The sequence below is a fragment of the Pseudidiomarina sediminum DSM 21906 genome (genome assembly GCF_000423165.1).
Classification (GTDB): Bacteria; Pseudomonadota; Gammaproteobacteria; order Enterobacterales; family Alteromonadaceae; genus Pseudidiomarina; species Pseudidiomarina sediminum.
In genome coordinates this window covers 1-194,841 of record NZ_AUHL01000007.1, presented here as the reverse complement: position 1 = coordinate 194,841, position 194,841 = coordinate 1, and the positions used below count along the sequence as shown (strand labels likewise).

Sequence of the window (194,841 nt, the reverse complement as noted above, 5' to 3'; positions counted from 1 at the left end):
TGTTGATAATAAAGTCCAGCCCAATAGGATTGATGGACACTTTTAGCAGCCCATTCAACAAAGCTTTGTCTGACAAATTTCGAGCATTGCCAACGCCAATGAACCCAACTTTTTTTACCACTTCTTTCTGTTACGGGAGAGAGCCCGGCAAAATTTTGCAGCTGTTGTGCAGTGCTGAAGCGCTCTCTATCGTCACCGATAGCAGCAAGGAGTCGGGGCGCCAAACAAGGGCCAGTTCCTGGTAAAGAGCTAAAAATAGCTGCATCCGGCATTTGTTCAAACAACGTGCGGATTTCTGAATCGTAAGTTCGGATATTGTCGATGGTAACTTTCAATTGCTTAATGACTGACTGGACAAAGCGTTTGTGAGCTTGAATTACTGCTTCATCATGCGTGAGAGGTACAGCTGCCGCGATAGCTTCAAGGCGCTTTTCTGTAAGCGAAACCGCGTTGCCTCCGCGACTTTTAAAGAACTCCCGTATCGTGTTTTCGCGAGAGCGTTTGAGTTCTTGTAGTGACGGCCAACGCAGGAGAAAGTCACAAAACAAATCACTGTCTCTGTGAGAGAACCATTCCAGCGGTTGAGAATAATATTGCTTTAAAGCGTTTATTAATCGATTAACAAATCGCCGCTTATCCTCAACAAGCAAACGACGCTGCTCTACAAGATGAGACAGTACTCTCACTTCGTTACTGCTGGGTTTGAGAGGTTTTACTTTAGATGGATATTTCAACATTAAGTCTAAAGCTATTTCCGCGTCGGTGGGGTCATCTTTTGCGCCGCTAGGAGCAAATGCTTGTCTATAGCGGGCGAGTGACAACGCATGAATTGGGAACACGGTTATAAACGGATATTTCTGAAGTAGATAAACAATCGGACCTCGTGTCAGTTCAACAGCTACGGCGATATTGCCACCAACCTCACTATGAAGCTCGTTTAACCAGCACTCCAGAAACTCCGGAGTATTCTTAATCACCTCGAACCTACGCTTTCCGTTTGCACCAGCTTGAACGCAAACATCGTGCTTTTGATTAGCCCAATCCAGGCCTATGAATGCAGAGAATTTAGCTGTTTGATCGACCATGACGTCCCCCTAACTTTAAGTTCGCTATGTATCTTTACTCTGCGAAATAAATATAGACAGTCGTGTAAAGCGAGCCCTGAGTATTCGTTGTAGAGTAAAGGTGCTTGCTGCTTCGAAGGAAAAGCGGAGATCATTAAAATGATGCTGGCACATTAGTCGTAAACAGCAAGCACATACCTGAACACTATTGAGTATAAGTGACCAGGGTCGAATGACTATACCTGGCACAAAGCAGCCATATACAGACACAAAAAAGCCCACAAATGTGGGCTTTTCATTATTTAGCTTTGCAACCAAACCTACCGGTAGCTGTCCACCGCGGGGCAGCTGCACATGAGGTTGCGGTCGCCGTACACATCGTCGATGCGGTTTACGCTTGGCCAGAACTTGTTCTGGGCCACTGCAGGCACTGGGTAGACGGCTGTGATGCGATCGTATGGACGATCCCAGTTGCTGTCGGTAATGTCTGCAAGCGTATGTGGCGCGTGGTGCAGTGGGTTGTTGTCTTTCGGCCATTCGCCGCTTTCAACTTTACGCACTTCTTCACGGATGCCGATCATCGCTTCAATGAAACGGTCGATTTCAACTTTTGACTCAGACTCGGTCGGCTCAACCATCAAGGTGCCCGCAACCGGGAAGCTCATGGTTGGTGAGTGGAAACCATAGTCTTGCAAACGTTTGGCGATGTCGAGCTCAGTCACTTCAGAACCTTCTTTCAACGGGCGCAAGTCGATGATGCACTCGTGCGCAACGCGGTCGTTACGGCCTTTGTACAAGATTGGGTAGTGACCGCTCAACTTCTTAGCGATGTAGTTGGCGTTCAAAATCGCCACTTCAGTCGCTTTACGCAAACCGCGTGAGCCCATCATGGCAATGTACATCCACGAGATAGGCAAAATGCTTGCACTGCCGTATGGCGCTGCTGACACGGCACCGTTGTTCAAGCCCGGACCATGAATTGGCACTACGCTGTGGTTCGGTAAGAACGGCGCTAAGTGCTTCTTCACACCGATAGGACCCATACCAGGACCACCACCGCCGTGTGGAATACAGAAGGTTTTGTGTAGGTTCAAGTGCGACACGTCGGCACCGATGTAACCTGGTGAGGTTACGCCCACTTGAGCGTTCATGTTGGCACCGTCAAGGTACACCTGACCACCGAACTCATGCACGATGTCACACACGGCACGAATGCCCTCTTCGTACACACCGTGGGTCGATGGGTAAGTGACCATAGCGCATGACAAGTTCTCGCCCGCTTCTTCAGCTTTGGCGCGGAAATCGTCAAGATTGATGTTACCGTTCTTGTCACACTCAACCACCACAATCTTCATGCTCATCATCTGTGCTGACGCCGGGTTGGTACCGTGCGCAGAACTTGGGATCAAGCAGATGTTACGATGGCCTTCGCCATTGCTCATGTGGTACTTCTGAATGGTCAGAAGACCCGCGTACTCACCTTGTGCACCTGAGTTCGGTTGCAATGACATCACGTCATAACCGGTAATATCGACCAACCAAGTCGACAACAACTGCAGCATTTCGTGATAACCGGCAGCTTGATCTTCTGGGCAGAATGGGTGCAACTGACCAAACTCCGGCCAAGTGATCGGGATCATCTCAGCAGTGGCGTTCAACTTCATCGTACATGAGCCCAATGAAATCATGCTGTGGTTCAAGCTTAAGTCTTTGTTCTCAAGCTTTTTGATGTAGCGCAGCATCTCAGTTTCTGAGTGGTGCGAGTTAAATACTTCGTGGGTAAGAATCTCGCTTTCACGCTGCAAGGCGGCTGGAATTGAATTCACGTCACCTGAAGCGGCACGTGAATCTAGCACGTCCAACTCAAGACCGTGGTCATCGCCAAACAAGGCAGTGAACAGGTTCTCAACGTCGGCACGGGTTTTCGCTTCGTCCAAGCTCACGCCGAACTGGTTGTCACCGTCGACACGTAAGTTCAACCCGTGCTCAACCGCACGTTTGATGATCGCGTCTTCGCTGCCTTCAAGTTTGAAGGTTAAGGTGTCGAACCAGTGGTTGTTGACCACTTTCACGCCTTTCTCTTGCAAGCCTAGTGCAACGATGTCAGTTAAGCGGTGGATACGCTCAGCGATGGTACGCAAGCCTTGTGGACCGTGATACACGGCGTAGAACGACGCCATGTTGGCCAACAATACCTGCGCGGTACAAATGTTTGAGTTCGCTTTGTCACGACGGATGTGCTGTTCGCGGGTTTGCATTGCCATCCGCAACGCCAGGTTGCCGCGTGAGTCTTTCGAGACGCCGATAATACGGCCAGGCAATGAACGCTTGTACTTATCACGGGTCGCGAAGAACGCTGCGTGAGGACCGCCGTAACCCATAGGTACGCCGAAACGCTGCGCCGAACCAAGTACCATGTCAGCACCCATTTCACCCGGTGACTTCAACATCACCAAGCTCATGATGTCGGCAGCAACCGCAACCACACCTTTCTTCTCTTGTACCGCAGCAATCAAATGCTCCAGTGAGTGCAACTCACCGAAACGGTCTGGGTACTGGAACAAAGCACCGAACACGTCGTGTTGTGGCGCTTCGCTTGCTGGTGCAACGATCACTTCAAAGCCAAACATCTCGGCGCGGGTTTTCACCACGTCGATAGTTTGTGGGTACACGTTGTCAGCAACGAAGTACGCCATTGCTTTGCTTTTGCTGACGCGCTTGGCCATTGCCATTGCTTCAGCGGCAGCGGTCGCTTCGTCCAACAATGACGCGCTGGCGAGCTCTAGGCCGGTCAAGTCGATGGTCATTTGCTGGAAGTTCAAAATCGCTTCTAAGCGACCTTGGGCCACTTCTGGCTGGTACGGCGTGTATGCCGTGTACCAACCTGGGTTTTCCAAGACGTTACGTAAGATAACGTTCGGCACTAAAGTGTCGTAGTACCCCATACCAATGAACGAGGTCAGAACTTTGTTCTTCTTGGCAATGCCTTGGAGCTTCGCTAAGGCTTCAACCTCAGACATTGGCTCACCAACTTGTAAGAAGTCATCGCGTAGGATGTTCTCTGGCACCGTGTCCTTGGTTAAGGCTGCGAGTGAATCTACACCTAATTCGGCCAGCATTTCAGCCTGTTCATCGGCGCTTGGGCCAATGTGACGGCCAATAAACTCGCCATGATTCTCTAACTGCTTAAGCGTTGCTTTGGTCATTTACTTCTCGTCCCTTTATTCAGATGGTACAGGGGTATAACGATAGGGTTAGGAAAGCAAAACCCCGGCGTAAGTGACCGGGGTTTGTGCATTCCATTGCTAACTTAGTCTTCGTCGATAACTGCTTGATAGCCTTCAGCGTCAAGCAAGCTTTCAACTTCAGACGGGTCTTCCGCCTTAATACGGAACAACCAACCGTCGCCATATGGGTCGCTGTTTACGGTTTCTGGTGCGTCTTCGAGTTCTTCGTTGATCGCAACAATTTCACCAGCGATTGGCGCGTAGATGTCTGATGCAGCTTTGACTGACTCAGCAACCGCTACGTCGTCACCTGCAGATACGGTGTCGCCCACTTCTGGCAACTCAACAAATACCATATCGCCAAGCAAGTCTTGTGCGTGCTCGCTGATACCTACGGTGAAGGTACCGTCGCCTTCGTTACGTACCCACTCGTGCGTCGATGCGTATTTTAACTCTTTAGGAATTGAGCTCATGTTCTGATCCTCAGGTTAGTTGTTCTGCGTAATAAGTGCTTAAACCAAGGCCTTACCGTTGCGGACGAAGCCAGGCTTCACCACGCTAACTGTAACGAATTTCTTGCGCATTTCCACTTCAGCGGTGTCGCCAACTGAGTTCGGTACGCGTGCCATGGCAATCGAAAAACCAAGGGTTGGTGAGAAGGTACCTGACGTGATCACGCCTTCACCACCGTCCACAACTACTTTCAAACCTTGACGCAATACGCCTTTCTCGCGCATTACCAAACCGACCAACTTGTCGTGGCCTTCGGCTTTTTGTTTCTCTAGCGCTTCACGGCCAATAAAGTCGCGGTCGCTTGGTTCAAACGCCACACTCCAGCCCATGTTGGCTTCAAGTGGTGTGACATTCTCATCCATATCTTGACCGTACAGGTTCATGCCGGCTTCTAAACGCAAAGTATCACGCGCGCCAAGACCACAAGGCTGTACGCCAACGTTCAATAGGTCGTCCCACAACTTTTCCAGTGCGTGCGCAGGTACCACGATTTCGTAGCCTGCTTCGCCGGTGTAACCTGTGGTCGCGATAAAGAAGTCGCCTACTTGTTCCGACATAAATGGCTTCATGCCATCAACCTGTGCAAAGGCTTCAGCACCCAGCACCAACTTCAACTTGTCGGCAGCTTTCGGGCCTTGCAGCGCCAGCATGCCAAGTTCAGTTTGTTCAGTGATGGTGACTTGGAAGCTTTTCGCTACCGCGTCAATCCACGCCATGTCGCGCTCGCGGGTCGCTGAGTTGACCACCAAGCGGAACGATTCGTCAGAGAAGAAGTACACGATCAAGTCGTCAATCACGCCGCCTTTTTCGTTCAACATCGCGCTGTATTGTGCTTTTCCTGGCACGGAAACTTTGGCGATATCGTTGGCGAGTAACTTGCGTAAAAAGGCTTTGGCTTGCAAACCGGCCACATCAACGATGGTCATGTGTGACACATCAAAGACGCCTGAGTCTTGACGCACAGCATTGTGCTCTTCAATTTGCGAACCATAATTCAGCGGCATATCCCAGCCGTGAAAGTCGACCATTTTTGCGCCCGCTTTTACGTGAGCATCATAAAGAGGAGTACGATTTGCCATGACGACAATGTCCTGTTATCCAGAAAAATGATGGCGCAATTATAAGACTCAAACACGCTGGCAACAAATTAAAATTCCTTATGCTATTATAAGTTTTCCAAATAATGTTTTTCTTACTATTGTTTTTGCAAATACTAAGGCGATGCCATGCAACAGTTACCCATGGATAGTTTACGTGCGTTTGTGAGTGTTTATGAGCTACAAAGCTTCACTGCTGCCGGGCAACAACTCGGCCGTTCACAACCAGCAATAAGCCTGCAATTACAAAGACTTGAAGAAATGTTAGGAGTGCGTTTATACGCCCGTACCGGCGGTCGTATTCAGCTCACTACCGCTGGTGCCGAGTTACTCGATACCGCCCGCGCCATGCTCAACTTGAATGACCAAATTATTGCGCGGCTCACCGAGCCCGAACTCAGCGGCCGCGTCCGCTTAGGTCTTACCAGTGAGTTTGCCAGCAAGTTATTGCCGCAAGTCTTGGGGCAATTTGCGCAAGGCTATCCGAACGTTTCTTTGGAGGTAACTTCAGCGCTGAGTCGGCAGCTGGTTGCCAATGCCGATGACTTTGATGTCATCATTGCCTTAACCGAGCAAGGCGGCCAAGATGCCGCGCAATTGGTCAACCCCATGCAATGGTTAGAGCTGCGGCAAGAGCCTTTGGTGTGGGTCGGCAACACGGAAAGTCAGCTGTTGCCATCGCCGCTGCCTTTGGTGGTGGCACCTGAAGGTTGTATTTATCGCCGTCGCGCCCTGCGCGCTTTGCGGCAAACCGGCATCGCCTCGCGGATTACCTATACCAACACTGACTTTAGTGGTCTTACGGCGGCCATTGAAAGCGGCCTTGGCATTACGGTGCTGGCACAAAGTACCCTGCCGAGCCATTTGGAGAAGTTGCATCGCACGGCCGATGGCACGGCGTTGCCAGAATTAGGAGAGGTTGGCGTGATGTTGTCCAACCGCGCCGCTGAAAACTCAGCAGCGCAACAATTGGCACAGTTTATTCAGGAACGGATTTAAGATTGGGTTAGCCTAACGCGGCCTGCACTAACAAACGCTTGAGTGGGCCAACCTTATCGGCCACGCGAAAACCAATCCCGCGCACCACTTTCAGCAATGGATTAGCACTACCAAAGCCGCGCTTGAAGCTTTCCATGGCGCTGATCATTTGCACCGCCGCCACTTTACGCTCACGTTCCCAATTGCGCAGCTCTTTGTGCGCGAAGTCATTGGCGGTCACCTCAAGCAAGGCAATCACATCGCCAAAACCTAGGTTCGCGCCCTGCCCCGCCAGCGGATGAATACTATGGGCAGCATCACCAATCAACAGCAAGCGCTGCTGTACCCACTGCTGGGCGTATTGCATGCGTAATGGGAAATACCCTCGCGCGGACACCACTTCCAGTTGGCCAAGGGCTTGGTCACTGACGGCTTGCAAACGGTTGGCAAAGGCTTGATCGTCAAGTTCCCGTAGTTCGTCAGCCAAGGCATCGTCCGCCGACCATACTAAGGAGACTAAATTAGGCTCACCTAACGGCAGCCACGCGACCGGGCCTGTGGGTAAAAACACCTGTCGGGCGCAACCACCGTGAGGTTGTGCACAACGGATCACCGCCACGCAGCCAGTTTGTTCATAATCCCAATAGGTGATCGGCAAACCTGCCGCTTGCCGTAATGGCGAACGGTTACCATCGGCGGCAATCAGGTAGTCGCCAACGATCGTGCTGCCACCCGCAGTCACACTGACCTGGTCGGCACTGATTTCATGCGCGGTCACGGTCGTCTCTGGGCGTAACTCAACCCCAACTTCGGCGGCGCGCTGCCACAAATGATGTTCCAGTACGCGGTTTTCGACAATGGCACCAAGATCATCTTGCTGCACTTCGCCGGCATGAAAGTGAATGCGCCCGAAGCTATCGTGGTCCCAAACTTCCATTGCGGTATAAGGACCAAGACGCTGTTGCGGCAACTGTTGCCAGACGCCTAATTGCGTTAATAAATCACGACTATGGTGGGCAATGGCGCTCACCCGTAATTCAGTGCTGTCACTGTAACTCGGCGCTGGACCGCGCTCGAGCAAGGTGACCCGATGGCCTTGCTGACGCAAGCCAATGGCGCTGGCTAAGCCAATCATGCCGCCACCGACAATAATAAAGTGTTGGGTCATGTTACTTCTCCTGCGCGCGAACGCCGCTTGGCATTTGCGCTAAGCCCATGGTGCGACGGGCGAAAGCTTGGCGTAATGGCGGTAAGGCATCTAAGCCCAGTAAGGCGAGGTTACGGGCACAGGTCAGCGGCCAGTGCTGATTAGAGAAACCGCGCACCAGCATATCGGTTAAGCCAATAATGCTGTTGTAATCACCTTCGCGTTGTTGCCAGTAATCGGCCAGCGTGGTGTAACTGCCAACGTCGGTCGCGTGCGCCAATTGCTGACTCAAGCAGATGGCATCACGCACGCCAAGATTAAAGCCCTGCCCAGCAATCGGGTGCAAGGTATGCGACGCATTACCAATCACCACCACGCGATGGGCAACGCTACGCTCCGCAAGATGTAACTTCAGCGGGTACTGAAAACGCTCGCCGACACTAAGAATACGCCCAGCACGATAGCCAAACGCTTGTTGTAATTCAGCGACAAAAGTCGCCGCTGACCACTGTTGCATCACCTCTGCTTGCGCTTCGGTGACACTCCACACCAGTGATGCTTGTTTGTTCGGCAGAGGTAGCAGCGCCAGCGGACCTGTCTCGGTAAAGCGCTCGTAGGCCCAACCGTCCATATCACGTTCCAGCTGCACATTAGCAATAATGCCAACCTGCCCGTAGTCGGTGGTCTGCATCTGAATACCAACGGCTTCGCGGACAAACGACTGCTGTCCATCTGCGGCAACCACTAAACGGCCAGCCAGTTGCTGAAGCTCAGTCTCACCGGCAAGTGTAACGGCAACAAAGTCGCTGTGTTGCTCAAGTTGACTCACGCGCGCACCGGCGAACCAAGTCACATTGGCGAGCTCGGCGATGGCATCATAAAGCACGCGATTCAGTGCGGCAGCCGGTACCACTTGTCCCAGTGCCGCAACGCCTTCTTGTTCAGCGTGCAAACGGGTGGCACCTAGGTAACCACGATCACTCACATGAATGTGCTGAATCGCTTCGGACACCTCTGTCAACGGCTGCCACAACTGTTGGCGCTGCAGCAAACCAACGGTTGCCGCCGCAAGCGCTATGGTGCGCTTATCAGGCACAGGTCCCTGCGGTTGTGGTTCTACCACCACAATCGAAAGGTCAGGCCGTTGTCGAGCCAACAGCACTGCAGCCAACGAACCGACAAGGCCGCCACCAGCAATTATCACATCATGAGTTACTTGCTTTGCATCCACGCTTCAATCTCTGCCACTGTTTTTGGAACCTCATCGGTGAGGTTCTCATAACCATCTGCGGTGATTACCACGTCATCTTCAATACGAATACCTAAGCCACGCCAACGCGGATCAATGTCTTCGGCATCCACCGGAATATACACGCCAGGCTCAACGGTAATCACCATACCGGGCTCGAACGGTAACACTTTATCCGTTTGCGGAGCTTGACCTACGTCATGAACATCGAGACCTAACCAGTGGCCTAAGCCATGAATAAAGAAACGCCGATAGCTCGCTTGCTGCCAGTGCGCATTCACTTTGCCTTGTAAAATACCCAGCGCCACTAAACCTTCGGTGATCACAAAGGCGGCGGCTTCATGCGCACGCTCAAGGGTCGAGCCGGGCTTCACCGTCGCCAACGCCGCTTCTTGTGCTTTCAGCACCCATTCATACAAGGCGCGCTGATCATCACTAAAACGCCCATTCACTGGAAAGGTACGGGTAATATCCGCGGCATAGCCCTGATACTCAGCGCCAGCGTCAATCAGCAACAAATCACCGTCACCCATTACCGCGCTATTTTCGGTGTAATGCAAAATGCAGGCATTGTCGCCACTGCCGCAAATGGTGCCATAGGCTGCAGCGGCAGCGCCTTGCATGACAAATTCATGCTCTAACTCAGCCGCGACTTGATACTCAAAACGTCCCGGTGCGGCAAAACGCATGGCGCGCTTATGGGCGTCAACACTAATACGCGCAGCTTCACGCATCACCGCAATTTCAGCGTCTGACTTGCGTAAGCGCTGAGCATGCAACCACGGCGACAAATGCTGCCACTGCGACGGCGGGTACACGCCGCGCCGCGCTTGTTGGCGCAGTTCCGCCGCCAGTTCTTGGCAATGCGCGGTAAAAGCTTGGTTGTCATGGTCGGTAAACACCAGTTCCACCCCATCAAACAAATGCAGTAAATGTTCATCGAGGTCATCAGCGTCATAGGCCACATCAACGCCAAGCGTTGCAACCGCAGCGGCTGTCCCCAGCCGACGGCCGTGCCATACTTCTTGCTGGGGATCTTTAGCTTGGCAGAACAGTTGTACTTGGCAGTCGGCATGGGGCGCCAACACCAAACAAGCGTCAGGCTCGTTGAAACCGGTCAGGTAATAAAAATCGCTGTTTTGTCGAAATGGATACTCGGTGTCATTACTGCGCGTTTGTAAGCTCGCGCCGGGGATAATCGCGATGGCCGTTTGCGGTTGCTCCGCCAGCCATTGGAGCAGCGCCTTGCGGCGCTGTTGATACTCAGAACGTGGCAACGTAACCGCCATGTGGACCTCGCTCTCTCAGTTATTCGTAAGCTGCAAAATTAGTGTAAAGTTTTATTGGTCTTGCATTCCGTATTGGCGTTTTTGCCCAGCTCGTTAAAGCACAACATTGCGGAAATACGCAAGTACTCCACAATCTCAAAATAAGCGCGCTCAGCTTCTTCGTCGTCGTCGACTTCGAGATCTAATTTGGCAATTTCAACCATGTCATCAATGGCTTCACGCAAGTCTTCTGACAGGCCCGCGAGGTTGGTCTGATTCACCCCAAACCCCACCAAGAATGACTGTACCCATGCTGTCAGTGCCTGCAACCGCTCTTGCAATGGCGCGTGATCACTGGGTAGTTCGAGTTGGAAGCCAAGATCTGGGTCATGCAGGCTGGCGCAGCTTTCTGCGGCCAATTCTTTAATCGTTTCGCGCACTGCTGGCGGCAACGACTGCCCATCGTTAATCAAATCACTAAGTAGCAATAACCATTGTTCGCCTTCAATGCTCGCCCCGCCTGCGACCATGCCGGTCAACAAGCCATGAATTTCAGCGGCATTGGACAACAAACCGCTACGCTCAAACAGCTCAGTGAGGCGGTCATAGCGTTGGGAACTGGTTTGATCCTGTGATGATTCAATTTTCTTATCTGACATGCGTCACTTTTCCATTACTTTACGTTGCTAAGCATCCTACCACTGTCAAACCTTTCAGGCTAGCTGACAACGCCCCACAAGGCATGTCATAATAGCGCCCGACGTCGTTAATTAATCAGCAAGGAATCTCCGACATGAGTCAACGCACCATGGACATCAAGTTGATGGACCGTTACTACAAAGTGAATTGTCCCGAGGGACAAGAAATAGCTTTGCAGCAAGCGGCGGACAAGCTGAATCATAAACTAGGACAGATTCGGCAGGCCACGCGCCTTAGCCACCCAGAACAAATCGCGGTCATGGCAGCATTGAACTTATGTCATGAAGGCGCGCGTCTTGAGCACGAACAACAGCAGCGCATTCGTGAACTCGAGGAAAAAATTAAATTGCTGCAAGAGACCCTTGAGCAAGTCACCAGTGACCAGCGTCCGGGTCGTCACAACAAATCGTAACCAGTTAGGATCACCTGGGGTGTGCGCCAGCACGCTAATGTCCCTGAGCCGATGTCATCAGTCCAGGGGCTCACCGAACGGCTATTGAGCAAGCTCGACCCGTATCGAGAAGCCTACGGCCGCTAGATTGCGCCCCGCCTTGAACCAGTGGGTTCAAGGGCCAAAGCACGCAGCGGCACCTTGGGTGATCACCCTTTCTTCGCGTCAGCCACAATCTGGCGCACATCGCTTAACAACTCTTGTGCGTCATAAACAATGCCATCTTTGATGGTGTAGCGAACGCCTTTGGTACGCATCGGCTGGTTGTTGTCGTCAAGTTTGAAGTGACCTGTGCCGTACAGCACTTTAAAGTTGGCTAAAGGGTTTTCAGCCACCACCACTAAATCCGCTTTTTTGCCCGGCACAATACTGCCAATGTCGTGTTCAAGACCCAGAGCTTCGGCGCCATTTAGGGTCGCCGCTTGCACCACTTCTAATGGGTTCAAGCCAGCTTCACGTAACAATTCCAACTCACGCACAAAACCAAAACCATAGATTTTGTAAATGTAGCCAGCATCCGAGCCTGTGGTAATACGGCCGCCGTGATCATGAAAATCATTCAAGAACTGCATCCACTTCTGGTAGTTCTTGCGCCACGCAACTTCTTCTTCGGTGGTCCAATCGAACCAGTACGAACCATGGGCATAGCGGCTTGGCTCAAAGAAGTCCCACAACTGCGGCAACGTATACTCATCATGCCAAATCGCTTGACGCTCGCGCATTAAATCGCGACTGGCTTCATAAATGGTTAAGGTTGGGTTGATGGTAAAGTCGAGCGCAATCAATTCATCACGCACCGCATTCCAACGCTCACTGCCCGGCTCCGCAGCTTGCGCCCACAAGCGCCCCGCTGCGGCAAAGCGATCTTGTTCATTGTTGTAGTTATAATCGACCGGGTAATCTTGAATCACTTGCTCGGTGAACAAGGCCTCAGGTAAACCATACCAATGCTCCATACTATCCAACCCGAGCCGCGCCGAGTCGACCACATTGGTACGCACCACATTTAACTGGGCGTGGTGCATCATGGTACCGAGCCCTTGCTTTTGCGCTTCATCTAACGCCGCCGCAATGATCTCAGGGCGCGCACCAAAAAACTTAATGCCGCTTGCGCCTTGGCGCTTAATACCACGCACCCAGTCACGGGCTTGCTCAGGTTTAAAGATCGGCTCTTCGGCCCCCATACCATACCCGACATAGGGAATAATACGGGGCGCGACAATGCTGTTCTCAGCTGCTTGCTGTTGATGCCACTTAGTCCACTCAAGGCCGTTAAAACTGCCCGGTTCACGCACTGTAGTGATGCCGTGCGCCAACCATAGTTTCAACACGTATTCGGCCGGAATGCCCTCGGCCGAACCACCAATATGACCGTGCATTTCCACCAACCCGGGCAATACGTAGTGACCCGTCAGATCCATTTCTTTGTCATTGGGGCCAGCCTTAGGGCGACGTTCTGGCAAAATGGGCACGCCCGGATGCCCAACACTCACCACGTTCTTGATCCGGTCATTTTCGATAACAATATCGACCGGCCCTTGCATGGGCGCCCCTTCGCCATTAATCAAATTCACCCCGCGTAAGATCAAGCGCTGATACGGCCCTTCACCTTGCTCACCGCGCGCTGGAGCTTTGGGTGGTGCGGCTGCCACGAAGCTGGTTGCCACTAGTGCTGAGGCTGAAACAAGCGTAGTCAGGAACCGTTTCATCATGCTATAACTCACTCTATGAAAAAGAATTTCACTCAGAATAGCAGCGACTCCGAACGACAGCAATTGCGCAAACAGTTGCTCACCAGACGTGGCCAACTCACCAGCGCCGAGCGCCTTGCTGCAGAACATGCGGTTGAACGCCAGCTCCTCGCGCTGCCAGAGCTCCAGCAGCCTTGTCGCATTGGCAGCTACTACAGTGTCCGTGCAGAGCTACCGACCCAACGTATCAACGCCACCTTGCAGGCGGCCGGTCATCAATTGGCACTACCGGTACTACACCCCATTGTGCCGCGCCATTTGCTGTTACTGCATACCGATGACAACACCCAATGGCATCGCAACGACTACAACATTCCAGAGCCAGCGCTGCGCTGCCAAGATGTGGTGCCCTTGCAACAGGTCGACATTCTGTTGGTACCTTTGGTCGGGTTTGACGCGCAAGGCAACCGCATGGGCATGGGGGGTGGTTTCTATGACCGTACCTTGGCCGGTTGGCGCGCGGGTCATTTCCCGAATTTGCAACCGATTGGTTTAGCGCTGGACGAACAATTTGTCGAACAGTTGCCGACCGCCAGTTGGGACGTGCCGTTACCAAGGGTAATTTGCCCTGCAAAAGTGTGGGACTTTAGGCGCTAAACTTGTATACTAAAACGCCATAGCCCACTCACTCAGGAAGCAGGCATGGCTACCTCCCAAGAACAGCTCAAACAACGTGCTGCACAAGCAGCTTTTGACCTTGTCAAAGAACAATTACCCAAGCAAGCGGTAATTGGCATTGGCACAGGTTCGACCGTCAATTACTTCATCGACTTACTGGCCGAAATCAAAGACGATATCGATGCTGCGGTTTCAAGTTCTGAAGCCTCCACCGCGCGTTTAAAACAGCATGGCATTCCTGTGCTGGACCTGAATGCCGTCAGTGAAGTTCCGATTTACGTTGATGGTGCCGATGAAATTGACGAGCATTTGCGCATGGTTAAAGGTGGCGGTGGCGCGCTTACACGCGAAAAGATCATCGCCGCAGTCGCTGATACTTTTATCTGTATTGTCGACAGTAGCAAGCAAGTGGGTCGGCTTGGCAGCTTTCCAATTCCAGTGGAAGTGGTGCCCATGGCACGTTCCTACGTTGGCCGTGAGATCGTCAAACTTGGCGGTGACCCGGTATGGCGTGAAGGTGTTGTCACCGATAATGGCAACTGGATCATCGACGTGCATAACTTTGATATCCTCGATCCGATCCATCTTGAACAACAACTGAACTCAATTGTTGGTGTGGTAACCAACGGTCTCTTCGCTCAACGCGGCGCCAACATCGCCATTGTTGCTGATGAGAATGGTATTCAAACAATTAAGTGAGTGACATGACACAAGTATCTTTGGCGAAAGAACGCATTAAAATCTTATTACTCGAAGGAGTACACGACAGCGCAGTAGAAGTGTTGAAACAACAGGGCTACCACTCTATCGAGTACGTCAAAACCTCATTGGACGAAGACGAGCTGTGCGAGCGCATCAAAGATGTGCACTTTTTAGGCATTCGCTCGCGTACGCACCTTACTGAGAAAGTCTTTGCCGCCGCGGAAAAACTGATTGGCGTCGGTTGTTTCTGTATCGGTACCAACCAAGTCGATCTGAAAGCTGCACGTCAGCACGGTGTCGTCGTCTTCAACGCGCCGTTCTCGAACACCCGTAGTGTGGCCGAGCTGGTCTTAGCTGAAATCATTATGTTATTGCGCCGCGTACCTGAGCGTAACGCCGCTGCGCATCGTGGGGCTTGGGATAAATCGGCAGCAGGCTCGTATGAGGCCCGTGGCAAAGTGCTTGGCATTATCGGCTATGGCCATATTGGTAGCCAGCTCAGTATCTTGGCCGAGCAACTCGGTATGCAAGTGCGTTTTTATGACATCGAAACCAAGCTTCCGCTTGGCAACGCCCACGCCGTTGGCAGCCTCGATCAGCTTTTGGCACAAGCCGATGTGGTGACGTTACACGTACCAGAAACAGCACAAACCCAGTGGATGATCGGCCCTGAGCAAATTGCCGCAATGAAGCCTGGCGCGTTACTGATCAACGCTTCACGCGGTACCGTGGTCGACATTGATGCGCTTGCTGAAGGTCTGCGTTCAGGTCATCTCGCCGGTGCTGCTATCGACGTTTTCCCGGTCGAGCCGAGCAGTAACAACGACGAATTCATTTCGCCACTGCGCGAATTCGACAACTGCTTGTTAACGCCACATGTGGGCGGTTCAACTCAGGAAGCCCAAGAGAACATTGGGGTGGAAGTAGCTGGTAAACTGGCGCACTACTCAGATAACGGCTCAACCTTGTCGGCAGTGAACTTCCCTGAAGTATCACTTCCCGCGCATGGTGGTGCACGCCGCTTGTTGCACATTCACCACAACAAGCCGGGTATTTTGACCAAAATCAACCAAATTTTGGCCGAACAAGACATCAACGTTTCAGGTCAGTACCTACAAACTGATGCGGATATCGGTTACGTGGTTATCGACATTCAAACGCCAAAAGGCAGCAGCATTGCTGATGATTTATTAGCGACGTTGCGTGCTATCGATGGCACCGTACGGGCACGTGTCTTGTACTAAGCTGTTCGCGAGTCGGTGGTTTGCCATCGACTCGCCAATCGCCTTACTAGCCCGCCTGTTGCAAATGCGTTGGCAGTAATGCCGCAGCGTCCTCATCAATAATCACTTTCAAATTACGGTGTTGCTTCAACACCGACGCCGGTAATTGCTCATCCACCCCACTGGCATAGAGTTGCGCGATGATGTCAGCTTTGCGCTGTCCTGTGGCCACTAAGATCACTTCGCGCGCTGCCATGATCTCGCAGATCCCCATGGTAATGGCGTGGGTCGGAACCTCTGCCGCATCGGCAAAAAAACGTAAGTTGTCCTGCCGTGTTTGTGCCGTCAGTTCAATCTCGTGGGTGTTGCAATCGAAGGGGGTGCCCGGCTCGTTAAAACCGATATGGCCATTGCTCCCAATCCCCAACAACTGCAGATCTAAACCGCCCGCTGCGGCAATTTGCTCAGAATACGCCTGGCATTCTTCCGCACTGTTGCGACAATTACCATCGGGCAAATGCACTTGCGACGGTGCAAGCCCAAGCGGCGCAAACAAATGTTGCTGCATAAAGTAATGGTAACTCTGCGGATGTGCTGCGCTTAAGCCCACGTACTCATCTAAATTAAAGGTCGTTAGCTTCTCCAATGGCAGCGGCTGTTGTTGCAGCTTTGCCACCAAGGCCGCGTAAATAGGCTCCATCGTGCCGCCTGTCGCGAGCCCGAGCACCGCTGCAGGTTTTGCTTTGATGTGTTGATAGACAAGTGTGCTGACCAAATCCGCAACAGCTTGTGGGGTGGGAACAACAAGGAACATTGGGCATCCTTTCCAAAAACATCAATCTGAAGAGGCGTCAGTATAAACACACCGCAGAGAAAGGCTCAATGGAAAGCGATAAAATGACGACGAGGGTCGGCCATTGTCGCCAGCCGCCCTCGTCTCAAGCATGAGATTAATCTTGCTCTTTTTTGCCGACCGCGCGCGCCATCGACTCCGGTGATACGTGACGTACGTCTTTACCTTTCACGAAGAAGATAATGTACTCAGCAATGTTCTGACAACGGTCACCAATCCGCTCCAGCGAACGCGCCGACCAAAGTACATTCATCACCTTTGGAATGCCACGCGGGTCTTCCATCATGTAGGTCATCAATTGACGCGTTAAGGCTTCGTACTGACGGTCCGCTTGCGCATCCATTTGGTGCACATCATAAGCGCTGTCCAAGTCCATCCGCGCGAAGGCATCAAGCACACCGTGCAACATGCTCAGCACGTGCTGACCAAGATTTTCCAAGCTCACCAAGAATTGCTGATGATCATTGTTGAAGCTCTCCAAAGCAACACGTGCGATGCGCTCAGCTTCGTCACCAATACGTTCGAGATCAGCGATGGTTTTAAAAATCGCAATCACCAAACGTAAGTCGCTCGCCGCCGGTTGGCGCTTGGCGATGATCTGCACACAAGCTTCATCTATCTGCACTTCTAAGGCGTTGATTTTATAATCACGCTGCAGAATTTGCTCCGCCAGTTCATGGTCAGAGGTCTCAATCGCCAACAACGAGTCACGCAGTTGCTGTTCAACTAAGCCGCCCATGGTCATCACCTGGGTACGCACTGCATCAAGCTCGTCATTAAACTTGCCGGAGATGTGCCGGCTCATATTTAACTTATCCATACCCCTCTCCTATTAACCGTAACGACCGGTGATGTAATCTTCCGTCTGCTTCTGCGTTGGTGTGGTGAATAAGGTATTGGTATCGGCGTACTCAATCAACTTACCCATATACATAAACGCCGTTTGGTCAGAAACCCGCGCCGCTTGTTGCATGTTATGCGTAACAATGACGACCGTATACTGCTCTTTCAACTCGGTGATCAACTCTTCAATGGTCAAAGTTGAGATTGGGTCCAACGCCGAGGTTGGCTCGTCCAAGAGCAATACTTCAGGCTCAATCGCAATCGCACGGGCAATCACCAAACGCTGTTGCTGACCGCCAGAAAGACCAAAAGCACTGGCATTCAAACGATCTTTCACTTCGTCCCAAAGTGCTGCACCTTTCAATGACCGTTCGACCACTTCATCAAGGGTACGGCGATCGTTGACGCCTTGCAGACGCATGCCATAGACCACGTTCTCATAAATAGACTTAGGGAACGGGTTCGGGCGCTGGAACACCATACCGACACGACGGCGCAATTCAGCGGCATCGACATCTTTGTCGTAGATGTTTTTTTCATGCAGCAGAATTTCACCGCTGACCTTACAAATCTCAACCAAATCATTCATGCGGTTGATGCAACGCAAGAGCGTTGATTTACCACAACCTGACGGGCCGATGAAGGCCGTCACACGGTTCTTCGGAATCGCCATGGAAATGTTATGCAGCGCTTGAGCATCGCCATAATGCAGATTCAGGTTGCGAATTTCCAACGCGGTTTGTGCCGCGGTTAAGTTGTCCAAATCAAGACTTTCTGTCTGTTGGTTTGTCGGAGTTACCGAAATCATAGTAAGACCTTTCGCCTCTGCCTGTTAATTAATGCTCAAGTGAGCGATATTTTTCACGTAGATGGTTCCGAACGCCAATGGCGGTCAGGTTTAACCCGACAATCACGGTCACCAACAAGAATGAAGTGGCGTACACCAAAGGACGCGCAGCTTCTACGTTTGGACTTTGGAAACCAACATCATAGATGTGGAAGCCTAAGTGCATAAATTTACGATCCAAGTGGAAGTACGGGAAGTTACCGTCGACTGGCAACATCGGTGCCGACTTCACCACGCCCACCAACATCAGCGGCGCTACCTCACCGGCGGCACGCGCGACCGCTAAGATCAAGCCGGTCATAATCGCTGGCGATGCCATCGGAATAATGATACGCCACAAGGTTTCCGCCTTGGTTGCGCCAAGCGCCAAACTGCCTTCACGCAAAGTGCTTGGAATACGTGACAAGCCTTCCTCGGTCGAAACAATCACCACCGGCAGGGTCAAAATAGCCAAGGTAATTGCTGCCCACATCACCCCTGGCGTACCAAAGGTTGGGCTTGGTAAGGCCTCCGGATAGAACAACTGATCCAGCGAGCCACCGACCATATAAACAAAGAAGCCCAAACCAAACACGCCGTACACAATCGAGGGTACCCCGGCAAGGTTGATCACAGCGATACGAATCAAGCGGGTAATGGCATTTTTGCCCGCGTATTCATGTAAGTAAATGGCCGCAATCACACCAAATGGCGTCACAATCACTGACATCAGCAAGACCATGAACACGGTACCAAAAATCGCTGGGAACACCCCACCTTCGGTGTTGGCTTCACGCGGATCATCGCTGACAAACTTACCAATTTGAACAAAGAAATGTCCTAACTTGGCAAAGAAGCCCATGTCATTCGGGAAGTGCACCGCCAACATCCGATACATCGGCAGGGTCAGCTCGACACCACGCATGTCACGCATCACCACTTCATCACGGCTAGCTTGTTCCCGCAGTTCAAACAGCTGTTGCTCCAGCACCTGATAATCGGCACGTAATTGCGCTTCTTCAGCGCTAATGCGCGCTTCTTCTTCGCTGGTCAATTGCCCCTGCAACTCTAAACTACGACGCTCAAGTCGCAAGTTATTCAGCGCGTAGTTAATCGCACCAATTTCTGAATCTTGCAGATCAGACGCTTGCTCGTTCAGCTCGACCACACGGTCAATACGTTGTTGCAGTACGTCACGCACATCAGCGTCGTTTACCACCGAATTGCCATTCTCGAGCACGTCCACCACGTAACCATAAAAGTTACCGTCTTTTGAACGTTCCAAGACCGCCAAATCAGCCGGTGTTTCGTCTTTGATCACCTGCGGAGCTAACACCCACGTGAAATCCAAAGGCACGTATTCACGGTTGCCGATTTTTAACAACCAACGCTCGAGCGTGTCTTCGTTGTAATTCTCCAACTGCACACCAGACTCGCGCAACCGTTCCATCGGCACGGTTTCCGTGTCGTACACTTCACCAATCACGGTCGAAACGGTGCCATCGGTGCCACGTACTTCCATCTGGTGAATTTCAGCTGGCCAGAAGAACGATAACCCGCGTGCACCAATTAACATCAGCAGCCCGATGACCGCAATGAGACTAACGCTGACCGCACCTGCGGTGAGCCAAATCCACGGTTTTCCTGAGTTAAACCATTGTTTCATGGAAATCCTCTCGCTTACATCGAGCTATATTTGTCGCGTAACCGTTGGCGGACAAGCTCAGCCACAGTGTTAAACGCGAACGTGAAAACAAACAGTACAAACGCCGCCAAGAATAAGATGCGGTAGTGCGAACTACCCACTTCTGACTCTGGCATTTCGACCGCAATGTTGGCCGACAAGGTGCGCATACCTTCGAAAATGTTCCAGTCCATGATTGGCGTGTTACCGGTCGCCATCAAGACAATCATGGTTTCACCCACGGCACGACCAAGCCCCATCATCACGGCCGAGAAAATACCTGGGCTCGCTGTAAGCAACACCACTTTGGTCAGCGTTTGCCAAGTAGTTGCGCCAAGCGCCAAAGAACCGTTCGATAAATGCTTCGGCACACTAAATACCGCATCTTCGGCAATTGAGAAGATGGTTGGGATAACCGCAAAGCCCATCGCGATACCCACCACAAGCGAGTTGCGCTGGTCAAAGGTAATGCCAAGCTCGTTGGTCAAATACTGACGCACGTTGCCGTCAAATAACCACTGCTCGAACACTGGCGACAACTGGAACGACAACCAACCGACCAAAGCGACGACAGGCACCAAAATCAGTGCAGCACGGCCATCAGTAAAGCGCGTACGCAGGCTGGCCGGTAACCGTGAAGCAATCAAGGCGAACAGGATAATTGCCAGCGGTACGAGGAAAATCACCGCAATAATGCCGGGCAAGTAGTGCTCAATTACCGGCGCTAACCAAAGTCCCGCCAAGAAACCCAAAATAACCGTTGGCAAGGCTTCCATAATTTCTACGGTCGGTTTCACCACTTTACGCACGCCCGGCGACATAAAGTACGCCGTGTAAATCGCTGCTGCCAAGCCGATAGGTACGGCAAACAACATGGCGTATGCGGCCGCTTTGATAGTACCGAACGAGATTGGCACTAAGCTGAACTTAGGCTCAAAGTCATCTGAACCCGAGGTCGACTGCCAAATATAATCAGGCTCTGGATAACCTTCGTACCACACTTCCTGCCACAAGCCACTCCACGTAACTTCTGGGTGCTCATTGTGTAAGTCGAACACATGCAATTCGTTATCGGTTTGCATTAACAAGGTATTGGCGCGTGGGTCAATCACCAAGCTTTCAGCCTGCAGCGCTTCAGGGTGGCCGCGATACAAATCCGCTTCAGAAGTGGTATGGAACACTCCCATTTCACCATTGCCCGCAATGGTATAAAACGTCCGGCGGAAGTACTCCACGACAATGGCTTCAACCGGACTATCGGCAACCTTGAAGTCACGGATAAACTGGTACCGGCGACCATCGTTGCCAGCGACTTCAAACCACTGACTGACAGTACCGTTGTCATGACCAAACAGCACTGAACTCGCGCCAGCAAGTAACGCCATACTGGTTACTTTGCCGTATTGACGACTGTCGATGGTAATCATCTGGCGTTCACGCACCGCACCACTGCGCGTTACGTCAAACACCCAGAAACGGTTGCCTTGACGTACCAACACTTGGCGCAGATCAGGCGTCACGCGTAATTCGTCAACCGCGCCCACAATAGGCAAATCACTGACTTTAGAATTGAGTTCAACCGCACCACTTAAAAAGTTGCGCTTGGCCTGAATGAAGTTGACCAACACGCGTTCGTCGACGGTTTGCATTGCGAATAATTTCGACTCGCCATCAAACTCGTAGGCAAGTTTGGTAATGTCCTGCCCCTGCGGATCAACCTGCAAGATATCGTCGTCATTCACGCCGTCAAAACGTGGCTCGGTGTAACGCTTGCCATCGACAAAACGCGAGGCAAACTTCGGCTGCACGATTTGTACCGAACCACCTGGTAAGGCGAACGCATAGCGATTGTTCTGTGGCTGCGTTTTGGTGAACGCGGTCGGCGTTTGCTCAGTAAGCTGTGCGCGCAGAAGCTCTTGTCCAGCCTGCCACTCTGACGCTGGCTTATCTTGCATAGCAAAGTAAACCAACGCACCGTCGGCAGTAAGCTGATAGCCAATTTCTGACTGCTCTTCCATGCCCATTGCCACCACTTGTTCGCTTGGACTCTTAAAGCTGCGAACGTGATTGACTTCTACGCCACGGAAAATCGGCTCAATTACATAAAGCAAATAAAAGAAGATCAGCAACAACGCGACCAAGACCATAATGCCGCCAAAGCTGACTCCCCAGCGTGCGGCGCGGTCTTTAAATAGTCGGTAATTGCTGGCCCCCATAGAGGGTTTTACTGCCGCCATCGTAACCTCGAGTGGTTGTGCAAGTTAAAGTTTTACAATGGGAATTATATAGACCAACTATGACAGTATTGTTACATGGCCGTCATAAAACTGAAATTTTAAGGGGTGTTGCTGAAAGAAAAAACCCGGCGGCTGCCGGGCTTTTTGTTTTAATTCAAACCGAGCTTTTCTAGCTCTTGCTCTACCACCATGCGTGGCAGCGGAATGTAACCGTCTTTATCGACAATTTGCTGACCGGTCTTCGACAATACCATGCGTAAGAACTCAGCTGTTGCAGGGTCAAGCGGCTTGTTCGGGTGCTTGTTCACGTATACGTAGAGGAAACGTGACAGTGGGTACTTACCTGCTAACGCGTTCTCAGTGGTTGCATCCACGTATTCACCACCTTCTTCGACCGCTAATGGGACGGTTTTCACACCAGAAGTAAGGTAACCGATACCTGAGTAACCAATCGCGTTTAATGAAGTTGAAACCGACTGTACTACTGATGCAGAACCTGGTTGCTCATTCACGTTGGCACGGAAGTCACCGTCACACAACGCCACTTCTTTAAAATAACCGTAGGTGCCTGAAACTGAGTTACGACCATACAACTGTAAGTCGCGACCTGCCCAGCTACCTTGTAAACCTAAATCACCCCAACGCTGTACTTCTGCAGTAGCACCGCATAAACGTGTGGTACTAAAGACTGCATCAACTTCAGCAATGGTCATGCCCTGAATTGGGTTATCTTTGTGTGCGAATACTGCCAAGGCATCAATCGCGACACGTACAGGTGTGGGCTTGTAACCGTGACGTTTTTCGAAAGCTTCAATTTCTTTCGACTTCATCGCACGGCTCATTGGCCCGAAGTTTGAGGTGCCTTCGGTTAACGCTGGTGGCGCAGTTGATGAGCCAGCAGCTTGAATTTGCATGTTCACGTTCGGGTAGAGGCGTTTAAACTCTTCTGCCCAGAAGGTCATCATGTTCGCTAAGGTGTCTGATCCTACAGACGATAAGTTGCCAGATAATCCACTGACTTTTTCATATTCAGGTAAGTTGTCTGTCGCTTTCTGCGCGTGTGCAGAGGTTGCAACTAGACCAGCTAAACCTAAAGCGAGAAATACTGATTTGACGTTCATAGTGACTCCAAGTGTCAATGCTGATGTTTCAGCTTTTGTTCAAATGACATGGCGAAGTTTAGAATGTCAATGTGACAGTTTAATGACATTTGACGACAATCTGTCATCTTTTTGCCAAAAATCTGTCACACCTAGGCTTTTGGGGAAACGATCAATTCTTCGGGGACGCGAACGGTAAAGGTCGTGCCTTTACCCACGATCGAGTCGATGTTTAATTTACAGTGGTGGTGATCAACCGCTTGTTTCACGATGGCGAGGCCAAGGCCTGAGCCACCTTTGCTGCTGTTGCGGTCTTTATCAATACGATAAAACCGCTCGGTCAAACGCGGAATGTGTTCAGCAGGAATACCCGGCCCAGTATCGGCGACACTAAACTCCATGTGATCGCCCACCTTATGCCAGCGCACTTTAATGGTACCGCCGGCAGGCGTGTAGTGAATCGCGTTAGTGATCAAGTTTGAGAACACACTACGCAGCTCATCTTCGCGGCCATACATCGACTCAGCGGCAATCTCAAAGTTTAACTGGTGCTGCTTGTCGGCGTTCAAACGCTCAGCATCATGGTGTAGACGTTTTAACAGTTCCGGAACAGCCACCACGCGCTCAAAAATATCACCGCGGGCGCTATCAATACGAGACAATGACAGTAATTGATCGACCAAATTGCGCATCCGCGTGCTTTGCCCATTCATGTCAGCCACGGCTTTTTGTAACAACGCCGGCGGCATTGCGCTAACGTCATCGGCCATCATTTCTAAATAGCCTTGCATCACCGTCAATGGTGTTTTCAGCTCGTGCGAGACGTTGGCAACGAAGTCTTTACGCATTTGCTCAAGCTGACGTACTTGGGTCACGTCGCGCGCCATCAGTAGGTACTGATCATCGCTGTACGGCATGATGCGCACTTCAAGTTCAATTTCTTCGCGGACGGGTGACGGCAAATACATCGATTCGCTGAAATCACCTTTTTGCAGATAACTAAGAAACTCTGGATGGCGAATCAAGTTCGATAAACGAATCCCGGTATCGCCGGGCCATTTCAAACCGAAATAAAACTGCCCGAGCTTATTGCACCAAATCAGACCACCGTCATGGCGAAACACGATTGCTGCATCAGGGATCGCCTCAGAAGCTTCACGAAAACGACGCAAGATACGTGCTAACGCGCGCCGCCGCTGTTGACTGCGACGCTGGGTGCGATAAATGCCATCGTAAATGTAACTCCAACTACCTGGCGCACTTGGCGGCAGCAACGTACGACGATGCCATAGCCAGTCCACCAATTTGTATTGGAAGTAATAGTGCCAAGCGAGGATACCAAGCAGGCCGAGGCTTAGAATTTGCCAGAAGTGACCGAATAGCCATCCTAGCGCGGCTAATGGCAAGATGTACCACAAAAAGCCGCGCAGAATGAAAACGATGGAGTACTTCCTATCCATAAGGATGACTCCGTCGCTGATTAACGTGCTGAGAAGCGGTAACCGACACCACGGACGGTCTGTACCATACGGTCATGGCCATGCATTTCAATCGCTTTGCGTAAGCGACGAATGTGAACGTCCACCGTCCGGTCTTCAACATAGACATTGGTGCCCCACACGTTGTCGAGTAACTGCTCACGACTATACACGCGATCAGGGTGTGTCATAAAGAAATGAAGTAATTTAAATTCGGTTGGCCCCATGTCCAAACGGTCGTTGTAGGCCGAGACCCGATGCGAAATCGGATCGAGCTTCAAACCATCAATTTCTAATGGCTCGTCCAACGCCGTTGGAGCGACACGGCGGAATACCGCACGCATGCGCGCCATCAATTCTTTTGGTGAGAAGGGTTTGGTAATGTAATCGTCCGCACCGACTTCTAAACCACGTACTTTATCTTCTTCTTCACCACGCGCAGTTAGCATGATGATCGGAATATTGCGGGTAAAATCGTCACTTTTTAGCTTTTTCGCTAACTGGATTCCCGAGCCTCCCGGCAACATCCAGTCCAACAAAATCATATCAGGGAAAGGCTCAACGATTTTCTCAAGGGCCACTTGATAATCATTTGCTTCCACCGCTTGATAGCCATGCTGCTCCATGACAAAACTCAACATTTCGCGGATGGGCGCCTCGTCTTCAACAATCAAAATTTTTCGTGACATTCTACTTCACCTAGTCGTTTCCATGCGGTGTCATTATTGCTTCATTGTGTGACACTTTTATGAATCTACGACATTTTTGTGAAATTTACTGCATTTGGATGTCAATCCAGACTAAACGGTGGTCGGAAGAGCGCTTGCGATCGCTCACTAATTCCGCTTTGGCTTCGCCTTCTGCTGGCCAAAAGACACCACCGTCAATAATTCGCAGGCCATAACTTGATGGCAACACGTAATCTGCGCGTTTACGCCAGCCCGCAGTATGCTGCGCTGCCAGCGGATTATCGGGCGAGTGGGCTGCACCGCCAGCACTTTCTGGAATAAAGTCGCCTTGAATGGCTTGATGCTCAAGTAACTGTTCGATTGCTCCAGGCACATTATCAGGACTTTCAATAGAAGCATTCAAATCGCCAGCAATAACAAAGCGTTGCGCCTTGGCCAAACCACCACGACGGCCTTGGTCATCGTAAATAAAGTCATTATTGCGCGCAGCGATATACTCCACCCAAAAGCGAATTTCATCATGATTACGGCGGCCGTTACGGTTCTCTTCACCATCGAACACAGGAGGCGTTGGATGGCTCGCCAAAATATGTAGCGGCGTTCCTTTCACGTCAATTACCACGTCCCAGTGTGACTTTGAACTCAGTGGCATCTCCGCCCAAGCATTCGAGCTGTACCAACCTTCATGGCTACCCGGCACCAATGGCCGTAAAGCCCCCGGTAAATCTTTCCATTTGAAGAACTGAAAGGTTCGCGTCGCTTGTGTATCAATCGGATAGCGCGACAAGATCGCCATACCATACTGGCCAAGATAGTTGCCATAGCCCCAGGCATCATCCCCCACGCCGGTGGTTTTACCATCACGGTTTAAGTCAAACGGGCTGGCTCGACCGGTATTCACGGGCGCCCAATACACGTAGGGATAAGCGATGGGCGCTTCACCATTTTGACTGACAGCCAAATAGTCGTCTTGAAACCGCGTGAGCACATCTGCTTCGGGAAGGTAATCGAACTCATTTAATAACAACACATCTGGACGGGTGTGCTGAATAATTTCAGCGATCGCCTTAATCTGAGGATGCTGGTTCGCCAAGGCATTCGGAAGCGCTTGCGCACCTTCGCTTTGCCATTTTTCCGCAGCGATGTAATTCGAAGCGTCCATACTGACATTAAAGGAGGCAACGCGTAAGGTTACCGGTTCAGGACTTTTTTCTTTCGGCATATCACACCCACCTAGGACCACGCTTAACACAGCTACAACCGAGAACAGGACTGGCTTCATCACACTTCATCTCCAATTTGGCGAAACGCCTCAGACACTTTTTTACTGTATTCGTTCCAGATTATCGGTGCAATTGGTATCTAATTTGTTTAAAATACTGTCACATTTATGACATAAACAAGTGTTATAAAATCGTAGCATTTTTTCATAAGGCTCAGTTTCAAGCGGTATTGCCTTTCAAGATTTGAATTCACTATAAACCCAGGAAATTTAGAACGATGAGTACATCTCTGCGATTTTCGCGCACAGCTAGTGCTATCGCGGTTGCTCTAGGCTTGGCCTCAACAGCAGCAGTAGCACAAGACACCTCGGCATCTATGCGAGGCGAAATTCTCGGTCCACAAGGTAACGGTGCTGCCAACACTAAAGTAGTGATTGAGCACGTTCCTTCAGGTTCGCGCACCCAAGTTATGACCGATGCAAACGGTAACTTCATCGCCAGCGGTTTGCGTGTCGGCGGTCCATACCGTATCACTTTAGATTCTGATGTGTATCAAGATGCGCAGTACTCAGAAGTCTTCTTGAAGTTAGGTGAAACCTTCCGCTTAAACGCCCAGCTTGATCAAGGCAACGTCGAGCGCATCAGCGTTACTGGCCAAGCCATCAACTATGCACAATTGAACAACGGTTCAAGCAGCTCGTTTGGCGAAGAACAAATCCAATCATTGCCAACCTATGGCCGTGACTTGAAAGAAATCGTGCGTTTGAACCCACTTGCCACTCAGCTTGGCGACGGCGACCAATTGGTCGTTGCGGGTAACAACCCGAAATACAACTCAATTACTGTTGATGGTATCGCGCAAAACGATGACTTCGGTTTGAACAGCAACGGTTACCCAACCCAAGGTTCACCAATTTCAATTGATGCGATTGCACAGTTGAATGTTGATGTCATGCCGTTTAACGCAAAAGACAGCAACTTTACCGGCGCTAAAGTGAACGCGGTAACTAAATCAGGTACCAACGAATTTGATACCTCATTGTTCTATCAGTACACCAGCGACAGCTTGGCCGGCGATCCTAGCCGTTCAATCTACGACGAAGAAGCAGGCGTACCTGCAGTCGATTACTCAGAAAAAACCTTCGGTGTTGGTGTCGGTGGTCCTATCATCGAAGACACTTTGTTCTTCTACGTAAACTACGAGAAGTCTGACGAAACCAATGCGCCATACCGTGGCCCTAAAGGTTCTGCAGCGTCAAACGACTCAAATGTCACACAAGAACAAATCGACGAAGTGATCCGCATCGCGAAAGAAGTTTACGGTTTAACTGACGCGCAGCTGGGTGACTGGAACCGTTCAACCGAAGAAAACGACGAGAAGTTGTTGGTGAAGTTGGACTGGAACATCAGCAACGAACACCGTGCAGCCTTTACCTATCAGCACACCACTGGTAACTCGATCCGTGGTCACTACGGTAACGATGGTTCAATTTCATTGTCATCAAACTGGTACGACAATGAACAGACATTGAACGCTTACGCGTTGCAGCTCTATTCAAACTGGAGTGCCAACTTCTCCAGCGACATTAAATTGTCGTACAAAGAAGTTGAAGCCCTGCAGGAACCATTAAACGGTCGTAGCATCGGTGAAATCACCGTTCAAGTAGATAACAACCGTAACGAAGTAAACTTTGGCCCTGACTACTCACGTCACGCCAACTACGGTGACAACAGTACCTTTGAATTCCAAGCAAACGGTGAATACCTGTTAGGTGATCACGCACTTGGTTTCGGCTACATGTACTCGTCAACAGACATCTACAACTTGTTCGTCCAAAACGCTTTAGGTTCTTGGCAGTTCTGGAGCCTTGAGAACTTTGCGAACAAGCAGGCGAACCGTTTCTACTACGCAGGTAGCTTAACCGGTGACTTGAATGACGCAGCAGCCGACTTTACTCAAGGTCAGCAAGCCTTCTACATCCAAGACACTTGGGCACCAACGTGGGATCTTGAGCTAACTTTTGGTGTGCGCTATGAGCGTATCTTTGCCAAAGATAAGCCAACCTATAACCCATTGTTTGCCGAGCGTTATGGTTTTGCCAACACTGAGAACCTAGACGGTAAAGATTTGATCTTGCCACGCTTTGGCTTCAAATATCAGTTAACTGACGATACTAAACTACGTGGTGGCTTCGGTCGTTACGGCGGTGGTCGTCCAAATGTTTGGGTCTCAAACTCATACACCAACAGCGGTATGGCTTTCTCGCAGTTTAATACCAGCAGCCTGCCATCATCAGCATACCTAAACGATGTTGATCCAGCTAATGTACCTGATATCGTTCAAGGCGCCTTGACGCAGGACGGTTATGTTAACGCTATCGACCCTGACTTCGAATTGCCGACAGACTGGCGTGCAAGCTTAGCGGTCGACTTCGAGCGTTTCGACATTCCAATGTTGGGTGAAGACTGGTTCGCCAGCCTAGAATACATCTACAGCCGTCGTAAAGATGACGTGCAGTGGGTTGACTTGGCGCGTCGTCCACTTCTTGATAGCGAAGGTAACGTAGTAACGACTGCTGACGGCGGCCGTATCATCTATGTGGTTGACGATCCTCTTGATGACCACACACCTATGGGTATCGGTGACGACAACGGTGTTGAGCGTTATGACTTGATGTTGACCAACGGCGACGGCGGTAGCAGCAAAATCTTCACCACAACTTTGGGTAAAGCTTGGGACAACGGTTTAAGCTTGCGTATGAGCTACACCAACCAAGACATCGAAGAAGCGGTTGCCGGTAGTTCAAGTACTGCGGTATCAAACTTCCGTTACCCTGTAACTATTGACCCGAACAATGTTGAAGCCGGTACTGCATCGTACATGGTTGAGCATCGTCTGATGGCTGACTTAACTTACCGCACTGAATTGTTCAGCGGTTACCAGTCAACCTTCGGCTTGTTCTGGGAACGTTACTCAGGTCGTCCTTGGGGCTATGCGTATAACACCTATCGCTTCAACGGCTTCGGTGACCAAAGCCAGTTTGATAGTACACCACGTTACTTGCCATACATTCCAACAGGTGCGGACGATCCGAACGTGTTGTACAGCGGTGGTTTAGATTACGATACGTTGGCGGTTTACTTGGCTGAAGCAGGTCTTGACCAGTACGCAGGCGGTTATGCACCACGTAACACCCGTCGTGCGCCTTGGACCACGAACCTTGATTTCAAATACACTCAAGAAATTCCAGGTTTGTTCAATGACCACAAAGGTGAGTTGTACATCAACGTACGTAACTTGATTGCTATCTTCGACAAAGATGCCGGTCAGAAACACGTGTTACCGTACGGCGATAACGTTCGTGAAATCGTTGCCGTAGACCTCGACGACGAAGGTCGTTACATCTACAGTGCACCGTACAACAGTGGTGACCGCTTTGACGCAATTAATAGTGCGCCAACGCGTTACCAACCTGAGCGTTCAACGTGGCAGGCGAAGATCGGCGTACGCTACCGCTTCTAATCCTGACAGTTGTCAAAAAAAGTTCAAAAAAGATCAAAAAGCCCTCGCAATTGCGGGGGCTTTTTTTTAGAATGCGCGCCAAATGCTTTCTTAAGAGATCGCTAATGGACCACGAACGCTACATGCGCCGGGCTATTGAACTGGCACAACAAGCTGAATCCCTCGGTGAAGTGCCGGTGGGAGCTGTGATCGTCCATGATCATCAGATCATCGGTGAAGGCTTCAATGAAGTGATCCGCCGTAATGACCCTTCAGCTCACGCTGAAGCGCAAGCCATTCGTGCTGCCGGTCAACACCTCGCCAACTATCGTTTGGTTGACACAACACTCTATGTTTCTCTCGAGCCCTGCGCCATGTGTGCGGGGCTTATTGTACATGCGCGCATCAAAACCGTGGTGTTCGCAACGCCTGATCCGCGTACCGGTGCAACAGGCACCGCAATCCAAGTACTGAACCACCCCTCGATGAACCATCAAGTAGAGGTAATAAGTGGCGTACTTCAGGAGCAATCAGCAACGATCTTGCAGAACTTTTTCAGAAAAAAGCGTGAACTTGCAAAATTAAAAAAGTTTCGTGAAAAACGTGTGAATTGATTAAATTTTGACTACTCTTTTCATCAAACTGTAACAGTAGTCGCTTAGCATTTGTCACCCAATAATGACAATTTGTTTAACCACAACCCAGGAAAGCAACATCATGTTGAAACATAAAACCAGCCGCATTGCAGCTGCAGTAGCCCTCGCTATTGGTCTATCTGCAACCGCAACTGCTCAAGAAACTTCTTCAAGCATTCGCGGTGTCGTCACCTCTCAAGCAGGTGAAGCCATCTCAAATGCTCAGGTTACGCTTCGTGACGAGCGTACCGGTACTTCTACGTCTCTGACTGCAAACGCTAACGGTTTGTTCTCAGCGCGTGGTCTTGCAGTAGGCGGTCCTTACACTTTGACCGTAACTGACGCACGCGGTAACACCGAAGTTGTTAAGGATGTTTACCTTACCCTAGGTGAAACTGAAAACTTAAGCGTTCAAGTCTCTCAACAGAGCGTTGAGCGTATTGAAGTTGCGGGTCGTCGTTTGACCATGACTTCTGGTGCGAACAGCCCAGCGTCAAACTTCAACCTAAGCGACTTACAGAACCAACCTTCTGCGAACCGTGACATCAAAGACGTTGTTCAAATCGATCCACGTATCTACATCAACGAAACAAACGCACGTGACATTCAGTGTGGTGGTGCTAACCCACGTTTCAATAGCTTGACTGTTGATGGTGTGCGTACCAACGATAACTTCGGCTTGAACTCAAGCGGTTACCCAACTGAGCGTATGCCTTTCTCTTACGACGCTATTGAGCAGGTTGCTGTTGAATTGGCACCATTTGATGTTCAGTACGGTGGTTTCACCGCGTGTAACATCAACGCTGTAACCAAGTCTGGTGAAAACGAATTATTCGGTAGCGTGTTCTTTGACTACACCAACGACTCATTGACTGGCGACAAGCTTGAAGGTGACGACGTGAACATCGGCGCATTCAACGAGAAGCGTTACGGTTTCAACGGTGGTGGTGCATTAGTCAAAGACAAATTGTTTGCTTTCGTAGCTTACGAGAAGCTTGAAGGTTCAGACACTTTCGACCGTGGTCCTGAAGATGCAAACGTTGCAACGCCAGTGCTTGGCGTAACGCAAGCTGACCTTGACCGTATCGCAGACATCGCGCGTAACGTCTACGGCTTCGAACCAGGTAACTTCCCAGCAAGCTTGCCGGTAGAAGATGAAAAGATTCTTGCGAAACTTGACTGGTACATCAACCAAGATCACCGTGCGTCATTCACGTACAACTACAATGATGGCTACTCAATCTCTCAGTCTGACGGCGACGACGACGAGTTAGAGTTCTCAAACCACTTCTATGAGCGTGGTGCTGAGTTCACTTCATACGTAGCACAGTTGTACTCTGACTGGACGTACAACTTCTCAACCGAAATCCGTGCGGGTTACTCAGAACTTGAGAACCGTGTTGACCCATTGGGCGGCAACGACATCGGTGAAGTGCAAATCCGTCACAACGGTAACACCATCTATTTAGGTGCTGACGATTCACGTCACGCGAACAAACTTGCGTACGACACGAACTTCTACAAAGTGTCAGGTACTTACTTGTTGAACGACCACACCTTCACTTTCGGTTATGAATACGAAAGCTATGACGTGTACAACTTGTTCATCCAAGAAGCGCAAGGTGAGCACCGTTTCGGTTCAATCGACGACTTCGAAAATGGCTTTGTTGACCGCATCATCTATGAAAACGCTGCGGGCACCAACAACCCTGAAGACGGCGCTGCGAAATTCAAGTATGCAGTGAACACTGTATATGGTCAGGATGAATACTACTTCATCGATAAAGACCTTACTTTGACTGTTGGCTTACGTTACGACTGGTACACCACCAGCGACGAACCTACGTTGAACCAATCGTTCTTGGACACTTACGGTTTCGAAAACACCGCGACACTTGACGGCGAAGGTTTATTGCAGCCGCGTGTTGGTATGAACTGGGTCGTTGACGATCAGTTAGAAATCCGTGGTGGTGTAGGTCTATACTCTGGCGGTAACCCGAACGTTTGGTTGTCAAACAACTACTCAAACAACGGTGTAACCTTGTATGAGTCAAACCGTTTTGATGTGAACTTGTTTGATGACATGGACTACGGTTCTGGTAGCCCAATCCTCGACATCCCACTTGAAATGATCGACGAAGTTGCTGCTGCAGCGGGTCGTGGTCCAGTGAACGCTTTGGATCCGAACTTCGAACTTCCTAGCGAGTGGAAATACGCATTAGGCGCAACCTACGTTACTGAAAACGACTACGTATTCATGGCTGACTTCTTGCACACACGTAAGCAAGACGCTGCTATCGTACGTGACTTACGTGCGGTACAAGTAGGTACAGCTCCTGACGGTCGTCCAGTGTACGAGCGTAACGGTTCTGATGCCTTCATGCTGACTAACGTAGATGGTGACTCTGGTAAGCAAACCAGCATCAGCTTCGCGGTATCTAAAGAGCACGACTGGGGCTTCGATTGGTCACTTGCTTATGCTTGGAACAAAGCAGAAGACGTGAACCCAATGACCAGCTCAGTGGCGTACTCAAACTACACCAACTTGGCAACTGCTGACAGCGAGAACCCAGGCATCGCGACCTCTAACTACGAGATCCCGCACCGCTTCACGTTCCGTGGTACTTACACTGCTGAGTTCTTAAGTGGTTATGACACTACCTTCAGCGTATTCGCATCTGCGAACAAAGGCCGTCCATACAGCTTCACCATGAACGCTGATGTGGGTGACATCACCCGTGGTCGTTCATTGTTGTACGTACCAACAGGTGCTGACGATGCCAACGTTGTTTGGGGCGATAGCCTAACTAGCGGTGAAATCGACACCTTCTTGCAGTTCTTGAGCGATGCAGGTTTGGACAAGTATGCAGGCGGTATCGCCGAGCGTAACGCGTTCAACAGCGATTGGTGGCACAAAATGGACTTGAAAGTTGAGCAAGAATTGCCAGGTTTCATGGACGGTCACAAATCAAGCATCTACTTCGTAGTAGATAACTTCACTAACTTGTTAAACGACGACTGGGGCGTATTGTACGAAACAAGCTTCCCACGTGCGGTTAACGTTGCTGAAGTTAGCATCAACGACCAGAACCAGTGGGTATTCGAAGACATCAGCCCACGTATCAATGGCGTACAAGGCCGTGCCGGTTCTCCTTCACTTTGGAGCATCCGTTTAGGCTTCCAGTACGACTTCTAAGTTAAATCTTAGAACGCAAAAACCCGGCTCAATGAGCCGGGTTTTTTATTGCCTGCTGCTGACGAGACTACTTAGCCAACAGACACAAAAAAACCGCCCGAAGGCGGTTTTTCAATTTGCGCTAGAGGCGATTAGCCAAGATAAACACGCGCGTTACGGAACATCCGCATCCACGGGCTATCTTCACTCCAGTCGTCAGGGTGCCAGCTGTTCGCCACGGTACGGAACACACGCTCAGGGTGCGGCATCATAATCGAGACACGACCGTCAGGCGTGGTTAAACCGGTAATACCTTCCGGTGAACCGTTCGGGTTGGCTGGATACTGACTGGCCACCGAGCCATTGGCATTGATATAACGTAACGCAACTAAACCTTGCTCAGTCACTGTCGCTAAGTTGTTGCCTTTGAACTCGGCACGTCCTTCACCGTGAGACACCGCAATCGGCATCTTAGAGCCTTGCATGCCGTTAAAGAACAACGACGGGCTTTGCTGTACTTCAACCATACTAAAGCGCGCTTCAAAGCGTTCTGAGCGGTTGGTCACAAAGTGAGGCCAAGCTTCTGCACCAGGAATCAAGTCACGTAAGTTCGACAGCATCTGACAGCCGTTACACACACCTAATGCGAAGGTTTTATCACGCTCAAAGAACGCCGAAAACTCATCGCGGGCACGACTGTTAAACAGAATCGACTTCGCCCAACCTTCACCGGCACCTAGTACGTCACCGTACGAGAAACCACCACAGGCAACCAAGCCATCAAAGCTATCAAGACTAATGCGACCGCTTAAGATATCACTCATGTGCACGTCAATGGCAGCAAAACCAGCGCGATCGAAGGCCGCAGCCATTTCCACATGGGAGTTGACGCCCTGCTCACGCAAGATAGCGATCATCGGGTCACGGCCGGTATTGATGTAAGGCGCCGCGATATCTTCACTGGTATCAAAGGTCAAATCCGCAAACAAACCACTGTTTTTCGGATCTTGCTTCAAAGCAAACTCTTCATCCGCACAAGCTGGGTTATCGCGCAAACGCTGCATCTGATGCGTGGTTTCCGCCCAAACTTTACGATAATGGCTACGCGCTTCGCTGAGAACTGCATTGCCGTTACGGGAAAAGGTCAACTGGTCACCTTCCATAACGTCACCAATCACATGCGTCATCTCCGCAAGACCAGCGTCAGCGTAGGCAGCTAATACGTTATCAAGGTCACTCGCACGCACTTGCAATACCGCGCCAAGCTCTTCGTTGTATAAAGCAGTCAAATCATCCGCATGCACGTTATCAAGCGCAACGGCTGCTGCACAGTTACCGGCAAACGCCATTTCCGCCACAGTCACAAACAGACCGCCGTCTGAACGGTCATGGTACGCGACGACCTTCTTATCGTGGATAAGCTGTTGGGTCGCGTTGAAAAAGCCAGCAAGGTGCGCAGCTTTATCTACCGTCGGGGTTTCCTTACCTAACTGGCGATAGACTTGCGCCAAGGCTGAACCACCCATACGACCTTGGCCAGCGCCAAGATCAATCAACACCAACTTGGTCTCACCTAAATCGGTACGCAACTGCGGCGTTACCGTACGACGCACATCACGCACGCGGCCAAAGGCAGTAATCACCAGGCTTAATGGTGCCGTCACCGCTTTATCTTCACCGTTTTCTTGCCACTGGGTTTTCATCGACATCGAGTCTTTACCCACTGGAATGGTAATGCCTAGCTCAGGACAAAGCTCTTCACCGACGGCTTTCACAGCTTCATACAAACCAGCGTCTTCACCAGGGTGTCCTGCTGCTGCCATCCAGTTTGCTGACAATTTAATATGCTTCAAATCACCGATGTCGGCTGCCGCAATGTTGGTTAAAGCTTCACCGACCGCCATTTTCGCTGAGGCGGCAAAGTCTAACAATGCCAACGGCGTACGCTCACCCATTGCCATTGCTTCACCCGCATAGGAGTCATAGCTCGCGGCTGTAACAGCAACGTCCGCGACAGGGATCTGCCAAGGACCGACCATTTGGTCACGCGCAACCAAACCGGTTACGGTACGGTCACCAATGGTAATTAAGAAGGTTTTTTCAGCAATCGCTGGTAAACGCAATAAACGCTCCGCAGCTTCAGCAAGTTCAATACCTTGGGTTGCTAGGGCTTGGCCTTCTGCACGCTGCGAGGTTACATCACGATGCATTTTCGGCGGCTTGCCAAGCAACACATCTAATGGCAAGTCAATCGGCTTGTTCTCGAAGTGGCTGTCAGTTAATGACAAGTGCTCTTCTTCAATCGCTTCACCGATAACGGCATATGGTGCGCGCTCACGCTTACAAATGGCTTCAAAGGTTTCCATGCGTGACGCATCGATCGCCAATACATAGCGTTCTTGTGACTCGTTACACCAGATCGCCAACGGTGACATGCCCGGTTCATCATTTGGAATAGCACGTAGCTCGAACTTACCACCGCGACCACCATCACTCACCAGTTCTGGCATAGCGTTAGACAAGCCACCGGCACCGACGTCGTGGATAAAGGCAATCGGGTTCTTCTCACCCAACTGCCAGCAGCGATCAATCACCTCTTGGCAACGACGTTCCATTTCTGGGTTGTCACGCTGAACTGAGGCGAAGTCTAAATCTTCACTTGAGGTGCCCGATGTCATCGACGATGCCGCCCCACCACCCAGACCGATATTCATCGCCGGACCACCAAGAACAACTAACTTGGCGCCTACTGGAATTTCACCTTTCTCGACGTGATTTTCGCGAATGTTCCCCATACCGCCGGCAATCATGATCGGCTTATGGTAACCACGTACTTCAACACCATTATGGCTGTCGACGCGCTCTTCAAAGGTACGGAAATAACCGGTTAAGGCTGGGCGACCAAACTCGTTGTTGAACGCAGCACCACCGAGTGGGCCGTCCAACATAATCTCAAGGGCCGTCACAATCCGATCTGGCTTACCGAAATCTTCTTCCCACGGCTGTTCAAAACCCGGAATACGAAGGTTTGACACACTAAAGCCAACCAATCCTGCTTTCGGCTTAGCACCACGACCCGTTGCACCTTCATCACGGATTTCACCGCCTGAACCTGTTGCCGCGCCTGGGAACGGCGAAATCGCCGTTGGGTGGTTGTGAGTTTCCACCTTCATTAAAATATGCACAGGCTCGTGGTGGTAGCTGTACTCACCAGCTGCTGCCGTGCCCGCTGGATACGGATAGAAACGTCCAGCTTCTGAACCGACCATGACCGCTGCATTGTCTTTATACGCTGACAATACATACTCAGGGGTCGCTTCATAGGTATTTTTGATCATTTTGAACAGCGATTTGATCTGTTCTTTGCCATCAATGGTCCAATCTGCATTGAAGATCTTGTGACGGCAATGCTCCGAGTTTGCCTGAGCAAACATGTAGAGCTCAATGTCGTTCGGGTTACGGCCAAGTTGCGTGAAGTTCTCATACAAGTAATCAACTTCATCATCTGCCAAGGCTAAACCCATCGAGATGTTCGCCTTCGCCAACGCGTCGCGACCGCCGGCAAGGATATCTACCGATGCAAGTGGCGCAGGCTCTGCTGCGGCAAACAAGCAACTGGCGGCTTGCATGTCATCCATCACCGACTCGGTCATGCGATCATGCAAAATCGCTTGCGCGCGCTCGACATCAGCATCACTCAACGTACCTGTTAAGTAGTATGCAATACCACGCTCGATGCGGCGGACTTGCTGTAAACCACAGTTATGCGCAATATCCGATGCTTTAGATGACCATGGAGAAATGGTGCCCTGACGAGGTGTCACTAACAACAGACGACCTTCAGGTAGATGTTGCGCTAGGGCTGGACCATAGGTGAGCAATTTGCGTAACACTTGTTGCTGTTCGTCATTCAGCGGAGCTGTGACATCAACAAAGTGCATGAATTCAGCGTAGATATCCTGCACAGGAACATCAGCTTGCTGTAACCGTTTTAACAACTTTTCGGTACGAAACTCAGATAGGGCTGGGGCGCCGCGTACTATCTCCACAGGGTTAATCTCCAGGTTGGCAGTGGATGGCTTGAACGACTGACTAAAGAAGCCGCATATTATAAAGGTTTAATCGTCTTTTTCACACAACCGAAACCACTTTTGTCGACGATGGTTCTTCAAACTGTCACGTTTTCGTAGCCACGCTCGGCGACGGGTCTGAGCGGGAAGTCGTTTATTGCTGCGCATCTGGGGCCTCATCTCCACTCCCGCTAGGAAGTGAAATCTCTATCGGTTGCGCTGGAATGCGTCCTCTCTCATCCAACCACACCAAGGTATCGTAATAGCGACGTATGTTTCCTACATAGCGCACGGGTTCATCACCACGCGCAAAACCATAGCGCGTTTGACGGTAATACTTTTTCTGACGCAACAGCGGTAACCGCTTGCGCACATCAATCCAACGGTCAGGGTCCGCACCTTGGCGCTCGGTGAGAACCCGCGCATCCTCAAGGTGACCGTAACCAATATTATAGGCGGCTAACGCAAACCATGTGCGGTCAGGCTCAGGAATTCGCGCCGGAATGGTATCGTGCATGCGTTCAAAGTAACGTGCGCCACCGCGAATACTCTGTTCTGGATTCAAGCGACTGGTGACCCCCATCGCCTCTGCCGTGGGTAGTGTCAGCATCATCAACCCCCGTACGCCTGTGGGAGAGACAGCGCGCGGGTTCCACAAGCTTTCTTGGTAGGAAATAGCGGCAAGTAAGCGCCAATCCAAACGCCCCGAGTGCTCGACAAAAAAGTCTCGATACTTCGGCAAGCTGGTTTGTACGGCTTTGATAAAGGCGCTGGTATCGACATAGTTAAATTGCGCTGCATGACCAAAATACTGATCCACCAAACGCGCCAATTCACCTGAGCCACGTAATTCACCAAAGAATTTCAACACTTCAGCATAGAGCGAAGCGTCACGTTCAGCAGCGAGCATCCAGCTGATATCAAGATCATCGCGCACGGTAAACGCAACGCTGATATTCGGGAAATAGCGGCGCTGCATATCTAAAATGTTGCTGTCGGTGATGGTAAAGGCAATGTCACCATCAATCACCGCCCGTAATAACTCTGCAGCGTCGTGCTCATTCGTTGCACGCCAGCGCAAGTTGGGATAATTCTTGGCATTGCGCTGCAGCCAGTCATGATGACTGCTGCCGGCCACCACCACCACTTCATCGTCGACTTGGCTCCATTCGCGAGGACGAGCACGCGAGCCCTGACGATAAACCAAGCGTTGTGCCACTTCTTGATACGGTGGCCCAAAGCGATAACGGCGATCACGGGCGGGGGTACGATCGAGTCCAGCCGCAACCACGTCAACCTGATGCTGGTCAAGTAAGGTGAAGAGATCGTTGAGGTTATAGCGCGAGACAACTTCAAGTTCTACGCCGAGTTGCTCAGCAAAGTTAGCGGCCAATGCGTACTCAAGGCCGGTTTCACTTTCAAGATCATGGTAATAGGTAGTGGGGCCAAGCAAAGTGCCCACTCGTAACACCCCGCGCTCTTGGATTTGAGTGAGGTGATCGGGCTGCGGTTGCGGCGCACAGCCAACGAGAAAAAGAAGAGCTAATAACGCAAAGAAACGCGTCACACTAGCTACTCCCTGTCGATGGAATATAGAGCAAAAGTCACCTTTTCAGTCCAGCAACACACGAATCGGTAAGTGCACCGAGCACTTCATTTAAGTGCATTATAGTAGCACCGTCGCGGTATTTCACATAGACGAAATTTTTATGGAAACGGCGCCAACCATCACCAGAAGGACTTAATTTTAGCGCAGAAAATCAATCATCTAAGCTTTACACAATCTACACAGCTTGCGCGTTGACCCTCACTTTAGGAGGGCGTTAGTATCGCGTCATCAACGACTTCCGCTCATCCGTTAGAAGGAGACAGCTATGTCTTTCCGCAAACTACTACCAGTACTCGCTCTCACGACTCTTGCCGCGCCTGCGCTAGCCAATGATCTTAAGCCAGGCCTCTGGGAATCGACCAAATATCTTGAAGGCGAAGGGTTGCCAGCTGAACTCACCGAAAAGAAGACCGTAAAACAATGCCTATCTGCTGATGAAACCTCAGATATTGCCGCGTTGATGGAGCAGAAATGGAATGAAATTAACTGCCAAGATATCGACATACAACGCAACGGTAAGGTCATTGAAGGCCAAGCGGCTTGTAAAATGGGTCCGCGTACGACCCAAGTTGAAACCACGGTAACCTTACACAGTGACCAGCACTACACCATGAAAACCGTGATGACCAACGAAGGGCAAGCGATTGCGCATGCCGAGCGCAAGTGGCTGCAAGCCGACTGTGAAAATTAACATTAACGTAATTGACACACTTTTTTAGCGCTGTTAAATTTTGCTTCCTGTTGTAGGGGTAAACCTTACGACACCGCCTTTTCCAAGCGATCCTGACGCATCATGCGGCAGGATCGCTTTTTCGCTTTCACACAGGATGTCATCATGCCAAAGCGCGCTAGCTTGCTTTTTAGTCTACTCGTCTCTATTTCGCTACTGTTTTGCAGTTCCGCCATCGCTAAAAACTACATCAACATCGAAATTGCTGATGAAATTTTAGCCTTAGGCGAAGAGTATAAAATTGAACTTAGCGAAGGCATCACAGCAAACACCTATCATGCTGTCGATAAACAACGCCTCAATTTTATGCCCGAACAAGATAAAGTCTTTTATGAGTTCATGCTGATTATCGAAAAAGGCGACAAGCGTTGGACCAACGATGTTTTCATTTTCAGTAACCAGAAGAACTTTATTAATTTCGACACCTTACTGTTCTCTGAATTGGTCGATATCTCAGACTTCAGACACCTTGACCATGCCTCGGGATACCAGTTTTTCCAGAATTACTCAGACCATCTGGACGACAGTTACGCGACCTTTAAAGCGGAATATGAAAAAGGCCCACTGACATTTATTGAGTACATGAGCCCGATGGTCAGCATGGACCACTACATGGACGTCATCTACCCAACCTCGGCCAAACTTAAAGAGGCGGTAAGCAATACCCAACCTAAAGATGTCAAACCACACCTTGATATTATTCAATCTTTTATCAACGATGTCGGTATTAAAAATCGCTTTGGATTAATGCAACACCTTGACCCTCGTTCCCCCGAACGAAACAAAGGTATCTATGAGCGCGGCTTAAAAACATTGTTCGCGTATTTCGAGCGCATTGGCTACCCAACCAAGTTTAAAGTCGTCAAAGAGCGCAAGTTCGAGCAAATTAACCGTCCACCGACGTATTGGTTTTTAGTCGAGTTACTTGACCACAACAACGCCCTCGATGATACCATCGAGATGGAATTTTACTTTGCTGATGCACACGGCAAACGTTATATCTACGAATACGACATCACTGGAATTCACTTCCAGTAATTCAAAACCAAGGAGTTCTCGTGAAATTTTTACCTAAACTAGTTCTTGTTGCCGCATTGGCAAGCCCATTCAGCGCGATGGCGGATGCCAAAATGGATTCCGTTTACGAACTGATGGACGTGATGGAAATTGAAAAGCAAATGACCGGTGGCTTTGACGCCATGATGCCAATGCTGGATCAAATTGCCCAAGGCTTGCAGCTCAACGCAGACGAAAAGCAAGAATTGACCAAGATTTACAAAGACTGGTTCTTTAACGACATCGATCATGACAGCATCACCAAGCAAGCGGCACAACTCTATGCCGAGAGCTTCAGCAAAGCTGAAATTGATGCACTTATCGACTTTTATTCAAGCGAAGCTGGTCAGAAGTTCATCGAACTTGCCCCTGAGTTGATGCAAGCCGGTGCGCGTATCGGTATGGAAGAAGCACAAAAGAGCCAAGCGAAACTGATGGAGCGCTTGCAGCCGTTCATGGAAAAACATCAGCCAAGCAACTAAGCGCAAGCGTTGATATAAAAAAACCGCAAGTGATCACTCACCTGCGGTTTTTTTATTCTCTAATCACTTGTTGTTGTGGACTCAATTAGCGCTTACGTCGATAGTGCGTTTGAACAAGCTCATTCAAGGCTACTTTAGTACTCACATGTTCAAACATTAAATGCTCGGAGAGCGAACCAAACAGCGGTATTCCGCCACCAAGCACTACCGGAATGCGCGTAATAATCAAGTCATCAATTAAGTCCGCCTGAAGGAATCCCTGAATGGTCTTCCCGCCGTCAATGTAGAGGTTTTTGAAGCCCCGCTGGTGCAACGTCTCAACAACCTGCTCTAAAGGTCCAGGGAGGCATTCGGCTTTCCCTTGATATGCAATTGGAATAGCATGCATGGTATTGCTTAACACGAAGACAGGCTTAGTATAGGGCCATTCCATATCGAAACCACAAACGGTTTCGAAGGTAGTACGCCCCATCACCAACGCATCAATGTGCGCGATAAAATCAGCCCAGCCAATATCTACATTTTCTGGATTCGGTACGCTTTCGAGCCAGTCCAAACCGCCATTTTTATCGGCAATGTAACCATCTAAGCTGGTCGCGATATAAACACTATTCGTCATATAGCTCTCTCTAATTCTGAAGGTTTAGTTTGCGCTTTCCCGCCCGTTACGGCGTCGCTTTATCGAAGCTCCATGAAACGCGTTATCCTCAACGAAATTCGTCTTGCGCCGCAAGATCGAACACGACCTTGCTCTCTCGCGAATGCCACGACCTTCTATGCATCTACGCATTAGGTGCCGAACCACCAATGAGCAACAAAGTCAGGCGCAACATATCCCTTAACTGAATTCCCTCTTCAAGAATAGGTTCGGGGTAGTTACTCACGAAAAAATCGCGCTCGATACTTGTGACACGAAAGCCATACCGCTGATAAAAAGTCAGTTGATAACCAAAAGACCCTGTTCCCACCTCAAGCTGACGAGCACCTTTTTCCCTATAATACGCTATGACCCACTTTAATAAAGCACTACCATAGCCACGCTGTTGGTCGTCGGAATCTATGGCAATATTCATTAACTCATACACTCGAGGTCGTCGTTGTATCACACTACAGACCCCAACTATTTTGGTTCCCAAACGGGCCACAAAGCACTCGGACACATCTAAATACGACCGAACCTTAGCTTCAAATGGGTCTGCTAGCAAAAACAACGCCATTGGTGCTTCGGCGGGAGTCGTCTTTTCAATCGTTAATGACATACTCATTCACTTGTCTCCACAGCTCTTGTTTATGTATTGGAGTTATTCACTTTCACGGGTCCACATACCGCGTTCATCATTTCTCTTGCGTCGGTCAGCAGCTCTGTGCGATAACGAGAAAAGCCACTGCCTAATCGCCACTCGCGACATCACTTTATCGAGGTTCCATGGAACGCGTTATCTCTAACGAAATTTGCCTTGCGCCGCTGCAACGCTCCGATGCGCAAGCCTTCCTCGCAGCGGTTGAGTTTAGTCGGGAGAATCTTTCGCACTACATGCCGTGGGAAAAACACGTCATCGATTGTAACAGTGCCGAAGCCTACATTGACAGCCGAATTCGCAGCGATATGCCCGGTGCAGCTTGGTTCTCAATCCAATTCAATGGACAATTTAGTGGCGTCTTCGCGATCAAATCCATCGATCCAATGTCGCGCGTCAGCGAGCTGGGATATTGGCTTGCCGATAACGCCAGAGGCCAACGTGTGGTTGACCAGGTTTTGCAGACCATGGTCCCCGCTCTGGCACGCGAACAAGGGGTGCGCGTGTTCGAGTTTCATTGTCTTGAGAGCAACCACGCCAGCATCAACATTGTCAAACGCCTCGGCGCTACCTTACGCCGCAAGGTTAAACACGACCTTACTCTCCCCGACTGCCACGACCTACTGTGCATCTACGCCTTAGACGCTAACCAACAAAAAGCCCGCTAACAAGCGGGCTTCAACAAGGTAGAACACAACCTGTGCAATGCGCAGGTTATTCCCACTCAATGGTCGCCGGTGGTTTGCCTGAGATGTCATACACCACGCGCGAAATACCGTCGATTTCATTGATGATGCGATTGGAGACTTTCTCAAGCAGCTCATAAGGCAGGTGTGCCCAGCGTGCGGTCATAAAGTCGATGGTTTCGACGGCACGTAGTGCAATCACCCAATCGTATTTACGCGCATCGCCCATCACGCCTACTGAACGTACTGGTAAGAACACGGCGAAAGCTTGGCTCACGTCATGGTAGATACCTGCGTTGCGTAGCTCGGTAATGAAGATATGGTCCGCGCGACGCAGGAGGTCACAGTACTCTTTCTTCACTTCGGCCAAAACACGCACCCCAAGGCCTGGACCTGGGAACGGGTGACGGTACAACATGTCATACGGTAAGCCGAGCTCTAGACCAATCTTGCGCACTTCGTCTTTGAACAATTCGCGCAATGGTTCAACCAATTCAAGCTTCATGTCTTCTGGCAAACCGCCCACGTTGTGGTGCGACTTGATCACATGCGCTTTACCGGTCGCCGAGCCAGCTGACTCAATAACGTCTGGGTAAATAGTACCTTGCGCAAGGAAAGAAACATTTTGAATGGCGCTCGCTTGCTCATCAAAGATCTCGATGAACACACGGCCAATGATTTTACGCTTGGCTTCTGGATCTTTTTCGCCCGCTAAGGCGTCTAAGAAGCGATTTTCCGCATCAACGTGGACAATGTTCAAACCGTAGTGGTCACCGAACATATCCATCACCTGCTCAGCTTCTTGCCAGCGCAATAAACCGTTGTCAACGAAGACACAGGTCAATTGTTCGCCAACGGCACGATGCAACAACATTGCTGTCACTGAACTATCGACGCCACCTGACAAACCTAAGACCACTTTACCGGTACCCACTTGCTCGCGAATACGCGCAACAGCGTCATCGATAATTTGTGCTGCGGTCCAGTTGGTTTCGCACTCACAGATTTCCACGACGAAATGCTCAAGCATCCGCATGCCCTGACGGGTATGGGTCACTTCAGGGTGGAACTGCACACCATAAAAATCGCGTACATCATCTGCCATAGCTGCGACAGGGCAGGTTGGCGTTTGCGCGACAATATGGAAGCCTTCCGGAATCGCGACAACTTTATCGCCGTGGCTCATCCAGACGTCGAGTAATGGATTGCCGTTCTCATGCACCGCATCTTCAATGTGGTGGAACAACGGACATGGCTCCGTACGCTCAACTTGCGCGTAACCAAACTCACGCTCCGTCGAACCTTGTACTTGCCCACCCAGCTGAGCTGCCATGGTTTGCATGCCGTAGCAAACGCCCAGTACCGGCACGCCCGCTTCAAACACGTACTCAGGAGCACGTGGTGAATTGGCTTCGGTGACCGACTCAGGGCCGCCCGACAAAATAATGCCGTTCGGGTTAAAGTCTTTGATTTGTTCCGCGCTTACATCCCAAGCCCAAAGCTCACAATAAACGCCGAGCTCACGGATACGACGCGCAATCAGCTGCGTGTACTGTGAACCAAAATCGAGAATCAATATACGATGCGCATGAATATCTTGCATGTTGACTTAACCCATCCGGTAGTTAGGAGCTTCTTTGGTGATTTGCACGTCATGAACGTGCGACTCGCCCATACCCGCAGCTGTTACACGAACAAACTGTGGCTTGGTACGCATTTCTTTAATGGTGGCACAGCCGGTGAGACCCATGGCCGAACGTAAACCGCCCATTTGCTGATGCACGATGGTCGCAATCGGGCCTTTATAGGCGATACGACCTTCGATACCTTCAGGAACCAGCTTCTCCGCTTCATTCGACGCTTGGAAGTAGCGATCTGATGAACCGTGACGTTGGTTCATCGCACCTAAGCTACCCATGCCACGGTACGACTTGTAATAACGGCCTTGATACAGCTCAACTTCGCCCGGTGATTCTTCGGTACCGGCCAACATGCTACCGACCATGACACAGTCCGCACCTGCGGCAATCGCTTTAGCAATGTCGCCGGAGAAACGGATACCACCGTCTGCAATCACTGGAATGCCTGTACCTTTTAGTGCATCAACAGCGTCGCTGATTGCAGTAATTTGCGGTACGCCACAACCGGTAACGATACGCGTGGTACAAATTGAGCCTGGACCAATACCAACTTTAACGGCATCAACACCAGCATCGGCCAGTGCTTTCGCGCCAGCGCCAGTGGCAACGTTACCGGCAATGATTTGAATATCAGGGTAGTTTTTACGTACGTACGCAACGCGATCAATCACACCTTGCGAGTGGCCGTGTGAGGTATCAATCAACAATACGTCAACGCCAGCTTCAACTAAAGCTTCGATACGCTCTTCGGTACCTGGACCTACGCCAACAGCTGCACCAACGCGTAAACGACCTAATTCGTCTTTACAGGCGTTTGGTTTGTTCTCAGCTTTGGTAAAATCTTTTAAGGTGATCATGCCGCGCAAATGGAAGGCGTCATCAACCACCAAAATTTTCTCGATACGGTGCTTGTGCATCAAACCAAGAATTTCTTCGCTATCGGCACTCTCTTTCACGGTCACCAAATTTGCCTTTGGTGTCATGATAGTGGTCACTTGCTTACTGTTATCGCTTTCAGCACGGGCGTCACGGCCTGTGATAATGCCGACCAGCTCACCACTGGCTTCAACCACAGGGAAACCGTGGAAGCCATGTTCAACGCTCAATGCACGAATTTCGCCAAGCGTGGTTTCAGGAGAAACCGTAACAGGATCAGAAACCATACCACTTTCGTATTTTTTCACTCGACGCACGTGAGCCGCTTGCTCAGCAATGGTCATATTTTTGTGGATAAAACCAAGGCCACCTTCTTGCGCGAGCGCAATTGCCAATGCTGCTTCAGTCACGGTATCCATCGCCGCTGAAACCATTGGCATATTCAATTCAATGTCGCGAGTTAAACGCGTGCGCAGGTCCGCAGTATGAGGTAAAACGGTCGAGTGACCGGGGACGAGTAAAACATCGTCAAAGGTAAGAGCTTCTTGAGCGATTCGTAGCATGGCAACATCCCACTAGCTGAGTTAATGTTGCGGGTGGATTTTACTCGTAATTGGCTTTTCAGTAAACTGATTTTTTTCGCTTGAGTAGGTTTTCTCACATGACAAATGCTGCCATTTTCACGGTGACACAGTTGAATGCTGAAGTACGTCAAGTACTTGAGCAAGGTTTTGGCTCCATTTGGCTAATTGGAGAAATTTCGAACTTTGCTGCGCCTGGCTCTGGACATTGGTACTTTACCCTCAAAGATGAGCGCGCCCAAATTAAAGCGGCGATGTTCCGCAATGCCAATCAACGCGCCAAAGTGCGCCCGCAACATGGGATGCAAGTGTTGGTACGAGCCAAGCTTACGGTGTACGAACCGCGCGGTGATTACCAGCTCATCGTTGAGCATATGGAGGATGCCGGTGCCGGCTTGTTACAGCAACGCTATGAACAGTTGAAGCGGAAACTGCAAGCCGAGGGGCTGTTTGCCAGCGATCACAAACTCCCGTTACCAGAGAAAATTAAACGGGTCGGGGTGATTACCTCGCCCACTGGGGCAGCTGTTCGCGATATCTTGGCTGTTTTAAAGCGCCGCGACCCGCAAGTTGAAGTGATCATTTATCCAAGTGCGGTACAAGGCCAAGCTGCAGTAAATGATCTACTGTTCGCATTGCAACGCGCCTGCGCCCGCGACGAAGTCGATGTTCTTATTGTGGCGCGCGGTGGTGGCTCACTAGAAGATCTGTGGTGCTTCAATGACGAGCAACTGGCCTATGCACTCCACAGTTGCCCATTACCGGTGATCAGTGCGGTCGGCCATGAAGTGGACTTTACCATCGCCGACTACGTCGCCGATGTGCGTGCCCCAACACCTTCTGCAGCTGCAGAGTTGGTGAGTCGCGACCAGCGCGAAACCTTGCAACGCTTGCAACAGCTCGAGCATCGCCTGCAACAGTACTGGCAGCGCCAGCGAAGCTTTACTCAACAGACCTTACAGCATTGGCAGCAGCGCCTGCAGCAACAACATCCACAACGACGCTTACAGTTGCATAGCCAACGTTTGGACGAGTTGATGGTGCGCGCCAATCATGCCATCAGGCGCCAGCAGCAGTACACCCAACAACGTGTCGTGCAACAGCAACAACGCTTAGCGAGTTTACATCCGCAACGGCAACTGCCAATGTTAACGCAGCAAGTTGAGCGCTTGCAGCAGCGCGCCGCGACCGCCATCAAGCAAACCCTGACACGCTACCAGCAGCAACAACAAAACCGTATACAGAATCTGCAGTTGGTGAGTCCGTTGCAAACGATTGCGCGGGGCTATGCTGTGGTGCGGTCAGAGCAAGGCGAACTGATCCGTGCTCCGGAGCAGCTCGCTGTAGGGGAAACCTTCTCAGTGAAGGTGGCCGAGGGAGAATTTCAGGCGCAGAAAATTGCTGCTAAATGAGCTGTTGAAGGTACTGCAAAATAAAGTACCACAACGGCAAGGTGGCGAAACACGCGAGCACACCATAACCAACCACTGCCGCTGATAATGTCGGTGCTAAGCCAGCCATGATGGCCAGAGCACCGGCAGAAATCATCGCTGGCATCGCGGCTTCCATAATGGTCACCTGCACCGCCAAGTCATCCAAACCAAAGCCGATGAGAAGTGCGAGCGCCACGAGTGGCGTGGCCACCAATTTCAGCCCCAGCGCCCAGACGAGTGGACCGCGATCTTCTTGCGGCAATCGAAAACGCAATTGAAAGCCAACCGCAACCATAATCACCGGCACTAGGGTCACCGCTAACGAATCAATGAAATGCTGCGCCACTTCAGGGTACTCCACGCCACGCACCGCAAATGCAGCCAACAGCGCGACAAAAGGAGGAAACTTAATAATCTTCCAAGCGATGGTCTTCGCACTAGGACGATGGCTATCCTCACCGGGGTCGTGGCTATAGACCGCAGCGATAATGGTGGCGTAAATCGAGAGGATAAAGAAAGAACCCAACTGATCATACAGCAATGCATAAGGGATACCTTCGGGGCCAAAGAAGGCTTCAATCATCGGAAAACCGATAAATGAAGTATTGCCCAACGGGATCACAATCAACATCGCGCCCGTAGTTGAACGTGACCAACCGCGCCAACGCGCTATCGCCAGCACTGCCGGTACGGTCAGCAAAAGCAAGATCCACGGCATCAGGGCCGGATACAACAGCTCTTTACCAAAGGTCAGATAAGGGATTTTTTGAAACACCAACGCCGGCAATGCGACATAAATCACATAAGCATTGAGAATTTGACCGGTATTTTGAGGAAATTGCGGGCTACGACGCAGTAATAAACCAATAAAGACGTAACCAGCGATATAAAGAAAGTTCGCCATGATGCACTACTGTTGCTCAATCATGGCGATAGTGTACGCTTCTTTGCGACGGGTTAAAACTCAGACCTTAGAAGCTATGACGAATACCCACGGCAACATAGCTTTGCTCGGCATCGCGCGTGTCCAAATCACGTCCGGTGTACCAAACATAAACCCGAGTTTCTTTGGTGAAGTGATAGTCCACACCCAGTGCAATCGAGTCGTCATCACCGGCAGTAAACGACATCATTTGGTATTGCGCCTTAAGGCTAAATTGCCCAATGTCTTGTTTCACACTGGCGACAAAACCATCGGCTTCGTTAGTACCATCCACCGCTTGCTCTTGTTGCCACATCAAACCAAACATAGTGTCAGCAACTTTGGTGTAACCCACTAAGCGCTCAATGTCATAACCATCAACATCGCGATCCATCGCCGCCCCAAAATAATACGGCGTAGCTTTGAGCTTGGTATCACCATAAGTCACGGCTAAGGAGTAGCCGTCATCTTGGGTATCGCCTTCACTCAAAATAATGCTCGAGGCAAAGCGGACGTTGGCAAAGCTCGGAGAGTAATAAGAAATGGTGTTGTTAAGACGGTTTTCGCCTTCGAACAAGGCTTTTACATCAGCTTCATAGTCGCTGAACTGGTCGATATCGCCTTGCATGGTTTTCAACACGGTATCGCGCCGGCCAACGGTTAATTCACCGAAATTACCGCGCAAACCAATGAACTGATTTCGCGACTTTAAATTGTCGTCACCGCCTAAGTCAGTGAGATCGACTTGCCATTCGAGTTGAAAAATAACGTCGAGATCATCGTTCAGGCGCTGCCAACCTTTGACGCCAACCCGTGAGGAGTTACTTTCCAGCTCTGTTTCGCTGCCGTCGCCATTATCGTTGCTCTGCAACGATACATTTGCACGACCGTAAAAATCTATCCCTGAGGTTTCTTCTTGTTGCGCAACTGCAGAACCGCTTACCAGCAGCAGCAACATCATCCAAGCGTTGTTTTTGATTGCCATAAGTGCACCTAAACTAGCTAAACCAAGTTTTGGGCAGCGAAAGGCTGCCCAACGGCGTATAGCTTATGGCACTTTTATGACAATTTCATGACTCTGTGTCAGTTTTTTTGCAGTTAAGTAAAAGTTTGATGTCGCTTTTATGACGAAACCAGTTCCTTCATCCGTTCTGCTTGCTGCTTTTCTGAGGCTGCGAAACGTTCCCACTGTGCCGCTGCTTTACGCGCATCTTCAAAAGCTTTCGCTCGCGCAAACGCTTGTAACGCAGGATTATAGTTTTCTTGTTCCAATTCAGCCATACCAATCACAAGGTGCATGGTACCTGGTTTATCTAAATTACCTTTCTTTAACGCTTGCTGAGCTGCCACGATGGCTTGGCTATAACGTTCAGCGTTCAACAATACTTGCGCACGCTGCGCGTCCAGCTCGCCGTCATCACTTAAGGCCGCGGCACGCTCGAGCGCGTCCACCGCTTTATCGGTTTCACGGGCGGCAATCCAGCTTTGCGCTAACAACTTCAGGTTACGTAAATCCGCTGGCAGAATTTCTTGCGCAAGTGCGTATTCCATCACTTGACCCGCTTTAAAAGGAATACCTGCGAAGAAGTAGCTTTGCACCAACATTTGGAAGTCCTGACCTTTTTCCAAGAAGCCCTGTTGATAAGCCGCTTCGAGCATTGCCAACTGTTGCTTCTCTTGGCCCAGCTGTCCGTATACGCCGGCTAACTGCACCCAATACTCAGGCTTGTTGAAATGCTTGATCATGCGCTCAAGAATCGCGGCGATTTGCTCTGGCTGCTCAAGCTCATAGTGCAAGGCGCGCTGCAAGACGTACCAGTTCTCATCACCCACTTCACCTTTTGCTTCAGCTGCGGCGATAGCACGTTTGATCGGCGCCAAGGCTTGCTGATAATCGCCTTTCTGATACAGCGCTTGAGCCCGCAACACATCGGCTTTACTGGCATTCTCATCACCGACAATGGCTTGCCAGCGATCAAGGTAGGTGAGCGCATGTTGGTATTCACCCTGCCCCATGGAGAGCTGCGCTAGGCTAAACAAGGTGTTTTGCTGCAACGCTTCAGGAATAGGATCTTCGTCAACAACCTTGGCGAAGTAAGTGATTGCTTCGCCAATGCGGTCCTTGCCGTAATACATGTAACCGTAGAAGTTCCACAGCATGGCACGCTCGTAACTGTTCATGCTACTGAGTTTGCTCTCGACGTTTTTCAACGCAGCAAGCCCCGCATCAACATCACCGGCATCAGCCAATTCCTGGGCGCGCGCCAATTGCGAATAAACTTGTTCACGCAACGCCGGAACGCGCTTAGTGTCCTGCGCGAATGCCGTCAATGAAGGTAGCAACGCTAGTAAAGTTACACTTGCCAGTAGCATCAGTTTACGCATGTTTGTTCTCCTAACCATCAATCTCGAAGGTAATTCGGTTTTGTACGCCTTCTACTTCCACCGTCTCACCATTGACGACCCGAGGCTTGTATTTAAATTTCAATACAGCGTCCATTGCTGCTTGGTCAAAAATCTGTTCCGGCTCAGCGTCCACAACCCGCGGATTGCGTACTGTGCCTTGCTTGGTCACCGTGAACTCCACCACGACGTAACCTTGAATGCCACGCTGGAGCGCACGGCGAGGATAAGCCGCTTGCACTTTTACGATAGGTAAGTACTCACCATCGCTGGCATCAAGATTCATACCACCCGACAAGCCCGTGTCCGCTTGACCGACCGCCGAGAAATCGTAGCCACCCGCACTTGGATCAATGTCGCTACTATCCATTTGGGGCTGCGGTAAATCCGCTGGCGGCTGCTCTGGCTCAGGTGGACGCTGTGGTTTGCGCTCTTTTTCTTGCACCACTTCTTCAGGTTTGACCCGCACGAAGTCCAAAACACTGCCTTTTGGCGGTTCAGACATCGCGCCCTCCCCGCCACTGATGAACGACTGCATCAGATAGAACAGCCCTAAGGTAACCAGTGCGGCGGTAACTAATGCAGCTAACAAACGCATGGTTTAATCATCCTGTGCAGCAATTGAAACGTCGAACACACCCGCAGCACGCGCAGCGTCCATGACTTTAATTAGGGTTTCCGTGGTCGCTTTTTTGTCGGCTTGAATCACCACTGAACCTTGTGGGTTCTCTGCATAAAGACGCTCAATATTGGCTTGCACCGCACGCACGTCAACTTGACGCTTGTTGATCCAAATCTCACCCGAGTCACTGATCGCGACCAAAATATTAGCGCGGTCTTTTTGCACCGCAGTTGCCGCTTCTGGGCGGTTTACATCGATACCAGCTTCTTTCACGAAGGTTGCGGTCACGATAAAGAAGATCAACATGATGAACACCACGTCGAGCATCGGCGTCATATCAATTTGCGTTTCTTCTTCGTCAATCAAATTGGCAAAATGTTGTTTCATAACTCAGCCCTATTAGTGATGTTCCATTAACATGCGGTCTTCGAGTTTTAACCGCTCACGCTTCGCCGTACGTTGTAACCAGGTGGTCGCAAACACGCCTGACAAAGCACCGACCATACCGGCCATGGTTGGGATGGTCGCTTTCGACACCCCGGCGGCCATCGAGCGCGCATTCCCCGTACCTGCTACGGCCATCACATCAAATACTTCAATCATTCCGGTAACCGTTCCCATCAAACCAAGTAATGGGCACAGCGCAACCAGTGCTTGTAACACCGGTAACCGACCACCAAGTGCGAGTGTCACGCGAGAGATCATGGCTTGGCGAATTTGCTCAGCATTCCATGACGACTTGTCCGCACGTTGCTGCCATGTATCCAGTACACGACGCTTCTCACTTTGATGACCCCGGCTGTAATAAAAAATGCGTTCCAGAATCATTAACCACATGATGAAGATGAGGATCCCGATGACCAGCAATACCTGCCCACCGGTTTCCACAAAGTCCTGAATCGCACTGTAAAAGTCGATAAAGAACATCATCATTACTGACCTCGCTCAGAGCGCTCCGCGATAATTCCAGACGCTTGTTCTTGCAGTACGTGCACCAAGTTCTTACTACGCGTGTTCAGCGTTGCGAACAACAAGGTCATCGGAATCGCTACCACCAAGCCAAGTACCGTGGTCACCAAGGCTTGCGAGATACCGCCGGCCATCAATTTCGGGTCACCCGTACCAAACAAGGTAATCGCTTGGAAGGTATTGATCATACCGGTCACCGTACCCAACAAACCGAGCAGAGGGGCGACCACAGAGATAATCTTGATAAAGGTTAAGTTGCGCGTGATCTTCGGTACTTCGCGTAAGATCGCTTCGCTCAATTTCAATTCGAGCGTTTCAGTGTCAGCGTTCGGATATTTGTCCTGCACCAACATGACACGGCCAAGTGGATTGTCTTGCTGGGCTTTTTGCTGCTTCAGCTGACGCTTCACTTTGCCACCCATTAGGGTCAAGGTAACGAAACGCTCAAGGGCAATCAGCAGACCAATCAAGCCGAGGCCAAGAATGATGTAACCAACCGTTGAGCCTTGGTCGATACGCTCACCGATACTAGGTGCTTGTACGAGCAAACCAAGAATCGAACCACCGGTTGGGTCAAGCGCAAAACGTACTGGGCTTTTGTCACCAGCTTCCAGAGCTTCGACCGTTGACAGATAGCGGCTGCCGGGCTGACGCACCAATTCTGCGACCGCGTCGGTGCCAGGGATAAGCTCCAAGTAGTTGCCGTCAGCAACCATATTGAAAGTACCGACACGCACCACAGGCTTTGTTACTTTCTCGCCACTGGCCAAGGTTACGGTAGTGTCAAACTTGCTTACTTTGCCTGACTCCGTCATCTCTTGCTGAAGGGCGTACCAGACCGACTCAATTTCTTCGATACTGGCCAACTTCGCGCTTGAGCCCATCTTTTGCGCCAAGTCGCTTAATTGTTCGCTACGGCCTGGATACTCAACTGACACGTACGAGTTTTGCAGGTTACTGGCGGTATCACCGGCGACTTGCTGCAACACACCAAACAACTCTTTCAGCGAGCCCATGCGTTGCGTTAACGCATCTTCTAAGTTCGCCAATTCTGTTTCGTTCGCTTCAAACTCAGTTTCTAAACGTGAGCTTAGCGCTTCTAAACGGTCACGCTTGGCAATAGCGTCACGTAGAATTTGTTCTTGCTCGGCAGCTTGCGAACGAAAACGCGCTTCACGCGCTTGGTTTTCTTGTGATTGCGCGAACTTGCCTTCTTTCAACTGTTGCAACAATTGATCCAAGTTCACCGGTTCTTGTGCAAGCACAGGCGCGGTCATTAATAAAACAAGAGCGCTGAGGCAATGTTTAAGCTTCATCATGGGTTATTCTCCTGCCTGGGCGTTAGCAAAAATTGGCAGCATTAATAAGTCTGGTGCCAACTGTTTACGTGCGACGCGCAACGCTTCTTGAATGCCGTTTTTATAACTTGCATCCAGCGGTTGCCATTCACGTTGCTGCTGATTCCAAACACCCATGCTGTCGCCATTACGGGTTTTATAAATCAACGCCGTACGACCTACGCGCAAAAACTCAACTTCTTGGGTTTGACCGGCCAGTTCCATTTCACCGTTGTAAGCTTCGATGGTGCGACCATACTCAGCTTCAATTTGGTACGCTTCCATGACCCGACGGAATTTCTCAGACACATCAACGTCGGCACGATCCATGAGCTCTTCAAGGCTGGCCAAACGCGACTGTCGCTCTTCGTTTAAGAAAGGCACATCAAGGGCAATAAAGGTATCGAGGCTGTTGATCATACGTAGCATCAACGGGGTGATTTGACGTTCCACCACGCTCACTTCATCGATAGAAGCGCTCAGCTCGTTTTGTTCGACCTGTTGCGATTGCAACTGACGCTCGAGCTGTTGAACATAAACTTCAAGGCCCTCAATCTGGCGATTGATTTGCTTGTATTGCTGCATCCGTTCTTGCGTCGAATCAGCGATTTTATCGACGGTAAGCTGCGATGAGCGAGCGGATTGATTAATTTCGTTGGCGGCATCAACGACAGGCTCTAGCGCCTGCTCCTGTGCCATCGCATTGCTGCTTGCAAGCATACCTGCAAACACCAATGCGTAAGCGAAACTTGGTTTCATGGAAACACCCTGCACACGTTATGAATGATGGTGTGCAAGATACGGCAGTTCTGTGACAGGTTCGTGACTGGTTTATGTCACTTTTATGTCATCATGAATCTTTTGTGCCAGTTTCATGTAAGTTTCGTGTCATCTCGCGCATATCAATACCGCTTGGGTGTTGGAACACGCGCAAGCCAAACTCTGGCAAGATCGACAACAGATGATCAAAGATATCTGATTGAATCGCCTCATACTCCGTCCACGCGGTGGTATTGGTGAAACAATAGATTTCCAACGGCAAACCGTCGGCGGTTGGGTTCAACTGACGCACCATTAAGGTCATGTTCTGATGCACCGAAGCATGATGCTTCAAATACTCTTTCACATAGGCTCGGAAAGTGCCGATATTGGTGATGCGACGGGTATTTACCGGCTCTTTACCGGCCTCGCGCAATTCCTGATTCCACTCATCAATCTCTTTTTGCTTCTCGGCAAGATAATCTTTCAGTAAGCGAAAGCGCTTCATTGCTTGCAACTCATCGTCACTCATAAAGTGCAAGCTTTGTTGGTCGAGCAATAGGCTGCGCTTGATCCGACGCCCACCCGACTCTTGCATGCCGCGCCAGTTTTTAAACGGGTCATTAATAAAACGACGGGTTGGAATAAAGGTGATGGTTTTATCCCAGTTCTGCACTTTCACCTGGTGCAGGGCAATATCAATCACATCACCGTCAGCGTTGAGGTTTGGCATCTCCACCCAATCACCGACACGAATAATATCGTTCGAGGTAATTTGCACACTCGCGACTAAACTCAAAATGGTGTCTTGGAATACCAGTAACAACACCGCGGCCATGGCACCAAGACCCGAGAGTAAAATCACGGGCGACTTATCAATTAGTGCTGCCACCATGAGAATGGTCGCAACCGTGTAAATGACAATTTTAGCGACCTGAATATAGCCTTTGATCGGACGCAAGTGGGCGTCAGGTTTGCGGTCATAGACGGTATTAACAATGGTCAAAAAGCCACTCAACGCCCTTGCCACAGTAATCACCATAAAGGCAAAACTGACATTCACTACCACAGTGGCAAGTGTTTCACCGACGTTCGGTACTGTCTTAATGCCAAACGCTAAGACAAAGGCCGGCACGACATTGGCCAGTCGCGCAACGATATTACGCTCAATCGCTTGTCGGTCTTTACCCGCAGGCGTGTAATCTAAGAGGCTCAACAAACCACGTAGGAGGACTTTTTTGACGATGAAGTTCGCCAGCCACGCACCAAGCAGCAACAAAACCAAGTGTACCAACATGTCCATGTCGGGACGTTCAACGAGCCATTGTTGGACGGAGTCTACGGTTTCTTGAAGATCATCATGCATCATGGTCGCGATCTGCCTGCGTTGAAGAATAAAAAAGGCACGGAGCCTTATTATGTGACGTCACCACAGTGATGTCTAGCCAATAAAAACGGGAGCCGAAGCTCCCGTGGGTCATTTACTTACTGTGCCAAGAATTAGAATGAGTAGCTGTACTCGAGGCTAATCCCTGTGCCAACCGTACGGGTCTGAATCAAGCGATCGTTCTGCTCAATCTCAACATCTTCACCAAGCATGTTTTGCACCTTAAACTTCAACTTCGAGTTGAAGTCTGGGTAATAGGTGTAAACAAAGTCTAAGCTGTGGAACGGTTGCTCAAACGCATCGTCAATGCCCATCTCACCTTGTTTGACCCCAGCGAACGCAATCCGTTCACCGGCAACGTTATAGATCAACGAGGCACTATGTTCACCATTTAACGAGTCATAACCTAGCTGTAAGTTGGTCACGTACTTCGAATGGCCCGTCATCCGACGCGTGTTATTCGTCAACTCGACGTTACCGGTGTTGGCAATGCTGATTTCCGAATCAGACAACGTGAAGTTACCTGACAAGAACAAACCATCAGCAATACTGGTTAAGTCTTTAAGGAACTCAAATTCCAAACCATAGACTTCACCTGATTGACCATTCAAGAAGGTGATCACGCGATCCGAGTCAGTACCCTTAGCTTCAACGGCTTCGATAGGGTTCGCCAAGTCTTTGTAGAACATAGCTACCGAGTAGTTTTCGCCAGACGGTAAGTACCATTCCCAACGGACATCAAAGTTATCGATGTCAGTGGTCAGTAACTCACTGTTACCACGTACTTTAAAGTTGGTGATTGGGTCAACGAAGATAACCTCTGTCAACTCACGCAAATCCGGACGTACAACCGTACTCCCGTAACCGAAGCGCAATTGCATTTCGTCATTCAGCTGATAAGTAAGTGCTAACGAACCATACACGTCATCTTCAATGCGGCCAGCGTTCTCGATATCACCAATCATGGTCATGTCACGAATATCAAGCTGCGCGGCGACTTGGGTGTACTGCTCCCAACGCAAACCGCCACTGACACGCCAGTCACTGTTCAACTGGATATCGGCAAGACCGTAACCCGCTTCAACTTGTTGTGCCGCGAGGTAGTTCGGGTCGGTTGCTGTTGGCGCACCGAACAACGACAAACCAAAGTCACCATCTAAGATATTGGCATCGCTGAACAGGTCGTTGTAGCCAACGTTTTGCAAGGCTTCGTTGGCAACACCTTCAGCACTGATAGCGAAACGACGTGAAAACGACGAACGCGCTTTCTTCGATACTTGTCCACCACCTTTGACCAGCACTTCCATGCCACCAAAGTACAACGGCAATTCACCATCAACGCGCCAGTCTTGCGCATCATCTTCTAAGATCTGATACTGCAAGGTGGTCGCGGTACGGGTTTGCTGGAAGGCTAGGTTCCCAACGCCATCACCCAAGTCACGGTCATTGATTTGGCGATAGAACACTTCACCTGGCGCATCACGGGTGGCGCGTGAATCAGCGTATTGCCAATCCAACGCAAAACCCCAAAGCTCAGGGAAGTAATGTGAACCACGAATTTGGTTGGTCAACAACTCGCGCTGTTCGTAGCGAATGTCCGTGTCGTAGTAGCTTAAGTTCGCTTCATCAATCGAGTTAGGCGTTTCAATGCCACCTCGCTCAACGCGGTCCGAGCTATTACGCAAGAAAATGGTCGAGGTTTCAACGCGGTGGTAATCGCCCCACTGTAAACCGAAATTCAACAAACCACTTACTTCAACATCCTGAGTGGTGACGCGACTTTCACTCGCTTGGTTGATCACCGTCTCGCTGTTGGCAATACCTAGCACTTTCTCGGTCGTTTCACTGTTTGACCAGCCCGTGTCGTAATCCACACCAGCGAGGAAGCCAAAGGTAAAATCACTGCCTAAATCGTAATTATTACCGTAGGTCAACGAGCCTTTCAGGTCAGGTTTCATTGACTCAGTGTACACTTCGTTTTCGGTGTTCATCGACGCTGCGAGCTGACGGTTAATTTCGTTAGCTTCGGCAATCGAGATCCCTTCAAAACTGGCGATGCTCGCACTGTTGATCGACTCTTGATAACGCGCCAGCGCACTCAACATTTCTGGCGACAACGCACGGGTACCATCATCTTTACCCATCCAGTCATCACCACCACCTGAGTAGCTTAAACCGTCATCGCTAAAGTTTGAGTTCCAGCCAGTACCAATAGAGATATCAAAGATTTCATCCGTCGGAATCGAAACCGTACGAATATCAACGTTACCACCACCAAAGTTGGCTGGCATATCCGGTGAGTACGATTTTTGCACCGACATACTCTCGATAATGCTCGCTGGGAACATATCAAGAGGAATGACGTTACGGGTCGGATCTGGCGATGGTACTGAAGCACCGTTCAATTGCGTGCTTGAATAACGCTCACCAAGACCACGAACATAAATAAATTTACCATCAACAAGGGTCAAACCGGTCACCCGACGCAACGCTGACGCTGCATCACTATCACCGGTGCGCGAAATTTGCTCTGCGCCAAGAATATCTGCAACAAAAGCTTGTGCTTTGCGCTCTTCAACAACGGCAGCAGCAGAGCCTTGCAAACGCGTTCCTGTAGTGACCACCTCTTCAATCGCAGCATCGGCTGCCGAGGCGTCTTGTTGTTGGGCTTGCGCAACTGTACTCGACAATGCAAGCGCAATCGCCAAGCCCAGTTTACTGTGAGTTAAAACAGCCTGCTTTTTCATAGGAAGCTCCGTATGCGTGACTTAAAAATGACAGGAGAAAGTTGCACATCCATGTGCTCCAATTCCTTGATTAGTCGCGCAGGCCTACGGTCCAGCCATTGGTCCAATCGTTGTCTTCGCTTACCGCGCCGACAAAATCAACGTCATCGAAGAACGGGTCGATGCTGCTCAAATCAGACTTCGCAGTAACAGTCACTGGAGCGCCTGATGCGTCTTTGAATTCGCTAGCCGTAACGTAACCAGACATCAACGTGGTTGCGTTTTCATCCAAAGTGACGTTGGTAGCATCTGCCTGGAACCAGTTCTGTGCATCAACATCTTTAAAGTTTTCGTGACATGCGATGACTGAGTTCGACATGGTCAAGTCGCCGTTGGCAGCATTGGCTAAGGTGGCGTCTTGGTCGATTTCCAAACACTCGCCACGCGCATCAGTGATAATGAAGTTATACAATGCACCACGCGTACCCTGGCGCAACAACACACCTTCAGACTCGTCCGAGCCATCTGTTGCGGTCAAAGAACCGATTGAAGTGAAGTTCGCAATGATCGGGTTTGAGTACGGGGTAGCGTCGTTGTTTTTGCTGTTACCATCGGCTTCGATAGCACGGTTCGCTCGGTCATCAGCGTGTTTAACGAGGATGTACTGAATTTTACCTTGCCAGCCATCTGCCCAGTCCAACGAGTCATCGTCGTTACCGGTTAACACCACGTTTTTAACGTTCGCAGCGCCGCCGAAGAATTCGATACCGTCGTCCAAGTTATTGTGTACTTGGATGTACTCAAAGGTGCTACCTGAACCCACAGTGTTGAAGGTAATACCGTTCAATTCGTTATCAAGTGAGACTTCGTAGCCTGCATACTTAACCAACACGTAGCGCATCAAGCCAGAATCGTCTTCGTTGTTGTCGCCACCGTAGAAACCAGCGCCGCCTTCACCTTGAAGTACGCAGTTTGCAAGGTCGTTTTGATCACACTTGTTCGAGATACCAAGACCATTGATAACGACACCGCCCCACAAGCCACGTGCGTTAGGGTCAGTGATCAAACCATCAAGTTCTTGTACTGAAGTGAAGGTGATTGGCGCGTTGCGGTTACCGTCAGCCATAATGTTGGCACCACGAGCGATACGGATGAACGCATCACCGTCTTCAAATGCCAAGGTTGCGCCAGCATCGATGGTCAAGGTTGGGCCATCAAGGTTTACATCAGCAGTAACTTCAGTGTTCTCACCCACGTATAAACCATTCGGGAAGATGTGCGCGCCGCCTGGCAATTCCACCAAACGAATGTCTTCAAGCAATGGGCTTTCTGGAGTTGAGAAGCTGCGTGGATAGACGCAGTCTGCACCGATTTTCTCGCCGCGCACTTCGGTGCCAGCTGATTCATATGACGCACAGTTGTTAGTGTCTACCGTGCCGCCACCATTATTGTTGGTTGAGTTATCATTTGATGTTGGGGTCAAATTAATGTCACCACCACAACCAGCAAGTAACAATGATGCGGTTAAGGCTGACAGAGCAAAAGCTTTAGTGCGATTCATGATGTTCTCCGTAGGATTTGAAGACGAAATAAGTTTTCGTGAACGCACTTTAGGGATGAAATATGACAGCAGCGTTACGCCCATATGAACACTTAATGACAAGTGTGACAGTTCGCTGACACTTTAATGGCGAGGAATTGAGCACATTGCACGGTTGCGCTTCTAGGCTGTTGCGATAAACTGAACCAAATCTTTAGCGAGCGATAGCATGGCGAGCACGACCCATATTTCGAAATCACTTTTAACCAATGTGTTGTCAGTCTATTTTGCACTGACGGCCCTGGTGACCATAGTGCAGATTTGGGGCGAGTACTCGGATACTAAAAACCAACTGGTGCAGGAGCTCAAAAACCAACACAGTACTTTTAGTAGCTCGGTCGCCCGCTCCTTGTGGGAATATAACAATGCTCAAATAGAGTCGATTGCCGAGGGCCTGATCAATATTCCAGCCATTGAAGGTATTGTTATTCGTGATGACAGCGGTGACATCATTGTCAAACTCGGGCTCACGGAGAGTATTAGTGCACTCAATCTCGACGCTGATGTTGAAGATTATGTGATCGACGAACATGACGGGCTATTCGGCTACTACTCCTCAATCATCTTTGAATTTGCTGGCACCTTGAACCATGTCGGCGACGTTACCTTGTTCTCGACCCGTGATATCGCCATTGAACGCTTAATGATCAGCCTCTATTTCATTATCGGCAACGCCATCATCAAAAGTACGTTTCTGATTGTCCTGTTCACCATGGCGTTTAACCGCATGCTGAACCGACCGATGAATATTTTGACGCAGCAAATTCGCAATTTCCGCTTAGATGACTTAGAGCATTCTCGGCTGAACCTGAAAGGCAATCGGCATGCCGAGTTCACTATGCTGGAGCAAGCCTATAACCAGTTGCTCGACAATCTTGAGGATTATCAAGAAGACTTGCATCGCACCCAGCAACAACTGTTACTGGCGAACCGCCAACGTGACGAGCAAAACGCCATGTTGGAACAGGAAGTTGCGCGCAAAACCTCAAGTTTAAGTCAGGTCTTAACCGACTTAGAGCGTCGCAAAGATGAGTTGGAGCGCCGCCAAGAAAAACTCGAGCGCGAAATTCGTCAGCGCAAAATTATCGAAGAAGACTTGCGTGAAACTAACATGCAGTTGCAAACTTCGGTGACCGCCTCTGAACGTTTACAAGACCAACTTATTGAAGCTGAAAAGCTCGCTGCACTCGGTCGCTTGGTGGCCGGTATTACCCATGATGTGAACACCCCGCTGGGTATTGGCATTACCGCTGCCAGCGTGCTGAGTGAAAAGCTTGAAGCCATGCGCGCGGCATTAGAGTCCAAACAGCTGACCGAAGCGCAACTGCGTGAATTGTTGGGGGCTAGTTTAGAAAGTGCGGGGTTATTGGAAAGCAACCTCAACCGCGCGTCGGAATTACTAACCAGCTTCAAGCAAGTGGCGGTCGACCAAACCTCTGATGCGGTGCGCGAAATTGAGGTTAAGACCTATGTGGAAAGCGTGATTCAAGCACTACGTCCGCGTTTTAAAGCGACCCCTCACCAAATTCACTTTAGCTGTCCTGACGGCATAAAAGTACGTTGTAATGCGGGTGCCTTAGCACAAATCATCACCAACTTAGTGCTCAACTCATTGATCCACGCATTTGATGACGAGCAAGCAGGCCACCTGCGGCTCGACATCACACAACATGGCGACTGGCTACACCTTGATTATCAAGATGACGGTAAGGGCCTGACCTCCGAGCAGCTCGAGCAATTATTCACACCTTTCTTCACCACCCGCCGTGATAGCGGTGGTAGCGGCCTTGGCACGCACATTATTCACAACCTTGTGGTGCAGACATTTACAGGTAAAATTGCCGTGAAATCTGCCCCGCAAGAGGGCTTAACTTATAACATTAGGCTCCCTATCCAAGTGATCGACCGCGCGTAAGCGGCGATATTCAACAGCAAGGAACGATTTATGTGGTTTCGTAATTTGCGTATTTATACGTTAGCGGATGACTTTGAATTAACGGACAACCTCGAGCAAGCGCTTGAAGAACACGTGTTTACGCCATGCGGTCGTAACGAACTGGCCAGCTTTGGCTGGTCATCGCCTTTTGGCCCACGCAGCGAAGTGCTGTTCCATAAAATTGGCCAAAGCTACCTATTCTGTGCGCGCAAAGAAGAAAAGGTATTACCAGCCAGTGTCGTCAACGCCCAGCTAGACGAGCAAATTGAGGCGTTGGAAGCCGAACAAGGTCGGCGTGTCGTTGGCAAAGAAAAGCAGTCGATGAAAGAAGACCTCGTGCATCAATTGTTACCGCAGGCCTTTACCCGCTTCAAACTGACGTGGGGAATGCTCGATATGGACCACCGTATTGTCATCGTTGACGCTTCCGCCAGCACCCAAGCCGAAGACTTCCTAGGCTTGTTGCGCGGCAGCTTAGGCTCCTTACCAGTCAAACCGTGGTTTAGCGAAAACCCAACCGAGCTTTACTTCACCCAGTGGTTGAAGCAAGGCAACATGCCGGGCGATTTTGATTTTGGCGACGAAGCAGAATTACGGGATGATGCCCAAGAAGGCGGCATTATCCGTTGTAAAAACCACGAGCTCACCAGCCCTGAAATTCTTGCGCATCTTGAGCATGGCAAGCAAATCACCAAGCTTGCCGTAGTATGGTCTGAGCGTTTAACGATGGTGATTGAACAAGACATGGCCATTAAGCGCTTCAAAGCGACCGATATTCTTATGGACGAACAAGACAAATTGGTCGACGCCACCGCCGAAGAAAAAATTGATGCCGACTTTGCCTTGCTGAGTAGCGAAATCCATAATTTCTTCCCGCAATTGGTCAGTTTATTTGACGATGACATCAGCGTAGATTAAAAAACTAACGTCTCTACCAACTTTAAGGTGACCCATGACGCTTTCTAAACTTTTTGCGCTTTCAAGCGTAAGTGCCGCGCTCTTATTAGCAGGTTGCGGTCCGAAAACACCCTCAGAGCCAGCAGATGAGACCGCTGTTGATGACGGCTACACGCTCGTTGCAGGCCATGAAAATCGTCTCGCGATTTATCAGCCAGTAGATTTAACCGCTGACCTCAGCCACTTGTCGACCAATCAAAAAGAAATGGTCGCATTGTTGATTGAAGCGTCGGAAATTATGGACGACTTGTTCTGGCAGCAAGCCTACCCAGGCGATAAAGATGAGCTGCTCGATAACATCCATGACCCAGACTTACGCCGCTTTGTTACCATCAATTACGGCCCGTGGGACCGCTTAAACAACAACACCCCCGTGGTCAATGGCTTTGCTGAAAAACCAGCTGGTGCGAACTTCTACCCAGCAGACATGAGTAAAGAAGAGTTCGAAGCAGCTGATTTTGACGGCAAAATTAATCTCTACACTATGGTCATGCGCAACGAACAAGGTGAGCTTTTCTCCGTCCCTTACAGCGACGTTTTTCACGAGGAACTGATGGAAGCTGCTGACTTATTGCGTCAAGCCTCAAAACTCGCCGAAAACGAAGCTTTTGCGAATTACTTGGCCATGCGCGCCACAGCCTTTGAGAGCAATCAATATCAAGCCTCTGATTTCGCTTGGATGGACATGACCGACAATGCCATTGATGTGGTCATCGGTCCAATCGAAACCTACGAAGACCAGCTCTACGGGTATCGCGCAGGATTCGAATCGTACGTGTTGATTAAAGACATGGAATGGAGCCAACGCCTCGAAAAATACGCGGCTTACTTGCCAGAATTGCAACAAGGACTGCCGGTCGCCGCCGAGTACAAAGCCGAAGTACCTGGCGCTGGCGCGCAATTGAATGCGTACGATGTCGTGTACTATGCGGGACACTCGAATGCTGGCAGCAAAACCATCGCTATCAACCTCCCTAACGATGAGCAAGTTCAGCTTGAGAAAGGCACACGCCGCTTGCAGCTGAAAAATGCTATGCGGGCGAAGTTTGACGAAATCTTAGTGCCCATCGCTGACGAACTAATTGTTCCGGAACAACGCAAACACATCACCTTTGATGCGTTTTTTGCCAATACCATGTTCCACGAAGTTGCGCACGGCCTAGGCATCAAGAACACCATCACCGGCGAAGGCCCAGTGCGACAAGCGCTCAAAGAACATGCTTCACCACTTGAAGAAGGTAAAGCCGATATTCTTGGCCTTTACATGGTGACGCAATTACTTGAGAAAGGCGTGCTCACTGATGGGCAGTTGGAAGATTTTTACACCACCTTCTTGGCGGGGATCTTCCGTTCGGTGCGCTTCGGTGCAGCAAGTGCACACGGTAAAGCCAACATGATCCGTTTTAACTACTTTGCCGAAGCCGGTGCTTTCACGCGCAACGAACAAGGTCAATATGCTGTTGATATGGACGCGATGCGCAGCGCCATGGCGAGCCTGTCAGAGAAGATCTTAACTTTACAAGGCGACGGTGATTACGACGGTGTCGGTCAATTGTTTGACGAGATGGGCAACGTGAGCCCTCAGCTCCAAGCCGATCTTGACCGCCTCTCAGAAGCAAATATCCCAGTGGATATCACCTTCAACCAAGGCAAACAACAGCTCGGCCTGTAACCCTGTCACTAGTACTGACCGGCGAGGTAAAATGCGCCGGTCAGTTGCCGATACGCCTCACTATAGTCACCACCTTGAGCATGAATAACCAGTTGCTCAACCACCACTTCGCTTGGCGTGCCGCGCTGCCAGCCTTGAATCATCAGCTTCACTGGTTTACGTGCGGTAGTTTTCACTTGCAGGGTGCGGCAATTCTTCAAACCTAAGCCTCGGGCAATCTCACCCCACAATTCCGTTTGACTGACTGGTAAAACCCAGTAGAGCTGTCCGTCTAACGCCAAATTCCGCAAGGCACATTCAAGCCAAGCCATAGGCGTCACCTGCCCTTGGCGCGCCAACTGCCGCTGCTGTGAGCTACTGTCCAAATGACCGCTGAAATACGGCGGATTTACAACAATACGTTGGTAATGGTAAGCCCCCTGCCAATCACTCACGCAGGCTTGCTCTACCTTGATACGAGAAGGCCAAGGACTGGCCGCCACATTTGCTTGCGCTTGCGCCACTGCTTGCGGATCTGCATCGAAGGCATCAACCTGTGCCGTGGGTGCGCGTTGTGCCAGCATTAACGCCAGTAAACCGCTGCCGGTGCCCATGTCGAGCACGCTGGAAACCTCCTCCAGAGGCACATAGCTGCCAAGAATGAGACTATCTGTGCTGACTTTCATCGCACATTGGTCATCTTTGATATAAAATTGCCGACATTGAAAGCCCATTTTGACCCCAAACACAGCTTTTGCTGCAACGGAAGGAATGCACCATGACCCCAGATTGGGATCAACTTGAACTCGACGACGAGTTAATTGATGTTTTGCTCGCTGCCGAGCTGAATAAACCAGCTAAAGTTCAGCAAGCCGTAATTCCGGCGGCGCTTGCTGGCCAAGATTTATTGGTCAACTCGCCTACGGGCACCGGCAAGACTTTAGCGTTTTTGCTACCTGCACTGCAACATTTGCTCGATTTCCCGCGCCAGCAGCCGGGCAGCGCCCGCGTGCTTATCTTGGCACCTACGCGTGAGTTAGCGCAGCAAATCGCTGAGCAAGCCGATGCCTTTGAAGAAACCGCAGGCCTACGTACCGTGCTTATTACCGGTGGCGTCAATTACGGTACCCAACATGCACTTTTAGCAGAGCCACATGACATTTTGGTGGCAACACCGGGGCGTTTGCTCGATTTGCTGAATGCCGATCAATACGAGTTGGAGCACATTGAGTGGCTGATCATTGATGAAGCTGACCGTATGCTCGATATGGGCTTTGCCGAGCCGGTGAAGATGATTGCGCAGTCAGCATTGCACCTCAAACAGACGCTGTTGTTCTCGGCGACATTAGAAAGTGCCGGTGTCCTGAAATTTTCCGCAGCGATTCAAAAAGAGCCTGAACACATTGTGGTGCAGCCACCGAAGCGAGAGAAAGGTAAAATCTTGCAACGCTGGTATCAAGCCGACACCGCCGAGCATAAACTGCAACTACTCCTCCGGCTGTTAAAAGATTATCCGGGGCGTCGCGTGATCTTCGTGCGTACTCGTGAAAAAGTTGAAGAGCTCTCCGCCAAGTTGTGGAGTGCGGAAATTAAGAACCTCACCCTACGTGGCGACATGCCGCAAGATGAGCGTCAGAAAATCATCGCACGGATGGAAACCTACAGCGACGCGACCTTGATCGCGACGGATATTGCTGCGCGTGGGATTGATATTGAAGATGTGGAGCTGGTGGTGAACTTTGACTTACCACGCCAAGCCGATGTCTATTTGCACCGTATTGGTCGCACGGGTCGTGCTGGCAAATCAGGGGTTGCCATTGCCTTAGTTGAAGCGCACGATGCCGACCTGCTTGGCCGCATCGAACGCTATCAAGGCGAGAAAATTGAACGTCGCGTGTTTGCCGAATTGAAACCGCAGTTCAAATTCCCTGATCCGCGTAAAAAAGCGAAGAAGAAGAAACGTAAAAAGACGGCAGCTAAGAAGAAAGCTTAGCTTGGCGCTTACGGTGGCGCATAACGCGCCACCACGTATACAAGTAAAAACTCCCAGCACCCGCGGCGTCTGCCAACAAATCACCATAGCTGGCGCTACGATGCGGCAAGGTTCCCTGCACATACTCAACCAGAAAACCATACGCCGTCAAAATCAATAACGCCCAGACAATGGGAATTGGAAAGGCATGATAAAATGCCCACGCCAACGCAAAGAAAAAGACGAAATGAACGACCTTATCAATGTGTGGGAACGTCGGAAGGCCGCCCGTGGAGATCTGCATCATAAACGACGTCGTGATCACCACCAACAGCACTAAAAAGATGACTACAGACCATTTTTTCTTCCGACTCATGTGCTTTTCCTTGTGATTACAGCTCCAACCCCTTTTGCTTCGGCTGGAAAACACCAACGTTAGTAAACCCTTGCTCCTGTAAATAGAGCGCTTGCAGCTTACTCATGACACCTTTCTCACAGTAAAGTAGATAGTGTTTGTCGGTGGCAAGTTCCGTAAAAGCTGTCGCTAATTTGAAAAACGGAATATGCTCAACCGGTACACCTACATCAGCACTGCGTAGCGGTTTTAACTCTTGTTCGTCACTGCTACGAATATCAATGATGATTTCATCGCCACTCGTTTGTTCTACTTCACTGACAGCGTGCACTTGCTCATCTGTCACTTCGCCAATATGACGAACTTCTTCCACTTTGGCCGCTTTCACAACGCGCCAAAGGAGTTCAGGATCAAGCTTAGCCTCTTCCTCGGCAATTGCATCACGCTGCGCTTTTACCGTCGGCTTCACCGAAATGACCCCACAATATTCCGGAATGCTACGCGAAATATCAGCTGTACCTATGTGCTCCGCAAGGTTAATAATCTCTTGCTTGTCCATCGTAATTAACGGACGTAACACTAGGGTCTCGACGGCTTCGTCGATCACACTCAAATTACTCAAGGTCTGGCTCGATACCTGTCCAAGCGCTTCACCGGTGACCAAAGCACTCGCATTAATACGACGTGCCACGATTTGTGCGGTACGTAACATCTGACGTTTTAACACCACCCCCATCAAACCGTTGTCGACCTGCGTCAAAATTTCTTCAACCACAGGAGCAAAATCAATACTAATAAACTTCAATGGGTGCGAACTTGCGTATTTTTCCCATAAAAAATACGCCGATTGTCGTACGCCAGTTTCGTGTCGATCGCCACCGAGGTTAAAGAAGCAAAAATGCGTTCGCGCGCCACGGCGGATCAACTGATAACTCGCCACACTTGAGTCAAAACCACCTGACAACAAGCTCACCACAGTTTCTTGGGTCGGCAGCGGGAAACCACCTAACCCCTGTTGTTTGTCGCCAAACACCCGCACAATTTCGTTATCGACTTCAATGCGCAGTTCAACATCCGGCTTTTTCAAATCAACGCGCGTTGCTTCCACCTGCTGTAAAACGCCGCCGCCAATGTAACGTTCGAGGTCAAGCGAGCTGAACCCATGCTTGCCTTTTCGTTTCACCCGCACCGCAAAGCTACGATGCGCGAGACGGTCTGACCAAATCGCCAAGACTTGTGCCAAAATCGGCGTAAAGTCCGCTTGCTCAGTATCATTCAACTCCAGCTCATGAGATTGGCTGTACCAAGCAATACCAGGCACATGTTGTAGCTCTTCATTGATTTGTGCCGCCACCAGCGGATCTTGACTGGCGGTTTTCACTTCAATGCGATCCCAACACCACACTACTTTTAACGGAGATGAGGCAGGTAAGTCGACCCGTTGTAGGATCTTTTTCAGATTATTTACGAGCACTTTGCCGTAACGTTTGCGGACACCTTTACTTTTGATGGTGATTTCGGCGTGTAAGCGAATAACGAATTTCATGGAAGAGCACTTTATTTGGCGTTAAAACGCCCTAGTATAACTGATTTGACGGTCCATCGGAATCAGGGTAACTTGTGCGCGATACGAAGCACCTGATGCGCCCATCTACACTGGATAACACTATGAGTGACTTATCATTAGAACAAGCCATTACGGAACTCGAAAAGATTGTGCTGAAACTTGAACAAGGCGAGCTGCCTTTAGAAAAAGCACTAGAAGAATTCGAAACGGCCGTAAAACTCTCACGCCTCAGCCAAGAAAAATTGCAACAGGCAGAGCAGAAAGTCAGCCAGCTGTTACAACAGCAAAACGGCGAAACACTAACCCCATTCGCTGAACAGAACAGTAGTGAAGGAGATGAGCGCTCGTGACTTTGCAAGGGTTACTCGCACGTCAACGCGACGACATTAACCGCGTGTTAGATCACCATCTTGAACATTTCGTTTCACCAGCTGCCCGTCTACAAGATGCCATGCGCTACGCGTTGGTGCTTGGCGGCAAGCGCGTGCGGCCGTTTTTAACGTACGCTGTCGGTGAGCTTTGCAACGCGCCATCACGCGCGCTTGATCATGCCGCGGCAGCCATTGAGTGTATCCACGCGTACTCGCTTATCCACGATGACTTACCTGCGATGGATGATGATGACTTACGCCGCGGCCAGCCCACCTGCCACCGTGCCTTTGATGAAGCGACGGCGATTTTAGCCGGAGACGCGCTGCAAACCTTAGCCTTTGAACTGCTCAGCCAACCGGGATTAGACGTCGATACCGGTCGCCAAATCGCGATGCTACGTGTGCTTGGTAAGGCCAGCGGAAGTCGCGGCATGTGTGGCGGACAAGCGCTTGATTTGGCAGCCACTGGCAAACAGTTGACGGAAGCGGAATTAGAGCAAGTACACCAACTAAAAACCGGTGCTTTGATTATCGCTGCGGTGCAAGTTGGGGTGCTCGCCGGCGATGATGCTGCACAAGCTCATGCCGATGACTTTGCCGAGTTTGCGACTTGGTTAGGGTTAGCGTTCCAAGTCAGAGACGATATTATTGATGTCACCAGCTCGACGGAAACTCTCGGAAAAACAAACGGTAAAGACGAAGCGGCGGCAAAGAGTACTTACGTACAACTGCTTGGCCTCGACGGCGCGCGCGTAAAGCTTCAGCAATTACATAACAAAGCACTTCAAGCACTGCACAGAATCCCCTACAATACCGAGTTACTAGAAAATTTTGCAGAACAATTGCTCAATCGGGATCATTAATCGCATGTCATCTAATTCTCGTTCGCAGCAGGGCGTCTATCCGCTCCTCGATCTTATCGATACACCGGCAGATATTCGCACCCTGAACGAACGCCAACTGCCGCAGCTCTGCGCTGAAGTACGTGAGTTTTTATTAAACTCCGTCAGCCAAAGTAGCGGTCACTTGGCCTCAGGTTTGGGCACGGTTGAACTGACCGTGGCGCTACACTACGTGTATGCCACCCCGCATGACCAACTGGTATGGGATGTAGGCCATCAAGCCTATCCGCATAAGATTTTAACGGGCCGTAAAGCGCAGTTGCATACGATCCGCCAAAAAGACGGTCTTCATCCATTCCCATGGCGTCCTGAAAGTGAATACGACACCTTGAGTGTCGGACATTCCAGTACCTCAATCAGTGCTGCCCTTGGCATGGCCGTTGCCGCACAACATGAGCGCAATGAGCAAAAGGTCGTCGCTATTATTGGTGACGGTGCCATGACCGCTGGTATGGCATTTGAAGCGATGAACCATGCCGGTGATATCAAACCTGATATGTTAGTAATTCTCAACGATAACGACATGTCCATTTCGGAGAATGTCGGTGCGTTGAATAACCATTTGGCGCGCGTGCTCTCTGGTAAGTTCTATACCTCATTGCGCGAAGGCGGTAAAAAGCTTCTGCAAGGTATGCCTGGTATTCAGCATCTTGCTAGCCGTGCCGAAGAGCACATGAAGGGCATGGTCGCACCGGGTACTATTTTCGAAGAACTAGGCTTTAACTATATCGGCCCTATCGACGGCCATGATGTCAACTTGCTGGTATCGACGCTGCGCAATATGCGCCATCTGAAAGGTCCACAGTTCCTACATATCGTGACCCGTAAAGGCAAAGGTTATGCGCCGGCTGAGAAAGATCCTATCGGCTACCATGGCGTACCTAAGTTTGATCCTGCAACCACGTCACTACCAAGCAAGCCGTCGGCAACACCTTCCTATTCTAAGGTCTTCGGTGACTGGCTCTGTGAAATGGCCGAGCGCGATCCTAAACTCATGGCCGTGACACCCGCCATGCGTGAAGGTTCAGGTATGGTCGAGTTCTCACAACGCTTCCCTAAGCAATATTATGATGTCGCTATTGCCGAGCAGCATGCAGTAACCTTTGGTGCAGGGCTTGCCATTGGCGGCTACCACCCTGTCGTCGCCATTTATTCGACCTTCTTACAACGCGGCTATGATCAATTGATCCATGATGTTGCTTTGCAAGACTTGCCGGTGTTATTCGCCATTGACCGCGCTGGGGTTGTCGGCGCCGATGGTCCGACCCACCAAGGGGCATTCGATTTAAGCTATATGCGTTGTATTCCAAACTTAGTGATCATGGCACCAAGTGATGAAAACGAATGCCGCAACATGCTTTATACCGGTCATACATTAGGTCGCCCTGCTGCAGTACGCTACCCGCGTGGCAATGGCATTGGCTGTGACATTGACGCTGAATTGCAGCAACTCGCTATCGGTAAAGCGCGTGTGGTGCGTGAAAGCAGTAGCAAGAAAGTCGCTATTTTAAGCTTCGGTACCGCCTTACATGACGTTTTACCTTGCGCCGAAGCATTGGATGCTACGGTGGCGGATATGCGCTTTGTGAAGCCGTTGGATGAAGCCTTGATCGCAGAGCTTGTCGCTAGCCATGACCTGTTGGTCAGTGTCGAAGATAACGTCGTTGCTGGTGGTGCAGGTAGTGCGATCAGTGAATTTATCCACCAACAAGGGCTACAGACCCAGTTGCTCCTGCTTGGTTTACCTGATCAATTTATTAAACACGGTAGTCAAGACGAGATCCGTCAGGAGCTTGGTTTAGATGCTGCAGGTTTAGAGCAGCGTATTCGCGAGAAAATAGCCGAGATGTAAGACAAGTGCGCTGGCGACCCCTGCAAGCAAGTCGTCAGCCATAATTCCCAAACCACCTTCTAAACGGCGATCGCACCAACCGATAGGTCCAGGCTTAACGATGTCGAAGAAGCGGAACAGCGCAAAAGCCCCCACCACTGTCACCCAATTAAGCGGTAAAAAGCTCAGCGCTAGCAAATAGCCTGCCACTTCATCCCATACAATCGCCGGATGATCATGTACTTTCAAAGCATCGGCCGTTACCCGGCATAGCCAAATACCGACCATTCCGGCCACAGCTGCCACAGCAACATAGGCCCAAGGTGCGAGCAGCAGATGTAAGGCAATCGCGAGCGGCACGGCGGCGAGGGTGCCAAAGGTACCCGGCGCTTTGGGCGCCAAACCGCTACCAAAACCCAGCGAAAAGAAATGCACAGGGTGCGCCAACCATTTGGCCGACACACGTGGAATGGGTGTTTGCTTCGGCTTAACTGAAGTGCTCATAGCCTAATCTAGTCGAAGGCGCTTGCCAGGTTTCACCATCGCGCTCTAACTTCAAGCGCCCGGCTTCATTGGTCACACGGCCAATACAGGTTGGTTTTGCACTATGACGTGCAACTAAGGTATCAAACACACCGCGACGGCTCTCTGGTACCGTAAAACACAATTCGTAGTCATCACCACTGCTTAACGCATAATCAATGGCTTCATCCGCGGTAAGCGACTCCGTTAACGCTAAACTCATAGGAAGTTCATCAACGTCGATACGGGCCCCCACTTGTGAGGCTTTAAGAATATGTCCAAGATCGGCCGCAAGGCCATCAGAAATATCAATCGCACTCGACGCAATTTCGCGCAGACTCTGCCCCAGAGCAACCCGTGGCGAAGGAAAATACAAGCGTTCAAGCACACGATGATAGTGATTATCCGAGATGTGCGCACGATGCTGCTGCGCAGCAAGTGCTAGGCCAGCATCACCTAAAGTGCCACTGACATAAATCCAATCGCCAGGCTTAGCGCCGTCACGGCGGAGCGCCTGACCTTGTGGAACAAAGCCTTGCGCAGTGACTGTAACCGTCAACGGACCTTGCGTAGTATCACCACCAATAAGCTGACAATTGTAATATTCGCAGATCTCACGCAAGCCTTGGCTAAAGTGCGTTAACCAATCGTGGTCCAACTGCGGCAAGGTCAAAGCTAAGGACAGCCAAGCCGGCTCAGCCCCCATTGCAGCAAGATCACTGAGGTTCACTGCGGCCACTTTATGACCAATGGCGCGGGCTGGGGTTTGTGCATCGAAATGTACGCCAGCCACCATAGTATCGGTCGCAACGATCAGTTGCGAGCCTTCCGCCGGCGTCAAAATCGCGCCATCATCGCCAATACCTACTTCAGCGTCGTCACGGGTGTGCCAACGCTGCGTAAAGTACGTCTGGATCAGATCAAATTCGCCGAAAGCCATGCGGGCATTCGCTTATTTGCGTGCAGGACGTAAGCTATCGATAGCTTTGTCGAGCACACCGTTAACAAAGCGGTGACTTTCATCAGCACCGAATGATTTTGCGAGCTCAATCGCTTCGTTAATAGCGACTTTATAAGGTACGTCCAAACGATCACGCAGCTCGAAAGCAGCCAAACGCAACACCGCGCGCTCAACTTGATCCAGCTCCGCCAACGGACGGTCTAAGAATGGAGAAAGGGCATCGTCCAAACCTTTAACTTGGCCAGCAACACCGCGCACTAGCGCGAGGAAATAATCAACATCGATTTTGCTGGTATCGTTGTCAGTAAGAAATTGAGCTTCGATATCGCTCATACTGTTCTCACTCAACTGCCAAGAGTAGATGGCCTGTACAGCAAGTTTACGCGCCTTCCGGCGAGCAGCAGGTTTCATGAAAAATCCTCTTTTAAAGCTGGTCGAGCACGTTAACCATTTCAAGCGCACTTAAGGCTGCTTCAGCGCCTTTGTTACCGGCTTTAGTGCCGCTACGCTCGATGGCTTGCTCAATGGTATCTGTGGTAATTACGCCGTTAGCGACAGGTACATTAAACTCATGCATGACCCGGCTCAAACCGCTGTTGCACTCACCGGCAACAAAATCAAAATGTGGCGTACCACCGCGGATAACTGCGCCGATGGCAATAATGGCGTCGTAATTACCGCTTGCAGCTAGTTTTTTCGCGACCAAAGGTAATTCGTAAGCGCCAGGCACTTTCACCACTGTGATTGCGTCATCAGCCACTTGGCCGTAGTGCTTAAGTGCCTGCACGGCGCCGTCTTGCAAGCTATCGACAACAAAGTGGTTGAATCGTGATACCACAAGGGCGAATTTTTTACCTGGTGCTGCGATACCAGCTTCAATAACCTTCATGTTTGCATCCTTTTAAAGAAATCCGCGCGATAATAGCACAAAAATCAATTTCAAGCATGTTGAGGATTCTTACCTACCGCATGCGCGACAGCAGCTTTCACGCGCTGTAATTCCGCGTCAATATCGCCCCTAATCATCATCGGCGGACGAATATCGACAACCTTCCGCGCAAAGTCCATCGCCACCGGTACCACCGGCACTTGGGCTGACTTCGCTATATGGATAAAACCTTTCTTCCATTCTTGTACACGCGTACGCGTACCTTCTGGCGCTAAGGCAAGAATTAACTCATCACGTTGTTTAAACTGCTCGACCATTTGCCCCACCACACCTTGCGCAGAGCGACGATCAACGGGAATACCACCAAGCCAACGCAACAGGCCGTTCACTGGAAAGCGGAAAATCGTGTGTTTACCAAGGTAGGAAAGTTTTAGTCCCAACGCCAACATCACGAAAACGCCGACAAAGAAATCCCAATTTGACGTATGCGGCGCGACTGGAATAATGGCTTGGCGCGTGTCTGGTAACTGCCCTTCAATACGCCAACCGCCAAGCAGGCGCATGCCAGTACGTCCGACCCAACGACTAAAGCGATTGCCGCGGGTCGGGAATGGCGCCTGAAGATGCTCTGGAATCGTTACAGTGGGTGTAGTCAACGTGCGGTGCTCCGTTGCAGACCAGCATGATTAGTTGGTCAACATCGCATTATGCAAACTTTCCAGCTTGTCTTTAATGCGACGCATGTTATCAGGGCCCAAGCGCAACATCTGTTTTTGTGCTGCAGGTAAGGCTTCTAACGCCGGATCAGCATAACGATACATTACAGACTCATCGGTAAGCTCAATGACGGTTCCCACCGACGGGGTTGCTTGCAACACCTCAATCGCTTCGAATAACACCGTTTTCGGTGCGGTATCAGGGTAACCGATCTCCGCCAATGCTTCTTTTAACAGGGGCTGGTACTCATTCATTAACTGAATCAATACCGCGTTATCAAGGCTCACAAACCAATCCACAATGGTGTTGTAGCGGTCATACGAGCGTGGGTCGATATAAATCTTGCCGTCTTGCTCAAGCACCCGAAAACGACTCTTAGGACCTTCGATGATGGCCGCTTCTTTCACCACCACACCGTTGCGAAGGTTATCCACAAAAACCACCGCATCACGGATCAATTGCTCACTGCGAAGTGGTTCAATCGGTTGCTCAGCTTCGCTAAGGCGTTGCAGAATTTCATCGTTACTTTCCGCCAGTTTCGGCAACGGTTTTGCTGGTGCAACAGGCTCTGCCTCTGGAGTGGCGGCAGTTTCCTCTAGCTCAACGGTATCCGCAGGCTCAGTTACTGGCGGGTCAATCTCGGTTTCAGTGACTTCGGCCGGTGGCGGTGCGAGGTCAACAGGTTTTTCGATAGGTGCAGGAGCCGGTTCGGTGTCTTTCGCCAAATACCATAAGGTCGCAATCGCAAGAGCAATAACAATAAGTAACGTCACAATGACGGCTGTTTTACCTGCTTGCTTGGACGGGTAGCTTGGTGCTTGATCACGCATAGACGACTCCTAAAATGAATTACCCTAAACCATTTCCGTTATTGATCGCGCTCAGCACGTAAGAACACAAGCTCATGCGCACTCGATTGCTCGGCGCTAAAACGATAGCCGTTGGCATTAAATTGCTTCAGGCCAGCAACGTCAGTTACTTTCTCGTTCATGATATAGCGCGCCATGGCACCGCGTGCTTTCTTTGCCCAGAAACTGATCACTTTGTACTGACCATTTTTCTCGTCTTTAAACACTGGCGTAATGATGGTCGCTTTCAAATTCTTCGGCTCAACACTCGAGAAATACTCATTCGACGCCAAGTTCACCAACACATCACTACCAATCGCTTTGAGATCTTCATTGAGCATGTCGGTAATGACATTGCCCCAGAACTCGTACAAATTCTTACCACGCGCGGTATCCAGCTTAGTTCCCATTTCCAAGCGATAGGCTTGCATCAGATCTAACGGTCTTAATACGCCATATAGACCCGATAAAATGCGTAAATGTTCCTGAGCAAATGTAATTGTTTCGTCAGACATTTTTTCAGCTTGCAAGCCTGCATAAACATCGCCATCAAAAGCGAACACTGCTGGACGCGCATTATCAGGAGAAAACGGTTGATGCCATTCGGCGAATCGCGCTGCATTTAACCCCGCCAGTTTGTCGCTGATTTTCATCAACGAACTCAGATCTTGTGGCGATAACGATTGGCACCGATCCACCAGCTCCTGCGCGTATTCCAGCAAGCGTGGCTGCGAATAAGCTTCGGTTGGTAAAGGACTATCGTAATCCAAGTTTTTTGCAGGTGATAATACGACTAACATCATCCGTTCTCCTTTGTGCTTGTTACGGCATCATCTCGAGGTCTTCGCCTTCTTTCTCAACTTCAGGTGGCATCAAGTCTTCACGACTCACACCTAAAGCTAACGCAAGCGAGCTGGCAATATAGATTGACGAGTAAGTACCGACAATCACACCAAATAATAGTGCCGTAGCAAAACCATGGATTAAGGCGCCACCTAAGAAGAACAGCGCAAGCAACACTAAAATGGTCGTTAATGAGGTGATCACCGTACGACTCATGGTGTCTGTCAAAGCACCATTAATGATTTCCTCAGCATCGCCCTTACGGTATTTACGGAAGTTCTCACGAATTCGGTCACAGACCACTACGGTATCGTTAATGGAGTAACCAATCACCGCCAATAACGCAGCCAATACAGTTAAGTCGAACTCCAAACCCAACACCGAGAACAAACCTAGAGTAAGAATAACGTCATGCGCCAAACCACCCACTGCACCGATAGCTAAACGCCATTCGAATCGTATTGCGATATAAATCAAGATACAGATCAATGCGGTTAGCATCGCCAAACCACCTTGCTCTGTGAGCTGCTCACCTACTTGCGGGCCAACAAACTCAATACGACGCATGGTGACTTCACCATCAGCCGTGTTTTTCAACAGCTGCAAAATCGACTCACCAACTTCCTGTGCGTTAACGTCTTCTTGCGGTTCAATCCGAATCAATACGTCTTTTTGCGTACCGAAGTTCTGTACCACCGCACCCGGGAAGCCGTTGCTATCGAGGGTTGAGCGGATCTCACTCAGATTCGCGTCACGCTCGTAACCCACTTCAATGACCGTACCGCCTGTGAAGTCGAGGCCCCAGTTCAGTTGGTTGACGGCAAGTGATGCAATCGATGCAATCAGCAGGAAGCCACTGACCAACCATGCGCCCCAACGGAAGCGCATGAAAGGTATGGTTTTATTCGTTTTAATTAACTCATGCATGATGTGGCCTCCTAAACCGACAGCTTATCAATGCGTTTACCACCCCAAACCGCGTTGATTACCGCACGGGTACCAACAATAGAGGTAAACATTGAGGTCACAATACCAATCGCTAAGGTCACCGCGAAACCTTTGATAGGTCCGGTACCGACCGCGAACAAGATAATTGCAGCGATTAAGGTTGTAATGTTGGCATCCGCGATGGTCGACAACGCACTGTCGTAACCATGATGGATCGCTTGTTGCGGACTACGGTTAGCCTTGATTTCCTCACGGATCCGCTCAAAGATAAGCACGTTCGCATCAACCGCCATACCGACCGTCAAAACGATACCTGCCATACCTGGTAACGTCAGCGTTGCGCCTGGGATTAATGACATGACACCAACAATCAACACTAGGTTTGAAGCCAACGCAAGGTTTGCCACCATGCCGAACTTCTTGTAGTACATCACCATAAAGCCAAGTACAAGCACAAAGCCCCAGATGATCGCCTGCATCCCCATTTCAATGTTTTCTTGACCGAGGCTAGGACCAACCGTACGTTCTTCAACAATTTGAATTGGCGCAATCAAGGCACCAGCACGTAAGAGCAAGGCTAGGTTTTGCGCTTCTTGCGGAGAATCAAGACCGGTAATACGGAAGCTGCTACCTAAACGCGCCTGAATGGTGGCAACGTTGATCACTTCTTCGTGGCGTTCAAAAACGATGTTATCGTTGGCATCGCGCTCACCGGTCGCTTTAAACTCGATAAACAACGTCGCCATTGGCTTGCCGACGTTATCACGGGTCGCCAGTGACATTTTCTCACCGCCGGTGCCGTCCAGTGAAATATTCACCTGCGGGCGTTGGTTTTCATCAAAACCTGAGCTCGCATTGACAATATGATCACCGGTCAGAATCACTTCTTCTTTTAACAGGACGTTGCCACCGTTACGGTTTGGATACATTTCCGAACCGAACGGCACCCGACCCTGCTCTGCTTCACGTACGCTGTTTTCATCATCAACCAAACGGAACTCAAGCGTTGCGGTTGCACCTAAGATTTCTTTCGCACGCGCCGTGTCTTGAACACCCGGTAGCTGTACGACAATACGGTCCGCACCTTGGCGTTGTACCACTGGCTCAGCAACACCAAGTTCATTGACTCGGTTACGTAAAATGGTCACGTTCTGCGAGATCGCGTAATCTTTGGTTTCGGCGATTTTCGCTTCGGTCATGCGCAACGTAATCTTCTGCGCAGCTTCGTCTTCAATCAATACGAAACCTTCGTACGCACGATCCAGTACCCGCACCGCATCAGCAAAGTCTTCAGCTTTACGAACGCGCACCACGACATCATTGCCGTCACGTTCAACGCTAGAATAACGAATCCGCTCTTCACGCAAATCCAGGCGCACCGTGTCACGCATTTGGCCTACAATTTTGCGCATCGCTTCGTTCATATCAACTTCCATCAGGAAGTGAACACCACCACGCAAATCGAGACCCAGCTTCATCGGCGTAGCGCCCATGGCTTCAAGCCAATCAGGCGTCGCTGGAGCAAGGTTTAATGCCACAATGTAATCATTGCCAAGCGCTTGCAAAATAGCTTCACGAGCACGTAGCTGCTCACTGTCTGAGCTCAAACGTACCAGTAATTGACCATCTTCCAACGCCATGGCTTTTGGCGTGACATCAATTTCTTTCAAGGTTTCTTCAACTTGCCCCATAACCTGTGTATCGACCACAGTGGTGCGGGTTGCTGAAACCTGAACTGCGTAATCTTCACCATATAAATTCGGTAAAGCATAAACCGCAGCCACCGCCAAAATGACGATGACCATCAGGTTTTTCCAGAGCGGAAACTTGTTTAACACGTTATATCCTTATCTCTACTTACAGAGATTTCATGGTTCCTTTTGGCAGAACCGCTGTTACCGCTGATTTCTGCACGGTCACTTCAACCCCTTCAGCAAGATCAATCACCATGAAGTCTTTGTCTTCGCTGATTTTAGTAATACGGCCAACCATGCCGCCATTCATAAGAACTTCATCACCTTTGCTCACGCTAGCGATTAACTCTTTATGTTGCTTCACACGTTTGGCTTGTGGACGGTAGATCATGAAGTAGAAGATCAAACCGAACATAACCAGCATGAAAATCAGTTCCATACCGCCGCCTTGCTGGGCCGCGCCGTCTTGTGCGTATGCAGTACCAATTAGAAAGTCCATAATTTCCTCATAAGTATCGAGTTAGTTCTGAATCATTTTGAAATGGGGGACATTCAACACGCAAACAACCCTCCACCGCAATTTTTTGTAAAATTGTTCCGCATTCTAACGAATTTCACCGCCAATGGGGAGTCAAGTTACATAACTGGTGGCTAGGCTTTCGTAACAATCCGTGCCAAACTAGGTTTTTACACGCTTTATCAGTAGCTAATAACTATGGATCTGTTTTTTTACTGGTTTGATCATCTCGGCGTTGCGGTGTTCGCGATTTCCGGGACTTTACTCGCCTTCCGTAAAAATATGGACGGCTTCGGCGTGATTGTGCTCGCCTCGGTAACAGCCATTGGTGGTGGAACCGTGCGCGACTTAATTCTCGGCTTGCCAGTGTTTTGGGTCTATGACCCTTCGTACCTCTATACCATTCTTATTGCTGCCGTACTGACCATCTTATGGCTGCGCTTTCGCGATTTTATCCACCAAAAAACGTTGCTTATTGCCGATGCCTTCGGACTGGCATTTTTTGCCGTTATGGGGGCTCAGAAAGCGCTTTTGGCAGGTTTTCCACCGCTCATTTGTGTCGTGATGGGCACCATCACGGCGTGTTTTGGTGGCATGATTCGTGACGTGCTAGCGCGCGATGTCCCTATGCTACTTAAAGGTGAACTCTACGCAACCACTTGTCTAGCTGGCGGCAGCGTCTTTGTTCTCATTGCTCCGCACAACGAATTGCTCGCCCTGCTGAGCGGCGGCATCATTACCTTGTTGCTGCGCTTGGGCGCCATCAAATGGAAATGGTACTTGGCGGTCTTTCAAGAACATGGTGAGTCGCGCTAGTCATGCTCTCCACCACGCTCACTGTCGTTCTCGCGATTCTCTATATTGCCCTGCTTTATAGCATCGCGTACCGCGGTGAGCGCAAAGCACCGAATCAAATCAAACCCTATCGCTACGCTCTCGCGCAAGGGATCCACTGCACCACTTGGGCCTTTTACGGAACTATCACGCAATCCGCTCACTATGGTTGGGCTATGGCCCCTACTTATGTTGGGGCTATTGTGGTGTTTCTGTTCGCACATCGCATTCAATTGCGCCTTTTGCAGGTCTGTAAGCAGCAAAACCTCACTTCCATCGCCGATGTCATTAGCCATCGCTACGGTAAGTCCTCGTCACTTTCGATTGTCGTTGCTCTGCTCGCATTGGTCGGCATTGTGCCCTATATCGCCCTGCAGTTACGCGCGGTCACAGGGAGCTTTGCGGTGGCGAGCGGCATCACTGAGAGTCCGCTGCCTTGGTTCGGCGATGTCGCGGCGCTCGTTGCCTTAGCCATGATCGGTTTTGCTGTGTTGTTTGGCACCCGTCGTTTAAGTTTAGCCGAGCAGCATGCAGGATTGATGGATGCCGTAGCCTTTGAATCCGTCGTCAAGCTTGGTGCTTTTGTCTTGGTCGGCATGTTTGTGAGCTACAGTATGTTCGACGGCGTGGGCGCTTTAGTACAAGAAGCGGCGGCCAACCCTCAGGTTGCCGAGGTTTTTGTTGATAAGCCCAACGGTATCTTTATTTACGCCACCCACGTGTTGTTGGGTGCCATTTCAATGTTCTGTCTGCCGCGGCAATTTCATGTCAGCTACATTGAAAATACCGACCCCGAGGAACTTCGCACCGCGCGCTGGGCTTTTCCTCTGTACCTGTTTGTCATTAACTTATTCATTTTGCCGATTGCCTTAGCCGGCTTGCTGCTGGTGCCAGACGCCGCGCAGCAAGACACCTTTATGTTGCAACTGTTGTTGCTCGCAGACGTGCCGGCGATCACTGCGGTGGCCTTTATCGGGGGGCTTGCTTCGGCTACCAGCATGGTGATGATCGCTACGCTAGCGCTCAGCATCATGATGTCGAATGACGTCATCATGCCATTGTGGTTGAAGCTTACCCAACGCAAATTACGCAAGCTTACCTTCACCCCCAATCGCATCTTGATGATTCGGCGTACGACGATTGCCACCATCATTTTGCTGGCCTTTGGCTTTTTAAAACTCACTGAAGCTAATTTGCCGCTCGTGAACGCTGGACTCTTGTCCTTAGCCCTATTAGCCCAACTCGCGCCAGCCCTGTTAGGCGGGCTGATTTGGCGCCGCGCCAACTTCACCGGCGCTGTGCTCGGTCTAGGCGCGGGTACACTGCTGTGGGGCTGGTATTTGTTTTTACCTTCGCTTACCGTCACGCGTGAGCTCGATGACTTTGCGCTGGCACAGGGTGTCGTCCTAAGCCTCGGCTGCAATCTCATCCTATACATTGTCGCCTCCTGGCTGCGCCCGAGCCAACGCTCGAAGGAGCTAGCCGCCAGCTGGACAGACCCAGACCGCTATCATCAGGAGCTCTATCAGCACCAACCCATCACTTGGGGACGATTGCGCCAAGTTTTAGCCCGCTTTTTTGACTCAGTAGAACTAGAACGCCTGCAGCAACGCTCGCATTTAGAACTAACCAGTGCGCCCAATGATGACTGGGTACCCACCCCAGTATTAGCGCGTGTCGAGCGTGAGCTAGCTGCCGTGATTGGTAGTGCTGCCAGCCGTATTCTGCTTGATGCCGTCACCCAACAGCCTGGCGTGCCTATCGCGCAAGTGGTGACTTGGGCAACGGAAGCCTCGCAACTTTACAAGTTTAACCGCGAACTCCTGCAAGCTTCGGTTGAGAATATTCCACAGGGGATCAGTGTGGTGGATCAAGACTTACGCCTGGTCGCATGGAATCAACGTTATGAGGAAATCTTCCATTACCCACAAGGCTTTCTCGCCGCAGGTCGGCCTGTCGCCGAACTGCTGCGCTATAACGCCAAGCGTGGCATGCTTGGCTCTGGACAGCCCCATGATCTCGACAGCGAGATTAGTAAACGTTTGAATTTTTTGCGCTCGGGAAGTGCCTATCGGTATCAGCGCCAGCAAGGTGACCAATACATTGAGCTACAGGGCGCGCCAATGCCAGGCGGTGGGTTTGTGACCACTTATACAGATATCACCGATCTTGTCCAAGCGCAGCAGCAATTGGAAGAAATTAACCGGGAACTTGAGTCTCGGGTCGCCGAACGTACCCAGCAATTGCTTGAAGCGAAACAAGCGGAAGAACGCGCCCATCGAAGTAAGTCACGCTTTTTTGCAGCCGTCAGTCACGACCTAATGCAACCCTTCAACGCCGCCACCCTCTTTTGTGACATGCTGCGCCAGCGCTTGCACGGCGAGCAAGGTGTGTTAGCACGACAAATTCAACAGTCACTGCAAAATGCGGAAGAACTGCTTACGATGTTGCTTGATATGACGCGCCTCGAAGCTGGGAATTTACCGGTTAATCTGCAGCATGTGAGTTTGCATGAAGTGGTATTGCCTATTATTGAAACGCAGCGGGTTATCGCAGCGGACAAAGGTCTGCGGATTGACTATGTACCTTGTTCAGCAGAAGTTTATACCGACCGTAAGCTACTTAGCCGTATGCTACAGAACCTGCTCTCGAACGCGGTACGCTACACCAGTCATGGGCGAATTTTGGTGGGCAGTCGCCGCCGCCAACAGCAACTCGAATTACACGTCATTGATACGGGGCAAGGTATTCCGCCGGACCAACTACAGGCCATTTTCCGCGAATTTCATCAAGTCGCTCCGCAGGGAGATAATCCGGGGATTGGATTAGGGCTCGCCATTGTCGATCGTCTCAGTAAATTATTACAGTTACCGCTGCGGGTCGAATCGACCGTCGGGCGTGGCACCTGTTTTGCCATGACCTTACCGGTTACGCGTTGGCGCGTCCGTACCACTGAACCGGCCCAGATTTCGCAACCTCTGACAGACCAGTTCCTAACTGGTCGCACGTTGTGGTTACTGGACAACGACCAAGGTATGTTAACGGCCGTCAGCCAACTCCTCAGCGGCTGGGGCGCCACCATCGTGAAAGCCTCTCAGCGCCATGATTTCCCTCTTGGCGCAGCGACAAAGCGTCCCGATCTTATTATCGTGGACTACCATTTGGATGACGACGATACCGGCGTCGAAGTGCTGTATTGGCTGCGTCAGCAACTAAACTATGCCGAGCTTCCAGCCATAGTGATTTCGGCAGATCCTGACGAAGTAGTGCGCGAACAAGCGATCGCCGCGCGCGCTGGGTTTACGCCGAAACCGCTCAAGCCAGCAGCGCTGCGTCGCTTGTTGAAACGCTATCTGAATTAAATCTCAGGAACATTAAGCATTTGTTTGAAGAGAATCCCAGCTTGCGTACGGTTGGTGACTTCAAGCTTGCGCAAAATCGCAGAGACATGCTGCTTGATCGTGGTTTCTTGTACATTGAGTTCATAGGCAATTTGTTTGTTCAACAAACCGTCTGCCAAACATTCCAAGACCCGATACTGTTGTGGCGTCAGCAACTCAAGACGCTCAGCGAAGTCTTCTTCTGGTGCCGCAGATTCAGCTTCAATCACATCACGTAAATGATCAGGAAGCCAAGTATCGCCTGCTAGGACCGTGTGAATCGCCTGTTGCAACTCAGCCAATGGCATCGACTTGGGAATATAAGCACTGGCACCAAAGGCCATCGCTTGTCGAATAACCGGAATTTGTTCATTAGCTGAGACCACGACCACCAGCACATCCGGAAACCGACTGCGCAGTGAAGTAATGGCTGCTAAGCCTTTATTCCCGGGCATCGAGAGGTCGAGTAAGATGAGTTCTAACTGAGGTTGTGCCTGCAGCACCTCAAGTAATTGTTCGAAACTTGCTGCTTCGGCAATATCCGTTGATAAGGTTTCGCTCAACGCCTGCTTTAATGCAGCACGAAACAAAGGATGATCATCAGCAATAATTGCGCGCGCCATAGTCGAGGTCGGTTGTTGAATACTGTCAGCCATGCTAGCGCGTCCAAAAGAAAAAGTCAGTGGCTGCCCTGAAAATTCAAGGCAGCCACATCGTTTTATGGGGTTTAGAACTTGTACCCCACTGTCAGGGAGACAGTACGTGGGTCGCCGTAGTAGGCAACAACCGCATCATCACCAAACGTCGGTCCGAAGTTGTAGCCGCCAACGCGATACTCTTCATTACCTAAGTTTTTGCCGTGTAAGCCAACGTTCCATTGACCGCTGTTCGAGTACCAAACCACGCTGGTGTTGAACAGACCATAGTCACTTTGATCGAGACGCGATGGAATTTCAAACATCTGCGTGTCGTCACGGAACGCATAGTTACCTGACCAAACAATCTGGCCACTTTCCATTTCAAAGGTCTTGTTAAAGCCTAAGCTATAAGTCGTTTTCGGCGTGTTTTGGAAGCTCCACGCGTCGGTCACATCAGTGATTTCACCTGTTGCTGGCTCACTGTAAGTGATCGAATCAAACTCAGCGTCGATGTAACCCACAACCGCTGTGAAGTTTAAGGTATCGGTAGCAGCATAGACCGACTCAAGCTCAATACCTTTCACCGTCGATTGACCAGCGTTCAAGACTTGCGACGAAATCCCCGCTTCAACGACACGCTGCACGGTCACCTGCATGTCTTGATAGTCCGAGTAGAACACAGCACCATTTAAGCGCATGCGACCTTCGGCAAGTTCAGACTTAAAGCCTAATTCAAACGTGTCGACAATTTCAGGATCGTAAGGCTCATTGATGGTTGGGTTCAACGACTGATCCGCACGCATGTCAACGCCACCCGACTTAAAGCCATTACTGTAACTACCGTACAGCATCACATCATCATTGACACGATAGTTTAACGCCACATGTGGTGAGAAACGGCTCCAGTCCGCTTTGGTGTTGAACTCTGAATTCACCGCAAACGGGTCACCGTAGCTATCCGCTGGGTCACGGTTGATATAGTGCACACCAAGATAAGTATAACGGTAAACTTCCGCTTCTTTTTCGTCACGGGTGTAGCGGCCACCAAGGGTTAACGCCCAGTCATCGTTCAAATCATAGTTGGCTTGACCGTAGATCGCTAAGCTATCGGTTTGGACACAGCCACCGTTATCAACGGTCACGCCACCGAGTGCTTCCAAGTAAAGAGGCAACACAGTACCGAACACACCACAGGCTTCGCCATCATAGAAGTAAACCCCACCGACAAAGTCAAAGTTACTGTTATTGGTATAACTTACTTGGAATTCTTGGGTGAACTGTTCGTCTTCATAAATCGCTGGCACCATGAAAATAGGTTCGCCAGTAGAGTTAAAGTCGATGTTGGTATCGGTGTTACCTTCACGCGAGGCCGTAACAGACTTAAAGCCCCAGTTCGCGTTGATATCCCAGTTGAATACCATTGACCAACCTTCGGTTTCGACCAAGTTGTCCACTGGCATTGCAGTGTTTGAATCGTAGACATCGTCATACGGGTCTTGCCCCGTCACCAAACTGGTCAGTAGACGGTGTCCACCTTTCGAGTTTGATTCATCTTTCGTCTTGTCATACGAGAACTTCAGATCCATGTCTTCATTGAGCAGCCATTTTGCTGAAGCACGGTAGGTGAGCAAATCTTTATTATAGTTGTCATCACCGGTATTGACGTACTCACCGAAGCCATCACGCTGCAAGGTCGCGATAGCACCGCCGACAAAGAAGTTATCCGTTAGCGCCGTTTGTCCTGAGAGTTTCAAGTCACGTTGATTGTAGCTACCCACGGTGCCTTGAATGGAGAATTCGTCATAGCCACTTAATTCTTTGGTCACATACTTCAGTGCACCACCGATGGTGTTCTTACCGTACAAGGTACCTTGTGGACCACGCAGTACTTCAATGCGCTCTAAATCCATCACCTCTAAGACAGCACCTTGCGGACGGGCGATGTAGACATCATCAATGTAAACACCCACACCTGGTTCAAAGCCCCATAATGGGTCTTGCTGACCGACACCACGGATGTATGCAGTCAAGGTTGAGTTGGTGCCCCGGCTGACTTGCAACGTGGTGTTTGGGATACGTTGCTGCAGCTCGGTAATATCTTCTACACCGAGCTCTTCCAAATCACCTGCACCGAATGATGATACTGAGACAGGCACTTCTTGCAGGCTTTCGGTTTTGCGGCGTGCGGTAACTTCAATCCGCTCCAGACCTTTAACTTCATTCTCTTCTGTTGGCTCATCTTGTTGTGCGTAAGCTGGCATGCTTACCACTGACGCAACAGCAAGAGCTAAAAGTGAATGGCGAAACTTGGGTTGACGCATGATGTCATTCTCCCGGTAACTGTTATTGTTGTACTGTTATTTTGTCGTGCCTTAAGAGCACGTAGTTTTATAAGACTCCGATACCCTAGCCCAAAGTGTTAGGTTTGTATTCTGTACGTTAGTACTATGTAAATTCAAAACCGTCTCGCGCATCATGTTGCCATTAAAAAAAGAACAAGAGGTAATGCATGTTAAGCATGATTGGACTGGTCGGTGGCTTGGTACTGTTAATTGTACTGACGCTGCGTGGCATGAACTTATTTATCAGCGCGCCGCTTTGTGCGGTGCTCGTCGCGTTATGCTCGGGCGTCCCCCTGTTTCAAGGTGACGTGAATTTCGTAAGCGCCTACATGGGTGGTTTTGCCAGCTTCGTTGCCGCTTGGTTCTTCATGTTTTTACTTGGCTCTTTGTTCGGTAAATTCATGGAAGACACCGGCGCTGCCGATAGCGTGGCGCGCTGGATCATTTCCAAACTTGGTAAAAAGCAAGCCGTTCTGGCGGTTGTTTTGGCCTGTGCGATTTTAACTTATGGTGGTGTCAGCGTTTTCGTTGTTGCCTTCTCCGTCTATCCAATGGCGCTTTCACTGTTTAAAGACGCCAACTTACCGCGCCGTTTTATCCCTGCGGCACTCGCCTTTGGCTCGGTCACCTTTACGATGACGTCAGCGGGTTCGCCCGAAATTCAAAACTGGATCCCGGTGCAATACCTTGGCACTTCACCTTATGCCGCATGGGAAGTTTCTCTCGTGGTGGCCATCATCATGTTTATCATCGGTTATTGGTGGCTGACCAAGATGATCAAAAAAGCGGTCAATCGTGGTGAGAGCTTCGTGGGTCGTGAAGGCGATCCTGAGCTAGTCGAACGCGAGCTACCGTCACCATTGAGCGGGTTGGTGCCACTTATCGTGGTACTTACATTAAGCTTCTTGTTCCATGAGGACTTAAAGCAAAACGCTCTGATTATCGCCTTAAGCGGCGGTGTCTTGGCGATTGCCATTATCAACTTCAAGCACTTCCAAAACGTCTCAAAAGCCATCAGTGAAGCCTCCACCGGAGCCCTGATTGCCATTGGTAACACCTCCGCGGTGGTAGGGTTTGGCAGTATCGCTAAAATTACTCCGGCTTTTTCTGAAGCGGTCACCCTGATGACCAACCTGCCAGGCAACGAGTTGTTGGGGGCAGCTGTTGCCGTTAGTGTCATTGCTGGTCTTACGGGGTCCGCTTCGGGGGGGCAAGCCATCGCACTTCCGGAAATTGGTCCTCATTATATGGAGCAAGGCGTCAACGCCGATCAACTCCATCGTATCGTCGCCATTTCATCTGGCGCGCTCGACTCCTTGCCGCACAACGGTTACGTGGTAACCACTATTCGCGCAATTTGTAACGAAACGCATCAGGCGGCCTACTGGCCTGTCGCAGCGGTCACAGTCGTGGTGCCATTTATTGGCCTAGCGGTTGCGATTTCTCTTTTTAACCTGTTTTAAGCGAAGGTTGTAAACGATGTTTGAAACAACACAACACCCAACAGCACCGGTCGCCGGTGCGATGCAAGCAAGCCAACTGATGATCATCGATTTGCTGCGTCATGCCGTGCGTCGTCACCCACAGCAAGAGATCGTCAGTCGCCGGATTGAGGGCGATATTCATCGCTACACCTACGCCGATAGCTATGCGCGTACCTGCCAACTCGCCCATGCGCTGCAACACCTAGGTGTTGAACCTGGCGAGCGGGTCGCAACCCTCGCTTGGAATACCTATCGCCATTTTGAGCTTTACTACGCGGTGAGTGGCCTAGGAGCTGTGCTCCATACCGTCAATCCACGTCTGTTTGCCGAGCAAATTGAATGGATCATGGCAGATGCGAAAGCGACGTGGTTATTTGTCGATGCCAGCTTCGCTGAACTCGCCGGCGCTGTGATCAATCAGCTCCCAGATCTTAAGGGCGTTATTGTACTTGCCGACACTACTGCAGCGATGGCTGAGCAGGATTGCAAAGTGCCGGTCTACGCCTATGAGCCCTTATTAGCGAGCGAACCTACAACATATGATTGGCCCATCTTTCCCGAAGATAGTGCGGCACTACTTTGCTATACCTCCGGCACCACAGGCCATCCAAAGGGAGTGCTGAATTCTCATCGGGCCATGGTACTGCATGCACAAGCGACGGCTAGCGCCGAACTGTTGGATCTACGCGCCAACACCACCGTAATGCCAATGGTCGCCATGTACCACGCTGGTGCTTGGGGAGCTCCCTATGCAGCGCCTCTGGCCGGCAGTAAGCTGGTGTTGCCGGGTGATGGGATGTCCGGCCCCGCCATGTACGAACTCATCAATCAAGAGCGCGTGACCGTCGGGCTTGGTGTGCCGACCATTTGGCTGACGTTGCATAACCACCTTAGTGAGCAAGACCTTGCAGTACCAAGCCTCGAGCGTGTCTGTGTGGGTGGCGCAGCATCGCCACTGGGCCTAGTGAAGACCTTTGATGAGCGCTATGACGTCTACTGGCAGCCGATCTGGGGCATGACCGAAACCGGTCCACTTGCCTGCTCGGCGCCACCAGAGCCAAGTCTCATGGCGTTACCCAAAGAACAACGCTACCGCATCCAGACCACAGCCGGACGGGCCAGCTTCGGCGTTGAGATGCAAATTGTCGATGCCGACGGCAACGCCCTCCCCCATGACGGCCAAACCAGCGGTGAACTGCGTGTTCGCGGTCCTTGGATTGCCAGTCATTACTATCAACGCCACGATCCTGACGTCTTCGTCGACGGTTGGCTGGCGACCGGCGATATTTCGGTCATCGACCCGCAAGGTTACATGAAAGTCGTCGATCGCAAAAAAGATGTGATCAAAAGTGGGGGCGAATGGATTAGCTCACTGGATATCGAAAACATTTGTAGTCAACATCCTGATGTCAACGAGAGTTGCGTGATTGGCGTGAAGCACCCGAAATGGGATGAGCGTCCGCTGTTACTAGTGGTACCTAATACCGGAGCGACACTCACTGAGGCCGATATTTACAGTTTCTTGCAAGGTAAAATCGCCAAGTGGTGGACCCCGGATGCCATTTTAATCGTCGATAAGCTGCCCCATACCGGCACAGGTAAACTGGTTAAAAACGAATTACGTAAGCAGTACCTTAATTACTTAATTGAAGCGTCGAAAAACGCTTAATCGGAGCTCAGTATGCAACGTCTTATTCTTGTTTTAGTGCTGCTGGTCAGCGTTGTTGGCAACGCCTATGCTAGCGAACCTTTATTGGTTGAAAAGCAGTCGTTTAGTTTTGAGAACTACACTACTGTCGGTGGTGAAACCATCCCTGAAGTGACCATAGGTTGGGAAAGCTACGGTGAGCTCAATGCGGCCAAAGATAATGTGATCCTGATCACCCACTTTTTCTCAGGTAACAGTCATGCTGCAGGTAAGTACAGTGCAGACGACGCGTTACCAGGTTATTGGGACAGCATCATCGGTCCAGGCAAAGCCATCGATACCAACAAGTACTTTGTCATTAGCTCGGACACCTTGGTCAACGCTTTTGCCAATGACCCTAATGTGATCACCACCGGCCCGGCCTCAATTAACCCTGAAACGGGTAAACCTTATGGCCTTGATTTTCCAGTGGTCACTATTCGTGATTTCGTCAATGTACAAAAACGCTTACTTGAAAGCTTAGGTATTGAGCAATTACATGCCGTGGTGGGTGCCTCGATGGGCTCGCTGCAAGCTCTTGAATGGTCGGTCGCGTATCCCGATGCGGTCGAACGTATGGTATCAGTGATTGGCGCTGGCGCCATGGACGCTTGGACCATCATGGCTCTTGAGCATTGGGCGCGTCCGATCAAACACGACCCGAACTTCAATGGTGGGGATTACTACGACGGTGAAGCACCGTTAACTGGGGTAGCAAGTACCTTGGCGATGATCACTCAGCAAGCCATGCATCCGGTCATCATGAACATGCGTGCACCTAAGCCAGAAGTCCTACCAGAGGCGGCGTTGGAAAGCGTGTTAAACAGCACACCCGTGTTAGATTACTTGTTTGCCAACTCGTTGGCACGCGCACCGCTTGCGGACGGTAACCACATTCTTTATCTGGTACGGGCGAATCAGTTGTTTGTGGCCGGTCACCAAGGCGACCTCGCCAGCGGTCTAGCTAACGTCAAAGCAAAAACCTTATTTTTGCCAGCCAGCAATGACTTATTGCTGCAACCTTATTTAGCCAAACAAGCAGCAGACATTCTTACTGAACAAGGTAAGGCACCGCAGTACGAAGAAATCGAGGGCCTTTGGGGACACTTAGATGGTTTGTTCAGCATTCCGAGTAAAGCCGATACGCTGAAGGCTTTTCTTGAAAGTGAGTAAACTACACTTCAACCTGCACAAAAAAGGGGGCTAAGCCCCCTTTTTTATTCGTTGCCGCCAAGTAAGCCTTTCAACTTATCTTTGACTTTATCTTCGAGCTGACCTTTAAACTGTGTTTCCAGTAACTCCTGCAAACGCTGTTCACGGCCTTCGGCGTCACTAAGTAGCTGTGACCATTGACCCAGTTGGTCTTGATGCTCTGCTAAGAAGCCACCGGATTGCGCGTTTAATTTCTGTTTGAACGCATCAAGCTTTGGCCCTGCGGCATCTAACGCCGCAGTTTTCAGGGCTTGCCCTAACTGCCGATCAAGATCAGAACGTAACGAAAAATCAGGGTTCATTAATGCGCCTTTAATATCCGCGTTAATGTCCAAACGATTCAAGCTCGCGAGCGCGGTGGCAATCACTTGCGCCCATTCGTTGTCGGCATGCGCTTCAATCGCCATATCGGCTAAACGCAGGATGGCATTACCGTCAAACTGGCCATCGCGCAATGCGATATTACCTTCACTGTCGAGCAAGGCAGAAAGCAAGGTTGCCGCCAACTCACTACGCTCACTTAACGCTGTTTGCGCGAGATTCACGCCTTGTACCCGCCATTGCTGGCGGCCATCAAAGCCTTCAGCGGTCAATGCCAACTCACCGTTCAGCTGCAGCAGTGACCAGAGCGCATTGTTCTCACCTCGAGCACTGAACACCGTCGGTTGGCCTAGTTGTTCATGTTGATGAGTGATATTTTGCCAGTTCACATCCAACACTGTCGGTCCGACGGCAAACTCAGTGCGCGCTTTTTTGATCAAAAAGTCAGGTGGCGCATCGGCATCGGTAAACGAGAACCAGATACCTTCACCACGCGGCGGTTTGATCGCTGTTTCATCCGCTGATTTTTGCAGCATCGGCGCCAGCTGCTCGTACGCGAGCAACATATAATCGGCCCAACGACGGGCCTGCTCACCGAACAACACGGCGGTAATTTCGGTCAAGCCTTCACTATTCAGCTGCATCAGCTCGCCAACACGGTCGAGGTCATGTTGTGGCGCTGCCTTGACCTTCTCAAACTCAGCTTTAAGCTCTGCGACCGCACTGCTGGTCACCTCTTTAAACTCTTCTAAGGCTTTCTTATCCGCCGCAAAACGCTCTTTTAATTTCGCAAAATGCTCTTTGCGTTCTTGCAACTGCGCAGGGGTTTTCACCTCTCCTTCAGAGAGCGCTTTTAACTCTTCTTCGTAGCTCGCAAGAGTTTCTTTGCTTGGCAATTGCTCGAGGACTGCGGTGACACGCTGCTGCTGCGTTTCATAAGCAGCTTTTGCGGACTCAATGGCCGCTGGTGTATGCAGGTCCACGCGAGCAATGGCATCATCGACCGACGGCAAGCTCAGGTTCAAGTCTGCCGCCTTGTCAGAGAACCAATCACCGACTTCAGATTTTTCAGGTAATTGATACACTTCACCAGGTGATTGACGCTCGCTATGGACACGAATGCCGGTGCTAACCACTTCTTCAAAATGCACACGACCTAAAAGCAACTGCTCCCAACTCAACGCCCCTGAGACATCGCCAATCAATACGCGGTTATAATCTGGCTGCGAGGGGTCGGTAACCTGAATATCGGTAACGCGAATCGTCAACGGCACCCATTGGTGTTCAACCCGGCCAATATTCACCTCAGCACCATTTAAGGTGCCAATAGTACGTTCCAACGACCACTTTAAAATACTATCTAAGAGCAACCACGAGAAGGCGGTGATTAATACCACAATGGCCAGAAACGCAGCGAGTCCCGGCCAGCGAAAAGCGCTACGACGAACGGTATGCTGTTTCATGTCCTTAACCTCTTAAATCTGAGTAAATCGCCCAAAAGCGATTGGCTTTTAGCGCTTGCACAATTTTGAGCTTATTAAACCAGGTTTGGATCCGTTGGCGATATTGACTCACCACCCAGAAACTCACCAAAGCTAGAATAGGTGCGAATGCTAGGCTAATCACTAAACTCCCCAGCGTAATGGTGTGATGGAACTGCACCACGCGCCAGAACGCGGAACTATACATGGACTGCCAAACCGGCTGCCAGCTCTCAGCTGAGAGAATCGCAAAGCCCACCTGGTGAAACAGCGGATCAAGTAAGTACGCGATTCCTGAACAAATGACGAAACTGAGAATAAAACCGGAAAGGTTTACTCGGAAAAGTAAGGCGATAAGCAGAATGACAAGGTTATGGACACGCCATAACGGGGTGAACCCCATAATCATTCCAAGTACAAAAGCGATGGCCAGTGCCCATGCCCCTGACTCTGAGTTTAGGGCACGTAAAAAGCGCGCCAGCAGCGTCAGCATCGGGTATTCTCCTTGCGATGATTGAATCCAAAAGTAAGGATAGCGTATTGGTTTTTATCTGCTACCCTTTTTTGTTAGGTAATACTGTAAATTTCTCTTGTGTTTTCGTTCATTTAACCTTAAATATGCGCGCAGTTTCCGTGCGGAGTTTTTATGCAAAACGCAGCTTTAATCATCCTTGATGATCGTGCCGATTGGCACCCCTATTACCCAAGTCAGTCGATTATGGCAGCGAGTGACTATTTGCAGCAACAAAACGCGCAACCGCGCACACAAGTACTTAACTTGTGTGGCGATTTAAGCTATTTGTCGACTGGCTATTATGTCAGCTTGCTTGCTGAAGCGCGCGGTCAGCGGGTGTTACCTGCCGTCGCGACAATTAATGACTTAGCCAACTTCTCACACTACCAATTGGTGTTGCCTGCCAACACCGACAAACAGTTGAGCAAGTACCTTGAGCAGCACAGTGATGGTCAATCGCTGCGTACATTGATTTGTTTCGGCCAAGCCCAAAACGCGCAACTGAATAACGTGGCGCGCCAGATTTTCGATCGCTACCCTTGCCCGATCTTATGGGTTGAGTTTGCCTGCCAAGGACGCTGGTTCATCCATCAACTACAGCCTGGCTATTTATCTGAGCTTGATGATGCCCAGCAAACCTTTTTTGGTAACGCTCTCGATAGCTTTAGTAAACGTGTATGGCGCAAAGCGCGCGCGCGCAAAGACTACCGCTATGACTTAGCGATCTTGCACGACCCAAGCGAAGCGATCCCGACCAGTGATAAAAAAGCCTTGCAGAAGTTTATCAAGGCCGCGAAAGCGGAAGATATTGATGCTGAGCTTATCACTGCTGATGATTACAATCGCTTGTTGGAATTCGATGCGCTCTTTATTCGCGAAACCACGCGTATCAATCACCATACCTATCATTTCGCGAAGAAAGCGGAAGCCAACGGCATGGTGGTGATTGACGCGCCGCAATCGATTGTTCAATGCGCTAATAAAGTGTTCTTGAAGGAGTTGCTCGATAAGCATCGTATTCCAACACCTAAAACGGAACTTCTGTTAAGTCAGCAAGCGATTGACTACGAAGCCATTGGCGAGCGTTTAGGCTACCCAGTGGTGTTGAAAATTCCGGACGGTTCGTTCTCAATTGGCGTCGAGAAAGCCGAGAATATCGAGGCCTTAAAAACCATCGCTGCACAGTTGTTTGAGACCTCGACCATTTTGCTCGCGCAAGAGTATGTGCGCACCGAGTACGATTGGCGGATTGGCATTCTTAACAATCGGCCTATCTATGCCTGTAAATATTATATGGCGCGCGGCCATTGGCAGATCTATAACCATGCCAGTGCCAGCAGCCGCAGTAAATCAGGCGGCTTTGAAACCGTAGGTGCACAACAGGTTCCGAAAGAAGTGATGAAAGTCGCCTTACAAGCAACCCGTTTAATTGGCGATGGCCTCTATGGCGTTGATATGAAAGTTATCGACCGTGGCCCTGTCATTATTGAAATCAATGACAACCCGTCCATCGAAGCCGGTGTTGAAGACCAATTGCTCGGCGACGAACTCTATCACATCATCATGCGTGACTTTGCCCGTCGCTTGGACGAAAAGTAATGACGCAATGCCTTCCTCGTCCGGCCACACGCGCCGACCTTGACGCCTTAGTGGCACTTGAGGCGGCGACTTTCAACTACAGTCAAATTGGTCGGCAGAGCTTTCAGCGTCTCATGCAACGACCTAGCGCGCAGCTGTACGTGGTTACTGCTGAGGACACGGGACAACTGCTAGGGTATAGCCTGATCTTAACCCGGAAAAACAGCCGCATCTGGCGGCTTTATTCGCTTGCGGTTGCCTGCGCGGCACGTGGCCAAGGGATTGGACGCATACTGCTTGAGCATGCCCTGCAACAAGCAACGTCAGGTGGCGCTCAAGCCTTATCCTTAGAAGTAAAATGTGACAATGCGGCCGCCATCGCCTTGTATCGCGATTACGGCTTTGAAGTGGTTGACCTTCTCCCCGATTACTACCCTGGCCATGATGATGGCTACCGTATGCGGCTAAGCTTTACTTAGCCGCGTACCAGACACGCTCACCACTGTCGCGGTAGCGTGCGATCAATTCAGGAATGGCCTCAAGCTCTAACGACAAGCCACGTTGTTGCAAGTAGTCGCGATTGTAGAGTTTGCTCGCCGAACGTTCACCAAGATCACAAGCAAAGGTGACAATGGTTTTCCCCGGACCATGCAAGGTGGCGGCTTGCAACGCTGCCGCGAGATTCAAGGTCGAGCTACTGCCTAACACAATAGCATCGTTGTCACGCACAAAACGCGATAGAGCAACTAAGTCTTGATCGGGCAAGTTCACCGCAGCATCAATCCGCGCCTGCTTGAAGTTCTCCACTAAGCGCATGATGCCAATACCTTCCGTAAACGAGCTGCCTTGAGCAATATACTCACCTTGCTTCAAATAGCTATAAATGCCCGAACCATCAGGGTCGGCCAGCCAAACCTGTAAATCTGGATTGCGCTCTTTCAAATACATCGAGTTACCGGCAATCGTACCGCCGGTGCCCGCCACCGACACCAAAATATCGACCTCACCATTGGTTTGCTGCCAGATCTCAGGCCCTGTCCCTAAGTAGTGCGCGCGGGCATTGCTGGTGTTCTCAAACTGGTTTGCCCACCAATGATCATCACGTGCTTCGGCAAGCTTCCGTGCAGTGTGATAAAAGTGATTGTCATTGCGAAATGGCACAGGATCGACGGTTTTTAGCTCGGCACCGTGCAAGCGGATCATCCGCTCTTTTTCAGGCGTTTGATCATTAGGCATCACCGCCAGCATGTTTAACCCCAAGGCACGTGCAACAATGGCAAGACCGATACCAGTGTTGCCGGCGGTACCTTCAACAACGGTCATGCCAGGCTCCAACTCGCCACTGTCCATGGCGTCTTTAATCATCTGGTACGCCGCCCGATCTTTAATTGACCCGCCGGGGTTTTGGGACTCGAGTTTCAGCCAAATATCACAACCCGTAAGTTCTGATAATGAACGTACCCGAATCATGTCAGTTTGACCGATAAGGTCGATCGGACGTTGAGCTAAACGCATGTACTACTCCTTACTTAGCGTAACGGATTCATCTGATAAGCTTCGCCTTCGCAGCGCCAACCTGAGCTGCAGCTACCCTCGCCATTTTGTTCACAACGCTTGAATACAACACGGTTGCCTTGTTGCTCTAACGTTGCCAATTTTAATCGGATCATTGCCACTTGTTGCGAGGCTTTTTCACTTGCTAAAGGACTCTGACACGACGCACCATAGACGGTTCCAAGATGCGTGAAACTAACATCCGTCCGGGAGAGTTCATAAGGCTGGATAAACTCAACCTGACTGGCCCGTTCAAGCTCCCCAGCGGGAATACTTTCCGGCACTGTCGCGCAGCCCGCAAGACTACCCAAAGCGACCAAAGCCGCTAACCATAGACGCATTATCTGCCCCTTATTTCATAGATTGCTAAAACCATACGATTTGCTCAAGCGAAAGTCTAGAACGTTTCGAGCTAAGCTAGAACCAGACTGCGCTGGGCGGCAATTTTTTCCTGTTTAGCTACACTTAAAGCCAATCAAGGAGGGCTCGTATGCGCAATCAAGCTTATATCGAACAACTGCTCGCCCAAGCCGACATTCACGTCAATGGGCAGCGCGCCTGGGATATGCAAGTACATAATCATCGCGTATTCAATGCCACCTTGGCGCGTGGCAACTTAGGTTTGGGCGAAAGCTATATGGACGGTGCTTGGGACTGTGCGCAATTGGACGCATTTTTCTACCGACTGCTGCAAGCTCAGCTCGATCAAAACATCGCCCCGCTGTCACTGCTTTGGCATCATCTCAAGGCGCGCTTATTCAACCTGCAAAGCTTACAACGTGCTTGGCACGTCGGCCAGCAGCATTATGATCTAGGCAACGATCTCTACCGGGCAATGTTAGATGAACGCATGGTGTACACCTGCGGCTATTGGCAACATGCCGATAACCTAGCGGACGCCCAACGCGATAAGCTTGAGCTGGTGTGTCGTAAACTCGAGCTCAAGCCAGGCATGCGTGTTCTTGATATCGGTTGCGGCTGGGGTAGCTTCATGCACTACGCAGCCACCCACTATGGCGTACGTTGTGTTGGCGTAACCGTTTCGCAAGCCCAAGTCGAACTGGGCCGTCAAACCTGCGCCGGCTTACCCATCGAGTTTCGTTTACAAGACTATCGCACGTTGAATGAACGTTACGATGCGGTCGTCAGCTTAGGGATGTTTGAACATGTCGGGCAAAAGAACTATGCCAACTTCATGCGCGTGGTGGCCAACTGTTTAGAGGAAGATGGCTTGTTTTTATTGCATACCATAGGTCGCAATCGTGATACCCGTGGCACCGATGCATGGATTCACCGCTATATATTCCCCAACGGCGAACTGCCTTGCTTGGCCCATATTGATAATGCTTCGCGGGCCCACTTCTGCTGTGAAGACATCCATAATTTTGGTGCAGATTACGACCCAACATTAATGGCTTGGCATACGAATTTCGAACACCATTGGCCACAACTCGCGCATCACTACGATACGCGTTTTTATCGCATGTGGCGCTACTACTTGCTGTCTTGTGCCGGCGCGTTCCGCGCGCGACGCTTACAACTCTGGCAACATGTTTTCAGTAAAGCGGGGCGCCAAGGCGGCTACCAACGCCCCCATTTAACTACTCCGGCTTAGCTGGCTGCTCTTCACCGCTAAAATCACGCATGAAGATCTGCCAGGTCGCCATAAACAATGCCGCGACCAAAGGACCAATCACAAAACCATTGATGCCGAACAAACTGATACCACCAATGGTTGAAAACAACACGATATAATCTGGTAGCTTCGTATCGCGCCCAACCAAAATAGGTCGTAACACGTTATCAGCCAAACCAATCACGCCTGCACCATAAGCCAACAGTACCGTGGCGCTGACCCAAGCTCCCGTGGCATATAAGTAGAGACACACCGGGAACCAAATGATGGCAGCACCCACCGCCGGGATTAAGGATAAGAATGCCATGACCACGCCCCACAGTAATGGACCTGGAATATCCAAAATAGCGAAAATAATGCCGCCTAAAGCACCTTGCACAATCGCCACTACTAAATTGCCCTTCACCGTGGCCCGCGTCACTTCCGCGAATTTTTGGAAGAGCGCACGCTCACGCTCGTCGCCTAACGGCAACGCTCGGATAATTAATTTTATCAGTTGATTACCGTCACGCAGCAAGAAAAACGTCAGATACATCATCAGCGTTAAGCTAATCAAGAAACTAAAGGTATTCTGACCAATGCTTAAGGTTTCACGTGCCAAGAATTGGGTGGCGCCCATCAGCCACTGCGATACGCGCTCACGCAGGTTTTGCGTATCAATGCCCAACTCGACCAGCACTTGGTCAAGCCATGGAAAGGCATCGCGTAGACGTTGCATGATCTCGCGTGGGTCAATTTCACCGGCCTCCACCCGCTGATAAAACTGCACGCCTTCCGACACAAACGCCGACGTCAGTAAAATCACTGGAATCACCACGATTGCCATCAAGATCAGCAAGGTTAGACCCGCAGCCGTATTCGGACGGTCGCCAATTTTACGCAGCAACCAACGTTGCAATGGCGCAAAAATAACAGTGACTGCACACGCCCAAAAAATAGCCCCACCAAAGGGTTTTAAGATCAAACCAAAAGCTATACTGACCGCTATAAGCAGCAATATAAAAGAGCGACGCTCCATTTTCTCGCGCATGGACTTTCCTTTCTGCCAAATTTCTATTTATAGTAAAGCGTAAAGATGAATACTGACAGGACAATGACAAGGGAGCAAGCGGATGAAAGATATTGCAACACATTTAACCAGTTACGCGGCCTACCATCGCGATCGGCGCAATGTCGCAACCCATCTTGTTGGCATTCCCATGATTGTATTGGCCATTCAAATTCTGCTCTCGCGCCCTACCTTGTGGGAATCGGGGAGCTGGATGCTCACTCCGGCCACCATCGTTTCAGCGCTCGCGGCTCTTTTCTATCTGCGCTTAGACCGCCCGCTTGGGCTGCTAATGACTCTATTATTGGCGCTTGGCCTAGCCGCGAGTCAGAATTTTGCCGTGCTTGAAACAAGTCAATGGCTCAGTTGGGGCATAGGTTTATTTGTGGTGGGTTGGGTCTTTCAGTTTGTTGGACATTATTTTGAAGGGCGTAAACCGGCTTTTGTTGATGACATCATGGGACTCGCGATAGGTCCACTTTTTGTCGTCGCAGAAGTGGTTTTCATGCTGGGTGCAAAGCGTCAGTTACACGATGCTATCGAAGCGAACTTCACGTCAGACAAGAGCTAACAGCCGAAGCCTGTTAGCTCATATAAGAAGGTGGTCAATGGGCTTTTGTTTCGTAAAAAACTAGCGCAACACCAGCACCGGCGAGGTACTTTCCTGCAACATTTTCATCGTGGTACTGCCAATCAGAAATTGACGAATGCGTGAGTGCCCAAACGCCCCCATCACCATCAAGTCAATGTCGTACTGCTTCTGATACGCATGCAACGACGGTTCTACCTCGCCTTGTAATAACGCAGTGCTGACGTGATGACCACCGTTTTCCAGTTGCTCTTTCGCCCAAGCTAACTGTTCTTGGTGCTTACTGCTGGCATCAGCAACCATTACCACATGTACCGCCATGCCCTTTACCAATGGGCTTTGCGCAAGTGTTTCCACGCCTTTACTCGCTGTTGCGCTGCCATCATAGGCAAACATCGCTTGTTTTGGAGCGGTGTAGCTACTCGGCGTCAGCAACAACGGACGGTGTACCGTCCGGATCACGGTTTCAAGCTGACTCCCAACCTTATGCAACTGATTCGCAGAGTCTTCCCCATGCAAGCCCAACACACAGAGCCGCATGTCGTCTTCCATATCCAGCAAAGCGTTCGACAAGGTACCGTGGCGCTGCCGCTGTGTCACCACCGTCACCCCTTGCGCTTGGACTTTTTTAGCCGCTTGTTCAAGCAACAGATGACCATGTTGCAAGGCGAGCTTGGCACGTTTTTCATCAAGCTCAGCCAATTCATCCAGCAGATGCTCACGCGTACCAAGGCCAATGTTGCCCGTCACATCAGGTTGTACCCGCTGCTGTTCCTCAAGTACGTGCAACAGCGTAACAGGCGCCTCAAGTTGTTGTGCCGCCCATGCGGAATAATCACAGACGGCATCATTCAAGGCCGCCGCATCAATACAGCTCACTACATTCGTCATGGCTTTTCTCCCGCGCCTAATGGCCATCGATTAATTGATCCGCTGCCTGCGGTTTATCGTGCACACCAAAACGATCGACAATGGTCGCACTGGCTTCGTTCAACCCAATCACTTCAACATCAGCACCATCGCGACGGAATTTCAGCACAACTTTATCTAACGCACCGACCGCGGTAATGTCCCAAAAATGAGCTTTGGTAAGGTCGATGACTACTTTATCGAGTGCTTCTTTAAAATCAAAGGCTGCCACGAATTTATCCGCTGAACTAAAGAATACTTGCCCAACAACTTCGTAGCGACGCGTATGTGTTGCACTATCGAGGCTTGATGAAATTGCCATGTAGTGACCAATTTTATTGGCAAAGAACAAGGCAGCCAAGAGCACACCAACCCCCACGCCCAAAGCGAGGTTGTGGGTTGCGACCACAACGGCAACCGTACTTAGCATCACAATATTGGTTGATAATGGGTGCTTGCGAAGATCACGAATCGATGCCCAACTAAAGGTACCAATCGAAACCATGATCATGACCGCCACCAAGGCTGCCATCGGGATTTGTTTAAGCCATTCGTCCAACAGCACAATCATGACCATCAAGAAACTACCTGCCACCAGCGTCGACAACCGCGTGCGCCCACCTGACTTCACGTTGATAACCGACTGCCCAATCATGGCACACCCCGCCATACCGCCAAACAAGCCAGCGCCGATATTGGCGATGCCTTGTCCCTTACATTCGCGGTTTTTGTCACTTTCGGTATCCGTCAAATCGTCCACAATCGTGGCTGTCATCATTGATTCCAATAAACCAACGATAGCCAGTGCAATCGCGTACGGGAAGATAATCCAAAGCGTCTCTAAATTGAGTGGCACATTCGGCCATAAAAACACAGGTAACGTATCGGGCAACTCGCCCATATCGCCAACGGTGCGTATATCGATATTCCAAACAATAGCGACAATGGTAAGGCTGACAATACAAACCAACGGCGACGGAATAAGTTTGCCCAATTTCGGCACATACGGGAATAAATAGATAATTCCAAGCCCCACCGCAGTCATCGCATACACATGCCAAGTCACATTGGTCAGCTCAGGCAACTGTGCCATAAAAATCAATATCGCCAAGGCATTCACAAACCCTGTCACCACCGAACGTGAGACAAAACGCATCAGGTCACCGAGCTTGATAAACCCTGCAATAATCTGCAATACCCCGGTCAATAGCGTTGCGGCCATTAGATACTCAAGCCCATGCTCCTTAACCAAAGTGATCATCAACAGCGCCATCGCACCGGTTGCTGCCGAGATCATCCCCGGTCGACCACCAGTAAAAGCAATAATGACAGCGATACAGAACGAGGCGTACAAACCAACTTTTGGATCTACCCCGGCAATAATCGAAAAGGCAATGGCTTCAGGAATGAGGGCAAGCGCAACTACGATACCCGCGAGCACATCACCGCGGATATTCGATAGCCACTGACTCCGAATAGTATTTATCATGTTCGATTCACTTTGCTAAGAAGATGGGACTAAAGCCTCGTTTGCACGCGCTTAATGGGCGCGAATCATACAAAAACGAGGCTATTTTAGCAAATCAGTGCAGTTTTAGACGCGGCCGTAAACGACGGTTAATAACCTGTGCCAGCATGAATAAGAGGGTTTTAAAGTAGCCATGCACGGCAACTTGATGCATGCGATACAACGATTTATACATGACTCGCGCCAGCAAGCCTTCGACTTTCATGGAGCCCTTCGTGAGGTTACCCATAAGACTACCAACCGCAGAGTAACTGGAAAGGCTAACCAAAGAGCCATGATCACGGTAGACAAAACGCCCTAACGGCTTACCTTTTTGCTGCGCTAAAATGGCACGGTAAACGTGGCTAGCCATCTGATGCGCAGCCTGAGCTCGTGGCGGAACGCGCGAGCCATCGGGCTGTTCAGCCGCCGCGCAGTCACCAATGACAAAAACGTTATCATAGGTGGTGCTTTGCAAGCTTGGGCGGGTCAAAATTTGGTTGCCACGATTGCACTCAAACCCTTTCAACTGGGCTAAAAAAGGTGGCGCTTTAACACCCGCAGCCCAAACTTTAATCGGTGCCTCAATCACATCACCAGCTTTGGTTTCTAGACCTTGCTCGGTGATCTTTGTCACCACAGTGCCGGTTTGCACACGCACACCAAGCTTCTCCAACTCAGCACGCGCTGAATGTGCGATGCGCTCCGGTAATGCCGGCAGGATCCGCTCACCAGCTTCCACTAAGGTGATTTGCAATTGGTTCATCGAAAAATCATCAAAGCCGTAGACTCGAATCAATTCGGCAGATTTATGCAACTCCGCAGACAGCTCAACCCCCGTCGCACCGGCACCGACGATAGCAACTTGCAAAGGTTTCGGGTAACGATGCGCTTGCAACGCCAAAAAAGTATTCATCAATGTATGATGAAAACGCCGAGCCTGCCGCACACTATCAAGGAAATAGCAGTGCTCTGCAGCGCCTTCGGTACCAAAATCATTCGTAACAGAGCCTATCGCCAACACCAAAGTGGTGTAGCGCAACACGCGCTCACCTACCACTTCATGGCCTTTGTCATCAACAATAGCGGCTAAACGGATCTGTTGCTGTTCAGGGTCAACATCCGTAAGCTCTCCGGGCTGAAACTTAAAGCCAGCGCTTGCCGCTTGCACGCGATAGTCTACGCCATCGACATCCGCATCAAGTGCACCGGCGGCAACTTCATGCAACAAAGGTTTCCAGATATGGGTAAGATTTCGATCAACCAGGGTTACCGATATGTCGTCATTACGTTTATATTTACGTGCTAGACGGGTGACCAACTCAAGGCCACCAGCACCGCCACCAACGACAATAATCTGCTGTTGCTGTGACATTCAACGCTCCAGAGTGAGCACTAGAAAAGAGAGACGTTAGTGTAACGCAAATCACGCTTCGACGTGATCCATTTTTTATCGTTTTACGTTATCTTGAAAATGCCAATTCACGAGGGTTCAAAGATGTTAAAAACCACCTTATCGGCACTTGCTATTACCGTGTCCACGCTTGCTATGGCACAAGAGCCAAATTACCAGGCTCCTGAGCAAGCGACAGCCACCGACTTCATCGAAATTTTTGAGACCTTAAGCGGTAAGCATCCTGGCATTCGTAAAGGCCATGCCCGTGGCGTCTGTGCCGCCGGTAGCTTCACCCCAAGCTCTGTTGCGCAAGAACGCTATAGCAGCCCAATTTTTGATACTAAAGTACCCGTAGTGTTACGCTTTTCTATGGGTGGCGGTAACCCCAACGCCGATGAGCGCGCGAAAGCGCCCCGTGGCATTGGGGTGCAATTTCAACTTGCCAACGGCAGCTTACATCAACTCGCCGGATTAACGACACCGATGTTCGCAGGCAAAAATCCCGAGCAATTCTTGGGGTTACTACGTTTAAATGCGCAAATTCGTGATGGTGAAGCACCGGCTGATGCGCGGGCCAACTACTTTGCCGCGAATCCAGAAGCCGCGGGGCAAGGCCAGTGGTTGCAACAACGCAACCCCGCTGCTGAATACACTTCGGCGAGCTATTACGGTATTCACACCTTTTTTGCCGATACCGCAACAGGCAAGAAAGATAAATTCCGTTGGCAGTTAATTCCTGCAACGGGAGAAGTATTGTTGACCGATGAAGAACGCGAAACCTTACCCGCTGATTTCTTGACGGATCGTTTGGTAGAGCGCATCAACACAGACGGTGCAGTGCATTATTACCTGCAATGGGTGATCGGTACCGATGCTGATGCCACCAACGACCCTTCGGTGGTGTGGCCTGTCGAACAGCGCGAAGTCGTCAATGTCGGCACCCTTACCATTAGCGGCGCTAACGGGGAGCAATGCACGCCGATCAACTTTGATCCAAACCTATTGGCGCAAGGCGTCCAAGCTAGTGATGACCCTGTGTTAGCGCTGCGCTCAGCAGCTTATGCGATTTCATTTGGCAAGCGTTTAAGCCAACAGTAAAGCCTTTGCAGCGTCAGTTACTGAAGCCAGTACTGACGCTGCTAAGCAGTGCTCAGTCGTTCATTCTGGAGCTGTGCTTTTGCCACCTGAACTTGGTCGCGACCTCGGTGCTTGGCTTCATACAAAGCCGCATCAGCTTCTTGCAGGGCGAGCTCAATCGACGATGCGTTCAAATCGACTTCGGCAACTCCCGCGCTGAGGGTCACCACCAGCTCCTGCTCTGCATTGAGTTTGCTTGGCATCGCCTTAAAACGATAGCGAATGTGTTCTGCAATTTGCGTTGCCTCATCCAAGCTGGTGCGATACAGCAGTAAGACAAACTCTTCGCCGCCAAAACGCGCTACTACATCTTGCGAGCGCGTTGAACTGCGTAACAGTTCTGCCAGTTGTACGATAACTTGGTCGCCGACATGGTGCCCATGTTCATCGTTTACCTGTTTAAAATGATCGATATCAATGGTGATGACACTCAAAGGCAGTTGCTTCGCACGCGCTCGCGCCAACAGTTCCTGCGCGCGTTGTGAAAAATAACGGCGATTATGTAATTTCGTGAGCGCGTCGGTTTGCGCTTCAATACGTAGCTGCTCCTGACCTGCTTTCACCTGCTCCAACATTTTGATGCGGTACGCCACGATAAACGCAAGCATGAGAGCTTCAAGCATAATCCCAATACCCACACCGTGTTTGGTAATATAGCTAAAATCAAGAATTGCCTTGTAATACAGCACCGCAACGGCATTAAAAATAAAGAAAAACACATGGCCGAAAACAAAGAACTTCGCCAGAGGGTGCCCCTTACGCCACAACGACAGACCGACCGATAGCGTCAAAATAATCATTAATCCGGCCAAACTGCTGGCATGACGGAGCGCACCGACGACATCGAAAAAACCGTAGACAAGGTCAGCGGCAATCAATAGCGACAATAACCGTAGCACCCGGTGCTCAGTCGGATAGTGTTGCTTGGTTTCAAAAATCGCGATCATGAAAAAAATCAAAAACAGAGGCATGCTCAGTAGCGACAAATGAAAGTGCAATGCAAAAGTGCCGTACATGCCAAACGCATTCGCCAGCAGCCCGTAGGACAATGCGATCCAAACGGCGCCAGAAATGAGATAAAGGGAGTAATAGACGTTCTCAAGAGAGCGTGATGAAAAGTACAGCAAGAAGTTAAACACAATCAGCGCCAGCAGAATCCCAATCATCACGGCAATATCGGTTTGAGAACTGGCTAACGCTTGCCGAGAGTGGTGTTCATCGTAAATCTGCAACGAGAACCATTGATGCGAAAAGGACACACTTTGAATGTAGAGCGTTACCGTTTCTTGTGGTGCGAGCACCACATCATAGACGGCCTGATCTCTTATCATGTAAGGGGTATCGCCAAGGTTGTCCAAGTCAATCTGCACTTGGTCAACGAGCTGCTGCTGGCTCATTTTAAAAAACGCGACGGAACGATTGTGATAAGCCTCAGGAAAATGCACAAAGGCTCGCTGTTGCTGTTGTGTTGCATTGCGTAACCGGAAGCGCACCCACGTCGTCTTTGCGTCGGTTCCCAACGCTAGTTTGCTCTGATACGGCGTGAAGCGCTCAGTCTTAATTTTAGCTAATGGTGTCGTCGGATCAGGCGCTACGTAATATTCGAGCGGAAAGGTCTCAAACTCAATCTGCGGAGCCGTGATCTCCACCAACGGCGCCTGTTGCGTAGCAGCGGAGCTGTTATGTATGGCGCCAACAACGACAGCGACGAACATAAAACAACGAAGCCAAACAGAAAATGCGCCCATAAACCCCCAGTGAGTTAACTTATCGTTATAAAATAGTTATCACGAGATCATAGTACGAAAACCGTCACATTTCCACGCAGACGTGACAAGGAAAATCGTGGATAATAGTGCCACTTTGTAAACAAAACTTGAGCTGGCCACCCCATGGAAATAAAAGTCAATTTTCTTGATAACTTACGTCTTGAGGCGAAGTTTGATGATTTCACCGTCGTTACCGATCAACCGATCCGCTACAAGGGTGATGGCTCGGCGCCGAGTCCGTTTGACTATTTCTTGGCGTCATCAGCAATGTGTGCGGCCTACTTCGTAAAGGTTTATTGCTTGTCGCGTGACATTCCGACCGACAACATTCGCTTGTCACAAAATAATATTGTTGACCCGGAGGATCGTTACAACCAGATCTTCAAGATCCAAGTTGAGCTGCCTGAAGATATTTCCGAGAAAGACCGCAAAGGTATTTTACGCTCGATTGAACGCTGTACCGTGAAAAAAGTGGTGCAAACCGGCCCTGAATTCCAGATCGAAGTGGTCGAGAACCTCGATGAAGATGCCCAAGCTTTGCTAATGGGCGCCCCCGAAGGTAGCTCACTGACCTACATTGAAGGTAAAGACTTACCGTTGGAGCAAACCATTGCCAATATGACGCAAATTTTGGCTGATTTTGGCATGAAAATCGAAATTGCCTCATGGCGCAATATCGTGCCCCACGTCTGGTCACTCCATATTCGCGACGCTGCTTCGCCGATGTGTTTTACCAACGGCAAAGGCGCCACTAAAGAAGCAGCTCTGGCCTCTGCTTTGGGCGAATTTATTGAGCGCTTAAACTGTAACTTCTTTTACAACGACCAATATTTCGGACCGGAAATTGGCAACAGCACTTTTGTGCATTACCCAAATGAAAAGTGGTTTGCCGTCGACGCAGATGACAGCGTACCCGCGGGTCTTTTAGACGCATATTGCCGCGACATCTACGACCCTGAGGGCGAGCTTTGCGGTTCGCACTTATTTGATACCAACTCAGGCAATCCTGACCGTGGTATTTGTGCTTTGCCGTTCACTCGCCATAGCGACGGCGAAACCGTCTATTTCCCGTCCAATCTCATTGAAAACTTGTACTTAAGTAATGGTATGAGTGCAGGCAACACCTTGGCGGAAGCGCAAGTGCAGTGCCTGTCAGAAATCTTTGAGCGGGCGGTCAAAAAAGAAATCCTCGAGAATGAACTGGCCCTGCCGGATGTGCCCGCGGAAGTACTGGCGCGCTATCCAGAACTCGTCGAGGGTATTCAAGCCCTCGAAGCTCAGGGGTATCCATTATTGGTGAAAGATGCCAGCTTAGGGGGACAATTCCCAGTGGCTTGCATTACCTTAATGAACCCTCGCACGGGCGGCGTATTTGCCTCATTTGGCGCGCACCCAAGTATGCATGTGGCACTTGAGCGTAGTTTGACCGAGCTCATGCAAGGCCGTAGTTTTGAGGGCTTGAACGACTTCGCGCCACCGACCTTTAACTCAATGGCTGTGACAGAACCCAACAACTTTGTGGAACACTTCATCGATTCCTCGGGTGTCGTTTCGTGGCGCTTCTTCAGTGACGAAGCAGATTATGATTTTGCAGACTGGGATTTCTCCGGCAGCAACGACGAAGATGTTGAGACGCTCTTCGGTATTTTGGCCGAGCTTGAAAAAGAAGCCTATGTTGCAGTGCATGACCAACTTGGTGCACCTGTATGTCGCATTCTCGTACCAGGTTTCTCCGAAGTGTATCCGGTCGAAGATCTGGTCTGGGACAACACCAATGTTGCCCTGCAATACCGCGACGACATTCTTAACTTGCATCGCCTCACCGACGCGCAACTTGACGATTTAGTCGAACGTTTAGAAGACAGTCAGGTCGATAACTACACCGACATCATCACCTTTATTGGGGTGGAGTTTGACGAAAACACCGTGTGGGGACAACTGACGATTCTCGAATTGAAACTGCTGATTTACCTTGCGCTGCAACGCCATGAAGAAGCGCTGGAGCTGGTCGAAATGTTCTTACAATACAACGACAATACTGTCGAACGCGGCCTCTTCTATCGCGCCATGCAAGCCATGTTGGAAATCGAGTTAGATGAAGAACTAGAACGCGCGCACTATCTTGCCAACTTCACGCGAATGTACGGCCAAGAAGTGATCGACGCCGTCGCTGGTTCCGTTGACGGCACCGTACGTTTCTACGGACTAACCCCAACCAATAGCCAATTGGACGGCCTCGACAAACATCAACGCCTGATCGAAAGCTACAAAAAACTGCACGCCGCGCGCGCCAAAGCCAACTACAGTTAGTTGCGTTGCCCGTCTCGTTTGCTAGGATCCCGGGGTCGTTGTTTGAGCAACGACCGCCGCGGACGACCAAGGCGCACTTCTTTTCGTAGGGACGACCCTACGCTTCCTTTGTTGAGGAAGTAAGTTGGAGTCAACATGAGTTGGTTCATCTTATTTATTGCCGGTTTGCTTGAAGTGGTTTGGGCCATCGGACTGAAGTACACCCAAGGATTCACCAAACTTACCCCGTCACTGCTCACAGTGAGCGCCATGATTGGTAGCTTTTACCTACTGAGTGTGGCCTTAAAAGAGTTGCCGCTTGGCACCGCTTATGCGGTTTGGGTTGGCATCGGTGCAATTGGGACTGCAACTGCTGGTATGCTGTTTTTCGCCGAGGGTGTCTCTACCTTGAAAGTCGTCAGTGTGATGCTGATTGTGGCGGGAATTATTGGCCTGAAACTAGCAAGCTAAACGAAAAAAACCGAGCCAATCCATGGCTCGGTTTTACCTGTCGAAGGGCTAGTCAACGACTTAGAAGAAATAACGCATCTGCATAGTTACCGTACGCGGTGCTAAGTATTGCGCGCTGGTGATACCAATCCCAAAGGTATCGGTATGCACCGATGCTACCGCATCACTATCAAACAAGTTGCGCACATTTAATGCCACATCCCACTTGCCGTGTGCAGGCGCATAACTTACGTTCAAATGCGCTAGGTCGTATGATTCAACCAAGTCACGTTCGACAGAGTTGAACACGCGGGCGAAGTAGTCACCACGGTGGGTATAGCTCAATGACGTACGCAGTAACGCACTATTGGCGAGCTTGTATTCATGCGAAAGACGTAGGTTCGCCGCAAACTCTGGGATTTTCGCGAGCTGGTTGCCGGTCAAATCCACCGCCGTCGCTTCACGTGCCGCATTGATTTCATCACTGCTTGCGCCTGCAAGGATAAGGCCAATGGACGCATTCTCAGCTACAGCGCGGTCAATCGCATCGCGTCCTTGGGTGATCTCTGAGTCCATCCACGTCATGTTCGCGTCTAAGAACCAACCACTGCCCAGATTGGCTTGCGCTTCGACTTCAACACCATAAATTTCAGCTTCAGGTAAGTTCGATGCACCTGAGTTAAAGCGACCAATACCGCTCGATTCAAACAGGTAATCGCTGTAGTCATAGTAAAATGCCGCAGTGTTCAAACGTAGACGGTTATCCCACAGGTCGTTCTTCATCCCAAACTCATAGGCAACCACTTCTTCTTGGTCGAATTTTTCTGGGAAGAAACGTGTGTCTGTAGAGCTATTTGAACCCGCAGGTTTAACACCGGTCGCCACCGACGCATACGCCATAGTTTGCTCCGAGAAACGATAATCTAAGGCAATTTTACCCGTTACGTTATCCGTTTCATCCGACGGACGGCTAGTGATCGGCTCGCGGTTCGGGACACAATTCAAACTACAACGTTCATCATCAAACTGGTTGTTGGTATAACGCAAACCACCGGTTAAGGTCAGCGCCTCAGCAAGTTCTACAGCAACTTGTCCAAACACCGAGTACGATTGGAAATTACGGTAATCAGAGTTGATGAAGTCAATATCGGCGTTGTTGGCAAACACGTTTGGACCCGCCACGACTTCACTGACCGGATTGCCATCACGACCAGCATCATAGAAATTACGGGTGTTACTGAAAATCTGCGTGTCGAGGTAGAAAGCACCGACCACCCAACTCAAACCTGAGTCATTTTCTGGCGATACTAAGTTGATTTCAGCAGTGTAGGTTTCGTCTTCTTGGCGCAGATTACCGATAAACTCTGGGATCGGGACTTGACCTAAATGCACTGGTACGCCATCTGCAGGCATCGGCAATGGCGCAGGATCATTGGCAGTCAAGCTGCTACGATCCATGTCCAAACGACGACGCATATCGTAGTTTTGCTGACTGAAAATACCACGCAACGTCGCCCAATCCATCTCATAGTTGGCGTGTAAGCTAGTCATGTCCATGTCGAGTTTGTAGTATTCAGCAGTATCGTGATACACCACACGCGGATCATCTGAAATCGTATCAAAGTTACCTTTTAGCGCTGGACCATTGGTGTCAGAGCTGAACACCATGTGCTGCAACATCAGATCAAGATCCGCAGATGGCTGCCAGCGTAACTGGGCGCGCATGGTGGTGTCATTTTTATCGTCAAGACGGTAGTCATGCTGCAGGGCACGGTTCTCAGTAAAACCTTCATGTTGGCGGTGTGAGCCAGAAACACGTAACACCAATTCATCACTTAACAGTAAGTTGGTCGCGCCACGTAAGTTGCGCGTGTCGTACTGGCCAAGTGTGACATCAACAAAGCCTTCACCGTCGAAAAACTCAGGCTGACGCGTGTGCACGTTCACTGCACCACCGGTAGAACTGTTACCGTAGATGGTGCCATCTGGGCCGCGGGTCACTTCCACCCGATCGATGTCCACTAAGTCGGCCCATAAGGCATAGTCATTAGCCATGAACACACCATCAATGTGATAGGCCACCGCTTGCTTGGTACCGGCGTTGTCAGGGATTTCATTCCCGACACCACGCAATGAAATACTTGGACGATAGCCCTGCACACTCGAGACAACAAGGCCTGGTACTTGGTCGCTTAAATCAAAAATGTTGGCAACGTTCAAGCGGTCAAGGTCATCACCCTTCACCACAGATACCGCGTCAGCAACATCTTGCAGGCTTTGTTTGGTTTTCTGTGCGGTGACAATAATGGTCTCAACTTTGTCTGATGAAGCATCGCTCTCATCAGCGTCAACTTGTTGTGCAACGGCTTGATTTGAAAAAGCCACTGCTGGGACAAACAGCAATGACGCGATAGCTAAAGATAAGCGATTCGCCTTGAATGTGTGCATGGTACGACTCCAACCTGGATATTATTTTATGAGATGAAAAAAGCAGCAGCACACTAAGGCACATTCATGACGGTATCGCGACCAAACAGATAACCTTTTATGACAACCTTATTAACTCAATTTCTAATAGCGTTTTGTTATTAAACTGTCACATCTTTCTGTTTAACTATTGCGCTTAAGCTTCTGGCCCCTTTAATCAAGGATCTACTCACGTGGCTCAAACAACGCCTTTTTCTTTGCTTTTTCGCGCCCTTCCCTTTGTATTCCTAAGTAGTCTTGCAACGAGCGTCATCGCGATGCCTGAGGCGTCGCCGTTAACCGCGAAAATTGAGAAAGTGGCGCCGCATCAAGACAGTGCGTTTCAGCGGCTTTATCGGATTAACGTATCAACCACAGCCCAGACTGTCGCTGATCTGCCGTGGCCGAGCAATTGGCCAGAGCAAAGCCCACAAGAGAGCTTGCAGCTTCGACTGTTTCACCTCAATGATATTCATAGCAAAGTGATGCTGCCCGATCCGATCAAAGGTGATACCCGCGTCATGGCGCAGGTGGCCGCACGAGTAAAGCAAGCGCGTCTAAACGCAGCAGACCAAGCCGTGCTCTTCCTCTCTGCCGGCGACGACCACACCGGTGAAGTGTATGATGAACTGCTTGGTTATAGTGCCGAGAGCTTTGTGAAGAGCCTCACCTATCATGCTTTTTCCGGCGCAGGACTTGATGCAGCAACACTTGGAAATCATGAATTTGACCGTGGCAATCGCGTGTTACAGCAAGCACTGCAACGTGATGCAGCCTTTCCGGTACTCAGCGCAAATATTGCGGCTTCTTCAGTACTGACCCAAGATGATTATGCCGCCGCCATCATAGGTACGATAAACGGTTGGCGCGTGGCGATTTTTGGCCTGACCTCAACCGCAGATACCAAAACCCACTTACCTGATGATCCTGATTTTCGTTTGGTTCCTGCCCAAACGACCTTAGAAAATTTTCTCCCCGCGTTAGCTGAGAAAGTAGATTTGGTCATTGCGTTAAGCCATCTAGGCTATCAGCAACAAGGCGTGTTTGGTGATCAACAGTTGGCCGAATGGCTTGCGCAACACATCGATGTGCCAGCCATCGTCGTAGGTGGGCACTCACACACGCGCTTGCATGAACAGGGGTACAGCAAGGACCATCAGTATGCAGGCGTGCCTGTAGTGCAAGCTGGTAGTTGGGGCTCACACTTAGGTGAAGTGCAATTACAGGTCAATGCAGACACACTCAATGTAGAACGCGCTGAACTTCATCCGATTGTCGCGCATGATACCAAGACAACCGCACCAGTGCTGGTGGACGAAGCCTACCAGGCGCAGGTGATTGCCCCAGTGCTCGCGCAAGTGGATGCGCTCCTGAATGAGCAGCTCGCGCCAGCGCAAGAGAACGCGGCGCTGACCAAGCCGGAAGTACTAGCACAGCGCTATGTTGGCGAGCTCGCATTGGCGAATTTCATGACCGACGCCATTTATCAGCAAAGTAAGCAGTCACTCGCAACGGACGTGGATGTGGTCGCGGTCAACGCCTCAAGCATCGTCGGCGGCCTGCCATTGCACACCCCGATTACTTTCGCCCAATGGCATAGTGTGATGCCATACGCCGATAGCTTACAGCGCATCGAATTGACTCCCGCTCAACTTAGGGAACTAGTACAGTCGAACGCCCAACGCATTGTGCGCCCCGAAGAACGTGACAGCTTAGACCTCACCGACTTTATCAACCGTGGCTTTTTACATTTCTCGGGGAGTTTGCGCTATCGCATTGCGCTTGGTAGCACACCGACCCAGACGCGTGTCACTGACATCACCCTCCACGGCAAACCGCTAAGCGCTTTCGAAGGCCAAACATTGACCTTGTTAGTGGGTGATTACATCGCCTCTGGCAACCAAGGTTGGCGCGGACAAAACCTTGAGCTATGGCAGACCAACGCGATAAAAGGCTTCGACCTCAAAGCACTACCTCGCACCCATCTTGGACCACAATTCCGTGACGTGGTGGTCGATGCCATGCGCGCCAGCGCCACCGACCCACTGCTCCAAGCTAAGCGCGATGGCCGCCTGCACGTCAGTACCGACTGAAACAGCAGCCTAAGATAAGCCGCCGCATTGAAACGCCAGCAGCTTATCACCCAGCACAATCACCAACATACCGTAGTGCGTGCCAGCTTGCTTTTGTATCGCGCTAAGTTGTATTACATAGAAAACCAATGTAACTTAAATACAACATTTGTTGGTTGGTAGCTTTGTTATGGAAAAAATTCGTTTTAAGAGAAACTGTTTGCTGCTTTTGGGTGCACTCAGCGTCCTCACTGGCTGCTCTTCGGAGCGCACGGAGAAAGACTATCTCGCTGAAATACAATCGATTAGCAGAGATCTCGCCACGTGTGTAAACCAACAAGTACTGCCCGGTGAGTGTGACGCTGTTTTGCAGGAACAAGAGAAGCTGAACTTGGCCTTGAAAGCACAGTACGATAGCGCCTTTTTACACGATTTCGAGCCGCGTTATCACGCCGCGATGAAGCTAGGTGAGTTGGAAGCAGGGACACCCGAAACACCTAGTATTTACCACACCGTCACGGCAGCTTACGCTAAACTTCCTGTCACAGCACAAGCCGCTCTAAAGCTCCAGCACTACAATTACGCAGCTTTTGCGCCTACCATGTGCGAAGAGCAAGCTAAGCGCAGTTACTACCAGCACTTTGATAAAAGCTACCCGCGCTATCGCGGACGTTACCCAACGCCGGTGATGTTTTACTCCATTGGTGAGATGACCTGTATTGATCGCACAAAGGTCGAGCCAAACCGCCTCGTCATTTCAGCCGAACAGCTCAATGCTTTAAAAGAGTTAAACTCCGAACCCGGTGACATCATCGTCGCAAGTTCTCAATCAGAAGAGGAAGCCGATAACTGGCAACCTATCCAAGCGCTTGGCCGCGCTTATCTGGAAAGAAATGGGCAAAGAGAAGAAGTTATAACGACCGCATCCGGCCTTCAGTACGAAATAATAGCCAAAGGAGACGGCACCGGCAGAAAACCAAAGGCCAATGACTTCGTGAAAGTTAAGTATGATGGCTGGTTGGTCAATGGAGAGCTCTTCGATAGTTCTCGTAACCGCACGAAAGCAGCCGTATTCCAATTAAGCAGTGTCATGGAAGGCTGGAGCGAAGGCGCGCAACTCATGCAGGTCGGCGATAAATACCGATTAGTGATCCCATCTGAGCTCGCCTGGGGAGCAAAAGAAAGACAAAACGGTATCGTCCCCGCCTACTCAACGCTCATTTTTGATGTCGAACTGCTTGACGTAATGGATGAACCAGAAGAATAACATCGCGAGCGAGCGACAGCCTAAAACGCGGCCCATTGCTTATACAGAAGCTGTTTTAGCGTCCTAAACATGACGACGGGTAAAACTATAGCACTATAGGAAGCATAATACGCACTTGCTTTAATTCAAAATACCGTCAAATAAATTTGGGGGGTTAACTAAAATATTAGTTCCTACGAGACGCCCTTTCTTTAGACGCTTCTAATGAAGGAACATTCCATTCTGCTCTTTGTTCATCGGAAATAATATCAACATCTACTTCATATAATTTCCAATCGCCAGATTCATCAGTTGTAAACTGAGTACCGTACCATTGTGGCTGTTCGAAATACATCATTAGCCTATCCCAAGATGCGGCCATCAACCATTTCGCACGTGAATAGCCTAGTGTTTCCGAAATTGTTGCCAGGGCATGAGCGCGTCTTATATCCTCAACAGATTCACTATGTTGAAAAATTACTGCCGCATGAAAGTAATCCAATCCCGTTTCAACTTCTCCTTTCTTTAACAACGCTAATACTGCATCGCGACGAGCTGCTTCCTCTCTATCTAATGCATCCCAATCATTACTTTGACTTCGTTGGGCTTGTTGATCCTCATTAAACAACCTCGCTAGCTCGGTATTGTTTTCATTAGCAAACACTGGAAAAGAACAAGTCACAATCAATAAGAAAACAAACACTTTTTTCATATTAACCTCTGAATAGACGTACTCTCGTAAGTAATATAAATCTAATTTAATAATAAACCAGGAGTTGAGATAATTAAGTCGCGTAGGCCTCAATCCACTCACAAGAACGTTTCTTCTTGTCTCATGTAAGACCTTATATGTCCAACATCTATAGACGCTGCCAGCTATGAAATTAAACTGTCGAAGTCCACAAGGTAAATTTCAATGACTGTAGAGCCAAGGATTCAACGGCGTTAAACTCACCCCACGAGATAAGTTACGCTAGGCAAATCGCTAACTAGACCCGTTACTGCACCTGAAGGCGCGAATGGATTTGTAAGCGAGTCGTGAGAAGCTTGTAAGCCATTGAAAAGATTGGTGGCCCCTCCCAGATTTGAACTGGGGACCAACCGATTATGAGTCGGCTGCTCTAACCACTGAGCTAAGGGGCCATTACAGAAGAGAATTCGGAAAAGCGGGCGCAAGTATATGAAATTTCGGCCCGCTTGTCATGACCCCGAGGGGAGCTTTTTAGAGTTTAATATTGTAGAACTTCGCAGCGTTGCGCGCGAAGACTTTATCAATGGCATCTTCATCGGCAAGTGCTTCTGTCACCTTGCTAATGTCACTGATATTAAACGGACGCTCGGTACGGTTCGACGGTAAATCGGTACCGAACATCAGGCAATCAGGGTTAGTTGCATAGAGTACTTTCACCGCTTCGGCGATGTTCACTTCGGTACGCCCAAAACCACTGGCTTTAATATGCACGCCGGCTTCTGCGAGCTTGCGCACTTGCGACACACCTGAGCGCGCCATACCAAGATGATCCACCGAGGCTTTGGGGAGCTTAATAAGCTTTGGAATAAGCTCATCCAACTCGCGGCTATCAACATACATCTCAAGGTGCCAGCCGGCGAGATCCCAAATGCGCATGCCAAAGTCGACCAAGTTATCAATACCGCTAACTACGCGGCGCTTGAGGTTCACCCGTACGCCGCACACGCCACTGTCACGTAAAGCGAGAATTTTCTCGTCTGACACGCTGCTAGGCAAATTGGTAATGGCGACGTACTGACTCCCCAACTGTTCCAGCGCAGGCTTTAAATAGCTTTGGTCAAAACCTTGCGATGAGCCTGACACCAACACGCCACCGACAATAGGCAAGTCTTTGGTACGGTGTTGATAGTCTTCCACTGAAAATGGCGGTGGTAAAAACCCCTGATTTTCAATCAACGGATACGCATCGTTGTAGATATGAAAATGTGCATCAATCATACGACGAGGTTGCAGCGTATCGGCTATTTTCTGATCCATTGCAGTCATAAACTGTCCTTTTCAGCGAGGTTCGCCCCACCTTAACAAATCTCACTGACGATTTCATATCCGTCACTGATATCCACTTGGGTTAAGGTGTAAAGCAGCATAAAAAAAGCCCTTGTGCTGGAGGCAACAAGGGCTTCGATAATCTACATCACAACTTACTCGTCGAGAAACGACTTCAGTTGCTCAGAACGGCTTGGGTGGCGTAATTTACGCAGTGCCTTCGCCTCAATCTGACGGATCCGCTCACGGGTCACGTCGAACTGTTTACCCACCTCTTCCAAGGTGTGGTCAGTATTCATGTCGATACCAAAACGCATGCGCAACACTTTCGCTTCACGCTGGGTCAAGCCACCGAGTACTTCACGAACCGCATTGCGTAAGCTCTCAGACGTCGCTGAATCGACAGGCAAATCGAGGGTGGTGTCCTCGATAAAATCACCAAGATGCGAATCTTCATCATCACCAATCGGCGTCTCCATTGAGATCGGCTCTTTAGCGATTTTGAGCACCTTACGGATTTTGTCTTCTGGCATCACCATGCGCTCAGCCAATTCTTCAGGCGATGGCTCACGGCCCATTTCTTGGAGCATTTGACGCGAGATACGATTCAACTTGTTGATCGTTTCGATCATGTGTACCGGGATACGAATGGTACGTGCTTGGTCCGCAATCGAACGCGTGATGGCCTGACGGATCCACCAGGTAGCGTAGGTTGAGAACTTATAGCCACGACGGTATTCAAATTTATCCACGGCCTTCATCAAACCGATGTTACCTTCTTGGATCAAGTCCAAGAACTGCAAACCACGGTTGGTGTATTTCTTCGCGATTGAAATAACCAAACGCAAGTTGGCTTCGACCATTTCTTTCTTGGCGCGACGCGCTTTCGCTTCACCAATCGACATGCGACGGTTAATGTCTTTCACCTTAGCGATGGTCAAGCCAGTTTCAACTTCAACTTCGGCCAGCTTCTGAATGCAACGCTCGAGCTCTGAACGTAGCTCATTCAGTCCAGCTGAGTAGCCTTCTTCAGCAGCAATCGCTGCATCGAGCCATGCCGTGCTGTTTTCGTTACCTGCAAAAGCCTTCATAAATGCGCGCTTCGGCATTTCAGCCTGCTCCACGCACATTTTCATAATCAAACGTTCTTGCACACGCACACGATGCATCATGTCGCGCATGTCTTTGACCAAGCGATCAAACTGCTTCGGTACCAAGCGGAACTGCTTAAATAGCTCGCTCAGGGCATCGATTTCAGTCCGCGCTTTGGCGTGGTCACGACCGTGCTTGCTGATTGCTGCACGCGTTTTTTCGTATTGGCCACGTAATTCAGCAAACTTTTGACGCGCGAACTCAGGATCGATGCCGCCTTCTGATGCATCATCATCATCGTCGTCATCGTCACTGTCGTCTTCATCTTCGTCTTCAAGCTCTTCTTCTGACAGTTCAGAACCAATGTGGGTTGCACTGACAGGCGCTTGGTCGACTTCATTAGGATCGATAAAGCCAGAAATGATGTCGGTAAGACGCATTTCTTCAGCTTCACACTGGTCCCATTGGTCGAGTAGGAAGTTAATTGCTTCAGGATACTCAGCGACCGAACACTGCACCTGATTGATGCCTTCTTCGATACGCTTCGCGATGTCGATTTCGCCTTCACGGGTCAGGAGCTCTACCGTTCCCATTTCGCGCATGTACATCCGCACCGGGTCGGTGGTACGGCCTAGCTCACCGTCAACACTAGCAAGCGCTGCTGCTGCGGCTTCCGCGGCATCTTCATCAGCTGTGTCTTCGCTCATCATCAGTTCATCGGCATCAGGCGCGCTTTCAAACACCTTAATACCCATGTCGTTGATCATGGCAATGATATCTTCGATTTGATCGGAATCTACAATCTCAGAAGGTAAATGATCGTTAACCTCAGAAAAAGTCAGGTAGCCCTGCTCTTTTCCTTTGGCAATAAGAATTCTGAGTTGCGATTGACGACTCTGCTGCATACAGATCTACCACCTGTGATTTCAAATGGATAACAAAAACCGGTCTTAAAAAGAGGTATCGAATTTAAGACCGGATAGTGTAGCAGATTCTGTGGTTTTGAGCCAGAAAATAATCAGTTCAGCTGTGGGATGCGAGACAGTGCCAAATGGCCTGTGCCGCGCAATGCACCGTCTTCAAATACGAGTGGCGTGCACTCGTCACGGGTGGTATTGCCGTCTGCATCAACGCGCTGGGTACGATAGTACAGTACGTCATAACGAACGTTGTCGACCGATACGCGATCAGCGAATTCAGGTGTGCCCATAACTTCGCGGACATAAATCATGGTCGCACCATCGTCGAGGCCCGCGATCATACGACGATTTTTTTCTTCTAGCTCACGGAAGTCGCTCGCTTTATAGTCATCACCATGACCGTCTGCCACGACAATACAGCCCTGTAAGGTGAGAGCTGAGGTAACAATGAGTGCGCTTGCTGCAATAAATTTCACTGATTTCATTGGGAGTCCTTATTTTAACGCTTCTAGTTATTACGAATAGGGTTATACCAAGAAGTTAAAGCAAGGCTCATGCCAACTTTGTAATCGGATAATTAAATAGATATTTATCAACAAGATAAATATAAAAAGCGGTGGCGGTAGAAACCTTTCTGTGTGTGAAAATCACAACAATTCGGTCAATTTCACTGCTGGGGTTGGTTTTTTTGCGCCTTATGTTGCATCAACGCCATGTACTCGCGTTTCTCATCAGCAGTTAACGGGGCTTCTCGTTCTTTCGCCAATAATTCATTAGCGCGTTGCTCCACAAAGCGATCGATAAAGTACAAAAAGGTATCGAAAAATTCTTGGCTGATCTTATCTTGATCAAGGTGGTGATCCCAGCTCATCAACTGCCGAAGTAACTTCTCTTCGCGCCGTCCACGCCATAGCTCAAGTAACTGCGCAGGTGTCAGTTGTTGCTCGCGCGTCTGGCGATGCAATTCAAGTAAGACCTGAATACCTGGCAGCTTGAGTTGGCCTAGCGCGTCATGCACCGGGATCTCCTGCCCTAACTGCGGGTACTGCAACAGTAACGCAATAGCACGCCGAATCGGAGTGATCTTTAACTGCTCTTGTGGCATCACGTTAGTGCTTGCTCGCGCGACTTGTCCCTCGATTTGTGAAACCTCACGGCGCAATAACCGCGCCAAGTGCTGCAACAACTCATCGCGATAATAATCGCTGGCGATCTTTTCGATCAAAGGTTTGGCCTGGTTGAGTAACGCCGCACGACCACTGTCTGAAGCCAAGTCTAACGACTCCGTCAGATGGCTAAAAAAGTAATCCGTAAAGCTTTGAGCTTGCGCTAAGCGTTGCTTGAACGCCTCTGGCCCCTCTTTCCGCACCAAAGTATCTGGGTCCTCACCATCAGGTAAGAATAAAAAGGTGAGTTGTAACCCATCGGTTAGCAACGGCAAGGCATTTTCAAGCGCACGCCACGCGGCATCACGGCCAGCACGGTCACCGTCATAACAGCAGACCACATGCGAAGTAGCACGAAACAACATTTGCAATTGATCGGTGGTGGTAGCCGTACCAAGTGAGGCAACCGCGAAATCGATACCCGCTTGTGCCAACGCCACCACATCCATATAGCCTTCAACAATAACCACTTGCTGGAGTTGGCGGTGCGCTTGCTTGGCTTCATAGAAACCATAAAGCTCGCGGCCTTTGTGAAACACGCGGGTTTCTGGAGAGTTCAAATACTTAGGGCCATCACCATCAATAATCCGGCCGCCAAAACCTACCACACGACCACGGCGATCGCGGATCGGAAACATAATACGATCGCGAAAAAAATCATAATAGCGGCCGCTATCGTTGCGATTGACCAGCTTCAGATCCACGAGCTGCTCACGGGATCGTTGATCTTTCGCCAAAGCTTTTAATAGCTCATCCCAGCCATCGGGCGCATACCCAATTTGAAACTGTTTGACGATTTCACCGCTTAAACCACGCCCTTTCAGATACTCCACCACCGCCGGCGCCTTTTGGTGCTGTCGCAGTTGGTAGCTGAAAAACTTGGTCGCACGTTCCATCTGCTGATAATCATCGGCAGCTTGTTGACGTTTTTTAGCTTCAGCCTGAGGGTTAAGGTGCGTTTCGCGCGGCACTTCAAGGCCAAGCATTGCTGCGAGTTCTTCAATCGCATCAGGAAACTCAAGACCATCATACTTCATTAAGAAATCAATGGCATTGCCATGTTCGCCACAACCAAAACAGTGGAAGAACTGCTTATCTGGCGCCACGGTAAAGCTTGGTGATTTCTCATTATGGAAAGGACAGCAGGCTTGATAATTACGCCCCGCCTTTTTTAGCGGTACCCGGCTATCCACCACCTCGACCACGTCTGCGCGATCCAGTAAGTCATGAATAAAGCTTTTCGGGATTAAACCAGCCATGATAACGACGATTCCATCTGAGCAAGAAGTGAAACAAAACAGGACGAAACAGGATTGTACCGCTAAAACCACAAATGAAAAAGCCGAAGCACAGAATGCTTCGGCCTTAGAGCTGTTGCCGACGTATCAGCAACCAGTCGCAATGTAAAAGCTAGACGTAGCTAGTCTTAGTACAAACGTGTGCGACGTGCGTTCTCACGCGATAATTTTTTCGCGTGACGCTTAACTGCTGCAGCTTTTTTACGCTTACGCTCTGCAGTTGGCTTCTCGTAGTGCTCGCGACGACGCACTTCTGACAAAACACCTGCTTTTTCGCATGAACGCTTGAAGCGACGCAACGCTACGTCAAACGGCTCGTTTTCTTTTACTTTAACAACTGGCATTAAAATATCACCTCAATGAAAATTCTGTTGTTTGGTTATCAACATGGTCACTTTTTGACCGTGACGAATAAAAATGGTGCTGAATTGTAGCTAGTTCAGATCCTGATGTAAAGCCCGCGATCAATTTAATTCCATGCAATCTGAAAAAGTTGCTACACTATCCGCCGCGTTAACTTCACATTAACCACAAGTTAATCCAAGACTTAACGAATGATGACTTAGGTAGCAACGCAGCAACCGCCAATTCACCTAAGCTTAACCTTAAAATGTTGCTCTTTATCGGGACTCACTATGTTCGATATTTTTATCTTTCAAGTCACTTCGCTGTTCACCATGATCAACCCTATTGCGGCGGTGCCTATTTACATTGCGCTCACCGAGGCAATGACGCCAAAAGCCGCCCGTTGGGTTGCCATGCGCGCTGCAGTCACCGCTTTTATCGCGCTCAGCGTCTTCGCCTTACTTGGCGAAGCCATCTTTAGCTTCTTTAATATTTCGGTGAACGGCCTACGCGTTGCTGGCGGCATCTTATTCTTCGTCATGGGCTTCGAAATGCTGCGCGGGCGCACTGTGCCGAAGCGGGTTGACGGTGAAAGCGATGGCGATTTTGGTTCCGATGTTGCCGTTACACCTATCGGTATTCCGATGGTGGCGGGCCCTGGCGCTATCACTATGGTGATCTTGGTCATTCAAGAAAGCAAAAACTTAGAGAATGCTGCAGCTGCCAGCATCAGTCTGTTTGTTGCGATTGCGGTGGTGTGCTTCCTTGTCGCCATCATTCTTGCCAGTGGCCGACAACTTTTGGCAAAGCTTGGCCGTAGCGGCAGTAAGATCCTCATGCGGCTGATGGGGCTTATCGTGATGTTGATTGCGGTCGAGTTCTTCTTCGCCGGTATTAAGCCTTACGTGATCGACATCGCACGTGCCATCCCTGCCTAATGGCAGGAATGGCACAGCCACACTAGTCCGCTAATGGCGGAACTTCTAAGCCTCGCTTGGCATAGAATTCCGCCACGTGCTCTTCTAAGCGATCCGCATCAATAGCATCACGCAAATCTTGCATGACTTTTTGATAGAAATGCAGGTTATGAATGGTATTCAAACGACCGCCGAGCATTTCATTCGAGCGATCTAAATGATGCAAGTACGCGCGCGAATAGTTCTGACAGGTGTAGCAATCACACTCAGGGTCTAACGGTCCAGTGTCGGTACGGTGCACAGCATTACGAATTTTCACCACACCAGTGCTGACAAATAAGTGACCATTGCGGGCATTTCGTGTTGGCATCACACAGTCAAACATGTCCACGCCACGACGCACTGCTTCGACCAAATCTTCAGGTTTACCAACACCCATTAAATAACGGGGTTTATCGATCGGCATCAGTGGTGCAGTGTGATCCAAAATGCGCATCATATCTTCTTTCGGCTCACCAACCGACAATCCTCCAATGGCGTAGCCGTCAAAACCGATATCGGTCAAGCCATCCAATGAAATTGTACGTAACTCTTCGTACATACCACCTTGAATGATGCCAAATAACGCAGATGGATTATCGCCATGGGCTTCTTTCGAGCGTTGCGCCCAACGCAACGATAGCTCCATCGAACTGCGCGCTTCGGCTTGCGTCGCCGGATACGGCGTACACTCGTCGAAAATCATCACGATGTCAGAGCCAAGATCGCGCTGCACTTCCATCGATTTTTCTGGGGTAAGTAAAATCTTTTCACCGTTAATCGGAGAACGGAAAGTCACGCCTTCTTCAGTGATTTTACGTAGCTCGCCCAAACTGAAAACTTGGAAACCACCTGAATCGGTCAAAATCGGCTTATCCCAGTTCATAAAGTCATGCAAATCACCGTGCTGCTTAATAATTTGCGTGCCCGGGCGTAGCATTAAATGAAAGGTATTCCCTAAACAAATTTGCGCCCCGGTTGCTTTGACTTCTTCTGGGCTCATGCCTTTTACCGTACCGGCAGTACCGACAGGCATAAATGCAGGAGTTTCCACCTCACCACGTGCAAACGTCATACGCCCACGGCGGGCCTTGCCGCAGGTTTTTAAAAGTTCAAACTTCATTTCATCACCGTTTGGTTAATTCACGGAAAAACAGTCCGAGAGCGTCAGTATACCTGAGCGCTAGCGACGGGTCACAAACATCGCATCGCCGTAACTAAAGAAGCGATAGCTATTATCAATCGCCTGCTGATAAGCGCCCAACACAGCTTCACGCCCAGCAAACGCCGACACCAACATGATTAGCGTCGACTCCGGCAAGTGGAAGTTGGTGATCATGGCATCAATGACTTGGAACTGATACCCCGGGTAAATAAAGATGTCCGTATCCGCAAAGAATGGCGCCAACGGGAGTCCTTGCTTCAGCGCTGCTTGCGCTGCCGACTCGAGGGAACGTACTGAGGTGGTGCCGACGGCAACCACCCGGCCACCTGCTGCTTTGGTTGCATGAATCGCATCGACCGCCTCCTGCGGTACTTCAGCGTACTCACTGTGCATGTGGTGATCTTCAATGCTATCCACCCGCACCGGCTGAAACGTTCCAGCACCAACATGCAACGTCACATAGGCGAAGTTCACGCCTTTCGCTGCTAGCGCGGCAAGAATTGTGTCATCAAAGTGCAAGCCCGCCGTCGGAGCTGCGACAGCACCCGGCTTTTTGTTGTATACCGTTTGGTAACGTTCGCGGTCACTGGCTTCATCAGGACGGTCGATATAGGGAGGTAATGGCATATGACCATACTGCTCGAGCACATCTAGTACCGGCGCATCGGTTAAAAAACGAAGCTCGAATAAGGCATCCTGCCGCCCCAACATTTCCACTTCCACAGCCTGCTCTAACAACAAGCGTTGGCCAGGCTTAGGTGCTCGATTGCTGCGTACATGTGCCAGCACTCGGTGCTCATCAATAATACGCTCGACCAAAACTTCGACTTTGCCGCCAGACACTTTTTCGCCCAGCATTCGCGCAGGGATCACGCGGGTATCGTTAAAGACCAACAAATCGCCGGGCTGCAAGGCGTCTACAATCGCGGTAAATTGCGAGTGTGTCACCGCACCGGTTGGGCCATCAAGGCAAAGTAAACGGCTTGCACTACGATCCTGTTGTGGATACCGCGCAATCAGTTCGTCGGGTAATTCAAAACTAAAGTCTTTAACGTCCATACTCGTTGCTATTGCTGATTTTGTGGGCGCTACTTTACCTTTTTTGCAGGGCAAAAAAAAGCACGCCAAGCGGCGTGCTGAAAACTGACAACCAACTTTCAGGGATTCAATTGGTTAATAGCTATACGTTACCGCTTGCCCTAACAGATCACTTGGTTGATCACATTTTTGCAACTGACGTTTGGTGAACACATAAATCTTATCTGAACCACCATTCTCCTTATCGCCCGCGCCTTCTAAAATAAAGCTGACATGCTCGCCATTCGGTAACGCCCGCAAGGTTTGGCCATAGTCACACAAAGTTTGCGCGATGGTCTGTTCATAGACCTTCACCTGCTCGGCACGTTTTTCGGCACGTTTGGCACGCCGCTCATCGGCTTTATCGCGTAACTCTTCCCGCGCTGCTTTGAGCTCTTCACGCGCTTCCTTATAAGCTTTTTCGCGAGCTTTAAGTTCTTCTTGTACCGCTTTCAATTCAGCTTTAACTTTCTCAGACTCTGCGGCTTCAGCATTCCGTTCGGCCAACTTCAGATCACGCTCTTTCCGGCGTAGCTCGCGCATTTCACGCGCACTTTCACGCACGTCATCAGAGACTTCACGAACGATGCGAATTTCGCCGTCGCCAGAAAATACCGTGGTACTTTCAGTCATCTCTACCGAATCCGATAAAATTTCAATTTGTGCGAGTTCACTTTCGGCTTCAGCGAGCGCTTCGCTGACTTCAAATTCGATGTCCATCACCGCATGCTCATCGAATTCCGGTGGTAGTGGTACATCAGGAAAAGAAACCCGCTCACCAAAGAACATAATTGTAGGGTTATCGACGCGCATACGATACACCACACCTTGTCCGGCCAAGTAATCATAATGCAAACGCTCATGATACATCCGCCCGCGTTGAGCCTCGCCCTGCTGCTGTGCCAAGGTGGTGGTAAAAATACTGTTCATTACTTCTAACTGCTTACGCAATTCACTGCGTTGTTTTTCGTCAGCATGCGCCGTCGTCGCAGCAACGAGTGCCAATGCTACTGCTGATAAGGTCATTAAAGTCCGCATGGTCTTACTCCTTGGTCTCATAGTTCGGGTAACCACCCAAATCGGTCTGCTCAATCAATTGTCCGGTGACTTGCGACAGTTGATGTTCAAAATACACTTGGTCGTCTTCACGTTGCGCATTCACGTAACGAATTAAATCTTCCATATCTTCTTGCCGCTCGGTCCGATTGGTGGCCAACACATAACTCACCAATTGCTGATTGGCAGCGGCAATGTCGTCACGAAAATCTTTACGTAAATTGGCGGCATAATCGGCAAACTGGACTTTTTGTGCAGCCCCATAGTCGGCCATTTGCGCAGCAACAGCTTGTTGCAATTGCTGCTCGGTAAGCGTGCCACCAAAGTGCACATTAAAGCCTTGGTCAGTGACCTGTACTTGCAACTGCGTCACTACTGCCATCACAGCTAACGCTGAGCAGGCGAGCGAAGCAACCGATAACCAGGACTGCTGCCACCAACGACGTTGCCGCACCGTACTCTCACGGAAAGTTGCTTCACGAGGCCAATGTGGCACCGGCTCTGCTTGCGTCGCATCTGCGGTTGCTTGCAACCACTTTTCAAAATCACGTGACTCGCTCATAACTCCTCCACCAACTGCTGTAACCGTTCGACTGCTTTGTACAAGCGTGACTTCACCGTATTCAACGGTACTTCAAGTTGTTCACTAATATCTTTTAATCGAAGGTGCTGAAAAAACTTCAACTCCACCACCAGCCGTTGCTCGAGCGGCAATGCTTGCATGGCTTGCACCAATTGCTGCGTCCGTTGCTGGCCCTGATACACCGCTTCCGGGTCATGCCAATCCAAGTGGCTTTCTTGCTGGTCGAAATCATGTTCATCAGCAAAATTACGGCGGCTGCGAAAATGTTCGATACAGCGGTAATGAGCAATCTTCATCAGCCAGTTCTTAAACGAACTCTCGCCCCGCCAACTGGCCAAGTTTCGAAACAATGACAAGAACACGTCTTGCATCAAATCGAGCGCATCGTCACGATTCCCGCTCATCCGCAGCGCATAGTTGTAGACCAGCCCCTCGTAACGCTTTACGAGGTGGAGCCAAGCTTGGCGATTATTATCTATGGCTCGGCGAACCAGTTTTTCATCCGAAGGTGCAAACACAATTTGGCTTCCCTTTGTTCTTTGCTACTGTAGTCGGGATAGCGGGTAGAAAAGTTGTCACCACCACGCATTTATTTTTCTTCAGGCACAAAAAAAGGCGACCGAAGTCGCCTTTTTACTATCTATCAAAATGGTTTAAACGCCAAACGCCGCCTTCAAGATAAAGAAGAAGATGATCGACATGATGGCACCTGCAGGTAAGGTGACCACCCAAGAAACCACGATGTTACGCACCACACCAAGATTCAGTGCAGCAATACCGCGCGCCATCCCAACACCTAACACAGCACCAACAAGGGTTTGTGTGGTTGAAATAGGTAAGCCAGTACCTGATGCGATAACAACCGTTGTCGCAGCAGCAAGCTCTGCCGCAAAACCACGGCTTGGTGTTAGGTGAGTAATCCCTTTACCAATGGTCGCGATAACGCGTTTACCCAGCATGGCAAGACCCAAGACAATACCAATCGCACCGACAGGCAATACCCACCAGGCCAATTGAGCTTTACTAGAGATCTCACCACCACTTTGAACAACGCTCACCACTGCCGCTAATGGTCCAATCGCGTTAGCAACATCGTTGGAACCATGGGCAAATGCCATCGCACAGGCGGTAACCACCATCAATACGGCGAAAACTTTTTCCACGTTGGTGTAGTGCATGTCTTTGTCCGCTGATGGGTCAAACTTCAAACGACCAATCATCACCTTACCGATGACAAACACAACTGCTGCAACAGCAACCGCCAACAATAGGCCTTCCGCGGTTGAGAAGGTTAAGCCAACGTGCTTCAAGCCTTTCTTAATGGTGACCAAAGCAATCACAAGACCCGTCAATGCCATATAAAACGGCACATAACGCTTGGCCATAGCTAACGGATTTTCTTGATCAAAAATGAGCTTTTGCGCGCTAATAAAAATAAAGTACGCAATCAAACCCGCTATCATCGGGGTGATAACCCAGCTGCCAACAATACCTAGGACTTTTGACCACTCCACCGCATCAGGGCTCACGCCCACCGCAGCAAAACCAACGATCGCACCAATAATAGAGTGTGTCGTTGACACCGGCCAACCCAGATAAGAAGCAATCAACAGCCAGAAACCAGCCGCCAATAGTGCTCCAATCATCCCGAATACCAGCAATTCAGGGGCGTTAACAAAATACGCCGAATCAATAATACCTTTACGAATGGTTGAGGTAACTTCACCACCAGCAAGATAAGCACCAGCAAACTCGAAAATCATTGCAACAACGATTGCTTGTTTAATGGTCAGTGCTTTCGAGCCAACTGACGTACCCATCGCATTCGCGACGTCATTTGCACCGATACCCCAAGCCATAAAAAAGGCAAACGCTGCAGCCATTAGGATCAGCGTGAGATTATAGGTAGAAATAATATCCATTGTGTTCTCCGACCTTAGACTCGTGCAAGCATGAGCTCAAAACGTGCGCCCACGCGCTCGGCTAGGTCCGCGAGATCACCGACCCAATCAAGGATTTTGTACAAAAACATTGCATCCAATGGATTCATATCCTGCTCCATCGTACGTAATTGACGACGAAGTTTTACTTGCAATGCATCCGTATCTTTTTCAATACAGTCCAACTCTGAAATCAGACTGTCAACAATGCGGCGTTCACGCCCTTTAAAGCCAACTTCGAGTAAGTCATCAAACTCACCAATGGTTTGTTTGGCTTTGTCCGTTGCATCAAGGCAACGTGAAAGGTACGCATCAAAGCCTTCGACCATTTCTTTCGGAATTGCGAGCTCTCGCCCAGTCACCAGTCCAGAAATATCTTTCGCTTTGTTCGCAATACGGTCTTGCTGAGACACCAGTTCAAGCAAATCGGTACGCTCTACTGGCATGAACAGGCCACCAGGCAAGTTGAGACGGATTTCCCGTTTGAGGTCATCCGCAGCTTTCTCTTTTTCAACAATCGCAATGCGATGTTCGTCAGCTGCTTCCCAATCACCGGCATAAACTGCCTGAAAGAAGGGTTTTAATGTCATTGCACAGTCATGCACTTGATCAATGTGCTCGATCATTGGTTTGATCGGTGACTTCGCAAATACACCAAGAAACGAGTTTGCAGACATAAAAGTTCGCCTTTGTTGCTGCTATTAGAATCATCGTGTTCCCCCCACAAGAGGAGGTGCGCGCATACTAGCCAAAATGCTTGCCGCACGCAAAGACTTATTCCGCATTGTTTTTGCGAAATAACAGGTTTATTGTAATTCAATACTATGACAAAGTAAGTGCAACCGATATGTTTGAATGGATCTTTTTACCTGAAGCGTGGATCGCACTCGCAACTCTCACCGCGCTCGAAGTCGTGCTTGGCATCGACAACATCATCTTTATTTCTATCCTCGTCGGCCGATTACCAGCCCACCAACGCCATAAAGCACGTCAACTTGGACTGTTATTGGCAATGGGCATGCGCATCCTCTTGCTGCTTAGTATTGTTTGGGTGATGGGGCTCACGGAACCACTGTTCTCGGTGTTTGATTTTTCCTTTTCCGGACGCGACCTCATTCTCTTTTTTGGTGGCTTATTTCTCCTTGGTAAAAGTACCTTGGAAATTCACCATAGTTTAGAGGGCGTAGAAGAGCATCACAGCAGTGGTAAAGTGGCGACCTTTGGCGCCATCATTGCGCAAATTGCGGTCATCGATATTGTCTTTTCCCTCGATTCGGTGATCACCGCGGTCGGCCTGGTGGATTATGTTGCGGTAATGATAATTGCCGTGGTCATTGCAGTATTAGTGATGATGCTGGCCGCCAAAGCCATTGGTGATTTTGTTGACCGGCACCCAACCATCAAAATGTTGGCGTTGAGTTTTTTGATCTTGATTGGCTTTACCCTAATGGGCGAAGGTTTAGGTTTCCACGTCCCTAAAGGTTACGTGTACTTCGCGATGGCGTTCTCGTTGTTGGTCGAGTTGCTCAACATCCGCGTACGTAAGCGAGCGCAAAACCGCCCTGTACAATTGAAAAAGCGGATGACCGAAGAACCTTCAGCCACCCGCTCTGAATAACCCTAAAACGCTCGATACTTAGAAGCTGTAGACCAAGGTCACCGCAGTTTCAGTGTCGAGTTTTTCTTTGCTCGCATCTTCAAGATACGAGTTATGGTTCGCAGCCACTGAGAATTTCAGTGCTAATGAACTGTTCACGTTTGCAGAAATCGAAACTTCAGCACGTGATTTCGTGTTGTCATCACCGATTTCAGTAGACGCCAAAGCGTTAAACTTCGAGTTCTTGGTAATGTCCCAAACCAAGTTACCCGCTAAACGTAAAATCGTGCTGTTTTCTTGCTCTTGCACGATGCCGTTAACGATTGGTTTGTTCACCGAGTAACCCGGACCGATTTCATAATCGGCATAAAGGCTTTCACTGTAGCTATAACGTGCACCATAACCTACAGCGACAGTACCCTGGTACTCGTAACCACTAAATTTGTTTTCTTCATACGAACCAAACACAAACAATGATGAACGACTGTCTGGCTCAAAACGGTAGTTGGACTGACCCGAGACGAAGAACTTATCACCAGTGACTTCAGTCTCACCAGTATCTTGGTCTTCTTGTTTTGAACGGTAATAATCGATCATGCCTTTGTGACGCCAGTTTTCGTAGTCACGCGAGGCTTTCAGTTTGGTTTTGTATGTTTCTGTTTTGGTATTACCCGAGGTAAAGAGTAAACCGAGTTCAGCAGATGCGTCCCAGTCTTTTTTCTCTTCCGTATTCAGGTCGCTCGCATCGTCAAACATAAAGATTGATGCTTGCGCACTGGCGACTGGTGCGCCCGTTACAACCGTTAGAAGGGCTAACGTTGTCAAAGATTTTTTAAAATTCACAGCTACCTCGTATGCATTTGCAGTCCTACCTTTTTTTAGTATAACGCGGTAGGACTGCAAAAAAGAACCCCGATTTAGTTCACTTTAGCGTCTAATTCGCCCTTTTCGTAGCGCTTGAACATTTCTTCGAGTGAAATCGGTTTGATTTTGTGCGCCTGACCAGCACAACCAAATGCTTCATAGCGTGCTTTACAAATGTCATACATGGCTTGCGTTGATGCTTGTAAGAACTTACGCGGGTCAAAGTTTGCTGGATTCGCTGCTAAATGACGACGAATCGCACCGGTAGAGGCTAAACGCAAATCAGTGTCGATATTTACTTTACGTACACCGTGCTTGATACCTTCTGCAATTTGCTCCACGGGTACACCGTAAGTCTCAGGGATTTCTCCGCCGAACTCGTTGATCACTTTCAACCACTCTTGCGGAACTGACGAAGAACCGTGCATCACCAAGTGGGTTGTTGGAATACGCTTGTGGATTTCTTTAATGCGATCAATCGCCAAAATGTCACCTGTTGGTGGACGGCTGAACTTGTACGCACCGTGAGAAGTACCACAGGCAATCGCGAGCGCATCAACGTTGGTTGCTTTAACGAAATCCGCAGCTTCTTCTGGATCAGTTAACAATTGGTCGTGGGTAAGCTTACCTTCAGCACCAACGCCGTCTTCTTCACCAGCTTCACCGGTTTCCAGTGAGCCAAGTACGCCCAACTCACCCTCGACCGAAACACCACAGGCGTGTGCCATGGCTACTGCTTGTTGGGTCACACGTACGTTGTAATCGTAGTCCGCAGGGGTTTTGCCATCATCTTTCAACGAGCCATCCATCATCACTGAGCTAAAACCCAACTGGATTGAGCGCTGACAAACAGCCGGAGATGTACCGTGATCTTGGTGCATCACCACAGGAATATGTGGCCACTCTTCGATCGCAGCTAGAATCAAGTGACGTAAGAACGGCGCTCCTGCATAACTCCGTGCACCCGCAGAGGCTTGCACGATAACTGGACTATCGGTTGCATCCGCAGCTTCCATAATGGCGCGCATTTGTTCAAGGTTGTTAACGTTGAACGCAGGTACGCCGTAACCGTGCTCGGCGGCGTGATCGAGTAGTTGGCGTAATGAAACTAAAGCCATAATTTATCTCCTGATAATGTGTCGTTATGAACGGCGTTAACCGTTCTCTGCGCGTTCTTCCAGAATCGCGACTGCGGGAAGTTGTTTGCCTTCTAAAAACTCTAAGAAAGCGCCGCCACCGGTAGAAATATAACTGATCTTGTCAGCGATACCATACTTGTCAATGGCAGCAAGGGTGTCGCCACCGCCGGCAATTGAGAAAGCCGAGCTGTTCGCAATCGCGTTCGCCAAGGCCTCGGTGCCAGCACCGAACTGATCAAATTCAAACACGCCAACAGGTCCATTCCATACAATGGTGCCAGCATTTTGCAAGATCTTTGCAAACGTAGCAGCAGTATCTGGGCCAATGTCGAACACCATGTCGTCGGCGGCAATCGCATCGACAGCTTTGGTTTGCGCCACAGCGGTTGCGCTGAACTCTTTACCTGTGACCACGTCCGTCGGCACCGGGATATCACCGCCTTTCGCTTGTGCCGCTTGGACCAAGCGTTGTGCCTCGTCCGTCAGGTCTGCTTCATACAACGATTTACCGACGTTATGCCCTGCTGCGGCAATAAAGGTATTCGCAATGCCACCGCCGACGATGAGCTGATCCACAACGCCAGACAATGCGTCTAACACGGTCAATTTGGTCGACACTTTAGAGCCACCAACAATGGCTACCAAAGGTCGCGCTGGGTTGGCTAAGGCTTTACCTAACGCGTCTAGCTCAGCCGCTAGCAGCGGGCCTGCGCAAGCCACGTCCGCATACTTGGCCACGCCATGCGTTGATGCTTGAGCACGGTGTGCAGTGCCAAAGGCGTCCATCACAAAGACATCACATAGGGCAGCTAACTGTTGCGCCAGCGCGTCATCGTTTTTCTTTTCGCCCTCGTTAAAGCGCACGTTTTCAAATACCACCACTTCACCGGCGGCGACATCGACGCCATCAAGGTAGTCTTTGACCAGACGTACAGGTACCGAAAGTGCGTCATTTAAATAGTCAACGACCGGCTGCAATGAAAACTGTGCGTCATAAACGCCTTCTTCAGGACGCCCTAAGTGCGACATCACCATCACCTTGGCGCCGCCCTCTAAAGCACGTTGCAAGGTTGGAATGGCTGCTTTGATCCGAGCGTCAGAAGTAACTTTGCCATCTTTTACAGGCACGTTAAGATCTTCACGGATAAGCACCCGCAAGCCTTCTAAATCGAGATCATCCATCGTAATTACATTGGACATCGTGGCTTCCTCTTCGTTAATCGGCAGCGTGCTGTCTGGCTAGCATCACTTGAGCGGTATCGAGCATGCGATTCGCAAACCCCCACTCATTGTCACACCAGCACAGCACTTTTATTAAATGTTTGTCGGCAACACGTGTTTGTGTGCCATCTACAATACTTGAGCGGGGATCATGGTTGAAATCAATCGATACCAGCGGCTCGTTGGTATAGCCCAGTACCTTTGCCATAGGCCCGCGGGCAGCATGGCTAAGTGCAGCATTCACCGCTGCGACATCAACTTCTTCGCGCACCGTTACGCTTAAATCCATCGCGGTAACGTTGGTGGTGGGCACCCGCACCTGAATCGCTTCAAACTTACCGGCAAAATGCGGCATGATACGTTCGATCCCACGTGCCAACCGGGTATCCACTGGAATAATTGAACGCCCTGCTGAGCGCGCCAACCGTGGGTCTTGATGATAGGCATCAATCACCTGTTGATCATTCATCGCCGCGTGAATGGTAGTGATCGCGCCGCTTTGAATACCAAAGGCATCGTCCAATACTTTCAACACCGGCACGCTGCAATTGGTGGTGCACGACCCGTTTGAAACAATCTGATGCTGCGCACTCAACTGGTCGGTATTTACCCCATAAATCGCGGTAAAGTCGACGTCAGGTGCACCCGGGTGAGAAAATAATACCTGTGGAATGCCCAGCGCGTGATAGTGCGCGCCATCCTCACGGGTACCATGGATGCCCGTGCAATCGAGCACTAAATCTACCCCAAGTTGTTGCCAGTCCAATTGGCTCACTTCAGCCACAGCCGAGATCGCAATAGCGTCATCACCAACGTTTAATTGATGTTCACCAGAGGTGGTCACGGGCAGTTGGAAGCGCCCGTGACTGGTATCGTATTTCAACAAATGAGCCATAGCAGCAACAGGCGCGAGTTCATTGATAGCGACAACTTCAATCTGTTGTCGGTAGCCACGCTCGTAAAGTGCGCGTAACACGCTACGCCCAATACGGCCGAACCCATTCAGTGCAATTCGCGCCCGTTTTACTGTCATTCGCTCAATAACTCCTCAGCAGCATTCACGATGTTTTCGACCGTGAAGCCAAAGAACTTAAATAATTCATTTGCTGGGGCAGACTCACCAAAGCTGGTCATGCCAATCACGCGACCGTTAAGGCCAACGTACTTGTACCAGTAATCCGCGATGCCGGCTTCGATGGCGATACGCTTGCTTACTGCACTTGGCAAGACTTGCTCACGATAGCTTTGTGGTTGCGCATCAAATACATCTGTTGCTGGCATGGACACGACGCGTACCTGTTTACCTTGTGCTTGTAATTGCTGTGCTGCATCCATCGCAAGCCCGACTTCCGAACCGGTGGCAATCAGAATTAGTTCTGGCTGCTCAGCGCTATCAAGTAACACGTATGCACCGCGAGCGACATTCGCTAATTGCTCAGCGTCACGACGTTGTTGCGGCAATCCTTGGCGGCTGAAAATTAACGCCGTTGGGCCATTGTTGCGCTCCAGCGCAGCTTTCCACGCCACCGCAGACTCAACTTGGTCACATGGACGCCAGGTGCTCATGTTTGGCGTCATGCGCAAGCTCGCCAATTGCTCTACCGGCTGGTGCGTCGGCCCATCTTCACCCAAGCCAATCGAATCATGGGTGTAAACGAAAATACTACGCTGCTTCATTAACGCCGCCATGCGAACTGCGTTGCGCGCGTATTCCATAAACATTAAGAAGGTCGCGCCGTAAGGCACTAAGCCACCATGCAACGCCACACCGTTCATAATGGCTGACATACCGAACTCGCGGACGCCGTAATAGACATAGTTACCGCTCGCATCGTCAGCCGTTACGCCTTTCGCGCCACTCCACAAGGTCAAGTTAGACCCCGCTAGGTCCGCAGAACCGCCAAGCAATTCAGGCAACTTTGGAGCAAAAGCGTTCAGTGCATTCTGTGATGCCTTACGACTAGCAATATCTGCTGGGTTGGCTTGCAATTCTTCAATGTACGCTTGAGCATGCGCAGCAAAATCTGCCGGTAAATCGCCCTGCAAGCGGCGCTTCAGTTCAGCCGCTAGCTCTGGGAAGGCTTTGGCATAGGCTGCGAATTTTTCGTCCCAAGCAGCTTCAGCACTTGCGCCTTTTTCTTTGCCTGACCACGCTTGATAAACATCATCAGGGATCTCAAAGGCACCATAGTTCCAGCCAAGTTGCTCGCGTGTTGCAGCAATTTCATCCGCACCCAGTGGCGCGCCGTGGCAACTCTCAGTACCTTGCTTGTTTGGCGAACCAAAGCCAATCACGGTTTTACAAATAATCAGGGTTGGGCGTTGGGTTTCGGCACGGGCGGCATCAATGGCTTGTGCAATGGCGCCAGCATCGTGACCATCAACATCCGCAACCACATGCCAGCCGTACGCTTTGAAACGTTGTACGGTGTCATCGGTAAACCAACCTTCAACCTCACCATCAATCGAGATACCGTTATCATCGTAAAAGGCGATCAACTTACCTAAGCCAAGCGTACCGGCCAATGAACAGACTTCATGGGAGATACCTTCCATCAAGCAACCGTCGCCAAGGAAAGTGTAGGTGTAATGGTCGACAATCTCGTGTGCTGGACGGTTAAATTGTGCCGCCAGTACCTTTTCCGCAAGTGCCATACCCACAGCGTTTGAAATACCTTGGCCAAGCGGCCCTGTAGTGGTTTCAATACCTGGGGCATAACCATATTCCGGGTGGCCCGGGGTTTTTGAATGCAGCTGACGGAAGTTTTTCAAATCATCAATAGTGAGCGCATAACCCGTAAGATGCAGCAATGAATAGATGAGCATTGAGCCATGGCCGTTCGACAACACGAAACGGTCACGATCTGCCCAGTCTGGATTCGTTGGGTTGTGCTTCAAATAATCACGCCAAAGAACTTCGGCAATGTCTGCCATCCCCATAGGCGCACCTGGGTGGCCTGAGTTGGCTTGTTGAACCGCGTCCATACTTAAGGCGCGGATAGCGTTGGCGAGATGCTTGCGCTCAGAAACTGTCGTCATAACGGAAAACCCCGAATTGCTGCTTGAGAAAATTGCTCACTTGGTGCGCGTATTCTCCACAATTCGGGGCTTCTAAGCAAATCAGATGTCGGCGCGAAGCGCTTCTGCTTTGTCGGTTTTTTCCCACGGTAGCTCGTCACGACCGAAGTGGCCGTAGGCTGCCGTTTGTAAATAGATAGGACGCTCAAGATCAAGCATTTGAATTAAGCCATACGGACGTAGGTCAAAATGCTTGCGTACCAAGGCGATCAATTGGGCTTCACTGTATGGGCTGGTGCCGAAGGTTTCGATACTAATTGAGGTCGGCTCAGCCACACCAATCGCATACGAAACTTGGATTTCGCAACGCTCTGCCAAACCAGCAGCAACCAAGTTTTTCGCCACATAACGTGCCGCATAAGCCGCGCTACGATCCACTTTCGATGGGTCTTTACCCGAGAATGCACCGCCACCATGACGCGCCATACCACCATAGGTATCAACGATAATTTTCCGGCCGGTCAAACCACAGTCACCCATAGGTCCGCCGATCACGAACTTACCGGTTGGGTTAATGAAAATGCGTGAAGCATCTTGCGGGAACCACTCTTCTGGCAACACCGGTTTAATGATTGTTTCGATGACAGCTTCACGCAAATCCGCTTGGCCAATACCTTCGGCATGCTGCGTTGACAGTACCACGGCATCAATCGCAACCGGCTTACCGTCTTCATAGACAAAAGTTAACTGACTTTTCGCATCGGGACGCAACCAAGGTAGCGTACCGTTTTTACGCACTTCAGCTTGGCGCTGCACCAAACGGTGTGCGTAAGTAATTGGCGCCGGCATCAGCACATCGGTTTCATTCGAGGCATAACCAAACATCAAACCTTGGTCACCTGCACCCTGCTCTTCGCGGGTTGCCCGATCAACGCCTTGATTGATATCTGGTGATTGCTTACCGATGGCATTTAATACTGCACATGAATCGGCGTCAAAGCCCATGTCGGAATGAACATAGCCGATATCGCGTACGGTTTTACGGGTTAATTCTTCAATATCAACCCAAGCTTGCGTTGTAATTTCACCACCGACCAATACCATGCCGGTTTTAACGTAAGTTTCGCACGCCACGCGCGCGTTCGGATCTTGTTCCAAGATTGCGTCAAGCACGGCGTCAGAAATCTGGTCCGCGATTTTATCAGGATGCCCTTCTGATACTGATTCAGAAGTGAAAAGGTGCTTCGCCATAGTGTTTGTGTCTCTAAATTGAATCCAGACTAAAAAGTTGGGCACAGTTTACAGAAACTATGCCCAACTTTCCACATTTAGACGTCTAAAAGTCTTTATCTCTGTTTTAACGTCGCTAAATCAATCACAAAGCGATACTTCACATCACCTTTGAGCATACGCTCATAAGCTTCATTAATATCATCCATCGCAATCAACTCAATGTCAGAGGTAATGCCATGTTCAGCACAGAAGTCCAACATTTCTTGCGTTTCAGCAATGCCACCAATCAACGAGCCGGCGAGACTACGTCGCTTTGCAACTAAGTTATACGCAGAAGGGGACGGATGTGGTTCAGCCGGAATCCCAACTAAGCACATGGTACCGTCTAAACGCAGTAAACTTAGGAAGGCATCTAAGTCATGTGGCGCTGCAACGGTGTTCAAAATGAAGTCGAGCTGATTCTGCCACGCTGCCATCGCCTCAGGATCTTTTGAAATCACCACATGTTGAGCGCCGAGGCATTTCGCATCATCGACTTTGCTTGCCGAGGTGGTGAACAGCACCACTTCAGCGCCCATCGCTGCCGCCAATTTCACTGCCATATGACCCAGACCACCAAGGCCAACCACACCTACTTTGGTGCCTTTGGTCACACCCCAATGGCGTAACGGTGAGTATGTGGTGATACCCGCGCACAAGAGCGGTGCGACACCGGCCAAATCAAGTTTGTCAGAGACTTTTAAGACGAAGCCTTCGGTCACGGTGATGCGATTGGAGTACCCCCCATAAGTGACCCCACCTGAGTGCTTGTCGGGGCCGTTGTAGGTGCCCACCAAGCCGCTATCACAATACTGCTCATGACCTTCATGGCAGCTATGACAATGGCCGCAAGAATCAACCATACAGCCAACGCCAACAGTGTCGCCGACCTTAAACTTGGTGACCTTATCCCCCACACGCGTGACTTTACCGACAATTTCGTGACCCGGGACGCACGGAAAGACCGTGCCGCCCCACTCATTACGCGCTTGGTGCAAATCAGAGTGACACACACCACAGAACGCGATATCGATTTCAACATCGTGCGCGGTAGGTTCGCGTCGTTCAAATTCAAAGTACTCAAGCTCTTTATCTGCCGCTGGTGCGGCGTAGCCAATCGCTTGTACCATAAACTACGCTCCTTCAATTATTTTTCAGGGTAAAGTAAGGCTTCATTCACCGTTTGCGTCAACGGGTGATAGCCCGGCTTCGCTTGCTGATAAACCTCGCGAGCCCACTTGAGGTTTTCTGGTGTTTTCGCCAATTCGCGATACAGCGGGCTTACCAATTTATTGCGACCTATCGTAAGCAAATAATTACGCAAACGTTCCCGTGCCGGTTCATAATCTTTGGTAATGGATAGCTTCAACCAAGCGTGGGCAATTTCTGCGTTGCTCGATTGGGTAAACTGGAACTGCTCATCCAAGCGCTTCATATTCACGCTCGAAATATCCAACGGTAGACTGTTAATGAAATGCAACCATTCATGGGTCGTCCAGTCCGCTGTCTCCAACTGACCACCTTTCAACCAGCGTTGCATTTGCTTCTCAACTTGTGCAAAGGCGTCCGACGCAGGTTTCGGCGCATCTTCAGGCAAGCCTGGCTGGTGAATCCATTCGTTCACTTTATCCATACTCACCACGTTCGGATGCTTCGCCAACAGGTTCCGCGCTAAGTACTCTTTGAACTGAGCCGTCGAAATACTCTGAAACGCAAAGTCATCGAAGTACTGACGTAAAAAACTATCGAAGGTTTCACGGCCAAACTTTTCTTCCAAGTACATCAAGAACAGTTGTCCTTTCACATAGGGCACATTCGAGAACACATCGTCGGGGTGACGGGTGCCTAACTCAATGTTCAAGACGGTATCTTTAGGGGCTAACCGAGACATATCGTCAAGCAAATCTTGATAGCCCAACGCTTGTTCCATGACCGCACGACGCTCACCAAACAAGGCTTCCATGATGCGATTCTCAACATAGCTGGTAAAGCCTTCATTCAGCCACATATCACGCCAGCTCGCGTTGGTGACCAAATTCCCCGACCACGAATGGGCGAGCTCATGGGCAATCAGATTAATCAGGGTACGGTCACCAGAGACTACGGTCGGCGTGATAAACGACAACCGCGGGTTTTCCATCCCGCCAAATGGAAAGCTCGGCGGTAACACCAACAAGTCGTAACGATCCCAGCGGTACGGGCCATACATGGCTTCAGTGGCTTCAATCATCGCTGGCGTGTCGGCCCATTCCCATGCTGCATCGTCAATGATGTAAGGTTCCGCAAAAACAGCCACATTGTCACTGATACTTTTCACCTCAAGTTCACCAGCAGCAATCGCAATCAAATAAGGGGAAATAGGCTGCGGCATGCTAAAGGTGTATTCGCCGTTCCGCTCAGGACTTAAACTATTATTGGCGCTCATCACTGCCAACATACCTTTTGGCGTGTGCAACTTGGCATCATAGGTCAAACGTAACGCTGGGGTATCTTGGATTGGCATCCAGCTACGCGCGTGAATCGGTTGAGATTGACTAAACATAAACGGGAATTTTTTGCTTTTAGTTTGTTCTGGCGTCAACCATTGCAAGCCGCTTGCCGTAGGCGCTGTCGCATAGTGAATACGTACTTTTTCGCTTTCCTCACCAATGCTGATAGTGAGTTCTTGGCCCAAGGATTCATGTTCATCGCCCAGCTGATGCGCCGTTTCTTGCCACGCGCCATCGACCCAAATCTCGGTTTTCTGAATGCTTAGCTCACGAGTATCTAAATGCAGTTGGCTAGCGTCACCGTGACGCAATAAATCGTAGGTCGCCGTACCGCGTAATTGCTTGGCGTCAAAATCAATGGTTAAGTCGAGTTCTAAATGCGGTGTGGATACCTCATCTAGCTTGGCATAACTATGCGCATCTTCTGCCCAAGCACTGGTTGTTGCTGATGCAGACACGACCACCGTCGTGGCATACAACCATTGCTTCATGTGTTGCTTTATCGCCATTTCAAGTTTCCTTCTGATAAGATGGGGACATTGTTGAATCTAGGATTATGTTATGCGAGTACCGCGAATTTATCATCCTTTGCATGAAAATGAAGAAAGCCAGCCGTTGCAGGTGGGTCAAGTGCTGGATCTATGCGACGAAGCCGCCAATCATGTCGGCCGCGTGCTGCGTATGAGTGAAGGGCAGGCCCTCGTGGTGTTTACCGGAGACGGAAATAATTATCCCGCAACCATCACCCAAGCTGGCAAGAAAAATGTACGCGTGACCATTACAGCCGTTGAAGCTAATGCAAGTGAGTCGCCCCTTGCGATTCATCTTGGCCAAGGGATTTCACGCGGTGATCGGATGGACTTTGTACTACAGAAGTCTGTTGAACTTGGTGTGCACGCGATTACACCGCTATTTACTGAGCGCTGTGGCGTCAAACTTAGCGGTGAACGTTTGCTGAAAAAACAACAACAGTGGCAAAAAATTGTCATTAGCGCCTGCGAACAAAGTGGGCGCAGCTATGTACCGCAAGTGCATCAGCCTGTGAGCCTCGCGCAGTGGCTCCAAGATTTGCCACCAGCCTTGCGTTTAACCCTTGATCCTGAAGCCCCAAAAGCGCTGCGTGATCAACAACTCAGCAATGCGCACATCCAGTTACTTATCGGCCCAGAGGGCGGTTTGACCGACGCCGAAATCGCGCAGGCGGCAACCGCAGATTTTCAGCCTGTCCGCCTCGGCCCGCGTGTCTTGCGCACAGAAACCGCTGCCTTGACCGCACTCAGTGTGGTGCAATATCAATTCGGTGACCTTGCCGGTGTGTCAGTTTAGGAGAGATGTAATGAAACTAGCCATGATTATGGACCCGATTGCTACGGTCAAAACCCACAAAGACACGAGTTTTCGCTTGCTACTTGAAGCGCAAGCGCGTGGGTACCAATGCTTTTATCTCGAAATGCAGGATCTGTCGCTCGTCGATGGCAAGCCAATGGCACAAGCCCGTAGCGTTACCGTTGTCGATCAAGCTGAAGACTTCTACACCCTCGGTGCGGTGGAAAGTCAGCCATTGGCCGATTTCGATGTCATTATGATGCGCAAAGATCCGCCGTTTGACACCGAATATGTGTACGCCACCTACATGCTCGAATTGGCCGAGCAAGCCGGTGCTTTGGTGGTCAACAAACCGCAAAGTTTGCGTGACTGTAATGAAAAACTTTTTACCGCTTGGTTCGCAGATCTCACACCGCCGACCATTGTGACACGCAGTGCCGAGCAAATTCGCGCCTTCCATAAAGAACATCTCGATATTATCTTAAAGCCGCTCGATGGGATGGGTGGTGCCTCGATTTTCCGAGTTGGTGAAGACGGTGGCAACCTTGGCGTCATCATCGAGACCCTGACCGATCATGGCAATCGCTTCGCCATGATTCAGCGTTATCTGCCGGCCATCAAAGACGGTGACAAACGTATTCTTATCATCGATGGCGAACCCATGCCGTACTCCCTTGCCCGCATTCCATCGGCAGGTGAAACCCGTGGCAACCTTGCCGCTGGCGGTAGTGGTCGACCACAGCCGCTGAGCGATAGTGACTGGGAATTAGCACGTCGGGTCGGACCTGAATTGAAGCGCCGCGGCCTGTTTTTAGTGGGCCTTGATGTGATTGGCGATCGTATTACAGAAATCAATGTCACCAGTCCGACTTGTATGCGTGAGATTGAGGCCGCATATTCAATCAATATTGCAGCAAAACTGTTTGAAGCCATCGAGGCAAGAATTAAGGCATAGAGGTTTATGGAAGCTCTGACCAATTTACAAAATCATTTTTTGATCGCAATGCCGAACATGGAAGACCCCTTTTTCCAGCGTTCGGTAACTTACATTTGTGAACATAATCAAGATGGAGCCATGGGACTGGTGATTAACCATCCCGTCGATCTCAATGTTGGCAAAGTACTCGAGCAACTGGAAATTGTAGTGCCAGAGCAATCCGTAATGTTTGAGCAAAAAGTCTTCGCCGGCGGCCCGTTAGCCCGTGATCGTGGTTTTGTTTTGCACGCCCCAAGTGAAGGCTGGCGTAGCTCTGCGCAGATCAGTGACGATGTGATGATCACCACCTCAAAAGATATTTTGGAAGCCATGGGGCGTAACCAAGCACCTGCGGACTTTCTCCTGACCCTAGGCTACGCCGGTTGGGAGTCTGGCCAACTAGAGCAAGAGCTCACCGATAATAGCTGGTTGATTTTACCAGCGGACCCTGAGTTGCTCTTCCACACGCCAAGCGACCAAGTTTGGCAACGCGCAACGGAAAAACTTGGCTTTGAAACATGGCAACTTGGCCCTGAAGCGGGGCACGCATGAGCCAACTTCTCGGTTTTGACTTTGGCACGCACAATATTGGTGTCGCAGTAGGCCAGACCATCACTGGCACTGCCTCCCCCCTAGCGGCGCTGCGCGCCAAAGATGGCCAGCCAGACTGGCAGGTGGTCGAGCGTTTGATCAAAGAATGGCAACCGCAACGCATCGTGGTGGGACTACCGTTGAACATGGATGGCACCGAGCAGCCGCTGACTCAATTGGCGCGCAAATTTGCCAACCGTTTGCACGGGCGCTTTGGTTTACCGGTGGAGCTGCAAGATGAACGTTTGACGACCGTTGCGGCAAAAGAAGAGTTATTTGCCCGTGGTGGTTTTCGTGAACTCAGCAAAGACAAAATTGACAGTGCCGCTGCGCAACTGATCCTCGAAGATTATCTCAGTCATCACAGCGACACTTAATGGGTTATAAATTTTCCTCGGCGTACTGGGCAAGGTTACTGCGCACTACGCCATTGAGATTCACCGTTGCGCTACCGGGATAGTCTTTAAAACGCTCGACAATATAGGTTAAACCTGACGTGACCGCAGTCAGGTAATAGCTATCAATTTGCGCCAAGTTCCCCGAGCAAATAATTTTTGTCCCCGTACCACAGCGGGTAATGATGGTTTTCAGCTGCGATGCGGTTAAGTTCTGTGACTCATCGAGCAATACGATGGCATTTTGAATGCTACGGCCGCGCATAAAGTTCAACGATTTAAACTGAATATTGGCCTTATCCATAATGTAATTCATGCTTGAGTCCATACTCTCATCATGCTTATGAAGCACTTCGAGCGAATCGGTAATGGCTGCCAGCCACGGCGCCATTTTTTCTTCTTCGGTGCCAGGCAAGTAGCCTATCGACTCAGCAATCTCGGGCGTGTTACGCGTTACAATAATCTTTTCGTAGATGCCCTGCTCAATCACCAAATCGAGCGCGGTCGCTAAGGCCAGCAGGGTCTTGCCGCTGCCAGCAGGTCCGGTCAAAATCACTAAATCAATGGTTGGGTCAAGCAACGCATTCATCGCCATCGCTTGATAAATGTTTTTCGGGTGAATGCCCCACGCGGTATACCCCATCATGCGCTCATAGCCCATGTCATGAATACGCACATGGTCTTTGTCGTAGCCAACGACTTTCGCTGCAAAGTGCTCGGTTTCATCAATCAGATACTGATTACGAAAAACCGTCGGCAGCACGTCACGCTCAACTTCATGAAAGGTGTCTCGCCCTTCTTGGACGCTTGTCACCTCACCAACGTGTTGCCAGAAGTCACCTTCAAGCTCAACAAAACCTTTGGAGAGAAAACGAATATCATCGATCAATTGGTCGGTGCGGTAGTCCTCAACATACTTCACACCGGCGCCTTTGGCTTTAATGCGCATGTTGATGTCTTTGGTCACCAACACAATTTTTGTGTCGGCGTGAGCTTTTTGTAACTCTAACGCGGCCTGAATAATCCTATGGTCGTTTTCAGATAGGTTAAGTACCGCCTCCGTTTGCTTCAATTGATAGTCGGGGAAGATTGCAAGTGTTCCTTCCGCCTGATGCGCCCCCTGTACGCGGCTTAACGGCACCCCTTTAATAATTTCTTCAGGACTAGCCTCCTTCAGGGCGTCTTCAAGAGAACGAATCGCGACGCGCGCCTCTCGACTCACATCTTTGTGGCGGTCTTTAATGTTGTCGAGTTCTTCTAGCACCACCATCGGGATAACAACATGGTGTTCATCGAAGTTGAGGAAGGCGAGCGGTTCGTGGAGGAGAATATTGGTGTCGAGCAGATAGTATTTCGGCGTTTTTTCTGTCATGCGTGACCTCAAGCTGCCAAGATGATTTGTTATCGTTATGTTCACGTTCCATGCAATTTAAGACTAGCGCAGATTTCATGAAAATGGTGTGAACATTCAAAAAAATTTCGCTACCATGTGCGCCCTTTCGAGAATGCTTGGTAGTAGAGGAAAACTTCATGGCACAAGAACAGCTGCAAGACTTTGCGGTCGGTCAACGTTGGCTCAGTGAAACAGAGCTAGAACAAGGGCTGGGTGTGGTCACCCAAATTGACGGACGCATGTTAACCTTGCTGTTCCCTGCCACTGGTGAAGTGCGCCACTACGCCAAACAACAGGCGCCGCTCGCGCGCTATCGGTTGCTGCAAGATGAGCGCGGTCAACATGCCGACGGTTGGAAGTTCACGGTTACCGCCGTACAAGAACATCAGCAGGCCTATATCTACCAAGGCGTACGCGAGGACACGGACGAACAAGTGGTGGTGCCGGAGTCACATTTAGCCGCACAAGTCGCGACCCAGCATCCACTTACACGGATCTTAGCCGGCAAAACCGATCGCTTAGATATGTATCGCTTGCGGCAACGGGCCCTGCGTTACTTGCACGACTGGCAACAAACCTCGGTGGCCGGACTCCTCGGCGCGCGGGCACAATTATTGCCCCATCAGCTTTACATTGCGCATACCGTCGCGGATCGCTTTCAGCCGCGCTTATTGCTCGCTGACGAAGTAGGGCTTGGAAAAACCATCGAGGCCGGCATGATTTTACAACGACGCCTGATGACCGGGCGCAGCCAACGTGCCCTCATCATGGTGCCAGATAGTCTCTGCCATCAATGGTTGGTCGAACTCAAACGTCGCTTTGCTTTATCGTTCAGCTTATTCGATAGCGAGCGCTGTAGCGCCAGCCTTGAAGAACACGACAATGTGTTTGACGCCGAGCAACTGATCTTAATTCCACAAAGTCTGATCGACGAACAACAATGGCTCGAACAATTAAGTGCTGCCGACTTCGATCTCCTCATTGTTGATGAAGCCCATCGGGTAGTACCAGAGACGCATTTATTTGCGCAACTACGCCATTTATGTGAACAAATCCCGAGCGTGCTCTTGCTTACCGCAACCCCAGAGCAGGCTGGTTTAGCCGCGCACTTTGCGCGTTTGCAATTGCTCGACCCAGATCGCTTTTATGACTTCGACGCCTTTGTCGCGGAACAACACGACTACCAACAGCTCACGCCCTTGGCCGAAGTGTTGGCAAACGTCGGGGCGGAGAAATTGCTGGACCGTTTACTCGATCACTACGGCACTGGGCGGTTAATGTTCCGTAATAGCCGTGCGCACGTTGGCGGCTTCCCTGAGCGTCATTGCCAAACTTATCCTTTACCGGGGAGCGCGCCAGCGTTTACCGAAAAAGCACAGTGGTTAACTGAGTTACTCAAGCAACACAAACAAGAAAAGTTGATTTTGATCTGCCATTCGGCGCTTACCGTGCAAGAACTGCATGACTACTTACGTGTGCAACACGGTATTCACGCGGCGGTGTTCCACGAGGGCATGAGTCTCCTCGAACGGGACCGTGCCGCTGAGTTTTTCGCCAGCCCGGAAGATGGTTGTCCGATTCTGCTGTGCTCTGAGATTGGCAGTGAAGGTCGTAACTTCCAATTCGCCCATCACTTGGTGTTGTTTGATTTACCGGAGCACCCGGATGTTCTCGAGCAGCGGATCGGTCGCTTGGACCGCATTGGTCAACAACAACCGGTGCAAATTCATGTCCCTTACACGCCTGATGGCCGCGACCATTACTTGTATCAATGGTACGAGGCGATGGACGCCTTCAGTGCGCCAAATGCTGTCGGCGCCATGCTATATGACACCTTTGCCGAAGAGCTTGCTCCCTACCTCACGGGTGACTATCAAGATGAGCTCGGCTTTGAAGCACTGTTAAGTGCTACTCACGAACGCGCAGCGGAGCTCCGTGAACAAATCCGTGCAGGGCGTGATCGCTTGCAAGAGTTAAATGCGTTTCGTCCGCTCCAAGCACAAGCGATTATGACCGCGATTGCCGATAGTGAGCGCAGCGACATCTTGGCCGACTTCATGCAGGAGTTCTGGGCGCGCTTTGGTGTTGACTATGACGAGCTTAATGCGGACAGTGGTTGGCTGCGCCCAACCGAGCATATGCGCGTAAGCCTACCGGGGTTGCCGGACGATGGTATGACGGTAACCTTCTCACGCGACTACGCACTGCAAAACGAGCAAGTCGAGTTTCTCAGTTGGGATCACCCACAAGTACAACATGCCCTTGAGCTGCTCACGCGTGACAGCTTTGGGGCGACTTGTGTCGCCCTCATGCAAAATCGCGCCTTGCCAGCGGGAGCTTGGTTTGTTGAACTGACGTTCAGTAGTCAAGTGACGGCGCCAGCTGAGTTAGTGGCCCACGAGTTTTATCCGCAGCAAGCGATTCGGGTGCTGTTAGACAGCCAAGGTCGTGACTTAACAGCCCGAGTACCAGCTAAAGCCCTTGATCAACAACTACAGTTTGTCGATAAAAAGCAAGGTCGGGCCTTATTGCAACAATTACGCCAAACGCTACAAAGTCATATTCATGCGGCTTGGCAACCGGCCGAACAGGCCCAGCGTGAACGCATTCAGGCCGCCAGCGCTGACGTGCAACAGAGCATGCAACGCGCGCAGCAGCGCTTAACGGAACTACAAGCCCGTAATCCAGCGGTACGCCAGTCCGAAATCGAGGCCTTGCGCGAGCGCCAGCAACTCCTTGAACAAGCACTACAACAACCGCTGTTACAATTGGATAGCGTCCGTTTGATGGTAAACTTACCAGCATGACACTACTCCACTACGCACCGCCAACCGAGCCTTACTTAAGCATCGTTCATCAAGACGATGCTTTGTTGGTGATCAATAAACCTTCAGGCTTATTGAGTGTGCCAGGCAAAGCGCCAGAACATTACGACTCAGCTTGGTCGCGCGTATGCCGTGTCTACCCCACGGCCCGCATTGTGCACCGTCTTGATATGGCCACGTCAGGATTGATCGTGTTTGCCTTAAGTAAAACTGCACAGGCGCATTTACAACGCCAGTTTGAGCGCCGGGTGGTGCGGAAGTATTATCGCGCGCATGTTGCCGGTCAGTTACCCGCGCAACGCGGTGTGATCGACTTAGCCATGCGTTGTGATTGGCCGAACCGGCCACGGCAAATGATTGATCTGATTGAGGGGCGCAGTGCGCAAACGCGCTATCAAGTGGTACAACAACAGCACGGCAGCTCAGAAGTATTGCTATTCCCGATTACCGGTCGCTCGCACCAGTTACGCGTGCACATGCAAGTGTTGGGCACGCCGATTTTGGGCGACAAGTTTTACGCCGATGACGCAGCCTTCGCCGCTGCGCCCCGGTTACTTTTGCACGCCGAAGAAATCGGTTTTTTGCATCCGCTCACCGAGCAGCCGATTAACTTCCACTGCCCTGCTGAGTTTTAATCAACTCATAGGCAGCTTGAATCTCTTGCGCCTTTTGTTGAGCGGACTCGCGCATTTCTGGCGGCAGACCTTGTGCCGCCAGTTTGTCCGGATGATGTTTGGCCATCAATTTTCGATAGGCTTTTTTCACCTCGGCAAAGGATGCATTGCGACTCACGCCTAGCACCGCATAAGCGTCTTCAAGTTGACTTGCGCGACTTGCTCCCGCGCCAGCACCACTGTAGCCACCACTGCTTTGGCCACTGCGAAAACGTTGACTTGCTTGGGCCATTTGCAACCACACATCGAGCTGTTCGCGACGGAAACCAAGGGCTTGAGTGATACGCAGGAGCACGTCATATTCGGCCTGTTCGAGCTTGCCATCATGCAAGGCTAAAATAAGCACTTGTTCCACGAAGAATTGCAGTAGGTCACGTCGCCATGCCACTTGCCGACGGAAGGTCGCGACTTTATTGACCAATGGAAAATCGCTATTTTTACCGTCACGAAACGCCTGTTGCGCGTGCGTTCGTGCATCGCCTGAGAGCTTCAGGTGTGCCATCAAGGCTGAAACATAGTCAATATCTTGCTCGGTGACACGCCCTTTTGATTTCGCCAGATGCCCTAACACCGCAAATAAGGTGTTGATGAATAGCTCCTGAGGCACACCACCGCCAGGGCGCATTGATTGTTGTAGGGCGCGATCAAACCAATGGCCAATCAACACGCCTAGAAAAATGCCCGGCCAACGGAACAACAAAAAACCGAAGAAACCACACAGCACTTTACCCCAAATCATCCACACTCCTCGTGCGTCACTAGGTCGCATCGAGTGCCGGTAGCACCCGCTCAACTAATAACGTTTTAAAATCGTCGAACTCCGCGTAATTACCTGCAATATCGTGGAGATAGGCCAAGTTTCGCGGAATATCTTGTAAATAGCCGGGGTTCCCATCACGCCGATAACGGCGCGCAAACAACCCACTAACATAACAATGGCGTTGTAACCCCATCCAATCAAACCAACGCTGCCAAGTGGCGGCATCCACGGTCAAATCCGAACGCGCTGAACGCAAATACTCAAAACATTGCTGGCTTAAGTCGCACACAATCGCCTCAGGCCAACGAATATAACAGTCACGCAACAGACTCACCGCATCATAAGTGATAGGACCGATGGCCGCATCATGGAAGCCGGTAAAGGCAAAGCTATGATCCTGCTGCAGCAAAATATTGCGTGCATGAAACTTCCGATGTGTGCCAACTTGCGGCTGCTCCATCGCGCTGGCGACAATTTTGTCGCAGAAACTTTGCCAAATCTGCTGTTCTGTTGCAGAAAATTGTAACTGAAGATGTTCCCGCAGCAACCACTCTGCCATTAAATCCAACTCTTGGTGCATGTGTTCTGCCGCAAACACTGGCAACTCGAACTGTGGGGTTTGCTGTACTTGCATAATCTCCGCGAGATCGGCGTACACTTTAGGGTACCAATGCGCAATCGAGTCCGCTTTCAGCTGGCTCAACAGCAAATGCGAACCTAGGTCAGTGATCAGCATAAACCCGCGCTGCGTGTTCACTGCCACCAACTCAGGCACTTGAATGTTCTGTAAGGCGTAGGCATCAGCAACCGCTAAATAGCTTTGCATCGCCGCTTCAGTATTCATCGTATCAACGGCGATTAAACTACGCACACCATCGCTTACACGATAGTAGCGCCATGGCCGCGCATCGCCAAAAACCGGTTGTAAATCGTGCTGCGGACACCCCGTTACCGATTCACACCACGCTTGTAGCTGCAATTCTCGTTTATTTTCCACGCTAATTCCTCGCTGACAAATGGCAGGCCAAGTTATTTTGCTTTATCATACCTTTCACAGCAAAAAGGACAAAGTTGAGTCATTCGCCACATGCAAGACGTTTTTAAAGGAGCCACCTTGAGCCTCGGCCTGCTCGTTAGCACGACAGCAGCAGTTCCAGCTTATGCTCAAGCCGCCACCGATTACATCAGCCAATGTCCGGTGCGAGCGCCCCTCTTTGCTGTTGACGAACTTGAGCCTATCCCAGGGTTGACCGAAGGTGCCATTGGCGTCCGAGCCGACCAAGCTGACATTGACTCCGCAACGTCCATTGCCTCATTTACCGGCAATGTTGAGGTGCATTTTGACCAACAGTATTTAATTACTGAACAAGCTACTGTGAATCAGGCGTCGGGAAATATCAACGCCAGTGGTGCAACCCAATTTACAGATGGCTATGTGCAGGTCGCAAGTGAGAACTTCCGCCTAAACTCTGGTGAAAATCGCGCTTTTGTCTCCGGTGCGTCCTATCAATTGCGCGACGTTGGTGCACACGGCACAGCCAAACTACTCTCGCTTTCAAATGAACAGGTTTCCTTAGCGGACTCAACGTTCACCACCTGTCCAAGTGATACACCAACTTGGCAATTGAGTGCCAGCGAAATCAGTATCAGCGAAGATGATGCTTGGGGTGAGGCGTGGCATGCGAAGTTTGAACTGTTCGGAGTGCCAGTTTTTTACGTGCCGTACATTAATTTTCCGATCAACGATGAACGCAAAACTGGCTTTTTGTTCCCGACCTTACGTACCTCACAAAAAAATGGCTTTGAATTTGAGGTGCCGTATTACATCAATATCGCGCCAAATCAGGACGCCACTATTACCCCGCGCTATATGGCTGAACGGGGCTTACAGATGCAAGCCGAGTATCGCGTCCTCACCGAAGGTGGTTTTGGGCAAGCCAATATCGCCTTTCTCGACAAAGATGATAGCCTCGAGAATGATGACTCACGGTACTTGTGGCGCGTCGAGCATCTGCAAAACTGGAGTTCAAACTGGCGCTCTTACATGAATATCATCGATATTAGTGACGATGATTATCTAAACGACTTTGGCAGCGACTTTGCCGGACGAGCTGATGCACAAATTTATCGGCGCGCGCGCATCGATTATTTTAGTGAGCATGCCAAGGTGACCTTGCGCGGCGAAGACTTTGAAGTATTAGGCAGCTACCGTTCCCCTTATCGCACCATGCCGCAATTAACGGCGCGTTTTAACTGGCAGGGGCCGATGGCAATGAACTTCGGTTTGTTTTCCGAAGTCAGCCACTTCCAAAACCAAGAAAATAGTCATGACTACGCCACCCGCGTACACCTTGAGCCACAACTGCAAGTCGGTTTTGAAAAGCCGGCCTACGATTGGCTCACCGAATTGCGGTACAGTTACACCCATTACAATCAAGAAATCACCGACAATGGTTTAGCCGAAAACCCAACCCGTTCATTACCGCAATTTCGGGTGCGTGGACGCCTCAATTTAGAGCGTGATTTCACATGGGACAACAACACCTATCAGCAACTGTTGCAACCCCAGATCCAGTACCTCTATGTGCCCTATCGTGATCAATCCGACATTGGCATTTATGACTCGACCTTAATGCAGGACGATTACCAAGGCTTATTCCGTGCCCGCCGTTTCTCTGGGTTAGATCGTATTGCCGATGCCAACCAGGTCACCATTGGTGCCTCAACCAGCATTCTAAATACCAACGCGCAAGAAATTATGCGTTTCAGCGCTGGGCAAATTTATTACTTTGACGACAGCAAAGTCAGTTTGTTTGATGAGGCGACACAGATTGCCGATGACCGTTCTGATCTTGCCTTTGAAACACGATTCCGTTTCGGTGAGCGGTTATTCTTTAATGGCGCCATGCAATACGACATGGAACAAAACAATACCCGCAAGAGTCAGACAGCCATCGAATACCGTATCGATGAAGCGAACTTGCTGCAAATTAGCCACCGTCAAGTGACCAATATTCTTGACGATGACATCGAACAATTGGGCCTGCAAGCGGTCTACCAAGTGGATCATAGCTGGCAATTGGCCAGCAATTGGTATTACGATTTAGAACAGAAACGTACCAACGACGCGCTGCTTGCGTTACAGTACAGCGATTGTTGTTGGGCAGTGCGGGTCAGTGCGTACCGTCGTATTAACCGCAACCTTGAATATCAGAATAATGACCCGTTCCGACGGGAGCCGGAATTTGATAACGGCATTAGTATACAGTTTATTATTAAGGGGCTAGGGTCCGATAACGGCAACTTATTTGACCTCATCGAACAAAGCTTGTTTGGTTATCGCCACCCATTTTACTTAAGCAACTAGGTAGTTTTCATGAATAAGATGTTGAAGTTAGTGAGCATCGCATGGCTCACCATGGCAACGCTACAAGCGCCAGCCACGGCGAATGAAATGCTTGACCGTGTCGCCGTCATCGTGAACGACGGTGTCATTTTACAAAGCGAAGTCGACAATATGTTGGCACAAATCAAGCGTAATGCTGCAGAGCAGAACCTCAACTTACCAAGCGATGAAGTCTTGCAAGTACAAGCCATTGACCGCTTGGTACTGCAAGAAATTCAATTGCAGATTGCCCGTCGTGGCGGTATTGAAGTCAGTGACGCACAGCTCGAACAGACCCTTAACGGCATCGCCCGTGAGTCGAATATTACCGTGGACCAACTCCGCGACGAAATCACTAAACTTGGCGCGACCTGGCAAACCTATCGTGAGTCCATTCGTCGCGAAATGATCATTGGTGAACTGCAGCGCAACGCCGTGCGTGACCGCGTGTATATTTCGCCACAAGAAATTGACGGCCTGACCAAAATGCTTGACGAGATGTCGAGCCAAGAGAGTGAATACCGTCTAAGTCATATTTTGATCGGTCTGCGTGATGGTAGTGGCAGTACTGAACTGCAAGAAGCGCGTACCCGTGCCGAGAAAATCCTCGCTTCGTTGCGTGACGGTGCTGACTTTGCCGAAACCGCAATCACTTCATCGTCAGGCTCACGAGCACTGGAAGGCGGTGATATGGGCTGGATGAACATTAACGCTATGCCGACCTTGTTTGCCGAAGCTGTACGTGACAAACGCAAAGGTGATTTGATTGGTCCAATTAAAAGTGGCGTCGGCTTTCATATTTTGAAAGTTACCGATACGCGCGGCATGGAAACGGTCGAAATCCAAGAAGTTAAAGCGCGTCATATTTTGCTTCGCACTTCAGTGATTTTGTCTGACAACCGTGCCCGTGAGCAGTTGGAAGAAATGCGTCAACAGCTCATTGCTGGTGAAGCTGAGTTTGCAGATCTCGCAGAAGAACACTCTGATGACCCAGGTTCAGCCAGCCAAGGTGGTGAGCTGGGCTGGAGCCAAACCGATGTGTATGACCCAGCCTTTAAAGAGGTTGTGGATAATGCCAAAGTTGGCGACATCAGTGAGCCGTTCCGTTCACAGTTTGGCTGGCATATCGTTGAAGTGCTCGACCGCCGTACGCAAGATGCGACCGAGCGTAGCAAACAAAACCGTGCTTACCAGTTACTCTACCGTCGTAAGTACCAAGAAGAGTTAGAAAACTGGCAGCAGGAAATGCGCGACCAAGCCTATATCGAACAGGTTATTGAATGAGTCTACCCCGTCTCGTTTACAGCTCTGGTGAGCCCGCTGGTATAGGTCCCGACCTTGCCATCCTGCTCGCCCAACAGAGCTGGCCTGCAGAGGTGGTTACGCTAGGCAACAAAGACCTTCTTAAAGACCGAGCTAAACAGCTCGGTCTTGCCGTTTCAATCGTTGACTATCAGGCCGAACGTCCCCCACAACAGTGGCCGGTAGGGACCTTGGTCGTGTCCGATGTGCCACTGCAGGCGCCAGTGGTTGCCGGGCAACTCAATCCGGCCAACAGCCCCTATGTATTATCGCTGTTGCAGCGCGCCGGCGAAGGTTGTCAAAGTGGTGCTTTTGATGCGCTGATGACCGGTCCCGTGCATAAGGGGATTATCAATGACGCTGGGGTCGCCTTTAGTGGCCACACGGAATTCTTTGCGGAACTCAGTAACACTTCGCAAGTGGTCATGATGCTCGCCACCGAAGGCTTGCGTGTTGCCTTAGTCACCACTCACTTGCCTTTAGCGCAGGTCGCCGACGCGATTAACCAATCACTGGTAGAACGGGTGATCCGTATCACCGCGCATGATTTGCAACATTATTTTGGCTGTGCAACACCTCGACTATTGGTCTGTGGTCTCAATCCACACGCTGGCGAGCAGGGGCATTTAGGCCATGAAGAGATTGACCATATCACCCCAGCACTTGTGCAACTGCAAGCAGAGGGCCTCCACGTTAGTGGGCCATGGCCAGCTGATACCGTATTTCAACCGAAATACCTTGATGACGCAGATGTGGTCATTGCCATGTATCACGATCAAGGCTTGCCCGTGCTAAAATACCGGGGTTTTGGTAACGCCGCGAATATTACCCTAGGCTTACCCTTTATTCGTACCTCTGTCGACCACGGTACTGCACTTGATTTAGCCGGCACCGGGAACATTGACAGCGGCAGTGCGCAGTATGCTTTAACGACTGCCATCGCGATGGCTGGCCATCGTCAACACCATGAAGAATTGAGAGATCGATGAGTAAAACCCACCTTGGACACCGTGCCCGAAAACGCTTTGGGCAAAACTTTTTACATGACACCTTTGTCATTGACGCTATTGTCGATGCCATCGACCCACAGGTGGGTCAATCCTTAGTCGAAATCGGTCCAGGCCTAGCGGCACTCACCGAACCCGTCTGTGATCGTATCGAACAGCTCACCGTGGTTGAGCTAGATCGCGATCTTGCGGATCGTTTGGAACAGCACCCATTTTTGCAGCAAAAACTTACCGTGTATCGTGGTGACGCGCTGAAGACAGACTTCAGCCAATTCCAACACGATGGTGCTAAGCTACGCGTCTTCGGAAACTTGCCTTACAACATTTCAACCCCGATTATTTTCCACTTGCTCAACCAAATGGAAAGCATCGAAGATATGCATTTTATGCTGCAAAAAGAAGTGGTTGAGCGCCTTGCCGCAGAGCCCGGCAGTAAAGCCTACGGCCGCCTTAGTGTTTCGGTACAACAAGCCTGTGCGGTGGAGCACGTGTTAAATGTGCCACCAGGTGCCTTCACGCCGCCACCGAAAGTTGAATCGGCGGTGGTACGTTTAACACCTTATGCCGAGCCGCCGCACCCGGTGCATGATCGTAAAACCTTACAGCAACTTTGTCTGGTGGCGTTTAATCAGCGCCGCAAAACCATTCGCAATAACTTAAAACAGCTGATCAGCGCTGAACAGCTTGAAGCGCTGGGTATTGACCCAGGTGCGCGCCCAGAAACCTTGAGTGTCGCTGATTATTGTCGCCTCGCAAATTGGTACTACGAGCAACAAAGAGAGCAACAAGAATGATCCGTATTGACGTGAAAACGCATTACTTGTCCGCCCAATCGGACCCTGACAATTCCCAATACGTGTTTGCTTACACGATTACTATTACCAATGACGGTGATAGCGCTGTCCAGTTACTGACGCGTGAGTGGCGCATTACGGATGCTGACCACAAAATCACCCGTGTCGCTGGCGACGGTGTGGTCGGAGAGCAGCCTCACCTTGCTCCCGGTGAGTCCTATAGTTACACCAGCGGTACAGTATTGGCGACGCCAATCGGAACCATGGAAGGCCATTACGGCATGATCGACAGCGATGGTGCTAAGTTTAAGGCCACCATCCCATCGTTCCGTCTCGCCGTGCCTAATATTTTGCACTAAGCACAAGGTATTGGTGTGGCGCGTTACTTTGTTGGCGATTTACAGGGGTGTGTGAAGCAACTCGATCGGTTACTCGATGCCGTTGCCTTTGATGCCAAATTCGATGAACTTTGGTGTGTCGGTGACTTGGTCGCCCGCGGCCCTGACTCTCTGGCCTGTTTAGAACGCCTAGAAGCGCTTGGTGATGCCGCCAAATGCGTGCTTGGCAATCATGACATCAGCCTCATGGCAGTGTTGACTGGGGTTCGTAAGCCCAACCCAAATGATCACTTAGACGCCATACTCAACCTCCCCAAAGCCGCGCAACAACGCTGGATTGAGTTCCTCATCCAGCAACCGCTCCTGCGCCAGGCCGATGATGTGGTGATGACCCATGCAGGGATCTACCCCAAGTGGTCCATCACGGAAGCACAAGAACTGGCAACTGATGTCAGCGATAGCATGCAGCGCGCTTGGCGTACACAGCGCCTAGGACCATGGCTAACGACCATGTTTGGCAATGAACCCACCACCTGGTCATGGCAACTGCCGCGCCCAGAACGCATTCGCTTTGTGATCAATGCGCTGACGCGGATGCGCTTTCTTGACTCACAGCAAGCACTCAACCTGAAGGTCAAAACCGCACCAAGTGCCGCGACGTCCGCCGAGGGGTTAACACCTTGGTTTGATTTTTGGCAGCCGACAGCCACCACCTTAGTGTTTGGGCATTGGGCGGCGCTACAAGGGCAAACAGGTCGAGACGATGTGCTCGGTTTAGACACTGGATGTGTCTGGGGAGAGTACCTTACCCTGCTACGCTGGCCTGATGGCCAGCGCTGGCAGGCAAAAGGGGAAGAGGTGTTTAAGCGTTAACCGTGACGCGCGCAAACTTGCGCTTACCAACTTGGTAGACCGCGGTGCCACCCACTGCCACTTGCAGTTTAGTGTCACTGACTTTTTCACCATCAATCTTCACGGCACCTTGCTTAATCATACGCATCGCATCTGAAGTTGAACTTACCAATCCAGCTTCTTTCAGTAAGTTAGCAATCCCCATTGCGCCCTCGGTCGCCACTAAGGTCACTTCTGGCATTTCATCCGGAATGGCGTTTTTGCTAAAGCGTTGCACAAAGTCTTGCTCGGCAGCTTCAGCTGCGTCCGCGTCATGGAAACGCGTAATGATTTCTTTCGCTAACAACACTTTGTAGTCACGCGGGTTTGCACCAGCTGCTATCGCTTGTTTAAAGCTTTCTAATTCAGCCAATGGACGGAAGCTCAGCAACTCAAAGTAACGCCACATCAACTCATCAGAAACCGACATGAGTTTACCGAACATGTCATTGGCAGGCTCAGTAATGCCGACATAGTTACCTAATGATTTTGACATTTTTTGCACGCCATCAAGGCCTTCCAGCAGCGGAACCATGATGACCGTTTGCGGTGTCATGCCCTCTTCTTTTTGCAGTTCACGTCCCATCAGCAAGTTAAAACGCTGATCAGTACCGCCCATCTCAATATCGGCTTTCAATTCGACCGAATCCCAGCCTTGCACTAGCGGATAGAGAAACTCGTGAATGGCAATCGGTTGTCCACCCGCATAACGTTTTTTAAAGTCATCGCGCTCAAGCATACGAGCCACAGTTTGTCGCGCGGCGAGCTTGATCATATCGTCCGCGCCCATCTTGCTCATCCACTCAGAGTTAAAGCGCACTTCCGTCAGCTCTGGATCGAGGATTTTGAACACTTGCTCTTTATAGGTTTCAGCGTTAGCAAGAACGTCTTCCCGCGACAACGGTTTACGCGTCACGTTTTTTCCGCTCGGGTCACCGATCATGCCAGTAAAGTCACCGATCAAAAATACGATCTTGTGACCTTGGTCTTGCAACAAGCGCAGTTTATTGATCAAGACCGTGTGACCAAGGTGTAAATCTGGGGCGGTTGGATCAAAACCTGCCTTAACAACTAAAGGCGTGCCTTTTTCGAGCTTTTCTTTGAGCTCTTCCGCAACGAGGATTTCTTCGGTACCGCGTGCTAATTCCGCAAGCACTTCCGACGCTGATAATGCCATTCTTTTCATACTCCTGAGCTGAATTTAATGAGACGTTTGCGCACTTTAAAACACCCCATTGTATGCTATTTATGAGCATGTTTTAAGCGTAAATAAAGCGCATGCGACTGGAAAAAGCTTGAACTTCGTATTATTCTGCGAATAGACCTAGAAAATACTAGGTTATCTAGTGCGCTAACTTCAGGATGTTTATGAAGGTATTAACCCTAAGAATGGCCGAGCTGGTCAAACAGCTTCCGCGTCGCCATCAATTTTTGTTGACCGGAGTCGTTGCTGCGACTCTGACGCTCGTGCTGCTGCCCTCTGAACCGGCAACAGCCTCTCTCAATACGTCTGACCCTAAAGTCGCTGACAAGCAGTTGATTCTCGGCGAACGCTTAGACGTGCCTCTGCATGCGAAAGCCGCTGAAAATGCTCCGGTAGTTGAACTTAAACCTGCGCTCGACGATGTCGAGGCGGCAGCGACAGTTGCTGTAGAAGAACCCGTTGAGCCAGCCGTGCAATGGAGTGGGTACGAAGTTAAATCAGGCGATAGCCTAGCCCGTATTTTCAAAGTCATGGGCTTTTCACCACAACAGCTGTATCGCTTGACGCAAGATAAGCAAGCCAACAAATACTTGTTGAAAATTCACCCAGGTGACACCCTACGCTTCGCCAAAGATGCTGACGGTGAACTCGTGCAGTTGGCGTATCAAATCAGTCCGATCGACACCTTGATTGTTAGCCAAACCGACACTGGCTACGTCAGTGAGATTGCGACCAAAGAAGTGCAAATCCAAGAAGCCTTTGCGTATGCCGAAATTGAGTCTAGTTTCTGGAACGCAGGTATTAACGCTGGCCTCACGGATAATCAAATTATGGGTATTGCAGCCATTTTCGGTTGGGATATCGACTTCGCACTCGACTTGCGTAAAGGTGATGAATTCTCAGTCATTTACGAGAAAGAATACGTCGATGGTGAGTTTGCCGGTTACGGTAAGGTGCTGGCGGCTGAATTCGTGAACCAAGGTAAAAAGTTCCAAGCCATTTTGCACAGCAATGGTGAGTACTATGCAGCCGATGGTAAAGCGATGCGCAAGTCATTCTTACGCTCGCCAGTGAAGTTTACCTACATCAGCTCGAACTTTAACCCACGTCGCTTACACCCAGTCACCGGCAAAGTACGCCCACATAACGGTATCGATTATGCGGCGAGTACCGGTACTCCAGTGATGTCATCAGGTAGTGGTAAAGTCATTGCCAGTGCGTACAACAACCTCAACGGCCACTATGTGTTTGTGCAACACGGTGAGCGTTATGTCACCAAATACTTGCACCTCAGCAAACGTTTGGTGAGTAAGGGTGATCGCGTCAAGCAAGGGCAGTTGATTGGTCGCGTAGGGGCAACCGGGCGCGTCACAGGTGCGCATTTGCACTACGAATTCCTCGTCGATGGCGTGCATCGTAACCCTCGCACCGTAGAATTGCCGCAAGCCGAGTCGCTAACGGCGCAAGAAATGCCTGAATTTAATAAACTTGCAGAACAACGTTTAGCAATGTTGGTTGAACAGAAGCGTGTTCTGTTGGCTATGAACTAACTGATGACCGCAGAGCTTTATATTGGCTTAATGTCGGGGACCAGCATGGATGGCCTCGACGCGGTTCTCGTCGACTTCGCGGGCGCTCGCCCGCGACTTCTCAAACACCTTGATGCGCCACTGCCTCAGGCTCTTAAAAACGAGTTAGTGCGTCTGTGCAGTCCCAGCTATAACGAACTCCATCGACTGGCGACCGCGGATCGAGAGTTCGCTGAAGTTAGCGCTGAACTAGTCCTTCGACTCTTGCAAGAAGCCAGAGTTTCCGCCTCGCAAGTTACAGCCATCGGTAGCCACGGCCAAACCGTTCGACACATGCCTGATGCGCTTACTCCTTATACATTACAACTCGGTGACGCCAACACCCTAGCGGCGCTTACCGGCATTGCCGTGGTTGCTGATTTTCGCCGCAAAGACATTGCACTTGGCGGCCAAGGGGCGCCGCTGGTACCTGCATTTCATGACGCCTTGTTTCGACAACAATTGCCGACAGGCACTACGGCTGCGGTTCTGAACCTCGGCGGTATTGCCAATGTCACCGTGATTGGGCCTAAACAACAGGTCGCAGGTTTTGATACCGGCCCAGCCAACACCCTGCTCGACCTTTGGTATCAACTCCAGCATCCTGAGAGCCCCTACGCCTATGACAAAGAAGGTGCCTATGCAGCGCAAGGTCAGGTGATCGCGCCTTTATTAGCAGCGATGATGGAAGATGCCTATGTCCTCCAGCAGCCGCCCAAAAGCACCGGGCGCGAGTATTTCAATTATGCTTGGTTAGAACGCCACCTTGATCAACTGCCTAGTTGGCGTGCGGCAGATGTGCAAGCAACGCTCACCGAGTACACAGCACAAAGCGTCGCCTATGGTTTAACACACTTCTGTAGTGACGCTATCACGCAAGTTTTTGTTGCCGGAGGAGGTGCGTTTAATGCGCAACTGATGCAACGCTTGGCAACAAACTACCCAACAGCGCAGTGGCAAAGTGTGGCCGAATTAGGCGTCGACCCGCAGCATTTGGAAGCAATGGCATTTGCCTGGCTCGCACGACAATTTATGTTACGAAAACCAGGCAACTTACCAGCGGTAACGGGTGCCAGCCGCGCTACCGTACTAGGAGGGCTATTCTTGCCTTAGGCCTCGAGCTTTGCGAACGCATCGCGGCTGAGGTTTTCATTGTTGCCTTCAGCACCAACCACAATACTATCTTCAATACGCACCCCGCCATAAGGGCGGAGCTCATCGATACGCTGCCAGTTAAGTTCAGGAGCATCGGCAAAGGCTTCTAGCAACTGGTCAATCACATAAAGGCCTGGCTCGATAGTGAAGACTTGCCCCTCTTCCACCGGACGCAACAAACGTAAGAATGGATGACGCGGGTCACGGGTAAATTCATCACCGCGATCGTTACGCAAGAAGCCACCAACGTCATGTACTTGCAAGCCAATAAAGTGACCTAAGCCATGCGGGAAGAAGGCGCTACTAATACCGCTCTCATAAATGCTCTCAGCAGACCCACGCACCAACTCAAAATCGCTTAATACTTGTGCAATTTTCAAATGTTGTGACACATGTAGCTGGTAGTAATCCACACCCGGCTTAATTTCGGCCAAAAGCGCTTGCTGCGCTGCATCCACCGCAGCCACGAGGTCAGCGTAGAGCCCGCTTTCACGTGCGTAGGTACGGGTAATATCAGCACAGTAGCCACGATAGGTCGCGCCAGCATCGATCAAGAATGAACGGCTTTGTGCCGGAGCAACAGTGTCATACATATCGTAATGCAAAATCGCGCCATGCTCATTCAGGCCCACGATACTATTGTACGGCAGCTCGGTCTCGCGACTATCGATAGCAGCCAAGTAAGCATGATGAATTTCAAGCTCGCTCTTGCCAGCAAAAAAGGCGTCTTTCGCTGCCAAATGAGCTTTTGCCGCACGTAAGTTGGCTTCGCGCAGATTCTCAAGTTCCCACGCGGTTTTAATCGCACGGTGAAAATGCAAGTGATCGATGAGCGCTTGCGGGTTACGCGCACGTACTGGCCAGCTCGCTGCAGGCTCAGCAAAATCTTCACCTAAGAAGGCCGCCTGCTGCAATTTACTTCCTAATGTATCCGTGAGTTTTTGCAAGTCATCAATGACCACCAGCTCGACATGCTGTTGCCATTCTGCAGCTTCAATTTTTACTGCTGCGTGCCAAAAATCGCGCGGCTGAAAGAGGAATACCACGGGTTTGCTGCCTGGCTCATAAAAAATGGCACTTTTCGGGCTATCAATCACAGGGATCCAATACTTAAACAATGGATTCACTTTAAAAGGCGCTGGGTTGTCGTCTAAAAAGGCGACGCGCGGTTGTCCTGCGTAGACCAGTACCGAATCAAAGCCTGTTGCCGCTAACGCAGCATCGAAACGTGCTTGAACTGTTGCAATATGTGCAGCATAAGAACTCATGGAGAAACCTCGCTTGCGAGTCACACTCGCTCTCACAAGCGAGTGCGAGATTGGATTTAAATTGAAAAGCTTGCGCCACAACCACAGGTTGTCGTGGCATTAGGGTTGTCAACGAAGAAACGCGCCCCTTGCAGACCTTCTTCATAATTGACCGTGCCACCAGCAAGGTACTGGAGACTCATCGGGTCAACCACCAAGGTGACACCATTTTTTTCGATCTCTGTGTCGCCTGGATTTACTTTTTCATCAAAAGTGAAACCATATTGGAAGCCTGAACAACCACCGCCAGTAACGTAAACACGTAATTTGAGCGCCGGGTTCTCTTCATCAGCAATAAGAGTTTTCACTTTCTTCGCCGCAGCTTCAGTGAATTGGATGGGTACGGCTTGCGCTGCATCAGTCATTGGTTTACTACCTCCACTATCAAGGCGTTCATTTTCTCGTACCCGAGTAAAAGGGTCAAGTATTGTCCTTACTTAGCGCGCGACTAACTCACTCCATAAGAAGTTACGCTCAAGGGTTTTGCTAGTGCCTTCAAGTCGCACCACAATACGCACTTGCTCGGGCTCAAAATGTGTGGGCAATTGAAAACTTCCCGTCTGCGTTGAAAAGTAACGCATACTAAAGGTGCTACTGTCTTCAGCAAGGTTAGCTAAATCGAACAGATCGAACTCGACCACCTCCGAAGCAGCATCGGTAGCTCGCCCCTCAAGCGTCACCGTTAGCGTGCCACGCATGAGGCTTTTCTTGCGTTCACTTTGGATCAGAGCTAACCGAAATTGATAATGGCCCTCTTGCCGTAGTGGGAACAACTCGAAAGTTTCTACCGCCACGCCTTCAACGCTCATTTCTGGCGCCATGACTTTTTGGTAGAAGCCGATTTCAGCGCGTAATGCCATAACTTCATCACGATTTGCTGCTAAATCGCGTTCGAGCTTGCTCAACGCGGCTTGTTCAATACCTAACTCAACTTCAGCAATATGTTGCCGATACTCTGCGGTTTCCGCTTGTTCATAGAGTGATGCCACGCGCTGCTCTAAATTGTCGACCTGCTGCATAAGGTGCCAACTATGGCCGGCCCCCAGTAGGTACCCCACGCCCAGCGCTACGGCGACAAAGATGCCACAGAAGATGGTTTTTTGCTTCTCATTCATGGTCGTACTTCTTATCATGGTAAGCTCGACATGCTACGCAGCATTAGCATTTGACGCAACACTGCCCTAACAAAGGAATCTGCATGAGTGTACTTTGGATCAAAGGTTTCCACATTATCTTCATGGTCTGTTGGTTTGCGGGTATTTTCTACCTGCCACGGTTATTCGTATATCACGCCCAAACCGAATCCTCAGAGGTCAAAGCGCAACTCAAGGTGATGGAGCGTCGACTCCTGTATTTCGTCACTCCTTTTGCCATTCTCACCTTAGTCTTTGGGCTATGGTTAATCATGTTATACGGCAGCGCTTGGCTGGCGGCCAGTGGCTGGATGCACGTAAAACTTACCTTAGTGGCGCTGCTGTATGCGTACCACATTTACTGCTTTAAGTTACTGCGTGATTTCGCTCAGGATCGCAACCAAAAAAGCCATAAATTCTATCGCATATTCAATGAGGTACCTGTATTAGCCTTATTCGCGATTGTGCTGTTAGCGGTCACGAAAGCGTTTTAACCTTTTACGTTCTTTTTAGCCCCAAACTTTGCTATCATAGTGGCCCAGTGTTTGACCCCTTTCTCAACTCACTGAGGCCACTATTTTATGAATTTCACTGGCGCCAATATTCTCTCTGTCGACCAATTCCATCGCGATAGCATTGATCAAGTGTTTACCGTAGCCGATCGTATGTTGCCGTATGCACGACGACAAAAGCGCACCCGCGTGCTCGATGGTGCCATTCTTGGCAATTTGTTCTTTGAACCTTCGACCCGTACCCGCGTGAGTTTCGGCACGGCGTTTAATTTACTCGGTGGTGAAGTTCGTGAAACAACGGGCATGGAAAGCTCGGCACTGGCAAAAGGCGAGTCGCTTTACGATACTGCTCGGGTACTGAGCAGCTACAGCGACGTGATTGCCATGCGGCACCCAAAGTCAGGCTCTGTCGCAGAATTTGCTGAGGGCAGTCGCGTGCCAGTAATCAACGGTGGTGATGGCGCCAACGAACACCCAACGCAAGCGCTCCTCGACCTGTACACGATTAAAAAAGAGCTGGCCTACCATGGTCACGCCGTCGATGGCATGCATATTTGTATGATGGGCGACCTAAAATTTGGCCGCACCGTACACTCCTTGTCACGCCTGCTCGCGCTTTACGACAACGTTCGTTTTACGCTGATCTCGCCACGTGAACTCACCATGCCGGATAGCGTCATGAGTGTGATTGAAAACGCCGGTCATCGTGTCACCGTCACCGATCAAGTCAGTGGCAGCTCTGATGCTGATATCGTCTATCAAACGCGGATTCAGCAAGAGCGTTTTACCTCGCCCCAAGAAGCTGATCAATATCGCGGCAAATTTCGTTTAAATAGCGAGATTTATACCAAGCACTACAAACCGAACACCGTCATCATGCACCCGTTACCACGCGATTCACGCGCTGAAGCCAACGAGTTGGATAATGACTTAAACCAAAACCCGAATTTGGCCATTTTCCGTCAAGCCGATAACGGCGTATTGATTCGAATGGCACTATTTGCTTTGACGTTAGGCGTTGCCGACCAAGTTGACCAGTACGAATGTGAGGTTAATTGGTACAGCGACAAGCGTAATGTCTAATTCACAAAGAGAGGATCACGATGTCTCGATCTGAAGATTTATTTGCCCAAGCCCAGTTAGCTATCCCAGGTGGCGTTAACTCACCGGTTCGCGCCTTTAATGGTGTCGGCGGCTCACCTATTTTTATCGAACGCGCTGATGGTGCGTACATGTACGATGCCGATGGCAAACGCTACATCGACTTCGTTGGCTCTTGGGGACCAATGATTCTTGGTCACAATAACCCAGCTATTCGCGAAGCCACACATGCAGCTGTCGACCGAGGCTTGAGCTTTGGTACGCCAACAGCCAGTGAAATCACCATGGCTGAGAAGATTAAGTCGATTGTGCCTTCGATCGAGAAGGTGCGGATGGTGAACTCTGGCACCGAAGCCACTATGACGGCAATCCGTTTGGCGCGAGGTTACACCGGTCGTGACAAAATTTTGAAGTTCGAAGGCTGTTACCACGGTCATGCTGACGCCTTGTTGGTGAAAGCCGGTTCAGGTGCGTTAACGCTTGGCGTACCTAACTCACCAGGCATTCCTGAAGACTTTGCAAAACACACCTTAACCGTCACCTTCAATGACCTTGACTCGGTCCGCGCCATTTTTGCTGAGCACGGTGATGACATTGCCACCATCATTGTTGAGCCAGTGGCCGGAAACATGAACTGTATTCCTCCAGTACCAGGCTTCTTGGAAGGTTTACGGGAAATTTGTGACCAGTACGGCAGCGTACTTATTTTTGATGAAGTCATGTCAGGCTTCCGCGTCGCCCGAGGTGGTGCTCAAGAGTTTTACCAAGTGACCCCAGATCTGACCACCTTAGGTAAAGTGATCGGCGGCGGTATGCCTGTCGGTGCCTTCGGCGGTAAAGCTGAAATCATGGATTACATCGCGCCAGTGGGCCCGGTCTATCAAGCCGGCACCCTTTCAGGTAACCCGGTAGCTATGGCTGCTGGTTTAGCAGCGCTAGAGCAACTTGGTGACGAAGCGCTTTACCCACTCCTGACGGCGAAAGTTGCAACCTTAGTTGACGGCATGCAAGCGCTTGCCGATGAAGCGGGCATTCCATTTACCACTAATCGTGCAGGCTCAATGTTTGGTTTCTTCTTTAGTAAAGAAGCACAAGTAACGGGCTATCAACAAGCGACTGAGTGCAATATGGAGCACTTCCGCCACTTCTATCACAGCATGCTCGATCAAGGTGTTTACCTTGCGCCTTCAGCGTTCGAAGCAGGCTTTATGTCATCAGTCCACAGCGATGAAGATATTGCTGCAACACTGGCGGCAGCAAAAGTGGCTTTTGCCGAGCTGGCAGCGTTAAAGAGCTAACAGCATGCCGTGGTGGCAGCTAGAAAATTCGCTGCCACCACGATTTTTCTTCAATCTCACCAGCACAATTCATCCCCTCAGCAACCGGCTGCGGATGCGATAAAAAGCGACGCTGCGAACGGCAATTCATTGGTATCTGCACACCTTTCTCAGGGTGAAAGGCTCGCATTTCAAGCGGTGCAGGCGGTGTAACATCGCGCGGACGCACGCCAAGCTGCGAAAACGTCGAAGCAACAACTGGCAAAGCACCTGTTGCGCCCGTTAAATGGATCGGCTGGTTGTCATCACGGCCAAGCCAAGCGGTGACAATGTTGTGCTCATCGTAGGCAACGAACCAACTATCGCGATAATCATTGGTGGTACCACTTTTACCCGCCAGTGCATCTTGACCAAATTGCTGTAATAAGCGACGTCCGGTACCTTCATTGACCACCCCGCGTAAACCGTAGTTCACTAACTCAATCGTTAATGGGTCATACACAGACACGCCACTGCTTGGTCGATGCACATACAAGCCTACGCCACTGTGATTGGTCAATCCTGCGATGGTTTTAAATGAACGGTAACGGCCATAGTGCGCGAACACACCATAGAGCTCGCTCACTTGCACCGGCGATAACTCAACCGAGCCAAGCGTCAATGCTGGCACTTTTGGAATGGGCGTGGTCACACCCGACGCTTGTAACGTCTCGATAATGGCAGGTAAGCCAACCTCAAGTCCTAATCGCACCGCTGGAATATTTCGCGACCCAACCAAAGCATCGTAAAGCAGAATATTGCCTCGAAACTCCCCATCATAGTTTTCCGGCTGCCAGATTTGCCCTGTTTCAGTCTCAAACTGCAGCGGCGCATCTTCAAGCACCGTTGCTAAGCTATACTGTTGCGGTTGCGCCAAAGCTAAGCCGTAAGTGACCGGCTTAATCAGTGAACCAATTTGCCGTAACGCACTGGTGGCGCGATTAAAACCGACCTGTTGGGGATCACGATCGCCGACCAGTGCAACAAGGCTACCTTGCTGATGGTTTGCTACCACCACGGCAGCCTGTAACTCGGCTTGCTTACTTAGGCGCGGTAATTGCTCGGTAACACTTAACTCCGCCGCTCGTTGGGCAATGGGATCAAAGTAAGTAAAGACGCGCAAACCATCCTTCGCCCAGCTTTTCGGCAGTTGCATGGCATCCATTTCTTGTTTTACTTGTGCCATATAATGTGGCGCTGAGGCGCGCCCTGCGCGTGCCACTTTCGGAGCCACAACGCGTTCTTCAAGCGCTGCTAAATAGGTTTGCTGACTAATCAATTGCTGGCCGAACATCAGCTGCAAAATCATATCGCGACGTTCTTTCACGCGTTCAGGGTAGCGGTGCGGATTGTAGTACGAGGGGCCCTTTACAATCGCCACCAACATCGCAATTTCCGCTGGACTCAGCTCTTCAACTTGCTTGCCGTAATAAAAGCGACTCGCTAGGCCGATGCCGTGAATTGCACGTCCACCATCTTGACCAAAATAGATTTCGTTAAAATACGTTTCTAAGATCTCGTTTTTGCTAAAGCGAAAATCGATGATCAGTGCCATCAAAGCTTCATTGGCTTTGCGCCACAAGGTTCGTTCACGGGTCAAGTAGAGGTTTTTGACCAATTGCTGCGTTAAGGTGCTGCCACCTTGGACCGTATCCATTGCCGCGAGGTTAGCGATTGCCGCCCGCCCAATTGAGCTTAGCGAAACGCCTGAGTGATGATAAAAATCACGATCTTCGACCAGTAACAAGGTTTCAATTAACAGACTCGGAACACGCTCCAAGCCAACCAACAAACGGTCTTCACCTTCATCACCAGTGATCTGCCCCAACAGCAAAGGATCGAGCTTAAACTCCTCTAACATCCGTTCGTCAGGCAGACTTACCACCCGTTGAATACGGCCGCCGTCAAACACCACGCGCACTTTCTGCGCCATCTGAGGTCCGTCTAAAAAGTCAAAAGGACGACGGTGAATTTCCACCGTGTTGCCACTGCGACGATAAGTTCCGCTGCCACTGAGTGACGCACTTTCACGATAGCGGAGTTGCTCAAGCTCGGTCAGCAGTTGCGCTTGCCGTAACGGTTGCAACGGCTGCAGTGATAACGGACGGGCGTAGACAATCGCGGAAGCTTCGTAGCGTTCATTAGCGAAGCGTTTGGTGAGTGAGCTATCTAAGTAAATCGCATAAAAAACCACAGCTACCAACGCAGCAATGCCAAGCTTTATGAACAAACTCAATAGGTAACGCATACACCTTCCACTTTCGTTCGATTAGGGGTTGTTTAACATCCGTTTGGTTTTCACTGTGGCCTGCGCTTGCAGCGGATCATCAGGCCAAGGGTGCTTAGGATACCTGCCTTTCATTTCTTTTTTTACCAGTTGATAAGCATTTTGCCAAAAACTTGCTAAATCCGCAGTGCGCTGCAAAGGTCGACCGGCCGGCGAAAGCAGTTCCAACACTAGGGTCACCTGCTGTCGACAAATGCTTGGTGATACTGGCTCACCAAACACCTCTTGCAGTTTCAGCGCAACACTAGGTTGCTCACCTAGATAGTCAATACGATGCCGAATGCCGCTTGGTGCTTGCCAATGCGTAGGACAGAGCGCGTCTAAACATTGCTGCTGGGGATACGTAAGGCGCGCCAGCAACGCTGGGGTTGGGTCCCAGCTCCGCAAGTCAGCCAGGCTATCCATCTGTTGCCAGTAAGGTACAGCCCATTGCTCAAGGCTTTGCAGTAACACCGCCGAGCTAAACGCAGGCCAGTCAGCACGCTCAGCAGCTGTGAGCCCTCGCAGCGCAACGTCAATGCGCGCCAACAAAGGCGCTGCTGCGGTAAAGTTAATGAAACCTTCGCTGCTTTGTCGTACATAGTCACAGAGCAACTGAGCTCGCTCACTAGCGCTTGGCTGCTTATTGGCGGCGCGCTGCGCGCACAAAATCGCACCTAGACGTTGCACTTCAACCGCTTGCAGCCGCTGTTTGGGGCCAACGAAAGTTAACTCGGTGTGCCACTCATGAGTGAGGGCAGGATGTTCAAGGTCTACTGCGCGCAGCGGCAGGTAATCCGCCACGATGGCATCCGCCTGACGCTCGCTGAAGTTGAGCGTCAACGCCACCAACCAGGTTCCAGCTTCACGATGATCATTTTGATGAAATTGCACGCCACCACCGTAGGCCGTCAAATAACTACGACCTGAACCACGACGTCGCGCGATGCGATCAGGATAGCCCCACAGCACTAACTCGGCCATGAGTCCATCATCAATAGAACCGGGGATGTCCGTTACGCCGAGCTGCTTCCGCCACCATTGCCAGCGCTGTCGCGTTTCACCTTTAAGTTGTGCGAGTGGCGCTGGAAAATGTGTGGCCTGCCGCAGCGGTGCCTCTAACTGCGCCAACAAGAGTGCTGCTCGTGCGCGTGTTGGCGCATCAGCGTCTTGCACGGCTACGGCGATGCGCGCCAGGCGAGGGTCCCCGCCAAAGGCTGCAACCCGTTGCCCTAGTACCGTCAAAGTACCGCGCGTATCGACGATCTGTAGCTGCTGGAGTAACTGTTGTGCCGCTTGCAGATGCGCCTGATTTACTGGGCTAAAGAAGGCCAACTCCTGCACTTCCGAGCCCCAGCGTTTGCATTCCAACAGTAGTTGCGTGAGATCTTCTGTCGCGACAGCCGGTGCATCAAAGTCACGCATTCCATGGGCATCACTGCTGGCCCAAAGTTGATAGCAGATGCCCGGGCCAAGACGCCCCGCACGGCCCGCGCGTTGCGTTGCCGCAGCGCGACTGATGCGCTGTGTGACCAAGCGCTGAATGCCGTGGCGAGGATAAAACATTGCGCGCCGCTCGCGCCCGCTGTCCACAACCACGTCAATCCCGGCTATGGTTAAGCTCGTCTCGGCAATGTTGGTCGCCAAAACGATTTTTTTATGTCCCTGTGCTGGCGCGGCCAATGCCTGCTGCTGTGCGGCCATCGAAATTTGCCGATGCAATGGCAAAACATCCGCCGCAACTGCATCTGTTAACAGTTCGGTTACACATTGAATATCATGCCAACCGGGTAAAAACACCAAGACCCCTTGCTGGGCTTGTGCCAAAGCTTCTTTGATCACCTGTGCGCAGTGCACACGCCAGTCGCTATTTGTTGGCACTGGCCGGTAATGCGTGGTGATCGGATACTGCCGCCCTTCACACTGCAGCACTTGCGTATCACTACCCAACCACGTCGCAATTTCGGTAGCGGGTAAGGTTGCAGACATCACCAGTAGGCTTAAATCATCGCGCAAGCAAAGGCTCTCGAGCAGCATTGCCAAGCCTAAGTCACTGTAGAGGTTACGCTCATGAAACTCATCAAAGAGTACGGCGCCAACGCCGGTCAGTTCAGGGTCGTTTTGCAGATACTGCACAAACATCCCCTCGGTCATGATCACCAGTTGGGTGCTGGCCGAAAACTTTTGCTCGCCACGAACGTGATACCCCACGCGTTGCCCAACTGGTTCATTCAGTTGCTGCGCTAAATAATGGGCAATCGACATCGCCGCCAAACGCCGCGGCTGCAGTAATAAAATACGTTGTTGTTGAAAGGCCGGCGCTGCCAACAAAGCAAGCGGCAACGCCGTCGACTTACCGGCCCCGGGCGGGGCTTGTAGGACTACTTTAGAGCCCGGTAGCTGCGCAATTAACTTTGGCAGTAACGCAGCGACCGGTAAATTTGAGTCGATGTTCACCATCGCCCCAACGCGACCTTAGTCGTCTTGCAGCAGCGTCGCAATAGTACGCACACCCAATGCGGTCGCACCTGTCGCCCACATGTTGTTGGCACTATTGTTGTACGCGCCAGCAATATCAAAATGCAACCAACCTTGGCCATCATTTGGTGCAAAGCGCAATAAGAAGCCCGCTGCGTTGCTCGCACCACCTGCACCACCACCTTTTTGTGGGCGGCTATTGGCACAATCAGCGAAGGCTGACGGTGTATTCTCTTTGTGCCATGGCTGCAACGGCAAACGCCACAAGTTTTCACGCTGTGCCGCAGCGGTGCTCAAGGCATGGTTGGCATAGTCATCGTCGACACTAAACAAGGCATTGTATTCGTTACCCACGGCAACATGCGCAGCACCGGTTAAGGTGGCCGCATCAATGACTTTCTTCGCGCCAACTTCACCGGCAAACAATAGACCATCAGCTAATACCAAACGCCCTTCAGCATCGGTGTTCACCACTTCAACGGTCGTACCATTTTTGTAGGTAATGATATCGCCAAGCTTATAAGCATTACCGCTTACTAGGTTTTCAGCGCAGCAAAGCACCAGTTGCACACGCTTTTGTAAGCCCTGCTCAATCGCAATAGCCAAAGCGCCAGCGACAGTTGCTGCACCGCCCATGTCGCATTTCATCGCCAACATACCTTCGCTGGCTTTCAGGCTGTAACCACCTGAGTCAAACGTAATACCTTTCCCGATCAAGACGGTATCGACAGGCGCATCGGCCTGTTGGGTTGGGTTGTAGTCAACCACCAACATACAAGGCGCATGTGCACTGGCACGGCCTACCGTATGAATCCCCATCCAACCTTCTTGAGCCAGCTCGTCACCTTTAATAATGCGGTGGCTCACATGCTCTGGCGCAAGACTCGTCAACTTCTCAGCAACGCGCTGTGACAACGACTCTGGGTAAATATCTTGCGGTGGCAAGTTAATTAAATCACGCGACCAGTTCACAATGTTGCGCATGGCTGCCAGCTTATCTGCGCCATCAGCCCACTGAATTTGGTTCTTACTGAGGGTGTCGGTGTAACCGTTGGCAAATGCCCACTGTTCATCAAAGCCCCAGCCCTCGCCGCTTAACTTCACTGCTGCAACGCCGAGGTTATCGAGTTGGCGACCTGCCTTTTGAATTTTGCGCAGATTCTCTGCCGCATTTTGACCAAGATAAATGGTTGCGCCCTGCTCGGTCATAATGGCCGGTGCATTTTTTTTCCAGGCAGAATCAGTGAAATCACTTTGAACAACAAAAACAGGTAGTGCAGTAGACATGTTAAACAGCCCCCAGTATGGTTGCGAAATCGAAAAGATAGATATCCTATCTAAGCTACATGAGGCTGACAATGCTGTTTGACAACCCCTTGCATGAGGCTTTTTTAGTTCGTCGCTATAAACGCTTCCTTGCTGACGTCTATCATCCTGACTGGGCAGACCATAATTGCCCGGAAAATCCGCTGACGGTGCACTGCCCAAATACCGGCGCGATGACCGGCTGCGCCGAGCCCGATATGCGCGTGTGGCTCAGTGACTCCAACAACCCGAAGCGCAAATATCGCTACACGTGGGAACTGGCGCAAACCAGTACAGGTGAGATGATTTGTATCAATACCCAACGTGCCAACCAAGTGGTCGGCGAGGCGTTACAGCAAACGCTCTTACCGGGGCTTGGCTCACTAAGCGAGCTGATCGCCGAACAGCGCTACGGCTACGATAATCGCCGTATTGATTGGCAAGGCATCACCACTGCACAACAGAAGATCTTTATTGAGGTCAAAAGCGTAACCCTTGCCGAAGGGGCTCAGGGTTATTTCCCTGATACCGTCAGTCAACGCGCCAGTGAACATTTACGTAGTCTTATCACGATGTGTCATGAAGGTCATCGCGCTGTTGTGGTCTACTGTGTGCTTCACACTGGGGTGCAGCAGGTCAGCGCCGCCGAACATTGTGATCCAAAGTATGCTATGGTCGCTGCCGAAGCGGCCCAGCAAGGCGTAGAGTTCTATGCACTAAGGTGCCGCATTACTAATGAGGGCATTTACCCGGTTGGCGAACTGCTGGTGCAAAAATAAGCAAAATTAAATTGCGCTGGTGATCGCTTTCTGGTATATGTAGCGGCCTTTTTTCAATTGAAGACCTTCTCACGTAAAGGAGAACCACAATGCCTCAAGGAACGCCGAAAAAAGCTCATGGCATTTTGGCACAAGCTGGCTTGGAACCTTATCAAGAACAGCCGAACGAAGAGTACATGAACGAGAAGCAGCGTGATCACTTCCGCAAGATCTTGGAAGTCTGGCGCAATCAATTGCGCGAAGAAGTCGATCGCACTGTGCATCATATGAAAGACGAAGCTGCTAACTTCCCAGATCCTGTGGATCGTGCGGCACAAGAAGAAGAGTTCAGCCTTGAACTGCGTACCCGCGACCGCGAGCGTAAGCTGATCAAGAAAATCGAGAAAACGCTGCAAAAAATTGAAGCAGATGATTTCGGTTTCTGTGACTCTTGCGGTATCGAAATCGGTATCCGTCGCTTAGAAGCACGCCCAACAGCTGACCTTTGCGTGGACTGTAAAACCCTCGCAGAGATCCGAGAGAAGCAAATGACCGGCGCCTAATATGGCTGCCCCGCTTCCCTACTGTGGACGTTTTGCCCCGACGCCGTCGGGGCCTCTTCATTTTGGCTCACTCATTGCAGCCGTCGCCAGTTATCTCGATGCCAAAGCCCATCACGGCCGTTGGCTGGTCCGTATTGAAGACGTCGATAAACCGCGCGCTGTGGCCCACGCCGACACCACCATTTTACGCCAGCTTGAAGCCCATGGGTTGCACTGGGATGGTGACATTCTTTACCAATCGCAACGTGATCCTATCTATCAAGCGGCCATTGAAACCTTAACTGCCCGCGGACTCTGCTATTATTGTACCTGTACGCGTAAGCAGATTAAGGCACGCGGCGCCCATTACACAGGCTACTGTCGTGACAAGCATCGCTCTAGCGAAGGTGCCGCAATACGCTTTCGCAATGACCGAGCCGTCACCGCATTTCAAGATGCTTGGCAAGGTGAGGTGCATATTCCTGCGGAATTTGCCCATGAAGACTTCGTCTTGTTTCGCCGTGATCAGCTGTACACCTATCAATTGGCCGTGGTCATGGACGATATCGCCCAAGGTGTCACCGACATTGTCCGGGGTGCCGATTTGCTCACCGCCAGCAGTTGGCAACTGACCTTGTGGCAACAGTTCACTGAGCGCCAACCGCGCCTTATGCATGTGCCTTTGGCCCTTGATCCAGAAGGCCGCAAATTGAGTAAACAGAATCACGCGCCAGCATTATGCGATAACAAGGTGCCAGAGCAATTAGCCGCAGCCTTCGCGTTTTTAGGTCTAGATGCCATTGAGCTGAGCGATGACCCAGCAACAATGCTTGCTGCAGCAACCCAACAATGGGCAACAAAGTATCTTTTCTGAAAGCTGGGGAACGGCTACAATAGCGCCTATTTAAAGCACTGCGGTCTTATAAGGGAGACACCACTATTATCAAACGCATCAAAGCCTTGGCCAAACGGGCACTCGGCAACACTACGCCTGAACAACCTTTACCTGCGAATATTCTGGCGCAGCCTTTGGTAATCCCTCGCGATCAACACCCTATTTCACGAAAAGACATTGCAGAGCCTGCACTTAAAGTCCTCTACCGCTTAAATAAAGCGGGTTACGACGCCTACCTCGTTGGTGGTTGCGTGCGCGACCTCTTGCTCGGTATCCAACCCAAAGACTTTGATGTCGCCACCAATGCCCATCCGGAGCAAGTGAAAAAGCTGTTCCGCAACTGTCGGTTAGTGGGGCGACGTTTTCGTCTAGCACACATTATGTTCGGTCGTGAAATTATTGAGGTCGCCACCTTCCGAGGTCATCATGATGATGATCAGGACTCAGCCAATCACGCCAAAAGCGATGCCAAGGGCATGCTGGTGCGCGACAATGTCTACGGCAGCATCGAAGAAGACGCCCAGCGTCGTGACTTCACAGTAAATGCGCTCTATTACAACATCGCTGATTTTGCCATTTACGACTTTGCAAATGGCGTGCGCGACATCGATAATGGTGTGTTGCGCATGATCGGTGATCCTGAAACCCGGTATCGTGAAGATCCGGTACGTATGTTGCGCGCAATTCGCTTCGCTACCAAACTGTCGATGCGGATGGATGAGAGCGTCGCCACACCGATTCGCCAACATGCGCAACTGCTACAGAACATTCCTCCAGCGCGCTTGTTTGAGGAGTGCCTGAAACTCTTCACCGCTGGCAAAGCCTTAGCCAATTTTGAACTCCTGTCGGACTATCACTTGTTCCAACAATTGTTCCCGATGCTGAAAAGCTATTTGCAGACGCCGGAAGAGGCGCCGTATCAGATGTTACGGCAAACCTTCAGCGACACTGATGCACGTATCAACAAAGGCATGAGCATCACCCCGGCGTACCTTTTTGCGGCATTATTGTGGTGGCCTTTGCAGGCGCGCATGGAACAATTAATGTTTGAAAGCGGCTTACCGGCATTTGATGCGATGAACGTAGCTGCCGCTGATGTCATTGGTCGACAAGTACAAACCGTCGCAGTACCGAAACGCTTTACCATTCCAGCGCGCGAAATTTGGCAATTACAGCAGCGGTTGGAGCGCGCTAAAGGGAAGCGTGTCCAAACGTTACTAGGCCATCCGAAATTCCGTGCTGCTTACGACTTTTTAGTATTGCGGGCGGCAACAGCAACCCCGCTTGAGCGCAAACAGCTCAATGAGTTAGCGAGCTTTTGGACCAAGCAACAGCAAGGAGCGCCGGCAGGTAGCTCCAGCGATAGCGCGCCAGCCAAACGTCGTGGTCGCCGTGGTGGCAGACGCCGCAGTAACCATCAACGTCCACGGCGACGCAACAACGACAGCTCCGCTTCATGAGTACTGCGGTTTACATCGCGCTCGGCGCAAACCTCGGCGAGCCGGTTACAACCTTAACTGAGGCGCTCGCGCACCTACGGAATGACGGCGTGTTGCACGCCGTGCAGTGCTCGAGCTTCTATCGCAGTCGGCCCATGGGACCACAAGATCAACCGGATTATGTGAATGCCGTGCTCGCTGCGACAACCACACTTGCGCCGCTTGAGTTATTGGATTACTTACAGCAGGTAGAACAGCAGTTTGGTCGGGTTCGGGACCGGCGCTGGGGAGCGCGTAGCCTCGACCTTGACCTGCTCCTGTACGGCGTACAGCAGATTCATCATCCGCGTTTAACGGTGCCACACGTTGGCCTTACTGAGCGCGACTTTGTGCTATTGCCACTACTTGAGATTGCGCCAGCACTCGCACTACCTGATGGTCGTGCCATAAAAAGCTTTGTCAGCAACATAGCCAATCATGACCTAATAAAAATTACCTGATACAATCAGCCCACGAACGGTGTTCCCAAAGAAGGATGACCCATGGCTGCAATGACCATTGCCAAACTCGCAAAGAAAAAGATCGAAGGTGAGAAAATCACCTCCCTTACCGCTTACGACGCTTCATTTGCAAAACTGTTCGCCGCGAAAGGCGTTGACTTTATGCTGGTCGGTGACTCGCTTGGAAATGTCGTGCTCGGCGCCTCAAGTACCCTCCCTGTGACCGTCGAAAATATTGCTTATCACACGCAAGCAGTGCGCAACGGCGCACCTGACGCATTCGTCATCGCCGACATGCCTTTTATGAGTTACGCCACCCCAGAACAAGCTTGCCAAGAGGCCGCTAAACTTATGCGGGCGGGTGCCAATATGGTCAAGCTAGAAGGCGGTGACTGGTTACTGGATACCATTCGTCAATTGGTCCAACGCAGCGTGCCTGTTTGCGCCCACTTGGGGCTACTCCCGCAATCGGTCAACGTACTAGGCGGCTATAAAGTGCAAGGTAAAGAAGAAAGCGCCGCCGACAATACCTTACGCCAAGCGCTCGCCTTGCAAGAAGCTGGAGCGCAATTGTTGGTACTCGAATGTATTCCTTCATCACTTGGCAAGCGTATTTCCGAAGCCCTGACAATTCCGACCATTGGTATTGGTGCCGGTCCTGATTGTGATGGTCAAATTCTTGTCATGCACGACATGTTTGGCATGAACTCTGAATACTTACCGAAGTTTGTGAAAGACTTCCTTGCCGAGGCAGGCGATCTTGCCGGAGCGGTCGAGCTTTATGTGCAACAAGTGAAAGAAGGCAGCTTCCCGGGGCCTGAGCATTGTTTTAAAGGGTAACCCTCATGCAACTTTTTAAAGGCCTTGAAGAACTACGGGGTTGGCGCAAGCAGCAGACCCAAAGCATTGCGTTAGTGCCGACCATGGGGAATTTGCATGAAGGCCACCTTAAATTGGTGGATTTAGCCAAGCGCTATGCTGATAAAGTGGTCGTAAGCATTTTTGTCAATCCAATGCAGTTTGGTAAAAATGAAGACCTCGACAGTTATCCTCGCACCCTTGATGCCGACTGCCAAGCGCTCGCTGAGCGCGGTGCAGCAGCTGTGTTCGCCCCCCAAGTCAGTGACATCTATCCTCGCGGACTTGATGTGCAGACGGTGATCGAAGTACCACAGATCTCCGACATTCTCTGTGGCGCAAGCCGACCTGGCCACTTCCGTGGCGTGGCAACCATTGTTGCTAAACTTTTCAACATGGTGCAACCAAACTTCGCAGTGTTTGGGGAAAAAGACTACCAGCAGTTGCAAGTCATTCGTCTCATGGTGAAGGATTTGAGTCTGCCTGTGGATATCATAAGTGCCCCCACCGAGCGCGCGCAAGACGGTCTCGCCCTAAGTTCGCGCAACGGCTATTTGTCGGCCAGTGAACGCGCCTGTGCGCCACAACTTTACGCGATACTACAGCAGTTGCAGGCGCAGTTGCAGCGCGCCGGCGTCGACGTTGCCAAGCTACTTGCTGAGGCTGCGCAACAGCTGACTGCCGCTGGCTTTAAGATGGATTATTTAGAACTGCGACGTCAATCAGACTTGCAGCCTGCCGAGGCAAATGACCAAGACCTCGTCCTACTGGTAGCAGCCTACTTGGGTACCACCCGTCTGATCGATAATCTAACCTTCTCGCGTCACGCTTAAGCGTGACGCGCTAATAAGCCTAGTTCGCGCATTTCGGTATGCAAAGCGCCGCGTAAGCTCATCGCCTGATCGGCAATGGCGCGTTGCTCAGCGAGCACGTCTGCGAGCATTTCAGCTGTGGTTAACGGATTTGCGAGGACGACCCGAAACACTACTGATGGCTCGCGATGATAGTGTGCTGGTGTCAACTTGGTCCGTGAGACAAACGACTGCCCAGTTTCCCGCTGGCGTTTCTGAATAAAACGCGTCAGGGCGTTGAGGTGTGGGGTTAAGCGTTTCACCTGCTCCGGTGTCGCTTGTTGCAGCGCCTGTTTCACCGGTGCTGGAATGTAGCGATAGGTCAGCAAACACAATTGCGGTTCGGTCACCACTTCAAAGTCCTCGTGCGCCCGAATCATATCAGCGAACAATTTCGCTTTTTCGATACTCTTATTGATCAACAACTCGTAGCCACGGCGTCCCATCACATGCATTGCCGAGTACACCAGCATCGCCATACCCGGTCGTGAGCCTTCCATGGTATGTGCACCTAAGTCTTTCGAACCATGTCGAATAATATACTCAGCATGATGTTCAATGCCCCGTACCATGCTGGGCTCTTTAAACAGCACCATACCGGCGCCCATGGGGACATACATTTGCTTGTGTGCGTCGATGGTCACGCTATCTGCACGCTCCACCCCTGCCAATAGGTGTCGGTATTTCTCAGACATTAAGGTCGCCCCACCCCAGGCCGCATCGACATGGAAGTGAGCACCAATTTCCTCTGCGTAATCAGCAAGTTCCGTTAAGGGATCGATATGGCCCGTTTCCGTCGTCCCACCAACGCCGACGATAGCCAATACTTTGCCGCCTTCCGCCGCGACTTTGTCACAAGCTTCACGCAGTTTATCCATACGAATGCGGTTCAGATCGTCAGTGGCCACCCCTATCAAATTCTTGCGGCCAATACCCAACACATCGGCAGCTTTTGATAACGAGTAGTGTCCACGCTCCGAAACCATTACCGTCAGGCGCTTATAGCCATAATGCGCAAGTCCCGCCGCCAAACCTTCAGCAGCAACCCCAGCAAAATCTTTGCTCGGCTTCAGCAGCAAGTTGCGAGCGACCCACAAGGCCGTAATGTTCGCAACCGTGCCCCCCGAACACATGGCACCGAGCGAGTGCTGCGCACTGTGCATCCAACGCTGATAGAAATTGGCGTCGCGTTGATAGACCAAATTGTGCAACATACCTAGCACGTTGCGCTCGAGTGGGGTAAACGCCTTCGACGTTTCGATTTTCACCAAGTTCTGATTAAGACCCACCATTAACTTCGCCAACGGCAAAAGGAAATAGGGTAGCGCCGACGTCATGTGGCCAATAAAACGGGGGGACGAGGTATGTACCGAATGCGCCACCAAATTATTCAAAAGAAAATCAGTGTGGTCCGAAACATAGCGTGGTAGTTCAGGCACTTCGCTGGCGGCGAAGTTGTGCTCAATCTCATGTAAAGGCTTTTCTCGCGCGACAATATGCTCACCAAGGAATCCCATCAGATTCTCAGATAGATCTTTTTCTATGCGCCCCAAGGTCGAATCAGGCGCTTCCGGTAAAGTGAAGATTTTTAGCAGCGCTTCTTCACTGACCTCGGCAAATACATTGTCACTCAAATGGAAATCCTTCTTTGCTTATTCGGTTAAGCAGGCGTTGTGCTTACTCAGCTTCAATTGCCGAAAAATAACGACCATCTTCGGGAAGGTCGGCGCTCAGTTGCCACAACTGTTGACCACTGCGTTGATACTTACGCTCAAACGGTGTCATCGCTTCATGCTTGGCCAATAAAGGTTCAATTTTCGCACTACAATTCACCAATGCCAAGCTACTTGCAACTTCGGTCAAATAAGTGACCCAATTCGAGCGCATCACCAGCTCACCGCCAAGCCCTAACACATAAGGCCACACTGGGCTGCCGTGCCAGCGACGACTCAAGTGTGCAGCTTTAGGCCACGGGTTCGGATACAAAATATAGTGCTTGCTTAATTGCCAGTTGTGCTCGACCGCAAGTCGCCAAAAGTCCATCAAATCCGCCCGCACCAAAATATAACGTTGTCCTTGAGCCGCCGTATGATGGTTCGCATGGCGCTGCAACCGATGCGCCGATTTATCCACGCCGATCACTAAAGCATCGGGATGGTGCTCAGCGAGCCATGCGGTGCTTTCGCCCACGCCGCAACACGAATCCAAAATGATTGGCCCTTGCCATTCCGCCACCAACTTCGCCGCTTGCTCAAAAGCTTCGCGGTTGTGTTCTTGGATCGGCTTTTTAAAGGGCGAACGCAAGTGGCGCATCACCACCTGCGTCAAATCTTCATGGTTACCATGTTGATTGGTGGTAACACTTCGCGATTCCGCAGCACTCACGAGCGGATCCCCACACCACGTTGTAACAGCGTATAAGCTGTGACAAAGAACACGAGGTTGAAGGCAACAATGACCCCAAGTGCCACGCCTACGTTCACGTCAGATACGCCCAAGAAGCCGTAACGAAACGCATTGACCATATAAAGGATTGGGTTTACTCGCGCGATGGTTTCCCACACACCTGGCAATAAGCTGACGCTAAAGAACACACCGCCAAGGTAAGTCAACGGCGTCAACACAAAGGTCGGCACAATCGAAATGTCATCAAAGGTCTTGGCATATACGGCGTTGATCAGCCCTGCTAGCGAGAACAAGGTTGAGGTTAACAGTACGGTCAGCACTAAAATGCCTAAATGATTGATACTGACGTTCTCGACAAACGCAAACGACACACAAGTGACAATTACCGCGACGATCATGGCGCGCGCCAGTCCACCGCCAACGTACCCCGCGATAATGACCGGTGTTGAGACAGGTGCAACCAACATTTCTTCGATGTTACGCTGGAACTTCGCACTAAAAAACGAAGAGGCAACGTTTGAGTATGAGTTAGTAATCACCGACATCATGATCAAACCTGGCACGATGAACTCCATGTACGGCCGACCACTCATCTCACCAATACGCTCACCGACGATGCTGCCAAAAATAACAAAGTATAAGGTCATCGTGATTGCTGGTGGCACGAGCGTTTGCACCCAAATACGCAAGAAGCGCGTGCACTCTTTAATCCAAATGGTTTTCAATGCCGTGAAGTTAAATGCTGCTCCCATCATTTCGCTCCTGCGGTTGTCTGTTTCGCGCGACCACGTTCGACCAAATCGACAAAAAGCTCTTCCAAGCGGTTCGCTTTGTTACGCATCGAAAGCACGTTGATCTTTTGTGCACTTAGTTGCTCAAACACAGGGTTCAAACCTTGTGACTTTTCTACCTCAACTTCAATCGTATGCTCATCCACCTGACGCATGGTAAAGCCTTCCAATTGCGGTGTCAGCGCAGCATCATCATCACGCGCCAAATCCAAAATGAAGGTTTCGCGGTTCAAGGTTGCCAATAAGCGTTTGATTGAGGTGTTCTCAACAATGGTTCCCTGATCGATAATGGCAATATTGCGGCACAAGCTTTCCGCTTCCTCGAGGTAGTGGGTGGTCAAGATAATGGTAATGCCTTGCTTGTTAATTTCTTCAAGGTAGTCCCACATACTGCGGCGTAACTCAATGTCGACCCCAGCCGTCGGCTCATCCAAAATCAGCAACCGTGGCTCATGTAACAGCGCTCGGGCGATCATCAAACGACGCTTCATACCACCGGACAACATCCGCGCGGCGGCATCGCGTTTATCCCACAAGCCCAACTGCTTTAAATAATGCTCGGCGCGCTCGTGGGCAACTTGCCGCGATACGCCATAGTAGCCAGCTTGATTCACCACAATTTGGCGCACAGTTTCAAACTGATTAAAATTAAACTCTTGCGGCACCAAACCGATTTGACGCTTCAGATCCACCAGCTGCGTGTCGAGGTCATAGCCAAAGACATTGACCTCACCAGAGGTTTTGTTCACCAATGACGAAATAATGCCAATCGTGGTCGATTTACCTGCGCCATTGGGTCCAAGAAGGGCAAAAAAATCGCCCTCTTCTACTTCTAAATCAATACCTTTTAACGCTTCAAAACCACCTTTGTAGGTTTTCCGAAGCTGTTTGATCGATAATGCTTTCATCTCGTCTTACGACTCCTCTCCATAACCCCAACGAGGCTGCAATGTTTGCTCTAATTGCAAATGATCCAACAGGCGTGCAACCACAAAATCGACAAGATCATCAATGGACTGTGGTTGGTGATAGAATCCTGGCGCAGCTGGCATGACAGTGACGCCTAACCGCGCGAGCTTCAACATATTCTCTAAATGAATCGCTGATAATGGCATTTCACGCGGTACCACAATCAACTGCCCGCGCTCTTTAATCACCACATCGGCAGCGCGTTCAATCAAGTTGTCACTCGCCCCCATGGCAATTGCCGCTAAAGTACCCGTTGAACACGGGCATACAATCATGCGCTTCGGCGCGGCTGAACCTGAGGCAACCGGTGAAAACCATTGCTCCTTGCCATACACCTGCAGCTGCGCTTCAGTGACGCCAAAACGCTCGCGTAACGCATCACCCATAGCTTGCGGTGCGGCTGGCAACTGCCATTCAAGCTCGGTGGCGAATACCACTCGCGCCGCACTCGACATGAGCAAATGCACCTGCTGTTGTTGTGCTAGCAAACATTCTAACAAACGAACTGCATAGGGTGCACCTGAGGCACCCGTAATGGCTACAGTAATTGCGCTCATGCGGTTTTCTCCTGTAAACGCGCCAGCAGCTTCTGATGTAAGCCGTCAAAGCCACCGTTACTCATAATTAGAACATTGTCACCGTCAGTAACCTGCGCTAGCAACGCCTCAAGCAAGGCGTCAACTGAATGCGCCACTTGCGCGTTCGGCAGGTAATCAGCCACCTGCCACTGCAGACCTTCTGGTTGGAGCATCAGGCAATGATCGGCTTGGGCTAAAGCAGCACTAAGTTGATCGGCGTGTACGCCCCGTTTCATGGTATTCGAACGCGGCTCTAGCACGGCAAAAATGCGCTGCGAGCCAACTTTAGCACGCAGTCCCGCAAGCGTTGTCGCAATTGCGGTGGGGTGATGCGCGAAGTCGTCATACACTGCCACGCCGGCAGGGGTGCCGAGGAGCTCTAAACGCCGCTTAGTATTTTTAAATGCCGCGAGTGCCTCGGCTGCATGTTCTAACGACACGCCAACATGATATGCCGCCGCCATCGCCATGACCGCGTTAGCAGCGTTATGGGCCCCCACCAAGTCCCAGGCGACACGCGCACTTTGCTGCCCGTGCGTGACCACGAACTGACTGGCATCAGCCTGCTCAAGTTGCAGCGCCCAGTCACCGTTTGGCCCCATAGTACGCCGCTCGCTCCAACAACCACGCGCCAACACTTCAGCAATGGCCACTTCACCTTCCGGGTAAATAATTTGGCCGTAACCAGGCACTATACGTACCAAATGATGGAATTGGGTTTGTATTGCAGCGAGATCGGCAAAAATATCCGCGTGATCAAACTCCAGATTGTTCACAATTAAGGTCGACGGCTGGTAGTGCACGAACTTTGAACGTTTATCAAAAAACGCAGTATCGTACTCATCAGCTTCAATCACAAAGAAGTCACTGTTGCCCAGCGCCGCTGAACAACCGAAGTTTGCCAGTACACCACCCACCAAAAAACCGGGCTGATAGCCCGCATGGGCAAGAATCCACGCCAACATGCTGGCGGTGGTGGTCTTGCCGTGGGTACCTGCCACTGCTAGCACCCATTTGTCCTGCAATAACTCATCGTGCAGCCACTGCGCACCTGAGCGATACGGAATACGCTGATTCAACACCGCTTCTACCGCAGGGTTACCACGGCTTAGAGCATTGCCAATAATGACTAGATCAGGGCGCGGATTAAGTTGTTCGGCATCGTAACCTTGATACACCTCAACACCTAAAGCAGCAAGCTGATCGCTCATTGGCGGATACACGTGGGCATCACTACCTGTCACTTTATGACCTAAAGCTTTGGCAAGCGCGGCGATGCCCCCCATGAAGGTCCCGCAAATGCCGAGAATATGAATGTGCATACGAACGTCCATCTTATCTGTGCACGAAAAAATGGTGCTTAGTGTAGCACGCGACGGATAATTCCGAAGATTCTTGCAGGCAATTAGGCGATTTTTACGGTAAACTTAGCCGCGATTCTGAGCTGTTCACCAAATGAGGATGCTATGCAACGCTTAATTCCGACCCTCCGCCAAGATCAGGTCGCTGAAGGACTCATCTCTGTTATCAATACGCTACAAATTTGTGCCAAAGAAATCTCGTTCCGTTTACACCAAGGTGAGCTTGCCGGTGTGCTCGGCTCAACACTTGATGAGAACATTCAAGGTGAAACTCAGAAAAAGCTGGATGTGCTCTCGAACCAGTTGCTGAAAGATATTTTACTCGAAAATAAATTCGTACGCGCTGTTGCTTCAGAAGAAGAAGAAGGCATCGTTGACGGTTTTAGCGATGGTAAATACCTGATCGCGTTTGACCCCTTAGATGGTAGCTCGAATATCGATATCAATAGCATGGTTGGAACGATTTTTTCTATCCTGCCAGCCCCGACCGATGGTACCGAAGACGAAGCGATGTTCTTACAACCAGGAAGCAACCAAGTTGCGGCCGGTTATGTCCTCTATGGACCCTCCACCTTGTTGGTTTTTACCACGGGCAAAGGCGTGCGCGTTTTCACCCTCGATCAAAAAGTAGGTGAGTTCTTACTTACCGAGCACGACTTAGAAATTCCGAAAGATACCTGCGAGTTTGCCATTAACATGTCAAATTATCGCCATTGGCAACCTGAGATGCGTCACTACATTGACGACCTGTTGGCTGGTGAAACAGGACCGCGCTGCAAAAACTTCAACATGCGCTGGATTGCAGCTATGGTCGCTGATGTCCATCGCGTGCTTTGTCGTGGTGGATTATTCACCTATCCTTGGGATTGTCGTGAAGCCAATAAACCTTATAAACTTCGTCTGATGTACGAAGGCAACCCAATGGCGATGCTGGTTGAGCAAGCCGGTGGACAAGCCCACTCTGGCGAGCAACGTATTCTTGATATTCAGCCACAACATATTCATCAACGTATTGGCGTTATTTTGGGCTCCAGCAATGAAGTGGATGCCTGTTTAAGTTATTTACAGGGCTCGCAATAAGCGCGTACCGACGTATAATAACCGACCAATTATTATTAGTTATAGCAAGCAAATAGGAACCAACATGAGCTTGAGCGATGTAAGCGCGGGTAAGAACCTGCCAGAAGAAGTAAACGTCATCATTGAGATCCCTGCCAATGCAGATCCGATCAAATATGAAGTTGATAAAGATACCGGAACACTATGGGTTGACCGTTTTATGGCAACGCCTATGTTCTACCCGTGCAACTACGGCTTCGTCAACGACACCTTATCACTTGATGGTGACCCGGTTGACGTACTTGTACCTACACCTTACCCATTGCAAGCTGGCTCAGTCATCACCTGCCGTCCAGTTGGCGTGTTAAAAATGACCGACGAGTCAGGTGAAGACGCTAAAGTGATCGCAGTACCTATCAGCAAGCTCAGCAAAGAGTACGATCACATCCAAGACGTGAACGACTTACCTGAACTGTTAAAAGCCCAAATCACTCACTTTTTCGAGCGCTACAAAGAGCTTGAGAAAGGCAAATGGGTTAAAGTTGAAGGCTGGGGTGACATTAACGCAGCGAAAGAAGAAATCTTAAGCTCGTTCGAACGCGCACAGTCGAAATAACGATCATGAGCACCTGCGTCGAGCTAAACCAGTTACGTTTTAGCTGGCCGGGAGCTCAGTCGCCGCTACTGAGCATTCCCAACTTATCCTTACAACGCGGCGAACGCGTCTTGTTGAGGGGTGCCAGTGGCAGCGGCAAATCAACGTTACTTAGTCTTATTGCTGGCATCCACACGACCGGCAAAGGCCAGGTGCAAGTACTCGGGCACGACTTGGCGTGTTTAACACAACGTCAACGCGATCGCCTCCGCGCCAACGATATTGGCTATATTTTTCAGCAATTTAATTTACTCCCTTATTTATCAGCGCACGCCAACGTTGTGCTTGCCAGCCAATTTTCCCCCGCGCGACGCCAACGTCTCGGACAGCAATCTGTCGACCTTGCTGCGCAAGCTTTACTTGAGCGCTTAGGGCTCTCGGCACGCCAACAACAACAGCCAGCACACCAACTCAGTGTGGGGCAGCAACAACGCGTCGCTGCGGCGCGTGCCTTGTTAGGAAGTCCGGCACTGATCATTGCGGATGAACCAACATCTGCCCTCGACCAAGAACATCGCGATGGCTTTATTCAGCTGCTGTTTGAAGTCTGCGAACAACAAAACACTACATTGTTGTTCGTCACCCATGATGCCACGTTAGCGCCGCTGTTCCCAAGAACACTAGAGCTCAGCGCGATCAACCATGCGCCATCAAGTAGCGAGGGGCAACATGTTTAAACTTGCGCTTGCCAGCCTTTGGAATCGTCGTGGCAGTGTTTGGCTGACGATGGTTGCGATTGCCATCAGTACGCTCCTCCTTCTAGGCGTTGAACGGATTCGGGTTCAAACCCAAGAAAACTTTGCCAACACCATCTCAGGTACCGATCTTATTGTCGGTGCCCGTACGGGCTCGACGGAACTGTTGTTAAGTAGCGTATTCCACATTGGCAATCTCTCCAATACCCTCAGTTGGCAAAGCTATCAACATTTGCGCGAGCTACCCGGGGTAAGCTGGCACATTCCGATGGCCATGGGGGATAGTGTCCAAGGTCTTCCTGTGGTGGCGACCACAGATGCTTTATTTGACTATTTCCAATATGGCAACAAACGCCACTTAGCTTTTGCTGCGGGCGATCATTTCGCTAGTAGCGACACGCTTACTGTTGCGGTTCTGGGCTATGAAGCAGCACAACAGCTGCAACTCAACGTAGAGGATTCACTCACCATTGCCCACGGCACGGGTGAGATTAGTTTTAGCCAACACGATGCGCATCCATTTACCGTAGTTGGCGTACTAGCACGCACCGGGACACCGATTGATCGTAGTGTATTTGTGCCTTTAGCCGCTCAGGGACTCGTTCATGGTGACTACCTCCCCGAAGACACCTCAGGTGCACATGACCATGACCATCAGCATGACGAACATAACCATGACCATGATGGCGCTGACGAAGATCATGCTGAAACGCCGCCGGTATACACCTTAAGCGCAGTGTTGCTCGGCTTGGAAAATCGCGCCTTGGCATTGCGCTTGCAGCGCACCATCAACACCTACAAAGGCGAAGCGCTATCCGCGATTATGCCAGGGCTCGCATTGCAGAACTTTTGGCGTACACTGAACCTGTTTGAAAAGGCCTTGATGTCCATTTCTGTATTAGTGGTCATCACGGGGCTATTGGGGATGCTGACAACATTACTGGCAAGTTTACGTGAGCGGCGCCGCGAAATGGCCGTGCTACGTTCGATTGGTGCCGGACCTGTGACCATCCTTGGTTTATTGGTTCTCGAGGCGCTGCTCGTCACACTGGCTGGCATCACGCTGGGCACTGTGGCTCTGTTTGGCGTCCTCTTTCTTGGTACCGACCTCTTGCAAGCAAAACTTGGCATCCAGGTTGCAGCCAGTTGGCTGACAGGACGTGAACTTTACCTGCTTGGTGCAATCTTAGTTGCAGCGACGCTATTAAGTTTTTATCCTGCTTGGCGCGCATACAAAAACGCTTTAGCAGACGGATTAACGGTGAAATTATGAAGTGGTTGGTTGCAGTTATCTTGGCCTTTAGCACTATGTTTAGCCCGGCGAGTTATGCCGATAGCTATCCAGAAACACAGTGGAAAGAGCTCGTTCCCGAAGGCTATAAACCGCCTCCGGTGCGAAGCCAAGCCTATTATGACATGAACCCAGAAGCCATGGGACAACCGGAGTTAAACGCGCCGGTGGTCGATGCCCTTGATGGGAAGAAAATCAAAATCCCCGGTTTTGTGGTGCAGTTACAAGCTGAAGATAGCAAGGTGACTGAGTTTTTATTGGTGCCATACGAGGGCGCATGTATCCACGTGCCACCGCCGCCACCGAATCAAGTGATCCTCGTCCGCTACCCAGAAGGCTACCCGTTACGTCAAGCTTTTAGTCCGGTTTGGGTGGAAGGTACGATTACGGTCGAACGTGCAGCCGGAGAATTGGCTGTGGTAGGCTATCAAATGGATGCAGTGAATGTGACGCCGTATCAATAACGGCGTCCTTCTCTTTGATTCCAATCATCTTAGAAGTGAAACTCAATACCCACGTAAGGGCCTTTGTACTCCAAGTTAGAGTACACGCCATCAAGGTCATCAAGCTCTAGATTAAAGACCCGATAGCCGAGCTGTAAATTGACATCCACCGCGAAGTTCTCAATCGGACGATACTCAATCCCTACTTCATAGTCTTCAACTTTCGAGTCGTCGATGCTCACCGCATTCGCAAGGCCGTAAACCGTCAATGGGGTCGCTGGAATACCAACCCGCACTTGACTATAAAGCGTTGGGATCCAACCGTCTGGCGATACCGCACGCTCTTGCTGCGCAGAGCGTGCAACAATAAGACCATCAACCCGTTTCGCTGTCACACCTAAATCAAAGGACACCAGATCATTGTCAAACAACTCATAATACAGGGTGTAATCGGTATGACTAAAATCGGTGGAATAGCTCAGTGCAGTGCCGGCGGCAAAGCTGTTTCCGAAGAAATCGTAATCCTGTTGGAGCACTTGTTGTCCTGCGTGATCCAACTCATTATGGCGAATTTTAGCATTAGGAAAGAGCGGAATCGGATGCTCAAGGGCAACATAAAAACTGTTCAGGTTTTCTTTGCCAAACGAGAAGTCTGGGTTGGTTGCCGGGGTACCAAAGCTACCACTGTTATCGCTACGCCATAGCTGACCGCCAGCGTAAACGCCGAAAATTGAGTCAGCAAACGCTGGTGTTGCAGTACCAACAGCGACGACCAAACAGATACTACGAGCAAGGGTAAATTTACGCATCTCTTATCCTTTACGTCTGATACGGATTAATGGAGGGCACGCACCTCTGCGGTAACGTCTAACGCGTCAGCATCGGCGAATTGCAGTTGAAATTCAATGCTATCGCCGACCTTAAACGGATTTTTTACACCAAAAAACATGACATGATAGCCGCCTGGTTGAAAGGTAACCGTTTCACCCGAACCAATGACCAACTCGGGAACCCGACGCATCCGCATCATGCCGTCTTCGGTCATCACGTGCTGATGCACTTCACTGGCGCGTGACACTTCCGTCGATACGCCATTCAGGGTGACAGGTTGTGTGCCCTGGTTGGTGATTTGAAAGTAACCAGCACCATTTTCAGTACCAGGGATGGTCGGCTTAACCCATGCGTCAACCACAGTGATCTCGTTTGCGAACACGGTTGTCGTAGCGAAAAAGCTGACCACCAATGCCATCAATGCCTGTTTCATTACACTATCCTCAACTTGTGTGTCTCGTTCCTTGTTAGTTTACACAGGTTTCGGACGTTTGCGCACCAGTAGATAGATGATCCCTAGCAATAAAAGGTAAGGCCAGAGCCAACTAAACAATACAGCCGCAAGTGCGAACATGGCGACAACGAGCGCAAAAGCGATACTGCCACCGATCACCAAGACCAATGAAAATGCAGCAATTGCAATTGCGACCAGTACGAGCCCGGTAATACCGATACTTAAAATAATGCCAACCACGGCACCCAGCAGACCCAACAGTTCGTCTCCAAAGAAAACGACCGCAACAATCGCTAGAATGATCCAAAGCCAGTTTGATTGACGACGCATCTCTTACTCCTTTTGTGTGCCTCAAGATGTTGCTAACTCTTAGAGATCATTCAAAAAGCGTGCCAATTAAATAGTACTTATTTTTCAATGAATTAACTTTAGTGTTAAAACGTAGGCATAAAAAAACCGCCACTAAGTGACGGTTTTGACAATCTTCTAAAACGAAGAAATTAAAATGCGTAAGTGACTTCCGCGTAGTAATAACCGCCATTAAAGCCAAACGGAGCATTGGTATTCGGGTACATGAAAATCCCGTTGAACTGGCTTGCAGGACGTTGCTTATCAGGATATTCGTCGAACAAGTTCTGTACCCCAGCACTGAGACTCCATTGGGCGTCGAGTCGGTACTTGGCAGAGATATCAGTAACCCACTTCGCACCGAACTCGGTTTGTACCCCTTGGTTGTTTTCAAGCACGTAATCGCCGAAATAATTAAAGGCAATACGGGTTTCAAGATCACCAAGCGTATGAGTGAAGGCTAAGCTACCACTGTTACGCGGCACTGAACGCGTCATTCGGGTGCGCTCAACACCATCAAACAGATTATCTTCCAAGCCATCGAGTAAGCTTGGTAGATTTACATCATCAATCTCGGTTTTATTGTAGCCGTACGCAAGCTGTGCACGTAACTCACCCATTTCATCGAGATTAAATACTTGCGACGCAACCACGTCCACACCACGCGTCGTGGTATCTACCGCGTTCACAAAGAAGCGTGCGTTGTCTGCACCACTGGCTGCTAAGGCATCAGCTACTGCAGCGGAGTCCTGTGGACTTAAGTCACCAGAAAGGATAATACGGTCATCAATAGCGATCTGGAACGCATCAATGGTTAAGGTAAAACCTTCATAGCCGTTGAACACTAAACCAGCACTAAAACTTTGTGACTCTTCCGGTTCTAAACCTTCAATGCCAAGCGCGGTTGCAACACTACTGATGTTGTTGAAGGTACCACTTTGTTCCGGCTGTGGACCATCGCCCCGATCAACAAACAAGGTCGAAATATTCGAGAAATAAAGTTGTTGTACACTTGGCGCACGGAAACCGGTATTGGTGGTTGCCCGCAATGCCCACTGATCATTCAGATCATAGCGACCTGACAACTTCCAACTGGTGTTACTGCCAAAGTCTGAATAATCCTCATACCGAACTGCAGCACCCCACTGGAAGTTAGCCGTTAACATGTTTTCAAGCTCGACGTAGATGCCAGTGTTGTCACGTGACTGATCCACTTCTGATTCCGGTTTGAAGCCAGTAAAGCCCTGACTGCCACCCGAACGACCGTCGTAACCGCCATTAATGTACGAGGCTTCTTCACCTGCGCCAATGCGATAGCTATTTTCGCGGTAGCTCACGCCAAAGCCGACGGCTAAATCAGAATTGTTCACGAATGGGAAAAAGCGCTGAAAATCGATGGTCGTACTGAACTCATCGGTCGTTAATGTACCGGCATCAAAACGCGTTTGCGACGTCGGTCCAATCGAAGCATTGAGTGAGTTTTCGAGTCGGTATTGGAACTCGCTTTCACCATAACCAGCACTCGCATCGACATCCCAGCCAGCTAAATTAAAGCGATAGCCAAAATAGCCAGAAACATCTTGGGTTTCTGGGCTTAATAACGGCAAAAAGCCGTCTGGGTAAATTTCGATAATATTGCGACTATCTAAGGCGCGGCGATAAAACGCGCCCGACTGAGAGCTACGTTCACTTACGCCACCAAAAGCGTAGAGTTCACCTTCGCCCAACCCAATGCCGGCATTAACAAAGAGTGCTTTGTTTTCAAAAGAAGCATCACCAACGTGATGGTTCAAGCGGTCAAAGGTTTCTTCACGGGGATCAAGCTCACCGTCAACCAACGGATACTGCTGACGCGGATCAAGCCCAGCTCGATTGGTTTTATTCTTGTGGTGATACTCTGCTGCAACGGTAATATGACCATCGTCACCAAGTTTAAAGCCGGCATTACCGTGTACTTTATATTGCTCGCCATCCCCTTCGTAGGTTTGGCCACCGTTGGCGGTGATCGAGCCACCTTCACTTTGATCTTTCAAAACGATATTGATGACGCCCGCAATGGCATCAGAGCCGTACAAGGCTGCCGCACCGTCACGGAGCACTTCAATACGCTTAATCGATGAAATAGGGATAGCGTTCAAATCGACGTTGGAACTACCGCGGCCAGTGGTACCGTTCAGGTGAACAAGTGCGCTCATATGGCGGCGCTTCCCATTCACCAACACCAACGTATGGTCTGGTGAAAGTCCACGTAATGAGGCCGGGCGGACAGCGTCGGAACCATCAGTAATGGATGAACTTGGGAAGTTAAAGCTAGGCACTGCATATTGCAGCGCACGTGCTGTTTCGGTAATCCCGCTGGCGGTCAGCTCCTCGCCCGAAATAATATCGACTGGAGCTGCCCCATCGGTTGCGGTACGCATCGACAAGCGCGACCCTACCACTTGAATACGTTCTTCAGCTTGCACCGAGGCGTTGTCTTGATCTTGCGCGAAAGTGACAACAGGGGCACTTGCAAAAGCTGCAAGCGCACCACTACTTACCATCGCAAGGAGGGTTTTGTTTTTAGAATACATACGGGATGTTCTCCTTTCCTATGATCTTACGTTGTTATGTAAATCATCTTAGCAGTGGATCAATACAGTGCTTATTCGACTTTAATCTATGCTATGTGGAAAGGCTAGCGTGCATTTAGCTGCTGGCTGCTTGTTGCTTGTTGCTTGTTGCTTGTTGCTTGTTGCTTGTTGCTTGTTCACAGCAAACCCCAACCCCCAAGCCAACACAAACTTTTTCGCACTTTCTTTGCGTTGTCTTTCGCTTTGTCTTTCGCTTTTTCAAACAACAAGCAGCCAGCAGCAAACAACAAAAAAGCCCCCAGCGTTAGCTGAGGGCTTTTTCTTATTTGAAGCCTGGCGGTGTCCTACTCTCACATGGGGAAGCCCCACACTACCATCGGCGCTGAAGCGTTTCACTACTGAGTTCGGAATGGGTCAGGTGGTTCCACTTCGCTATTGCCGCCAGGCATAAACTGGTTGTTCAAAGCGTTAAGCTTTGTAATATAAACATGCTGATTGTAAGTGGTATGCCACTCACTTTAAATTTGGTAAAGGTTCGAACTTATGTTTCGAGACAACCCTAAACACCTTCGGTGTTGTATGGTTAAGCCTCACGGGCAATTAGTACGGGTTAGCTCAACGCATTACTACGCTTCCACACCCCGCCTATCAACGTTGTCGTCTTCAACAACCCTTTAGAGCACTTACGTGCTAGTGAGAGCTTATCTTGAGGCTCGCTTCCCGCTTAGATGCTTTCAGCGGTTATCGATTCCGAACATAGCTACCGGGCAGTGCCACTGGCGTGACAACCCGAACACCAGAGGTTCGTTCACTCCGGTCCTCTCGTACTAGGAGCAACCCCTCTCAACTCTCAAACGCCCACGGCAGATAGGGACCGAACTGTCTCACG

General features: G+C 50.4%; 166 protein-coding genes, 1 tRNA gene, 2 rRNA genes and 1 other RNA gene. 66 read left to right on the top strand and 104 right to left on the bottom strand.

Annotation, left to right across the window (positions count from 1 at the left end; translation table 11 throughout):
• The 4 genes from G535_RS0104240 to gcvT form a co-directional block, all read right to left on the bottom strand.
• Positions 1–1,085, bottom strand: a 1,085-nt coding sequence (locus G535_RS0104240) for an IS110 family RNA-guided transposase (RefSeq protein WP_026860933.1), incomplete at its 3' end; no start/stop codon positions are given.
• A gap of 299 nt (positions 1,086–1,384) precedes the next feature.
• Complete coding sequence (gcvP, locus tag G535_RS0104235) at positions 1,385–4,270, bottom strand: aminomethyl-transferring glycine dehydrogenase (protein WP_026860932.1); 2,886 nt, start codon at positions 4,268–4,270, stop codon at positions 1,385–1,387.
• A 104-nt stretch (positions 4,271–4,374) separates the two neighbouring features.
• Complete coding sequence (gene gcvH / locus G535_RS0104230; protein WP_026860931.1) at positions 4,375–4,764, bottom strand: glycine cleavage system protein GcvH; 390 nt, start codon at positions 4,762–4,764, stop codon at positions 4,375–4,377.
• 39 nt (positions 4,765–4,803) lie between these two features.
• Positions 4,804–5,883 (bottom strand): glycine cleavage system aminomethyltransferase GcvT, encoded by a 1,080-nt coding sequence (gene gcvT / locus G535_RS0104225; protein WP_026860930.1) that lies wholly within the window; start codon positions 5,881–5,883, stop codon positions 4,804–4,806.
• Between the two features lie 147 nt (positions 5,884–6,030).
• Between gcvT and G535_RS0104220 the strand changes: the two genes are divergently transcribed.
• Positions 6,031–6,900, top strand: a complete 870-nt coding sequence (locus tag G535_RS0104220; RefSeq protein ID WP_026860929.1) for a LysR family transcriptional regulator — start codon at positions 6,031–6,033, stop codon at positions 6,898–6,900.
• 7 nt (positions 6,901–6,907) lie between these two features.
• On the opposite strand, the gene G535_RS0104215 is transcribed toward G535_RS0104220, so the two are convergent.
• The 4 genes from G535_RS0104215 to G535_RS0104200 are packed head-to-tail and all read right to left on the bottom strand — an operon-like array spanning position 6,908 to position 11,202.
• A complete protein-coding gene (locus G535_RS0104215; protein WP_026860928.1) occupies positions 6,908–8,047 on the bottom strand; it encodes a UbiH/UbiF/VisC/COQ6 family ubiquinone biosynthesis hydroxylase in 1,140 nt (379 codons plus the stop codon).
• Between the two features lies 1 nt (position 8,048).
• A complete protein-coding gene (gene ubiH / locus G535_RS12840) occupies positions 8,049–9,257 on the bottom strand; it encodes a 2-octaprenyl-6-methoxyphenyl hydroxylase (protein ID WP_034727585.1) in 1,209 nt (402 codons plus the stop codon).
• Entirely contained in the window at positions 9,239–10,564 is a 1,326-nt protein-coding gene (pepP, locus tag G535_RS0104205) for a Xaa-Pro aminopeptidase (protein WP_026860927.1), read from the bottom strand. Before pepP ends, ubiH begins: the two co-directional genes overlap by 19 nt.
• Positions 10,565–10,602: 38 nt before the next feature.
• Complete coding sequence (locus G535_RS0104200) at positions 10,603–11,202, bottom strand: UPF0149 family protein (protein WP_051206943.1); 600 nt, start codon at positions 11,200–11,202, stop codon at positions 10,603–10,605.
• Positions 11,203–11,336: 134 nt separating this feature from the next.
• Here G535_RS0104200 and G535_RS0104195 point away from each other — a divergent pair, with 134 nt between their 5' ends.
• Together G535_RS0104195 and ssrS are read left to right on the top strand one after the other, a co-directional pair.
• Complete coding sequence (locus G535_RS0104195; RefSeq protein ID WP_026860925.1) at positions 11,337–11,654, top strand: cell division protein ZapA; 318 nt, start codon at positions 11,337–11,339, stop codon at positions 11,652–11,654.
• Positions 11,655–11,662: 8 nt separating this feature from the next.
• A non-coding RNA gene (gene ssrS, locus G535_RS14025) (6S RNA) lies at positions 11,663–11,845 on the top strand.
• Here ssrS and G535_RS0104190 read toward each other — a convergent pair.
• Positions 11,843–13,405 carry an amidohydrolase family protein gene (locus G535_RS0104190; protein WP_126775205.1) on the bottom strand — a complete coding sequence of 521 codons (1,563 nt, stop codon included), beginning with the start codon at positions 13,403–13,405 and terminating at the stop codon, positions 11,843–11,845. The two genes, ssrS and G535_RS0104190, sit on opposite strands and share 3 nt — an antisense overlap.
• 15 nt (positions 13,406–13,420) lie before the next feature.
• On the opposite strand from G535_RS0104190, the gene G535_RS0104185 reads away from it, so the two are divergent.
• Genes G535_RS0104185 through serA form a run of 3 tightly spaced genes read left to right on the top strand, consistent with a single transcriptional unit; the run spans position 13,421 to position 16,008 of the window.
• Positions 13,421–14,041, top strand: coding sequence for a 5-formyltetrahydrofolate cyclo-ligase (locus G535_RS0104185; RefSeq protein WP_034727581.1), 621 nt, complete (start codon positions 13,421–13,423; stop codon positions 14,039–14,041).
• A 45-nt stretch (positions 14,042–14,086) separates the two neighbouring features.
• Complete coding sequence (rpiA, locus tag G535_RS0104180) at positions 14,087–14,761, top strand: ribose-5-phosphate isomerase RpiA (protein ID WP_026860922.1); 675 nt, start codon at positions 14,087–14,089, stop codon at positions 14,759–14,761.
• Positions 14,762–14,766: 5 nt separating this feature from the next.
• Positions 14,767–16,008, top strand: coding sequence for a phosphoglycerate dehydrogenase (gene serA, locus G535_RS0104175; protein WP_026860921.1), 1,242 nt, complete (start codon positions 14,767–14,769; stop codon positions 16,006–16,008).
• A 46-nt stretch (positions 16,009–16,054) separates the two neighbouring features.
• Here the strand turns inward: serA and nagB are convergent, their stop codons facing one another.
• The 9 genes from nagB to G535_RS0104130 form a co-directional block, all read right to left on the bottom strand.
• Positions 16,055–16,801 carry a glucosamine-6-phosphate deaminase gene (nagB, locus tag G535_RS0104170; protein WP_026860920.1) on the bottom strand — a complete coding sequence of 249 codons (747 nt, stop codon included), beginning with the start codon at positions 16,799–16,801 and terminating at the stop codon, positions 16,055–16,057.
• Between the two features lie 136 nt (positions 16,802–16,937).
• Positions 16,938–17,660 (bottom strand): phosphate signaling complex protein PhoU, encoded by a 723-nt coding sequence (phoU, locus tag G535_RS0104165; RefSeq protein ID WP_026860919.1) that lies wholly within the window; start codon positions 17,658–17,660, stop codon positions 16,938–16,940.
• Between the two features lie 12 nt (positions 17,661–17,672).
• Complete coding sequence (pstB, locus tag G535_RS0104160; RefSeq protein ID WP_026860918.1) at positions 17,673–18,491, bottom strand: phosphate ABC transporter ATP-binding protein PstB; 819 nt, start codon at positions 18,489–18,491, stop codon at positions 17,673–17,675.
• Positions 18,492–18,519: 28 nt separating this feature from the next.
• Positions 18,520–20,175 carry a phosphate ABC transporter permease PstA gene (pstA, locus tag G535_RS0104155; RefSeq protein WP_026860917.1) on the bottom strand — a complete coding sequence of 552 codons (1,656 nt, stop codon included), beginning with the start codon at positions 20,173–20,175 and terminating at the stop codon, positions 18,520–18,522.
• A 14-nt stretch (positions 20,176–20,189) separates the two neighbouring features.
• Entirely contained in the window at positions 20,190–22,430 is a 2,241-nt protein-coding gene (locus G535_RS0104150; RefSeq protein WP_051206942.1) for an ABC transporter permease subunit, read from the bottom strand.
• Positions 22,431–22,579: 149 nt separating this feature from the next.
• Complete coding sequence (locus tag G535_RS0104145; protein WP_026860915.1) at positions 22,580–23,551, bottom strand: PstS family phosphate ABC transporter substrate-binding protein; 972 nt, start codon at positions 23,549–23,551, stop codon at positions 22,580–22,582.
• 131 nt (positions 23,552–23,682) lie between these two features.
• Entirely contained in the window at positions 23,683–24,990 is a 1,308-nt protein-coding gene (gene phoR / locus G535_RS0104140) for a phosphate regulon sensor histidine kinase PhoR (protein WP_026860914.1), read from the bottom strand.
• A 20-nt stretch (positions 24,991–25,010) separates the two neighbouring features.
• On the bottom strand, positions 25,011–25,697 hold the full coding sequence (gene phoB, locus G535_RS0104135; RefSeq protein ID WP_026860913.1) for a phosphate regulon transcriptional regulator PhoB: 687 nt from the start codon (positions 25,695–25,697) through the stop codon (positions 25,011–25,013).
• 85 nt (positions 25,698–25,782) lie between these two features.
• Entirely contained in the window at positions 25,783–26,979 is a 1,197-nt protein-coding gene (locus G535_RS0104130; RefSeq protein WP_034727577.1) for an endonuclease/exonuclease/phosphatase family protein, read from the bottom strand.
• A gap of 218 nt (positions 26,980–27,197) precedes the next feature.
• On the opposite strand from G535_RS0104130, the gene G535_RS0104125 reads away from it, so the two are divergent.
• The 3 genes from G535_RS0104125 to G535_RS0104115 all read left to right on the top strand — a co-directional run bounded on the left by G535_RS0104125 (position 27,198) and on the right by G535_RS0104115 (position 34,253).
• Entirely contained in the window at positions 27,198–30,443 is a 3,246-nt protein-coding gene (locus G535_RS0104125; RefSeq protein ID WP_026860911.1) for a TonB-dependent receptor, read from the top strand.
• 104 nt (positions 30,444–30,547) lie between these two features.
• Positions 30,548–31,036 carry a tRNA adenosine(34) deaminase TadA gene (gene tadA / locus G535_RS0104120; RefSeq protein WP_206750283.1) on the top strand — a complete coding sequence of 163 codons (489 nt, stop codon included), beginning with the start codon at positions 30,548–30,550 and terminating at the stop codon, positions 31,034–31,036.
• A 103-nt stretch (positions 31,037–31,139) separates the two neighbouring features.
• A complete protein-coding gene (locus G535_RS0104115) occupies positions 31,140–34,253 on the top strand; it encodes a TonB-dependent receptor (protein ID WP_126775204.1) in 3,114 nt (1,037 codons plus the stop codon).
• 131 nt (positions 34,254–34,384) lie between these two features.
• On the opposite strand, the gene purL is transcribed toward G535_RS0104115, so the two are convergent.
• Positions 34,385–38,281, bottom strand: coding sequence for a phosphoribosylformylglycinamidine synthase (purL, locus tag G535_RS0104110; RefSeq protein WP_026860908.1), 3,897 nt, complete (start codon positions 38,279–38,281; stop codon positions 34,385–34,387).
• Positions 38,282–38,456: 175 nt separating this feature from the next.
• Positions 38,457–39,869: a membrane-bound lytic murein transglycosylase MltF gene (mltF, locus tag G535_RS0104105; RefSeq protein ID WP_026860907.1), complete on the bottom strand. Its 1,413-nt coding sequence runs from the start codon at positions 39,867–39,869 to the stop codon at positions 38,457–38,459.
• A 307-nt stretch (positions 39,870–40,176) separates the two neighbouring features.
• Here mltF and G535_RS0104100 point away from each other — a divergent pair, with 307 nt between their 5' ends.
• From G535_RS0104100 to G535_RS0104090, 3 genes are all read left to right on the top strand, one after another.
• Entirely contained in the window at positions 40,177–40,602 is a 426-nt protein-coding gene (locus G535_RS0104100) for a DUF3617 domain-containing protein (RefSeq protein ID WP_026860906.1), read from the top strand.
• A gap of 144 nt (positions 40,603–40,746) precedes the next feature.
• Positions 40,747–41,679, top strand: a complete 933-nt coding sequence (locus G535_RS0104095; protein WP_026860905.1) for a hypothetical protein — start codon at positions 40,747–40,749, stop codon at positions 41,677–41,679.
• Between the two features lie 20 nt (positions 41,680–41,699).
• Entirely contained in the window at positions 41,700–42,179 is a 480-nt protein-coding gene (locus G535_RS0104090) for a DUF2059 domain-containing protein (RefSeq protein WP_026860904.1), read from the top strand.
• 85 nt (positions 42,180–42,264) lie between these two features.
• On the opposite strand, the gene G535_RS0104085 is transcribed toward G535_RS0104090, so the two are convergent.
• Together G535_RS0104085 and G535_RS0104080 are read right to left on the bottom strand one after the other, a co-directional pair.
• Positions 42,265–42,798: a dihydrofolate reductase family protein gene (locus G535_RS0104085; RefSeq protein ID WP_026860903.1), complete on the bottom strand. Its 534-nt coding sequence runs from the start codon at positions 42,796–42,798 to the stop codon at positions 42,265–42,267.
• Positions 42,799–42,961: 163 nt separating this feature from the next.
• Positions 42,962–43,444: a GNAT family N-acetyltransferase gene (locus tag G535_RS0104080; protein WP_026860902.1), complete on the bottom strand. Its 483-nt coding sequence runs from the start codon at positions 43,442–43,444 to the stop codon at positions 42,962–42,964.
• A 161-nt stretch (positions 43,445–43,605) separates the two neighbouring features.
• Between G535_RS0104080 and G535_RS0104075 the strand changes: the two genes are divergently transcribed.
• A complete protein-coding gene (locus tag G535_RS0104075; protein WP_026860901.1) occupies positions 43,606–44,145 on the top strand; it encodes a GNAT family N-acetyltransferase in 540 nt (179 codons plus the stop codon).
• Between the two features lie 46 nt (positions 44,146–44,191).
• On the opposite strand, the gene guaA is transcribed toward G535_RS0104075, so the two are convergent.
• On the bottom strand, positions 44,192–45,766 hold the full coding sequence (gene guaA / locus G535_RS0104070; protein WP_026860900.1) for a glutamine-hydrolyzing GMP synthase: 1,575 nt from the start codon (positions 45,764–45,766) through the stop codon (positions 44,192–44,194).
• Between the two features lie 6 nt (positions 45,767–45,772).
• On the bottom strand, positions 45,773–47,242 hold the full coding sequence (gene guaB, locus G535_RS0104065; protein ID WP_026860899.1) for an IMP dehydrogenase: 1,470 nt from the start codon (positions 47,240–47,242) through the stop codon (positions 45,773–45,775).
• A 98-nt stretch (positions 47,243–47,340) separates the two neighbouring features.
• Here guaB and xseA point away from each other — a divergent pair, with 98 nt between their 5' ends.
• Positions 47,341–48,672, top strand: coding sequence for an exodeoxyribonuclease VII large subunit (xseA, locus tag G535_RS0104060; RefSeq protein ID WP_026860898.1), 1,332 nt, complete (start codon positions 47,341–47,343; stop codon positions 48,670–48,672).
• Here xseA and G535_RS0104055 read toward each other — a convergent pair.
• The 11 genes from G535_RS0104055 to G535_RS12830 form a co-directional block, all read right to left on the bottom strand.
• On the bottom strand, positions 48,665–49,597 hold the full coding sequence (locus G535_RS0104055) for an AEC family transporter (RefSeq protein WP_026860897.1): 933 nt from the start codon (positions 49,595–49,597) through the stop codon (positions 48,665–48,667). The two genes, xseA and G535_RS0104055, sit on opposite strands and share 8 nt — an antisense overlap.
• A gap of 67 nt (positions 49,598–49,664) precedes the next feature.
• Positions 49,665–50,600: a porin gene (locus G535_RS0104050; RefSeq protein WP_051206941.1), complete on the bottom strand. Its 936-nt coding sequence runs from the start codon at positions 50,598–50,600 to the stop codon at positions 49,665–49,667.
• A gap of 137 nt (positions 50,601–50,737) precedes the next feature.
• On the bottom strand, positions 50,738–52,000 hold the full coding sequence (locus G535_RS0104045; RefSeq protein ID WP_026860895.1) for a tetratricopeptide repeat protein: 1,263 nt from the start codon (positions 51,998–52,000) through the stop codon (positions 50,738–50,740).
• Between the two features lie 10 nt (positions 52,001–52,010).
• On the bottom strand, positions 52,011–52,616 hold the full coding sequence (locus G535_RS0104040) for an energy transducer TonB (RefSeq protein ID WP_026860894.1): 606 nt from the start codon (positions 52,614–52,616) through the stop codon (positions 52,011–52,013).
• A gap of 3 nt (positions 52,617–52,619) precedes the next feature.
• Positions 52,620–53,027, bottom strand: a complete 408-nt coding sequence (locus tag G535_RS0104035; protein WP_026860893.1) for an ExbD/TolR family protein — start codon at positions 53,025–53,027, stop codon at positions 52,620–52,622.
• A 12-nt stretch (positions 53,028–53,039) separates the two neighbouring features.
• The gene (locus G535_RS0104030; RefSeq protein WP_026860892.1) at positions 53,040–53,570 is read right to left on the bottom strand and encodes a MotA/TolQ/ExbB proton channel family protein; all 531 of its coding nucleotides are present in this window, start codon (positions 53,568–53,570) and stop codon (positions 53,040–53,042) included.
• A gap of 2 nt (positions 53,571–53,572) precedes the next feature.
• The gene (locus tag G535_RS0104025) at positions 53,573–54,928 is read right to left on the bottom strand and encodes a MotA/TolQ/ExbB proton channel family protein (RefSeq protein ID WP_420834816.1); all 1,356 of its coding nucleotides are present in this window, start codon (positions 54,926–54,928) and stop codon (positions 53,573–53,575) included.
• A gap of 3 nt (positions 54,929–54,931) precedes the next feature.
• A complete protein-coding gene (locus tag G535_RS0104020) occupies positions 54,932–55,705 on the bottom strand; it encodes a DUF3450 domain-containing protein (protein ID WP_026860890.1) in 774 nt (257 codons plus the stop codon).
• Positions 55,706–55,796: 91 nt separating this feature from the next.
• Positions 55,797–57,074 carry a mechanosensitive ion channel family protein gene (locus G535_RS12835; RefSeq protein ID WP_241970491.1) on the bottom strand — a complete coding sequence of 426 codons (1,278 nt, stop codon included), beginning with the start codon at positions 57,072–57,074 and terminating at the stop codon, positions 55,797–55,799.
• A gap of 131 nt (positions 57,075–57,205) precedes the next feature.
• Complete coding sequence (locus tag G535_RS0104010) at positions 57,206–59,839, bottom strand: TonB-dependent receptor domain-containing protein (RefSeq protein ID WP_026860889.1); 2,634 nt, start codon at positions 59,837–59,839, stop codon at positions 57,206–57,208.
• Positions 59,840–59,909: 70 nt separating this feature from the next.
• Complete coding sequence (locus G535_RS12830) at positions 59,910–61,379, bottom strand: hypothetical protein (protein ID WP_034727571.1); 1,470 nt, start codon at positions 61,377–61,379, stop codon at positions 59,910–59,912.
• 208 nt (positions 61,380–61,587) lie between these two features.
• Between G535_RS12830 and G535_RS0104000 the strand changes: the two genes are divergently transcribed.
• The 3 genes from G535_RS0104000 to G535_RS0103990 are packed head-to-tail and all read left to right on the top strand — an operon-like array spanning position 61,588 to position 65,983.
• Complete coding sequence (locus tag G535_RS0104000) at positions 61,588–63,333, top strand: sensor histidine kinase (protein ID WP_026860888.1); 1,746 nt, start codon at positions 61,588–61,590, stop codon at positions 63,331–63,333.
• Between the two features lie 30 nt (positions 63,334–63,363).
• A complete protein-coding gene (gene rdgC / locus G535_RS0103995; protein WP_026860887.1) occupies positions 63,364–64,272 on the top strand; it encodes a recombination-associated protein RdgC in 909 nt (302 codons plus the stop codon).
• Between the two features lie 34 nt (positions 64,273–64,306).
• The gene (locus G535_RS0103990; protein ID WP_026860886.1) at positions 64,307–65,983 is read left to right on the top strand and encodes a dipeptidyl-peptidase 3 family protein; all 1,677 of its coding nucleotides are present in this window, start codon (positions 64,307–64,309) and stop codon (positions 65,981–65,983) included.
• Between the two features lie 8 nt (positions 65,984–65,991).
• On the opposite strand, the gene G535_RS0103985 is transcribed toward G535_RS0103990, so the two are convergent.
• Complete coding sequence (locus G535_RS0103985; protein ID WP_157981199.1) at positions 65,992–66,648, bottom strand: tRNA1(Val) (adenine(37)-N6)-methyltransferase; 657 nt, start codon at positions 66,646–66,648, stop codon at positions 65,992–65,994.
• A gap of 92 nt (positions 66,649–66,740) precedes the next feature.
• Here G535_RS0103985 and srmB point away from each other — a divergent pair, with 92 nt between their 5' ends.
• Complete coding sequence (gene srmB, locus G535_RS0103980) at positions 66,741–67,955, top strand: ATP-dependent RNA helicase SrmB (RefSeq protein ID WP_026860884.1); 1,215 nt, start codon at positions 66,741–66,743, stop codon at positions 67,953–67,955.
• On the opposite strand, the gene G535_RS0103975 is transcribed toward srmB, so the two are convergent.
• Together G535_RS0103975 and thiI are read right to left on the bottom strand one after the other, a co-directional pair.
• A complete protein-coding gene (locus G535_RS0103975) occupies positions 67,939–68,364 on the bottom strand; it encodes a VanZ family protein (RefSeq protein ID WP_157981198.1) in 426 nt (141 codons plus the stop codon). The two genes, srmB and G535_RS0103975, sit on opposite strands and share 17 nt — an antisense overlap.
• Complete coding sequence (gene thiI / locus G535_RS0103970) at positions 68,327–69,835, bottom strand: tRNA uracil 4-sulfurtransferase ThiI (protein ID WP_026860882.1); 1,509 nt, start codon at positions 69,833–69,835, stop codon at positions 68,327–68,329. Before thiI ends, G535_RS0103975 begins: the two co-directional genes overlap by 38 nt.
• A gap of 122 nt (positions 69,836–69,957) precedes the next feature.
• On the opposite strand from thiI, the gene xseB reads away from it, so the two are divergent.
• The 3 genes from xseB to dxs are packed head-to-tail and all read left to right on the top strand — an operon-like array spanning position 69,958 to position 72,981.
• Entirely contained in the window at positions 69,958–70,206 is a 249-nt protein-coding gene (gene xseB / locus G535_RS0103965; protein ID WP_034727567.1) for an exodeoxyribonuclease VII small subunit, read from the top strand.
• Positions 70,203–71,090, top strand: a complete 888-nt coding sequence (locus G535_RS0103960; RefSeq protein WP_026860880.1) for a farnesyl diphosphate synthase — start codon at positions 70,203–70,205, stop codon at positions 71,088–71,090. Before xseB ends, G535_RS0103960 begins: the two co-directional genes overlap by 4 nt.
• A 4-nt stretch (positions 71,091–71,094) precedes the next feature.
• Entirely contained in the window at positions 71,095–72,981 is a 1,887-nt protein-coding gene (dxs, locus tag G535_RS0103955) for a 1-deoxy-D-xylulose-5-phosphate synthase (protein WP_026860879.1), read from the top strand.
• Here dxs and G535_RS0103950 read toward each other — a convergent pair.
• From G535_RS0103950 to yajC, 10 genes are read right to left on the bottom strand one after another with little or no spacing between them, the layout of a single operon-like run.
• Positions 72,943–73,464, bottom strand: coding sequence for a phosphatidylglycerophosphatase A family protein (locus tag G535_RS0103950; RefSeq protein WP_084616777.1), 522 nt, complete (start codon positions 73,462–73,464; stop codon positions 72,943–72,945). The two genes, dxs and G535_RS0103950, sit on opposite strands and share 39 nt — an antisense overlap.
• Positions 73,448–74,422, bottom strand: a complete 975-nt coding sequence (thiL, locus tag G535_RS0103945; protein WP_026860877.1) for a thiamine-phosphate kinase — start codon at positions 74,420–74,422, stop codon at positions 73,448–73,450. Before thiL ends, G535_RS0103950 begins: the two co-directional genes overlap by 17 nt.
• A gap of 12 nt (positions 74,423–74,434) precedes the next feature.
• Complete coding sequence (gene nusB / locus G535_RS0103940; RefSeq protein WP_026860876.1) at positions 74,435–74,854, bottom strand: transcription antitermination factor NusB; 420 nt, start codon at positions 74,852–74,854, stop codon at positions 74,435–74,437.
• A 13-nt stretch (positions 74,855–74,867) separates the two neighbouring features.
• Entirely contained in the window at positions 74,868–75,332 is a 465-nt protein-coding gene (ribH, locus tag G535_RS0103935) for a 6,7-dimethyl-8-ribityllumazine synthase (RefSeq protein WP_026860875.1), read from the bottom strand.
• Positions 75,333–75,382: 50 nt separating this feature from the next.
• Positions 75,383–75,988, bottom strand: a complete 606-nt coding sequence (locus G535_RS0103930) for a lysophospholipid acyltransferase family protein (protein ID WP_026860874.1) — start codon at positions 75,986–75,988, stop codon at positions 75,383–75,385.
• A gap of 30 nt (positions 75,989–76,018) precedes the next feature.
• The gene (locus G535_RS0103925; RefSeq protein ID WP_026860873.1) at positions 76,019–76,879 is read right to left on the bottom strand and encodes a DUF3014 domain-containing protein; all 861 of its coding nucleotides are present in this window, start codon (positions 76,877–76,879) and stop codon (positions 76,019–76,021) included.
• Positions 76,880–76,917: 38 nt separating this feature from the next.
• Positions 76,918–77,700, bottom strand: coding sequence for a peroxide stress protein YaaA (yaaA, locus tag G535_RS0103920; RefSeq protein ID WP_420834815.1), 783 nt, complete (start codon positions 77,698–77,700; stop codon positions 76,918–76,920).
• A 19-nt stretch (positions 77,701–77,719) separates the two neighbouring features.
• The gene (secF, locus tag G535_RS0103915; RefSeq protein WP_026860871.1) at positions 77,720–78,667 is read right to left on the bottom strand and encodes a protein translocase subunit SecF; all 948 of its coding nucleotides are present in this window, start codon (positions 78,665–78,667) and stop codon (positions 77,720–77,722) included.
• An 11-nt stretch (positions 78,668–78,678) separates the two neighbouring features.
• Positions 78,679–80,526, bottom strand: coding sequence for a protein translocase subunit SecD (secD, locus tag G535_RS0103910; protein WP_026860870.1), 1,848 nt, complete (start codon positions 80,524–80,526; stop codon positions 78,679–78,681).
• A 19-nt stretch (positions 80,527–80,545) separates the two neighbouring features.
• A complete protein-coding gene (yajC, locus tag G535_RS0103905; RefSeq protein ID WP_026860869.1) occupies positions 80,546–80,881 on the bottom strand; it encodes a preprotein translocase subunit YajC in 336 nt (111 codons plus the stop codon).
• A gap of 216 nt (positions 80,882–81,097) precedes the next feature.
• Between yajC and G535_RS0103900 the strand changes: the two genes are divergently transcribed.
• Both G535_RS0103900 and G535_RS0103895 read left to right on the top strand, forming a co-directional pair.
• A complete protein-coding gene (locus tag G535_RS0103900) occupies positions 81,098–81,715 on the top strand; it encodes a trimeric intracellular cation channel family protein (protein WP_026860868.1) in 618 nt (205 codons plus the stop codon).
• A gap of 2 nt (positions 81,716–81,717) precedes the next feature.
• Positions 81,718–85,095: a hybrid sensor histidine kinase/response regulator gene (locus G535_RS0103895; protein WP_026860867.1), complete on the top strand. Its 3,378-nt coding sequence runs from the start codon at positions 81,718–81,720 to the stop codon at positions 85,093–85,095.
• On the opposite strand, the gene G535_RS0103890 is transcribed toward G535_RS0103895, so the two are convergent.
• Positions 85,092–85,769 carry a response regulator gene (locus G535_RS0103890; RefSeq protein ID WP_241970490.1) on the bottom strand — a complete coding sequence of 226 codons (678 nt, stop codon included), beginning with the start codon at positions 85,767–85,769 and terminating at the stop codon, positions 85,092–85,094. The genes G535_RS0103895 and G535_RS0103890 overlap by 4 nt on opposite strands.
• 71 nt (positions 85,770–85,840) lie before the next feature.
• Positions 85,841–88,072 (bottom strand): TonB-dependent receptor, encoded by a 2,232-nt coding sequence (locus G535_RS0103885; protein ID WP_026860865.1) that lies wholly within the window; start codon positions 88,070–88,072, stop codon positions 85,841–85,843.
• Between the two features lie 188 nt (positions 88,073–88,260).
• Between G535_RS0103885 and G535_RS0103880 the strand changes: the two genes are divergently transcribed.
• The 3 genes from G535_RS0103880 to G535_RS0103870 are packed head-to-tail and all read left to right on the top strand — an operon-like array spanning position 88,261 to position 92,437.
• Positions 88,261–89,556, top strand: coding sequence for a GntP family permease (locus G535_RS0103880; RefSeq protein ID WP_026860864.1), 1,296 nt, complete (start codon positions 88,261–88,263; stop codon positions 89,554–89,556).
• 16 nt (positions 89,557–89,572) lie between these two features.
• Positions 89,573–91,246, top strand: a complete 1,674-nt coding sequence (locus G535_RS0103875) for a long-chain fatty acid--CoA ligase (RefSeq protein WP_241970489.1) — start codon at positions 89,573–89,575, stop codon at positions 91,244–91,246.
• Positions 91,247–91,258: 12 nt separating this feature from the next.
• Positions 91,259–92,437 carry an E22 family MetX-like putative esterase gene (locus G535_RS0103870; protein ID WP_026860862.1) on the top strand — a complete coding sequence of 393 codons (1,179 nt, stop codon included), beginning with the start codon at positions 91,259–91,261 and terminating at the stop codon, positions 92,435–92,437.
• 44 nt (positions 92,438–92,481) lie between these two features.
• On the opposite strand, the gene G535_RS0103865 is transcribed toward G535_RS0103870, so the two are convergent.
• Both G535_RS0103865 and G535_RS0103860 read right to left on the bottom strand, forming a co-directional pair.
• On the bottom strand, positions 92,482–94,260 hold the full coding sequence (locus G535_RS0103865; protein ID WP_026860861.1) for a TIGR03545 family protein: 1,779 nt from the start codon (positions 94,258–94,260) through the stop codon (positions 92,482–92,484).
• Between the two features lie 4 nt (positions 94,261–94,264).
• The gene (locus G535_RS0103860; protein WP_034727560.1) at positions 94,265–94,771 is read right to left on the bottom strand and encodes a TIGR03546 family protein; all 507 of its coding nucleotides are present in this window, start codon (positions 94,769–94,771) and stop codon (positions 94,265–94,267) included.
• A gap of 153 nt (positions 94,772–94,924) precedes the next feature.
• Between G535_RS0103860 and G535_RS0103855 the strand changes: the two genes are divergently transcribed.
• Both G535_RS0103855 and G535_RS0103850 read left to right on the top strand, forming a co-directional pair.
• Positions 94,925–96,391 (top strand): RimK family protein, encoded by a 1,467-nt coding sequence (locus G535_RS0103855; RefSeq protein ID WP_026860859.1) that lies wholly within the window; start codon positions 94,925–94,927, stop codon positions 96,389–96,391.
• Positions 96,391–96,849, top strand: coding sequence for a GNAT family N-acetyltransferase (locus tag G535_RS0103850; RefSeq protein ID WP_026860858.1), 459 nt, complete (start codon positions 96,391–96,393; stop codon positions 96,847–96,849). The genes G535_RS0103855 and G535_RS0103850 overlap by 1 nt, the downstream gene beginning before the upstream one ends.
• On the opposite strand, the gene G535_RS0103845 is transcribed toward G535_RS0103850, so the two are convergent.
• Both G535_RS0103845 and G535_RS0103840 read right to left on the bottom strand, forming a co-directional pair.
• Positions 96,842–97,885: a cysteine synthase A gene (locus G535_RS0103845; protein WP_026860857.1), complete on the bottom strand. Its 1,044-nt coding sequence runs from the start codon at positions 97,883–97,885 to the stop codon at positions 96,842–96,844. The genes G535_RS0103850 and G535_RS0103845 overlap by 8 nt on opposite strands.
• A 14-nt stretch (positions 97,886–97,899) precedes the next feature.
• A complete protein-coding gene (locus G535_RS0103840) occupies positions 97,900–98,265 on the bottom strand; it encodes a hypothetical protein (RefSeq protein ID WP_026860856.1) in 366 nt (121 codons plus the stop codon).
• A gap of 149 nt (positions 98,266–98,414) precedes the next feature.
• On the opposite strand from G535_RS0103840, the gene cfa reads away from it, so the two are divergent.
• The gene (cfa, locus tag G535_RS0103835) at positions 98,415–99,539 is read left to right on the top strand and encodes a cyclopropane fatty acyl phospholipid synthase (protein ID WP_026860855.1); all 1,125 of its coding nucleotides are present in this window, start codon (positions 98,415–98,417) and stop codon (positions 99,537–99,539) included.
• Here the strand turns inward: cfa and G535_RS0103830 are convergent.
• Positions 99,526–100,590 (bottom strand): AI-2E family transporter, encoded by a 1,065-nt coding sequence (locus G535_RS0103830; protein ID WP_026860854.1) that lies wholly within the window; start codon positions 100,588–100,590, stop codon positions 99,526–99,528. The genes cfa and G535_RS0103830 overlap by 14 nt on opposite strands.
• An 82-nt stretch (positions 100,591–100,672) precedes the next feature.
• On the opposite strand from G535_RS0103830, the gene G535_RS0103825 reads away from it, so the two are divergent.
• Positions 100,673–101,179, top strand: a complete 507-nt coding sequence (locus G535_RS0103825) for an Mpo1 family 2-hydroxy fatty acid dioxygenase (protein WP_026860853.1) — start codon at positions 100,673–100,675, stop codon at positions 101,177–101,179.
• A gap of 60 nt (positions 101,180–101,239) precedes the next feature.
• Here G535_RS0103825 and G535_RS0103820 read toward each other — a convergent pair whose 3' ends face one another.
• The 3 genes from G535_RS0103820 to G535_RS0103810 all read right to left on the bottom strand — a co-directional run bounded on the left by G535_RS0103820 (position 101,240) and on the right by G535_RS0103810 (position 104,988).
• Positions 101,240–102,088: a universal stress protein gene (locus G535_RS0103820; RefSeq protein ID WP_026860852.1), complete on the bottom strand. Its 849-nt coding sequence runs from the start codon at positions 102,086–102,088 to the stop codon at positions 101,240–101,242.
• A 16-nt stretch (positions 102,089–102,104) separates the two neighbouring features.
• The gene (locus tag G535_RS0103815; RefSeq protein ID WP_026860851.1) at positions 102,105–103,595 is read right to left on the bottom strand and encodes a SulP family inorganic anion transporter; all 1,491 of its coding nucleotides are present in this window, start codon (positions 103,593–103,595) and stop codon (positions 102,105–102,107) included.
• Between the two features lie 94 nt (positions 103,596–103,689).
• On the bottom strand, positions 103,690–104,988 hold the full coding sequence (locus G535_RS0103810) for an NAD(P)/FAD-dependent oxidoreductase (protein WP_026860850.1): 1,299 nt from the start codon (positions 104,986–104,988) through the stop codon (positions 103,690–103,692).
• A 123-nt stretch (positions 104,989–105,111) separates the two neighbouring features.
• On the opposite strand from G535_RS0103810, the gene G535_RS0103805 reads away from it, so the two are divergent.
• The gene (locus G535_RS0103805; RefSeq protein ID WP_026860849.1) at positions 105,112–106,107 is read left to right on the top strand and encodes a catalase family peroxidase; all 996 of its coding nucleotides are present in this window, start codon (positions 105,112–105,114) and stop codon (positions 106,105–106,107) included.
• A gap of 41 nt (positions 106,108–106,148) precedes the next feature.
• Here the strand turns inward: G535_RS0103805 and G535_RS13820 are convergent, their stop codons facing one another.
• A complete protein-coding gene (locus G535_RS13820) occupies positions 106,149–107,861 on the bottom strand; it encodes a GGDEF domain-containing protein (RefSeq protein WP_169513602.1) in 1,713 nt (570 codons plus the stop codon).
• Positions 107,862–108,038: 177 nt separating this feature from the next.
• Here G535_RS13820 and G535_RS0103795 point away from each other — a divergent pair, with 177 nt between their 5' ends.
• Positions 108,039–110,225: an OsmC domain/YcaO domain-containing protein gene (locus G535_RS0103795; RefSeq protein WP_026860848.1), complete on the top strand. Its 2,187-nt coding sequence runs from the start codon at positions 108,039–108,041 to the stop codon at positions 110,223–110,225.
• Positions 110,226–110,360: 135 nt separating this feature from the next.
• Positions 110,361–110,675: a quaternary ammonium compound efflux SMR transporter SugE gene (gene sugE, locus G535_RS0103790; protein ID WP_026860847.1), complete on the top strand. Its 315-nt coding sequence runs from the start codon at positions 110,361–110,363 to the stop codon at positions 110,673–110,675.
• Between the two features lie 60 nt (positions 110,676–110,735).
• Here the strand turns inward: sugE and G535_RS0103785 are convergent, their stop codons facing one another.
• On the bottom strand, positions 110,736–113,102 hold the full coding sequence (locus tag G535_RS0103785) for a TonB-dependent receptor (protein ID WP_026860846.1): 2,367 nt from the start codon (positions 113,100–113,102) through the stop codon (positions 110,736–110,738).
• A 296-nt stretch (positions 113,103–113,398) separates the two neighbouring features.
• Between G535_RS0103785 and G535_RS0103780 the strand changes: the two genes are divergently transcribed.
• Entirely contained in the window at positions 113,399–115,213 is a 1,815-nt protein-coding gene (locus G535_RS0103780; protein WP_026860845.1) for a bifunctional metallophosphatase/5'-nucleotidase, read from the top strand.
• Positions 115,214–115,382: 169 nt separating this feature from the next.
• Positions 115,383–116,459 carry an FKBP-type peptidyl-prolyl cis-trans isomerase gene (locus G535_RS14150; RefSeq protein ID WP_126775201.1) on the top strand — a complete coding sequence of 359 codons (1,077 nt, stop codon included), beginning with the start codon at positions 115,383–115,385 and terminating at the stop codon, positions 116,457–116,459.
• 166 nt (positions 116,460–116,625) lie between these two features.
• On the opposite strand, the gene G535_RS12815 is transcribed toward G535_RS14150, so the two are convergent.
• The 7 genes from G535_RS12815 to rpsU all read right to left on the bottom strand — a co-directional run bounded on the left by G535_RS12815 (position 116,626) and on the right by rpsU (position 123,275).
• Positions 116,626–117,150 (bottom strand): hypothetical protein, encoded by a 525-nt coding sequence (locus tag G535_RS12815; RefSeq protein WP_051206938.1) that lies wholly within the window; start codon positions 117,148–117,150, stop codon positions 116,626–116,628.
• Between the two features lie 355 nt (positions 117,151–117,505).
• Positions 117,506–117,581 (bottom strand) — tRNA-Ile (locus tag G535_RS0103765).
• Positions 117,582–117,660: 79 nt separating this feature from the next.
• Complete coding sequence (locus G535_RS0103760; RefSeq protein ID WP_241970488.1) at positions 117,661–118,455, bottom strand: amidohydrolase family protein; 795 nt, start codon at positions 118,453–118,455, stop codon at positions 117,661–117,663.
• A gap of 155 nt (positions 118,456–118,610) precedes the next feature.
• Positions 118,611–120,452 (bottom strand): RNA polymerase sigma factor RpoD, encoded by a 1,842-nt coding sequence (rpoD, locus tag G535_RS0103755; protein WP_026860843.1) that lies wholly within the window; start codon positions 120,450–120,452, stop codon positions 118,611–118,613.
• A 113-nt stretch (positions 120,453–120,565) separates the two neighbouring features.
• Positions 120,566–120,952 (bottom strand): DUF3192 domain-containing protein, encoded by a 387-nt coding sequence (locus G535_RS0103750; protein ID WP_026860842.1) that lies wholly within the window; start codon positions 120,950–120,952, stop codon positions 120,566–120,568.
• A gap of 182 nt (positions 120,953–121,134) precedes the next feature.
• Positions 121,135–122,892, bottom strand: a complete 1,758-nt coding sequence (gene dnaG, locus G535_RS0103745) for a DNA primase (protein ID WP_026860841.1) — start codon at positions 122,890–122,892, stop codon at positions 121,135–121,137.
• Between the two features lie 167 nt (positions 122,893–123,059).
• Positions 123,060–123,275, bottom strand: coding sequence for a 30S ribosomal protein S21 (gene rpsU, locus G535_RS0103735; protein ID WP_026860840.1), 216 nt, complete (start codon positions 123,273–123,275; stop codon positions 123,060–123,062).
• 291 nt (positions 123,276–123,566) lie between these two features.
• Here rpsU and G535_RS0103730 point away from each other — a divergent pair, with 291 nt between their 5' ends.
• Positions 123,567–124,214 carry a MarC family protein gene (locus G535_RS0103730; protein WP_026860839.1) on the top strand — a complete coding sequence of 216 codons (648 nt, stop codon included), beginning with the start codon at positions 123,567–123,569 and terminating at the stop codon, positions 124,212–124,214.
• Between the two features lie 22 nt (positions 124,215–124,236).
• Here the strand turns inward: G535_RS0103730 and tgt are convergent, their stop codons facing one another.
• From tgt to G535_RS0103695, 7 genes are all read right to left on the bottom strand, one after another.
• A complete protein-coding gene (gene tgt, locus G535_RS0103725) occupies positions 124,237–125,355 on the bottom strand; it encodes a tRNA guanosine(34) transglycosylase Tgt (protein ID WP_026860838.1) in 1,119 nt (372 codons plus the stop codon).
• Positions 125,356–125,415: 60 nt separating this feature from the next.
• Positions 125,416–126,456, bottom strand: a complete 1,041-nt coding sequence (gene queA / locus G535_RS0103720; protein WP_026860837.1) for a tRNA preQ1(34) S-adenosylmethionine ribosyltransferase-isomerase QueA — start codon at positions 126,454–126,456, stop codon at positions 125,416–125,418.
• A gap of 114 nt (positions 126,457–126,570) precedes the next feature.
• Positions 126,571–127,512, bottom strand: a complete 942-nt coding sequence (locus G535_RS0103715) for a hypothetical protein (RefSeq protein ID WP_026860836.1) — start codon at positions 127,510–127,512, stop codon at positions 126,571–126,573.
• Positions 127,513–127,516: 4 nt separating this feature from the next.
• Positions 127,517–128,092 carry a hypothetical protein gene (locus G535_RS0103710; RefSeq protein WP_026860835.1) on the bottom strand — a complete coding sequence of 192 codons (576 nt, stop codon included), beginning with the start codon at positions 128,090–128,092 and terminating at the stop codon, positions 127,517–127,519.
• Entirely contained in the window at positions 128,089–128,631 is a 543-nt protein-coding gene (locus G535_RS0103705) for an RNA polymerase sigma factor (protein WP_026860834.1), read from the bottom strand. The genes G535_RS0103710 and G535_RS0103705 overlap by 4 nt, the downstream gene beginning before the upstream one ends.
• Before the next feature lie 135 nt (positions 128,632–128,766).
• Entirely contained in the window at positions 128,767–130,035 is a 1,269-nt protein-coding gene (locus tag G535_RS0103700; protein WP_026860833.1) for an inorganic phosphate transporter, read from the bottom strand.
• Between the two features lie 14 nt (positions 130,036–130,049).
• Positions 130,050–130,730, bottom strand: a complete 681-nt coding sequence (locus G535_RS0103695; RefSeq protein ID WP_026860832.1) for a TIGR00153 family protein — start codon at positions 130,728–130,730, stop codon at positions 130,050–130,052.
• Positions 130,731–130,900: 170 nt separating this feature from the next.
• Here G535_RS0103695 and G535_RS0103690 point away from each other — a divergent pair, with 170 nt between their 5' ends.
• On the top strand, positions 130,901–131,671 hold the full coding sequence (locus G535_RS0103690) for a TerC family protein (RefSeq protein ID WP_026860831.1): 771 nt from the start codon (positions 130,901–130,903) through the stop codon (positions 131,669–131,671).
• Between the two features lie 18 nt (positions 131,672–131,689).
• Here the strand turns inward: G535_RS0103690 and G535_RS0103685 are convergent, their stop codons facing one another.
• The 8 genes from G535_RS0103685 to G535_RS0103650 form a co-directional block, all read right to left on the bottom strand.
• The gene (locus G535_RS0103685) at positions 131,690–132,493 is read right to left on the bottom strand and encodes a DUF481 domain-containing protein (RefSeq protein ID WP_245581314.1); all 804 of its coding nucleotides are present in this window, start codon (positions 132,491–132,493) and stop codon (positions 131,690–131,692) included.
• 74 nt (positions 132,494–132,567) lie between these two features.
• On the bottom strand, positions 132,568–133,632 hold the full coding sequence (gene fba / locus G535_RS0103680; protein ID WP_026860829.1) for a class II fructose-bisphosphate aldolase: 1,065 nt from the start codon (positions 133,630–133,632) through the stop codon (positions 132,568–132,570).
• Positions 133,633–133,668: 36 nt separating this feature from the next.
• Positions 133,669–134,853, bottom strand: a complete 1,185-nt coding sequence (locus tag G535_RS0103675; RefSeq protein WP_034727553.1) for a phosphoglycerate kinase — start codon at positions 134,851–134,853, stop codon at positions 133,669–133,671.
• Between the two features lie 16 nt (positions 134,854–134,869).
• A complete protein-coding gene (gene epd / locus G535_RS0103670; protein WP_026860827.1) occupies positions 134,870–135,907 on the bottom strand; it encodes an erythrose-4-phosphate dehydrogenase in 1,038 nt (345 codons plus the stop codon).
• A complete protein-coding gene (gene tkt / locus G535_RS0103665; protein ID WP_026860826.1) occupies positions 135,904–137,913 on the bottom strand; it encodes a transketolase in 2,010 nt (669 codons plus the stop codon). The genes epd and tkt overlap by 4 nt, the downstream gene beginning before the upstream one ends.
• 81 nt (positions 137,914–137,994) lie before the next feature.
• Entirely contained in the window at positions 137,995–139,143 is a 1,149-nt protein-coding gene (gene metK / locus G535_RS0103660) for a methionine adenosyltransferase (protein ID WP_026860825.1), read from the bottom strand.
• A gap of 95 nt (positions 139,144–139,238) precedes the next feature.
• A complete protein-coding gene (locus G535_RS0103655; RefSeq protein ID WP_026860824.1) occupies positions 139,239–140,294 on the bottom strand; it encodes an NAD(P)-dependent alcohol dehydrogenase in 1,056 nt (351 codons plus the stop codon).
• A 17-nt stretch (positions 140,295–140,311) separates the two neighbouring features.
• A complete protein-coding gene (locus tag G535_RS0103650; protein WP_420834814.1) occupies positions 140,312–142,162 on the bottom strand; it encodes a M1 family metallopeptidase in 1,851 nt (616 codons plus the stop codon).
• A gap of 52 nt (positions 142,163–142,214) precedes the next feature.
• Between G535_RS0103650 and G535_RS0103645 the strand changes: the two genes are divergently transcribed.
• Genes G535_RS0103645 through ruvX form a run of 4 tightly spaced genes read left to right on the top strand, consistent with a single transcriptional unit; the run spans position 142,215 to position 144,923 of the window.
• Positions 142,215–142,979 (top strand): 16S rRNA (uracil(1498)-N(3))-methyltransferase, encoded by a 765-nt coding sequence (locus G535_RS0103645; RefSeq protein ID WP_026860822.1) that lies wholly within the window; start codon positions 142,215–142,217, stop codon positions 142,977–142,979.
• Between the two features lie 10 nt (positions 142,980–142,989).
• Positions 142,990–143,934 (top strand): glutathione synthase, encoded by a 945-nt coding sequence (gene gshB, locus G535_RS0103640; RefSeq protein ID WP_026860821.1) that lies wholly within the window; start codon positions 142,990–142,992, stop codon positions 143,932–143,934.
• Positions 143,935–143,949: 15 nt separating this feature from the next.
• Entirely contained in the window at positions 143,950–144,507 is a 558-nt protein-coding gene (locus tag G535_RS0103635; protein WP_026860820.1) for a YqgE/AlgH family protein, read from the top strand.
• On the top strand, positions 144,504–144,923 hold the full coding sequence (gene ruvX / locus G535_RS0103630; RefSeq protein WP_026860819.1) for a Holliday junction resolvase RuvX: 420 nt from the start codon (positions 144,504–144,506) through the stop codon (positions 144,921–144,923). Before G535_RS0103635 ends, ruvX begins: the two co-directional genes overlap by 4 nt.
• A 4-nt stretch (positions 144,924–144,927) precedes the next feature.
• Here ruvX and G535_RS0103625 read toward each other — a convergent pair whose 3' ends face one another.
• The gene (locus G535_RS0103625; RefSeq protein ID WP_026860818.1) at positions 144,928–146,313 is read right to left on the bottom strand and encodes a PhoH family protein; all 1,386 of its coding nucleotides are present in this window, start codon (positions 146,311–146,313) and stop codon (positions 144,928–144,930) included.
• Positions 146,314–146,471: 158 nt separating this feature from the next.
• On the opposite strand from G535_RS0103625, the gene G535_RS0103620 reads away from it, so the two are divergent.
• Positions 146,472–149,141 (top strand): helicase-related protein, encoded by a 2,670-nt coding sequence (locus G535_RS0103620; protein WP_034727549.1) that lies wholly within the window; start codon positions 146,472–146,474, stop codon positions 149,139–149,141.
• Positions 149,138–149,794: a pseudouridine synthase gene (locus tag G535_RS0103615; RefSeq protein ID WP_026860816.1), complete on the top strand. Its 657-nt coding sequence runs from the start codon at positions 149,138–149,140 to the stop codon at positions 149,792–149,794. The genes G535_RS0103620 and G535_RS0103615 overlap by 4 nt, the downstream gene beginning before the upstream one ends.
• Here the strand turns inward: G535_RS0103615 and djlA are convergent.
• On the bottom strand, positions 149,766–150,572 hold the full coding sequence (gene djlA / locus G535_RS0103610) for a co-chaperone DjlA (protein ID WP_026860815.1): 807 nt from the start codon (positions 150,570–150,572) through the stop codon (positions 149,766–149,768). The two genes, G535_RS0103615 and djlA, sit on opposite strands and share 29 nt — an antisense overlap.
• 19 nt (positions 150,573–150,591) lie before the next feature.
• Complete coding sequence (locus G535_RS0103605) at positions 150,592–151,590, bottom strand: aminoglycoside phosphotransferase family protein (protein WP_034727546.1); 999 nt, start codon at positions 151,588–151,590, stop codon at positions 150,592–150,594.
• A gap of 117 nt (positions 151,591–151,707) precedes the next feature.
• On the opposite strand from G535_RS0103605, the gene G535_RS0103600 reads away from it, so the two are divergent.
• From G535_RS0103600 to G535_RS0103575, 6 genes are read left to right on the top strand one after another with little or no spacing between them, the layout of a single operon-like run.
• On the top strand, positions 151,708–153,960 hold the full coding sequence (locus G535_RS0103600) for an LPS-assembly protein LptD (protein WP_169513601.1): 2,253 nt from the start codon (positions 151,708–151,710) through the stop codon (positions 153,958–153,960).
• 9 nt (positions 153,961–153,969) lie between these two features.
• Positions 153,970–155,262 carry a peptidylprolyl isomerase SurA gene (gene surA, locus G535_RS0103595; RefSeq protein ID WP_034727542.1) on the top strand — a complete coding sequence of 431 codons (1,293 nt, stop codon included), beginning with the start codon at positions 153,970–153,972 and terminating at the stop codon, positions 155,260–155,262.
• The gene (gene pdxA, locus G535_RS0103590) at positions 155,259–156,269 is read left to right on the top strand and encodes a 4-hydroxythreonine-4-phosphate dehydrogenase PdxA (RefSeq protein WP_026860811.1); all 1,011 of its coding nucleotides are present in this window, start codon (positions 155,259–155,261) and stop codon (positions 156,267–156,269) included. Before surA ends, pdxA begins: the two co-directional genes overlap by 4 nt.
• Positions 156,266–157,081 (top strand): 16S rRNA (adenine(1518)-N(6)/adenine(1519)-N(6))-dimethyltransferase RsmA, encoded by an 816-nt coding sequence (gene rsmA / locus G535_RS0103585; protein WP_026860810.1) that lies wholly within the window; start codon positions 156,266–156,268, stop codon positions 157,079–157,081. Before pdxA ends, rsmA begins: the two co-directional genes overlap by 4 nt.
• Complete coding sequence (gene apaG / locus G535_RS0103580) at positions 157,078–157,440, top strand: Co2+/Mg2+ efflux protein ApaG (RefSeq protein WP_026860809.1); 363 nt, start codon at positions 157,078–157,080, stop codon at positions 157,438–157,440. The genes rsmA and apaG overlap by 4 nt, the downstream gene beginning before the upstream one ends.
• Positions 157,441–157,455: 15 nt before the next feature.
• Entirely contained in the window at positions 157,456–158,292 is an 837-nt protein-coding gene (locus G535_RS0103575) for a symmetrical bis(5'-nucleosyl)-tetraphosphatase (RefSeq protein WP_026860808.1), read from the top strand.
• On the opposite strand, the gene tyrS is transcribed toward G535_RS0103575, so the two are convergent.
• On the bottom strand, positions 158,282–159,487 hold the full coding sequence (gene tyrS, locus G535_RS0103570; RefSeq protein ID WP_026860807.1) for a tyrosine--tRNA ligase: 1,206 nt from the start codon (positions 159,485–159,487) through the stop codon (positions 158,282–158,284). The two genes, G535_RS0103575 and tyrS, sit on opposite strands and share 11 nt — an antisense overlap.
• A 191-nt stretch (positions 159,488–159,678) precedes the next feature.
• Here tyrS and G535_RS0103565 point away from each other — a divergent pair, with 191 nt between their 5' ends.
• Both G535_RS0103565 and G535_RS0103560 read left to right on the top strand, forming a co-directional pair.
• On the top strand, positions 159,679–161,064 hold the full coding sequence (locus tag G535_RS0103565) for a peptidoglycan DD-metalloendopeptidase family protein (RefSeq protein WP_126775200.1): 1,386 nt from the start codon (positions 159,679–159,681) through the stop codon (positions 161,062–161,064).
• Between the two features lie 3 nt (positions 161,065–161,067).
• Positions 161,068–162,195 (top strand): anhydro-N-acetylmuramic acid kinase, encoded by a 1,128-nt coding sequence (locus G535_RS0103560; RefSeq protein ID WP_026860805.1) that lies wholly within the window; start codon positions 161,068–161,070, stop codon positions 162,193–162,195.
• Here the strand turns inward: G535_RS0103560 and pepQ are convergent.
• The 3 genes from pepQ to G535_RS12810 all read right to left on the bottom strand — a co-directional run bounded on the left by pepQ (position 162,192) and on the right by G535_RS12810 (position 164,659).
• The gene (pepQ, locus tag G535_RS0103555) at positions 162,192–163,505 is read right to left on the bottom strand and encodes a Xaa-Pro dipeptidase (RefSeq protein WP_026860804.1); all 1,314 of its coding nucleotides are present in this window, start codon (positions 163,503–163,505) and stop codon (positions 162,192–162,194) included. The two genes, G535_RS0103560 and pepQ, sit on opposite strands and share 4 nt — an antisense overlap.
• A 56-nt stretch (positions 163,506–163,561) precedes the next feature.
• The gene (gene erpA / locus G535_RS0103550) at positions 163,562–163,909 is read right to left on the bottom strand and encodes an iron-sulfur cluster insertion protein ErpA (protein WP_026860803.1); all 348 of its coding nucleotides are present in this window, start codon (positions 163,907–163,909) and stop codon (positions 163,562–163,564) included.
• 72 nt (positions 163,910–163,981) lie between these two features.
• Entirely contained in the window at positions 163,982–164,659 is a 678-nt protein-coding gene (locus G535_RS12810; RefSeq protein ID WP_051206936.1) for a DUF6776 family protein, read from the bottom strand.
• An 83-nt stretch (positions 164,660–164,742) separates the two neighbouring features.
• On the opposite strand from G535_RS12810, the gene hemJ reads away from it, so the two are divergent.
• The 3 genes from hemJ (at position 164,743) to hemL (ending at position 167,588) form a co-directional block, all read left to right on the top strand.
• On the top strand, positions 164,743–165,171 hold the full coding sequence (hemJ, locus tag G535_RS0103540) for a protoporphyrinogen oxidase HemJ (RefSeq protein WP_026860802.1): 429 nt from the start codon (positions 164,743–164,745) through the stop codon (positions 165,169–165,171).
• Between the two features lie 87 nt (positions 165,172–165,258).
• The gene (locus G535_RS0103535; protein ID WP_026860801.1) at positions 165,259–166,272 is read left to right on the top strand and encodes an aspartate carbamoyltransferase; all 1,014 of its coding nucleotides are present in this window, start codon (positions 165,259–165,261) and stop codon (positions 166,270–166,272) included.
• A gap of 20 nt (positions 166,273–166,292) precedes the next feature.
• A complete protein-coding gene (hemL, locus tag G535_RS0103530; RefSeq protein WP_026860800.1) occupies positions 166,293–167,588 on the top strand; it encodes a glutamate-1-semialdehyde 2,1-aminomutase in 1,296 nt (431 codons plus the stop codon).
• Positions 167,589–167,607: 19 nt separating this feature from the next.
• Here the strand turns inward: hemL and mrcB are convergent, their stop codons facing one another.
• Genes mrcB through pepB form a run of 3 tightly spaced genes read right to left on the bottom strand, consistent with a single transcriptional unit; the run spans position 167,608 to position 173,637 of the window.
• Positions 167,608–169,854: a penicillin-binding protein 1B gene (gene mrcB / locus G535_RS0103525; RefSeq protein ID WP_026860799.1), complete on the bottom strand. Its 2,247-nt coding sequence runs from the start codon at positions 169,852–169,854 to the stop codon at positions 167,608–167,610.
• Between the two features lie 21 nt (positions 169,855–169,875).
• Entirely contained in the window at positions 169,876–172,332 is a 2,457-nt protein-coding gene (gene hrpB / locus G535_RS0103520) for an ATP-dependent helicase HrpB (protein ID WP_026860798.1), read from the bottom strand.
• 15 nt (positions 172,333–172,347) lie between these two features.
• Complete coding sequence (gene pepB, locus G535_RS0103515; protein WP_026860797.1) at positions 172,348–173,637, bottom strand: aminopeptidase PepB; 1,290 nt, start codon at positions 173,635–173,637, stop codon at positions 172,348–172,350.
• Positions 173,638–173,708: 71 nt separating this feature from the next.
• Here pepB and sfsA point away from each other — a divergent pair, with 71 nt between their 5' ends.
• From sfsA to panC, 7 genes are all read left to right on the top strand, one after another.
• The gene (sfsA, locus tag G535_RS0103510; protein WP_026860796.1) at positions 173,709–174,434 is read left to right on the top strand and encodes a DNA/RNA nuclease SfsA; all 726 of its coding nucleotides are present in this window, start codon (positions 173,709–173,711) and stop codon (positions 174,432–174,434) included.
• An 89-nt stretch (positions 174,435–174,523) separates the two neighbouring features.
• The gene (gene dksA / locus G535_RS0103505) at positions 174,524–174,976 is read left to right on the top strand and encodes an RNA polymerase-binding protein DksA (RefSeq protein ID WP_026860795.1); all 453 of its coding nucleotides are present in this window, start codon (positions 174,524–174,526) and stop codon (positions 174,974–174,976) included.
• A gap of 1 nt (position 174,977) precedes the next feature.
• On the top strand, positions 174,978–175,829 hold the full coding sequence (gene gluQRS / locus G535_RS0103500) for a tRNA glutamyl-Q(34) synthetase GluQRS (protein ID WP_026860794.1): 852 nt from the start codon (positions 174,978–174,980) through the stop codon (positions 175,827–175,829).
• A gap of 86 nt (positions 175,830–175,915) precedes the next feature.
• Positions 175,916–177,310 carry a polynucleotide adenylyltransferase PcnB gene (pcnB, locus tag G535_RS0103495; RefSeq protein ID WP_084616773.1) on the top strand — a complete coding sequence of 465 codons (1,395 nt, stop codon included), beginning with the start codon at positions 175,916–175,918 and terminating at the stop codon, positions 177,308–177,310.
• Positions 177,307–177,789, top strand: a complete 483-nt coding sequence (gene folK / locus G535_RS0103490) for a 2-amino-4-hydroxy-6-hydroxymethyldihydropteridine diphosphokinase (protein WP_026860792.1) — start codon at positions 177,307–177,309, stop codon at positions 177,787–177,789. Before pcnB ends, folK begins: the two co-directional genes overlap by 4 nt.
• Positions 177,790–177,831: 42 nt before the next feature.
• Positions 177,832–178,629, top strand: coding sequence for a 3-methyl-2-oxobutanoate hydroxymethyltransferase (panB, locus tag G535_RS0103485; protein WP_026860791.1), 798 nt, complete (start codon positions 177,832–177,834; stop codon positions 178,627–178,629).
• A 5-nt stretch (positions 178,630–178,634) separates the two neighbouring features.
• Positions 178,635–179,480, top strand: coding sequence for a pantoate--beta-alanine ligase (gene panC, locus G535_RS0103480; protein ID WP_026860790.1), 846 nt, complete (start codon positions 178,635–178,637; stop codon positions 179,478–179,480).
• On the opposite strand, the gene panP is transcribed toward panC, so the two are convergent.
• Genes panP through mpl form a run of 6 tightly spaced genes read right to left on the bottom strand, consistent with a single transcriptional unit; the run spans position 179,477 to position 185,564 of the window.
• Positions 179,477–181,132, bottom strand: coding sequence for a pyridoxal-dependent aspartate 1-decarboxylase PanP (gene panP, locus G535_RS0103475; RefSeq protein ID WP_026860789.1), 1,656 nt, complete (start codon positions 181,130–181,132; stop codon positions 179,477–179,479). The two genes, panC and panP, sit on opposite strands and share 4 nt — an antisense overlap.
• Before the next feature lie 43 nt (positions 181,133–181,175).
• The gene (gene trmB, locus G535_RS0103470) at positions 181,176–181,883 is read right to left on the bottom strand and encodes a tRNA (guanine(46)-N(7))-methyltransferase TrmB (RefSeq protein WP_026860788.1); all 708 of its coding nucleotides are present in this window, start codon (positions 181,881–181,883) and stop codon (positions 181,176–181,178) included.
• Positions 181,880–182,659 carry an ABC transporter permease gene (locus G535_RS0103465; protein WP_026860787.1) on the bottom strand — a complete coding sequence of 260 codons (780 nt, stop codon included), beginning with the start codon at positions 182,657–182,659 and terminating at the stop codon, positions 181,880–181,882. The genes trmB and G535_RS0103465 overlap by 4 nt, the downstream gene beginning before the upstream one ends.
• Positions 182,656–183,603 carry an ABC transporter ATP-binding protein gene (locus tag G535_RS0103460; RefSeq protein ID WP_026860786.1) on the bottom strand — a complete coding sequence of 316 codons (948 nt, stop codon included), beginning with the start codon at positions 183,601–183,603 and terminating at the stop codon, positions 182,656–182,658. The genes G535_RS0103465 and G535_RS0103460 overlap by 4 nt, the downstream gene beginning before the upstream one ends.
• A 6-nt stretch (positions 183,604–183,609) precedes the next feature.
• Positions 183,610–184,221 carry a flavin prenyltransferase UbiX gene (locus tag G535_RS0103455; protein ID WP_026860785.1) on the bottom strand — a complete coding sequence of 204 codons (612 nt, stop codon included), beginning with the start codon at positions 184,219–184,221 and terminating at the stop codon, positions 183,610–183,612.
• The gene (mpl, locus tag G535_RS0103450; RefSeq protein ID WP_026860784.1) at positions 184,218–185,564 is read right to left on the bottom strand and encodes a UDP-N-acetylmuramate:L-alanyl-gamma-D-glutamyl-meso-diaminopimelate ligase; all 1,347 of its coding nucleotides are present in this window, start codon (positions 185,562–185,564) and stop codon (positions 184,218–184,220) included. The genes G535_RS0103455 and mpl overlap by 4 nt, the downstream gene beginning before the upstream one ends.
• A gap of 144 nt (positions 185,565–185,708) precedes the next feature.
• On the opposite strand from mpl, the gene G535_RS0103445 reads away from it, so the two are divergent.
• The 5 genes from G535_RS0103445 (at position 185,709) to G535_RS0103425 (ending at position 189,767) form a co-directional block, all read left to right on the top strand.
• Positions 185,709–186,683, top strand: a complete 975-nt coding sequence (locus tag G535_RS0103445; RefSeq protein WP_026860783.1) for a class 1 fructose-bisphosphatase — start codon at positions 185,709–185,711, stop codon at positions 186,681–186,683.
• Between the two features lie 64 nt (positions 186,684–186,747).
• Entirely contained in the window at positions 186,748–187,278 is a 531-nt protein-coding gene (gene ppa, locus G535_RS0103440) for an inorganic diphosphatase (protein ID WP_026860782.1), read from the top strand.
• A gap of 5 nt (positions 187,279–187,283) precedes the next feature.
• Positions 187,284–187,994 (top strand): ABC transporter ATP-binding protein, encoded by a 711-nt coding sequence (locus G535_RS0103435; protein ID WP_026860781.1) that lies wholly within the window; start codon positions 187,284–187,286, stop codon positions 187,992–187,994.
• Positions 187,987–189,285, top strand: a complete 1,299-nt coding sequence (locus tag G535_RS0103430; protein WP_026860780.1) for an ABC transporter permease — start codon at positions 187,987–187,989, stop codon at positions 189,283–189,285. Before G535_RS0103435 ends, G535_RS0103430 begins: the two co-directional genes overlap by 8 nt.
• Entirely contained in the window at positions 189,282–189,767 is a 486-nt protein-coding gene (locus G535_RS0103425; RefSeq protein WP_026860779.1) for a DUF3299 domain-containing protein, read from the top strand. Before G535_RS0103430 ends, G535_RS0103425 begins: the two co-directional genes overlap by 4 nt.
• A 29-nt stretch (positions 189,768–189,796) precedes the next feature.
• Here G535_RS0103425 and G535_RS0103420 read toward each other — a convergent pair whose 3' ends face one another.
• From G535_RS0103420 to G535_RS0103390, 6 genes are all read right to left on the bottom strand, one after another.
• The gene (locus tag G535_RS0103420) at positions 189,797–190,555 is read right to left on the bottom strand and encodes a TIGR04219 family outer membrane beta-barrel protein (protein WP_026860778.1); all 759 of its coding nucleotides are present in this window, start codon (positions 190,553–190,555) and stop codon (positions 189,797–189,799) included.
• Between the two features lie 26 nt (positions 190,556–190,581).
• Positions 190,582–191,010 (bottom strand): copper chaperone PCu(A)C, encoded by a 429-nt coding sequence (locus G535_RS0103415; RefSeq protein ID WP_026860777.1) that lies wholly within the window; start codon positions 191,008–191,010, stop codon positions 190,582–190,584.
• Positions 191,011–191,049: 39 nt separating this feature from the next.
• Positions 191,050–191,361: a hypothetical protein gene (locus tag G535_RS0103410; protein WP_026860776.1), complete on the bottom strand. Its 312-nt coding sequence runs from the start codon at positions 191,359–191,361 to the stop codon at positions 191,050–191,052.
• A 170-nt stretch (positions 191,362–191,531) separates the two neighbouring features.
• Positions 191,532–193,952, bottom strand: a complete 2,421-nt coding sequence (locus G535_RS0103405) for a TonB-dependent receptor plug domain-containing protein (protein WP_026860775.1) — start codon at positions 193,950–193,952, stop codon at positions 191,532–191,534.
• Positions 193,953–194,283: 331 nt separating this feature from the next.
• Positions 194,284–194,398 (bottom strand): 5S ribosomal RNA (rrf, locus tag G535_RS0103395).
• A gap of 133 nt (positions 194,399–194,531) precedes the next feature.
• Positions 194,532–194,841, bottom strand: a 23S ribosomal RNA gene (locus G535_RS0103390); the annotation flags it as partial.

Bases quoted from the DNA above. Each gene is read 5' to 3' on its own strand.
- gcvP (WP_026860932.1), bottom strand. From the start codon at position 4,270: ATGACCAAAGCAACGCTTAAGCAGTTAGAGAATCATGGCGAGTTTATT.
- gcvH (WP_026860931.1), bottom strand. From the start codon at position 4,764: ATGAGCTCAATTCCTAAAGAGTTAAAATACGCATCGACGCACGAGTGG.
- gcvT (WP_026860930.1), bottom strand. From the start codon at position 5,883: ATGGCAAATCGTACTCCTCTTTATGATGCTCACGTAAAAGCGGGCGCA.
- G535_RS0104220 (WP_026860929.1), top strand. From the start codon at position 6,031: ATGCAACAGTTACCCATGGATAGTTTACGTGCGTTTGTGAGTGTTTAT.
- G535_RS0104215 (WP_026860928.1), bottom strand. From the start codon at position 8,047: ATGACCCAACACTTTATTATTGTCGGTGGCGGCATGATTGGCTTAGCC.
- pepP (WP_026860927.1), bottom strand. From the start codon at position 10,564: ATGGCGGTTACGTTGCCACGTTCTGAGTATCAACAGCGCCGCAAGGCG.
- G535_RS0104200 (WP_051206943.1), bottom strand. From the start codon at position 11,202: ATGTCAGATAAGAAAATTGAATCATCACAGGATCAAACCAGTTCCCAA.
- G535_RS0104195 (WP_026860925.1), top strand. From the start codon at position 11,337: ATGAGTCAACGCACCATGGACATCAAGTTGATGGACCGTTACTACAAA.
- G535_RS0104190 (WP_126775205.1), bottom strand. From the start codon at position 13,405: ATGATGAAACGGTTCCTGACTACGCTTGTTTCAGCCTCAGCACTAGTG.
- G535_RS0104185 (WP_034727581.1), top strand. From the start codon at position 13,421: ATGAAAAAGAATTTCACTCAGAATAGCAGCGACTCCGAACGACAGCAA.
- rpiA (WP_026860922.1), top strand. From the start codon at position 14,087: ATGGCTACCTCCCAAGAACAGCTCAAACAACGTGCTGCACAAGCAGCT.
- serA (WP_026860921.1), top strand. From the start codon at position 14,767: ATGACACAAGTATCTTTGGCGAAAGAACGCATTAAAATCTTATTACTC.
- nagB (WP_026860920.1), bottom strand. From the start codon at position 16,801: ATGTTCCTTGTTGTTCCCACCCCACAAGCTGTTGCGGATTTGGTCAGC.
- phoU (WP_026860919.1), bottom strand. From the start codon at position 17,660: ATGGATAAGTTAAATATGAGCCGGCACATCTCCGGCAAGTTTAATGAC.
- pstB (WP_026860918.1), bottom strand. From the start codon at position 18,491: ATGATTTCGGTAACTCCGACAAACCAACAGACAGAAAGTCTTGATTTG.
- pstA (WP_026860917.1), bottom strand. From the start codon at position 20,175: ATGAAACAATGGTTTAACTCAGGAAAACCGTGGATTTGGCTCACCGCA.
- G535_RS0104150 (WP_051206942.1), bottom strand. From the start codon at position 22,430: ATGGCGGCAGTAAAACCCTCTATGGGGGCCAGCAATTACCGACTATTT.
- G535_RS0104145 (WP_026860915.1), bottom strand. From the start codon at position 23,551: ATGAACGTCAAATCAGTATTTCTCGCTTTAGGTTTAGCTGGTCTAGTT.
- phoR (WP_026860914.1), bottom strand. From the start codon at position 24,990: ATGGATAGGAAGTACTCCATCGTTTTCATTCTGCGCGGCTTTTTGTGG.
- phoB (WP_026860913.1), bottom strand. From the start codon at position 25,697: ATGTCACGAAAAATTTTGATTGTTGAAGACGAGGCGCCCATCCGCGAA.
- G535_RS0104130 (WP_034727577.1), bottom strand. From the start codon at position 26,979: ATGAAGCCAGTCCTGTTCTCGGTTGTAGCTGTGTTAAGCGTGGTCCTA.
- G535_RS0104125 (WP_026860911.1), top strand. From the start codon at position 27,198: ATGAGTACATCTCTGCGATTTTCGCGCACAGCTAGTGCTATCGCGGTT.
- tadA (WP_206750283.1), top strand. From the start codon at position 30,548: ATGGACCACGAACGCTACATGCGCCGGGCTATTGAACTGGCACAACAA.
- G535_RS0104115 (WP_126775204.1), top strand. From the start codon at position 31,140: ATGTTGAAACATAAAACCAGCCGCATTGCAGCTGCAGTAGCCCTCGCT.
- G535_RS0104100 (WP_026860906.1), top strand. From the start codon at position 40,177: ATGTCTTTCCGCAAACTACTACCAGTACTCGCTCTCACGACTCTTGCC.
- G535_RS0104095 (WP_026860905.1), top strand. From the start codon at position 40,747: ATGCCAAAGCGCGCTAGCTTGCTTTTTAGTCTACTCGTCTCTATTTCG.
- G535_RS0104085 (WP_026860903.1), bottom strand. From the start codon at position 42,798: ATGACGAATAGTGTTTATATCGCGACCAGCTTAGATGGTTACATTGCC.
- G535_RS0104080 (WP_026860902.1), bottom strand. From the start codon at position 43,444: ATGAGTATGTCATTAACGATTGAAAAGACGACTCCCGCCGAAGCACCA.
- G535_RS0104075 (WP_026860901.1), top strand. From the start codon at position 43,606: ATGGAACGCGTTATCTCTAACGAAATTTGCCTTGCGCCGCTGCAACGC.
- guaA (WP_026860900.1), bottom strand. From the start codon at position 45,766: ATGCAAGATATTCATGCGCATCGTATATTGATTCTCGATTTTGGTTCA.
- guaB (WP_026860899.1), bottom strand. From the start codon at position 47,242: ATGCTACGAATCGCTCAAGAAGCTCTTACCTTTGACGATGTTTTACTC.
- xseA (WP_026860898.1), top strand. From the start codon at position 47,341: ATGACAAATGCTGCCATTTTCACGGTGACACAGTTGAATGCTGAAGTA.
- G535_RS0104055 (WP_026860897.1), bottom strand. From the start codon at position 49,597: ATGGCGAACTTTCTTTATATCGCTGGTTACGTCTTTATTGGTTTATTA.
- G535_RS0104050 (WP_051206941.1), bottom strand. From the start codon at position 50,600: ATGGCAATCAAAAACAACGCTTGGATGATGTTGCTGCTGCTGGTAAGC.
- G535_RS0104045 (WP_026860895.1), bottom strand. From the start codon at position 52,000: ATGCGTAAACTGATGCTACTGGCAAGTGTAACTTTACTAGCGTTGCTA.
- G535_RS0104040 (WP_026860894.1), bottom strand. From the start codon at position 52,616: ATGCGTTTGTTAGCTGCATTAGTTACCGCCGCACTGGTTACCTTAGGG.
- G535_RS0104035 (WP_026860893.1), bottom strand. From the start codon at position 53,027: ATGAAACAACATTTTGCCAATTTGATTGACGAAGAAGAAACGCAAATT.
- G535_RS0104030 (WP_026860892.1), bottom strand. From the start codon at position 53,570: ATGATGTTCTTTATCGACTTTTACAGTGCGATTCAGGACTTTGTGGAA.
- G535_RS0104025 (WP_420834816.1), bottom strand. From the start codon at position 54,928: ATGATGAAGCTTAAACATTGCCTCAGCGCTCTTGTTTTATTAATGACC.
- G535_RS0104020 (WP_026860890.1), bottom strand. From the start codon at position 55,705: ATGAAACCAAGTTTCGCTTACGCATTGGTGTTTGCAGGTATGCTTGCA.
- G535_RS12835 (WP_241970491.1), bottom strand. From the start codon at position 57,074: ATGATGCATGATGATCTTCAAGAAACCGTAGACTCCGTCCAACAATGG.
- G535_RS0104010 (WP_026860889.1), bottom strand. From the start codon at position 59,839: ATGAAAAAGCAGGCTGTTTTAACTCACAGTAAACTGGGCTTGGCGATT.
- G535_RS12830 (WP_034727571.1), bottom strand. From the start codon at position 61,379: ATGAATCGCACTAAAGCTTTTGCTCTGTCAGCCTTAACCGCATCATTG.
- G535_RS0104000 (WP_026860888.1), top strand. From the start codon at position 61,588: ATGGCGAGCACGACCCATATTTCGAAATCACTTTTAACCAATGTGTTG.
- rdgC (WP_026860887.1), top strand. From the start codon at position 63,364: ATGTGGTTTCGTAATTTGCGTATTTATACGTTAGCGGATGACTTTGAA.
- G535_RS0103990 (WP_026860886.1), top strand. From the start codon at position 64,307: ATGACGCTTTCTAAACTTTTTGCGCTTTCAAGCGTAAGTGCCGCGCTC.
- G535_RS0103985 (WP_157981199.1), bottom strand. From the start codon at position 66,648: ATGAAAGTCAGCACAGATAGTCTCATTCTTGGCAGCTATGTGCCTCTG.
- srmB (WP_026860884.1), top strand. From the start codon at position 66,741: ATGACCCCAGATTGGGATCAACTTGAACTCGACGACGAGTTAATTGAT.
- thiI (WP_026860882.1), bottom strand. From the start codon at position 69,835: ATGAAATTCGTTATTCGCTTACACGCCGAAATCACCATCAAAAGTAAA.
- xseB (WP_034727567.1), top strand. From the start codon at position 69,958: ATGAGTGACTTATCATTAGAACAAGCCATTACGGAACTCGAAAAGATT.
- dxs (WP_026860879.1), top strand. From the start codon at position 71,095: ATGTCATCTAATTCTCGTTCGCAGCAGGGCGTCTATCCGCTCCTCGAT.
- G535_RS0103950 (WP_084616777.1), bottom strand. From the start codon at position 73,464: ATGAGCACTTCAGTTAAGCCGAAGCAAACACCCATTCCACGTGTGTCG.
- thiL (WP_026860877.1), bottom strand. From the start codon at position 74,422: ATGGCTTTCGGCGAATTTGATCTGATCCAGACGTACTTTACGCAGCGT.
- nusB (WP_026860876.1), bottom strand. From the start codon at position 74,854: ATGAAACCTGCTGCTCGCCGGAAGGCGCGTAAACTTGCTGTACAGGCC.
- ribH (WP_026860875.1), bottom strand. From the start codon at position 75,332: ATGAAGGTTATTGAAGCTGGTATCGCAGCACCAGGTAAAAAATTCGCC.
- G535_RS0103925 (WP_026860873.1), bottom strand. From the start codon at position 76,879: ATGCGTGATCAAGCACCAAGCTACCCGTCCAAGCAAGCAGGTAAAACA.
- yaaA (WP_420834815.1), bottom strand. From the start codon at position 77,700: ATGATGTTAGTCGTATTATCACCTGCAAAAAACTTGGATTACGATAGT.
- secF (WP_026860871.1), bottom strand. From the start codon at position 78,667: ATGCATGAGTTAATTAAAACGAATAAAACCATACCTTTCATGCGCTTC.
- yajC (WP_026860869.1), bottom strand. From the start codon at position 80,881: ATGGACTTTCTAATTGGTACTGCATACGCACAAGACGGCGCGGCCCAG.
- G535_RS0103900 (WP_026860868.1), top strand. From the start codon at position 81,098: ATGGATCTGTTTTTTTACTGGTTTGATCATCTCGGCGTTGCGGTGTTC.
- G535_RS0103895 (WP_026860867.1), top strand. From the start codon at position 81,718: ATGCTCTCCACCACGCTCACTGTCGTTCTCGCGATTCTCTATATTGCC.
- G535_RS0103890 (WP_241970490.1), bottom strand. From the start codon at position 85,769: ATGGCTGACAGTATTCAACAACCGACCTCGACTATGGCGCGCGCAATT.
- G535_RS0103885 (WP_026860865.1), bottom strand. From the start codon at position 88,072: ATGCGTCAACCCAAGTTTCGCCATTCACTTTTAGCTCTTGCTGTTGCG.
- G535_RS0103880 (WP_026860864.1), top strand. From the start codon at position 88,261: ATGTTAAGCATGATTGGACTGGTCGGTGGCTTGGTACTGTTAATTGTA.
- G535_RS0103875 (WP_241970489.1), top strand. From the start codon at position 89,573: ATGTTTGAAACAACACAACACCCAACAGCACCGGTCGCCGGTGCGATG.
- G535_RS0103870 (WP_026860862.1), top strand. From the start codon at position 91,259: ATGCAACGTCTTATTCTTGTTTTAGTGCTGCTGGTCAGCGTTGTTGGC.
- G535_RS0103865 (WP_026860861.1), bottom strand. From the start codon at position 94,260: ATGAAACAGCATACCGTTCGTCGTAGCGCTTTTCGCTGGCCGGGACTC.
- G535_RS0103860 (WP_034727560.1), bottom strand. From the start codon at position 94,771: ATGCTGACGCTGCTGGCGCGCTTTTTACGTGCCCTAAACTCAGAGTCA.
- G535_RS0103855 (WP_026860859.1), top strand. From the start codon at position 94,925: ATGCAAAACGCAGCTTTAATCATCCTTGATGATCGTGCCGATTGGCAC.
- G535_RS0103850 (WP_026860858.1), top strand. From the start codon at position 96,391: ATGACGCAATGCCTTCCTCGTCCGGCCACACGCGCCGACCTTGACGCC.
- G535_RS0103845 (WP_026860857.1), bottom strand. From the start codon at position 97,885: ATGCGTTTAGCTCAACGTCCGATCGACCTTATCGGTCAAACTGACATG.
- G535_RS0103840 (WP_026860856.1), bottom strand. From the start codon at position 98,265: ATGCGTCTATGGTTAGCGGCTTTGGTCGCTTTGGGTAGTCTTGCGGGC.
- cfa (WP_026860855.1), top strand. From the start codon at position 98,415: ATGCGCAATCAAGCTTATATCGAACAACTGCTCGCCCAAGCCGACATT.
- G535_RS0103830 (WP_026860854.1), bottom strand. From the start codon at position 100,590: ATGCGCGAGAAAATGGAGCGTCGCTCTTTTATATTGCTGCTTATAGCG.
- G535_RS0103825 (WP_026860853.1), top strand. From the start codon at position 100,673: ATGAAAGATATTGCAACACATTTAACCAGTTACGCGGCCTACCATCGC.
- G535_RS0103820 (WP_026860852.1), bottom strand. From the start codon at position 102,088: ATGACGAATGTAGTGAGCTGTATTGATGCGGCGGCCTTGAATGATGCC.
- G535_RS0103815 (WP_026860851.1), bottom strand. From the start codon at position 103,595: ATGATAAATACTATTCGGAGTCAGTGGCTATCGAATATCCGCGGTGAT.
- G535_RS0103810 (WP_026860850.1), bottom strand. From the start codon at position 104,988: ATGTCACAGCAACAGCAGATTATTGTCGTTGGTGGCGGTGCTGGTGGC.
- G535_RS0103805 (WP_026860849.1), top strand. From the start codon at position 105,112: ATGTTAAAAACCACCTTATCGGCACTTGCTATTACCGTGTCCACGCTT.
- G535_RS13820 (WP_169513602.1), bottom strand. From the start codon at position 107,861: ATGTTCGTCGCTGTCGTTGTTGGCGCCATACATAACAGCTCCGCTGCT.
- G535_RS0103795 (WP_026860848.1), top strand. From the start codon at position 108,039: ATGGAAATAAAAGTCAATTTTCTTGATAACTTACGTCTTGAGGCGAAG.
- sugE (WP_026860847.1), top strand. From the start codon at position 110,361: ATGAGTTGGTTCATCTTATTTATTGCCGGTTTGCTTGAAGTGGTTTGG.
- G535_RS0103785 (WP_026860846.1), bottom strand. From the start codon at position 113,102: ATGCACACATTCAAGGCGAATCGCTTATCTTTAGCTATCGCGTCATTG.
- G535_RS0103780 (WP_026860845.1), top strand. From the start codon at position 113,399: ATGCCTGAGGCGTCGCCGTTAACCGCGAAAATTGAGAAAGTGGCGCCG.
- G535_RS14150 (WP_126775201.1), top strand. From the start codon at position 115,383: ATGGAAAAAATTCGTTTTAAGAGAAACTGTTTGCTGCTTTTGGGTGCA.
- G535_RS12815 (WP_051206938.1), bottom strand. From the start codon at position 117,150: ATGAAAAAAGTGTTTGTTTTCTTATTGATTGTGACTTGTTCTTTTCCA.
- G535_RS0103760 (WP_241970488.1), bottom strand. From the start codon at position 118,455: ATGACTGCAATGGATCAGAAAATAGCCGATACGCTGCAACCTCGTCGT.
- rpoD (WP_026860843.1), bottom strand. From the start codon at position 120,452: ATGCAGCAGAGTCGTCAATCGCAACTCAGAATTCTTATTGCCAAAGGA.
- G535_RS0103750 (WP_026860842.1), bottom strand. From the start codon at position 120,952: ATGAAATCAGTGAAATTTATTGCAGCAAGCGCACTCATTGTTACCTCA.
- dnaG (WP_026860841.1), bottom strand. From the start codon at position 122,892: ATGGCTGGTTTAATCCCGAAAAGCTTTATTCATGACTTACTGGATCGC.
- rpsU (WP_026860840.1), bottom strand. From the start codon at position 123,275: ATGCCAGTTGTTAAAGTAAAAGAAAACGAGCCGTTTGACGTAGCGTTG.
- G535_RS0103730 (WP_026860839.1), top strand. From the start codon at position 123,567: ATGTTCGATATTTTTATCTTTCAAGTCACTTCGCTGTTCACCATGATC.
- tgt (WP_026860838.1), bottom strand. From the start codon at position 125,355: ATGAAGTTTGAACTTTTAAAAACCTGCGGCAAGGCCCGCCGTGGGCGT.
- queA (WP_026860837.1), bottom strand. From the start codon at position 126,456: ATGGACGTTAAAGACTTTAGTTTTGAATTACCCGACGAACTGATTGCG.
- G535_RS0103715 (WP_026860836.1), bottom strand. From the start codon at position 127,512: ATGCGGACTTTAATGACCTTATCAGCAGTAGCATTGGCACTCGTTGCT.
- G535_RS0103710 (WP_026860835.1), bottom strand. From the start codon at position 128,092: ATGAGCGAGTCACGTGATTTTGAAAAGTGGTTGCAAGCAACCGCAGAT.
- G535_RS0103700 (WP_026860833.1), bottom strand. From the start codon at position 130,035: ATGGATATTATTTCTACCTATAATCTCACGCTGATCCTAATGGCTGCA.
- G535_RS0103695 (WP_026860832.1), bottom strand. From the start codon at position 130,730: ATGTCTGCAAACTCGTTTCTTGGTGTATTTGCGAAGTCACCGATCAAA.
- G535_RS0103690 (WP_026860831.1), top strand. From the start codon at position 130,901: ATGTTTGAATGGATCTTTTTACCTGAAGCGTGGATCGCACTCGCAACT.
- fba (WP_026860829.1), bottom strand. From the start codon at position 133,632: ATGGCTTTAGTTTCATTACGCCAACTACTCGATCACGCCGCCGAGCAC.
- G535_RS0103675 (WP_034727553.1), bottom strand. From the start codon at position 134,853: ATGTCCAATGTAATTACGATGGATGATCTCGATTTAGAAGGCTTGCGG.
- epd (WP_026860827.1), bottom strand. From the start codon at position 135,907: ATGACAGTAAAACGGGCGCGAATTGCACTGAATGGGTTCGGCCGTATT.
- tkt (WP_026860826.1), bottom strand. From the start codon at position 137,913: ATGACGACAGTTTCTGAGCGCAAGCATCTCGCCAACGCTATCCGCGCC.
- metK (WP_026860825.1), bottom strand. From the start codon at position 139,143: ATGGCGAAGCACCTTTTCACTTCTGAATCAGTATCAGAAGGGCATCCT.
- G535_RS0103655 (WP_026860824.1), bottom strand. From the start codon at position 140,294: ATGGTACAAGCGATTGGCTACGCCGCACCAGCGGCAGATAAAGAGCTT.
- G535_RS0103650 (WP_420834814.1), bottom strand. From the start codon at position 142,162: ATGGCGATAAAGCAACACATGAAGCAATGGTTGTATGCCACGACGGTG.
- G535_RS0103645 (WP_026860822.1), top strand. From the start codon at position 142,215: ATGCGAGTACCGCGAATTTATCATCCTTTGCATGAAAATGAAGAAAGC.
- gshB (WP_026860821.1), top strand. From the start codon at position 142,990: ATGAAACTAGCCATGATTATGGACCCGATTGCTACGGTCAAAACCCAC.
- ruvX (WP_026860819.1), top strand. From the start codon at position 144,504: ATGAGCCAACTTCTCGGTTTTGACTTTGGCACGCACAATATTGGTGTC.
- G535_RS0103625 (WP_026860818.1), bottom strand. From the start codon at position 146,313: ATGACAGAAAAAACGCCGAAATACTATCTGCTCGACACCAATATTCTC.
- G535_RS0103620 (WP_034727549.1), top strand. From the start codon at position 146,472: ATGGCACAAGAACAGCTGCAAGACTTTGCGGTCGGTCAACGTTGGCTC.
- G535_RS0103615 (WP_026860816.1), top strand. From the start codon at position 149,138: ATGACACTACTCCACTACGCACCGCCAACCGAGCCTTACTTAAGCATC.
- djlA (WP_026860815.1), bottom strand. From the start codon at position 150,572: ATGATTTGGGGTAAAGTGCTGTGTGGTTTCTTCGGTTTTTTGTTGTTC.
- surA (WP_034727542.1), top strand. From the start codon at position 153,970: ATGAATAAGATGTTGAAGTTAGTGAGCATCGCATGGCTCACCATGGCA.
- pdxA (WP_026860811.1), top strand. From the start codon at position 155,259: ATGAGTCTACCCCGTCTCGTTTACAGCTCTGGTGAGCCCGCTGGTATA.
- rsmA (WP_026860810.1), top strand. From the start codon at position 156,266: ATGAGTAAAACCCACCTTGGACACCGTGCCCGAAAACGCTTTGGGCAA.
- apaG (WP_026860809.1), top strand. From the start codon at position 157,078: ATGATCCGTATTGACGTGAAAACGCATTACTTGTCCGCCCAATCGGAC.
- tyrS (WP_026860807.1), bottom strand. From the start codon at position 159,487: ATGGCATTATCAGCGTCGGAAGTGCTTGCGGAATTAGCACGCGGTACC.
- G535_RS0103565 (WP_126775200.1), top strand. From the start codon at position 159,679: ATGAAGGTATTAACCCTAAGAATGGCCGAGCTGGTCAAACAGCTTCCG.
- G535_RS0103560 (WP_026860805.1), top strand. From the start codon at position 161,068: ATGACCGCAGAGCTTTATATTGGCTTAATGTCGGGGACCAGCATGGAT.
- pepQ (WP_026860804.1), bottom strand. From the start codon at position 163,505: ATGAGTTCTTATGCTGCACATATTGCAACAGTTCAAGCACGTTTCGAT.
- erpA (WP_026860803.1), bottom strand. From the start codon at position 163,909: ATGACTGATGCAGCGCAAGCCGTACCCATCCAATTCACTGAAGCTGCG.
- G535_RS12810 (WP_051206936.1), bottom strand. From the start codon at position 164,659: ATGAATGAGAAGCAAAAAACCATCTTCTGTGGCATCTTTGTCGCCGTA.
- hemJ (WP_026860802.1), top strand. From the start codon at position 164,743: ATGAGTGTACTTTGGATCAAAGGTTTCCACATTATCTTCATGGTCTGT.
- G535_RS0103535 (WP_026860801.1), top strand. From the start codon at position 165,259: ATGAATTTCACTGGCGCCAATATTCTCTCTGTCGACCAATTCCATCGC.
- hemL (WP_026860800.1), top strand. From the start codon at position 166,293: ATGTCTCGATCTGAAGATTTATTTGCCCAAGCCCAGTTAGCTATCCCA.
- mrcB (WP_026860799.1), bottom strand. From the start codon at position 169,854: ATGCGTTACCTATTGAGTTTGTTCATAAAGCTTGGCATTGCTGCGTTG.
- hrpB (WP_026860798.1), bottom strand. From the start codon at position 172,332: ATGGTGAACATCGACTCAAATTTACCGGTCGCTGCGTTACTGCCAAAG.
- pepB (WP_026860797.1), bottom strand. From the start codon at position 173,637: ATGTCTACTGCACTACCTGTTTTTGTTGTTCAAAGTGATTTCACTGAT.
- sfsA (WP_026860796.1), top strand. From the start codon at position 173,709: ATGCTGTTTGACAACCCCTTGCATGAGGCTTTTTTAGTTCGTCGCTAT.
- dksA (WP_026860795.1), top strand. From the start codon at position 174,524: ATGCCTCAAGGAACGCCGAAAAAAGCTCATGGCATTTTGGCACAAGCT.
- gluQRS (WP_026860794.1), top strand. From the start codon at position 174,978: ATGGCTGCCCCGCTTCCCTACTGTGGACGTTTTGCCCCGACGCCGTCG.
- folK (WP_026860792.1), top strand. From the start codon at position 177,307: ATGAGTACTGCGGTTTACATCGCGCTCGGCGCAAACCTCGGCGAGCCG.
- panB (WP_026860791.1), top strand. From the start codon at position 177,832: ATGGCTGCAATGACCATTGCCAAACTCGCAAAGAAAAAGATCGAAGGT.
- panC (WP_026860790.1), top strand. From the start codon at position 178,635: ATGCAACTTTTTAAAGGCCTTGAAGAACTACGGGGTTGGCGCAAGCAG.
- G535_RS0103465 (WP_026860787.1), bottom strand. From the start codon at position 182,659: ATGATGGGAGCAGCATTTAACTTCACGGCATTGAAAACCATTTGGATT.
- G535_RS0103460 (WP_026860786.1), bottom strand. From the start codon at position 183,603: ATGAAAGCATTATCGATCAAACAGCTTCGGAAAACCTACAAAGGTGGT.
- G535_RS0103455 (WP_026860785.1), bottom strand. From the start codon at position 184,221: ATGAGCGCAATTACTGTAGCCATTACGGGTGCCTCAGGTGCACCCTAT.
- mpl (WP_026860784.1), bottom strand. From the start codon at position 185,564: ATGCACATTCATATTCTCGGCATTTGCGGGACCTTCATGGGGGGCATC.
- G535_RS0103445 (WP_026860783.1), top strand. From the start codon at position 185,709: ATGCAACGCTTAATTCCGACCCTCCGCCAAGATCAGGTCGCTGAAGGA.
- ppa (WP_026860782.1), top strand. From the start codon at position 186,748: ATGAGCTTGAGCGATGTAAGCGCGGGTAAGAACCTGCCAGAAGAAGTA.
- G535_RS0103435 (WP_026860781.1), top strand. From the start codon at position 187,284: ATGAGCACCTGCGTCGAGCTAAACCAGTTACGTTTTAGCTGGCCGGGA.
- G535_RS0103430 (WP_026860780.1), top strand. From the start codon at position 187,987: ATGTTTAAACTTGCGCTTGCCAGCCTTTGGAATCGTCGTGGCAGTGTT.
- G535_RS0103425 (WP_026860779.1), top strand. From the start codon at position 189,282: ATGAAGTGGTTGGTTGCAGTTATCTTGGCCTTTAGCACTATGTTTAGC.
- G535_RS0103420 (WP_026860778.1), bottom strand. From the start codon at position 190,555: ATGCGTAAATTTACCCTTGCTCGTAGTATCTGTTTGGTCGTCGCTGTT.
- G535_RS0103415 (WP_026860777.1), bottom strand. From the start codon at position 191,010: ATGAAACAGGCATTGATGGCATTGGTGGTCAGCTTTTTCGCTACGACA.
- G535_RS0103410 (WP_026860776.1), bottom strand. From the start codon at position 191,361: ATGCGTCGTCAATCAAACTGGCTTTGGATCATTCTAGCGATTGTTGCG.
- G535_RS0103405 (WP_026860775.1), bottom strand. From the start codon at position 193,952: ATGTATTCTAAAAACAAAACCCTCCTTGCGATGGTAAGTAGTGGTGCG.